The organism is Massilia sp. IC2-278 (assembly GCF_020708045.1).
GTDB lineage: Bacteria > Pseudomonadota > Gammaproteobacteria > Burkholderiales > Burkholderiaceae_D > Telluria.
Genome location: NZ_JAJFES010000001.1, coordinates 398737 through 627565 on the forward strand (window position 1 = coordinate 398737; position 228829 = coordinate 627565).

The following is a 228829-nucleotide window of genomic DNA, read 5'->3' on the forward strand; positions in this document are numbered from 1 at the left end:
ATCGCGCACGGCGGCATGGGGCAGGTGTGGCAGGCCACCGATCTGGCGACCCACGCCGAGCTGGGCCACAGTGCCCAGGTGGCGCTGAAGATCCTCTCTCCCGAACTGACCGAGAGCGCCAGCCACGCCAAGCTGCTGGTGCAGGAAGCCACGCGCGCGCGGCGCCTGGCGCACGAACACATTGTGCGCGTGTACGACTGGGCCCAGGACCCGGCCACGGCCAGCTACTTCGTGATCATGGAGTGCCTGGAGGGCGAGGACCTGGAGGCCATGTTAACGAGCGAGTCGGGCCCGCCGCTGCCGCTGGCGCGCTCGCTCGCTTTACTGCGGCCGGTGGCCGAGGCCCTCGACTATGCCTGGGACCGGCACGGCCTGGTGCACCGCGACATCAAGCCGGCGAATGTCTTCGTCACCGCCAGGGGCGAGGTCAAGCTGCTCGACTTCGGCATCGCAGCGCGTGCGCGCCAGGGCGCCATGTCGCCGCTGGAAGCGCCGGCCGTATCCGGCACGCCCGGCTACCGCGCGCCGGAAGCGGCCACGCCCGGCCTGACGCCGGCCCGCACGCTGGACGTGTATTCGGTGGCGGCGATGGTCTACCGCATGGTCGGCGGCGCGCTGCCGGCCGGCGCCGTCGACACGCTGGCCCGCCCCGAGGCGCTGGCCGAGCCGCAGTGGCAGGCGCTGCGGCTCGGCCTGGCGCCGGACCCGGCGACGCGGCCGGAGAGCGTGTCGGCGCTGCTGGCGCGGTTGGATGGGGCCGCGCCGGAGCCGGAAACGCCGCCCGTGCAGGACGCGGTGGCGGAGACGCCGCCGCTGGCGCAGCCGGCGGCAGTCGAGCCGGCAGTAGCAGGGCCGACGACGGTAGAACCGGTGGCGGGTGAGCCGGCAGGGACGGCGCCCGTACCGGACGCCGCGCCTGCGCAGCCGAGGCCGCCCGCAGCGCGCGTGCCGAGCGAACGCGCCCGTGCCGAAGCCGCGGCGGCAGCGGCGGCCCAGGCGGCGGCCGAACGCCTGCGCCGCGAACAGCAGCGCCGCGAGCGCCAGGAAGCCGAGGAAGCGCGGCGGGCGCGGCGCGAAGCCCTGCGCGAGCAGCTGCGCGTGCGCCAGGCGGAAGAGGTGGCCAAGGCGCGCCAGGCCCAGGACGAAGCCCAGCGCAAGGTCATGCAGGCCAGGGCCGCGGCGGCTTACCTGGCCGAGCAGGAACGGGCGCGCGCCAAGGCGGCGCAAGCGCAGGAAGCGCCGGCGTCCGACACAGCCAAGCCGGGACAGGCCCCGGCGCTGCTGATGCGCGACCGCTTCCTCGACGGCAGCGCCCAGGGGCCGGAACTGGTGGTGCTGCGCGCCGGCCGCTTCCAGATGGGCTCACCCGAACACGAGCGCAAGATCGCGATGGCGGCCGGCGCCCAGAAGAACTGGCTGGCGCGCGAAACGCCCCAGCACTGGGTCGGCATCGCACGTCCCTTCGCCATGGGGCGCTACCCGGTGACTGTGGGCGAATGGCGCGTCTTCGCCAGGGCCACGCGCTGGCAGCCGGACGGCGACGTCGACTGGGCGGCGCCGGGCTTCCCGCAGAGCGACATGCATCCGGTGGTCGGCGTGTCCTGGGTCGATGCGCAGCGCTACCTGGCCTGGCTGGCGGAAGCCACCGGGCAGCGCTACCGCCTGCCGAGCGAAGCCGAGTGGGAATACGCCTGCCGCGCCGGCACCAAAACCGCCTTCAGCTTCGGCGACAGCATCGGCACCGACCTCGCCAACTACGACGGCAACTTCACCTGGAACGGCGGCGCGCGCGGCGAATACCGGCGCGGCACCACGCCGGTGACCCAGTTCGCGCCGAATCCCTGGGGCCTGCATGACATGCACGGCAACGTCTGGGAATGGGTGCAGGACGTCATGCACGACAGCTACGAAGGCGCGCCGCTCGACGGCAGCGCCTGGGAAGAGGGCGGCGACCGCGCGCGGCGGGTGCTGCGCGGCGGCTCCTGGCTATACAACCCGCGCTACCTGCGCTCGGCGCTGCGAAATGGGTTCTCGGCGGTGATGTCGAACGATATCGTCGGGTTCCGGGTGGTGCGCGAATTGCCGGCGGCGGAAGGGGATGTTGGAGTTTCCTGAGTGCGATTGATCGAGGGCTAGCGTGCGCCATGTGCCGGCGGCAGGCGTAGGCTGGAGACTCCCGATAGTGCTTGGTTTGTGGGAGGACGAATCGTGAACATTCCCGAAGAGCTGCGGATTCCTGCGATCGTGTTCGGGCTGCAGGCCGCATTGCTGGCTGGCTGCGCGTTGATCTTCCTGGTGTTGTTGCCGCTGGGGCATTAGGGCGGCCAACCGAAGCGTTGGCAGCAACCGTACGGTGGGCACCCCGTGCCCACGCGGATGCGTGCGTCGTGTTGACTGCGTTTCGGCCGTGCTGCCTGTTTCTTGCCGACGTTCGCAAATGATCATTGCAAACGTTTGCGACGGACGGATGTTTCGGCCGGAATGCCGATATCGCTGCTCCACCTTCCGCGTGGGCACGGAGTGCCCACCGTACGGTTTAAGCCAACGACTCGCGGGGCCCGCGGCTCTGTGCTCGCGTGGTGACGCTTGTTCGCATTTCCGGATACGCGCTCGCTGAAAAACCCGTTCCACGCGGCCACCCTGTGATCCGCTCGAACGCGGTAGCCGGCGTCAGCGGCGTCTCGTCGCCTCCGGTCCCGGCCGCCCAGAACCCGCCGTCGCGGTGAAACAACAGCGGCAAGCCAAGCGCGCCACCGTGCGCGGCACTGCCCGGCTGCCTGTCCGGATCGACGATATACAAGGCCTCGTACGCCATGCCCGCATCCACGCGCTGCAGCACCAGCGCGTGCGGCAGCACGGCAGCCACTTCCAGCGTCACGATGCCGGGAATGCTGGCCGTCAGTTCGATGCGCATGCCCGGATGCAGCCTGACCGATTTGTGCTTGCCCGGCCAGACGCCGTCAACCAGCAGCCCGTAGCGCGACACGTCCTCGATCTCGAAACCTTCGCGCCCGCGCCGGATCACGGCATGCTGGCCCGACAGCCGACGCGTCAGGCCTTCCAGCGTGGGACCGTGCTCGAGATGGTGGGCCAGCAGGATGTCGGCCTCGCCATCGGCGCGCCCCAGCACGCATTCGTCGAGCGCGAACAGGCGCAGGCGGCGCGCACGCGGCAGGTCGCCGGCGGGCAGTTCGAGGCAGGCCGTGCTGGCCGGGCAAGGGTGAATAGCGGGCTGGGCCGGCACGTCGATTTCCAGCAATTCCTCGTCCCAGGCGATGCTGGTCACGCCGAGGTCGATCTTGCCGCCGTGGGCGTCCAGCGCATCCAGGTCCAGGTGGGCGATGCCGGCATTGCTGGCATTCACGTCGATGTCGACCCGCCCGCCGCCGGTGCGCGCCTGCACCCGCGCGATCGAGGCGTCGTCGGCATGCACGCGCACGTTCTTGTGGGTGGCGAGGAAGGTCTGGTGGATGTCGCGCAGGCTGGCGTCGGCGCGCGGGGCAAGGATCAGCAGCGTGGCGACCCAGGTGCGGGCCGGCTGGCTGCGGCTGTGCAGTTCGAGTTCGACCCGGTACTGGCCGTGCTCCAGCCCGCGCGAGGAAAACTCGAGGAAGACCGGCAGCCAGTCGCCGCGCAGGGTGCGGGTGAAGCCGTGGCGCTCGCCGCCCTCGAGGCGCAGGCGCGAGCTGGCCAGCAGCGTGACCTGCGGCGCGCAATCGGCCGGCATGCCGCGCAGTTCGAGTTTCAGCACCTGGCGCCCGCCGGCCGCGCGCGGGTCGAAACCGCTGACGTGCAGGTGCGGGCGCCGGGGAGAGGCGGAAATCGGGGCGGAGATGGGTCCGGAAGTCGGTGCAGGGATCGACGAATGGTCCGCTGCCGCCACGATGGTCGGGCCAGCAAGGGTCTCGAAACCCTCGGCGCCAGCGGACGCAGGGGGCAGCGAAAACTCGGCAGGCGCCGGCTGCGGGTGACCGTGCGCGCAGGCAGCATCCCCTGGCATCACCCAGACGGTGCAATGCGGATGCGCGGGATTGCTGCAACGGTTCATGGAAATAGCCTGACTAGCGACCGGGCCAGCTTACGCGTTTTGGCTCGGCAGTGGCGCGCGATTATGGGTTAAAAATTGATTCTACGCACTATTTCCTATTTTAAATCAATTGTTTGCCGGCAGAGCCGTTTCGTCGCGCCGGAATGGGCGAAAGCGCAACACGATCGCGGTCAGGTTATCCGGCTGCAGGCCGACCGGCGGGCGTTCCTCCATCTCGGCGAACAGCGCCTCCAGCCCGTCCGCGGCGCCGTGCCCGCACAGCAGGCGCGGCCAGCGTGCGACGAACTCGGCCTGGTCGGCGCAGGACCAGAAGCCGTCGGTGGCCAGCAGGTAGCTGCAATCCGGCCGCAGCGACACCGCGCGGCGGTCGGGCAGGGCGCGCAGCCAGGGCGGCAGGTTGCCGGCATCGAGGGCGAACAGGCCGTCTTCCAGGTGGCGCGGGTCGGCAAAGGTGTTCCCGAGGATAAAAGCCTGGGCGATCTGCGGCCAGTGCTCGCCATGCACCTGGCGCCGCCAGTCGGCCTCGCCGAGCAGGCCGAGCATGGCATAGGCCGTGGTCGGCACGTGGTCGACCGTGAGCGGGGCCACGCCCGCGGGCTGGATCTCGACCAGGCGCGAATCGCCCGCATGCCACAGCAGGGGCGCGCCGAGGGGCGGGATTTCCAGCAGGGTGAGCGTGGTGCCGGGGCGCGGCCCGTGTTCGCCGAGGGCGTCGAAACGCGCCTGCAGCGCGGCATGCAAAGCATCGAGGTGGGCCGACAGCACGCCGATGTCGCTGCAGGCCGGGATCGCCAGCAAGCCTTCGGCGGCGGCTTCGGCCGCTTCGCGCCCATGCCCGTGCCCGCCCATGCCGTCCAGCACGGCCAGGCGCACGTGGCCGGCGGGCCAGCCCGGCACGCGCTGGCGCAGCTCGGCGCCGCCGCGCAGCAGGGCTGCATGGCCGTCGGCGCCGACCAGCACGCAGTTGTCCTGGTTTTCGGCGCGCGTGACCGGCCCGGCGCCGATGCTGCTGCGCGCGGCGACGTCGAGACGGGGACCAAACTGCAAACCTTCGAACATGCGCGCTGCCTCGGGCAAGTGGAAAAAACGGGGTGGCGGGAGCGGTGCTCCGTGCTCATGGTAAGCTAGCTTGCATCTTTGGCAAAGTCCCGCACCGCTCATGCTGATCCGGCCCCTCCTCGACTCCGACCTGCCCGCGGCCGCGCGCCTGCTGCGCGAGGCTGCGATCGAATTCATCGTCCACGAATCGACGCCGGAAGGCGCGGCGACCTTCCTGCGCGAGAACGACGAAGACGGCTTGCGCAACTACGTGCGCAGCGGGCACGTGTACCACGTAGCGGAAAGCGAGGGCACGCTGGCCGGCTTCATCGGCATCCGCGCCAACAACCACCTGTTCCACCTGTTCGTCGACAAGCGCTGGCACGGCCAGGGCCTGGCGCGGCGCCTGTGGCAGGTGGCGCGGCGCGCGGCGATCGAGCGCGGCGGCGACGGCGCCTTCCTGGTCAATTCCTCGAACCACGCGGTGTGCGTGTACGAGGCCTTCGGCTTCGTGCGCATGGCGCCGACCCAGTGCGTGAAGGGGCTGTACTTCAACCCGATGCGCTACACGCCGGCATAAACCGGACATCATCGGTGCGCTTCGTCGGCGCGGCGCAGCCACAGGCTGCTGGCCCAGCCTTCGCGCGCTTCGCCCGCGACCTCGGCGCGCACCTGCCACCAGTCGCCATCCTGCATGCCGGTTGCGGTGACGATGGCGCCGGCCGGCAGCACGGTCAAGCGGTCGGCGCCGACGCCGACCGCCGCGCGCAGGTTCAGGGCGTCGGCCACGCGGTAGCTGCGGCCGGGCAGGGGCGTTTCCTGGTGGCTGGCAAAGAGCGGGGCCGCCCCGGCCTGCGCTGTCTCGGCCTGTGCTGCCTCGGCCGGCGCCGGCGCTGCAAACCACCACAGGGCGCTGCCGATGGCGCCGGTGCCCGCCACCAGCACCGCCAGCGCACGCGCGTTGGCGCGTTTCCACCAGAGGCGCGGCGTCAACCAGGCGGCCGCCACCAGGGTCAGGACCAGCGCCGCGCCGAAGCAGGCCAGCGCGGTGAGCGCGGCGGACACCGCTCAGCCCTCGACGCGCAGCACGTAATGGCCGGCGACGATGTGGTGGCCGGCCGGCACGTGGCAGGGCGCGTCAAGCCCATGCTCGATCAGGGCCACGAAGCCGAGCCGCTCATCGAGGTGGTACAGGGCCTGGGTCGGCGACAGGCGGGCGACGCGGAAGCCGTCCGGGCCAGGCTCGACGCTGACGGCGTTGCGCGACAGGCCGAGGCGGTCGGCGCTGCCGGCATCCAGGCCGTCCGCGCCGCGCAGGCAGCCGGCGGCATCGAGTACGCGTAGGCCGGCCAGGGCTTGGGCGCCGCGGCCAAAGGCGATGCGCACGCCGCCCGGCACCGGCAGCGAAGGCGCCTGCGGCAGGCAGACCAGGGCGCTGTAGCGGTCGGCCATCTCCGGGGCCGGCGCCAGCACCCGCAGGTCGACGCCGTCGACCGGCGCGAAGCGGTTCGGCACCGCGATGCGCTGGCGTCCGGCGGCGCCGACCGCGTACACCTCGTCGGCCTCGTCCACGGCAAAGCCGATCAGCGCATCCTTGCCGGGTGCGCCCGCTACCAGGTTGCGGTCGAGGGCGAATTCGAGCAGGCCGGCGCCGGTCTCGCGGTAGCGGCTCAGGCGCGGCAGGGCTAGCGCGGCCAGGGCGATGCGCTGGCGCGCCACCGGCGCAAAGGTCGCTTCGTCCGCCGGCATGCGCGCGCTGGCGCGGTGCAGGGCGGGCGTGGCGGTCAGTTCGGCATCGTCCGGCGTGCGGGCGCGGGTCTTCCAGACGGCGGGCGCGCGGCTGGGTGCGGGCGGCGCGCTGGCCGGGCGTGCAGGGGCGGAGTTGCCTGGCATTGGGCTCAATGCGGTAGCTGACGCCGTGCCTGATACGGTAGCCAGGGCCGCGGCCGGATTGCTGCGCGCGATCTTCAGCAGCAGGCGTCCCGCATTGCCCGGCGTGTCGCCGTGGCGCGCGCGGATCGTGTAGTAGCCGGCGGCGGCGTCGAAGCTGCACTCGAAAGCCTCTTTCGGGCGCACGTGCACTTCCATCGGCGCATCCGGTCCATCGTTGATCAGGAGGATGGCGCCGTCGAGGGCGAAGGGCCAGCCGGGCACGGCGCAGGTGGCGCTGGCGGCGTCGTGGCCGAGCACGGTCAGGCGCTGATGCGGATAGATCGGGCAGACGGTCTGCCAGATGGCGCTGTCGCGCGACACGCTCACCGTGTATTGCACCTGCTCGCCCGGCGCCGGCAGGTAGACGGCGTGGCCGAACTTGACCTCCACCTGGCCCGCTTCCAACTGCTCCGAGCCAACCACGTGGTAGCGCACTTCGTCGGCGCCGAGCAGGTCGCCGAAGTCCTTCTGGTGCAGCGACTGCAGGGTTTGCGCCAGGTCGCGCACGCGCGCGCCGCGGGTCAGGTGGCGGTCGTCGTCGACCTCGTCCTGGGGCAGCACCAGGGTGACGTGGGAAAAGCAGCGGGTGGCGGCGCGCCCGCGCTGCTCGCGCGGCGAACGCTCCAATAAATCGCGCAGCAGCGGGCGGCGTGCGAACAGCGCCAGGCCCGGGGCCTGCCACAGCGCTTCGGCATTGAACACGTCGTTCACCTTGCCCAGGGATTCGTGTTGGACGTAGACCGGCATGACTGATTCTCCTCAAATGAATAAGCGCTCGTGGCACCGAAACCTAGCAGGGGGAAGATGAAAAACAGGAGGTGCGAGCCGCCCGCAGACAGGAAGCTCATCGGCTGTCCCATGATCGGGAAGAAGGACAGGTTCGTCCCCCAGGACAGCAGGAAGTGGCCGAACACGAAGGCCGCGCCGCCGCACAGCACGAAGCAGCGGAAGCGTCCTTGCCAGGCATGGCGGAAGTCGCGCGCGCCGGCCGCCGCCATCCAGGCGCGCAGCGCCGCCTGCAGCAGCGCGCACAGGAACAGCGCCTGCAGCGCCCACAAGGCCAGCGCGGCGCCCAGGCCGTGGCGGTTCAGGAAGAAGGATGGCGCGAAGTCGTCCTGCACCGCCGGAATGGCCAGCGCATCGGGGGCGCTGGCGCCCAGCGCGGCCAGGCCGAACACGCCGTCGGCGCCCATCCAACCGCCTTCCAGGATGGCGCGGGCGCCGAGCAGCAGCTGCTGGCCGGTATGCGGATGCGCGGCCGGGTCGAGCCAGACCAGGAAGCGCTCGCCGTAGAAATTCCAGTGCGCGATCTGGCCCGGGTCGGCGGCGCGCAGCAGGCCGATGGCGCCGACCACGCCGACCGCCAGCAGGCACAGCGCCGCCGTCGCCAGCCGCTGGCGCGCCGCCAGCGACCAGGCCAGCAGCATCGCCGCGCCCCAGACCAGCAGCAGGATCAGCGGGGAATAATCGTCGACCTGGACCAGGGCCACGGCCAGCAGCACGATGAACAGCAGCGCCGGCGAGGCCAGGCGCAGCCAGCGCAGCAGGGTGCCCTTGCCCTGGCGGGTGTCGCCGGCGCCGAGCCCAAGGGCGATGCAGTGTGCGGTCAGCACGGTCAGGGCGAGCTTGGCGAATTCCACCGGCTGCAGGTCGAACACGCCGGTCTCGCTGCCCCAGCCGACCTGCACCAGCAGGGCCAGCACGGCGCATCCGGCCAGCGCGAGCAGGGTCCATTCGACCCGCGCCTGCGAGGCCGGGCGGCGCGCCGTGCGCAGGCCCGCCAGGCCAGCAACGGCGGCGATGCCGACCAGCCCCAGGCCCAGCGTGGTGGCGGCGGCGGTTTTCTGGAAGTGGCGCATCCACGACGTGTCGGCGGCGGCCGTGCCCAGTTCCAGCTGCAGCAGCAGGCCGCCCGCCAGCAGCATCACGCCGCTGGCCAGCACGGCGTTCGGACGGCGCGGGTGCAGGCCGTACCAGAGCGCGCCCCATGCCAGCAGCAGGGTCGGCGCGATGCCGGGCGCCTGGCCGGCGCGCACGGCCAGCAGCAGGGCGAAGCCGCCCAGCGCCAGTGCGACGCCGGCGCCGAAACGCAGCGCGACTGCCGGCTGCTTGCGCCAGGCCGAGCGCCACCCGAGCAGGCCGGCCAGCAGGCCGCAGATCGCCGCCATGGCGCCGGCCCAGGGAGCACCGTCGGGCAATTGCCAGGGCTGGCGCGCCTGCCACTGCCAGCTGACGCCGTCGGGCAGCTCGGCGCGGGTGTCCGTGAAGAGGGCGACGCGGCTCACCGGCCGCAGCCGCAGGGTGTCGCCTTCGATGGCGGCCAGCAGGCGCGTGCGGCCGACGCCGAGGGCGCTCACACCGGCCAGCGGCAGTTCGCGCAGGGCCAGGTCGGCGGGAACACCGTCGACCTCGGCCAGCAGCGGCACGCGGCCGGCGCCGCTGGCGGCAAACAGGGTCGGCACGCCGTCGCTAAAAGCGATGCCGGCGCTGCCCGCTGCGGCGTCCGCGTTGCCGATGGTGGTGGCGCAGGAGAGGTTGCCGCCGAAGCTCAGGAGACGCTCGAAGCCGAGCGAGGCAGGCACGATCCGGTTCCAGAATCCGGCCAGCCGCTGGCCCGGCGAAGACTGCGGGCAGGCGCCCTGGACGCTGCCGTCGCGGCGCAGCAGGGCGCCGTCGTATTCCCAGGTGTGGCTGCCGTCGCCGAAACGCAGCAGGCCGTCGCTTGCGCTGTCGACGGTGTACTGGGCTGCGCCGAGCCGGAAGCGCTGGCCTGCCTGCAGCGCGAGCGACCCGCTGCGCGTGCGCTCGCCCGCGCCGGTTCCGTGCTCGACGCGCAGGCCTTGTACGCCGCTGGCGCTGGCAATCAACCAGCGCCCGGCGCTGTCGCGGCGCAGGCGCAGGTGGCGCGGGTCGGCCTGGGGCGCGGCGAGTTCGGCGCGTCCGAGTTCGATCGAATGGCCGGGCGCCAGCCTTACCGTCACCTGGCTCGGAAAAAAGGCGGGCGGCATGCGCAGCACGGCCAGCGCCTGCAGGGCGCACAGCAGGGCGAGTGCGGCGGCGGCCAGCATGCCCAGGCCGCCGCGTGCGAAGCGCTTCATGCCGCCCTCCGTACGATGGCTTGCGGTCCGGCGGCAGCGGCGATCATGCGGCTGATCTCGAGCGCGTGGCGCGGGCGGTCCTGGCGGCGCACGGCGAGCAGGGAGCGCAGCAGGGCCAGGGCGGCGGCCGGGTCGGCATCGCCGCTGCCGGCGCGGGCGCACTGCAGGAAGTGCTCGGCCTCATCCTCGGCCAGGGAGGGCGGCAGGGCGCCGTTCCAGGCCGCCAGCAGCTGGGCGGCGCCGTCGCGGCCATGGGCGCGCCAGGCATCGGCGCAGGCGCCACTGTAGCGCAGCGTGGCGCCGTCGGTGACGAGATAGAAGAAGATGGCGCCGAGGGCGAAGTAATCGGTGCGCGCATCGGTGAGATGGCCGGCGCCCTCGGGGAAGAACTGTTCGGGCGCCTGCCAGCTGGCGGTGCCGGTATAGGTGTGGGCGCCGGCGTCGAGCAGGCTGCGGTTGGTGCCGAAGTCGGCCAGCTTCAGGGTATGCGTGGACGCGTCGAGCAGCAGATTGCCGGGTTTCAGGTCGAGGTAGCGCCAGCCGTGCTGGTGGACTTTCGCCAGCGCGGCATTGACCTGGGCAAGCCAGGCCAGCGACTGCGCCAGGCCAATGCGCCGGGCGGCGGCGTTCTGCGCGGCCATGTGGGCGGCCAGGTCGCCGTCGAGCAGTTCGAGTGCCATGGCCGGCAGGCCGTCGTGCAGGCCGTGGTCGAGCAGGCGCACGATGTGGCGCGCATCCCAGGGTGCGAGCCGGGACAGGAAGGCGATCTCGCGCGCGGCGCATTCGGCCCAGCGCGCCTGCACGGTGGGTTCGGCGCGCGTCATCTGTTCGCGGTTCACCAGCTTGATCGCGACCTCGCCGGCAGCGCCGCCATCGGCGCGCCAGACCACGCCATAGGCCGAGCCGGCCAGCTGTTCGCGCAGCCGGTAGTGGCCGGCTGCCAGTGTCACGATGTCGCCGCTGTGGACCATGCCTTCCTCCGTCGAGACGGCAGGTGCCGCCGGGAGGAACTAGCCGGGGGAAGGGGAAAGGCGAAAAAAAGCCGCGTCGTAACGCGGCTCCGGTTGGTACTGCTTGATATGGCGGCCGTGGATCAGCGGCGGTAGCCGTCGCGGTAGCCGTCGCGGCCACCGCGGTCATGGCCACGGTCCCAGTCGCGGCGGTCGTGGTCGCGGCCACGGTCCCAGCCACGGTTGTCGTGACGGTGACGCGGTTCGACGTACACGACTTCCGGCTGGCGATAGTAGCGCGGGGCCTCGTAGTAGACCGGACGCGGCTGGGCATACACCGGCGCCGGCTGGTAGTAGCCTACCGAACCGTAGCCATAGCCGCCACGGTTGCCATAATATCGGCGGTCGTCGTGGGTGTTGATCGAATTGCCGACTGCCGCGCCGAGCACGCCGCCGACCAGGGCGCCGCCGCTGCCGCCAGCGCTACCGCCAATTGCCGCACCGAGCACCGCGCCGACCGCCGTATTGACGCCGCGGTCGCCAGCGAATGCCGAGGGCGAGACGGCGACAGCGGCCAGGATCACCGCACCAAAGCATTTTTTGTTCAACATGGCTTTTCCTTTTTACCGCAGCGCGGATCGGAGTGATCGCGGTTACGCCGGGTATGGACACACTATAGTCCCGGCCGCCGAAGGTCTCATCACCTAATACAGAATATTACAAGTGCAGAAAGCTCCGTAACATTCTTTTGACAAGCCTGGCCGGCCGGCCTTGCAGACGGCGCAGCCTGCCCCATCTAACACGCACGACTCATTCTTCCTCGCGTTTATGTCAGCCCGCCGCAACCTGTCCGTCGTCCTTTCCCTGCTCATCCTGCTGCACGTGTACATCGCTGCGCGCCTGATGCCCGACATGGGGCTTGGCTTGCCCGGCTTCGTAATCGGCATCGTGCTGCTGGTGCTGTCGACGCTACTGGTGCCGGTCGGATTGCTGTCCTCGTCGTTGCGGCGGCGGCGCTGGTCGGATGGCCTGGCCTGGGTCGGCCTGCTGGCGATGGGCCTGTTCTCGTCGCTGATCGTCACGACCTTCCTGCGCGATATCGTGCTGCTCGCTTTACTGGCGGCAGGGCAGGGGAATGCCGTCTTTACCTACTGGAGCGCGGTGGCGGTGCCGCTGCTGGCGCTGGGCGTGAGCTTCATCGGCTTCGTGAATGCGCGCCGCCTGGCAAGGGTGAAGCGGGTGGATGTGCCGATCGCCAATCTTCCCGAAGAATTGCACGGCTATTCGATTGCCCAGATTTCCGACATCCACGTCGGCCCCACCATCCGCCGGCCCTACCTGAACGCCATCGTCAACCGCGTGAACGCCCTGAAGGCCGATGCGATCGCCGTCACCGGCGACCTGGTCGACGGCAGCGTGCAGCGCCTGTCCCTGCATACCCAGCCGCTGGCGCGCCTGTCGGCGCCGGATGGCGCGTTTTTCGTGACCGGCAACCACGAGTATTACTCGGGCGCCGAGGAGTGGATCGCCGAGGTGCGCCGGCTGGGGCTGACGGTGCTGCTGAACCAGCACGTGGTGCGCCAGCGCGGCGCGGCCAGGGTCTTGATCGCGGGCGTGCCGGATTTCACGGCGCATCACTTCGTGCCCAGCCACCGCAGCAACCCGCAGGCGGCCGCGGCCGGGGCGCCGGAAGAGGTGGACGTGAAGATCCTGCTCGCGCACCAGCCGCGCACGGCGCCCGCCGCCGCCGAGGCCGGGTTCGACCTGCAATTGTCCGGCCACACCCACGGCGGCCAGTTCTTCCCGTGGAATTTGTTCGTGCCGCTGCAGCAGCCTTTCGTGGCCGGCCTGCACCGGGTGCGCGATTTGTGGGTGTACACCAGCCGCGGCACCGGCTACTGGGGACCGCCGAAGCGCTTCGGCGCGCCGTCGGAAATCACGCTGGTGCGGCTGGTGCCGGCCTAGCCCTCGCTGCCTCGTGCGCGGGGCGTAAAGACAGCGCAAAAGCGGCGGATGCGCTACCCTTCGATTCTTGTAAAAACTTAACCGAAGGAATTTCTGCATGAATCGCCGCACCCGCCTTCCCGCCCTCGGCCTGATGGCCGCCCTGTTCGCGAGTTCGTTTTCCGCGCCATTCGCCACCTCGGCCCAGGCTGCCAGCCCGGGCAACGATCCGGCGGCCCTGGCCAAGATCCGCGACGCCGCCATGACGAGCGATTACGCCTGGGAACGCACGGCCGACATGACCGACCTGATCGGCCCGCGTTTGTCGGGCTCGGCCGGCGCGGCGGCGGCGGTGAACCAGGTGGCGGACGCGATGCGCAAGCTCGGCGCGAAGGTGACCCTGCAGCCGGTGAAGGTGCCGCACTGGGTGCGCGGGGCCGAGACGGGCGAACTCGTGGACTACAAGGGCAGGCCGGACGGCATCACCCAGCGCGTGGTCCTGACCGCGCTGGGCGGGTCTGGCGCGACGCCGAACGAAGGCCTGGTGGCCCCGGTGATCGTGGTGAGCAGCTTCGACGAACTGAAGGCGCGCGCCGCCGAGGTCAAGGGCCGCATCGTGCTGTTCGACGTGCCGTTCGACCAGCACATGGCCGACCGCGGCCTGGCCGGCCCGGCCTATGGCCAGGGCTCGAACTTCCGTACCAACGGCCCGCGCATGGCGGCCGAGATGGGCGCGGCAGCGGCGCTGGTGCGTTCGGTCGGCGGCGCCAACTACCGCCTGCCGCATACCGGCAACACGGCCCTGCAGGATGGCGCACGCATCCCGGCGGCGGCGGTCAGCGTCGAAGACGCCATGCTGATGCGCCGCCTGGCCGAGCGCGGCCCGCTGCGCATGCGCCTGCTGCTGACGCCGAAGATCCTGCCCGACGCCGACAGCTTCAATGTGATCGCCGACTTCCCGGGCACCGACAAGCCCGACGAGGTCGTGATCGTGTCCGGCCACCTCGATTCCTGGGACCTGGCCACCGGCGCCCACGACGACGCGGCCGGCGTGGCCAGCGCGATGGCGGTGTTCGATGTCCTGAAAAAACTCGACTACCGTCCGCGCCGCACCATCCGCCTGATCGCCTGGATGAACGAAGAGAACGGCACCCGCGGCGCGCGCACCTACCTGGAAGCGCAACAGGCGAACGCCGGCAGCCACGTCGGCGCCATCGAAAGCGACAACGGGGTGGGGCGTCCGTTCGGCATGCGCGCCAGCGTGCCGGCCGCGTCCACCAGGCTGTTCGCGCCGCTGCAGGCGGCCCTGCTGCCGATCGGCGCCGCCGTGTTCCAGCGCCAGGATGCCTTGTCGACCGGCGATCTGTCGGGCCTGGAGCGTGCCGGCGTGCCGAGCTTCGCGCCGCTGGTCGACACCTCGGCCTATTTCGACTACCACCACACGGCCGCCGACACCCTGGACAAGGTCGATCCCGACAACCTGCGCCGCAACGTGGCGGTGATGACGGCCACGGCCTGGTTCCTCGCCAACGTCGAGGAGCCGATCGGCCGCGCCAACGTGCCGGCGAAGTAAGCCTGCGGGCTGCCTGCGGACGGGCAGCCCGGCGCCCGGGCCTCGCGCCCTTGTCCGGCTGCCAGGCGCTAGGCCGGTGGACCGTACGCTGCCCATTCAGCCATTCCGGTAGACTCCTCCGCACATTATCTCAACGGAGGACACCATGACTGGACGGAAGAAACTGGCAGGGCAGCGCATCGCCGTGCTCGCCGCGGACGGCTTCGAGAAAGTGGAACTCACGGCGCCGGTGGCGGCGCTGCGTGGCGCTGGCGCCGAGGTCGACATCATCTCGCTCAAATCCGGCAAGATCCGCGGCATGAACCTGCACATGCCGGCCGACCTGATCGCCGTCGACTGGACGATCGAGGACGTGAGCGCACGCGACTACGACGGCCTGCTCATCCCGGGCGGCTTCATGAACCCGGACGCGCTGCGCCAGTCGGCCGAGGCGCGCGACTTCGTGCGCGCCTTCGACCTGCTCGACAAACCGATCGCCACGCTCTGCCACGGCCCCTGGGTGCTGGCTTCGGCGGGCCTGCTGTCGGGCCGCACCCTGACTTCGTGGCCGGGCGTGCGCGACGACATGGTGAACGCCGGCGCCACCTGGCTTGACCAGGAAGTGGTGCGCGACGGTAACCTGGTGACCAGCCGAGGCCCGCAGGACATCATGCCGTTCGTGCGCGAGATGATCCAGCTGTACGCAGGCGGTCCGGCCAGCAGCGCCGCACTGCGCCGCCGCCATTCCGATCCACAACGCGAAAGCCCGAACGCCGTCACCGGCGCGGCGGCACGCTGGATTCCACGTTCGCCGCTCGGCGCCGTGCTCGGCTTGGCGCTGCTGGGCGCCGGCGTGATGGCGGTCCGCGCCAACAACGGCAACCGCATCTCGGCCAACGAGGCGCGGACGGCATCGGAGTAAGACGAGGCACCGCTGCGCGCACGCAGTGATGCGTGTGCGCAGTGTGCAGGAGTCAGTGTGCAGCTCACCGCTCACTGAGTCACTGCGCACTGCGTCACTGCGCACTGTCTTACTGCGTCACTGCGCACCGCTTCACTGCTCGCTGTTCGGTGCGCAATACTCGCTGCGCAAAACTCGCTGCTCGATGGACGATGCACGATGCACGATGCACGATGCTCGAGGCGTTCCAGCGGATCGCAGGTGCAGGCCCGCAGTCCAGCTGCGCGCCCACCGGCGGCAGGCACGCCCTCCCTGCTCGGGTACCAGCGTGCCTTCCTGTGCTGCCTATTCGATCAGGATGCGCCTGACTGCGCGCGCATGTCCGCGGAAGGGCCGGCCGTAGACGGTTTGGATACCGCTGGCAAAGTTCTCGCCCCAGACCAGCTGGGAACGGGTCTCGTGGGCCTCGGACGACCAATACCACTCCCTCTCGAATTGCTCGCGCAGGTTGGCGAACAGCAGCGACAGCTCGCGCCGGTTCGGCAGTTCGCCGCCCTGGCTGCCTGCCCAGTCGAGCGCGCCGGGCCAGCTGATGTCGCCCAGGTCGCCGGGCAGCAGGATCAGGTGGTGGTCGGCCTCGCCATCCTTGCCGAGGATGACCCCGGCGTAGTGCTCGCCTTCCTTCAAGGTTTCGCGTAGTTGCATATAAATGCCCATCGTATCCTCGTGCGTCAGTGTATGCGGTCCTGTAAGACACCGGCCTCTGCGCATTAGTTGCTGCTCAAGATACGACATGGATCAGAGCACTGTTTGATTTCAGAAGAATAAAGGCGTTTGATCCTTTGTTACTTGCAGAAAATTTTTTTTGAGAAAAAGTTGAACTAAGGAAGTTTCCTCCCCTCAAAGGTTACGTATTCGCGTTTTACACGCTTCCATTTTTTACCTTTGACGTTAGGAACTTCTCGCATGAAAAAGCAAGCCACCATCGCCCTGAACGCTGTTGCTACCGCTGTCGTCCTGGCCTTCTCCGTTACCGCCCACGCCGCCCCGACCAGCTTTGCGCTCTCCGGCTATGATGCTTCGTCGAACCTGACCGTGAACACCGGCAGCAACGCCACGACCCCAGCCACGACCCCAGCCACGACCTATAACTATTATGTGTCGCCGACTGGCTCGGATACCGCTGCCGGCACCAAGGCAGCACCATTCAAGACCCTGGCGCGCGCTGCAAAGGCCGTCACCAAGGCCGGCACCACTGTCTTCGTTGCGCCAGGCACCTACGACGGCGGCTTCAAGACCACCGCCAACGGCACCGCTGCAGCGCGTATCTACTGGGTCTCGACCACCAAGTGGGGCGCGAAGATCGTGCCGCCTGCGAACTCGACCAACAAAAACGCCTGGGACAATCGCGGCAACTACGTCAGCATCATCGGCTTCGAAGTCGACGGCTCGAAAGTGCGCAGCGGTACCAAGTGGACCCTCGGCATCTACACTGGCGGTTCCTACAACGTCATCGAAGGCAACCACGTCCACCACACCGCCACCACCATTCCGTGCAACAGCGCCGGCGGTTCGGCGATCGGCGTGGACAGCTACTACAAGGGCGTCATGACCGACGTGGTCGGCAACGTCGTCCACGACATCGGCCCGGCCGGTTGCACCTATGTCCAGGGTATCTACGTCAGCACCTCCGGCACGATCAAGAACAACGTGGTCTACCGCGTCGGTTCGGCGGCAATCCACCTCTGGCACGATGCAACGAACGTGAAGATCATCAACAACACGGTGAGCTCGTCGGTGTTCGGCATCATCGTCGGTGGCGGTGACTTCTACTTCACCTCGGCCGGCGCCAACAATGTCGCTGTCTACAACAACGTCGTCTACGACAACAAGTACGGTATCTCGGAGCAAGGCAAGACCGGCACCGGCAACTCGTACAAGAACAACCTGGTCTACAAGAACACGACCTACGACTGGCAGCTGCGCAATGGCCTGAAGCATACCGGCACGATTTCGTCGGACCCGCTGCTGGCCGGCTACTCGCGTACCGCCGCCATGCCGAACTTCAAGCCGAGCACCAGCTCGCCTGTGATCGGCCGTGGTATCGCCACCTACGCACTGCCGACCGACATCGACGGCAAGCCGCGTAACGCGTCGACCGGTTACGACATCGGCGCATACCAGCATTGATTCCGGAACTGTAGCCAGTACCAGGGGCAGCCACGAAGACTGTCCCTGAACGTACAGATGTACGTAAGGATGACTAAGCGTCCTCATCAGCCCGCGTTGCCTCGGCACGCGGGTTTTTTTATAAGCGCTGTCACCGTTTGATGTCGATGGGTTCGATTGGCAGGCCGGCAGGTGTGAGAGACCACGCGGCCGGATGGCGCTATTTGTTCTCCCGAACGCTAGTGACGGCGCCGTCCAATGCCCGCGCCCGGCTGGATAGTCGGGTAATGGGGCGATTTAACAATTGAGCCTTGCCGCCATCCTTGTTTCCATACGAAAATATTGCTTAAGTTATTGTTACCTAATGAAATTTTTTTTGAAAAACATTGAACTTAGGAAGTTTCCGGCGCTCAAAGGTTACGTATCATTTTTAACGTTAGGAAATTTCACATGAAGAAGTACGGTCGTTTTGCTACCCCTTTCCGTCTTAACGCACTCGCTCGCGCCAGTGCTGCCACCGTGATTGCCCTGTGCGGTATCTCGGCTGCACACGCTGCCGACAATTTCGCACTGTCCGGCTATGATGTGGCACACACTGCCGCCGTTTCCGTTACGGCAGGCGCCACTTCTACCCAGCAAGTCACTGAACTGTATCGGCAACTGCTGAACCGCACGCCTGATGCGGGCGGCCTCGCGCACTGGCTCAACTTGATGTCCAAGGGCTGGACCATCCAGCAGGTCGAAGCCGGCATAAAGCAGAGCCCCGAGTACCGTACCCTGGTAGCAAGTGGTAATGGTAGTGCTGGCGGTACGACCGTGTCCACGCCGCCGACGCCCAATAACTATTATGTGTCGCCGACCGGTTCCGACACCGCTGCCGGCACCAAGGCTGCACCGTTCAAGACCCTGGCCCGCGCCGCCAAGGCCGTGACGAAAGCCGGCACCACCGTGTTTGTTGCACCAGGCACCTACGACGGCGGCTTCAAGACCACCGCCAACGGCACCGCGGCCGCCCGCATCTACTGGGTCTCGACCACCAAGTGGGGCGCGAAGATTGTTCCTCCTGCGAACTCGACCAACAAGACGGCCTGGGACAACCGTGGTAACTACGTCAGCATCATCGGCTTCGAAGTCGACGGCAGCAAAGTGCGCAGCGGCACCAAGTGGACGCTCGGCATCTACACCGGCGGTTCCTATAACGTTATCGAAGGCAACCGCGTCCACCACACCGCCACCACCATTCCCTGCAACAGCGCGGGTGGCTCGGCGATCGGCGTCGACAGCTACTACAAGGGCGTGATGACCGACGTCGTCGGCAACGTCGTCCATGACATCGGCCCGGCCGGCTGCTCCTATGTGCAAGGCATCTACGTCAGCACCTCGGGCACGATCAAGAACAACGTGGTCTACCGCGTTGGCTCGGCAGCGATCCACCTCTGGCACGATGCGACGAATGTGAAGATCATCAACAACACCGTGTCGTCGTCTAACTTCGGCATCATCGTTGGCGGTGGCGATTTCTACTTCACGTCGGCTGGCGCGAACAATGTCGCGGTGTACAACAACATCGTGTACGACAACAAGTACGGCATTTCGGAGCAGGGCAAGACCGGCACCGGCAACTCGTACAAGAACAACCTGGTGTCCAAGAACACGACGTATAACTGGCAGTTGCGCAATGGCCTGAAGCACACCGGGACCATTACCTCGGACCCGCTGCTGGCCGGCTACTCGCGCACCGCCGCCATGCCGAACTTCAAGCCGAGCACCAGCTCGCCTGTGATCGGCCGCGGTATCGCCACCTACGCACTGCCGACCGACATCGACGGCAAGCCGCGTAACGCGTCGACCGGATACGACATCGGCGCGTATCAACACTAAGCATGCGCTAAGAAAACATTAGGCAGCATCAGCCGGCGGGAACAGGCAACGGCTGCGCGGAACGCGCAGCCAGCCAGCAAAAACCTGGGCGAATCAACCCGCGTGACCGCAAGGGCACGCGGGTTTTTTATTGCGCTTCTGTCCTTCATGGGCTGAACAAACTCAGCAAAACGAAATTTTAATGTTCGTTTCCACAGGCAAATAATATTTGTAGATTTGATAGTGCAGAGAAATTTTTCTTAGAAGACGTTGAACTTAGACATTTTCCAGCGCTCAAATCTCTCGCATTTCGCATTTAACGTAAGGAACTATTGATGAAACACTCCGCTACCAAGCCTTCCAATATCCGTACCAATGCACTGACCCATGGCGCTGCCGCCGTGCTGCTGGCGTTGGGCGCATCCACCGCCAGCGCTGCTACCAGCTTTGCCCTGTCGGGTTACGATGCCCAGGAAGGCCTGCGTGCCAAGGTTGCCGTCACCAGCAACGTGACGACGCCGGCTACCACCTATAACTATTACGTTTCGCCGACCGGCTCGGACACCGCAGCCGGCACCAAAGCCAAACCATTCAAGACCCTGGCGCGCGCCGCCAAGGCAGCCACCAAGCCGGGCACGACCGTGTTCGTGGCACCCGGCACCTATGACGGCGGCTTCAAGACCACCGCCAGCGGCAATGCCAAGGCCCGCATCTACTGGGTCTCGACCACCAAGTGGGGCGCCAAGATCGTGCCGCCTGCCAAGTCGAGCAACAAGACTGCCTGGGACAACCGCGGCAACTACGTCAGCATCATCGGCTTCGAAGTCGACGGCAGCAAAGTGCGCAGCGGCACCAAGTGGACCCTGGGCATCTACACCGGCGGTTCGTACAACGTCATCGAAGGCAACCACGTGCACCACACCGCGACCACGATTCCGTGCAACAGCGCGGGCGGCTCGGCAATCGGCGTGGACAGCTATTACAAGGGCGTCATGAGCGATGTCGTCGGCAACGTCGTGCACGACATCGGCCCGGCAGGTTGCACCTACGTGCAGGGTATCTATGTCAGCACCTCGGGCACGATCAAGAACAACGTGGTCTACCGCGTCGGCTCGGCAGCGATCCACCTGTGGCACGATGCGACGAATGTGAAGATCATCAACAACACCGTGTCGTCGTCGAACTTCGGCATCATTGTTGGTGGTGGCGACTTCTACTTCACCTCGGCTGGTGCGAACAACGTCGCCGTGTACAACAACATCGTGTACGACAACAAGTACGGCATCTCGGAGCAGGGCAAGACCGGCGCCGCCAACTCGTACAAGAACAACCTGGTGTTCAAGAACACGACCTACAACTGGCAGCTGCGCAATGGCCTGAAGCACACCGGCACCATCACCTCGGACCCGCTGCTGGCCGGTTACTCGCGTACCGCCGCCATGCCGAACTTCAAGCCAAGCAAGAGCTCGCCTGTGATCGGCCGTGGTATCGCCACCTACGCACTGCCGACCGACATCGACGGCAAGGCGCGTAACGCCGCGACCGGTTACGACATCGGCGCATACCAGCATTAAGCCCTGGCAGTCCAAGACTGAGTGGTAAAAAGGAGACCCCGGAAACGGGGTCTTTGACATTGCGCAACCCTGTTTCAAACGCGTATTGATCTAACAAGCTGTTCGTGTAGAATCAATTCTTTCATGCGGTCGGCGCTTGCCTTTTGCAGCGCCGATGGCGGATCGAACACGGTAATTGGCATGTCACGCTTTCAGCACGATCAGTCGTTCACTATCTCGTTCCCTCACGGCGCGGCACCAGTCCCTGCCGTTGCCGCTTTCCGCCTCGCGGCCGCGCGCTGTCGACTTCCCCTCAGCGCCGCCTGCGCCCGTATTTCCGAGCATCTCGCCCGGCTTGCCTGAGCTCGGCAGACAGCACCGCTGTCGTAGCCGAGCCTGCATCCACACCCTGTAGCCGGCCACGCCGGCCGGCATTATCAATCTTCGGCAATGACCATCGGAGCCGCCAATGGATACCATAGAGATGAACACGGAACCTACCATGCAACAAGAAAAAGCCACCCCGGAACGCAACGGATTGCGGCCACGCCGCCGCATCGCCAAGCAAATGGTCGAACGCGGCCAGCGCCTGCGCAGCCGCGCCGGCGTGATCATCGGCCTGTCGCTGGGATTGCTGGCCCTGGTCAGCGTGCTGGAGTAAATCCGGCGGCGCTTATTCCGGCAGGGGCAGCGCCATCTGCGGACTGTTGACGCCGGCGCGGTTGACCTCCGGCGTCACCTTGAACCACTCGAAGGCATCGGGCGGCAGCGCGGCATGGCGCGCCAGCTCGATGGCCGCGTCCGGCGCCAGGCCAGGGTCCAGCCACAGGGCGGCGTCGGCCGCCTCGAGCACCACCGGGCGGCGGTCGTGGATGTCGAGCATGCCTTCGGCCGCATCGTCGGTGACGATCACGAAGCCGGCCTCGGCGCGGTTTTCCGTGAAGCTGCCGAAGTTGGCGATGGCCAGCATGAACAGCGGCGCGCGGTCCTTGCGGTGGATGTGCCAGGGCTGCTTCTTCCCTTTTTCACCGGTCCATTCGTACCAGCCTTCGGCCGGAACCACGGCGCGTCCGTTCTTCAGCAGCCGGCTCCAGTAGCGGTTGTTGAGTTTATCCAGGCGGGCGTTGATGGTGATCGGCACCTTGCCTTCGGCCCACTTGGCGCGGTAACTCCAGAACACGTCGTCGACACGGCGCTCGCCGTCCTGCAGGTGCAGGACAGGGCGGTAGCTGCCGGGCGAGACGTTGTAGGCCGGCGCCGATTCGCTGTCGTACACCGCGTCGGCCCAGCCGAATACGCTCGCGTAGTAACGCGCCGTTTGGCTTTGGTCAAATCGTCCACACATGGTGCGATGGTAATGCATAAACGCGGCCGCACGATTGCACACTTGACCCGACTGTCCGGGCAACGATGAGGGGTGCTATGCTGCATCCCATTCGATTTGGAGGAAACAAACATGGCCGTAGCCTGGCTGAAGGTGTTGAAGGCGGTTCCGTGGAGCGAGGTCATCGCTGCCGCGCCGCAAGTGGCGAACGGCGCCCGCAAGCTGTGGGACACGGTCGGGCGCAAGGGCGCGCCGCAAGCCGGCATCGATGACGCGGCAATGGCGCCCATGCCCAGGGGCGAGGATGGCATGGCCTTGCTGGCCGCGCACATCGAGCAGCAGGACGCCACCATCGCCCAGATGCATGGGCAATTGCGCGAAGCCTCGAAGCTGATCGCCGAGTTGGCCGACCAGAACGCCCAATTGATCGCGAGGATGGAAGCGGCGCGCGGCAGGATCCAGGTGGTGGGCCTGATCGCGGCAGGGGCGGGCGTGCTCGGCTTCGTGTCGCTGGCCCTGGTACTGGCGCGGACCTGAGGCGGCAAGGATCATGATGAAATTTGTCCTGCTACTGTTTTTCCTGTTCATTTTCGTGTCCATGCTGCTCAATTCCAGCCGCAAGCGCGGCATGCTGAGCAAGGACGCCGACAAGGCCGTCGCTGGCCTGGCGAACGCGATGCGCTGGTTCCTGTTCGGCTTGCTGGCCCTGGGCGCGGCGGTATGCGGCGTGCTGATCTACCAGGGCGCCTGATCCGGGCCGCCGTTCAGACCGTCAACGGGTCCGGGTGCAACAAGGAAGCCGGCGCCGGACGCACGCTCGCATCCATGCTGTCGAGTAGCCGGTGCAGTTCGTCGGCCGTGCGCCGGCGTCCCTGCGGTGGCCCGCGCCGGTAAAACACCTGGTCGCAGTCCTCGCCAGCGCCGCGCATGCCGAGCTCGGTAAATCCCATTTTTTCCAGGCCGCGCCGCGAGCGCAGGTTGTAGTCGAAGGCCTTGGCATAGCAGCCGCGTAGCCCGTAGGCGCGTTGGCCCAGGTCCAGCAAGAGCCCACCGGCACGCGGGCCGAAGCCCTGGCCCTGGAAATCCTTCCCCAGCCAGTAATAGAAGAAGCCGAGGCCGCGGTGCAGCGTCAGGCTGACGCAGCCGATGAATCCCCATCCATCGTGCAGCACCGCGTACAGCAGGCGCCGGCCTTCGCGCCAGAGCCCGGCCAGCCAGCGGTGCCAGTCGAGCGCGTCGGCAAATACCGGCAGGCAGCACAGTTCGGCAATGGAAGGATCGCCGTATTGCCAGGCGAAATCGCGCGCGTGATGGTGGGCCAGCGGCTCGAGCGTGAGCGCGCCGCCGCGAGCGGAAGGAGGGAAGTGCCGGCGCCAGGCCAGCCAGGCGCGCAGTTCCGCAACGAGTTCGGCATGCCGGGGCTGCTCCCGCGCCAGCGCGCGCGCCAGTGCCAGCGCTTCGCCGCCCTTGCCGAGTGCGCGGCAGGCGTCGACCAGGTGCAGCGTGTCGTCTGTGTCGAGGTCGTTGCTGGCGGCCAGGCGCATGCCGGCGGCATGCACCAGCGGCCATGCGCCCCAGGCAGCGGCGTGGCCGAACAGGCTGCGCACGGTATCCTGCGGCAGGGCGCTTCCCTGGTCGCGCCAGATCCTGTGCAGCTCGGCAAGCCGGGCGTGGCGGTCGACAGGATGCAGCATGCCGTCTCCGCGTCACGAGTGATGGAAAAACCATCGTAGCGCCGTGGTACAGGCTTGCGGGTGGCGCGCCGTTTCTGCCTGCCGCTTCCTTGCGCTGGCGCAGACCGGGCGATGCGGCGCCGAGACATTCCCAACCACGATTGTCATCCCTGCATGCCAGCCTGGACACGGTGTTGCGCGGATCACGCAGTCGGCGAAAAAAGCGATGTTCATCCTGGCATCAAATCGCTGTGTGCGCGAAAAACCCCTCTAGAATTCCTTCATTCCATTGCCGCACGGCATTATCCAGAGCCTGTCGCGGCGCCAGCGTCCACCTTTTGCCCTCAACAGAATGACCTACTGCGCTCCGCGGCTGCTGCCGCTCGTCTGTCTTGTGCTGTTCTCGATGCAGGTTTCCGCCCACGCCTCGGCGCCAGGCCCGTTCGAGCCGGTTTTCGCCGCTGCGGACGAGGCCGCGTTCACGGCGAATGCCGGCGTCGCCAGCCAGTACGTGTGGCGCGGTCTGCGCCAGACCGATGGCAAGCCCGCCGCCCAGGCCGGCATCGACGTCGTGCACCCGGGCGGCTGGTCGGCCGGCACCCGCGTGGTGAACGTGGGCGACCGCATCATCGCCAGGGGCTCGGTCGAGTGGGACCTGTATGGCGGCTACAGCGGCAAGGTCGGCGACGTCGGCTATAGCCTGATGGGCCATTACGCCAGGTATCCGGGCGCCGGGCGCGGGCCGAACGGCGGGCGCTTCGACTATGGCGAGGTTTCGGCCGGCGTCAGCTACAAGGCGCTGTACGCCAAGTACAACTACACCGTCACCCGCAATTTCTTCGGTATCGCGAATGCGCGCGGCACCGGCTACCTGGATGGCGGCGCGAATCTCGACCTGGGCGCGGCCACCACGCTGAACCTGCACGCCGGCGAGGGCCGGGTGGCCGGAGCCGGCAACGATTACTGGAACTGGCGCGACGTGAAGGTCGGCCTGACGCACCGCCTGAACGGCGGCTGGAAGGTGGCCGGCGCTTATACCCGCGCTTTCGGCGCGACCCATGCCTACGATCCCGGCACGAGCGGGGTGCCGAGCCGGAGCGAGCGCATCGGCTATACCGATCCGGGCAAGAATACGCTGGTGGTGTCCCTGAGCAAGACCTTCTGACGTGTCGCTGCCGGGCTTTAAGACATTTCCTGAAGTCTGTGCGAATCCGCCTACGTCAAGACAGGGAGAGTTTTCCCGGTGTGGCCCTTGTATGCCGGCCACACGCCCTTATCATAAGCAATGTCTCCAACTCAGACCAACTGAGCGTTTGCCGCCGCCGCACCCGATGCGACGGCGGCATTTTTTTGTCCGCGATGCGCTTTATTTCGCTGCCACCTCCTTGCCCGGAACGTACTTGAACCCGACCGCAACGACGTCGCCCAGCGCCACGTTCCTGTCCAGGGCCAGGGCCACGTACCCGGCATCGTCGCCGCCGTAGGCGATGGGCACGCTCGAGCGGCCGATTTCCCGGCCCAGCGCATCGTAGGCGAACATGCGCAGGCTGCCTTCGGCCCGGGTGCTGGCGATCACATAGGCCAGCAGGCCATGCGCCGCACCATCGCCGGCTTCGGTCCCATCCTGGACCCGGGAGACGGCCAGGCCGGCCTTTGCCAGCGATGGGTCAATGTTCAGTTTGCGGCCCACTTTCAGGGCGCCGCGCTCGACGCCATTGACCACGGTGCCGACGCCGGAAGCGATCGACTCGGCCGCCTTGCCGCCCCTGTCGGTCAATGCGTTGCCGATGCCGGTCACCATGTCGATTTTCTCGCCCGCCATGTCGGCGCCTTTTTCCTCGGCGCTTTTCGGCGAGCATGCGCACAGGGCGGCCGCCACCAGGCAAGCGGCGCCGCATCGAATCAGGGAAACGTCCATTCCTGCCACCTCCAAAGCTGAGCAAAACGCCAGCATCGCATGCATGCCTGGCGGCAATTTTGTTCGAGAATAAACCGCCGGGGAGGAGCCGGGCACTGCCGCCGCAAGCTTGTCAGTGGCTCAACAACTAACACTGAAGTTGCCGCACGGTGTACAATCCCCGCCGGCGCGGGCATGGCGGAACTGGTAGACGCATCAGACTTAAAATCTGCCGCCGTGAGGCGTGCCGGTTCGATTCCGGCTGCCCGCACCACCTTCTTCGCATCCACTGCAAAATCGGCCAGCCATCTTTGGCTCAGCCATCGAATGGTCTAGAATGCTTCCCGGCGCCATGACGGCGCACCAAGAAGCCTAGGACCATACATTGAACATCACCATCAACGACGAGCTGCGTGCCTTCGTCGACCCGCTGACCGATATCGAATACGCCGCACTGGAGCGCAGCCTGCTTGCCGAAGGCTGCCGCGACGCGCTGGTGCTGTGGGGCGACGTCCTCATCGACGGCCATAACCGCTACGAAATCTGCCGCAAGCACAATATCGACTTCCGTACCGTCCAGAACAACAGTTTCGCCTCCATCGAGGACGTGATGCTGTGGATGATCGACAACCACCTGGCGCGCCGCAGCGTGTCGGACTTCCAGCGCGGCCTGCTGGCCCTGCGCAAGAAGGAAATCGTCAGCGCCCGCATGGCCCAGCGCATGGCCGAGGAGCCGCCCGAGCCCAGCCCCGACGACATGGATTCGCGCCCGCCGCCACCCTGGAACACGCGCGAAGACGTAGCCAAGGCGGCGCGCGTGTCGAGCAACACCATCAGTCAGATCGAACGCATCCAGAAGGCGGCCGCGCCCCAGCTGGTGGAAGCCGTGCGCGCCGGCACCATCTCGATCAATGCCGCCGCGAACGTGGCGCAATTGCCGCCGGAAGCGCAGATCGCGGCCGTGGCCGGCGGACGCAAGGAACTGCAGCAGGCCGCGCGCCAGGTGCGCGAGCAGAAGCAGGCCACCAAGCCGAAGAAGACCGGCCCGGACGGCGAGCCGGTCGATGAAAAGGCCGCATTAAAGGCCGAGATCGCCGCGCTGAAGGACCGCATGGCGACCTTGCTGACCGAAAACGAGATCCTCAAGCAGAAGCTGGCCAACGCCGGACTGTAGCGAACCAGGCTGCCCGTCAGCCGGCATACCGATAACAACAAGGAGACCCGCATGATCCCGTCGCGCCGCTTTGCCCCGACCCTTGCCCTCGCTGCCTGCATGGCCGCCTTTGCCGGCGCTGCGCCGGCCGTCCATGCCGCGCCCGCCGCGGTAGTCAAGCAGAAGGCCGGCCACGCCGAGCTGGCGCGCTGGCAGGACACGGCGCAACGCGTGACGATCATGCGCGACAAGTGGGGTATTCCCCACGTGTTCGGCAAGAGCGACGCCGATGCGGTGTTCGGGATGATCTATGCCCAGGCCGAGGACGACTTCAACCGCGTCGAGCTGAACTACATCAATTCGATGGGGCGCCTGGCCGAGGTCGAGGGCGAGAAGGAAATCTGGCGCGACCTGCGCATGAAGCTCTACATCCAGCCCGCCGACATGCAGGCCAAGTTCGCGGCCAGCCCGGCCTGGCTGCAGGAATTGATGAGCGCCTGGGCCGACGGCCTGAATTTTTACCTGCACACGCATCCTGAAGTGAAGCCGAAGCTGATTACCCGCTTCGAGCCCTGGATGGCGCTGTCGTTCAGCGAAGGCAGCATCGGCGGCGACATCGAGTCGATCGAACTGAAGGACCTGGAAGCCTTCTACGGCAAGCGGCAGCCCGCCACGGCAGGCAAGGTGGCGAACCAGGTGGCGGACAACACCAACAGCCTCGACGCCGAACCGCGCGGCTCGAACGGCTTCGCCATCGCACCGAAACGCACCCAGGCCGGTCATCCGCTCCTGATGATCAACCCCCATACATCGTTCTACTTCCGTCCGGAAGTGCACATGGTCAGCGAAGAAGGCCTGAACGCCTACGGCGCCGTGACCTGGGGCCAGTTCTTCATCTACCAGGGCTTCAACGAGCGCGCCGGCTGGATGCACACTTCGGGCGGCGGCGACGTCATCGACGAGTACCTGGAAACCGTGACCGAGCGCGGCGGCAAGTTCTACTACCGTTACGGGCAGGAAGAACGCGCCCTGCGCGTGGTGCCGATCACACTGCCGTACAAGGCGGCGGACGGCAAGCTGGCCAGCCGCACGGTGACGGCCTACTTCAGCCACCACGGCCCGATCGTGCGCGCCGAGAACGGCAAGTGGGTGGCCGTGAAAATGATGGACGAGCCAATCAAGGCGCTGACCCAATCCTATTCGCGCACCAAGGCCAGGAACTACGAGGCCTTCTACCAGGCCATGCAGCTGCGCACGAATTCCTCGAACAACACCGTGTACGCCGACGCCGATGGGAATATCGCCTATTTCCACGGCAATTTCATTCCGAAGCGCGACACCCGCTTCGACTGGAGCAAGCCGGTCGATGGCAGCAACCCCGCTACCGAATGGCAGGGCCTGCATGAGATCAAGGACACGATCACGCTGTTCAACCCGGCCAGCGGCTACATCAGCAACACCAACAACTGGCCGTTCAGCGCCTCGGGCGCCAACAGTCCGAAGCAGGCCGACTACCCGGCCTACATGTGGTCGCTGCCGGAAAACGCGCGCGGCATCCACGCCGAACGCGTGCTGCGCGACGCGAAAGACCTAACGCTCGACAGCCTGATCGCCGCCTCCTACGACAGCTACCTGACGGCTTTCGAGCCGCTGGTGCCGCAGCTGCTGCGGGACTACGAAGCCTTGCCGGCGGCCGACGCGCGCAAGGCGGCCCTGAAGGACCAGGTCGCTGCGCTGCGCGGCTGGAACCTGCGCTTCGGCGCCGACTCGGTGCCGACCTCGCTCGCCGTGTATTGGGGCCAGGAAATGGTGGCTGCGGCGGCGCCGAAGGCACGCGCCGCCGGCCTGCCGTCGGTCGACTACATCACCACGCGCCTGGATGCGCAGGAGCGGCTCGATGCCTTGACGCGCGCCAGCGACAAACTCGCGCGCGACTTCGGCACCTGGCAAACCCCTTGGGGCGAGATCAACCGTTTCCAGCGCATCAGCGGCGACGTCGACCAGCAGTACGACGACAGCAAGCCGAGCTACCCGGTGGCGTTCACCTCGGCGCACTGGGGCTCGCTGGCCTCGTTCGGCATGGTGGCCAAGCAAAAGACCAAGCGCATCTACGGCGACCGCGGCAACAGTTTCGTCGCTGCCGTCGAGTTCGGTCCGCGCGTGCGCGCGAAGAGCATCCTGGCCGGCGGCCAGAGCGGCAACCCGGCCTCGAAGCACTTCGCCGACCAGGCGGAGATGTATGCCCGCGGCGAGTTCAAGGACGTGCTCTTCTACAAGGAAGACATCCGCAAAGCGCTGGAACGCCAGTACCATCCAGGCCAATAAGGAGAGCGGCCATGACACGCAGCGACAAGGAAAAGATGCTGGCCGGCGAGCTGTACCACCCGAGCGCGCCCGAGCTGCAAGTGGAACTGGCCGCCTGCGCGGCCTGGCTGGCGCGCTACAACGCGGCCATGGGCGAGCCGGCCGACACCTGGCACGCGCTGCTGCGCGAACGCGCGGGATCGGTAGGCGAGGGCGCCATGCTGCGCCCGCCGTTCTACTGCGACTACGGCTTCAACCTGCACCTCGGCAAGCACGTCTTTTTGAACTACAACTGCGTGATCCTGGACACCGCGCGCGTGACGATCGGCGACGACACCCGCATCGGCCCAGCGGTGCAGATCTACACCGCCGACCACCCGCGCGACCCGGCGCTCCGGCGCAGCGGGCTGGAGTGCGGCAAGCCGGTGACGATCGGGGCGAACGTCTGGATCGGCGGCGGCGCCATCGTCCTGCCGGGCGTGACCATCGGCGACGATGCCATCGTCGGCGCGGGCAGCGTGGTCAGCCGCGACGTGCCGCGGGGCGCCACGGTGGTCGGCAACCCGGCCCGCATTGTGTCGAAAAGCTAACGCTCTCATGCGCGGGATCGCTGTCCAGCCCGCGCTACTTCTGAGGCAGCGCAAAGTGTCATTCATTCAAGATTAATCGGATTGCAACATCCTGCGGAACGCGGTGTACTCGACTCTGGCAGAAGCCGAATCCACCGAACCCAAGGAGTGCAATCATGCAAAGCAAGCCCTTCGCCTTGAAAAGCCTGGTCGCCGCCATGCTCTTGTGTGGCGCTGTCAGCGCCAGCGCCCAGATCACGGTCTACACCGACCGCAACGCCTTCCTTGCCGCCGTCGGCGGCTACGGGGTCGACACCTACGACGACCTCGACATCGACCTCTACGACAGCCCGTTCGCCCGCAGCGCCGGCGCCTACAGCTACACCGCCACCGCCCCCGGCGGCCTGTACGGCGCGGGCAGCGGCAGCGACGGCTGGCTGTCGACCAACGTCGACGGCGACGGCATCGTGTTCTCGGATTTCGCCCCCGGCGTGACCGGCTTCGGCGGCTATTTCTTCGGCTCCGACGTGCTCGGCAGCTTCCTGCCCGGCGGCACCCTGCAGTTCACCGCCACCGGCGGCGGCACCCTGAACTACACCCTGAGCAACGCCACCACCTCGAGCTTCCTCGGCTTCGTCTCCAGCTCGCCGCTGAGCTCGGTGACCATGACCAGCGGCGGCGACTACTGGGTGACCGCCAACGACGTCACCCTGGCCATGCCGGTGCCCGAGCCGGAAACCTACGCCATGATGCTGATGGGGCTGGGCTTGGTCGGCTGGATGCGCCGCCGCCGCGGCTAAGCAAGTTCCTGCATGCCGGCCTGTGGCCGGGCAGCCGTCGCTCTGGCCCCGGCTGCCTGTCCACGCTATAATTCGCGCCATTTCGAATCCGGCAAGCAGGGCAGGGCAGTGGCAAAACTCTATTTCAGGTACTCGGCGATGAACGCCGGCAAATCGACTGCCTTGCTGCAGGTGGCGCACAACTACGAGGAGCAGGGCCAGCAGGTCAAGCTCTACACCGCCGCCATCGACGACCGCTACGGCGTTGGCCTGATCACTTCGCGCCTGGGCCCGCAGCGCCAGGTTGGCCTGTTCGATGCCGGCACCGATTTTCTCGCCGATGCGCCGCGCGTGGCCTGCGTGCTGGTCGACGAGGCCCAGTTCCTCACGACCGCCCAGGTGCAGCAATTGCACCAGCTGGCCCAGGTACGCGGCGTGCCCGTCATCTGCTACGGCCTGCGCAGCGATTTCCGCGGCGAACCCTTCCCCGGTTCGGCTTACCTGCTGGCCCTGGCCGACGACATCGAGGAAATCAAGAACATCTGCACCTGCGGCAAGAAGGCGACCATGAACATCCGCGTCGACGAAGAGGGACGCCGCATCCGTGAAGGCGAGCAGGTCAGCATCGGCGGCAACGAAAGCTACCGCCAGGCCTGCGGGCGCTGCTTCTACAGCAACTAAGCCCGGCCGCCTGCCGCATGGACCTGCCTGCCGCCTGTGGGAGCATTGCCCCGGTCTTCCTGTGCACCCATGCCGACATCCTGGTCTACCTGCTGCCCTCGCTGGCGCTGGCTTTCCTGTTCTGGATGCTCTCCAGCGCCCATCCGGGCTTCTTCGTCCTCACCGCGGCCGGCACCCTGTGCCACGAGCTGGCGCACTTCGGCGTTGGCCTCCTGACCAATGCCGAGCCGGTGGGGCTGAACCTGGTTCCGCGCCGCAAGGGGAAAGTCTGGGAGCTCGGTTCCGTCACCTTTGCCAACCTGCGCTGGTACAACGCCGCCCCGGCCGCGCTGGCGCCGCTGTTGGTGCTGCTGGTGCCGCTGCTGGTGGCGGCCTGGCGCACCCGGCCCGGCTGGCATTTCGAACCGCTCGACCTGCTGCTGGCCGTGTTCCTGGCGCCGCAATACCTGTCGTTCTGGCCATCCCCGGTGGACTGGAAACTGGCGGCGCGCTCCTGGCCCTGGCTGGTGCTGGGCGCGCTGGCGCTGGCCGCCTGGATCTGGCGCGCGCACCTGCCCGGACTTCTGCCAGCGCTCTAGTCGCGCATCAGCTCGTCCAGCACGGCGTCGGTCGCGACGACCCGCGCATACTCGCCGTCCAGGTTCGCCAGCGCCATCAGGTGCACTTCCTCGGCGCTGCGCAAGCTGCCGCCATAGTCGCGCTTCTCGAAGGCGAAGCAGGCGTCGGCTGCGACCGTGGCCAGGAAGCCCAGGTTGCCGGCGCTGCGTGCGCTGGCCTCGACCGAATTGTTGGTGCTGACGCCGGCAAGCACGAGCCGGCGGATGCCGCGCACGTGCAGCCAGCGTTCCAGGCCCGTGTTGACGAAGGCATCCGGCACATTCTTTTCGACCACGTGTTCGTGCGCCAGCGGCTGCAGGGCGGCCTGGAAAGCGGCGCCCGCTTGTCCCGGCGCGAACACCGAATCGGGCGAGCGGCTGATGTGGCGCACCGCGATCACCGGCTGGCCGGCCCCGCGCCAGGCCTGCAGCAGGCGCGCGATATTCTCCTCGGCTGCCGGATTGTTGCGCGGCGGCAGGGCAGGGCTGCGCATACCTTCCTGCATGTCGATGATGATGAGGGCAATCGGTGCGTGCATGGATTAATCGGCCCTGGGCATGGTGCGTGCGGTTCCTCGATTGCGATCGGGGTACTTGAGATTCTGCGGCCCAGCCCGACATGCAAGCGGCGGCGCGCAGCATTTACCCCTGTTTCAATTTGTAAAAAATTGATCATACCCGCTTAAGGCGACCTTAAGCTGGTCCGCTCATCCTCGACAAGCCAACTCTGCGCGCTTGCGCTATCCTGTAGAATGGTCCGCGCGGCCGGGATAAGCCTTGCACAGGTTTGCGGCGCGCTGGCAGACACCCAAGTACACGTTCGGAGAACGCATAAATGAAGAAGCAGATGTTGATGGTTGCGCTGGCCTTTGCCATGTCGACGCATGCAGTGACCGCACAGCCCGAAAAGGCCGTCGCCGTCCAGATGAAGCCGGTCGAGGCCCAGGCCCAGGCTGCCCTGTGGGCCTCGCGCGTCCTGGCACGCTACCACTACAAGGCGATGCCGCTGGACGATGCGATGTCGGAGAAGATCTTCGACAACTACTTCGAAGCGCTCGACGGCGAAAAACTCTACTTCACCCAGGTCGACCTCGACCGCTATGCGCCGCTGCGCACCAGGCTCGACGATGCGATCAACAACGAAGACCTGAGCCAGCCCTTCGCCATCTACAATCTCTACCAGCAGCGTTTCGCCGACCGCATGACCTACGCGCGCAGCCTGCTCAAGACGAAGTTCGATTTCACCGCCGACGAGACCCTGCAGCTCGACCGCGAAAAAGCCCCGTGGGCGAAGAACGAAGACGAAGTGCGCGAGCTGTGGCGCAAACGCGTCAAGAACGACTGGCTGCGCCTGAAACTCGCCGGCAAGGACGACAAGGGCATCCGCGAAACGCTCGACAAGCGCTATGCCAACTACGTGGCGCGCATGAAAAAGCTGAACAACGAAGACGTGTTCCAGATGTTCATGAACGCGTATGCCACCGCCATCGAGCCGCACACCAATTACCTTGGCCCGCGCTCGGCCGACAACTTCGACATTTCCATGCGCCTGTCGCTGGAAGGCATCGGCGCCGTGCTGCAGACGCGCGACGACTACACCATCATCCGCGAAATCGTGCCCGGCAGCCCGGCCGATAAATCCGGCAAGCTGAAGGTCGGCGACCGCGTGGTCGGCGTGGCCCAGGGCAATGGTGCATTCACCGACGTGCTCGGCTGGCGCATCGACGACGTGGTGCAACTGATCCGCGGCGAGAAGGGCTCGACCGTGCGCCTCGACGTGATCCCGGCCGACGCCGGCGTCGACGCCAAGCACATCACCGTGGCCATGGTGCGCAAGAAGATCAGCATGGAAGAGCAGGCCGCCAAGAAGTCGATCATCGAGGTCAAGGAAAACGGCGTCAACCGCCGCATCGGCGTGATCTCGCTGCCGACCTTCTACCAGGACTTCGAGGCGCGCCGCAAGGGCGACAAGGACTTCAAGAGCGCCACCCGCGACGTCGAGCGCATCCTGGGCGAACTGAAGAAAGACCGCGTCGACAACGTCCTGATCGATTTGCGCAACAACGGCGGCGGCTCGCTGGTGGAAGCGGTGGAACTGACCGGCCTGTTCATCGACAAGGGTCCGGTGGTGCAGCAGCGCACGGCCGAAGGCCGCATCGAGGTCGAGGGCGACGTCAAGCCCGGCCTGGCCTGGGATGGCCCGATGGGTGTGCTGATCAACCGCGGCTCGGCCTCGGCCTCGGAAATCTTTGCCGCCGCCATCCAGGACTACGGCCGCGGCCTGGTGATCGGCGAACCGAGCTTCGGCAAGGGCACGGTCCAGACCCTGCTCGACCTCGACCGCTTCTCGCAGTCCGACAAGGTGCGCTACGGCGAACTGAAGATGACCATCGCCCAGTTCTTCCGCATCAACGGCGGCACCACCCAGCTGCGCGGCGTGACGCCGGACATCAAGCTGCCGGTGCTGTCGGATACCGAGCACTTCGGCGAGTCCTCGTTCGGCAATGCGCTGCCCTGGGTGTCGATCAAGCCGGCGACCTATGTCCCGCTGGGTAACCTGAAGGAACTGGTCGACCCCTTGCAGAAACGCCACGAGGCACGTATCGCGAAGGACAAGGACTTCGCCGACCTGCGCGAGGACATGGCGGAAGTCATGAAGATCCGCAAGGAAAACGCGATCTCGCTGAACGAAGCCGTGCGCCGCAAGGAGCGCGATGCCCAGGACGCCCGTTCCAAGGCCCGCGAAGCGCGCCTGGCCGCAGGCAAGGATGCAACGGCCGACGAGCCGGCGGCAGCGCCGGGCGGCAAGGAAGCGCGCAGCAAGGTGCCGACGCCGACGAAACCGGCCAAGACCGTGGTTGCCGCACGCAACACGCCGCAGCAGGACGATGGCCTGCAGGGCGACGAGCGCGCACTGTCGGCCGAGCTGGCGGCGGAAAAGGCGGCCAAAGACGCGAAGGACGTGCTGCTCCAGGAAGCCGCCCACATCCTGGCCGACGAAGCCGGCATGCTCAAGACCGACACCCGCATGGCGTCGCGCGTCATGCCGTACATGGCGCCAGTCAAGCCGTAAGTAGGGGCGCCGCGGTCCAGCGCTTCCTGGAATATCCAAAGCCGCACCGGAGCGATCCGGGGCGGCTTTCTTGTTTCTGCCAAATGATAAAACCCGGAAATACTGATTAATAAAGAATCAATCTTTAGGCGTATTTATGTGAGGTAGCGCACATTCCAAAAGGAAAGAAATTCCAAAAGGAAAAGAAAATTAGTCATTTTCATTTCCGTTTGGAATGAATTCAATCGAAACAAGCCCTTTTTATGGTTGTGATAGCATGATCTTGCTGTTGTAATATTTATCACAGTCACTCTCAATAAGAAGGAGCAACCATGCAAGTTCGTCACCTCGTCATTGCCGCCCTGCTCGTCACCGCCGGTGCAGCACAAGCACAAACCGCCCGTCACCCAGGCACCCTGACCGGCTGGGCTGTCACCGGCGGCGCCGTTGCCGCTTCGTCCGCCGTTGCCGCACCAAGCGTCACCGCACCAAGCGTTGCTGTCGAATCGCCAGCGCCAGCCGTGATCGCTCCGGTCGCAGCCGAGCCAGTCCAGGTGCCGGTTGCTGCCGATCCGGTCGTTACCGCACCGGCTGCCGCCGAAGTGCCGGAGCCATCGAGCATTGCTCTGCTGCTGGCAGGCGCAATGGGTGTTGGCGCACTGCGTCGCCGCCGCGCGAAGTAAGCCGGCGAAGTAATCCCGGTCTACTGCAACAGCAAAAAGGGCGTTCCCCACCGGGAGCGCCCTTTTGTTATTTAAGTCGCCAGCGTTTCAGGTACAATCCTCGGTGAACGGTCGTGCTTTTTTGCGTCCGCGCGACAATAACAAGGAGACAGAATGGACCTGAATTACTCTGACGAAGAGCTGGCCTTCCGCAGCGAAGTACGGGCCTTCCTGGCCGCGAACCTGCCGCCGGACCTGCAGCACAAGGTGCGCAGCCACTTGCGCCTGAGCAAGGAAGACAGCGTACGCTGGCACAAGATCCTGGCCGCGCAAGGCTGGGTGGCGCCGGGCTGGCCGGTCGAGTTCGGCGGCCCCGGCTGGACCCCGGCCCAGCGCCATATCTTCGAGGAAGAATGCGCCCGCGCCGGCACGCCGCAGATCATGCCCTTCGGCGTAAACATGGTGGCGCCGGTGATCATGGCCTTCGGTAGCCCGGAACAGAAGGCCTACTACCTGCCGCGCATCCTGTCCTGCGAGGACTGGTGGTGCCAGGGCTATTCCGAGCCCGGCGCCGGCTCCGACCTGGCTTCGCTCAAGACCACGGCCGTGCGCGGCATCGACGCCGAGGGCGAGCACTACATCGTGAATGGCCAGAAGACCTGGACCACGCTGGCCCAGCACGCCGACATGATCTTTTGCCTGGTGCGCACCGACACCGGCGTGCGCAAGCAGGAGGGCATTTCCTTCCTGCTGATCGACATGCACAGCCCCGGCATCACCGTGCGCCCGATCATCATGCTCGACGAAGACCACGAAGTGAACGAAGTCTTCTTCGACAACGTGCGCGTGCCCGCCGCCAACCTGGTGGGCCAGGAAAACCGCGGCTGGACCTATGCCAAGTATCTGCTCGGCCACGAGCGCACCGGGATTGCCGCCGTCGGCCGCTCGAAGCGCGAACTCGCTTTCCTGAAGGGCCTGGCCAGACGCGAAAGCAGGAACGGCAAGCCGCTGATCGAGGACCCGCTGTTCGCCGCCAAGGTCGCCAGCCTGGAAATCGAGCTGATGGCGCTCGAGATGACCGTGCTGCGCGTGCTGGCGAAAGCCGACAAGGCGCCGGGACCGGAAGCCTCGGTACTGAAGGTGCGCGGCACCGAGATCCAGCAGATGCTGACCGAACTGATGGTCGAAGCCGTGGGTCCGATGGCCTTGCCCTTCGACCCGGCCTACCTCGACGGTGCGAACGAGCACAGCGTGTTCGACGACGACGACGCGGCGCCGCTGGCCTCGTACTACTTCAACTACCGCAAGACTTCGATCTACGGCGGGTCGAACGAAATCCAACGCAACATCATCACCCAGATGATCCTGGGTCTGTAAGGAGAGAGGAACATGGACTTCAATTTCAATCCCGAGCAGACCCAGTTCGCCGACGCCCTGAAGCGCTGGATCGCGCGCGACTACAACTTCGAGGCGCGCCGGGCCATCATCCACTCCGAGGCCGGCGTGTCGGATGCCGCCTGGGCCACCCTGGCCGAACTCGGCATGACGGCGCTGCCGGTGCCGGAAGCGCAGGGCGGCTTTGCCGGCAGCGCCGTCGACATGTTCGTGGTGATGCAGGAGCTGGGCCGCGGCCTGGTGGTCGAACCGTATTTCGCCACCGTCCTTGGCGCCGAGTTCCTGCGCCTGGGCGGCGGGCACGCCGCGCTGCTGGAACAGGTGGCAAGCGGCGAGCTGAAACTGGCCTGCGCACTGGGCGAGCGCCAGTCGCGCCACGACATGCGCGATATCGCCATGCAGGCCATGGTCGATGGCGACGGCTACGTCCTGAACGGCGAAAAGAAAGTCGTGCTGCATGGCGCGCAAGCCGGCATGCTGGTGGTCTCGGCGCGCATGACGGGTGAACGGTACGGAGAGCAGCGCGCCGAGGAAGGCATCAGCCTGTTCGTGGTACCGGTGGACGCGGCCGGCGTGCGCATCGCCGGCTACCGCACCCTGGACGGCCTGCGCGCCGCCGATGTCGTGTTCGACAAGGTGCGTGTGGATGCCGGCGCCGTCATCGGCACGCCGGGCGCGGGCTGGCCCATCCTCGACGCCGCCCTCGACTACGGCGCCGGCCTGCTGTGCGCGGAAGCCGTCGGCGCCATGGAAGCCATTTTCGAGGCCACGCTCGACTACCTGAAGACGCGCCAGCAGTTCGGCGCCCCGATCGGCAAGTTCCAGGCCCTCCAGCACCGCATGGCCGACATGTATATTCACCTGGAGCAGGCGCGTTCGATGGCGCTGCTGGCCGCGGTCAGGCTGGGTTCCGGCGATGCCAATGAGCGGCGCTGCGCCGTCTCGGCCGCCAAGTACCGCATCAATTTGGCCGCGCGCTTTATCGGCCAGCAGGCGGTACAGCTGCACGGCGGCATGGGCGTGACCGACGAACTGCCGGCCGCGCATTACTTCAAGCGCCTGGCCAGCATCGAGCTGACACTCGGCGACGCCGACCACCACCTGGCGCGCTTCATCGCCCAGCCGGGCTTCAGCGACGACACGACCGAAGGAGCGGCAGCATGAGGACCGACCTGACAGGCGACTGGTATTTCGAAGATTTCACCCCGGGCCAGGAGATCGAACTCGGCTCGCGCACCGTGAGCGAGGAAGAGATCATCGATTTCGCCCGCCAGTTCGATCCGCAGCCCTTCCACGTCGACCGCGAAGCGGCCAGCGGCTCGATCTACGGCGGCGTGATCGCCAGCGGCTGGCACACCTGCGCGATGATGATGCGCATGGTGGTCGACGGCATGCCTTTCGCCTCAACCAGCATGGGGTCGCCCGGCCTGGACGGCGTGCGCTGGCTGCTGCCGGTGCGCGCCGGCGACACCCTGTCGCTGCGCCACGTGACGAAACAGGTCAAGGCCTCGAACTCGAAGCCCGACCGCGGCGTGGTGTGGACCAGCTGGGTGGCCACCAACCAGCATGGCGAGACCGTGTGCACGATCGAGGGGATGGCGATGTTCAAGCGGCGGCCGGCGGGCTGACGGACCGCGGCCCGGGAATGCCGCTCGCTGGCGCGATCGAAGTCAGAAATGGGAACAGCGGTGTCGGACGCTTGAGCGCAGAGGCGAACGCCGCGTGTTGGCTACGGGGCGGTCAACGGGAGTGGATATGTCCGTAACCGCGTGGGTAGTGGGGCTGGCTAAATGCCAGTACCACAAAGTGCCCACCCTACGGACCCGGCCGCAGGCCCAGTGCGTGTTTCGGCCTGCGGCTGCTACCGTAGGGTGGGCCGGGCCGCGCTAGGCACTCCGTGCCCACGCGGTACGTGCGTGTCCGGTGGACGGCGGCCTGGAAATGTCGCTCGCTGGCCCGGTCGAAGTCAGGAACCAGAAAAGCGATTCAGGACGTAGCCGCTACCCGATACCGGTTCCTTCCCGCCGCCTTGGCCTCGTACAGCGCCGCATCCGCCGCGCGGATCAGCGCCGCGCTGGTCTGCCCCACGACCGGCACCACGGCCGCGATCCCCATGCTCGCGGTCAGCACCGGGCAGGTCGGCGAGGCGGCGTGCGGGATTGCCATGCCGGACAGCTCGGCCAGCAGGCGCTGGGCCACGCGCTCGGCGCCGGCGGCGTCGAGCTGGGGCAGCAGGATCGCGAATTCCTCGCCGCCGTAGCGCGCCACCAGGTCCTGGGCCCGGCCCGCGGTGCGCGCCATGGCGCGCGCCACCTGTTCCAGGCAGGCGTCGCCGGCCTGGTGGCCGTAGCGGTCGTTGTACATCTTGAAGTGGTCGATGTCGGCCAGGATCAGCGCCATCGGCAGCTGGGCGCGGTTGCAGCGGCGCCATTCGGACTCGATGCGCTGCGAAAACGCGCGCCGGTTCGCCACCCCGGTCAGGCTGTCGGTCAGGGTCAGGGCGCGCAGGGCGTCGGCCTGGCGCTTTACCGTCAACTGCGTGCGCACGCGGGCGCGCACCACCGCCGCGTTCACCGGTTTGCTGATGAAGTCGGCCGCGCCGGCCTCGAGGGCGCCGGTTTCGTCTTCCGGGCTGGAGAGGGCGGTCACGAAGATCACCGGGATGTCGCGCGTGGACATCTCGGCGCGCAGCGCGGCCAGCACGCGGTGGCCGTCCATGTCGGGCATCACGGCGTCGAGCAGGATCAGGTCCGGACGCTGGGCGCGCGCCAGATCGAGGGCCCTGGCGCCGTCCAGCGCAAACAGGACCTCGTGCTCGTCCTGCAGCGCGGCGTGCAGGATCTGGATATTTTCCATGGCGTCGTCGACAACCAGGATGCGCCCGTTCAGGGCCAGATCGGTCCAGCTCATGCGTCTCCTTTTGCGTCCAGTATAGCCTGCACCAGGCGCGCGGCCCGTTCGAAACGCAGCAGCCCGATCGCCTCGTCCAGCGCCGCCAGCTCGCCGGGCTCCAGCCGGTCCGCCAGGCCCGCGCGCAGCGCCGCAAAGGCGGCCATTGCCTTCATGTTGTTTTGCCCGAGCAGCTGGAGCAGGTCCGCCAGCGCCGCGTCCAGCGCCGCCCCGGGCAGCGCGGGATGGGCGTCCGGCCTGGCTTCGTGGCCGGCGTCATCGAGACAGTTCGCGCTGGCCAGCACGGTGTCCAGTGCGGCGTCGAGGGCGGCCAGGGGCGCGGCCGGGTCGGCGCCGTCGCGCAAGGCCTGTTCCAGCAGCCGGGCCTGGCCGGCAAGGGCGTCGGCGCCGAGGTTGGCGGCCACGCCGCGCAGGCGGTGCGCCAGCTGGCCGGCCTCGCCCTGCCTGCCGGATGCCAGCGCGGCGCGGATCGCGTCGCCGGCGCCGCCCTGGGTCTGGCCGAAGCGCCGCAATACCGAGGCAAAGGCGGCGAAGCTGCCGCCGAAGCGCGGTAGGACCGCGCGCAGGTCGATGCCCGCCAGTTCCGCTGCCGGAAGGGCGGCAGGAGCAGGAAGGGCAGGAGGGGCAAGTTCAGCGCCGCCTGCTGCCGCGCCGTCCGCGGCGCGGCCCGTCACGCGCAGCAGCGTGGCCACCAGCTCGTCGACGTCGATCGGCTTCGGCAGGTGGGCGTCCATGCCCGCCTCGAGCGCGCGCTGGCGGTCTTCCTCCATGGCGTTGGCGGTCATGGCGACGATCGGGAGGCCGGTGAGCCCGAGGGCGCGGATCGCGGCGCTGGCCTCGAAGCCGTTCATGACCGGCATCTGCAAGTCCATCAGCACGGCGTCGTAGCGCGCGCCGGCGGCCAGCCTGTCGACGGCGATGCGGCCGTTGGCGGCGGCATCGGCAATCGCGCCGGCATGGGCCAGCACGTGGTGCGCCACTTCCTGGTTGACCGGGTTGTCCTCGACCACCAGCACGCGCAGGCCGGCCAGGCGCGCCGCCAGCGGCGCCGGCGCAGGTGTGGAGACAGATGCGGGCACAGAGGCAGGCATCGATGCGGGCACAGGCACAGGCACAGGCGCGGATACAGGCGCGGCCACAGGTGCGGGCGCGCTGTCCGTGCCATCGCCGCTGCGCAGCACGGCCAGCACCTCGCGCAGGTCGGTGCGCGTAAACGGCTTGGCCAGCACCGGGTGCCCCAGGCCATCCTTGCCCGGATCGCCCGAGAGCAGGGCCGCCGGCGGCAGCGTGCAGCCGCTTGCGGCCGCCTCGGCGCGGGCATAGGCGAGCAGGGTGGCGCCGTCGAGGTCCGGCAGGGCGGCGTCGATAAAGGCGAGGTCGAAGCGCGGCGCTTCGCGCAGCAGGGCCAGGGCCTCGATACCGCCGGCCGCGCGCGCCACGTCCCAGCCGAAGCCGGCCAGCTGGGCCGCCAGGGCGGCGCCGGCCGTGTCGTTGGCGTCGGCGACCAGCACGCGCAAGGCGGCGCCGCAGGGCGCGGCCATCGGCTCGGCAATGCCGGCATCGAGCTCGAAGCTGAACAGGGCGCCGGCCCCGGGGCTGCTCGCCAGGGACAGTTCGCCGCCCATCATGGCCACCAGGCGGCGCGCGATCGACAGCCCGAGGCCGGCGCCGCCGTACTTGCGGCTGGTCGAGCTGTCGCCCTGGGTGAAGGGTTCGAAGATCTCGCGCTGCACGCCTTGCTCGATGCCGATGCCGGTGTCGCGCACGGCAAAGCGCAGGCGCAGGCAGTCGTCCTGGCGGTGCACGATCTCGACCGCGAGCACGACTTCGCCGCGCTCGGTGAATTTCACGGCATTCCCGACCAGGTTCAGCAGGATCTGCTCGAGGCGCATCGGGTCGCCCAGCAACTGCTCGGGCATGCCGGGCGCCACCGCGAACACTGGCTCGACGCCCTTGCTCCAGGCCTGCGGCGCGGCCAGCAGGGCGAGGTTCTGCAGCGTGCTGTCGAGGCGGAAGGGCAGGTGTTCCAGCGGCAGCGCGCCGGACTCGATGCGGGCATAGTCGAGCAGATCGCTCAGCAGGGCCAGCAGCGACTTCGAGGCGGCCGTGATGTGGGCCACATGGCCGCGCTCGCGTGCGCCCAGCGGTGCTTCTTCCAGCACGCGCGCCAGGCCCATGATGGCGTTCAGCGGCGTGCGGATTTCGTGGCTCATGTTGCCGAGGAATTCGGTCTTGGCGCGGCTGGCGCCCTCGGCCTGGCGCAGGGCCAGCACCAGGCGGCTCTCGGTGTGCTTCAGGTCGGTCACGTTCATGTGCAGCTTGTAGGCGCCGCGCACGCGGCCGTCGGCGTCGAAGTCGGGCAGGTAGCTGCCCCAGACGTGGATCGCCTCGCGCTGCGGCTGGCCTGCCGGCGTCGGCAGTTCGCACTCGAAGCGCTGCGGCTGCCCGGCCAGCACGCCGTCGAGGTAGGGTGCGAAGCAGGCCATGTGCTCGGGCGCGATGAGGTCGGCGGCGTGGCGGCCGATGGCCTGTTCTTCCGTGCATCCCAGCCAGTCCAGGCAGGGCCGGTTGGCGAAGCGCAGGCGCGCGTCGGCGTCCCAGTAGCTGACCAGGGCCGGCAAATTGTCGGTGACGGTGCGGATGAACTGCTCGCGCTCGCGTAGCTGGGCGCTCGTTGCGCGCAGGGCGGCATCGGCGGCCACGCGGGCGCTGATGTCGCGGATCGTCACCTGCATGATGCCGCGCCCGCCGACGTCGAGGGCGGTGAGCTTGACGTCGGCGTGGAAGTTGCTGCCGTCGCGGCGCCGGTGAACCCATTCGAACTGCGTGCCGCCCTTGTCGAGCGCCTGGCGCATCAGCTCCAGGGCCATGTCCTCGGACCGGCGCCCGTTCGGCTGGAATTCGGGCGAGGCGCCGGCCGGCGACAGGTCCATGAATTCCTCGACCGTCGCGTAGCCGAACAGGCTGGCGGCGGCCGCATTCGCGCTGATGAAGTTGGCGTTGTAGGCGAGCAGGGCCTGGGCGTCGCCGGAGGCTTCGAACAGCACCCGGAACATCTCTTCGTTGTCGCGGTTGCGCCGCTCCAGCAGCTTGCGTTCGGTGATGTCGATCACCACCGCATTGATGCCGACCAGTTCGTGCGCCGCGCCGAAGACCGGGTAATAGCTGGTCAGCCAGGAGCGCGTCGCGCCGGGATGGGCCGGCACCTCGCCGCTGGTCTCGATGTCGCGCAGCGGGCGCAGGGTTTCGCGCACGCGGCGGTAGGCTTCCTCGAACTCGAGGCCGATCTCGCCCAGCAGCTCGGGCAGGGTGTGGCCGATGTGGTCGGCCGCCGGCACCGCGTTGATCGAGGCCAGGTGCTCGTTGATCATCACGAAGCGCAGGTCGCGGTCGAGGAAGCACAGGCCCACCGGCGCGGTGGCGTATACGGTTTCCACCCGCGCCTTCAGGCGCTGCAGCTCGACGGTGCGGTCGGTCACCGCCTGTTCCAGGTCGCTGCGGTAGCGCAGCAGTTCGCCTTCGACCTGGCGCAGCGCGTCGCTCACCACCGCGGTTTCGCGGATCGTGGGCGCGGCCAGGCGCAGCGGCTCGCCGCGCCCCAGGGCCGCCGCCGGCCCGCTCAGCCCGCGAACCGAGCGCGCGATCGAGCCGCCGATGGCCCAGGCCAGCAGCACCCCGAGCGACAGCAGGGCCAGCGAGATGGTGACCGTGGCCGGCAGGGTGCTGCCCAGCAGCTCGCGCGCGGCATTGTCGGGATAGCTGACCGCTACTGTCCAGCCATGCTGGTCGGATTTCGAATACACCGAGTACCAGTCCGGCTCGCCCTCGCGCCCGGCCAGCTTGACCGCGCCCTCGGGGCCGTGGCCGATTGCCGCCGCCAGTGCCGCGTTCATGCGCCCGCCCAGGTAGCGCGCGTGGTCGATGTTGCGCGCCACCACCAGGCCCCCGGTGTCGAAGACTTCCGCCACCCAGCCTTCCGGCAGTTGCTGGGCGGCCAGCAGATCGGCGATGCGGCGCGGGCGGATCTGGGCCGACAGCACGTACTGCACCTTGCCGGCGCGCCAGACCGGCACCTCGGTCGAGACCACCGGCGACTGGCCCACGCCCGGGCTGTACAGGCTGGAGGTGACGGCGTCGCCGCGGTCGAGCACCTTGCGGATCGCGGCCAGGTTGGCCTGCGGCGGGCGCGGGCCGAAGGGCTGGCGCGTGCTCAGCAGCGCCTGGCCGTCGGCGCCGGCCAGGACAAAGGCGATCACGGGGAATTCCGGGCGCAGCAGTTCGCGCGCATGCGCGTGGAAGGCACCCAGGGTCTCGGGCGCCAGGGTCGGCCAGGCCGCCGCCACCCGCGCGGCCGAGCCGGCGCTGTCGAGCTCGCGGTCCAGGGCCGCGGTGAGGACCCGCGCCACGGTGGCGGCGTCGCGCGCAACGTGCACGCGCTCGCGCTGGCCGGCATCGTACACGAACGCGATGTAGCCCAGCACGAGCGGCAGGACACAGGCGAGTACGAGGGCGATCAGCTTCGAGCGGATCGAAGGCAGGGCGTGACTGGAAAAGGGGAACAAGCGGCCATCCGGGTTGAGGCGGCACGGTGTGCCGCTTCCTCGCATGGTAGCCGAGCCTTTACTGCTGAGGCAATAAAGTTGCCCTTAGGAAACTGCTATCGTGACGGGAATGTCGCCATCAGGCAACAACCATTGTCACAAAAGTTATGCGTACCGGGCCAGCTCCAGCTTGGCGATTGCATTCCGGTGTACTTCGTCCGGGCCGTCGGCCAGGCGCAGCGTGCGGTTGCCGGCCCATTGGTAGGCGAGCGGGAAGTCGTCGGACACGCCGCCGGCGCCGTGGGCCTGGATCGCCCAGTCCAGCACCTGCTGGGCCACGTTCGGACCGAGCACCTTGATCATGGCGATCTCGGCCTGGGCCCCCTTGTTGCCGACCTTGTCCATCATCCAGGCCGCCTTCAGGGTCAGCAGGCGCGCAGTGTCGATGCGGATGCGCGACTCGGCGATGCGCTCGCGCCACACGCCCTGTTCCGAAATCTTGCGGCCGAAAGCGACGCGGCTGTCGAGGCGCCTGACCATCAGTTCCAGCGCGCGCTCGGCCACGCCGATCGAACGCATGCAGTGGTGGATGCGGCCCGGCCCCAGGCGGCCCTGGGCGATCTCGAAGCCGCGGCCTTCGCCGAGCAGCATGTTCGAAGCCGGGACGCGCACGTTCTCGAAGGTGATCTCGCAGTGGCCGTGCGGGGCGTCGTCGTAGCCGAATACCGGCAGCGGGCGCTTGATGGTCACGCCCGGGGTATCGGCCGGGACCAGGATCATCGACTGCTGCTGGTGGCGCGCCGCGTTCGGGTCGTTCTTGCCCATCACGATGAAGATCTGGCAGCGCGGGTCGCCCGCGCCGGAAATCCACCATTTGTGGCCGTTGATGACATATTCCTCGCCGTCGCGTTCGATGCGGGTGGCGATGTTGGTCGCGTCCGAGGAAGCGACGTCCGGTTCGGTCATGGCAAAGGCCGAGCGCATCTCGCCGCGCAGCAGCGGTTCCAGCCAGCGCGCCTTGTGTTCCTCGGTGCCGTAGCGTTCCAGGGTTTCCATGTTGCCGGTGTCGGGCGCCGAGCAATTGAACACTTCCGGCGCCCAGGACACGCGGCCCATGATTTCGCACAGCGGGGCGTAGTCGAGGTTGGACAGGCCTTCCGGTGCGCGCGGCGACTTCGGCAGGAACAGATTCCACAGGCCCTGTGTGCGCGCCAGCGGCTTCAGGCGTTCGATGAGGTCAAGCGGCACCCAGCGGTTGCCGGCGGCCCCGTTACGGTCGACTTCTTCCTTGTAGGCTTTTTCGTTCGGGTAGATATGCTCGTCCATGAAGGCGAGCAGGCGGGTCTGCAGTTCCTTGCAGCGGTCGGAATAATCGAAATCCATGGGGCTCTCTCAGTTGTTGGACGACGGGCGGTTCGCGAATTGCCAGGCCATCTCGGCCATGGGACGGGCGGCTTTGCCGTTCTGCAGCGCCTGCGCGCTCGATGCGGTGCCGTCGACGTAGCGCTTCATGATCCCCTGCATGATGCCGGCCAGGCGGAACATGTTGTAGGCGAGATAGAAATTGAAATCCTCGGGGCGGATGGTCTTGCCGGTGCGCTCGCAATAGCGGCGCACATAGTCTTCCAGGCTCGGGATGCCGAGTTCTTCCAGGTCGAGGCCCGCGATGCCGCGGAATTTACCGGGCTGGATGTGCCAGCTCATGCAGTGATAAGAAAAGTCCGCCAGCGGATGACCAAGGGTCGAGAGTTCCCAGTCGAGCACGGCCAGGATGCGCGGCTCGGTCGGGTGGAAGATCAGGTTATCCAGGCGGAAGTCGCCGTGGACGATGGACGTGTCTTCGCCGGGCGGGATGTTTTGCGGCAGCCATTCGATCAGGCGGTCCATGGCCTCGATCGGTTCCGTGACCGAGGCTTGGTATTGCCTGGTCCAGCGCTCGATCTGGCGCGCAAAGTAATTGCCGGGCTTGCCATAGTCGGCCAGGCCGATCGCGGCGTAGTCGATCGTGTGCAGCTGGGCAATCACGCGGTTCATTTCGTCGTAGATGGCACCGCGTTCTTCCTTCGACATGCCGGGCAGCGACTGCTCCCACAGCACCCGGCCTTCGACGCATTCCATCAGGAAGAAGGCACGGCCGATCACGGATTCGTCGGTGCAGAGCACGATCTGGCGCGGCACCGGGAAGCCGGCGCCATGCAGGGCCTGCATCACGCGGAATTCGCGGTCGATGGCGTGGGCGGAAGGCAGCAGCTTGGCGGCCGGGCCGGGCTTGGTGCGCAGTACATATTGTTGGCCGCCGGCGCGTAGTTTAAAAGTCGGGTTCGATTGCCCGCCCTTGAACTGCTCGACCTCGAGCGGGCCGTCCGGGAAGCCCGGGGCGTGTGCGCGCAGCCAGGCGGCCAGCGCGTCGACATCGAATTTCTGGCCATCGGACACCGGCTTGGTGCCCATCATTTCTTCGTACACTGGCGTCTCCTCCTGTGTTGTTGTCGGGTGATTCTAGCCGATGAAATGCACGATCGTGCTATTTGTTTTGTTATTTTTTCACGTGTTTTGCCAGGCGAACCGAACCTTACCGGGCGCGCCCGTATTGCATGAACAGCTGTTCCATCGTGGTCAGGCGTGAACCGAGTTGGAGCGGGGCGGGCGGCACGTGGTTCACGAAGCGCACCACCCAGTCGGCGCGGTCCTGGCCTACGTCAAGCGCGTTGATGCAGCCGGCCGTTTGCGCCAGGCCGCCCAGGAACAGGCGCTGGCCGGTGAGGGCGAGCGAGAGGATGGCGCAGTTGACGCCGCCGTGCAGGACGAGCAGCACGGTGTCCCAGTCCGGGTCTTCGCGCAGCCTGTCGATGGCGGGGTGGACGCGGTCCATCATCTCGCCGACCGATTCGCCGCCGAGGAAGCGCTGTTCGGGATTCACCAGGCCTTCGAAGACGCCGGTAAAGGCGCGCTTCAGGTCCGCAGATGGGATGGTGGAAAGGCGGCCGCCCTTGATCTCGTGGAGTTCGGGCCAGACGTCGAGGGCGATGTCTTGTCCAGTGACGGCGAGCACGCGTTCGGCGGTTTCGACGGTGCGGGGCAGGCCGGAGACGATCACGCGGTCGAAGTGGACGTCGGCGGCGGCAAAGGCGGCGCCGGCGGCATCGGCCTGGGAACGGCCTTCGTCGTTGAGGGGGACCTGCTCGGGCAGGACCGGTTTGCCGGCAGCGTCGAAGTAGGTGACGCTGCCGTGGCGCATCAGGAAAATGCGGCGGCGCGCATTGGTGGGTTCTGGCATCTGCAACTCCATGGATTGAATCGACGGACGTGGCGCATGAAAACGTACGGTGGGCACCCCGTGCCCACGCGGTTACGTGCTCATGCGTGCACCGCTGGCCGTGATGACTCGCCCACAAACATCCAGCCCGGACACGGCATCGTCCGTTGCACGCGTTTCGAGCGACGCCTCACGGCAGCGGACTGCGGAGCAACACGTAACCGCGTGGGCACGGCGTGCCCACCGTACGGTCGAGGCCGCAGGCCGGATGATACGGACCGGACCACGCATCTCTTGCTTATCTTACACGCATCAAACCGCTGAGCGAGGCATCCGGGCCACAGAAATAAATTCCATCGGTAAATATTGTCCGGTTCTGCCTTAGAATAACTCCCCATTTCCAGATCAATCGCAAGGGGTGACATGGCAAGGCCGGAAAAGATTCGACTCGGTGAAGTGCTGATCCAGCAGAAGCTGTTGTCGGAAGAGCAGTTGAACCAGGCGCTGGCCGACCAGAAGCGTACCGGACGCAAGCTGGGCCGGGTGTTCGTCGAGAACGGTTTCGTGACCGAGGAACAGATTTCCGGCGCCCTGGCGCGCCAGCTGGACATTCCCTACATCAACCTGAAGTTCTACAACATCAGCGACCAGCTGGTGCGCCTGTTGCCAGAAACGGCCGCGCGCCGCTTCCGTGCGCTGGTGCTGGAAGACCGTCCGAACACGGTGCTGGTCGGCGTGTCCGACCCGACCGACCTGTTCGCCTACGACGAGATCGCGCGCCTGCTGAAGAAGGGTGTGGAGCTGGCCGTGGTCAACGAGACCGAGGTCCTGCACACGATCGACCGCATCTACCGCCGCACCGGCGAGATCAGCGACTTCGCGCGCGAGGTCGAGGCCGACGTCGCCGAGACCTTCGTCGACTTCGGCGCCATGACCGCGAATACCGGGCTGGAAGAAGCGCCGGTGGTCAAGCTCCTGCAATCGGTGTTCGACGACGCCGCCCAGGTGCGCGCCTCGGACATCCACATCGAGCCGCAGGAAGGGCGCCTGCAGATCCGCTTCCGCATCGACGGCGTGCTGCACCTGCAGACCGAGGCCGACATCAAGATCGCCACCCCGCTGGCGCTGCGCCTGAAACTGATGGCCGACCTGGATATCTCGGAAAAGCGCCTGCCGCAGGATGGCCGCTTTGCCATGAAGGTGAAGAACCAGCGCATCGACGTGCGTATCTCGACCATGCCAACCCAGTACGGCGAATCGGTGGTCATGCGTCTGCTGAACCAGGCCGGCAACACCCTGCGCCTGGAATCGATCGGCATGCCGAGGAAGATGCTGGAGCGCTTCCGCGCCGTGGTGCAGCGCCCGAACGGCCTGGTGCTGGTGACCGGGCCCACGGGTAGCGGCAAGACCACGACGCTGTACAGCGCGCTGGCCGAACTGAATTCGGTGGAAAAGAAGCTGATCACCGTCGAGGACCCGGTCGAATACCGCCTGCAGGGCATCAACCAGGTGCAGGTGAACGAGAAGATCGAACTGAGTTTCGCGCGCGTGCTGCGTTCGGCCCTGCGGCAAGACCCGGACATCGTGCTGGTCGGCGAGATGCGCGACCAGGAAACCGCCCAGATCGGCCTGCGCGCCGCCATGACGGGCCACCTGGTGCTCTCGACCCTGCACACCAACGATGCCGCCAGCACCCCGCTGCGCCTGATGGACATGGGCGTGCCGCGCTACATGGTGGGCGGTTCGCTGCAGGCCGTGCTGGCCCAGCGCCTGGTGCGCGTGATCTGCGAAAGCTGCAGCACGCCCTACGCGCCGACCCCGGCCGAGCGCACCTGGCTGCGCCCGGAACTGGGCGATTTCGCCGAGCAGGCCCAGTTCTTCCACGGCAAAGGCTGCCCGCACTGCAACGGCACCGGCTACCGCGGACGCACCGGCGTCTACGAACTGCTGGAGATGACGCGCGCCGTGACCGATGCCGCGAACCACCCCGATCCGGCCCACTTCCTGAAGGTGGCGCATGCCGAGATGGCCGGTGAAACCCTGCGCCGCCACGGCGTGCAGCTGGCGGTGCAGGGCCGCACCACGGTGGCCGAGGCGATGCGCATCAGTAACCAGCTGGAGGATTGAGTTGCCCTTCTATGCCTACAAGGGCCGCAACACACGCGGCGAGCTGATGCAGGGCGTGCTGGAAGCGGCCGACAGCGGCGCCGTGGCCGACCAGCTGTTCGGCACCGGCGTCACGCCGGTCGAGATCGTGCCCACCACGCGCAAGGCCACGAGCAACAGCGGCGCCCCGGATTCCTGGTGGGGCCGCCTGCGCGAAAAGCCTGTGGGCTCGATGGACGTGCAGCTGTTCAGCCGCCAGATGCACACGCTGCTGAAATCTGGCGTGCCGATCATGCGCGGCCTGGGCGGCCTGCAGGAATCGTCCACCAGCCCCGCCTTCGGGCGCGTGATCAAGGACCTGCGCGAGTCGCTCGACTCGGGGCGCGAGCTGTCCGCCGCCATGCGGCGCCACCCGGAAGCGTTTTCCACCTTCTACCTGTCGATGGTGCGCGTGGGCGAAATGACCGGGCGCCTGGAAGAAGTCTTCCTGCGCCTGTTCGACCACCTCGAATTCGACCGCGACATGAAGGACCGCGTGAAGACGGCGCTGCGCTACCCGAGCTTCGTCGTGATCGCCATGGTGATCGCGATGATTATCGTGAACGTGTTCGTGATCCCGGCCTTTGCCAAGGTGTTCGAGAGCCTGCACACCGAGCTGCCGCTGATGACGCGCATCCTGATGGCGACCTCGCGCTTCACGCTCGACTACTGGCCGCTGCTGCTGGCAATCGCCATCGGCGGCTTCTTCGGTTTCCGCGCCTGGGCCGGCTCGGTTAAAGGGCGCTACGACTGGGACCGTTACAAGCTGCGCCTGCCGATCGCCGGCAAGATCATCCATAAATCGACGATGTCGCGCTTTGCGCGCAGCTTTTCGCTGTCGATGCGCTCGGGCGTGCCGGTGGTGCAGGCCCTGACCGTGGTGGCCCAGACCGCCGACAACGCCTATCTTGCCGCACGCATCGAGCAGATGCGCGACGGCGTGGAACGCGGCGAAAGCATCCTGCGCACCTCGACTGCCGCCAACGTGTTCACGCCCATCGTGCTGCAGATGATCGCGGTCGGCGAAGAAACCGGCTCGCTCGACGACCTGATGGACGAGATCGCGCTGATGTACGAGCGCGAGGTTGACTACGAACTGAAGACGCTGTCGGCCCAGATCGAGCCGATCCTGATCACCTTCCTCGGCGTGATGGTCCTGATCATGGCACTCGGGATCTTCCTGCCGATCTGGGACCTGGGCCAGGCGGCCCTGCACCGGCAATGAGCGCACGACGGCACAGCGGCACGGCGCAGGCGTGGCGGGCGGGCGCAGTGGGCACGGTGAGCGGATTTGCGATGCTGGAACTGGCGGTCGTCGCCGTCGTGTTCAGCCTGGTGGCCGGTGTCTTGCTGAATCGCCTCGTTCCGTATGTGGGCGAATCCGAGTACGTTGCGGCGAAACAACTCATCGGTTCGCTGCGGACGGGCCTGGCTGTGCGCTCGGCGCGGGCGATATCGCAGGGCGGGCAGGGCGCTTTATTGGCGGTCGCACAAGAAAACCCCATGGATTGGTTGGCAGATCGACCAAAAAACTACCTCGGTGAATATTATTCTCCCAACGAATCCGAACTTCGGAAGGGGAATTGGTACTTCGATAAGGCAAATTCGACCCTGGTTTACCTATCGGCATCATCAAAAAGTTTTTCTGCTGAAACACCGAAATTTCTCAGGTTCAAGGTAGAATTGCTTCGCGTGCCCAATCCGGTTAAACCAGAAATACGGAGCGAGGTCACCGAAGGCCTGGACCTGGTCGAAATCGACAGCCAGCCGGCCGCTGCAGCAATGAATTAAGCAGCTTTATACCAGCGGTTCCCCCGCACATTTTTTAACTCGGAGAAACGTAATGAACAAGAGCATCAAATCGGCCCAAGGCGGCTTCACCCTGATCGAACTGATCGTCGTGATCGTCATTCTTGGCATCCTGGCTGCCACCGCACTGCCGCGCTTCACCAACCTGAGCGGCGATGCCCGCCTGGCCAGCCTGAACGCCGCAAAGGGTGCCCTGGCCGCAACTGCCGCCATGACGCATGGCCGTCACCTGCTGACTCCGAACGCTATCCAGAACGTCGAAGGCGCTTCCGTGTCGATGGATATGAACTCGGGCTACCCGGCCATCGTCAACGCCGCCGGCACGCAAGCCACTGACGGCCTGATGCAAGCCGCCGGCCTGTCGACCGACTACACCGTGTACACGGTCGGCGCCGCGACCGACAAGCGTCCGGTGGTGGCGACCGGTTCGATCGCGATCGTCCCGAACAGCTTCAAGGACAGCGCTACCGCCGTCAAATGCTACGTGACCTACACGCCTGCCACCGCTGTCAACACGGCGCCGACCATTGCTGTCGTCGGCAGCGTCAACGACTGCCAGTAATCCCTGCATAAAGTGGCTGGCGTGCACGTCGAATTGAACCGCGCATCCAGTCACGGCCGCTTCCGCACCCGCCAGTTCTACCAAGGCTTCACCATGGTGGAACTCATCATCGTGATCGTCCTCGTCGGCATCCTGTCGGCGCTGGCGATCACGCGCTTTTTCGACCGCACGGTCTACGATACCGAAACCGCCACCGAGCAGCTGCGCAACATCCTGCGCTACGGCCAGAAGACCGCCATCGCCCAGCACCGCAACGTGTTCGTGGTCCTCGGCCCGAACAGCGCCGGCCTCTGCTTCGCCAACGAGAATCCCTGCAGCGTGCCGAACCAGGTCCTGGCTCCCGCGGGCCAGAACAGCGATTCGGCCGCCACCCGCGCCGCCTGCAATTCGCGCACCTGGATGTGCGAAGGACGGCCCGCCAATATCACGGCCGGGGCCAACCCCGCCATCACCTTCTTCGGCTTCAATTCGCTCGGCCAGCCGTTCAACAACCCGAACGCGGCGGCCTTTGGCGGCCTGACCTTCACGCTGTCCGGCGGCGGCAACACCCGTACCGTCAGCGTCGCCCCGGAGACCGGCTATGTCTTCTGAGGCGCGGTTCCCGCGCCGCCAGCGTGGCGTGACCATGATCGAGCTGATCATGTTCATCGTGATCGTCTCGGTGGCGCTGGCCAGCATCATCGCCGTCATGCGCATCACCACCGCCAACAGCGCCGACCCGCTGCGTCGCAAGCAGGCGCTGATGATCGCCGAGGGCCTGCTGGAAGAAGTGCGTTCGGCCGGCTTCACGCTGTGCGACCCGAGTTCGGCCGACTTCGATACCCAGACCGATCCGACCCAGTGCGCCGTGCGCGAGAACTGGGGGCAGGTGGCGCCGGAACCCGTGAATCCGCGTCCCTTCGACAACGTCAACGACTACGTGACCGCGCCGAACGTGGCGACCAACGCCTTCAACAATGCGGCCGGCGTGCTGACCGACGTCTCGGGCCAGCCGATCGGCGTCGACGGCTACACCGCCACGCTCACCGTCTCGCCGGCCCAGCTGGGCGGCTACGGGGTTGCCAGCGGCACGGCCGCCAACACGCCGGTGCTGCGCATCCGCGTCACCGTCGCCTTCGGCGGCGATGCGCCGGTGGTGCTGGACGCCTACCGCATGCGCTATGCGCGCCCGGGGTTCCAGTGATGCGCCGCACGCTCACCCTTGCCGCCCAGCGCGGCTTCACCCTGGTCGAGGCGATCATGGTGATCGTCATCATCGGCATCCTGGGTGCGATCGTCGCGGTCTTCATCCGCGCCCCGATCCAGGGCTACGTCGATGCCGTGGCGCGCGCCGAGGCCACCGACGAAGCCGACCTGGCGCTGCGCCGCATGGCGCGCGACATCCGCTTGGCGCTGCCGAACAGCGTGCGCGTGAACGCGGCCGGCAGCGCCATCGAATTCCTGCTCACCCGCACCGGCGGGCGCTACCTGGCGGCCGAGGACGAGGCGCAGAGCGGCACGCCGCTGTCGTTCACCGACACGAGTGCGGCCGGCCGCAGCTTTACCGTCGTCGGGCGCCTGGCGGCGAACATCGAGCGCGGCAACCAGATCGCCGTGTTCAACCTCGGCCTGCCCGGCGCCGACGCCTACGAAAACCCGAGTCCGACCCTGTCGGTGGTGGCAATTGGCGCCGCCGCCGGCGCCGAGAATGCCCTGGTTACGCTGGAGAGAAACCGCTTCGCCGACCAGCCGGCGCCGATGCCGTCGCCGGACGCGCGCTTCCAGGTGGTGGAGGGGCCGGTGTCCTACGTATGCGAGGCGGCGCCGGGCGGCGGCTTCATGCTGCGCCGCTATGCCGGGTATGCGATCAATGCCGCCATGACGGTGCCGCCCGCCGGCGTCCAGCCCGCGATGCTGGCGGCGCGCGTGGCCACTTGCGCCAATCTGTTCCGCAACGAAACCGCCGCCTCCAGCCGCGCCGGCCTGGTGGTGATGTCGCTGTCGCTGCGCACCCGTAACATCGCCGACCCCGCCGTGCGCCTCGTGCACCAGGTCCGCGTGGACAATACGCCATGATGCAGCAAACGATGCCTGTTCCTTCGCGCCGCGGCGCCGCCGGCGCCGGTCTCGTGACCGCGATCTTCCTGCTGGTGGTGCTGGCCGGCCTGGCCACGGCCATGGTCTCGATCTTCGGCGCCCAGCGCCAGTCCGGCGCGCTCGACGAGCAGGGCGCGCGCGCCTACCAGGCCGCCCGCGCCGGCGTGGAATGGGCCGTGTTCCGGCGCTCCACCGAAGGCGCCGCCTATTGCCCGCCCGGCAGCGCAGCCGCCAGCCGCACCGATTCGTTCGCGCTGCCGGCCGGCTCGACCATGGCCGGCTTCGTGGTGACCGTGGTCTGCACCATGACGCCGGGGCCGGTCTCGGACAATCCGAACATCGACCTGAGCCGCTGGACCATCCGCGCCACCGCCTGCACTACGGGCGGCAATGCCTGCCCGGCCCCGACCAACAGCCGCGACTACGTCGAGCGCGTGATCGAGGTGCAGCTGTGAGCGCGGTGCGGGCTGGCCTGCTGCGCCTGCTGGCCATGCTCGTCATGCTGCTGGCCATGCTGGCTCCGGCGCGCGCGGACACGGCGATGGCGCTGACCCAGACCTTTAACGGCGCCATCAATTTCACCGGCACCCAGGCCACGATCCGTTCCAACAGCAACAGCAGGGATGCCTGCTCGGTGTATGGCTCGACCACCAACCGCAGCGCCACGCTGACCATGCCGTCCGGCGCCACGGTGCTGTCGGCCCAGCTCTACTGGGCCGGTTCCGGCAACAGCGCCGACAACAGCGTCGTCCTGGAGGGCAAGACGGTCACCGCGACGCGCAAGTATTCGTCGGCCACGGTCGGCAACGGCCTGAATTTCTTCGGCGGTGCGGCCGACGTCACCGACATCGTCAAGGCCAAGGGCAGCGGCAGCTATACCTTCTCCGGCCTGACGGTATCGACCGGCAGCCCCTGGTGCGCGTCGCAGGCCGTGCTGGGCGGCTTTTCGCTGCTGGTGGTGTATGGGCATCCGAGCGAGGACGAGCGCATCCTGAACCTGTACGAAGGCTTCCGCTACCTGCAGAACAGCGAGTACACGGTTACGGCGACCAACTTCCGCTGGCCCACGCCGTGGCTGCCGACGCGCGAAAAGGCGCGCATCGGCTACATCAGCTGGGAGGGCGACGCCAGCCTGCTGTCCGACGGCGAGGCCCTGATCTTCGAAGGCAAGGAGCTGAGCGACGACATGAACCCGGCCGGCAACCAGTTCAACTCGAAGAGCAGCGTCAACCGTGACGCCAACTCCTACGGCATCGACTTCGACGTCTACGATACCGAGGTGGTGCAGTGGATCTTCTACGCGCCCACCGTGACCACCACCTACCGCGCCGGCCAGGACCTGGTGCTGCTGAACGCCGAGATCCTGGTGGTGCCGACGCTGCCGGTGTCCGATTTGTCGATCGCGATGACGCGCGCCGCCGGTGCGCTGCAGGTCGGCGGCAAGGCCACCTACACGCTTCAGGTGACGAACAACGGCCCCTACACCGAGGCCGGGCCGGTGACGGTGGTCGACACCCTGCCGGCCGGCATGAGCTACGTGTCCGCCACCGGCACCAACTGGACCTGCTCGAACAGCGGCCAGGTCGTGACCTGTACCTATAAAGCCTCGATGGGGCCGAACACGAATGCGGCGCCGCTGGTCCTGACGGCGAGCGTGACCCAGGCCGGCAGCCTGACCAACACCGCCCAGGTGACCGGCACCTCGGACAACAACGCCAACAACAATACCGCCAGCGATACCGCGACCGCCACCGCGCCGACGGTATCGGCTTCGGGCTACCGCTTTACCTCAAAGCCGTGCGACGCGAACGCGATCATCGATACCCCGGCCTGCCCCTTGTACGACGCGACGATGACGGGCGGCGCCAGCGCCGCCATCTACGTGACGGCGGTGAGCGGCAATAAGGCGATCGCCCTCAGCAGCACCCAGGAAACGACGGTGCCGATGCAGTTCAGCCTGAGCTGCCTGGACCCGGCGACCGGCACGGTGGGCGCCAGCTATGCCGGCGCCACGCTGCCCGTGTGTACGCCAAACGGGGCGGTGCCGTCTGCCACGGCGGCTTCTTCCTGGTCGAGTTCGGTCAACATGAAGTTCGCGTCAGGCAAGGCATCCGCTGCCATCAACACGGCCGGCGCCGCCATCCCGCCGCAGGCCGTGTTCGGCTATGCCGACGTCGGCAGCGTGCAGCTGAACCTGCTGGCCGCAGGCAAGACGGCGGCCACGGAGTCGTTCGTGGCGCGGCCCCTGCGCGTGGAGACCCGTAACATCACCAACGCTGCCGGCGGCGCCAATCCGAAGGTGAACAATCCCGACGGGACGGGCTTTGCCAAGGCGGGTGAAGACTTCAATGTCGAGGTCGTGGCCTTGCTCGCTGACGGCAAGACCCTGGCGCCGAGCTTTGGCAAGGAAAAGACAGTGCCGCAGCTGAACTTCAGCCACACCACGGCGGCCGTTGCCTCGGCGCCCATGGCCGATGCCGGCAAGCTCGCTTGGTCGAACCAGTCAAAAAACGGCAACGTGTTCTCGGCCCAGCTGAACTACAGCGAAGTGGGCGCCATCAACCTGGAGCCGGGACTTACCGATTACCTGGGCAGCGGCGCGGTCGGCGGCACACCGGTCGTGGTCGGCCGCTTCTATCCGGCCTACTACACCACCACCGTGACGACGCCGCTGGCCTGCCAGGCGGCGATGAACTGCGAGGCGGCGCCAAGCCCGGTGAATGGGGCTGCCTACTCGGGGCAAAACTTCGATGTCGAGGTCAAGGCCTTCAACGCCATCGGCGAGGGCCAGCCGCTGAAGAACTTCACTGGCGCCTGGCGCAAGCCCGTCACGCTGAGCGCAGCGGCGGCAAAGGGCGGCGCGGCAGCCGTCGGCGGCACCCTCGCGGCGATTGCCACCAGCCCCAACCCGAGCGACGCCACGCTGCTGGCGTCGCCGACCTACACGCTGGCGGTGCCCTTCGACGCCGACAAGCCGGCCAGCACGGCCTGGAGCGCGCCGACGGCGGTCTACCTGCGCGCCGAATCGCAGGAGCAGGTAGCCGGCTACGCCACGGCGCAGACGGTGTCGTCGAAGCGTCCGCCGGCGATCCAGTCCGAGGAAGATGGCCTGATGATCATCAACGGCCGCCTGAACGTCGGCAGCGCCCAGGGCGCGAATACCCAGCGCACGCCGCTCAGCCTGCAGGCCCAGTACTGGACCGGCAGCGCCTGGATCAACCACAGCTGGGCCGACGAGGCGGTGCCGCCGCCGGTGAGCATCGCACCGGGCGACGCCGTCTATACCTCGTGCCGGCGCAACCTGAACCGCACCACGGTCGAACCCGCCAGGGATGCCCAGAACGTCGACAACTGCCGCACCGGCAACGCCGGCATCGTGAAGGCCGGCTCGTCCCAGGCCATTACCCTCGGTAACCGCGGCGCCGGTACCTTCTGGCTGGCCGCGCCCGGCGCCACCAACGTGGGCAGCGTGCTGGTGCAGATGAAGTCGCCGTCCTGGCTGCCGAGCACGCGCGGGCGCGTCAGCTTTGCCACGACCCGGACGTCGACGATCTACCTGCGCGAGTTGTATGGCGTGCAGTAAGCGGGTAAAGACGTGACGCAGGAAGGCAGGGCGGCGATTAATTTGTATCGCTTTGTTTCCGTACTTGAATATAATCAAGCCTTTATTGGCGACACCTTCGGCAACACCTGAAGCCAGTGTCAACATCGAACCGGACCCGCATGCGTTTTTTTAGAAGAGCAAAGAAAAGAGAAGGGTGGCTGGCGATCAGCCTGCAGCGCGACGGCATTGCCGCCGTCAGCATGCAGACCGCGCCGGACATCCGTCCGCAAGTGCGCCAGGCGGTGTTTTACCAGGGTAAGGTCACGCCGGAGCTGCTGGAAAAGCTGGGCCGCGACCTGCACGCCAACGCCTACCAGTGCAGCACCGTGCTCGCGGCCGGCGAATACCAGATGCTGGCGGTCGACGCGCCCAACGTGGCGGCCGACGAACTGAAGACGGCGGTGCGCTGGCGCCTGAAGGACATGCTCGACTTCCACATCGACGACGCCACCATCGACGTGCTCGACCTGCCGGTCGACGCCGGTGCCGCTACCCGCGCCCAGCACTCGATGTTCGCCGTCGCCGCGCGCAACAGCATCATCGAAGGGCGCCAGAAACTGTTCAGCGGTGCGAAGATCGACATGGCCGTGATCGACATTCCCGAAATGGCGCAGCGGAACATCGCGAAGATGGTCGAGCCGGCGGGCCGCGGCGTTGCCATGCTCTCGTTCGGCGAAGACGGCGGCCTGCTGACCGTGTCGTACAAGGGCGAGCTGTACCTGACGCGCCGCATCGACATCGCGCTCGAACAACTGCTCGATGCCGACCACGACCGCAAGCACGCCGGCTTCGACCGCATCACGCTGGAACTGCAACGCTCGCTCGACAACTTCGAGCGCCAGTATTCCTTCATCAGCGTGGCCAAGCTGGTGCTGGCCCCCTCCAGCGTGACCGGGCTCGAAGAATACCTGTCGAGCAACCTCTACATGCCGGTCGATACCCTCGACCTGGCCGCGCTCTTCGACTTCGCGCGCGCGCCGGAACTGGCCGACAAGGCCCTGCAGCAGCGCTTCCTGGTGCCGCTCGGCGCGGCCCTGCGCCATGAGGAGACGGTGCTGTGAGCCAGCAGATCAACCTGTTCAATCCGATCTTCCTGCAGCAGAAGAAGATCTTCTCGACCCGCACCATGGCCCAGGCCCTGGGCGTGCTGGTGCTCGGCGTGGTGGCGATGGGGCTGTACGGCAGTGCGCGCGTGTCGGCGCTGCAGAAGCAGGCCGACGCCGGCGCCGTCCAGCTGCAGGCGCGCCAGGCGCGGCTGCTGGCCGTGAACGCGGAATTCCCGCCGCGCCAGAAAGACCCGGCCCTGGTCGAGGCGGTGCAGGAAGCCGAGCGCCAGCTCGCCACCCTGCGCGAGGTGTCCGGCGTGCTGCAGGGCGGGGAGCTGGGCAACACGCGCGGCTATGCGGAATACTTCCGCGCGCTGGCGCGCCAGCACGTGGACGGCCTGTGGCTGACCGGGCTGACGATCACCGGCGCCGGCACCGACATCGGCGTGCGCGGCCGCGCCCTCGATCCGGAAAGCGTGCCGGGCTTCCTGACCCGCCTGACGCGCGAGCCGGTCATGCAGGGCAAGGGCTTCGGCAGCCTGCAGATTTCGGAAGGGGCGCGCGAGCCGCAGGCCGGGGCGCCGGCGTCCGCAGTATCTGCAGCACCTGCCGGCCCGGCCCCCTACGTCGAATTCAGCCTGCAATCGAACACCGAGGCGCCGCGCACATGAAACAACAATGGATCAAGCTGGCCACGCGCGTCGATGCCCTCAGCCTGCGCGAGCGCATCATGGTGTTCGCGGCCTGCGCCGCCGCCATCGTCTTCCTGATGCACTTCTTCGCGCTCGGCCCGCAGCTGCGCAAGCAGGACGCGCTGAACGCCCAGATCACCCAGCAGCAGAACAACATCGAAGGCATCGACAACGAGATCCGCGCGCGCGTGGAAGCGGCCCAGAACGACCCGGACGCGGCGGTGCGCACCCGCCTGGCCGCGGTGCGCCGGGAAACCGAGGAACTCAGCGGGCAGCTGCGCGCGATGCAGAACGGCCTGGTGGCGCCCGAGCGCATGGCGCCGCTGCTCGACAGCATCCTGCGCGCGAACGGCCGCCTGACCCTGGTGTCGGTGCGCACGCTGCCGGTGGAATCGGTGCTCGAAGCGGGCCGCCGCGCGGCAGGCTCGGCGCCCAATGCGGCCCCGGCCCCGGCCCCGGCCCCGGCGCCGGCTGCCCAGGCTCAAGCCGAGCCCGGCAGCGCCGGCCTGCTCTACCGCCATGGCGTGGAAATCACCGTGCGCGGCAATTACCTCGACATGATCGCCTACATGAACGCGCTGGAAGGCTTGCCGACCCAGCTGTTCTGGGGCCGCGCGCAACTCGAGGCGGAAACCTGGCCGGCCTCGCGCCTGACGCTGACCCTGTACACCCTGAGCCTGGACCGCAAATGGATGAAGCTATGAAGCGCGCCTGTCTCGCCGTGTTCGCGCTGGCGGCGGCTGCCTCCTGCCTGCCGGCCGCCGCGCAAGCCCTGCGCGACCCGACCCGGCCGCCGGCCGTCCTGGTTCCGGGCGGCGCCGGCACACGCGCGGCAGCTCCGGCATCAAGCGGGCCGCAGCTGCAATCGATCCTGATCGCGCGCCAGCCCGGCGGGCGCCACGTGGCCGTGATCGACGGCGAGACGGTGCGTCTCGGCGACAGCTACAGGGGCGCGCGCGTGGCGCGCATGACCCCGAACGAAGTCGAGCTGGTGCGCGGGAGCGAACGTCGCGTGCTGAAACTGAATGCGCCTGGAAACGCGCTGCCGGCCGGCGGCATCGAACGCGCCCGCAAGGACTGAAACCAAGATGACGATGAACAAACGTACCCTCAATTCCACCTTGCTCCTCGGCGCCGCCTTCCTGGCCGGTTGCCAGGCTACGCCGCCGCACGCCACCTACGACACCATCAAGCGCGAGGTGGCCAAGGCCAGCGCTGCCAGCGCGCCGGCGCCCGGCACGCCAGCGACCGGCGACGCCGTCGCCGATGCGCTGCTGCCGCCGGCCGCCACCCTGGCGCGCGAGCTGCCGAAGGCGCGCCCGGCCCTGGAGGAACGCTTCAACGTCGCCTTCAACAACGTGCCGGCGCAGCAGTTCTTCCGCTCGATCGTGGCCGGCACCCGCTACAACATGGTGGTGCATCCCGAGGTCAGCGGCAGTATTTCCGCCAACCTGAAGGACGTGACCCTGGTCGAGACCCTGGACGCGATCCGCGACATGTATGGCTACGACTACAAGATCGACGGCACCCGCGTAACCATTCGCCCGCTGACCATGCAGACCCGCATGTTCCGCGTGAACTACCTGGTCGGCAACCGCAGCGGCAGCTCGAACCTGCGCGTGACGTCGACCTCGGTGTCCGATGCCGGCAACAACAACAACGGCAACGGTAACAACCAGGGCTCCGGCAACAACAACCAGAACAACCAGAACAACCGCAACAACAATAACAACAATAACCCGAACGACCCGAACGGCCAGAACGGCTACGGGGTCCAGAGCAGCGACGTCAACACGATCTCGAACAACGACTTCTGGCGCGACCTGGCGCTGTCGCTGGAAGCCATCGTCGGCGGCAAGCAGGGCGGGCGCAGCCTGGTGGTCAGCCCGCAGTCGGGCGTGATCGTGATCCGCGCCATGCCGGAAGAACTGCGCAACGTCGACGCCTACCTGAAGGCGACCCAGCTCTCGGTGGACCGCCAGGTGATCCTGGAAGCGAAGATCCTGGAAGTGGAACTGAACGACCAGTTCCAGAGCGGTATCAACTGGGCCTCGTTCGCCTCGATCAAGAGCTCGCACCCGAACCGCGTCTCCGGCGGCCTGATCTCGCCGGGCACCGGCCTGGCGCCGCTGCCCTACACCGGCGGCCAGCCGCCGGTGATCGCCAACGGCACGGGCCTGGCGGCCAGCACCGGCTTTTCGCTGTCGAACGCGGCGAACGCCGCCGGCTCGCTGTTCGGCCTGGCGGTGCAGACGAATAACTTCGCGGCGCTGATTTCCTTCCTCGAGCAGCAGGGTACGGTGCACGTGCTGTCCAGCCCGCGCATCGCGGCGGTGAACAACCAGAAGGCCGTGCTGAAGATCGGCACCGACGAGTTCTACGTGACCGGCGTGCAGACCAACATCACCAGCAACGCCACCGGCGACACCGTCACGCCAAGCGTGACCCTGCAGCCCTTCTTCTCGGGCGTGGTGCTGGACGTGACGCCGCAGATCGACGACGCCGGCAACATTTTGCTGCACGTGCACCCGTCGGTCAGCCAGGTCAGCACCGTGACCAAGGGCGTGAACCTGGGATCGGCCGGCAACCTGAGCCTGCCGCTGGCGGCGTCGAGCACCTCGGAACTGGACAGTATTGTCCGCGGCCAGGACGGCCAGGTGGTGGCCATCGGCGGCCTGATGCGCCAGGCCTCGACCGACGACACCAGCCAGCTGCCGGGCGCCGGCCGCGTGCCGGTGCTGGGCGCGCTGTTCCGCAACAAGAACAAGGTCAACCAGAAGCGCGAGCTGGTGGTGCTGATCAAGCCGACCATCGTCGACAGCGCCAACAGCTGGAACCAGGACCTGCTGGACGCCACGCGCCGCATCGACCAGCTCGATCCGCGCCAGCTGGAGCGCCGCTGATGTACGAAGCGCATTTCGGCCTGCGCGAGCTGCCGTTCGGGATCACGCCGGACACGAGTTTCTTTTTTGGCAGCCCGCGCTCGCAGGAAGCGCTCAACACCCTGCTGGTCGCGGCGCGCAGCGGCGAAGGCTTTATCAAGATCACGGGGGAGGTCGGTACCGGCAAGACCCTGTTGTGCCGCAAGTTCATGGCGACCCTGGGCGAGGATTTCATCACTGCCTACATCCCGAATCCCTACCTGGAACCGCGCAGCCTGATGCTGGCCCTGGCCGACGAGCTGGAACTGTCGCTGGACCGCGAGGTGGACCAGCACCAGCTCCTGAAGACCATCACCCACCACCTGCTGCGCCTGGCGGGCCAGGACAAGCGCGTGCTGCTGTGCATCGACGAAGCCCAGGCGCTGCCGCTCGAGACCATGGAAGCGCTGCGCCTGCTGACGAACCTGGAAACCGAGAAGCGCAAGCTGCTGCAGATCGTGCTGTTCGGCCAGCCGGAACTGAACCGCAAGCTGGAGCTCGATGCGATCCGCCAGCTGGCCCAGCGCATCACCTTCCACTACCACCTCGGCCCGCTGGGGCGCGACGACCTCGATTACTACGTGGCGCACCGCCTGCGCGTGGCCGGCTTCGGCGGGGCGCGCCTGTTTTCCGCGTCCGCCATCTCCCGTTTGTACCGCGCCAGCGGCGGCATCCCGCGCCTGGTGAACATCCTTGCCCACAAGGCGCTGATGCTGTGCTACGGCCAGGGACGCCAGCAGGTAACGGGCGCGCACGTGGCCGCCGCCGCAGCGGACACCCTGGCGGCGCGGGGCCGCGCCTGGCCCTGGCTGGCCGGCGTTGGCGCACTGGCCGCGATGGCCGCAGGACTTGCCTGGACCTTTGTACGATGAGCCTGATAAATAAAATGCTGCAGGACCTCGACGCGCGCGGCAATGCGCGCAGCGGGGAAATCTCGTCCGACGTGAAGCCGGTGGCGCCGGAAGCGGCGCTGCGCTCGAAGCGGCGGATTGCCGCCATCACCGCCGGCCTGATCGCGGTGGCGCTCGGCGTGACCGGCTGGATGATGTTGCCGCTGAAGGGCAAGAGCTTCGATGCGAAGCCGGTGGCCGTCGTGACGCCGCAGCCTGCGGCGCCGGCCCCGGCCGACCCTGCGCCGGTTGCCGTGGCCGAGGTGGCGCCAGCCGCCGACACGGCCGCACCCGCCGCCCCGGCCGACCCTGGGCCGGCGCCGCGCGCAGCCGAATCCGAAGCGGCGCCGCAGCGCAAGCGTGCCGAGGCTGCCGCTCCCGCGACAGTGCAGCGCGCACCGGCCAGCACGCCTTCGACCACTACCTGGGCCGAGGCGAATGCCCGTGCCCAGGCCGAGCAGGCCCGCCTGGCGCGCCGCTGGGCCGCCGAAACAGCCCGCATTGCCGCGCTGCCCGCCGCCGAACGCGCTGCCGCCGAAAGCCGCTTGCGCGCCGAGCAGGACCGGGCGGCCGTCACCGCGCGCCGTGACGCGGCCTGGGTCGCGGCCCTGAAGCGCAGGGAAAGCGCGGCTGGCGCCATCGCTGCCGAGGCCCCTGCGGTGCCCGCTGCGCCCGCTGTGCCCGCGAGCGGCGCCCAGGGCCGCAGCGAAACCGGTGTCCAGCGCGCCGACAATACCTATCGCCGCGCCCTGGCCAGCCTGCAGGAAGGCCGCGTCAGCGAAGCCATCGCCGGCCTGCAGCAAACCCTGGGCATCAACCCGCGCCACGACACCGCGCGCCAGACCCTGGTCGGCCTGCTGGTCGAGAACAAGCGCAGCGACGAGGCCGTACTGGAGCTGCAGGGCGCGCTGGCGCTGGATGCGCGCCAGCCGGCCATGGCGATGCTGTTGGCGCGCCTGCAGATCGAACGCGGCGGCAACGGCATCGAGACCCTGCTGCGCACCCTGCCTTACGCCAGCGGCAATGGCGAATACCAGGGCTTCCTGGCCGGCGCCCTGCAACGCCAGGGCCGTCACCGCGAGGCGATCGACCAGTACACTGCCGCGCTGCGCGGCGCGCCGAACAACGGCGTATGGTGGATGGGGCTGGGCCTGTCGCTGCAGGCCGAGAAGCGCAACGCCGAGGCGGCCGACGCCTACCGCCGAGCCCAGGCATCGGGAACGCTGTCGGGCGAACTGCAGGGCTTTGTCGAGCGCAAGCTGCAGCAGGTAGCGCGCTAGCCGGCCTCCTGCATCAGCTGGCGCGCCAGCAGGCCGGCATGCGGAGGCAAGGCCGCGAAATCGCGCGCGCACAAATACAGCCGGCGCGCGGCCCAGGCTTCGGCCAGCGGCAAAATCGCCAGGTCGCGCCGGATGGTCGCGGCCAGCGCCGCCGACATGATCGATACGCCGATGCCCGCCTCGACATACATCGCCACATGGTCGCTCGTGCGCAACTGGATGCGGTAGTCCAGCTGGCGTCCCAGGCGCGCGGCGCGTTCGGCCAGGTGGGTTTCGAGTGCGGTGTCCGCCATGCCGACGATCGGCTCGGACAGGATGTCGGCAAAGGCCACGCCCGCCTGCCGCGCCAGCCGGTGCGCATGGCCTGCCACCACCACCAGCTGGTCGCTGGCGATCGGGTGGGCCTGCAGGGTCGTCAATTCCGTGATGTCCGCCACCACGCCCATGTCGGCGCGCTTGTCGACCAGGGCCTGGACGATCTCCACGCTGGGCCGCTCGTCGAGGTCGATCGCCAGGTCGGGATGCGCGGCCAGGAAACGGCATAGCCGGGGCGGCAGGAAGCCGGCCATGGCGGCCGTGTTCGACAGCAGCCGGATGCGGCCCTTCAATCCCGTGGCATAGGTGCGCATCTCGCCGCGCATCTGCTCGACCCCTTCCAGGATGGAGCGTGCGTGCCGCACCAGCGCCTCGCCCGCGGGCGTGGGGCGCACGCCGCGCCGGTTGCGCTCCAGCAGGGGCGCGCCGAGCACTTCTTCCATGCCCGCGATACGCTCGCTGACCGAGGCCAGCGCCAGGTGCATCGCGCGGGCGCCGTGCGTCAGGCTGCCGCATTCCACCACGCTCAGGAAGAGCCGCAAATCCACCAGGTCGAACCGCATGTCGATGCTCCTGCCTTCGTTAAAACCGAAGTCTAGCACCGGAATTGCCAGATTGCCTACGGTGCTGGCCACGACTAGGATGGCTGCCATGGACACGATCTTTCTTACCTTTTCCGCCGGCATCCTGGCGGGTGCCATGAATGCGCTGGCCGGCGGCGGTTCCTTCGTCAGCCTGCCGGCCCTGATGATGGCGGGCGTGCCTCCGGTACAGGCGAATACTTCGAGTACGGTGGCGCTGTTCCCGGGCGGGCTGGCAAGCGCCTGGGCCTACCGCGATGGCCTGGGTCCGATTGGCGGCGTGCCGCTGCGCGCGCTGCTGGGGACGACGCTGGCGGGCGGCCTGATCGGGGCGCTGTTGCTGCTGCATACGCCGGCGACCGCATTCCGTTTCGTGTTGCCCTGGCTGCTGCTGGTGGCGTTGCTGGCCTTGGCCTGCGGGCGGCGCATCGGCGACGCCCTGCGCGCGCGCTGGCGCATCCGCGCGCCTGCCGTGCTGGCGATCCAGTTCGGGCTGGGCGTGTATGGCGGTTATTTCGGCGGTGCGGTCGGCATCATGATGCTGGCGGTCTGGGGCCTGCTCGACCGGCGCGACTTTAACAGCTGAACGCGCCGCGCACGCTGCTGGTGAGCGCGGCGAACACGGTGGCCGTGCTGGCCTTCGTGCTGGCCGATGCCGTGCACTGGCCGGCCACCCTGGGCATGCTGGCCGGCGCGCTGACCGGCGGCTATGGCGGCGCCTGGCTGGGCCGCCGCGCGCCTGCCGACGTGGTGCGCGCCGTCACCTTGCTGGCCACCTCCTGCATCACGGCGGCCTTTTTCGCCAAGACCTACGCACCCGCGCTGCTGGGGCACTAACCGAAGGGAGACATCATGCTGGACGCATTCATGGCAACGATCGGCACGCTGGGCATCATCGCCAGCATCCTGGCCAAACTGGGCAAACCGGACGGGCCAGACAAGGGCTAGCGCGCGATTGGCGCGGCGCGGCGGTTCTTCGCACGGCCGGCATCTACAGGCGCGCCAGCCGCGCCAGCGCCAGCTGCAGGGTATCGTCCTGCTTGGCAAAGCAGAAGCGGACGATGCCCGATTCCCGGACCTGGCTGTAGAAGGCCGAGACCGGAATCGCAGCCACCTTGCATTCGCCCGTGAGCCACTGCGCGAACTCGGCTTCCGGCAGATCGGAGATGGCGCTGTAGTCGACGCACTGGAAATAGGTGCCGTCGGCCGGCAGCAGGCGCAGGCGGGTGTCGGCCAGGCCGGCGCGGAACAGGTCGCGCTTGCGCTGGTAGAAGGCCGGCAGTTCCAGGTAGGGCGCCGGATCGGCCATGTAGCGCGCCAGCCCGTGCTGCATCGGCGTGTTCACGGTGAACACGTTGTACTGGTGCAGCTTGCGAAATTCCGCGCTGAGCGGCGCCGGCGCGGCGACATAGCCCACCTTCCAGCCGGTCACGTGATACGTCTTGCCGAAGCTCGACACCACGAAGGCGCGCTCGGCCAGCACCGGGTGGCTGGCCACCGAGGCGTGGCGCCCGCCGTCGTAGACCATGTGCTCGTAGACCTCGTCCGACAGGATCAGGATATCGGTACCGGCCACGATCTGCGCCAGGCGTTCGAGGTCGGCGCCGCGCAGGATCGAACCGGTCGGGTTGTGCGGCGAGTTGATCACGATCAGGCGGGTGCGCGGCGTGACGGCGGCGGCCAGCCTGTCCCAGGGCACGCTGTAGCCATCCGGGCCGATTTCCATGCAGACCGGCACCGCCACGCCCCCGGCCAGGGCGATCGCCGGAGAATAGCTGTCGTAGGCCGGTTCGATGACGATGGCTTCGTCGCCGGGATGCACGCAGCACAGGATGGCGGTGGTGAGCGCCTGGGTGGCGCCGGCGGTGACGGTGATCTCGGTGCTGGCGTCGTAGGCACGGCCATACAGGCGCCCGATCTTGGCGGCGATCGACTCGCGCAGGGCGGGCACGCCCGGCATCGGCGGGTACTGGTTGTGGCCGGCGCGCATGGCCTCGTTCACGTAATCGAGCAGCAGCGGATCGCAGCCGAAGTCGGGGAAGCCCTGGCCCAGGTTCACGGCGCCATGCTCGAGGGCGAGGGCCGACATGGTGGAGAAGATGGTGGCGCCGACGGCGGGCAGGCGCGACTGCAGTACGGGAGTGCTCATGGTCTTCCGGAATGGTTGCGGGTTTGGCTACGAACTGCCTATTCTAGCTGGCTTGCGCCTGCGCCTTGACCCAGGCTTCAGGCAGCATGATGCGGAACATGCCGGCCTGCTGGGTCTTGCGGCCGAGCTTCAGCAAGGCCTTGTCTTTCGTGACCAGGATGGCGGCCTGCGCGTCGCGCGCCAGTTCCAGGAATTTCTGGTCGTCGCGGTCGCTGCAGACCGGCAGGCGGAACGGCTTGCTGTCCGGCGCCACCACGGCGATCAGGGCGTCGAAGCGGGTGGCGGCCTGTTCGCGGCTGGCTTCGTCGAGCGGCAGGTGAGGGTAGTGCAGCACGACCCGGTATTCGTCGCGGCAGTCGGCGCGCGTGACGGCGCAGACCTCGCCACGCTCGAGCGCATGCAGCAGGCTGTCCCAGCGTTTGTCGTGAAAGACGAACAGATCCAGGCAGACATTGGTATCGAGGACGATGGTTGGTGCGGAAGCGGGTATCATATAGGAAATATTAATTGCTTTTGCGTTTGCGCTGTTAGGTTTCTATGCTGCTTGTCATTTCGCCTGCCAAATCCCTCGACCTCGATACCCCGACTCCCACCCGGGAGCACACGCTCCCCGATTTCATCGACCGCGCCGGCCAGTTGATCGGCGTGCTGCGCGATCTGTCGCCCGGCCAGGTGGGCGATTTGATGCACATTTCCGACGCCTTGGCGGCGCTGAACGTAACGCGCTACGCCAGCTGGACGGCGGACCACGCCGACGGCTACCAGGCCGTGATGGCCTTCGACGGCGACGTTTATGGCGGACTCGATGCGCGCAGCCTGCCGCCCGAGGCGATCGCCTTTGCCCAGCGCCACCTGCGTATCCTGTCGGGCCTGTACGGCCAGCTGCGTCCGCTCGACCTGATCCATCCCTATCGGCTGGAAATGGGCACGAAGCTGGCGAATCCGGGCGGCAAGGATTTGTACACCTTCTGGGGCGAGACCATCACGCGCGCCCTGAATGCCGAGCTGGAGAAGACGGGATCGGCGACGCTGGTCAACCTGGCCTCGGAAGAGTACTTCAAGTCGGTCAAGCCCAAGCTGCTCGCCGCCCCGGTCATCACGCCGGTGTTCGAGGACTGGAAGAATGGAAAGTACAAGATCATTTCCTTCTACGCCAAGCGGGCGCGTGGGATGATGGCGCGCTATGCGATCGAGAACGGGGTCACTGATCCGGAGGCATTGAAGGAATTCGATGTGGATGGGTATGCGTTCGTGCCGGAGGAATCGAAGGAGCGGACCTGGGTATTCCGGCGCAAGATCGACGCGTAATTTCGGCCCGCGGCTTCAACCGTAAGGTGGGCACTCCGTGCCCACGCGGAACGTTGATCAGTGTTGGCAGTGCAAACAGCATTTCGATAACATCATTAGGACCCGACACCGGACGTAGCCGGGCGATCCGCTAACAATATTCCGTGAATACGGCCAACAATGCTCATCGTTCCGCGTGGGCACGGAGTGCCCACCCTACGGACCGTGGCCATATCCCGCGCCAACGATGTTCACATCACCGCAATGCGGTGATTATTTTGCCACCACATCCTTCGGCGCCGGCTTCGGACCCGACTTCGACCAGAACTTCCACCACGGCGCATCGCCGCTGGCGTTCGGGTTGATGAAGCGGCTTTCCGGGTAGTTGCGCAGCAACACGCGCTGGGTGTCGTCGCGCAAGTCGAACATGCCGAGCTTGTCGTAGGAGCGCACCATGATGAACAGTGCTTCCTCGCGCGACGGCGATTCGCTGTAGTCGCTCACCGCACTCTGCGCGCGGTTCAGGGCCGCCATGTAGGCGCCGCGGCGGAAGTAGTAGTTCGCCACGTGCACTTCGTACTGGGCCATCGCGTTGATCAGGTAGTTCAGGCGCGCGACCGCGTCCGGCACGTACTTGCTGTTCGGGTAGCGGTCGACCAGGGCCTTGAACGCGGCGAAGGCCTCGCGCGTGGCACGCGGGTCGCGCTCCGACGGGTCCTGCGAGTAGATGATGCTCAGGAAGCCGATCTGGTCATTGAAATTGATCAGGCCGCGCAGGTAGTACATGTAGTCGACTTGCGGGTGGTTCGGGTGCAGCTTGATGAAGCGCTCGACCGCAGCCAGCGCTTCGGCCTGGTCCTTTGCCTTGTAGTGGGCGTAGGCAATTTCCATCTGTGCCTGGGTGGCATAGGTGCCGAACGGATAGTTCGATTCCAGGCGCTGGAACAGGGCAATCGCGGCTTCGTACTGGCCGGCGCTCATCTCTTCGCGTGCCTCAGCGTATAATTTCTCCGCTGACCACTTCTGGGTCTCGTCGGTTTTCGACGGCAACATGCCGCAACCGGACAGGGCCAGCAAGGCACTCGTAGCAACCACCACCAACAATTTTTTTTGCATAGCTTTTTGCAGAAAAGTTTTACCTAGATTCAACGAACGGCTGATTATAGCCGATGGGACTGACGTGATATTAACTCCTGCGCCGAATTCGGCGGAATTGCCCCTGGACCCCGAGTTCGACGACGACATCGTTGCCGAGTTCCCTCCTGCGACCGGCATCGACCTTTCTCCAATCACCCTGCACCTGGACGCCGACGCCTGCGGCCAGCGCCTCGACAAGGTCGTCGCCGCGCTGGTGCCGCAGTTCTCGCGCAGCCGCCTGCAGCTGTGGTTCGAGGGCGGCCACGTGCTGGTCGACGGCAAGCCGGCACGCGGCAAGAACACCGCCTACGGCGACGAAACCGTGGTCGTCGAGCCGCAGCCGGCGCCCGAGGACACCGCCTTTGCGCCCGAAGAAATCGCCCTGAACATCGTTTATGAAGACGAGCACATCATGGTGATCAACAAGCCGGCCGGCCTGGTCGTGCACCCGGGCGCCGGCAACTGGTCGGGCACGCTGCTCAACGGCCTGCTGCACCATGCCCCGCAACTGGCCTCGGTGCCGCGCGCCGGCATCGTGCACCGCCTCGACAAGGATACCAGCGGGTTGATGGTCGTCGGCAAGACCCTGGCCGCCCAGACCGACCTGGTGCGCCAATTGCAGGCGCGCACCGTGAAGCGCGAATACTTTGCGCTGGTGTGGGGCACGCCGAACCTGTCGGGCACCATCGATGCGCCGATGGGCCGTCACCCGAAGGACCGCGTCAAGATGGCGGTCTCGACCGGCATGGGCGCGAAACCGGCGATCACCCACTACGAGCGCGTGGCCGAGGGCATGCTGGACCGCCGTCCGGTCAGCCTGGTGCGCTGCTCGCTGGAAACCGGCCGCACCCACCAGATCCGCGTGCACATGCTGTCGATCGGCTTCGGCCTGGTCGGCGACTCGGTGTATGGCAAGACCCACCTGAGCCCGGTGTTCCACCGCCAGGCCCTGCAGGCGCGCCGTCTCGGCCTGGTGCACCCGGCCACGGGCGAGCACTGCGAATGGATCGTGCCGCTGGCCGCCGACTTTGCCGAACTGATCGCCCAGGCCGGCATCGAAGAACCGGAAGCCGTGTAATGGACGCGGCCAGCCTGATCGTCCCGGAATGGCCGGATGCGCCGGCGAACATCGGCGCACTGGCCACCACGCGCGCCGGCGGCGTGTCGCAGGGGCCGTACGACGACGGCCTCGGCGGCGGCGGGCTGAACCTCGGCCTGCACGTCAACGACGACCCGCAGGCTGTGGCCGAGAACCGCGCCCGCCTGCAGGCCTTATTGCCGGGCCGGCCGGCCTGGATTTCGCAGGTGCATGGCAACGGCGTGGTCGATGCGGCGACGGTCGGCCCGGACCAGCCGGTGCGCGTAGGTGACGCCAGCATTGCAGTGCAGCCGGGCGTGGTGTGCGCCATCCTCACCGCCGACTGCCTGCCGGTGCTGTTTGCCGACCGTGGCGGCAAGGTGGTGGGTGCGGCGCATGCCGGCTGGCGCGGCCTGGCCGGCGGAGTATTGGGAGAAACCCTGAAGGCGATGCGCGCGGCAGGGGCAGGGGAGATCACCGCCTGGATGGGGCCGGCGATCGGCCCGCTGGCCTTCGAGGTGGGGCAGGACGTGTTCGACAGTTTTGCCGCGGCCTTGCCGGGCGTGGACATCGGCTTTGCCTTCCGTCGCCAGCCTGAACTCGGCGGCAAGTACCTGGCCGATATCTTCGCGCTGGCGCGGCTGATGCTGGAACGCGATGGGGTGACCAGCATTGCCGGCGGCATCCATTGCACCGCCACCGAGCGCGACCGTTTTTATTCGTACCGCCGCGACGGCGTGACGGGGCGCCAGGCGAGTTTGATCTGGCTCAAGTGAGGCTGGCCGGCGTCATCAATACTCTGTCAGTCGCCGCCGCCTCCACCGCCACCATCGCCGCCGCAGTCACCGCCGCTGCCGCTGTCCGCACTGCCGCAGTGGCTGCTATGGCTGTTGTCGGAGGAGGGCAGGAAGAAGCCCGGGCTCGTCAACGGCACGCTGGCGTCGGCGCCGTCAGGCCGGGTTCCGGGCCTTGCTGTCGAGTAAGCCGATGCGTCGGCGCGACGCTGGCGCCGCTTTCCCGCCCCGGCGATATAAAAAAGTATAGACAAGGGCAACACGCAATAGCCGAAAAAAGTCATAATTCCGGCGATCACCGAGGTTTCGGTTGCCGCCATCAGGATGACGACATAGGCCCAGCCGACTGCAACGATCCACATGCTTTTCTCCAGTTGACCACCGATTCTAAACAACGGACGCCGACATGAACATGCCCGACCCCCACGCTTTTGCCGCTTCCTGGATGAACCAGCTGACCGATCCGTCGGCCTGGCAAGGGTGGCTCAAGATGCCGGCCGTGAATGGCGCCCCTGCCAATCCGCTGAACGGCGCCGCGCTCGGCGCCAACCCGCTGGCCGGTATCCTGAAGGACTTTCAGGTTAGCATTGCGCCGGCCCGCCTGGAAACCTTGCGCCAGGACTATTTGCAGAAAGCCGGCAAACTCTGGCAAGAAATGATGCTCGGCAAAACCCCCGAGCTGCACGACCGCCGCTTCTCCGCTTCCGAATGGACGGCGAATCCCTTCTCGGCCTTCTCGGCCGCTTCCTACCTGCTGAACGCCGAGTTCATGCTGGCACTGGCCGATGCCGTCGAGGCGCCGCCGCGCGAACACCAGAAGATCCGCTTCGCGGTGCAGCAAATGGTCGACGCCATGTCGCCGGCGAACTTCCTGGCGACGAACCCGGAAGCGCAGAAGAAGATGCTCGACACCAAGGGCGAAAGCCTGAACCAGGGCTTGCAGAACATGCTGGCCGACATGCAGAAGGGCCGCATCTCGCAGTCCGACGAGTCGGCCTTCGAGGTCGGCGTAAACGTCGCCACCACACCGGGCCAGGTGGTCTACGAGAACGAACTGTTCCAGCTGATCCAGTACAGCCCGGCCACACCGACGGTGCGTGAAGTGCCGTTGCTGATGATCCCGCCCTGCATCAACAAGTTCTACATCCTCGATCTGCAGCCGGAAAATTCCGTGGTCCGCTACGTGGTGGAGCAGGGCAATACCGTGTTCATGGTGTCCTGGCGTAACCCGGACAAGTCCATGGGTGCGCTGGGCTGGGACGACTACGTCGAGCGCGGCGCCATCGAGGCCATCGGCGTGGTGCGCGAGATCACCGGCCAGCCGAAGACCCACGTGTTCGGCTTCTGCGTCGGCGGCACGATTGCCGCCAGTGCGCTGGCGGTGCTGGCGGCGCGCGGCCAGCAGCCGGCGGCCAGCCTCAGCTTGCTGACCACGCTGCTCGACTTCGACGACACCGGCGTGCTCGAAGTCTTCGTCGACGAAACCCAGGTGGCGCTGCGCGAGCAGAACCTGGCCAAGGGCGGCATCATGCCGGGCCGCGACCTGGCCACCACCTTCTCGGCCCTGCGCCCGAACGACCTGGTCTGGAACTACGTGCAGCAGAACTACCTGAAGGGCAAGACCCCGCCGGCCTTCGATCTGCTGTACTGGAACGCCGACAGCACCAACCTGCCGGGACCGATGTTCTGCTGGTACCTGCGCAACACCTACCTGGAAAACAAGCTCAAGCATCCAGGCAAGCTGACCGTCTGCGGCGAGCAGGTCGACCTGGGCCGCATTGACGCCCCGGTCTTCATCTACGGTTCGAAGGAAGACCACATCGTGCCCTGGACCGCCGCCTTTGCCTCGATGAATTTGCTGAACCCGAAAAAGGCCAAGGCGAACCGCTTCGTACTGGGGGCGTCGGGCCACATCGCCGGCGTGATCAACCCGGCCTCGAAGGGCAAGCGCAGTTACTGGGTGAATGAAAAGAACGGCAAGACCCGTCCGCGCACGCCGCAGGACTGGTTCGCCGGCGCGGTCGAGCACAAGGGCAGCTGGTGGCCGGAATGGGCCCGCTTCCTTCAGGAAAATGGCGGAGCGGAAGTGCCGGCGCCGGGCCAAGCCGGCAACGAGCAATACCTGCCATCCGAGCCGGCGCCGGGGCGTTACGTCAAGGTACGTGCCGATTAAGCAGATACAGATGAGCGTGCGGGTATTGCTTAGAAATAAATTGGGTGGTAAAACCATTAATTGCTGCACCTGCACCAACAATCGCGGATTGTTGATCCTGTAGAGCAATACGGAGACAGCAGGAACCGGTGCATACCGGCTGTATGGTCATCATTCAAAAGCGGGGCCGATGAAGCCTGCGCAACACATGGAACTTGAGATGAGTAGTGCAAAAAACAGTACTGAACGCCTGATCAAGAAATACCCGAACCGTCGTCTGTACGACACCCAGACCAGCTCCTACATCACCCTGACGGATGTGAAGCAGCTGGTGCTGGATGCCGACGAGTTCACCGTGGTGGACGCCAAGTCGAACGAGGACCTGACGCGCAGCATCCTGCTGCAGATCATCCTCGAAGAGGAAGCGAACGGCGTGCCGATGTTCTCGAGCTCGGTGCTGGCCCAGATCATCCGCTACTACGGCCACGCGATGCAGGGCATGATGGGGTCTTACCTGGAAAAGAATGTCCAGGCGTTCACCGACATCCAGAACAAGTTCACCAGCAACGCCGCCGGCGCGTTGGAAGGCAAGCCCTTCAGCCCGGAAATGTGGACCCAGTTCATGAACGTCCAGGGCCCGATGATGCAGGGCATGATGAACAACTACATCGACCAGAGCAAGAATTTGTTCGTGCAGATGCAGGAGCAGATGCAGAACCAGAGCAAGGCCCTGTTCAGCGCCTTCCCGTTCCCGCCGGTGCCGCCCACCGATAAGAAGTAGGGTGGGTTCGTCATCGATGCCCCCGGCATCAATGACCCCACCGTTTCTGAACCGGCGCATCGTTACCCGAACGGCAACGATGCGCCGCGCAACAACACCTCCGCCCCACGACGGACGGCAAAAACGGCCCCCCGGTTTTCCGGGAGCGCCGCTTCGGGTACAATCGCGGATTGCCCAGAACATTTGCCGTCCTTCTCCATGACCGAACTCCGTCGTAATCCTCTCCCCACCAGTATCGATGCTGTCACCGGCGCCGCCGTTGCCCCGAAGGTCGGCTTCGTTTCGCTCGGCTGCCCGAAGGCGCTGGTCGACTCCGAGCAGATCCTGACCCAGCTGCGTGCCGAGGGCTACCAGACCGCCAAGTCCTACGACGGCGCCGACCTGGTGATCGTCAACACCTGCGGCTTCATCGATGCCGCGGTGCAGGAGTCGCTCGACGCCATCGGTGAGGCTCTGGCCGAGAACGGCAAAGTGATCGTCACCGGCTGCCTGGGCGCGAAGAAGGATGCCGCGGGCCAGGACATCATCACCAAGGTGCACCCGAAGGTGCTGGCCGTGACCGGTCCGCACGCCGTGGCCGAAGTCATGAACTCGGTCCACACCCACCTGCCGAAGCCGCACGATCCCTTCATCGACCTGGTGCCGGACCACGGCGTCAAGCTGACCCCGAAGCACTACGCCTACCTGAAGATTTCCGAAGGCTGCAACCACCGCTGCAGCTTCTGCATCATCCCGTCGATGCGCGGCGACCTGGTCTCGCGCCCGATCCACGAAGTGCTGACCGAAGCGGAAAACCTGTTCAAGGCCGGCGTCAAGGAACTGCTGGTCATTTCGCAGGATACCTCGGCCTACGGCGTGGACGTGAAGTTCCGCACCGGCTTCTGGAACGGCCGCCCGGTCAAGACCCACATGACCCAGCTGGTGGAAGCCCTGGGCCAGCTGGCGCGCCAGTACGACGCTTGGGTGCGCCTGCACTACGTCTACCCGTATCCGCACGTCGACCAGGCGATCCCGCTGATGGGCGATGGCCACGTGCTGCCTTATCTCGACATCCCGATGCAGCACGCGCACCCGGACGTCCTGAAACGCATGAAGCGTCCGGCCAGCGGCGAAAAGAACCTGGACCGCATCCTTGCCTGGCGCAAGATGAACCCGGACCTGACGATCCGCTCGACTTTCATCGCCGGCTTCCCGGGCGAAACCGAAGCCGAGTTCGAGTACCTGCTGGACTTCCTGCGCGAAGCGCAGATCGACCGCCTGGGCTGCTTCGCCTACTCGCCGGTGGAAGGCGCGACCGCCAACCTGCTGGACAACCCTGTGCCGGAAGAAGTGCGCGAAGAACGCCGCGCGCGCGTCATGCTGCTGCAGGAAGAAATCTCCGCCAAGCGCCTGCAGGCGAAAGTCGGCAAGACCATGCGTGTGATCATCGACGAAGTCAATCCGCGCGAAGCCATCGGCAGGTCGAGCGCCGACGCCCCGGAAATCGACGGCGTCGTCCACATCAAGCGCTCGCTGGTGCCCGGCAAGACCAAGCTCGCCGTCGGCCAGTTCGCCGACGTCGTCATCACCAAGGCCGACGCCCACGACCTGTGGGCCAGCGTCGCGTAAATGATCGCCAAGCCGGGCCCGGAAATGCGCCCGGTTTTCGTAGGGTGGACACCTGTGTCCACGCCGTGTAGCACCTTAATAATGCCGGCCCCTGTTAGCACCAACAGCGCCGGCATTGTCATATCCAGCATCCGATAGCGAAAGGGCCCCCATGACCAAGAAGTCCCTCCAGACCACCCTGATCCACACCGACTACACCGCGCCGCCCGGCTTCGACGCCTACCCACCCGGCATCCACCGCGCTTCCACCGTCCTGTTCGAAAACGTCGCCGCCCTCCGTTCCGGCGACTGGAAAAACAAGACCGCTTACACCTACGGCCTGCACGGCACGCCCACCACCTTCACCCTGGAAGCGCGCCTGGCCGAAATCGAAGGCGGCACGCACTGCCTGCTCGCCCCCTCCGGCCTGTCCGCGATCTCGATGGTCGACTTCGCCTTCCTGAAAAGCGGCGACGACGTCCTCCTGCCCGACAACGTCTACAACCCCAACCGCGAACTGGGCCGCTGGCTGCAACAGGACTTCGGCATCACCGCGCGCTACTACGACCCCATGGTCGGCGCCGGCATCCGTGAACTGATCCAGCCGAACACCAGGCTGATCTGGACCGAAGCCCCCGGCTCGGTCTCGATGGAAGTGCCCGACCTGCGCGCCATCTGCGCCGCCGCCCACGAACAGGGCGTGCTGGTGGCGCTCGACAACACCTGGTCCGCCGGCCTGGCCCTGCGCGGCTTCGACCTCGGCGTCGACATCGTCATGCATGCGCTGACCAAGTACCAGTCGGGCGGCTCGGACCTGCTGATGGGCACCGTCATCACGCGCGACCGCGCCGTGCACGACAGGCTGGCCACCGCGCACATGCGCCTCGGCCTGGGAGTCAGCCCGGACGACGCCTACCTGATCATGCGCGGCCTGCCGACCATGAAGCTGCGCTTCGAGGCCCATGACCGGGCCGCGCGCAAGGTGGCGGCATGGCTGAAGGCGCGGCCGGAGATCGTGCGCGTGCTGCACCCGGCCTTCGAGGAATGCCCGGGGCATGAGAACTGGAAGCGCGACTTTACCGGCGCGGGCGGGCTGTTCTCGGTGATCTTCGACGAGCGGTATGCCGAGGAGCAGACGGACCGCTTTGTCGATTCGCTGGAACTGTTCGGGCTGGGTTACAGCTGGGGCGGGGCGAACAGCCTGGTGGTGCCGTACAAGATGGCGGCGATTCGGCGCGACTGGCAGGAGAAGGGGACGCTGGTGCGCTTCAATATCGGGCTGGAAGAGCCGGATGACTTGATTGCGGATATTGAGCGGGCGCTCGGGATGCTGTGATGCTGGCGTTGTCGGCTCCGATGGCGCCGATGCTGCGCTGATGGGGCGACCGCGTGGACACAGGTGTCCACCCTACAAAGGCGGGTTTCGTAGGGTGGACACCTGTGTCCACGCGGTACGGCGCTTCAACAGTCGAAACGCCACCGGGACGCTCGCAAACGTCCCGACCAACAAAAATTACTGCTTCAACACCCGCCGCAAAGTCGTCGCCAGATCCTCCGCCGAGAACTTGGCCACATACGCATCCGCCCCCACGTTCTTGACGTGTTCCTCGTTCGTCGTCCCCGACAGCGACGAGTGGATCACCACCGGGATATTCCCGAAACGCGCATTCTTCTTCACGTTGCGGGTGAGCGTGAAGCCATCCATCTCCGGCATCTCGAGGTCGGTCAGCACCAGGGCCACCTTGTCGTTGATGCTCTTGCCTTCGGCTTCGGCCTGGGCGGCGATGCTGTTGAGCTGGTCCCAGCATTCCTTGCCGCTCTTGGTCATCACGTAGGGCAGGCCCATCGCATCCAGGCCCTGCTCGATGAGGGCCCGCGCCACCACCGAATCGTCGGCCGCCAGCACGATCGAGCCGGGCTTGATCTGGATGCGCGCACCGACCGCCTGCTGGCTGATGTCCGGGCCGGAATCCGGGTTCATGTTGCGCAGGATGGTTTCCACGTCGAGCACCTGGGCCAGGCGGCCCGGTTCGCCGTTTTCGCCATCGAGGCGGGCGATGCTGGTGACCATGCCGCTGCCGGCGCTCTTCTCGGCCGACATCACCTGGCTCCAGTCCAGGCGCACGATTTCCTCGACGCTCTCGACGGCAAAGGCCTGGGTGGTGCGCGCGAATTCGGTCACCAGCATGATGTTCAGGCCGGTCTTCGGCTTGACGCCGGCAATCGCCGGCAAGTCCAGCACCTGGATGATCTGGCCGCGCAGGTTGACCACGCCCAGCACGTGCGGCGGCGAACCGGCCACCGCGGTGATCGCCGGCATGGCGACGATCTCGCGGATCTTGAAGACGTTAATGCCGAACAGTTCGCTGCGCTCGCCATGCTCGTCGCCGCCGAGGCGGAACAGCAGCAGTTCGAATTTGTTGGTGCCCGTGAGGTTGCTGCGTTCGTCGACTTCCTGCTGTACCGATTTCATGTTTCGCCCTGGAGAGTATTGATGCCTGTTGATGCCACTGGGCAATCATTCTAGCTGCGAATTGCTGAAAAGCGTAAAGACGTCGTCAAAGAGGCATGGATTTGTTGCTGTTCAGATCCAAAAAACCACGAATCAGACGATATGCCTTCCATACCCAGGCCACGCCCCACACCAGGAAGGCCAACGGAATGCCGACCACGGTGGCAAACAGGATGCCGCCGATAACCATCCACAGCACGTAATACCAGAAGGAACGGATCATCCAGCTGTGGTGGCTGTAGACCATGCCTATCGTGTCCGGGCGTTTGACGTAATTGACGATCACCGGCACGATCGACAGCATGCCGAGCGAGAAAAAGAAGGTGGCGGCATGCACCAGGTAAAGGATGCGCGCGAGCTGCTTGGCGTCTTCGGTATCGCCGTCGAGTACGAGTTGTTGCGACATGCTGTTCTCCTTCGGGTCGGCCCCGTTTGCCCGGATTGTAGCAGCCGCCCGTGGCAATTTCGCCAACTGTTCCAAGCGTGCGCGGCGTCCTTACAAGTGCGATTGCACCCAGGCCGTTATGCGCCCGGCGTCCATGGCTCCGGCCTGGCGCGCGATCTCGCGCCCGCCCCGGAACAGCGCCAGCGTCGGAATGCTGCGGATCGCGAAGCGCGCCGACACATCCTGGGCGCGCTCGGTGTCCACCTTTAGCAGGCGCACCTGCGGTTCGAGGCGCTGCGCCGCCTGCGCGTAGTGGGGCGCCATCATCTTGCACGGCCCGCACCAGTCGGCCCAGAAGTCGATCAGCACCGGAATGTCGTTGCGGCCGATGTGGCGCGCGAACTGTTCGGACGTGACGTCCAGCGGTTTGCCGGCGAACAGGGCTTGTGCGCACTTGCCGCACACGGGCTGGTCAAGCAGGCGCGCCGGGGCCAGGCGGTTGACGGCGTCGCATTGCGGGCAGACGATGTGGATGGGGTCGCTCACGGATTCTCCTTGGATGGCTGTTGCCGTGATTGTAAGCCCGCCGCTGCAATCCTGCCGCTGCATTCCTCCCCCTGCAATCTCGCCTGCGTCCGCATCCAAGCATGCGCCGTAGAAGGGGCGCGGCGCGTAGAATCGAACTTATCAATATTGCAAAATAGCGGACCCCGATTCGATGACTGCGCCTGACCAAGCCTGCACCCACCTGATCGGCTGCGCCGGCTGGAGCATCCACAAGGATGCCGCCCCTGCGTTCCCGGCCGAGGGCAGCCACCTCGAGCGCTATGCCGCCGTGTTTCCCATGGTGGAGATCAATTCCTCGTTCTACCGCCCGCACCAGCCCAAGACCTATGCGCGCTGGGCCGAGTGCGTGCCCGAGGATTTCCGCTTCGCCGTCAAGGTGCCGCGCGCGATCACCCACGACGCCGCGTTGCAGGACGTCGATGCGCTGCTCGACAGCTTTGCCGGCGAAGTCAAGGAACTCGGCCCCAAGCTGGGCGCGCTGCTGGTGCAGCTGCCGCCCAAGTTCGGTTTCCACGACCTCACCGTGCGCGACTTCTTCCTGCGCCTGCGCGAGCGCTTCGGCTGCATGCTCGCCTGCGAAGGCCGCCATCCGAGCTGGTTCGGCGACACCGCTACCGACCTGCTGCGCGAACTCGGCGTGACGCGTGTGATCGCCGACCCGGCCGCCGGCCAGCCGGGGCCGCACGTGCCGACCACGCACGACATTTACATGCGCCTGCACGGCACGCCGCGCATTTATTATTCGGCGTACACGCCCGCCTTCCTGGCGGCGCTGGTGCGCGAGCTGGCCGGCTATGCCGCGGCCGGGCGCCGGGCCTGGTGCGTGTTCGACAACACGGCCGCCTTCGAGGCGGTGCCGAATGCGCTCGACGTGCTCCGTGCCTGCCGTGACGGAACGCCGCTCGCGACCTGATACTGCGATACTGCGTCCATGGTCACGGCGACGTTTCGCTTCTACGACGAACTGAACGGCTTCCTGCCGCGCGCGCGGCGCGGGCGGGAATTCGCCACGCCCTGCGCGCGCGCCGCCACCGTCAAGCACATGATCGAGGCGCTTGGCGTGCCGCATACCGAGGCCGCGCTGGTGCTGGTGAACGGCGAATCGAGCGGCTTCGGGCGGCTGCTGGAAGAGGGCGACCGGGTCGCGGTGTACCCGCGCTTCGGGACGCTGGACGTGACGGCGCTGTCGCGCCTGCCGCAACCGCCGCACATGGCGCAGGAATCGCAGCAGCCGCAGCAGCCGCAGGAGGCGCACGATTCCCGGATCGCGCCGCGCTTCGTGGCCGACGCCCACCTGGGCGGCCTGGCGCGCCTCCTGCGCATGGCCGGCTTCGACACCCTGTACGACAACGGTTACCGCGACGACGAGATCGTCGCTATCGCGGCCAGGGAAGGCCGCATCGTGCTCACGCGCGACCGCGAGCTGCTGAAGCGCCGCGCCGTGTCCCAGGGCTGCTACCTGCATGCGATCAAGCCGGAAATCCAGTTTCGTGAACTCTTCGATCGCCTCGGCCTGGCGCTGGACGCCCAGCCGTTTTCGCTCTGCCTGCATTGCAACCTGGCCCTGCGCGCGGTCGACAAGGCGCTGGTGCTGGACGCGCTGCCGCCCTCGGTGCGCGAGCTGCACGAGGAATTCACGACCTGCGAGGCATGCCGGCGCGTGTACTGGAAGGGCTCGCACCACAAGCGCATGCGCGCGCTGCTCGACACGGTGACCGGAGGCGCCTTGCCGGCCGCGCACGATGAAGCCGCCGCGTCCTGCGGCCAGGAGCCGGACTCCGCGCCTGGCGGACCGGAGACGGACGCCACGCATCGCGCCCAGGGAGGGCCGCAAGCATGAACGGGCCCGCCGTCCAGCTGCCGTTCCCGGTGCGGGTCGAGTGCCCGCCCGGCGCCTGCGTGTGCGAGCGCGAGCAGCTGCTGGCCGATCCCGCGGGCGACCACCGGCCGCTGGCCATCGACCGCAAGCAGGAGCAGAACCTGGTGGCGCGCATCGAGCGCGTGCGCGATTACCAGGACCTGCAGCACGTGCAGGCCCTGATCCGCAAGAACGTCGGCGCCGAGCTGCGCATCGAGCGGGGGCCGAACGAAGTACGCACCGTCCGCGGCATCATCGTCGTGCTCGAGGAAAAGCCGGGCCTGTGCAAGAAGGTGCGGCAGTCGGTGCCGGCCGCGGTGCGGCGGCTGTTGCAGGAGCGGCCCGAGATCGCCTACGCCATCCTCGATGCGCACGACCTGTTCGGGCAATGAGCCTTAGAGGCGCTTGAGCCCGCCGATCACGCTCGCCACCTTGGTGGTGATGACGTCGACCGCCGGGCCGTTGGCGCCGTGCGGCAGGATCACGTCGGCATGACGCTTGGTCGGCTCGATGAACTGCTTGTGCATCGGGCGCACCGTTTCCAGGTACTGGTTGACGATGCTTTCCACCGTGCGGCCACGCTCGTTGATATCCCTTTGCATGCGGCGGATGAAGCGCACGTCGGGCGCAGTGTCGACGAAGATCTTCAGCGACATCATCTTGCGCAGGTCGGCGTCGTACAGGGCGAACAGGCCTTCGATCAGGATGATCGGCGCCGGCTTGACGGGGATGGTCTTGTTCGAGCGGTTGTCGATCGTGAAGTCGTATTCCGGCATCTCGATCGCTTCGCCGTTGCGCAGGGCGCGCACGTGCTGCACCAGCAGCGGCCAGTCGAAGGCCTGCGGGTGGTCGTAGTTCTGCTTGCGGCGTACTTCAGGGGTAAGGTCGGACTGGTCGCGGTAGTAATCGTCCTGCATCACGACCGAGACGACGTCGGTGCCGAACGAAGCGAGGACTTGCTGGGACACCGTTGACTTGCCACTGCCGCTACCGCCGGCGACACCTATGACAAACGGAGGGGTAAAGATTGCATTCATCCCGACATGATACCGGAGCGGAAGCCGGACCGACAGGGCTGATTGCGGCCCCGTGGTGCGTGCGCCATGCCGCGCCGCCGGACTCCCTTACATCTTGACAAGGTATTTCAGGACGAAACCGACGACCAGCGCGCCGGCCATCAGCAGCGACAGGCCGCCGTGCAGCGCATCGCTGCCGATCGACACTTCGCGCGACATTTCTTCCTTGCTGATCTTGCCGGGCCGCGACAGCACGACCGGACGCAGCAGGCCCTGGATGCCGAGCACGATCAGGCCGAAGCCGATCAGCGATTCGCCCACCAGGGCGCGCTGCAGGCCAAGAAAGAGCCCGCTGACACCGAGGATCATGCCGAACAGGAACCAGAAAGCGCGCGAGCCGGAGTAGAGCTTGAGTTTGGAAAAGTCCATGGTTTTGCCGGAAGCGTTAAACCCGACATTATAGCGGTGCGCCCGGACTGCGCAGGCGCATCCGCCAGCGCGGGCCGAACACGACCAGCGCCAGCGACAGCACGATCAGCACGATGCCCGCCCATTGCCAGGGCGTGATGCGGTCGCCCAGCGCGAGCATGCCGGCCGCGATGCCGACCGGCGGCACGGCCAGGCTGAATGGCGCCACCCGGTTGGCCGGATGGCGTTTCAGCAGGCCGGTCCACATCGCATAGCCGAGGATGGTGGCGAACCAGCCGAGGTAGGCCAGCGAGGCCCAGCCTGTCATCGACAGGGCGCGCCAGTCCCAGCGCGTGCCGGGCGGATCGAAGGCGAGCGACAGCAGTATGAAGGGCGGCACCGCCACCAGGCTGCTCCAGACCATGAAGGAGAGGACGTCGAAGTCCGGCGCGATGTCGCGGATGCGCCGCACCACGATGTTCGAGGCGCCCCACATCGCGCCTGATGCGACGGTCAGCACTAGGCCGATGACCGTTACCTCCGAGCCGCGCCCGAAGAAATCGGCGCAGAAGCAGGCCAGGCCCAGGGCCGCGATCGCCATTGCCGCCTGCAGGGGCCGGCCGACGCGCTCGCCCAGCAGCAGGAAGCCGAGCAGGGCGGTGAAGAAGACCTGCATCTGCAGCATCACCGGCGCCAGCGCCGCCGACATGCCGGCCCGCAGCGCCAGGAACAGCAGGCCGAACTGGCCGACACCTTGGAACAGCCCGTACAGCAGCACCCAGCGCACCGGCAGCCGTGGCGGGCGCACGAACAGGGCCAGCGGCAGGAAGGCGAACAGGTAGCGCCCGGCGCCGAGCTGGAAGGGCGTCAGTTCGCGCAGGCCGAGCTTCATGGCCACGAAGTTGGTGCCCCAGACCAGCACCACGCACAGGGCGGCGAGGTAGTCGCGCCCCGCCAGGCTGCCGGTGTCGTCCGCCGCGGCTGCCGCGCCCATCACGCCGCTCCTGTCACGTGCAGGCCCCTCAGGTGCAGGCCCCGCATTTGCAAGCCGCGCCTGTGTAAGGTCCTCAAGTGCCGCCGCCTTATGTGCAAGCCGCGTATGTGCAAGCCCATCGCGCCGGCGCCCGCGCCATCAGTGCGCGTGGCCGCCCCCGAGGTAGGCCGCCACCACCTTCGGATCGTGCTTCAGGCTCTCGGCCGGGCCGTGCACCGAGATGCGGCCGTTCTCCAGCACGTAGCCATAGTCGGCCACGTTCAGGGCAGCGGCGGCGAACTGCTCGACCAGCAGCATGGTCACGCCCTCGGCCTTCAGGCGCGTGATGATGCGAAACACCTCTTCGACCAGGATCGGCGCCAGGCCCATCGACGGTTCGTCGAGCAGCACCACGTCCGGGTTCAGCATCACGGCGCGCGCCATGGCCAGCATCTGCTGCTCGCCGCCGGAGAGCGTGCCGGCCAGCTGCTCGCGCCGTTCCTTCAGGCGCGGGAAGAGTTCCATCGCCCGTTCCAGGTCGTGCTGCACGTCGCCTTTCGGGCGCGCGCGGGTAAAGCGCGGAAAGGCGCCCAGCAGCAGATTGTCGGTCACGCTCATGGTGGCGAACACGCGCCGCCCTTCCGGCGAATGCGCCAGGCCGCTGCGCGCGATGCGGTGCGAGTCCAGGCCGGTGATGTCCTTGCCGGCCAGCGTCACCTTGCCGCCGCGCGGCTTGATCATGCCCGAGATGGCGCGCATGGTCGTGGTCTTGCCGGCGCCGTTGGAGCCGATCAGGGTCACCAGGCTGCCCTTCGGCACCTCCAGCGAGATACCGTGCAGGACCTGCACCTTGCCGTAGGCCGCTTCCAGATTCTGTATGCTCAGCATGGGTTGTTCCTTTCAGGTGCGCGCTGCGGCGGTCGCGGACGGGGCCGAGGGGGCCGGCTCGCTGGCGCCGCCCAGGTAGGCCTCGATGACTTTCGGGTCGGCCTGGACGCTGGCCGGGTTGCCCTCGGCGATCTTCTGGCCGAAGTCGAGCACGGTCACGGTGTCCGAGATCGACATCACCACGTCCATGTGGTGCTCGATCAGGATGATGGTGATGCCGTGGTCGCGGATCTTGCGGATGATGGCCATCAGCTCGCGGATGTCGGGCGCGGTGAGGCCGGCGGCCGGTTCGTCGAGCAGCAGCAGGCGCGGGTTCAGCCCGAGCGCGCGGCCGATTTCCAGCAGGCGCTGCTTGCCGTAGGGGAGGTTGCGCGCTTCCTCGTCGGCCAGGTCGGACAGACCCACGAATTCCAGGATGGCTGCGGCGCGCTTCCTCGCCGCCGCTTCCTCGCGGCGCAGGCGCGGGGTTTTCACCATGGCGTCGAACACGTTCGAGCGGAAGCTGTGGTGCAGGCCGACCAGCACGTTCTCGGTGGCGGTCATCTCGCCGAACAGCTGCACGTTCTGGAAGGTGCGCGCCACGCCGCCGAGGGCGATCTGCGAGGGCGAGCGGCCGGTGATGGTGTCGCGGGCGAATACCACCCTGCCGGCGGTCGGCTTGTAGATGCCGGTGAGGACGTTCATCATCGTGCTCTTGCCCGAGCCGTTCGGGCCGATCAGGCCGTGCACGGCGCCGCGCTGCACATTCAGATCGACCTGGTTCAGCGCCTTCAGGCCGCCGAACTGCATCAGGATCTGCTCGGCGCGCAGCAAATCGCCACTGCCGCTGCCCATGGCCACGCCCTCGAACGGGTCGGTCTGGCGGTCGGCGTCGACGGCCCGGGTGTGCGCCACGCGCCGCCCCAGCAGCTGGCGGAAGAAGCCGACGATGCCGTCCTGCAGGTAGTAGACGACGAACAGGGTCATCAGGCCGAAGATGGTCAGGCGCCAGTCGACCATGTTCTCGATGCGGTAGGCCCAGACGGCAAGGCCGATGGTCGCCACCAGGGGCACCAGCACCTTGCGCGCCGTGGTGCGCCCGCGCGCCAGGGCCACGGCTGACCCGGCCACGCCCAGCACGGCGGCGGCCAGCGCGATCTGGCGGAACAGCACGATGTCGGCCAGCAGGCTGGGCAGCATGACGACGATGATGGCGCCGATGATGGAGCCGGTACGGGTCTTGCGCCCGCCCATGATCACGGCCAGCAGGAACAGGATGGTCAGCTCGAAGTTGTAAGTGTTCGGCGAGACGTACTGCTCGGAATAGGCATACAGGCTGCCGGCCAGGCCCGCCAGGCCGGCGCTGATGACGAAGGCATACACCTTGTAGCGGTACACCGACACGCCCATGCAGTCCGAGGCGATCGGACTGTCGCGCAGGGCTTCGAAGGCGCGTCCGAAGTGGGACTTGAGCAGGAAGTGCACCACCGTCAGCGCCGCCACCATGAAGACCGCCACCATGTAGAAGTATTCGGTCTCGTGCAGCTCGCGTCCGAACAGGCTCGGCTTGGTCAGCGTGATGCCCATCGGCCCTTGCGTGATGAAGGACATCTCGTTGATCAGGATCTGGATGATGGTGCCGAAGGCCAGCGTCACCATCGCGAGATACGGCCCGGTGACGCGCAGCGCCGGCAGTGCCAGGATGGCGCCGAACAGGGCGGTCACGACGATACTGGCGGGCACCGCCAGGAACCAGGGCGTGCCGAAGTGCATGATCAGCACCGCCGTCACGTAGGAGCCGATGCCGAACAGGCCGGCGTGGCCGAGCGACACCTGCCCGGTATAGCCGACCACGATGTCCAGGCCGAACAACAGGATGGCGTAGATCAGGATGGTCTCGACCAGGTGCACGTAATACGGGTTCGTCACGAACAGCGGGAACACCGCCAGCGCAACGATCCCGATGGCGGAAAACAGTACGGTGTTTTTCGTCATGGTCAGACTTTCTTGATGGCGGCTTTGCCGAACAGCCCGGATGGCTTGATGGCCAGCACCAGCAGCAGGAGCAGCAGGGCCGGCACGTCCTTGTAGCCGGTCGAGATGTAGTAGCCGGCCGTGGTTTCCGAGATGCCCATGATCAGGCCGCCGACGATCGCGCCCACGCCCGAGGTCAGGCCGCCGATGATCGCCACCGCAAAGGCTTTCAGGCCGAGCGAGGCGCCCATGGTGGCGCCGGTGAGGGTGACGGGCGCTACCAGCACGCCGGCAAAGGCCGCGGTAGCCGAGGACAGCGCGTACGAGAAGGTGATCACGCGCCCGGTGTTAATGCCCATCAGGCCGGCGGCGTCACGGTCGTTCGAGGTCGCGACCACGGCCTTGCCGTAGATCGACTTGCGGTTGAAGAGTTCGACCGCCAGCATGATCAGCAGGGCGCCGACGATGACCGCCACCTGCATCGGCTGCACATTGGCGCCCATTACCTGGAAGGGCGTGGAATCGAGCGGCGAAGGGAAGGGCATGTCTTCCTTGCCCCAGATGTTCTCGGCGATGTTCTTGAAGATGATGGCCAGCGCAATGGTCGACATGATCCAGCCGAACTCGGATTTCAGCTTGATCGCCGGACGCACGCCGATCCACTCGACAAAGGCGCCCTGGAATGCACCGAACAGGATGACGACCGGGATCATGATCCAGTAGCTCATGTAGGGACCGCCGTGCACGCCGCCGGCCAGGCTCAGGCCGACCAGGGCGCCGAGCATCAAGGCTTCGCCCTGGCCGAAGTTCAGCGTGCCGGACGTGGCAAAGGTTAATTGGTAGCCGAATGCGATGACGGCATAGATCATGCCGAGCGCGATCCCGCTGAAGACCAGCTGCAAAAGAATTTCCATGATGTTCACCCTAAGAGGTCGTGAAAAAATCGCCATGGCTGCGTTGCCTCGTCTCGCCGTACGCTCGTACTGTCTTCGACTCGGCGCCTTGCCCTGACGATTTTTTCACAACCTCTGGTGGCAGCGCATGCGCCGCCGGTCGACGAAGAAGCGACTACGAATGACAGGGCGCATACGCGCGCCCGCAGCCGGCTCCTGTTGCTGGAGCCGGCCGTGTCACGACAAGGTGCAGCTTATGTACGGCTTGTGTACGGCTTATGTACGGCTTTAACCCGGCCCGGTTGCGGCCAGGCGGTGCGCTTACTTTGCCAACACTTATTTAGCCAACACGACGCGCCCGCCACGCACTTCGCCGAAGCGGGTGTTCTCGAAGTTGATGGCTTCGTGGTCGTCCTTGCTGTAAGGCTTGTTGTAGGTGGTGACCACGCCTTCGACCCGTTCGTTCAGGTTTTCCAGCGCGGCTTTCACTTTCGGGCCTTCGGTGCTGTTGGCCTGCTTCATGGCGGCGGCCAGCAGGTAGATCGAGTCGTAGCCCTGGGCTGCCGACACGGCCGACGGCATGCGCCCGTTCGGCGGGTTGTAGGCCTTGGTGTAGGCGTCGATGAAGGCCTTGCGGCGCGGGTTGTCGGCTTCCTGGATGAAGGTCTGCGGCATGCGCGTGCCTTCGGCGTTCTTGCCGGCGTTGTCGATGAAGTTGGCCATGGCCAGGGTCCAACTGCCGATCATCGGCACTTTCCAGTTCAGCTTTTCCATGCCGTTGGCGATCTGGGCCAGCTCGGGGCCGATGCCGTAGGTGAGCACGACGTCGGCGCCGGCCTGCTTGGCCTTCAGCAGCTGCGGCGTCATGTCGACGTCCTTCAGGTTGTATTTCTCGACCGTGACGGCCTTGATGCCTTTCTTTTCCAGCGCCTTTTCCAGGTCTTCGCGGCCGAGCTGGCCGTAGCTGGTGGAGTCGGCCAGGATGGCGACCTTCTTGAAGCCGCGGCGCGCGACGGCTTCCTCGACGATCATCGCCGACTGGATGGTGTCGTTGGCGGAGTTACGGAAGACGTAGTTCTCGGGCGCGGTAGCGAATTGCTTGGTGATGACGGAACCGGTGGCGACGTTGTTCATCACCGGGATCTTGGCGTTCTGGTAGAAGCGCTGCGAGGCCAGGGCGACGGTGGTGTTGATGTAGCCGACGGTGGCGGACACGCGTTCCTTGTTGATCAGTTCCTGGGCGATCTGCACGCCGCGTTCGGGTTTCGCTTCGTCGTCGCGTTCGACCATCTGCAGCTGGCGCCCCAGCACGCCGCCCTTCGCATTGATTTCCTGTACCGCCAGCTTGACGCCGTCGCGCATCGACACGCCCATCGGGGCCGAGCCGCCGGTGAACGGGCCGGTGACGCCGATCTTGATCGGATCGGCGGCCAGCGCCGACATCGAGGTCCCCAGTGCTACACCTGCAACCAATGCTTTCATCTTGAAATTCATTGCTGTCTCCGTAGTGTTTATTAGGTGTTTCGGTACGCTGGAACCTGGACGGAAAGGCACCGCCACAGCGCCATCGACGATGCATTGTAGGTTAGCAATTGGCCAACAGCAATCGATTGCTGTGACGCGTCGCACCATGCGAACGGAATAGTCGGACGTAAGAAATCGGTAAGGGAAGGGGCGTATTCTGCTGCGCAAAAAAAAGGCCGCACGTGTGTGCGGCCTCCCCTTTTTGGTGCATCGGTACGGCGCAACGCAGCGGAACTGCGCGCCGTCCGATCGATCAGCGACGGTGGAAACGCGGTCGTGGCGCGTAGTGGCGATGGCCACCGCCCCAGCTGCGCCCGAAGCTGAAGCCCAGGCCGATCGACACCGGCGGATACCAGTACGGGTCCTGCACGATGACCGGCGCGCCGTACACTGGCGCACCATAGACCGGTGCGCCGTATACCGACTGCGGCGCATACACCGGTTGCGACGAATAGACGACGTTGTCCGGCGCCGGATTGACGACGACCGGCGAGCTGGTGACCACACCGGCGTCGCCGGAGCGCGCGCCCGTGCCCAGCGGTACCGGCGTCACCGACACGGTTTGCCAGCCGTTGGCGTCCGGCGCCTGGGCGTAGCCGCGCGTGCCGTAGTTGGCCGGACCCGGATACTGGGTGGCGCAGCCGGTAAGTGCCGCCAGGGCGGCAGAAATGACGATGAGTTTTTTCATGGCGGTCCTCCTGATGACGCCATGATAGTTTGTCGGCGTACATTTTGGCGCGGAATTACAGCTTGTTACAGGTGAAGGGACACCGGAAACCTCGGCGCCGTACTGCTGGCGCCGGGCTTTCGCTGCGCGGCAAGTGCTGCCTCTGGTATTGGCTCAGGTGTTGGCTCCCGTGCGCTCGTCAGTACCGGTTCACGAAATCCAGCGGCGGCGTGGTTGCCGCCACGAAGGGCGCCAGCGGGAAGGCATTCGCCATTGCCTGGTAACCGGCATCGTTCGGGTGCAGGTGGTCGCCGCTGTCGTACAAGGGCAGGATGTGCGCCGGAGCGTTCGGGTCGCGCAGGGCCGCCTCGATGTCGGCCACGGCATCGAATTCGCCGCTGAAGCGGATCCAGCTGTTTGCCGCACGACGCACCGCTTCGCGCGCCGCCGTGTAGTAGACGAAGCCTTCCATCGGCGGCAAGGTGGCGCCGATCACGGTGATGCCGTGCGTGTGGGCGCGCGCGATCACCTGGCGGTAGCCGGCAATCAGGTCGGCCGCGGGAATCGGATTCGAGCCGGAGCTGTAGCTGATGTCGTTGATGCCGATGAGGACGGCCAGGTAGCGCACGCCGGCGGTGGCCAGCACGTCGCGGTCGAAACGTTCGAGCACGTCGCGGCCGGCGATCAGCGCGGTGGCGTAATCGTTGAGCAGCAGGTTGGCGCTGATGCCGCGGTTGACCACGCCGATGCGCCCACCGGCGCCGAGCGAGGCTTGCAACCGGCGCACCAGGAAGTCGGGCCAGCGCCGGTTGACGTTGCCGGTGCTGCGCGCGCCGTCGGTGAGGGAGTCGCCGATGGCAACCAGCGTGGAAGCGGCGCCGTCGACGTCGACTTCGGTGAGGAAGGGCCAGGACGTGATCGAGCGCGACACCGGCATTGACACCGACGAGGTGTAGTCGCCGGCCGGCGACAGGTAGCTGCTGGTAAGCGCCATGTCGTGGATGGTGGTGGCCTGGACGGTGCCCGGCAAGTACAGGCTGATGGCCAGGTCGGCCTGGGCCGGCACGGCCAGTTCGACCGGGTCGGAGAGGGCCGGTGCGCCGGCCGGGATGGTGATGGCTTCCTGGCCGCCGAAGCTGAGGGTGCGCAGGGTTGATTGCAACACGGCCGAGCTCGACGAGCGTACGCCGATGCTGGCGGCGCCGATGCGCAGCGGGGTGCTGCCCATTTCGTTGGAGAAGCGCACGCGCACGCGGTTGCCGCCGATGCTGGTGTGGACGACCAGGCGCAGCGTCTGGCTGGTGAAGCTTTGCGTGCTGGCGCTGGCCGGCGGGCCGGCCGGGGCCGCGCCCCAGGTGGCGCTCCAGCGCTCGCCGGCGCCGGACTGGGCGCGTGCCGGCACGGCGAGACTCGCAGCCAGCAATGGACCGGCACGCAGGAAATTGCGGCGTGCCGGGCGGGCGGCGGGCCGGCTGGGTGGGACAGGCAAATGCTCGTGCATACCTACGCTCCATGGAGAAGGCGGCCCCGGAATCGCGACACGCGGGCGGTGGCCCATGTGTCCAATCTATGCTTCCGGTCGGGGCGACTCAATAGAAACTCAGCAGGGAGTTTGCGCTGGCGCAGGAATCGATGAGAATGAGCTTGCGGTTGGGCAATTCATTGCAGGACGCAACGAATTCACAGGTGTTCGGGTGTGGTCAGGCGCGTGGGCACGGGGCGCCCACGCGTCCACACGGCAAGAATCAGGCCAGTATCTTGACGATGCCGTCGAGCCCGCTAAAATTGAGTGCCACGTCGGCCTGCGCGCGCACCACCGGCTTGGCGCGGAAGGCCACCGACAGGCCGGCGATGCCCATCATGCGCAGGTCGTTGGCGCCGTCGCCCATGACGATGGCTTGCCGTGGCTCGATGCCGAGTTCCGCGCACACGCGCTCCACGGTGCGCCGCTTTTCCTCGGCGTCGACGATACCGCCGACCACGCGCCCGGTCAGGCGCCCGTTCTCGATTTCCAGCACGTTCGCATGCGCGTAGTCCAGCCCCAGGCGCGCCTGCAAACGCTCGGTGAAAAAGGTGAACCCGCCCGACACCAGCAGGGTCTTCAGGCCGGCCGCCTGCACCGCCGCCAGCATCGCTTCGCCGCCCGGCGAGATGCGCAGGCGCTCCTCGTACACGCGCGCCAGTGCCGACGCCTCCAGCCCTTCGAGCAAGGCGACGCGCCGCGTCAGGCTGGCCGCGAAATCGAGTTCGCCGCGCATCGCCGCTTCGGTGATCTCGGACACCTGGGCTTTCAGGCCTTGCATGTCCGCGATCTCGTCGATGCATTCGATGGTGATCAGGGTCGAATCCATGTCCATCGCCACCAGCCTGAAGTCGGCCAGTGTGCGGCCGGCTGCGATGAAGGTGGCGTCCACGCCGGCCGCGTAGGCCGCTGCGGCGACCCGGTCGCGCACGTCAGGCGAGGCATCCACGTCTTCGAAGCGCAGCGCGTGCTCCGAGATCGCCACCGACCGTGCCGGACGCGCCAGGGCGGCAACGTCCGTCAACAGCGCCTGCGCGGCGCCAGGCCCCTGCAATACCAGATTCATCGTCATGTTTCTTATGCCAGCAGTTGTTTGATGGTTTGCTTCACCTGCGTCACGCGCGTCGCCAGGTCCGGCATGGCGGCGGTGATGCGCAGCTTGTCCTGGCCGGCCAGCTTGATGTGGCGGTTCTTCTGGATCAGCGTGATGATCTTGATCGGGTCGATCGGCGGCTTTTCCATAAATTGAAGACTTGCCGCTTCGCTGTGGGCGTCGATCTTCACGATGCCCACGGTCTTCGCGGCGATGCGCAGGCGGTGGGTCTCGATCAGCGCCTTTACCTGTTCCGGCAGTTTGCCGAAGCGGTCGATCAGCTCTTCCTGCATGTCGTCGATCTTGCCCTGGCTTTCGCAGTTGGCCAGTCGCTTGTAGATCGACAGGCGCTCGTGCACGTCGCCGCAGAAGTCGGCCGGCAGCAGGGCCGGGCAGTGCAGGTTGATCTCGGTAGTGGTCGACAGCGGCGCCGCCAGGTCCGGCTCCTTGCCGGCCTTCAGCGAGCGTACGGCCTCGTTCAGCATGTCGGAATACAGCTGGAACCCGATCTCCAGCATTTCGCCGGACTGGTTCTCGCCCAGCACTTCGCCGGCGCCGCGGATTTCCAGGTCGTGCATGGCAAGATAGAAGCCGCTGCCCAGTTCTTCCATCTGCTGGATCGCGTCCAGGCGGCGCTGCGCCTGCTTGGTCAGGTTCTGCACGTCGTTCACCAGCAAATACGCATAGGCCTGGTGGTGCGAACGGCCGACGCGTCCGCGCAGCTGGTGCAGCTGGGCCAGGCCGAACTTGTCGGCGCGGTGCATGATGATGGTGTTCGCGGTCGGCACGTCGATGCCGGTCTCGATGATGGTCGTGCACAGCAGGATGTTGAAGCGCTGCGCCACGAAGTCGCGCATCACCTTTTCCAGGTCGCGCTCGTGCATCTGGCCGTGGGCGATGCCGATGCGCGCCTCGGGCAAGAGTTCGCGCAGCATCGCGTGCCGGTTCTCGATGGTTTCGACTTCGTTGTGCAGGAAGTAGATCTGGCCGCCGCGCTTCAGCTCGCGCAGGCAGGCCTCGCGGATGACGGAACCGTCTTCGCTGCGTACGAAAGTCTTGATCGCCAGGCGCTTTTGCGGCGCGGTGGCGATGATGGAAAAGTCGCGCAGGCCTTCCAGCGCCATGCCCAGGGTGCGCGGGATCGGCGTCGCGGTCAGGGTCAGCACGTCGACCTCGGCGCGCAGGGCCTTCAGCGCCTCCTTCTGGCGCACGCCGAAGCGGTGTTCCTCGTCGATGATCACCAGGCCCAGGCGCGTGAACTTCACGTCCGGCGACAGCAGTTTATGGGTGCCGATCACGATGTCGAGCGTGCCGTCGGCCATGCCCTTGATCGCGTTGTTGATCTCCTTGCCGGTCCTGAAGCGCGACAGCTCGGCGATCTTCACCGGCCAGTCGGCGAAGCGGTCGGCAAAGGTCTGCGCGTGCTGTTCGGCCAGCAGCGTGGTCGGCGCGAGGATGGCCACCTGCTTGCCGCCCATGACGGCGATGAAGGCCGCGCGCAAGGCGACCTCGGTCTTGCCGAAGCCGACGTCGCCGCACACCAGGCGGTCCATCGGCCGGCCCGAGGTCATGTCCTTGATGACGTTGTGGATAGCCTCCGCCTGGTCCGGCGTTTCGTCGAAGCCGAAGCTTTGCGCGAAGTTCTCGTAGTCGATGCTCGAATACTCGAACGAGTGGCCCTGGCGCGCGGCGCGGCGCGCGTACAAATTCAGCAGCTCGGCGGCGGTGTCGCGCACCTGCTCCGCGGCTTTTCTCTTCGCCTTGTCCCACTGGCCGGAGCCGAGGGTGTGCAGCGGTGCGTCTTCGGGCGACGTGCCGGAATAGCGCGAGATCACGTGCAGCTGCGACACCGGCACGTACAGCTTGGTGTCCTTGGCGTATTCCAGGTGCAGGAACTCGGTCTCGCCTTCGCCCAGGTCCATCGAGATCAGGCCCATGTAGCGGCCGATGCCGTGGTTGATGTGCACCACCGGATCGTTGATCTTCAGCTCGGACAGGTCGCGCACCATGGATTCGACCTGGCTGGTCGCTTCCTGCTTCTTCTTGCCGGCGCGCCGGCCCGAACCCGCATACAGCTCGGTCTCGGTGATGAAGGCGATGCAGCCGCTGGTCTCCTCGAACAGCTCGAAACCGGCCTGCAGCGGCGCCACGCCCAGGGCGAGCTTGGCATCGGAGGCACGGAAGCCTTCGAAGCCTTCCACCGGCGCCAGATCCAGCTTGTACTCGTTGAAGTACTGCTGCAGGGTTTCGCGGCGGCCGTTCGACTCGGCGCAGATCATCACGCGGCAGTCGGTGCGCGCCAGGTAGGAACGCAGGTTGGCCAGCGGGTCTTCCAAGCGGCGGTTGACGGCGATGTCAGGCACCGGCGCCGACAGTTCGGAGGCTGGCGCCTGTGGATCGCGGGGGATGTTCCAGCGCCCGTGCGGCTTGGCGCAGGTGAAGAACTGTTCGGCGCCGAGGAAAAGCTCGGCGGGTTCGAGGATCGGGCGTTCGCGGTCGCTCTTCAGGAAGCGGTAGCGCGATTCGGTGTCCATCCAGAAGCGCTGGATGGCCGCCTCGATGTCGCCCACCATGGCCAGCGGGCCGTCCTTCGGCAGGTAGTCGAACAGGGTCGCCGTCTCCTCGAAGAACAGCGGCAGGTAGTATTCGATGCCGGCCGAGGCGATGCCGCTGCCGATGTCCTTGTAGATGGGCGAGCGCGACGGATCGCCCTCGAAACGCTCGCGCCAGCGGCCGCGGAAGGCGGTGCGCGCGGCTTCGTCCATCGGGAATTCGCGGCCCGGCAGCAGGCGCACTTCCTTCACCGGGTACAGCGAGCGCTGGGTGTCGGCGTCGAAGGTGCGGATGGTTTCGATCTCGTCGCCGAACAAGTCCAGGCGGTAGGGCAGGGCGGAACCCATCGGGAACAAGTCGATCAGGCCGCCGCGCACCGAGTATTCGCCCGGCGACATCACCTGCGACACGTGGGTGTAGCCGGCCAGGGTCAGCTGGGATTTGAGCTTGGCTTCGTCCAGGTTCTCGCCCTGGCGGAAGAAGAAGGTGTAGGCGGCCAGGAAGGACGGCGGCGCCAGGCGCACCAGGGCGGTCGTGGCCGGCACCACCAGCACGTTGCAGTGGCCGTTCTGGATCTCATGCAGCGTGGCCAAACGCTCGGACACCAGGTCCTGGTGCGGCGAAAAGGCGTCGTAGGGCAGCGTCTCCCAGTCCGGCAGCAGGTGGCAGGACAACTTGCCGTCGGCGAACCAGGCGATTTCGTCGAGCAGGCGCTGGCCGTCGCTGGCGTTCGCCACGATGACGGTGAGCATCTGTTTTTGCGCCTTGTACGCGAGGCCGGCAATGGCCAGGGCGTAGGCGTCGGAGGAACCGGCGAGGGCCGGCAGGACGAAACGGTTACCCGCTTTGGGGAGATGTTTGTTGAGATCGAAAGGCATGCAGGCGGTGCTTCTCGCTGGAGAAAAATCGGGGCCGATGGGCCGCTCATTATAGACGAACGACCATCGTTTCGCCCCGCACACCTGCGCGGCAGGGTGGGGTTTACCTGCGCCGCATGTTCGAGACCACCAGCCCCGCCAGGATCAGGCCGAAGCCGGCCGCGTGGTAGGACTGCGGCGCTTCGCCCAGCAGCGGCCAGGCGGCCAGGGTGGCGAACAGCGGAATCAGGTAGAGCGCCATGCTGGCGCGCGCCGGACCGGCCATGCCGACCAGTCGGTCAAAGCAGAAATAGGCGCCCAGGCTTGGCACCACGGCCAGGAAAGCCAGCGCGATGTAGAGGCGGCCGTCGCCGAAGTTCGGCACCGTACCGGTCCAGGCTTCCAGTGCCGCAAACGGCGCCAGCACCAGCGCGCCGCCGCCGATCAGGCTGGCCAGCTTGACGGTGGCCGGCATCGGCGGCAATGGCAAACGGCGCCCGAACACGGTGTACAGGGCCCAGCCGCTGGCAGCGGCGATCACCCACAGGTCGCCCTGGCCGAAGCTGAGCGAACCGAGCGCTTCGAGATGGCCCTTGGACAGCACCAGCAGCGCGCCGCCGATGGCCAGCAGCATGCCGGCGGCCTGGCGCTTGGACAGCGGCGCCTTCCACACCAGGGTTTCGATCAGGGTCACCACGGCCGGGCAGGCCGCGAAGATGATGGCGATATTCGCCGCGCTGGTATGGCGCGCGCCGATGTATTGCGGGGCGACGGCCATGCCCATGCCCAGGCCGGACAGCAGCAGCAGGCGCGGCCAGTTAGCCAGCAGCGTGCCGCGCAGCGCCCACAGGCGCGGGCCGACGGTCGGCAGCAGGATTGCAAAGGCCAGCGCCCAGCGGCCGAAGGCGAGGAAGACCGGCGGAATCGCGGCGCTCTCGGCCCAGCGCGCCACCACCAGGTTGGCGGCGAACAGGGCAGGCGCGATGAACATGAGCGGCAGTTCGCCAGCGAAAGGATCGTTGCGGTAGCCTAGGGCGCTGCGGGAAACTGCTTCTGTCACGAAAACTCCGGAATTCGATTGCTGCGCTGCCGTAAACGCACTTGTATCGACAAGCGCCACGGCAGCAAATTGGGGTGTTTGTCTGGGAGATGTCGATTTTACTGCGCCGCACAAAAAATATTCTTTCGTATCCAGCGGAGATTGGCGGAGGCGGGTGAAGGTTCTTCTTTGTCTAGGCTAGAATGTAGAAGAATTATCTTGTGAGTTAAATTTTTGAAAAGGAGGCCTGGCAATGAAGGATGGCGTGCTCGACGAGATCGACCGCAAGATACTGCGCACCCTCGCGCGCGACGGGCGCATCAGCAACCAGAAGCTGGCCGAGACCGTCAATCTGTCGCCCACGCCATGCTGGCACCGGGTCAAGGCGCTGGAAGAATCGGGGCATGTGCAGGGCTATGTGGCGGTGCTCGACCAGCGTGCGCTGGGCGTACCGGACACGGTGATCATCGAGGTCACAGTGGACCGGCACGACGACGAGATCTTCCAGGCGTTTTCGGACGCGTTGGCGGATTTGCCGGAGGTGATGGAGGCCTACCTGCTGTCGGGCGAATACGATTACCTGATCAAAGTGGCGGTGTCGGGTACCGAGGGCTACGAGCGGTTCCTGCGCCAGAAGTTGTATAAACTGCCGGGAGTAAAACACACGCGCTCGACATTTACTCTGCGCTGCCTGAAGCGGGCGGCGTCGGTGGCGCCTTGATTGGAGACGAGGATGCACAAGCTGTCACATCAGGTCGACGGGGAATGGCTTGCCTTCCTGCCGCCGGCGCACTACCGCGTCGATGCCGGCCGGCTGAGCGGGCACCTGCGCGGCGGCGATCCGGCGGTTTTCGAGGAGTTGGCCGGCTGCCTTGCCGCGCCGGTGATGCTGCTCTACGTCCTGCATACGCCGCGCGGCGAAGCCGAGGCCGGGCGCTACTAAAGTCCCGAGCTCGATGCCGGCACCCTGCGCGCCTTTATCCGCAAGTTCGGCAGCTTCCTGCAAAGCGATGCGCGCTTCGACATCTGGGTCCATTCGCCCGGTGACGGGGCGACGGTGGTCTGGGATCGCCACGACGATTTGTACGCCTACGGTCCGATCGAGCGATTTGCCGCCGCGCTGGATGCGATGGGGTATCGGCAGGCCCCGCTCGTCAATCCAGGTGCGCACATGCACCATTACCGCAAAAGCTGCGACGAGATGGCGCGCGCACTCATCGAGGAATTCGACTGGGTGGTTTCTCCGCTGCGGCCCGAGGACGAGCAGTAATGGGGTACGTAGGGTGGACTCCCGAGTCCACGCGGTAGAGCGCTTGCGGGTCGAGACAGTGTCAGTGCCGACATGCTTGCGGATCGGCGCCCGGCGGTCAGGCCATGACTGATAAGCAGTCCTACCGCGTGGACTCAGGAGTCCACCCTACAACATCCAGAATCCAGGACCGGGACCGGGTCACGCCTGTGGCTCGTGCACATCCGACACCCGCACCGGCTCGGCCGCGATCTTCTCGTCGGCCAGCGCCTCGTCCTCGGCATCGGCTTCCAGCCCTTCCTGCGTCGCCCCATGACGGCGGTCGTAGGCCAGCTCCACCAGCATCGGGAAGTGGTCCGACCCGAACGCCGGCAGGCGCTGGATGTGGGCCAGCGTGAAGTGCTTGCTGTGGAACAGGTGGTCAAGCGGCCAGCGGAACAGGGGAATGCCGGCGTGGAAGGTGTTGAACATGCCGCGGCCGATGCGCGGGTCGAGCAGGCCGCTGATCTTGCGGAACAGGCGCGTCGTGGTCGACCACGCGACGTCGTTCAGGTCGCCCGCCACCACCACCGGGGTATCGAGATCGGCCACGCTGCGCGCCACCACCAGCAGCTCGGCGTCGCGCTCGGTCGATTCGTCGTGCTCGGTCGGGCTGGGCGGGGCCGGGTGCAGGAAGTGCATGCGCACCTTGCGCCCCGACTCCAGCACGATCATGGCATGCATCGAGGGGATGTCGTCCTCGACCAGGAACTGGATCGCCGTGTCTTCGAGCGGCAGTTTCGAATACACGTGCATGCCGTACAAATTGTCGAGCGGGCACTTCATGGCGTAGCGGTATTCGCCCTCGAGCGTATCGAGATGGCGCTGCCACCAGGCGTCGGACTCCAGGGTGACGAAGATGTCGGGCCGGTGCTCGCGGATCAGAGCCAGCAGGCCTTCGGCATTGTGGTTCGGCGCCAGCACGTTGGCGGTCAGGATGCGCAGGCGCTCCTCGCGGTCGCTGGACACCGCTGCCTTGACTTCGTTCGGGTAGATCCGGGTATAGGGGATGATCCACCAGGCCTGGTAGACCAGGCAGGCGGCGGTGACGGCGAGCAGGATCTCGGTTTCGTAGTCGCCCAGGTCGAGCAGCGACAGCTGGGCGATGAGCACGGCCAGCGCCACGGCGGCGATCTGCAGGCGCGGGAAGTCGAGGTCGCGCACCAGCCAGGTCGTGCGCTGCGAGAGCGGGACCAGGGTGGCGAGCGCGATCAGTACGACCAGGGTGGCAAGGATGGGAAAGGCCATGGCAGAGCGGTATTCTTGTTATTCGATGCCGCCAGTATGCCCGTGTCCGCCTTCTTGATTTGTTCGGAAACGAACATAGCCATTCGCCAATCAGGCGCCTGCCACGCCTTTACCTTCAGCTTCGCTTTCACTTTCACCGGGCGCCTGGACCGGCCGCCGGTTCGCGATCCCGAAGGGCACGTGCACCATCGGGATGGTGCCGCCCGGTGCGGCGCGCAGGTGCGACATCTGGTCGTCGAAGAAGATGTGCGGCTTGAACACGCCCAGCACGCGCGACTTGTCCATCCCGCCCAGGAAAAAGGTTTCGTCGGGCGACACGCCCCAGCTTTTCAGCGTGGTAACGACGCGCTCGTGCGAGGGCGCATTGCGCGCCGTGATGATGGCGATGCGCACGATGCGCCGGTAAGCCGGATCGGCGCGCGCGGCGTCGTCCTCGAGGCGCTGCAGCACCGCCAGCTGGCGGAACAGCGCCGCCAGCGGCCCCACGCTGTGCGGGCGCGCCACGTGCAGGGTTTCGTGGGCGTGGAATTCGTCGAGGTCGTTGTTGCGCTTGAAGACGGTCTCGGATTCGTCGTCGGCCAGCACGCCGTCGAAGTCGAAGGCCACGCGCAGTTCCAGGTCGCCGTCTTCGTCGGCGATCTTCGAGGGCAGCACCAGCCCGGCCGGGTAGTCGACGGCGATCGCATTCTTGACGTCGTCCTCGTTCGCGCTGAGGAACAGCGAGGCGTTAAAGGCCGGCAGGTAAGGGTAGGGCGGCTTGCCGTTCATGAAGGCGGCGCGCGAGATGTCCAGGCCATGGTGGGCGATCGAGCGCATCACGCGCAGGCCGGTCTCCGGGGAATTACGCGAAAACAGCACCACCTCGACCGGGGCCTGCTGCGGGAGCCAGCGGTTGATGTTCAGGAAGCGCCGGATGAAGGGAAAGGCCACGCCCTTGCCGAGGATGGTGTCGAGGTGCCGCTCCTGGTAGTCGCGGTAGGCCTCGGCGCCGTGCTCCAGGTAGACCTGGTGCGACTCGGACAAATCGAACAGCGCGCTGGAAGCCACGCCAATGACGAGTTTCTGTTCTATCGGGAAGGGCATTCAATCCTCGGTTCCTGGTTGATCGGCCAGCTGATCATAACAGGGCCGCAGGCGGGTGCCGAGGATGGCGCCGGCCAGCGGATCGTCGGGCTGGACGGCGCCGGCGTCGACGAGCAGGCGCAGCTTGGCGAGGCGGTCGCCCTGGGCCAGCACCTGGCCCAGCGCCGAGGAGTCCGGCCGGTTGCCTTCGAGGATGGCGCCGGCCACGGTTTCCGGAAATTCCCAGTGCAGCGCGATGCCGTAGGCCATGCGCCGCGCCAGCGCGAACAGCACCCCGACCACGCTGCTGGAGGCCGGCAGCCCCTTGCCGTCGCAGACCTGGTCGATCAGGCGGAAGGCCACCACCAGCCCGACGTTCTGCACCAGGCCGGCGAGATAGGCTTCGAAGGGGTCGGCGCCCGTGGTCGGCGCCAGCGTGCTGGCCGCCAGCGCGCATTTCTCGGACTGGCGCCAGATCTGCGGCGCCACCTGCTTGGCGAAGCGCCCGGTCTGCGTGCTGATGATGGGGCGGAAAGCCACGCGCGCCAGCAGCATGCGCAGGCCGTTACGGCCGAGCAGGATCAGCGCGCCCTGGATGGTGCGGATCGGTGCCGGCGGCCGGTACCAGGAACTGTTCGCTTCGCGGATCACTTCGCCCACCAGCACCACGTCCTGCGCCACCATGCGTGCGATGTCGGCGCCCGAGACGCTGTCGTCGCGCAGGCTGCGCAGCAGTTCCGGGATCACCGAGGGCACGCGCGGCACCAGCTCGGCCGCATAGGCCGGGCGCTGCGCCAGGCGCGACAGCTCGGCCAGAACCAGGGCCTCGGTGGCGGCGTCGGCCGGCGCTGCAGCCGGGACGGCGCCCGCCAGCCAGCGGTAGAAGGCCAGGTCGAGCGAGGGGCCGGGGTCGGGTGCGGGCGCAGGGGTGTCGGATGCAGGCACAGCAGGCGCAGCGGGCGCAACAGGGGGAGTAGCTGCGGGAGCGGGAACGCCGGAAGCGGCGCCAGGCTGTGCGGAGAGGCTGCCCGGCGATCGCGGCGCGGCGCCAAACAGGCGCGCGATCCAGTTCTTCATGATGGGAGGTGTCGGCCGGGGAAGGCCGGATTCTACCAAGCCACGGCGAAACGCGTTGCCGGGCCTGCGCTACGGTGTGCAAGCGCAGTGTGCAAGCGCGGTGCGCTACTGCGCCGCGGCGCGCTCCTGGCGCGCCGCGATTGCTGCACAGGGCTCAGCGGCCGGTGCCCGACGTCGTGCCGGTGCTCGAGGTCGTGCCGGTGCCGGTGGCCGAGCTGCTGCCGCCGCTGATGCCCACGTTGCCGTTCGGCTTGGGCGCCGGGTTCTCCGGCGACTCGGTCATGGGCACGCTGCCCGAACCGCTGCTCATGCTGCCGGACGTGCTCGAGCCAGTCGAATCGGTGGTGCCGGTGGAGCTGCAGGCGGCCAGGCCCAGGCTCATCAGGCCGGCCAGGACGATGCTGGTAGAAGTGCGCTTCATGGGTGTTCTCCGTGAGTGATTGAGAAGACAATCGAGGAATCCATCATGCAAGCGCTCTCGTCGGTTTGCTATAGGAGCGCGACGAGAGTCCTTGTAGGATGTGCCGGACGTTCGCTAACGGGTCGCGTCGCTGCAAACGGCGTGCCCGGCCCGGAGGCGATGCCGCGTTAACGCGGCGGCCGGGCGGGCTTAGCGGGTGCCGGTGCCGGTGGTGCTGCTGGTGCCGGTGCTGGCCGGGGTGGCGGTGCTGGTCGGCGTGGCCGAGGTGCCGGTCGAGGTATCGGTGCCGTTCATGCCGCTGCCCGAGGTGGTGCCCGACATGCCGGCGCCGGTGCTGCTGGAGCCGCTGCTCATGGTGCCCGACGAGCTGGTGCCCATCGACGAATCGGTGGTGCCGGTGGAGCTGCAGGCGGCCAGGCCAAGGCTCATCAGGCCGGCCAGCATGACACTGGTATAAGTGCGCTTCATGGTTATCCTCCGTTTTTGATTGAGGATTTCATGATGAGAGTGCCCTCTACAATTGGCTATAGGAACAAAGCGAGACCCGGTGTAGGAGATACCGGACACACTGCCGAGCTGCCCGGACGTAGCGTCTCAGGCCGCGTGGCGCTGCTTCAGCCAGTCCACCAGCGCCGGCGCCGGCAGCGGGCGGCTGTAGAAGTAACCCTGCCCCTTGGCGCAGTGCTGGGCGCGCACCGCCTGGGCCTGGGCCTCGGTTTCGATGCCTTCGGCCACGGTGTTCATGCCCAGGCTGCTGGCGACCTTGACGGTGGCTTCGATCAGCACCTGGTGGTGGTGGCTGGTGTCGGCCTTGCAGACGAAGGAGCGGTCGATCTTGACCGTGTCCACAGGCAGCAGGTGCAGGCTCGACAGCGAGGAATAGCCGGTGCCGAAGTCGTCCAGCGCGAGCTTGATGCCGAGCGCCTTCAGTTCGTGCAGGCGCAGCTGGGTCTGCTCGTCCTGGGCGGCCAGGCTTTCGGTCACTTCCAGCTGCAGGCTGGCCGCCGGCATGCCGGTCTGGGCCAGGATCGCCGCCACTTTCGCCGTCCAGTCGGGCTGGGCCAGCTGGGCGCGCGACAGGTTCACCGCCACCAGGCGCGGCGCGGCGGCGCCCAGCTCGCGCTGCCAGCGCATGAAGTCGGTACAGGCGCGCAGCAGCACGAAGTCGCCGATCTGGTCGATCAGGCCGCATTCCTCGGCCACGCCGATGAAGTCGAAAGGCGGCACCAGGCCGCGCACCGGATGCTGCCAGCGCACCAGCGCCTCGACCCCGGCCGAATGGTCGGTGCTGCCGTCCGGGTTCAGGCCGACCACCGGCTGGTACACGACGAACAGCTGTTCCTCGGCCAGCGCAGTGCGCAGCTGGGCCTCGATGTCGGCGCGGCGCGCGGCGCGTTCGCGCATGCTGGCCTCGAACACCACGTGGCGTGCGCCGCCGGCGCGCTTGGCCTCGACCATGGCGATGCTGGCGTCGCGCATCACGGCGTCGGCATCGGCCGCGAGTTCGTTCGACCCGCGCTCGGCGCCCTCGCTCCAGAACACGCCGATGCTGGCGCGGCAGGCCACCTCGCGCCCGGCCACCCGGTGCGGGCCGGCCAGGGCGTCGAGCAGGCGCGTTGCGGTACGCTCGGCCTCGTCGCGCTGGCGCAGGCCGTCGAGCAGGACCACGAATTCGTCGCCGCCCACGCGCGCCACCAGGTGGCCGCTGCCGGCGGCGGCATCGATGCGGCGCGCGCCCGGCGGCATGCCCCAGCCGCGTTCGGCCATCGCCGCCAGCAATTCGTCGGCCAGGGTCACCAGCAGCTGGTCGCCGAGGGCCTGGCCAAGAGTATCGTTGATCTGGCGGAAGCGGTCGAAGTTCAGGAACAGCAGCGCGAACTGGCCACCGCCAGCGCTGGTTTCGCCGCCGCCGGCCGCGGGGCGCTCCAGTATCGCCTGCAGCTGCTCGCGCACGGCGGCGCGGTTCGGCAGGCGCGTCAGGACATCGGTGCGGGCGGCGCTGCGCAGGCGCCGGCGCAGGGTTTCCTGCTCGCGCTGCATCTCCAGGGTGGCGTCGGTGATCACCGCCATCAGGCGCTGGGCGTCGAGTTTCAGGAGGCTGATCGACAGCACCTGGGGTGCGCCCGGTGCCGTGAATGCCTGCCCAAGCGGCAGGCGCAGCGCTTCGCAGACCACACCCGAGGGCTCGGCAAAGCCTTCGGCCAGCCGCTTCACCTGGGGCGCCACGTTGTCGAGCACCGCGAACAGGTTATCGAGACCGGCGTCGGTGGCGAGCGGCATCAGGAGGCTGGACGCCATCGGGTTGAGCATCTCGACCGCACCGGCGAGGTCGGTCTGCACCAGCCCGATGGGCGCGCGGTAGAGGAACTGGACGAGCGCCTCGTAGGCGTCGATGTTTTCAACCTGCATTGCGGCTTCGCTTTGGAATGTCTTCATTGTCGCTCAATCCGGAACTCCAGGAGGCCACGCAATTGCGCCCGCGGCCCTTGGCGAGGTACAGCGCCTGGTCGGCGCGCTTGATCAAATCGTCGATGCCGCGGTCGGCATCGCGCTCGCCTTCGGCGGAGGGCGCCAGCACCGCCACGCCGGCGCTGACAGTGTAGGCGATTTCGCCGGCATCGCTCGCCACCAGGCGTGTCGCCACCAGCGCGCGCAGGCGCTCGGCGCCCGCCAGCGCTTCTTCCTCGCCGGTGGAGGGCAGCAGCACGGCGAATTCCTCGCCGCCCAGGCGCGCCACGGTGTCGACGATGCGGAAGCTGTCGCGCAGGGCGTCGGCCAGGTCGACCAGCACGCGGTCGCCGGCCGGGTGGCCGTAGCGGTCGTTCACGTTCTTGAACATGTCGGCGTCGAACAGGACCAGTGCCAGCGGGCGCGGCGTGTGCGCGGCGCGGTCCAGTTCCAGTTCGGCGGCCTCGAAAAAGGCGCGCCGGTTCGCCAGGCCGGTGAGATGGTCGCAGAAGGCGGCCTGGCGCCGCTTCTCGCTGGCGGCGCGCTTGTCGCTGATGTCGCGCAGGATCAGGGCATAGGCGGGCGCCTGCGGATCGTCGAGGCCGAAGGCTTCGCGGTCGGGCAGCGGCGCGATCAGGGCGCTGGCCCAGAACTGGCTGGCGTCGGCGCGCAGGCGCAGGCCTTCGTCCAGGCTCCAGCCGTTGCGGTCGGCCTCGCGCAGGCGGTCGAGCAGGTGTTCGGGCGTCATCGCGCCGGGCGGATAGAACACGGAATACGGCGAGCCGATCACGTGTTCGCCGAAACCGGTGACGCGCGCGATGCTGTCGTTCCAGTCGACGATGCGCCCAAGGCGGTCGATCGAGACCAGGGCGTAGTCGCTGATGCGGGTCAGGATCGCGTTCAGCCAGGCGTCGCTCTGGCGCAGCTGGCGCTCGCGGCGCACCTCGGCGGTCACGTCCTGGATCACCGCCATGATGCGCGCCTCGTCGAGTTTCAGCAGGGTGAGCGAGAGGATCTGCGGCGCGCGCTCCCTGTGCTCGCCGGCGCGCAGGTGGATGTGCAGGCCCTCGAAGACCATGCCCTGCGCGCGCGGATACTGCGCGCACTGCAGGCGCAGATCGGGCGCCACGCCTTCGAGCGCGGCGAACAGGTTGGTCAGGCAGCCGTCGGGCGAGAGCGGCATCAGCAACTGCGCCGAGATCGGGTTGATCATCGCGATCTCGCCGTCGAGGCTGGCCTGCACCAGTCCAACCGGAGCCAGGTACAGGAACTGGATCAGGGCCTCGTGTTCGGCGCGCAGCTGCTCGGCGCTGTCGTCCCCCAGCATCACCGGCGCTGTACCAGCACGTAGCGGTTGGCGCCGCCGGCGCTTGCCAGCAGGCGCAGCTTGACCTTGATCGGTCGCATGCGCAGGGTCAGCACGTAGTCGATGGTGTCGTCCAGTTCGCTGTTCTGTTCCGCCGCGTCCTCGAAGCGCTGGGCCACCATGAAGTTGTTCAGGCAGGGCGCGACGTTGGTGAACAGCGGCTCGCCGATCACCCGCTGCGGCGACAACCCGGCCGCCTGCGACTCGACCGCGTTGTAGCGCTGGACGACGGTGTCGGCGTCGAAGCCGATCACGCCGAATTCCAGGGCGTCGAGCTGCTCCTGGCTGCTCGCGTCGAGCAGGTCGGCCAGGCCGGGCGTATCGAAGGATGGGGTGGCGATGGTCATGATGGACGGGCTCCGGGTGGGATCGACAAGGGAAATTGTCATAATTGACGTTAGGAAACGGATGTTGGCAGTGTTCAGCAATTGTGTCAATTGTGCGCGCTATTGTCTTTACAATTGTCGGCTAGCGATTGACATATGTTGTAGCTGGCTGGCACCATCGCCAACTTTAATTGCCGAGATGGAAACAATGGAGCAGTGTGCACCGCGTCGGGACTGGTGGCAAGAAGAATCGGCGCTGCGCCGCGTCGTGGGCGACCTGGTGGCGGCCGAGCTGGCGCTGGCGCGGCCGGGGCGAGCCTTGCCGGCCTTGCCCTGGCCGGAGGAGACCGACCTGGCGGCCGATCTCGGCGCCGATTCGCTCGACCTGATGGGCGCGGCCACCGCGCTCGGCGACCTGCTCCAGTTCGGGCAGGCCGGCATGCAGGATGCGCTGCTGGGCCGGCCGCGGCTGGCGGACTGGGTGGGTGCGGCGCGCGCCAGCCTGGCCGGGTTCGATGCCCAGCTCGTGTTTCGCACCTCGGGCAGCTCGGGCATGCCGAAGCGCTGCACGCACAGCCTGGCCGTGCTGTGGCGCGAGGTCGACGAGCTGGCGCGGGTGCTGCTCGGGCGGCGGCGCGTGCTGGGCGCGGTGCCGGCGCACCATATTTATGGCTTCCTGTTCACGGTGCTGTTGCCGCAGGCAGGAGCCGGGGCGCTGCCGGTGCTGGACCTGCGCGGCATGTCGCCCGTGGCGCTGGCAGGGCTGGTGCAGCCGGGCGACCTGGTGGTGGCGCATCCGGATTACTGGCGCCAGGTGGCGGCGCTCGGCCTGGCGTTTCCGGCCGATGTGACCGGTGTATCGTCGACGGCGCCGTGCCCGGACGACGTCGCCCAGGCGCTGCATGCTGCCGGACTGCGGCTGGTGCAGGTATATGGCAGTTCGGAGACGGCAGGCGTCGGCTGGCGCGAGGCCGCCGGCGAGCCGTATCGCTTGTTACCCTACTGGCGCGCAGGGGACGCCGGCACGCTGGAACGCGCGGGCGAAGGCGGCGCAAGCGAACGCTTCGCGCTGCAAGACCGGCTCGACTGGCGCGACGGCCTGCATTTCCTGCCGGCCGGGCGCATTGATCAGGCGGTGCAGGTTGGTGGCACGAACGTGTTTCCAGTATATGTGGCGCAGGTGCTGGGAATGCATCCGGAGGTGGCTCAATGCCAAGTACGGCTGATGAGGCCGGACGAAGGTACTCGATTAAAAGCATTCGTGGTGCCTCAGAACCCAAATGTAGATATTCCAGCATTACGCTCGATACTAATTGAATGGATCGTAGCGCGATTAACGTCGGTAGAGCGTCCTGCAGCTTTTTCTTTTGGGCCAGTTCTGCCTTGCCAACCAAGCGGAAAATTAACAGACTGGATTATTGATGCCTGGGACTAGAACTGTGGGTCTGATTGTCTTGCGTAGTGAGGCCAAAAATTTGTTATCGAACTAATCGGATTAAATTGATTTGAGCTAAGCTGAGCGAATCATATTTAATTAATGAAATCCACAAAAAATCTCGTAGCGCTTTGGGGGAATAGAATGAGACCTGTTGCACCGTTTTGGCTTGCACAGCGCCATGGACAAACTTGGCGCGATGAGGAAATTCTTAACGCGATCAAATGGCTGACTTCGTTTGTAAAGCAAGCCGATTGGGATCGAAGGATTGAGAGAGTTCGGCGAACATTTTGCAGTGGTACAGAGAGCTGGCGTAAAGGTCTGCCAAGTGCTTTGTTTGATCCGTCTGATGCTGTTGCTTGGTATATTTTTCAATCAAATGCTTATGCCCAACAGCGCGACGAATGGTTTGAGCCCGAGTGCTTTCGTATCGCGCCTCTCTTCAAGCGTATAGGACAGATCTTGCCCGAGTTGCAGCAGGTTGTCGGTATCGAAGAGCGAGTAGCAAGGCTAATGAATACGGGCACTGCACAGCCAGATGATGGATTATTTGAGCTACTGGTTGCAGGTGCATATAAATGTCGGAACTGGAATATTGTTGAGTTCGTTCAGGAAAAACCAGGTCTAGCAAAAACTCACGATCTTATGGTTTCGTCAAGGCGCCGTCGCTGGGCTGTAGAGTGCAAACGAGTAAATCGGTCTGGATACGAGGCAGCGGAGTATCAGGATGGTTTGCGAGTTGCGAAACCTGTACACGAGATGTGTCGAATCAAGAACTCCTCGCTAATTGTTGAGGTCGGTTACCTAGTTGAGTTGTCTAAAGTTGACGAAAACTACTTGGTTGAGCGTGTCGAGGCCTTTTTGCTTAACAAAAAATTCGCTCGATGGTCTGATTCCACGGGTTATGGGCAAATACGGCCTGTTAATCGGTATCTCACGGATACTGTGTTGGCTCACGATAATGTCTTCTTTGGTTCAAGTCGAATGGTCGAGCTATTGGCCGGCCAATATTTGCCATATCTCGATCATAGCGTTGTCGCGAACTGGACTCCTGCTATAACGCGGCCACTTCATGCATCCGTGGTGAACCAAGCTAGTGTCGTAAGCTGGCTCAGCATGTCTATTAATGCAGCACAACGCAAGGCAAAGCATTTTAGATCGCTTGTCGCTAAAGCAGAGCAGCAACTTCCAGCGGACTGCCCAGGTGTTATACATGTAGGATATGAAGCCCGCGGTGGAAATTCTGTTGACGAGCTACGCCATGCGCTAAATGATAAAGAAATGAAAAATTTTGTCCCCGAATCCTCTAGGCTGCGCTGGGTGTACGGTAATTATCTAATGCCGGAACATACAAACAATCCAAATGAATCGAGTGCACTCTCTGAAACGACTGCGACTTATAAAATTGGTAAGCATACGATGAAAGCGCCACTTCCAAGTCATCTGCTCTTTGATTCTGGCATGGGGGAGCCTGGTACACATTGGTAACTGTTAATTGTGAACCAAAATCTTATTTAATTTAATGTTAAGGTGAGGCGTTGGCGCGTAAATAATCTGAGGCCGCACCATGCGGTAGATTCGCCAGTATATATTCAATGAAATCTCTCGCAGTGTTTACGGCCCATTTTCCGACTTCACTGTTGTCAATTAGTCCAAGCCAGCCTAGATTTTCGTCTATCTGATCTTGAGATATAAGACCTAACTCTATTAGTCGAATGATTGAGGCGGGCAGCCCATGTTGGCAAGCTGCTGAGTCGTCGCTCTTAATAGTAGCGTCCCCATCACGATGGATAACCGAATGTCTTAAGTCAAAGAGATCAATGATGGGTGATGGTAAATGTTCCCGCTGATTATCTTTTGTAAAATCGCTTGATTTGCGTTCTTCGTTATGCGCGCAACCTAGTAGCTGGTAAAAAAGATTTAAAGCGGGCTTGCGGTTAACATTTCCCTTATTATTTATTTTTATCTCAACAATTTGAAGGGCAGCCATTTCTTGATGGGTTAGTGGGAGGATTTTGGCTGTATGAGGTTTTGGTTGGTTAAATATTAGCGCAAGTTTGCTAATGGGGATATCCATTTCTTCTGCTAAGTTATGGCGTGTAGAATAAGTCAGTCGGATATCTCCGAGAAGCGATTCAACTGCAGTCACGCTAGCAATGACGCTGGCAATGCCCATGCCGGATTTGGCTAAATCGATTGCTGTTTGATAAAGATAAGGCGAGTGATAATGAATTCCTACAGTTTTTTTCATTTGTTCTTTAGTCACCGGGTAATCTTATGAATAGAGGTAGGTAGCGTATTGTTTGCGGCAATCTCTATCGTGCTGGCTCCGCCAGCGGATGGGCATTCTCGGCGCCAGACTCCGGCTGCATCACCTCTTCACCCTCCGACAGCCCGTCCGGATTCTCTTCACTCGCCTCCGGCGCCACGTCGATCCCGCGGAATTGCGGCAGTTCGGCAAACTCCGCGAACACCCAGTCGTCGTTGTCGCGCACGATGCCTTCCGGCTCGGGGCGCTCCTGGGGCGGGTGCTTGGCCAGCGCCACCTGCATGTAGTCGAGCCAGATGGGCAGGGCCAGCGTGGCGCCGAATTCGCGTCCGCCCAGCGAGCGCGGTTCGTCGTAGCCCATCCAGGCCACCGCGACGATGTTGCCGCCGTAGCCGGCGAACCAGCCGTCGATGGCGTCGCTGGTGGTGCCGGTCTTCCCCGCGATGTCCGCTCGCCCGAGGCGCTTGGTGGCGGCGGCGCCGGTGCCGTAGCGGGTGACGTCGCGCAGCATGCTGTCGGTGATCCAGGCGTTGCGGGCGTCGAGCACGCGCGCGGCTTCCTGGCGCGGGGCGGCGGGCTTGGCTTCCTGGATGATCTTGCCGTCGCCGTCGACGATCTTCGCGATCAGGTAGGGCTTGACCGCGAAGCCGCCGTTCGCGAACACGGCGTAGGCGCCGGCCATCTGCAGCGGCGTCACGGCGCCGGTACCCAGGGCCAACGTCAGGTTCTTCGGATGGCGCGCCAGGTCGAAGCCAAAGCGGCCGAGGAAGTCGTGAGCGTAGGGCACTTCGAGCGCGCGCAGCAGGCGCACGGTCGGCACGTTCTTCGAGTGGGCCAGCGAGTAGCGCATCGTGATCGGGCCGTCGAACACGTTGTCGTCGTTCTGCGGCGACCAGGTGGCGCCGGCGTTCTCGCCCGGCATGTCGAGTGCTTCGTCGAGGATCAGGGTGCCAGGCGAATAGCCCTTCTGCACCGCGGCCGAATACACGAAAGGCTTGATCGCGGAACCCGGCTGGCGCCAGGCCTGGGTCACGTGGTTGAACTTTTGCAGGTTGTAGTCGAAGCCGCCGACCAGGGCCTGGTAGGCGCCGCTGTCGGCGTCGATGGCGACGAAGGCCGCAGCCACCTGCGGCACCTGGCTGATGGCCCAGTCTTTGCCGTCCTTGCCCATGCGGCTGATGCGTACCACCGCGCCCGGCGCCAGGCGCACCGAGTCCTTGGCCTTGTCGGACAGGGCATTCGCGGCGAACTTCAGGCCGGCGCCTGTGATGTCGACCGTGTCGCCGTCGATCGTTTCTACCTTCACGCGCTTGCTTGAGACCTCCAGCACCACGGCCGGTTCCAGTCCATCGCTGGATGGGCGCTTCTGCAGCGCGTCGACGATCGCGTCTTCGCGTTCCTCGGCATCCGCTGGCAGGTCGATGCGCGCTTCAGGGCCACGATAACCGTGGCGCGCGTCGTAGGCCAGCACGTTGCGGCGCACCGATTCGTAGGCCGACTTCTGGTCGGCTTCGCGAATTGTGGTGGTCACGCGGATGCCGCGCGTATAGGCTTCTTCCTTGAACTGGGCATACACGGCCTGGCGCGCCAGTTCGGCCACGTACTCGGCGTGGGCGCCGAATTCCTGCGGACGCGAATGCACGCGCATCGGTTCCTTCAACGCTTTCGCATACTGGGCGTCGTCGATCTGCCCCAGGTCGTGCAGGCGGCGCAGCACCTGTTCCTGGCGCTGCTTCGCACGCTTCGGGTTCACGGCCGGGTTATTGCGGGCCGGGTTTTGCGGCAGGCCGGCCAGCATCGCGGTTTCAGCCACGCTCAGTTTATCGAGGTCCTTGCCGAAGTAGGCGCGCGCGGCGCTGGCAAAGCCGTAGGAACGCTGGCCCAGGTAGATCTGGTTCATGTACAGCTCGAGGATCTGGTCCTTGGTCAGCGCATCCTCGATCTTGTAGGCGAGGGCGATCTCGTTGATCTTCCGCGACAGCTTCTTTTCCTTCGAGAGGAAGAAGTTGCGCGCTACCTGCATCGTGATAGTGGAAGCGCCGCCGGAACCGAAGCCGCTGCGCAGGTTCGAGCCGACCGCGCGCGCGGCGCCCATCCAGTCGATGCCGCCGTGCTCGTAGAAGCGCGCGTCCTCGATGGCGAGTACCGCGTTCTTCATCATCGGCGGGATGTTCGCGATCGGCACGAAGTCGCGGTGCTCCTCGCCGAATTCGCCGATCAGGACATTGTCGGCGGTGTAGATGCGCAGCGGGATCTTCGGCTTGTAGTCAAGGACGGCGTCGATAGGCGGCACCTTCGGTACGATCGCGGTGAATACATACAGCACCACGCCGACGATGAAGACGACGATGGCGGCCAGGACGAAGAAGATGAAGCCGCGTTCGCGGCCCTTTGGAGCAGGCCGCAGGGGCCGGGTAGACTTGGTCAAAACGGTTCTCGCTTGCTGTGACTTTTGCTATTGAGCGCAACGTGGATGCGGTCTCGGTCGGCGCATTATAATCCGCTTTCTTTCGCCTCAAGCATGTGCCATAGTCTCGCCTCCAGGCCTGCGCCAGACTGGCCGGAACATCCAGAACACAAGGAACACGATGCCCTACGATCCCGCTCCTCCCGCCGTGAAGCCGTATATCCCGGCCACGGCGCAACTACCCGAAATGACCATCCGCGCCCTCGTCATGGGCGTGGTACTGGGCATGGTCTTCGGCGCCTCCTCGCTCTACCTGGTGCTGAAGGTCGGCCTGACCGTCAGCGCCTCGATCCCGGTGGCGGTGATCGCCATCACCCTGTTCGGCATGTTCAAGAAGATGGGCGGGCGCGAGTCCACCATCCTCGAGAACAGCATCACGCAGACCGCCGGTTCGGCCGGTGAGTCGCTGGCCTTCGGCCTCGGCGTGACCATGCCGGCGATTATGATCCTCGGCTTCGACCTCGAAATCTCGCGCGTGATGCTGGTCGGGATCCTGGGCGGCCTGCTCGGCATCCTGATGATGATCCCGATGCGCCGCACCATGATCGTCGACGCCCACCGCGAACTGAAATACCCGGAAGGCACGGCCTGCGCCGAAGTGCTGAAGGCCGCCGCCACCGACACCTCGCGCGAAGCGGCCGGTGAAGTGCGCGTCGAAGGTTCGGATGCGGCGCGCGACGCCAAGCGCCGCGCCGCCATCATCTTCGGCGGCTTCGGCCTGGGCCTCCTGTACAAGGTGGCGAACGTCTCGCTCAAGGGCTGGAAGGACGTCGCCAACTTCGAGTTCGGCGCGCCGCTGAAGGCCGGTTCGGCCGGCGCCGAGCTGTCGCCGGAACTGGTGGGCGTGGGCTACATCATCGGCCCGCGCATCGCGTTCACGATGGCGGCCGGCGGCGTGCTGTCTTACCTGATGCTGATCCCGATGATTAAGTTCTTCGGCGAGCTGCTGACGGTGCCGCTGTCGCCGGCGACGATGCTCATCAAGGACATGTCGCCGGACGACATCCGCGACGCCTACGTGCTGTACATCGGCGCCGGCGCCGTGGCGGCAGGCGGCCTGATCTCGCTGGTGCGTTCGCTGCCGTCGATCTGGAATGGCCTGAAGGGCGGCCTGGCCGGCATGGGTAAGAATAAGGCCAGCACGCCGAACGCCGGCCTGCGCACCGACCAGGACATCTCCTTCAAATGGGTGGCGATCGGCTGCCTGGCGATTATCGCCATCATCACTTTCGCCACGCCGCTGCACATGAACCTGCTGGGCGCGCTGCTGATCCTGGTGTTCGGCTTCCTGTTCGCCACCGTGTCCTCGCGCCTGACCGGCGAAGTCGGTTCCTCGTCGAACCCGATTTCCGGCATGGCCGTGGCCACGCTGCTGTTTACCTGCCTGATCTTCCTGCTGATGGGCTGGACCGGCGGCCGTTACTACGTGACCGCGCTGTCGGTCGGCGCCATCGTCTGCATCGCCGCGAGTAACGCCGGCACCACCTCGCAGGACTTGAAGACCGGCTTCCTGGTCGGCTCGACGCCGCGCCTGCAGCAGTACGCGATCCTGTGCGGCGCTTTTGCCTCGGCGCTGATCCTGGGGCCGATTTTGCTGAAGCTGAACGATGCCGGCACCGTGTACGTGCCGGCGGCCCAGGTGGCGCCTGGCGTCACGGTCGATGTGACCAAGCTGACCGAGACCGCGCAGCTGCAAGGCCCGCAAGCCGAGAGCGACAGCAAGACGTATAAAGTCTGGCGCAAGACGGATACCGTGGGCGGGCCGGAAGGCAAGTACCTGGTGGCCGACGACGGCAAGCTGGCATACCTGGTCGACCCGGGTATCAATGGTCACTACCACCAGCGCCCGGACGGTACGGAGGTCAAGAAGTACGATGCGCCGAAGGCGGTGCTAATGTCCTACATCATCAAGGGTATCCTCGACCAGCAACTGCCGTGGACGCTGGTGCTGTTCGGCGTGATGATCTCGGTGGTGCTGGAACTGGCCGGCATCCAGGCGCTGGCGTTCTCGGTGGGCGTGTATTTGCCGCTGGTGTCGACGCTGCCGATCGCCGTCGGTGGCGCGGTGCGCTGGGTGGCGGACCGCCGCAACAACAAGCTGCCGCAGTACGCCAAGCTCAATGACGAAGAGCGCCAGGCCGCGGGCGACCGCAGCTCGGGCACCTTGCTGGCCTCGGGCTATATCGCCGGCGGCGCGCTGGCCGGCATCGTGATTGCGATCACGGCGGGCGTGATGACCAACTTCGACAGCATGATGGCGAAGTGGGCGGAAGGGTCGAATCCCTTCTTTGCGGGGGTGAATGCGGACTTGCTGTCCTTGATACCGTATGCGGCGATCGTGCTGCTGCTGTACTGGGTGGCGCGCGAAAAGGCGCAGAAGTAAAGAGAACGGGCGCTGGTGGCGCCCGTTTTCATTGGTACTGCATGCGTCGCCTGGTCACTAACGATGAGACAGCGTGGACACAGGTGTCCACCCTACGAAACCCCGCAGTTGTAGGGTGGACTCCCGAGTCCACGCTGTCTCATCGCATGCGTTGACGCGCCTTCAAACAAACGCCAGATCGTGCGTCCGAATCACATCATCCAGCCACGCGTCCGTATGGCTGAACCGATATCCCAACTCCAGCGCACGCGACGTATCCAGCACCATCGGCGTGCTGAAGTCAAAAGGCGACAACACTCCCGGCGCTGTCGCCTCGTTCACGCGCGTAAAGCGCGCCGATGCATCCAGCGCCTCCGCCACCCGCCCGAACAACGCATGCGCCGACAGCGGCCCGCCCGACGCCGCATTCACCGGCCCCGTGAAGCTTTCGCCACCCACCCAGTCCAGGAAGGCCGCCGCCTCCTGCGTCCCCAGGAATGACACCGCCGCCCCCGCATGCGCATACGGCAGCGCCGCACCCGTGCGCAGCAGATCGACGTAATACGCCAGCCGCCCCGTGAATTCCTCCGGCCCGCCCAGCACGTGGGCCAGGCGCGCCGTCACCAGCGGCAGCGAGCCGTCGCGGTAGAGGTAAGCCTCGGCCTGCACCTTGCCCGCCACGTAGCTTTCCACCGCCAGCTTCGGATCGTGCCAGGGATAGCCGGTGTCGATGGCCTGCGCCAGCACGGGCAGGTCGTCCTCGCATAGCAATGAGCCGCGCGGCCGGATGCCGCGGTACACGTCGATCGTCGAGGTCATCACATAACGCCCGACCTTGCCCGCAAAGCTGCGTACGGCGATCGCCGCATCCAGCGGGCTGTAGCACATCTGGTCGAAGACCACGTCGTAGCGCTTTCCGGCAAAGGCGGCGCGCATCGCGGCTTCGCTGCGGCGGTCGACGCGGATGCGCTCGATGCGGCTTCCGAAAGGATCCGGCGCATAGCCGCGGGTGGCGATCGTCACGCGGTGGCCGGCGCGCAGCAGGCGCTGCACCAGCAGCTTGCCGAAATAGCGGGTCCCGCCGATCACCAATAGTTCCTTCTGCATGGCTTCTCCTTGACGAATCGGATATATTTTGTGCTCAGCAGCAAAAACCGGCAAACAAGAAAAATCGGGCACTATGAACAAGAAAAATTTAATCTGGGCGGCGCCATGAAGCCGCTGCGCAGCCTGTCGGGACTCATCGATTTCGAGTGCGCGGCGCGCTGGGGCAGCTTCAAGCTGGCCGCGCGCGAGCTGCACAAGACGCCGGCCGCGGTCAGTTTGCAGGTCAAGCAGCTGGAAGAGACGGTCGGCTTTCCGCTGTTCGTGCGCCACCCGCGCCATATCTCGCTCACTGCAAAAGGCGAGGAGCTGGCGATTGCCATCGGCCGCATGCTGGGCGACCTGCGCGCCAAGGTCGGCGCCCTGCAGCGCGGCGACGAGGAATCGGTGCTGCGCATCTCGACCACGCATTCGTTCGCCATCAAATGGCTGGTGCCGCGCATGCACCGCTTCACCAAGCTGTATCCCGAGCTCGACATGCGCATCGACTCCAACGATGCGCCGGTGGACCTGGAAGCCGACACCACCGACGTCGCCATCCGCTACGGACAGGTGCGCGACGGCGACCCGGCGCTGCTGTTCCGCGAGCGCCTGGTGCCGGTGTACAGCCCGGAATTGCTGAAGGAGGGCGAGCCCGGGCTGACCCTGGCCGACCTGGCGCGCCAGCCGCTCCTGTGCGAAAAGTCGCCCGAATCCTGGCTGCAGCTGCTCAACGAAAACCGCGCCCTGAAGGGCAAGTACGATTTCTCGCGCGGCTACAGCCACTGGGGCGTGCTGGTGCAGGCAGCCGTGGCGGGGCAGGGCGTGGCCCTGGTGCCCTACGGGATCGCCTGCCAGGACATCGCCTCCGGCGCACTGCGCCAGATTCCCTGCCGCAGCGCGCCTTTCGACATGGGCTACCGCTTCCTGGCGAATCCGCACAAGGAAAGCATGCGCAAGGTACAGCGCTTCCGCGACTGGATGGTGAGCGAGATGGAGGCAATGCGGCGCGAACTGGATGAAGAATAAAAAAACGGCAGCCCGCAGGCTGCCGTTTTTCATTGAAGCTTGATGATGCGCTTACTTCACGCCGTGCATCAGCTTCTGGATCAGCGGTGCGATCAGGAACAGCAGCACGCCGCCGCCCACCAGCGACCAGAAGCCGAAGGTGTAGCCGTCGAGCGCCGAAACGATCGACATGCCCGATTCGCCCGAGACGTGCGAAGCGAAGATGCCCGACAGGTTGTTGCCGATACCGGTCGACAGGAACCAGCCGCCCATGCCCAGGCCGACCAGGCGTACCGGGGCCAGCTTGGTGACCATCGACAGGCCGATCGGCGACAGGCACAGCTCACCGATCGACTGGATCACGTAGACCATGAACAGGGTCCAGAACGGGATCTTGTTGTCGGCGTCGACCAGCACGGACAGCGCATACATCAGCAGGCCGAAGGCCAGACCGTTGAAGATCAGGCCGAGGCCGAACTTGCGTGGGATCGACGGATTCGCGTTGCGCTTGCCGAGCATGACCCAGATGGCGGCGATGATCGGTGCGCAGGCGATGATGGCGACCGAGTTCACGCTCTGGAACCAGGCGACCGGGAAGACCCAGCCGTTCAGGTCGCGGTCGACGATTTTATCGGCCAGGAAGGTGAACGAGCTGCCCGCCTGTTCGAAGAACATCCAGAACAGGATGTTGAAGGCGAAGATGATCATCATGGCGATGGTCTTGTCGCGCGCGACCTTACCGTTGCGGATACCTTCGACCATCAGCATCAGCGCCAGGGCGATGAACAGCACGGTGAGGATCACCTGCAGGGTGCCGGCGCCGAGCTTCAGCAGGAAGTACACGCCCGGGATGACGATGATGCTGCCGACGACGACGGCGATCGAACGGCCATAGCCTTGCGCGTTGGCGTCGGGTGCGCCGATGCCGGCCAGGGTCTTGCGGCCGATGTAGAACCACACGAGGCTGATCAGCATGCCGATGCCGGATGCGAAGAACACGACCTTGTAGGCCGGGGTGTCCGGGTTGCCGAATTGCTGGGCCAGTACCTGGGTCAGGATCGGCGCGATGAAGGCGCCGGTGTTGATGCCCATGTAGAAGATGGTGAAGCCCGAATCGCGGCGGGTATCGTTCAGAGCATACAGCTTGCCGACCATGGTCGAGATGTTCGGCTTGAACATGCCGTTGCCGACGATGATGGTGGCGAGACCGAGCTTGAACACGTCTTCGCTCGGTATCGTGATCATGAACAGGCCGGCCGCCATGAAGACGGCGCCGATCAGGATCGATCGTTGATAACCGATGACGCGGTCGGCGATCAGGCCGCCGAAGACGGCGCCGGCATACACCAGCGCGAGGTAGGAACCGTAGGTCAGGTTGGCGCTCGCCTGGCCGACGGCGCTGCCCTCATAGAATTGGGCGACGATGTAGAGCACCAGGGCCCAACGGATGCCGTAGAAAGCGAAGCGTTCCCAGAATTCGGTCATGAACAGCATCCACAGCGGTGCTGGGTGGCCCATGATTTGTTTGAACTCTGGAATCGCGACCTTGTCGGCGGGTGTAGCAGCTGCACCGCTCATGCGGTTCCTCCCGAAATAGTTTTTAAAAAGCTCTCGTGTCGGAAGGCCTTGACGATCCAGCCTTCCAATCCGCTCGCATTTTAGTGGAAATTGCAGAGCACAAGAAAATTATTTGCCATTGTGGTAAACACGCGCGTGCATGGTGCAGCGCCGCACAAACAGGGCGCAAGGAAGCAGGCATCCTGTGCGCCTTTGTCGTATATTGGTGAAACAGCATTCGCTGTCATAAGAGTCCAGGAAAAAGGAAGACCAGCATGAACTATGAAGTCGTCGATACCCTGATTTCTCCGGAAGGCCGGCTGGAAGTGTTGTCCAAGGCCGAAGTGGCCAAGCTGCTCGACACCAGCCAGGGCGGCCTGTATTCCGTGTTCCGCAAATGCGCGCTCGCGGTCCTGAACTGCGGCAGTTCCATCGACGATGGCAAGGAACTGCTGGAGCGCTACAGCAGCTTCGATATCAGCATCATCCAGCGCGAGCGCGGCATCAAGCTCGATATCCGCGGCGCGCCGGCCATCGCTTTCGTCGACGGCAAGATGATCAAGGGGATCCACGAACACCTGTTCGCCGTGCTGCGCGATATCGTGTTCGTGAATTTCGAAGTCACCGACAACCCGCGTTTCAATTTGTCGAAACCGGAAGGCATCACCGATGCCGTGTTCCACATCCTGCGCAACGCGAATGTGCTGCAGCCGCAGCGCAATCCGAACCTGGTGGTGTGCTGGGGCGGGCACTCGATCAACCGCGTCGAATACAACTATTCGAAGGAAGTCGGTTATGCGCTCGGTTTGCGCGAGCTCGATATCTGCACCGGCTGCGGCCCCGGTGCGATGAAAGGCCCGATGAAGGGCGCGAACATCGGCCACGCCAAGCAGCGCTTGCAGAACGGGCGCTATCTCGGCATTTCCGAGCCGGGCATCATTGCGGCGGAATCGCCGAACCCGATCGTGAACGACCTGATCATCATGCCGGACATTGAAAAGCGCCTGGAAGCGTTCGTGCGCGTGGGTCACGGGATTTGCGTGTTCCCGGGCGGCGCGGGCACGGCTGAAGAGATTCTCTACATTCTCGGCATCCTGCTGCATCCGGATAATGCCGAGATGCCGTTCCCGCTGATTTTCACCGGCCCGGCCACTGCGCGCGAATACTTCGAGCAGATCGACGGTTTCATCGCGCAGACCCTGGGTGACAAGGCCCGCTCGCGTTACAAGATCATTATCGACGATCCGGATGCTGTTGCACGCGAGATGGCGGCGGGGATCAAGCAGGTGCGTGAATTCCGCAAGGCAAAGAGCGACGCGTATTACTTCAACTGGCTCCTGAAAATCGACCAGGAATTCCAGCGCCCGTTCAAGCCGACCCACGAGAACATGCGCAATCTGTCGCTGCACAAGAATCAGGAAACGCATTTGCTGGCGGCGAACCTGCGCCGCGCGTTCTCGGGCGTGGTGGCGGGGAACGTGAAGGAAGAGGGGATTCGCGAGATCGAAAAGCACGGCAAGTACGAGATCCATGGCGACCCGGAGATCATGGGGCCGATGGATGCGCTGCTGGCGTCGTTCGTGGAGCAGAGCCGGATGAAGTTGCCGGGCAAGGCGTATGTGCCTTGCTACACCATCGTCCAGTAAGCCAAGGGGGAGGTGGACGGCGGGGCCGTCCATGTCGCCGTGCCGGAGCCCGCGGAATCCGTAGGGTGGGCACTCTGTGCCCACGCGGAACGATACGCCGTGTTGGTGCCGTTTCATGCGCCATCGTAGGCAGGTGGCGGTGCATCCAAAAGCGCCATGTTGGCGTCATCGCAGCCGCGAACGTTTCGGGGCGAATGGTCGCGGCAGCGGACTACGGACAGGCACGTAACCGCGTGGGCACGGCGTGCCCACCGTACGGTTGCAGCCAACAATGCGATCGAAGCCAACAATGCGATCGATGTCAGCGATGCATTCGCGATCAACAATGAAAAAGGGGCGCCGAGGCGCCCCTTGCTCATCCAATCAAACGATCAGTCTTCCTTGCGCAAATGCGGGAACAGCAGCACATCGCGGATGTTCGGCGAATCCGTCAAGATCATGATCAAACGGTCGATGCCGATGCCGCAGCCACCGGCCGGCGGCATGCCGTATTCCAGCGCACGGATGTAGTCGGCGTCGTAGTACATCGCTTCGTCGTCGCCGGCTTCCTTGGCTTCGACCTGCGACAGGAAGCGCGCGGCCTGGTCTTCCGGATCGTTCAGCTCGGAGAAGCCGTTGGCGATCTCGCGGCCCACCATGAACAGCTCGAAACGCTCGGTGATGCCGGCACGGGTGTCCGATGCACGGGCCAGCGGCGAGACTTCGACCGGGTAGTCGATGATGTAGGTCGGCTCCCACAGCTGCGCTTCGGCGGTTTCTTCGAACAGCGCCAGTTGCAGCGCGCCCAGGCCGGCGGTAGCGAAAGGCTTGACGCCGAACTTTTTCAGTTCGGCCTTGATGAACTCCGCGTCTTCCAGCTGCTCGGCGGTGTAGTCCGGCGCGTACTTGTTGATGGCCTGGACGATGGTCAGGCGCTGGAAAGGCTTCGACAGATCCAGCTCGCGGCCGCCGTAGGACAGCACGGCCGTGCCTTGCGCGTCGATCGCGGCCTGGCGGATCACGGCTTCGGTGAAGTCCATCAGCCAGGTGTAGTCGGTGTAGGCCGCGTAGAACTCCATCATCGTGAACTCGGGGTTGTGACGGATCGACACGCCCTCGTTACGGAAGTTGCGGTTCACCTCGAACACGCGATCAAAACCGCCGACGACCAGGCGCTTCAGGTACAGCTCCGGCGCGATACGCAGGAACATCTGCATGTCGAGCGCGTTGTGGTGGGTGATGAACGGTTTCGCCGCGGCGCCGCCCGGGATCGGGTGCAGCATCGGGGTCTCGACTTCCATGAAGCCGTTCTTTTCCATGAAGCGGCGCATCGACGACAGCGCGGCGGTACGCGCCTTGAAGGTGCGGCGCGTCTCTTCGTTCATGATCAAATCGACGTAACGCTGGCGATACTTGGTTTCCTGGTCGGCCAGGCCGTGGAACTTGTCCGGCAGCGGGCGCAGGGCCTTGGTCACCAGGCGCAGGTTCGTGACCTTGATGGTCAGTTCGTCGACCTTGGTCTTGAACAGCGTGCCCTCGACGCCCAGGATATCGCCCAGGTCATAGGTGCGGAAGGCTTCCATCGCCGCTTCGCCGGTGGCGTCCAGGGTCACGTAGATCTGGATACGGCCGTCGGCGCGCGCGCCCGAGGCGTCCTGCAGGGTCGCGAAAGCGGCCTTCTTGCCGGCTTCGCGTTTCAGCATCATGCGGCCGGCCAGCACCACGGGAACGGCTTTCTCTTCCAGCTCTTCGCGGCTCAAGCTACCGAACTGCTCGTGCAGCTCGGCGGCCTTGTGTTGCGGCTTGAAGTCGTTCGGGAAGGCGACGCCTTTTTCGCGGATCGCGGACAGCTTCACGCGGCGCTCGGCCATGATCTTGTTTTCGTCGGCCGCCGGCGTGGCCTGCGTCGTCGCGTTTTCTTGGTTTTCGGTGGTCATGTTGGTACTCGTTTGGTTGGATCAGGCGAACAGCTCGTCCAGCGACAGCTGCGAGAAGTCGGAGACGATCGTGATCACGTTGTCGAATTCGGTAAAGGCTTCGGCGGGCAGGGTGGTGGTCAGCACCACCGCGCGCATGCCGGCGCGGCGTGCCGCTTCCACGCCCAGCGGCGCGTCTTCGAAGACGATGCAGTCGGCGGGTTCGGCGCCGCAGCGCTTCGCTGCTTCGATGAACACGTCCGGGTGCGGCTTGCCGCGCGCGACATCGGTGGCGCCGACGATGGCGTCGAAATGGCGGCGCAGGTCCAGGCCGTCGAGCGTGAACTCGACATTGGCCGGCGGCGCGGCGGTGCCCACGGCCAGCGCGATGCCCTGCGACTTCGCATCCGCGATCAGGTCTTCGAAGCCCTCGACCGCCTTGCGGTGCGGTGCGTACAACTCGCGGTAGACCGCTTCCTTCTCGTGGTTGAGCAGCATCACTTCGTCGTCGAGCAGGTCGGCGCCGAAGTGCGAGCGGATGATCTCGCCGCCCTGGCGGCCGGCCGTCGCACGGAAGAAGGCGTCCGGATCGATGGCATGGCCGCGCCGTTCGAAGAAGGTGATCCACGACTTCGTATGGAAAGCCATGTTGTCGACGATGGTGCCGTCCATGTCGAAGATCAGCGCGCGCTTGGCGTGGCTCATGCGCCCACGCCCTGTTTCAGCGAAGCGGAGATGAAGTCGTCCAGGTCGCCGTCCAGCACGTTCTTGGTGTTGCCGGTCTCGAAGCCGGTACGCAAGTCCTTGATGCGCGACTGGTCGAGCACGTAGGAACGGATCTGGTGGCCCCAGCCGACGTCGGTCTTCGAGTCTTCCAGCTTCTGCTGCTCGCTCATGCGGTTGCGCAGTTCCAGTTCGTACAGCTTGGCGCGCAGCATGTCCCAGGCCTCGGCCTTGTTGCGGTGCTGCGAACGGTCGTTCTGGCACTGGACCACGATGCCCGACGGGCCGTGGGTCAGGCGCACCGCGGAGTCGGTCTTGTTGATGTGCTGGCCGCCCGCGCCGGATGCGCGGTAGGTATCGATGCGCACGTCGGCCGGGTTGATCTCGATTTCGATCGAGTCGTCGACTTCCGGGTACACGAACAGCGAGGTGAACGAGGTGTGGCGGCCGTTGGCCGAGTCGAACGGCGACTTGCGCACCAGGCGGTGCACGCCGGTCTCGGTGCGCAGGTGGCCATAGGCGTACTCGCCGTCGACCTTGATGGTGGCGGTCTTGATGCCCGCGACCTCGCCCTCGGACTGTTCCAGGATCTCGGCCTTGAAGCCCTTGCGTTCGCAGTAGCGCAGGTACTGGCGCAGCAGCATCGAGGCCCAGTCCTGGGCTTCGGTACCGCCGGCGCCGGCCTGGATGTCGATGAAGCAGTTCGCGTGGTCCATCGGGTTGCTGAACATGCGGCGAAATTCCATCGATTCGATGATCTTCTGGATGTCCTCGGCATCACCGCCGATCGCTTCGAGCGTATCGTGGTCGCCTTCTTCGCGCGCCATCTCGAACAGGTCGCCGGCATCGGCCAGGTCGGCCTTTGCTTTTTCAAGCGTCAGCACGACGGCTTCCAGCGCCTTTTTCTCTTTACCGAGATCCTGGGCCCGTTTCTGGTCGTTCCAGACGGTCGGATCTTCGAGTTCCTGGTTGACCTGTTCTAGTTTCTCTGACTTCCGATCGAAGTCAAAGATACCTCCGAAGTTCGGCTTCACGGCTGGTCAGGTCGTTCAGCAGGGCGGAGATGGCGTTGATGCGTTCAGCTTCCATGATCTTGGCGTGTAATTTGAGTTGAATCGAACCTTCGATTATACCCCAGGCCACGCGCATGGCGGCCAGCCACTACCCGCGTTTCGGCGCGTTTCTTGGCATGGATTGCGCCGCTGCCGTATCATCGCCCGGTTCCCAACCCGAAGATGCTCATGCGTTATCCAATTTCTTATCAATTCGCCATCGCGATTTTGCCCGCCTTGCCGGCGCTGGCGGCCGCTCCGGCCCTCGCCGCCAAGGACGCACCCAGGGGCGCCTCCACCGTCCTCGCCGTCCTCGAAACCACCGACCTGCACGCCACCGTGGTCGGCTACGATTACTTCAAGCTGGCCGAGGAGCCATCGATCGGCCTGGACCGCACCGCGACCCTGATCGCGCAGGCGCGCGGCGAGTACGCGAATACCGTCCTGTTCGACAACGGCGACACCATCCAGGGCACGGCGCTGGCCGACTACCAGGCGCTCGTCAATCCGGTGCGCTGCGACCAGACGCTCGGCATCTACAAGGTCATGAACGCGCTGAAGTACGACGGCGCCTCGATCGGCAACCACGAATTCAACTACGGCCTGGGCTTCCTCGGCCAGGTGACCGGCCAGCAGTTCAAGGTGCCCGGCATCGATCAGCCCAAGAAGTGCGCCGGCCCGGCCTTCCCGCAGGTGCTGGCGAACGTCTACAGCGTCAGCACGAAGAAGCCGCTGTTCGAGCCTTACCGCATCGTCGAGAAGGAAGTCGAAGCCAAGGATGCCAAGGGCCGCGCGATCAAGGCGAAAGTGAAAGTCGGGATCATCGGCTTCACGCCGCCGGCCATCATGTCCTGGGACAAGCGCTGGCTGGACGGCAAGGTGTACACCACCGGCGTGCGCGAAGCGGCCGAGAAGTACATCCCCGAGATGCGCCGCAAGGGCGCCGACGTCGTGGTCGTGATTTCGCACGGCGGCCTCGATGGCAGCCCCTACACGCCGGAGATGGAAAACGCCGGTTACTACCTGGCGCAGGTGCCGGGTGTGGACGTGATGCTGCTCGGGCACTCGCACCAATTGTTCCCGAACGCGGCCAGCACCGCGCCGCAGTTCAACCTGCCGAACGTCGACAAGGCGAAGGGCTTCGTGCACGGCGTGCCGACCGTGATGGCGAACTTGTGGGGCAAGCACCTGGGCGTGGTGGCGCTGACCCTGCGCGCCGACGGCAAGCGCTGGACGATCGACAAGACCCAAACCACCGTCGAGGCGCGCGCGGCCCAGAACGCGGATAAAACCTTCGTGACGCCGAGCGCCGAGGTGCAGGCGCTGATCCGCGAAGAGCATGAGGCGACCATCAAGTATGTGAAGACGCCGGTCGGCAGCAGCGACTTCCGCCTGACGACTTATTTCGTGGATGTGGGCGACCCGTCGGCGATCCAGGTGGTGAACCAGGCGCAGACTGCCTACGTGAAGAAGTACGTGGCCACCAACCTGCCGCAGTACGCGAAGCTGCCGGTGCTGTCGATGTCGGCGGCCTTCAAGAACGGCTTTGCCGGCGCCTTCGATTACACCGACGTCGCGGCCGGCCAGCTGGCGATGAACAACGCGGCGGACTTGTACCTGTACCCGAACGCGCTGCATGCGGTGAAGATCGACGGCCACGGCCTGAAGGCCTGGCTGGAAATGGCGGCGCGCCGTTTCAACACCATCGACCCTGCCAAGACGGAGCCGCAGGAGCTGGTGAATCCGAACTTCCCGAGCTATAACTTCGATACCGTCACCTCCGACGAGATCAGCTACGAGATCGACGTCACCCAGGCGCCGGGCCAGCGCGTGAAGAAGCTGATGCTGCGCGGCGCGCCGCTCGACCTGGCGCAGGAGTTCATCGTTGCGACCAACAACTACCGCGCCTCGGGCGGCGGCAACTTCCCCGGGCTCGATGGCAGCAAGACCATCTTTGCCTCGCCGGATACCAGCCGTGACGTCTTGATCAGCTATGTGCGCGATACGAAGCACCTGACGCGCAAGGCCAACGGCGCCGCGCGCAGCTGGCGTTTCGCGCCCGTGAAGACGGCAGGACCGGTGGTATTCCACACGGCGCCGGGCATGCTCGGCATCGCGCAGGAGGCCGGGCTGGATAACGTGAGTTTGCTGCAAGCCGACGATGGGCTGGGCAAGGGCTTCGCGTTGTACTCGGTGGACCTGTCGAAATGACGATGCGGGCGCTGGTGCTGGCTTGCGCATTGGTGTGCACATCCACGGCACATGCTGGCGCGGCGCCTGTCGACACAGCGCCTGATGCGAAAGCGGCCTATAGGCTCGCGCTCCAGGTGCGCAACGGCGATGGCGTGGCGCCTGACCCGGCCAGTGCGCGGCTGCTGTTGACCCAGGCGGCGGAGGGCGGCGTGCCGGCGGCGATGTTCGTGCTGTCGAACATGCTGGCGGCGGGCGAGGGTGGTCCGGCCGATGCGCAGGAGGCGCGGCGCTGGCTGGAGCTGGCGGGCGATCTGGGCTATCCCGAAGCCTTGCAGCAGCTGGCGATGCTGGAACCCGATCCGCGCAAGGCGGAACTGCTGATGCGCCAGGCGGCGCATGCGATGATGCATCGGAGGTAGGGTGGTTAGCTTCACCCTTGTCGGGTGATCGGTCGAAACCATTGCGCGGCCCACGCGTTCTACCAGCCGGTGCAAAGCCGGAGCGTAGTTTCATGCGTGGTTTGAACGCGTGGGCGGCACACACTGCAGTGTGAATGCAGTGCTCAAGGTGGAGCCGCCAACCTAACCGCGTGCACCGCCGCAAGCAGTGCTGCTTACTTCCCTTCGCGCCCGATCTCGGCGGCGGCAATCGCCGCCAGGTCGAGCAGCGCCTGCAGCTCGTTCGAGCGCAGCTTGCGCGGTTCGCGGTCGATCACGCACAGGGTGCCCATGGCATGGCCGTCCGGGTCGCGCAGGGGAACGCCGGCGTAGAAGCGGATGTGCGGGTCGGCCAGCACCAGCGGATTGCCACTGAAGCGCTCGTCCGAGGTCGCGTCTTCCACCACGAAGGGCTTGTCCTGCAGGATGGCATGCGAGCAGAAGGCCCACTCGCGCGGAGTCTGCTGGGGCGCCAGGCCGACGCGCGCCTTGAACCACTGGCGCTTGGTCGTCAACAGCGAAATCAGGGCGATCGGCGAATCGGTGGCCATCGAGGCCAGGCGCACGATGCGGTCGAAACGCTCTTCTTCCGGACTGTCGACCAGGCCGGAAGCGGCCAGCGCGGCCAGGCGCGCGTTTTCGTCGTCCCCGACCGGGAACGGCGCGCCGGGTTCGGCAATGTATTCAGGATCGTTGGGGGCGGGCGGCACGCGGCGGCCGGCGGCACCCGCTTCGTGGCCCCCGACCTTGTTCATCAAGGCCCGGATCAGGCTTTCGCGCGTACGGCGGTGGCCACCCGGGGTTTTCCATGATTCGATTGCGCCGCTTTCCATCCAGAGCTGGACGGTACTGGTAGCGACGCCCAACATGCGCGCGGCTGCGCTCGTCGTGAGGATAGGATCCTCTTCCGTATAGTTGCTGGTCATCAATATTCCTACTTTTATTGAAGTATAGCCGATTTGATGAAACTACTTAAGCGCTATGTTCAAGTAACGAAAGGGCGTCATTAAAGCAACAAATATAGCAATTTAGATTGCCAAAAAACAATTGATAGTAGACAATCTGGCGCAATTCTGTCATTCCTGCGTACGTACGTACGCCTTTTCCCATCCGCCAGGAGCACACATGAACTTTTCCCAAGCCAGGCTTACGGTCCGGCTGTATACCGCGTTCGCCGCGGTCTTGATCGTCACGCTGGTCCTGGCCGCCTTTGCGATTTCGCGCGTGAACAGCATCGAGACCGCCCTGGTCGAGGTGGAGTCCTTCCACAACGCCCAGCTGGAACCGCTGTACGCCGCACGCGAGGCGCTTGGGCAAACCGGCATGGCGGCGCGCAATGCCTTCATCTTCCACGACGCGGCGCAGGCGACCCGCGAACTCGACATCCTCGACACGCAAAAGGCGGCCTACCTGGCGGCGATGGCCAGGCTCGACCCTGTCCTGGGCGGCAATGCCCAGTACGGGAAGGTAAAGGAAGGCATGCTGGCGATGGCGCGCGAACTCGAGCGTCCGCGCAAGTACCGCACGAGCGGCGACATGGATGGCTACGGCACCTTCCTGGTGCAGGAATGCAGCCCGTTGCGGCGCCAGATCGTGGCCGACATCGGGGTGCTGGTGCAGGAGCTGCAGGCGCAGACCAACAAGGCCGGCGCCGCCGCCGTGGCCGAAGCCGACGGCGCGCGCTACTGGATCAGCGGCCTGGCGATCCTGTGCGCGCTGCTGTGCGCCGTGATCGGCTTTGCCATCTCGCGCAACCTGCTCGGCCAGCTGGGCGGCGAGCCGGCGTATGCGACCGATGTCGCGCGCGCCATCGCCCAGGGCCAGCTGCACCAGCATGTGGACACCCGCCGCGCACCCCCGAGCAGCCTGCTGTCGGCCATGAGCGCCATGCGCGAAAGCCTGAGCGGCATCGTGTCCAAGGTACGCGGCGGCACCGATGCGATCGCCTCGGCCTCGGCCGAAATCGCCACCGGCAACCTGGATCTGTCGACCCGCACCGAATCGCAGGCCGCGGCGCTGGCGCAGATCGCCGGCTCGATGAAGCAGCTGATCGGCTCGGTGCGCCAGAACGCCGACTACGCGGCGCAGGCCAGCACGCTGGCAGGCGAAGCCTCGAAGGTGTCGGTGGAAGGCGGCGCCACGGTGGACGGCGTGGTCTCGACCATGAACCTGATCCAGGAATCGTCGCGCAAGATCGAGGAGATCATCAGCGTCATCGACAGCATCGCCTTCCAGACCAACATCCTGGCGCTGAACGCGGCGGTGGAGGCAGCGCGCGCCGGCGAGCAGGGCCGCGGCTTTGCCGTGGTGGCGAGCGAAGTGCGGAACCTGGCGCACCGCTCGGCGGCGGCGGCCAAGGAAATCAAGGTGCTGATCGAGGATTCGGTGAGCAAGGTCGGCGCCGGCACGGCGCTGGTGGCCCAGGCCGGCGACACCATGCGCAAGGTGGTCAGTGGTGTGCAGCGCGTGAACGACATCATGGGTCAGATATCGAGCGCGACCCGCTTGCAGAGCGAGGACATCGAGCATGTCGACTCGGCCATCGTGCGCCTGGATGAGATGACGCTGCAGAACGCGGCCCTGGTCGAGGAAGCATCGGCCGCGGCGCAATCGCTGCGCATGCAGGCCGACGAACTGGCGGCGGTGGTGAATACCTTCCAGCTCGAGGGCGCCGAGACCGTGGCCGAGTCGCAGCCGGTGCGCCGCGTGCGCGGGGCGGTGCCGGCACTGGCCCGCTGAGGCCGGGCGCGGCTCGCTGCACGAGCCGCGCGGTGAGTTCGAGAACCCACCTACGTTCGCCAGGTAGGGTGGGTTCTCGAACTCACCGCGCACAAGCACGAGCCAGGTAGGGTGGGTTCTCGAACCCACCACTTGCAAGTTCGAACCCCTACGACATCAAGCGCGCGCCAGCGCCGGCCGCGCACGCGGCGCTTCGGCATCCAGCCGGAAGGTGCTCACCAGCTGCGCCAGTTCGTCCGCCTGGTTCTGCATCGACTCCGCGGCCGCCGCCGCTTCCTCCACCAGCGCCGCGTTCTGCTGCGTTACCCGGTCCATTTCCGCAATCGCCACGTTCACCTGCTCGATGCCGTCGCTCTGCTCCTCGCTGGCGGCGGCGATGTCGGCCATGATGGTCGTTACCTGCCCGATGCTGCGCACGATCTCGTCCATGGTAGCGCCGGCGCGGCCGACCTGACTCGTTCCCGCTTGCACCTTGCCGACCGAGTCGTCGATCAGCGCCTTGATCTCGCGCGCGGCCGTGGCCGAACGCTGCGCCAGGTTGCGCACCTCGCCGGCGACCACCGCGAAACCGCGTCCCTGCTCGCCGGCGCGCGCCGCTTCCACTGCCGCGTTCAGCGCGAGGATGTTGGTCTGGAAGGCGATGCCGTCGATGACGCCGATGATCTCGACGATCTTGCGCGAGGAGTCGTTGATCGACCCCATGGTGTCGACCACCTGCGCCACTACCGCGCCGCCATCGTTGGCGATGGATGCGGCGGTGCGCGCCAGGCGGTTGGCTTCGCGCGCGTTGTCGGCGTTCTGCTTCACGGTGGAGGTCAGTTCTTCCATCGACGAGGCGGTTTCCTCGAGCGAGCCGGCCTGCTGCTCGGTGCGGCTCGACAGGTCCTGGTTGCCGGCCGCGATCTCGGTCGAGGCGGTGGCGATGGCGCCGGTGCTGCCGCGCACGCGGCCGACGATCTCGCCCAGCGCCGTGTTCATGGCGCCGAGGGCGCGCATCAGCTGGCCGGTTTCGTCGCGGCGGTCGACCGCGATGCGGCTGGTGAGGTCGCCGGCAGCCACCTTCTCGGCGACCGCCACGGCGGCGCGGATCGGCACCGTGATCGAGCGCGTGATCAGCACGGCGCAGGCGATGCCGAGCGCCAGTGCGGCCAGGCCGAGGGTGATCAGGATGATGCGGGTGTTTGCATACGCGTCGAGGATGGTGGTGGCGACGCCGTCGGCGGCCGCGATCTGCATGCTGGCGAGCTTGTTCATCGCGCCCAGGAAGGCGGCGCTGCGCGGCACCATCTGTTCGGCGTGGATCTTCGCGGCCAAGGTATTGTCGCCATCGAGCTTGGCCTTGAACAGGGCGCTGCGCGCCGCCAGGTAGCCGGTGCGTACTTCCTTCACGCGCGCCAGCTGGGCCTTGACTTCTTCGTTGCGCAGCGAGGCTTCGATTTCCGCCTGCAGCTCGTTCGAGTGCGCCGACACGGCCTTCATGCGCTCGGCGATGGCGTTTACCATGGCCGGGTCGCTTGTGGCGAAAGCGGTCTCGATCATGGCGCTGTTTACTTCGATCAGCTTGCCCCATTCGGCGACGTTGCGCTGGTTCTTGATGCTGGTATGGACCAGGCGGTTGGTCATGTCGCCGGCATACTGCATGCGGGTGAGGGCGGTGACGGCAAGGGCGAGCAGCAGGGCGAGCACGATCGCAAAGCCGATGCCGAGGCGGGCGCCGATCTTGAGGTTCTTCACGGTGGTTCCTGATTCAGACTGGTAATGAGCGCCATGGGGAATGGCGAGTTGCGGGGCTTGCGGACGGCGCAAGGCGGCTGGGTGCCGCACCGGCCTGGGCCGGATAGAATCGATGCGCCGATGCGGCCGAGTATAGCAGCCGTGTCAGGAAGATTGAGATGGAGTTGATGCTTAGCGGCAAATTTGCAACATCAAAATTTTCTGATGTTGCAATTGCCGCAAGCGGGGAGCGGCTTAGTTGATCTGTTTCTTGTCCGGCTGCACCAGGATAAAGGGGTGCACCACCGAGGCCCACAGGCCGACTTCGCCGGCGGCCCAGCTCTGGGCCTGCACATCCGATACCTTGGCAATTTTGCCTTCGCCCATCCAGCGCGCAATGCTCTCCTTGTCGTCGTGCGAGATGCGCACGGCGACGTCGATCAGATCGAGCGTTTCGCTGACGTAGATCACATTGCCTTGCGCGAAGTGGCGCTCCAGCTCGTCCCAGCCGACGCGGGCGGTTTCGCGGTTGATCTTGTCGTGCAGTTCGGTGTCTTTTTCAGGGTTCGTTTTCATTCTCTAGATAATCTCGATGCGCGGTTGCGGCGTACCCGCCCATGTTAACCGATAGGCCGGCCCCTTGCGCACATTGCCGACCAGCGCAGGACGGAAGCAGGCCAGGTTGACGCCTTCCGGACGCCGCACGCTCGGGTAGATCACGCCCATCGAACCCAGTTCGAGCAGCTCGGCCGCCAGGGACTGGGAGGCGATATAGCTTTGCGGGTCGAGGCAGTCGGCAAAATTGGCGATGCCGCGGATATCGTGGAAACTGGCATTGAAATCGGCCAGCATCGCCTGGTAGGTCACGCTGTCGTCGAAGCGGTTGATTTCCTGGTACTCGACCGTCTTGTGGAAGCCGACCTCGGCCAGCGCCGTCTCGGCCTCGAAGGCGCAATACCAGGCGCCGCGCGTGCCGTCGTTGAAGCGGCTGCCTTCCGGGCGCGCGTAGGTGTAGGCTGCGTTGATGATGCGGAAATTCGGTACGCCGAAGACCAGTTCGTCGACGCCGATGCCGGGCAACAGGCCGGCCTCGCCACGCAGGCGTTCGTTGGTGGCGTTCTCGAGGTCGAACAGGTCGCGCAGGGTCTTGTCGCCATCGGCCAGCGGGGCCAGCACCGAATCCTCGAGGTCGGCAAAGCGCGAGGGAATCAGGCGGCAGGTGTCGAACTGGCGCAGCGCCGTCAGTTTCGGGACGACCGCCAAGATCAGAGTCCTCCGCGGCGTGCGTCGAGCAGCTGGCGCACGGTTTGCATGGCCAGCATGCCGCCGCCCAGCATCAGGGCCAGCGGCGTGCGGCCCCCGAAGATGATGTTGGTGTTCGGCAGGTGCACCCATTCGTCGGCGAGTTTGTCACCGTACAAGATGTGCAGGGCCTTGTAGATACCTAATAGATAAGAGATGCGCGTGATGCGGTCGGCATCGAGCACGCGCTCGGGGTTCTTCTTCCAGTCGTAGAAACTGGACGCGGACAGGCCGCCGAGCAGCTCGCGCGCATCTTCGTCGCGCAGCTGCCAGGCGGCGGCCAGTTTGAAAAAGCCCTTCAGGGCCGATGCCGACAGGCGCTCGCGTTCGGCGCGCGAACTGAGGTCGACCAGCACGGTGGGCTCGAAGCGGCTCTTCGGGTAAGCATAGGCGAGGTTCATAGTTTCCTCCGGTTTTGGAGTACTTATACTCCTATTTCGGAGGCATTGCAACTGCTGGTTGTCAAGCCGGATAGACCGTGACAGAATTGCCGGCGACTTGTCAAAAGGAAAAGGATATTTCCATGCATTGGCGATCGAAGGGGATGGCGAAGTGGCTACCATGCGCGCTGGCAGGCGTGCTGGCGGCGGTCGTGCTGGCGGCCTGCATGGCGCGTGGCGCGCGCGACACGCAGGCAGAACTGCAGCAGCAAGTGATGGAGACGGAACGTGCGTTCGCCGCGACCATGAAGGCGCGCGACTTCGAGGCGTTCGGCGGCTTCCTGTCGAAGGAGGCGGTGTTCATGGGGCCGGGTGGAGCGAAGCGCGGGCGCGATGCGGTAACGCAGGCCTGGCGCGGGTATTTCGACGGGCCGAATGCGCCGTTCGCCTGGGCGCCGGACGAAGTCCAGGTGCTCGATTCCGGCACGCTGGCCTACAGCAGCGGACCGGTGCTCGATGCCTCGGGCAAGCAGATCGGGCGCTTCAATTCGGTGTGGCGGCTGGAAGGGCCGGGGACGTGGAAGGTCGTGTTTGATCGTGGGTGCGATTGCGGGCGGTGACGTAGGCTGGGTTTGCTGTTGTAGGGTGGGCACCTGTGCCCACGCGGTACGGCGGCTGATATGCTCTATGGCTTATTCGGGGCACGGTTTGCATGCGCATCGGTCGCCCGGCATCTGACGAGAACGCAGCGGTACAACCGCGTGGGCACAGGTGCCCACCCTACAAAACCAGGAAGCCGATCACGCCGGCTCTGCGTGCTCCACCAGCAGCTGCACCTTGGTCACGCCGTTGTACTCGTTGGCATCGAGCCGGAAGGCCACGCGCGCACGCTCGCCCAATCCGTCCGTGTGGCCGAACCAGATCGCGTCGTAACGCCGCCCGTTCTTCTCCAGCAGCAGCTTGAGATGCTTCTCCTTCAATATCCGCTGGCTCATCACGCGGAATTCGTCGCAGAACACCGGCGGCGCAAAGCCTTGTCCCCACACCTGGCCATCGCACAGCTCGATGAACTGGGTCGAGTAGAACTCGTCTTCCAGCGGCCCGTCGGTCTCGACCACGCGTTCCAGCTGGGCTTCGCTGAGCCAGGCGCGCCCGACCGCTTCGAAGGCTTCGCAGAAGGTGGTGAAATGCTCGGCCTTGATGGTCAGCCCGGCCGCCATCGCGTGGCCGCCGAACTTGTCGATCAGGCCAGGCACGCGCTTCGACACCAGGTCGAGCGCGTCGCGCATGTGAAAGCCCGGGATCGAGCGGCCGGACCCCTTGATCAGGCCCACGCCGCCCGGTGCGAAGGTAATCGTCGGCCGGTAGAATTTTTCCTTCAAGCGCGAAGCGACGATCCCGATCACGCCCTGATGCCAGCCTTCGTCGAAGACGGCGATCGTGCTGCTGGCGGCGGGCTGGAAGTCGTCGAGGTGCAGCAGCGCCGTGTCCTGCATGTCGGCCTCGATCTCGCGCCGCTTCAGGTTGATTTCGTTGAGCTGCTGGGCAATCGCCCAGGCGCGGCCTTCGTCGTCGGTGGTCAGGCACTCGATGCCGAGCGCCATGTCTTCCAGGCGGCCGGCGGCATTCAGGCGCGGGCCGACGGCAAAGCCGAGGTCGAAGGGCGAGGCATTCCGTGCTTCGCGCCCGGCCACCCGGAACAGCGCAGCCACGCCAGCATGCATGCGCCCGGAGCGCATGCGCTTGATGCCCTGCGCGACCAGGATGCGGTTGTTGGCGTCGAGCTTCACGACGTCGGCCACCGTGCCCAGGGCCACCAGGTCGAGCAAATTGTCGAGCTTGGGCTGGGTTTGCGCATCGAACACGCCGCGGCGGCGCAGTTCGGCGCGCAGGGCCAGCAGCACGTAGAAGACCACGCCGACGCCGGCCAGGTTCTTGCTCGGGAAGCCGCACTCGGGCTGGTTCGGGTTGACGATCACGCGCGCCGGCGGCAGGGCGTCGCCCGGCAGGTGGTGGTCGGTGACCACGACCTCGATGCCGCGCCGGTTCGCTTCCAGCACACCCTCGACGCTGGCGATGCCGTTGTCGACGGTGATGATGACGTCCGGGTTCTTTTCGCGCACCGCCAGTTCGACGATCTCGGGCGTGAGGCCATAGCCGTGCACCACGCGGTCGGGCACGATGTAGTCGACCCGGGCGCCCATCGCGCGCAGGCCGCGCAGGGCCACGGCGCAGGCGGTGGCGCCGTCGCAGTCGTAGTCGGCGACGATGGTCATGTTCTTGTTTGCCGAAATCGCGTCGGCCAGGAACACGGCGGCGTTGTCGATATGCTTCAGGCCGCCGGGCGGGGCCAGCGCGGCCAGTTCGCTGGCCAGTTCGCGCACGTCCAGCAGGCCGCGCGCCGCGTAGACGCGCGCCAGCACAGGGTGCACGCCGCCCTGGCGCAGCAGCTCGGAGGTGCGGAAAGGACAGGGACGGACGGAGATACGGGTTTTCACAGCAGGGATTCCAGGGTATTGCGGCGCCAGAACTTGCGTTGCGCCATGGCGTTGGTGGTGGCTTCGAGCAGGGCGTCGCGGTGGCTCAGCACCAGTTTCACTTCGCGTATGCGCCCGTTCTTCAGGCTCTCCAGGATGGGGGCGAACAGCTGGGCTTCAAGCTGGGTCATGACGGCGACCCAGCCGCCCCAGTCGGCCGCGGCCGCGTAAGGGGCGGCGCTGCCGCAGACCAGCAGGGTGTCGCCATCGATGGAGGAAGCAAACTGCGCCAGGTTGGACGGAACCGTATCGGCCAGCCGGGACAGCCACGCGGCCGTGTCGGCGCTTGCCAGTTTGACGCGTGCCGTCGATCCGGCGCCGCTGTCGGCTGCACCCCAAGGCCAGAAGGCGTTTACCACCGGCATGCGCCTCGCTTCGCGGGCGGCGTTCACCGGATGCGTGTGCCACAGGATCTGGATCTCGTTCTGCAGGCGGCGGAAGGCGGCGGCGCGCTCGCCCAGCGGCATCCAGTCGGTCAGGTCCATGCCGAGCGCCGCGTCGGGCGTGGCGGTGTCGAGGCCGGCCCAGTCGTCGGCGCGCAGGAACCAGGTCTGGGCGTCGCCGTAGAGCAGGGCGTGGCCGGCTTCTTCCACGTAGGGCCGGGCCGCATCGAACAGGGCGCGGCTGTCGTTCTCGGCCAGGCCCAGGTGGCGCGGGTCGCCCATCATCAGGTGGGTGCGTGCGATTTCGATATGCACCGGGTTGACGATGAACCAGGTGCCGCCATCGGGCGCCAGGCCATAGCCGCGCATGGCGGCGCCGGCAAAGGCGGGCTGGCCGGCTTGCTGCAGGCCGAGCGCGCGCGCGAGCCAGGTTTCATGAGGCAGGGCGCGTACGGACTCGTCGGCCGGCACGCGCCGCTGCGCACTTGTGCGCGACAGCAGGCTGGCCAGCGCGGGCGCCTGCAGGGCGCGCACCAGGTCGGGAGCGAATTCGGGGACGGGAAGGGCGGAGGGCAGGACAAGCGTAATCTGGGACATGCCGTGATTGTAGGCGAAAACGGCTGCCTCCACGAGGCGCGGCGCCGGCCGGGAGCCGCCTACGCGGCAGGGGCGTGACGCAGTTACCACAGCGTTACCACAGCGTTACCACAGCGTTACCACAGGCGTGCGCCCTGTCATGGATGAGCTTTGCGTGGCATACTGCGAGATCAGTTGTCAAACTCTACAAATTTCATGAGCATCATCCAGAAACTGCCGTACGAATGGGCAGTCGGCCTGCGCTATACGCGCGCCGGCAAGCGCAGCGGGCGGAATCGCTTCATCTCCTTCATCTCGATGATCTCGGTGGCCGGCATCGCGCTCGGCGTGGCCGCCCTGATCGTGGTGCTGTCGGTGATGAACGGCTTCCAGAAGGAAGTAACCGACCGCATGCTGTCGGTGCTGGCCCACGTCGAGATCTTCGACGTGCGCGGCGCCATGCCCGACTGGCGCGCGGTCGGGCGCGAGGCGGCGCGCAACCCGCAGGTGGCGGCCGCGGCGCCGTTCGTCGAAATCCAGGGCATGCTGCTGCGCGACGGCGTGATGAAGCCGGTGCTGGTGCGCGGCGTGCTCCCAGGCGAAGAAGCCAAGGTGTCGGACGTAGCGCGCGAGATGAAGCAGGGCAGCCTCGACACGCTCACGCCCGGCTCCATGAACATCGTCATCGGCCGGGCCCTCGCCGATGCCCTGCACGCGGGCGTGGGCGAGCGCGTCACCATGCTGCTCGGGACGTCGGGCGCCACGGAGTCGGGCGCCCCGGCCGCGCCGCGCACCCAGACCTTCATCGTCTCCGGCATTTTTGAAGCCGGCCACTACGAATTCGATTCCATGCTCGGCTTCGCCCATCTCGACGATGCAGCCGGGACCGTCGGTCTGGCCGGCCCGGTCGGGCTGCGCCTGCGCCTGCACGACCTGCACCTGGCGCCGCGCGTGGCGGCCGAACTGCGCCGGAGCATGGACCAGGACTACGTCATGCGCGACTGGTCGCAGGTGAACACCATCTGGTTCGCCGCCGTCGGCTCGCAAAAGCGCATGATGTTCATCATCCTGACCCTGATCATCGCCGTGGCCGCCTTCAACCTGGTCTCGACCCTGGTCATGACGGTCAAGGACAAGCAGGCCGACATCGCCATCCTGCGCACCCTGGGCGCCTCGCCGCGCTCGATCATGAAGATCTTCATCGTGCAGGGCACGCTGGTGGGCGTGCTGGGCGGCCTGCTCGGCGTGACGCTGGGCGTGGCGGTGGCGCTGAACGTCGACGTGATCGTGCCGGCCATCGAGCGCGTGCTCGGCATCCAGTTCATCTCGAAAGAGATCTACCTGATCAGCGAGATTCCGTCCGACCTGCAGTGGTCCGACGTCGGCAGCATCGGCGGCGTGGCCGTGCTGCTCGCCTTTTTCGCCACCCTGTACCCGAGCTGGGCGGCGGCGCGCGTGAAGCCGGCCGAAGCCCTGCGCTACGAATGATCCTGTTACCTTGAACTATTCATGAGTCTTTTACATAAACTGCCGTTCGAATGGCTGGTCGGCCTGCGCTACACGCGCGCCGGGAAGGGCACGGCCCACAGCGGCTTCCTGTCCTTTATTTCGCTGATCTCGGTGGCCGGCATCGCGCTCGGCGTGGCGGCCCTGATCATCGTGCTGTCGGTGATGAACGGCTTCCAGAAGCAGGTGACCGACCGCATGCTGTCGGTGCTGGCCCACATCGAGGTTTTCGATCCGCGCGGCGACATGCCGCAATGGCGCGAAGCAGCCCAACAGGCCCTGAAGAACCCGGCAGTGCGCGCCGCCGCGCCCTTCGTCGAATCCCAGGGCCTGCTGCAGCAGCGCGAGGGCGCGATGCGCCCGGCGACGATTCGCGGCGTGCTGCCGGAAGCGGAACGCACCATCTCGGATGTGGCCAACACGGTGGTGCAGGGCAGCTTCGAGTCGCTCAAACCCGGCAGCTTCAACATCGTGCTCGGCTACGCGCTGGCGTCGTCGCTGAACCTGCAGATCGGCGACAAGGTGACCATGCTGCTGGCGCAGGCCCAGACCACGCCGGCCGGCATGCTGCCGCGCATGCGCAGCTTCACCGTGTCGGGCCTGTTCCGCTCCGGGCATGCCGAATTCGACGCCGGCATGGCTTTCGTCAGCCTGGGCGACGCCGAAAAGATGGAGCGCCTGTCGGCGCCGGCCGGCCTGCGCCTGCGCATCGCCGACATGCATCAGGCGCCGCAGGTGGCGGCCGAGCTGGAAAAATCGATGCCGGGTAATCTCGAGATGCGCGACTGGTCGAAGCTGAACGCGGTGTGGTTCGGCGCCGTACAGACCGAAAAGAAGATGATGTTCATCATCCTCACCCTGATCATCACGGTGGCCGCCTTTAACCTGGTCTCGACCTTGGTGATGACGGTGACCGACAAGCAGGCCGACATCGCCATCCTGCGCACCCTGGGCGCCTCGCCAGCCTCCATCATGAAGATCTTCATGATCCAGGGCGCGCTGGTCGGCATCCTCGGCGCCGTGGTCGGCGTGGTGGGCGGCGTGCTCGTCGCGCTGAACATCGACGTCATCGTTCCATTCATTGAACATTTGTTGGGAGTGCAGTTCTTGTCGAAGGATATCTACCAAAACAGCACCGTGCCGTCGGACCTGCGCTGGCCGGACGTATTCAAGATCGGCGGCGTCGCCGTGCTGCTGGCCTTTGCGGCCACGGTCTACCCGAGCCGCTCGGCCTCGCGTGTGAAACCTGCGGAGGCGCTGCGTTATGAGTGACATGAGGAATAACACCGCCAATACGCCGGTGCTGGCCTGCCGCGGCCTCGGCAAGACCTTCAAGCAGGGCGACTACCAGGTGCAGGTGCTCGACAAGATCGACTTCGCTATTCAACGCGGCGAGCGCGTGGCCATCGTCGGCGCTTCGGGTTCGGGCAAGTCGACCCTGCTGCACCTGCTCGGCGGCCTCGATACGCCGAGCACCGGCTCGGTGACCCTGCTGGGCGAGGATTTCGCCACCCTGTCCGAAACCCGGCGCGGCGAGCTGCGCAACTCTTCGCTCGGTTTCGTCTACCAGTTCCACCACCTGCTGCCGGAATTCTCGGCGCTCGACAACGTCGTGATGCCGCTGATGATCCGCCGCGAAAAGCGTGCGACGGCCGAGCAGAAGGCGCAGGCCATCCTCGAGCGCGTGGGACTCGGCAAGCGCGTGATCCACCGCCCCGGCGAACTGTCGGGCGGCGAACGCCAGCGCGTGGCCCTGGCGCGCGCCCTGGTCACGGAACCGGCGTGCGTGCTGGCCGACGAGCCGACCGGTAACCTGGATCACGCGACGGCGATGGCGATTTTCGATCTGATGCTGGAACTCTCGCGCACCCTCGGCACCTCGTTCGTCATCGTCACCCACGACATGGAACTGGCGCGCCGCTGCGACCGCGCACTGCGCATGACCGAGCACGGGTTGCAGCCGCTGGAGGGGTAGCGCCATGTGGATCGACACCCACTGCCACCTGGACGCCCACGAATTCGGCGCAGGATCGCTGGACGTCGCGCGGCGCGCGGGCGACGCCGGGGTGTCGATGATCGTGATCCCGGCGGTCGAGCGCGGCAACTTCGAGGCGGTCGCGCAGCTCGCGGCGCACGCACCGAACGCCAGCTATGCGCTGGGCATCCATCCGATCTACGTGCCGCAGGCGTCCGACGACGATCTGCTGGTGCTGCGCGCCGCTGTCGAACGCGCGATGGGCGACCCGCGTTTCGTGGCCATCGGCGAGATCGGCCTCGACTTCTTCATTCCCATGCTGTGCGAGCCGGCCATGCGCGAGAAGCAGGAGCGGTTCTTGCGCGAGCAGCTGCGCATCGCGCGCGATTTCGATTTGCCGGTGCTGACCCATGTGCGCCGCTCCCAGGACCAGGTGCTGAAACACCTGCGCCAGGTGCGGCCGGCGGGCGGCATCGCGCATGCCTTCAACGGCTCCTTCCAGCAGGCCGAGACCTACATCAAGCTGGGCTTTCACTTGGGTTTCGGCGGCGCCATGACGTTTACGCGCGCGCTGCAAATCCGGCGCCTGGCGAGCGAGCTGCCGCTGGAGGCGCTGGTGCTGGAGACCGATGCGCCCGACATTTCGCCGAGCTGGATCCATCCCGGACGAAATAGTCCGGAACAGCTGCCGGCCATCGGCGCGGCGCTGGCGCAGCTGCGCGGCATGGACGAAGCCGCGCTGCGCGAATGCACATGGAATAACTCGCTGGCGGCGATACCGCGTTTGCAGGCGCTGCTGGCTTCTTGAACCTTGATACGGGAAGGCGGAATGATCGAGCGGCTGCTGTGGGTTGGCGTCTTCCTGGTGCTGTTCCTTTCCTTGCCCGCATCCGCCCGGGCCGGCGATGTGGAGATTGTCCTCGACACCCCGACCGGCAAGCTAGCCGGCAGCCTGCGCCTGCCCGCGGCAAAAGGGCCGGTGCCGGTCTCCCTGATCATCGCCGGCTCCGGTCCCACCGACCGCGACGGCAATTCCGCCATGCTCCCGGGCCGCAACGACAGCCTCCGCATGCTGGCCGAGGCCCTGGCGGAGCAGGGCGTTGCCTCGGTCCGCTACGACAAGCGCGGCATCGGCGCCAGCGCCGCGGCCATGCAGAGCGAATCGGCACTGCGCTTCGAGACCTATATCGACGATGCCGCGGCCTGGATCGCACGCCTGAAGGCCGACCCGAGCTTTGCCAGGGTGGCCGTGATCGGGCACAGCGAAGGGTCGCTGATCGGCATGGTCGCCGCGAAGCAGACCGGGGCCGCCGCCTTTGTCTCGATCGCGGGGCCCGGTGCGCCGCTGCAGGCGGTGCTGCGGCGCCAGCTGGCGGCCCAGCTGCCACCCGCGCTGATCGGGGAGAACGAGCGCATCCTCGGCAAGCTCGAACAGGGCGAACTGGCCGGCGAGGTGCCGCCAATGCTGGCCGCGCTGTATCGCCCCAGCGTGCAGCCCTACCTGGTGTCGCAGTTCCGCTACCTGCCGGCCGAGCGCATCGCCGCGCTGGCGCTGCCGGTGCTGATCGTCCAGGGCACGACCGACATCCAGGTGAACGTGGACGACGCGCGGGCGCTGAAGGCCGCCTGTCCGCAGGCACGGCTCGAGATCGTGGAAGGCATGAACCACGTGCTGAAACTGGTGCCGCCCGGTCCCGCGCAACTGCCATCCTACGGCGACCCGGCGCTGCCACTGGCGCCCGCGCTGGTGGCCGCCGTCACGGGCTTCCTTACCCGCTGACGCTAGCGGCACTGTCCATCCATACAGGCCGCGTGGCACGACAACGACAACCCGGTTTAGTTGCACCGTTTTGTGAGCGCATACAATGAGACGACTCAACGGGCCCAACAGGCCCTCGTGGGACGATTCTGTTTTCGAAACGGGAGACGGAATTGGACAGTGCCAGCGAGTTCCTGCGCGTACTGCAGCACGAGCGATCGCTCAGCACCGCGCACCGTGCACTGCGCCTGCGCCTGGCGCATGCCGAGGCACTCCTTGACGACGTCCTGCTGCCGCAACGGATCGAAGGCAGCGAAGCCATCTGCGGCGGCCTCGAATACCGCGTCTCCTGCGTCGCCAGCGACGCCACCCTGCCGCTGAAGGAACTGATCGCGCTGCCGGCCGAAATCCAGGTCGTCACCGACCGCGGCCAACTGCGCAGCATCTGCGGCATCGTCACCGAGGCCAGGTCCGGCGACGCCGACGGCGCCCTGGCCACCTACCAGCTGGTGCTGCGCGACGCCCTGTCGGTGATGGAAAAGCGCGTCAACAGCCGCATCTTCCGCTACCAGAACGAACTCGAGATCGTGCAGGTGCTGTTCGACGAATGGCGCCATGCAAACGCGGTGCTGGCCGGCGCCTTCGAATACGAGCTCGACCCGCTGTTCGACATGCGCCTGTATCCACCGCGCGAGCAGACCATGCAGTACAACGAATCCGACACCGCCTTCGTGCGGCGCCTGCTGCGCCGGCGCGGCATTTCCTGGACCGTGCGCCCCGGGCGCAGCCGCGGCACCTCGGTCGACCCGCTACACGACCGCATCCCCGCCCACACGCTGGTGCTGTTTGCCGACGCTAATCACCTGCCCGAGAATGCCGCCGGCAGCGTGCGCTACCACCGCGACGACGTCACCGGCGAACGCGACACCATCACCCATTGGGGCGCGGCGCGCACCCTGCAGCCGGGCAGCGCCACCCGCCACAGCTGGGACTACAAGAATCCCGGCGCGGCGCAGTTCATGTCGACCACGGCGCGCGCTAGCCACGACCAGGGCGGGCACGGCAACGGCCTCGCCGCCAGTCTCGACGACTACCTGATCGACACCCCGCACGCCGGCAACGACGTCGAGGACAGCTGGCGCCTGGGCCAGCTGCGCATGCAGCGCCACGAATTCGAGGCCAAGTGTTTTCACGGCGAAGGCAGCGTGCGCGACTTCTGCGCCGGGCAATACTTCACCTTGCAGGACCACCCGGAAATCGACACCCATCCGCTGGCGGAGCGGCAGTTCGTCATCACCGAAGTGCAGCTCAGCGCGCGCAACAACCTGCCGGGCGAGCTGTCGGCGCTGGCAGAGCGGCTGCTGGCGCAGAACGGCTGGCACGCCATGGCGGGCTTTTCATCGTATTCTGCGGCGGGCTCCGCGCAGGCTTCTGCAAGCGAGCGCGCGGTGCGGGTGCGCTTTACGGCGGTACGGCGCAGCGTACCCATCGTGCCGGCCTACGATCCGCGCGTCGACCTGCCGCACCCGCAGCTGCAAAGCGCGATCGTGGTCGGACCCCAGAACGAGGAAGTGCATTGCGACCGCCTGGGCCGGGTGAAGATCCGCTTTCCCGGCATGCGCACCGCAGACCATGAGCATGCGCACGGCGCCGGCGCCTCCGGCAGCGCGGCCGATTCGGCCTGGGTCCGCGTGGCCTCGAACTGGGCCGGCAACGGACCGGGCAGCCAGCAGCAGTTCGGCGCATTGACGCTGCCTCGGGTGGGCACGGAGGTGCTGGTGGCCTTTCTCGGCGGCGACCCGGACCGGCCGGTGATCCTGTCGCAGGTGTTCAACCAGAACGGCGAACCGCCTGCGCTCAGCGCCAATGGCGGCTTGCCGGGTAACCGTTATCTGTCCGGGCTGAAGAGCCGCGAGATCGGTGGGCAGCGTGGTAACCAGCTGCGATTCGACGATACGTGCGGGGAGATCAGCGCGAAAATAGGCAGCGATCATGCGCATTCGGAACTCAATTTGGGCTGGCTTGCGCGCGCCCGTGAAGACGGACAGGGGCAGCCGCGCGGCGAGGGCGCCGAGCTACGCAGCGACAAAGCTGTTGCGGTGCGAGGAGGGCAGGGCATCCTGATCAGCGCCGAGCAGGGCGAGCACGAGCAGCTCGAGCGTGCTGGTCTCGTCGGGTTGGCTGAAGTGATGCAGGGCGTGCTGGAAGAACTGGAACGTCAGGCCATCAGCCATAACGAAGACGAAGAAGCCAAGCCGCGCCTGGCAGAACTGGTCGACAAGCTCAAACGCTGGCATGAAGGCTCGAACGTGGCGCCGGGCGCGGGCGGTGCGCCGATTGTTGCAGCAACGGGGCCAGCCGGGGTGCTGGTGGCAAGCGAAGACAACGTGGCCATCGGTGCACAAAGCAAGATCGATCTGGTGTCGGTAGCCGATACCGAACTGTCAGCCGGGCGCAACCTGTTCCTGCGGGCTGCCCGCAGCCTGAGCATGTTCGCGTATTCACTGGGAGTGAAACTGGTGGCGGGGCGCGGAAACATCATGCTGCAGACGCACCAGGGGAATATCGAAATCAAGTCGGCGGGCCGTATCAGCCTGATCGCCGCAGAGGGCATCGACTTGCAGGCGCCGGAAGTCAAGGTCGTAGCGCAGGGGGCGCAGACTGTGTGGGGCGCAGGCTCGATCAATCAGCAGTGCACCTCCGAGCATCTGGTCCGGGCCGCCGTTGTCACACATGCCGGCGCTGCCGAGGCAGGGCCGGCAGGACTGGATCTGGTCCATGGTTCGCTTGAAACCGACGAACGAATGGTTGTCATTGATCGACAGACCGGCCTTCCTGCAAAAGGGCGTCGCTACATTGCGCGTCATGAAGACGGTACCATGATTGAAGGCATTACCGACGACGAAGGCCGCACTGATGTCCTTCAGGCGTATTCGCTTGGAGACATTGAGTTCCGGCTGCTACCGGAAGAGAGTGACAAGTCAAACGGTGCGAGCCTCGCATGAGCGAGCCGACTCGTCCGATTCGCCAGCCCACGGTCGATATCGATGGCAGTCTGGTTGCGCATAGCGTCGCTACCCCTAAATCGTTCCGAATGCGTGCGAAGGTGACGGTGGGATCGCATAAGGTCATTCCCGTGATCTTCGTGCCAGGGATCATGGGGTCGAATCTGCGTGCCCGTACGGAGCCATCAAAGGCGCGGACTTCGGCCTCGGAGTCATCCGGGCGAAACGTGAAGCAGCTGAACGATGTGCAGGCGATCGCCGCGAGAACGGGCGAGAAGCCGGATACAGATGCGGATGGCCCAGCCTGGCGCGCACCGAACGGGACAGTGGAGGGCTTGCGCGAAGCCCGGAAATGGAAGAGACGGACGCCAGCAACGAGGCAACGAATATTAAATCCTGCGGCGCTGGAAGTCGACGATGCGGGAGAACTCGAGAACGAAGTGGCGGGACTAAGTCTGACTGAGCTGCGTTCACGCGGCTGGGGCGAAGTCCATGCTGACTCATACTGGATTGTCCTTGAAAAGCTTCAGACCTATCTTGATAAGACGTTCCAGATCGATAAGCGCGGACAGCGCGAGATACGCGTCCACTGGAAGCGGGTGATGCAATGCAGTCCGTCGAGTTGGGGCGTACGGACTGTAGAACGGGTGACCGAATCGGAACTGGAAAACTTCGCGCGCTTCCAGTATCCAGTATATGCAGTTGGCTACAACTGGTTGGAATCGTGCGCCGTATCGGCCCAACGCCTCAACCGCAGGATCGATGAAATCAAAGCGTTCTGGCGTTCGCGCAAGCATGAATGCGAACATGTCATCCTTGTCACTCACTCGATGGGCGGTCTGGTTGCCAGGTCGTGCGCACGCATGCGCGCTGCCGACTCATCAGGCTCGTCCGATATCGCCGGCATTATCCATGGGGTCATGCCCGCATTTGGCGCGCCTGTTGCCTATAGACGCATCGCGTGCGGCACTGAAAGTACGCGATACACGAATGGACTGGTCGATAATGTCAAAGCCAGTCGATTTGCAGAAATCGCAGGCGTGACACCAGAGGAAACGACAGCCGTCATGGCGACCGCCCCGGGGGTTTTGGAATTACTCCCTAACCATTTGTATCCAAGACCATGGATTCTGATAAAGACACTCACCCGTGTCGAGAACGCCGATAAAGAACAGGAAATATTTGGGCTGCCGAGAGGTAATCCATATGATTTCTATAGGGACACCCAGTCGTGGTACCGGCTTATCAACCCGAACTTTGCTGATCCTGGTGGTTTATATAAGGGGAAATCGGGAGGAATAAAAGAGGCAATCGACAAAGCAGTAAATACCGCTGAAAAGTTTCATCAATCGATTCTCGAACGACCTCCGGACACAAACGGCGACGCCGCTGCAAAAGCCTGGTATCACCCGAATACCTATGCGTTTTATGGCGTCGACGAAGAGCGGCTTTCGTATGGCACCGTGCAGTGGGCCGCAAGGGTCCCCTCTGGCCAGGGCGTTGCGCTCACGCCAGGAAACGTACGCAATGCTCACCTTGTAGGGCAAGCCGCTAACGGCGCACGCGAAGTGCTTGTCGAAGACCGTTTGAAACTCAAGTTCACCGTTTGGGGACAGGATGCGCACGGTGACGATACGGTGCCGGGCAGGTCGGGCGCTGGAGCAAACGACGGCGTACGCGCAGCTTTTGCCGCTCGTGGTTTTGGGCATCAGGACAGTTTCACAAACGACGCGATGCTTTTGCTGACGCGTCATTTGATTGTCAAGATTGTCCAAGGCATCAAATGAAGCTCGCTGTCGGGAAGTGCGCAAAGTGGCTGCTTGCGCTCGTCATTGCCGGTACGGTTGGCTTCATGTATGTCAGGTCCGTCCACAGCAGTCAGGATACAAGGAAGGCGGGAGCGATGAGCGATAAGATGAAGACCGTATGCGCAGGCCGGTTGCTTATCGATTTGCCGGAGATTGCACAGGTTACGATGAAGATGGTCAATCTCGACGGCTTTGAAGTAACTTGGCAGGAAGAGACCGCCAGCCAGTTTTCCCGGTTTATCCAGGAACGCGAAGTAAAACTCGGGTCGTCACTCAACATGCTGGGACGGAAAAACATCGAACTCAGCAAGGAGATTCGCGAACCCGGTTCATTGGGAAGAGTATTCGTCCATAGTCGATACCGCGGATATGAGATGCGCAACGATCAGCGCGTCTATTTCGAAACCGTGACAATCGAGGGCCATATCAACAGGAACGGGGTGACTCATAGCTTTCATAGTGAAGGCGATGATGCAAAGCGTCTTCCTGTAGTGATCTCCCTGATGGGGCAACTCGTCAGCCAGACAAAAGACGGGCTTCCCAGCGCGCCGGGTTTTTGTCTCGACGGAGCATTGATCGCCGACCCGTTCGATACCAAGCGTCACGAAAGTGTGACCGTCTTCGCCACGTTGCCGGGGTATCCCGACATTACGTTGGCGTTCTGGACCAACACTGGGCTGCATCAGGGACCAGGCTTGATCGAACGCGATGAGGCCGCAACGGATGCCCTGACGCGCGCGCGTTCGCGAATATTGCGCTCAGGCGTACGGACGATTGGCGGGTTTGCTGGTGAGGAGGTGGCGGTTAGAACGACCGAACTGAATTTTTCGACGAACTTCAGTTTTGCTTGGGAAACTGGCGGTAGCGCGGATGACGCCTTCGTTCCACGCTTGCTTCTTGAACTCGATACCGGTGTCAATCCCCGGTCAGGCGGAAAGCCGGTCCAATCCAGCCTCAACGAAGAAGCGGTAACCCGATTATGGGACAGGATTTCATCGAGTGTGCGTCTGCGGCTGACTCGCCCTGTTGAGGTCGCCCAGAGCACGCCTTTGGCGTCTCCACTAGGCATCTACGTAGAAGCAGGCAAACGCTGCCCACAGAGCGGTTGGTGGTCGTGCAGCGAGCCGAATGATAATCTCGCAGTCCTTGGCGGGCAGCGCCAATACTTCTGCAAGGGTCAGAAACTGCCACAAGCCTTGCTCTTGCCCCCTCAATCGCTCTGGCAGAAAGTGCGCGGCCTGCAGCCCAGCTATGAGGCGAGTACGCGGACTACCTGGAAGCTGGTCGACAAACGCGAGCGCGATCGGATTTCATCGCCTGTGCCGTTGGCACAGGCGTCCCTCGCAGCGCAAACCGGCAGTGGGAATGCGATTGATAGCGCGAAGTCACGCGTTCAGCCAGGAGTTCCGATCGGGTGTGTTGCCAGGACCGGTATGCAGTGCCCGGCCTCGGGTTGGTGGCGCTGCGAGGAGTCGCATGCACTCGACGGTACCCGTTGGTTCGCCGCTGGCGCGCTCTTGCCAGCTGCAACGTTCAAGATATCTTCCACGACGTTCGGCCATCCGTTTGGCAAGGCGCAGGCGATCCAACGACGTAGTGTGTGGCAACTGGTACGGCACGCCGGTGCGCCGGGTTCGCGTGACCAAGGATCTCCTGCTGACGTCTAGGTAAGTCGCGTACGACACAAAGCCGTTGACTCTGGTGTTAGCCATTTCTATCGTTCTTTAGAGTACTTTCAGTAATGGTAACCAATGCGCGAGGCGGTACATGAAAGCCTTTCCAAAACTGTGGTGGATCGCAGCGCTGGTTGTAAGCATGATTACGCTCTATGGAACTTGGAGCGTTGCGGACATGCGCAATCAACCTGAAGTTCTTCGCATTACAGAACGGATGAAGACTGTGTGCGTTGGCAGGTTATTGGTTGACCTACCAGAGGAGGCGGAGGTTGAACTGTTTCGGCCACGAGTCCATGGTTTCGACATCAATTCCTTTCATGAGTCGGACGATGCGTTCCATTCTCGTGCTGCTGAGCGCGCGTCGCAACTCAGGGCAATACCAGATCGATTGGGCGGCAGCAGGAATTTGGAAACAGTAAACGAAGTTAAAACTGAAGCTGGTCTGGTTGGGAAGATATTCGTGCACGGTCGCACGATAACAGAAGGCACGCGAGCCAAGGGATTGGAGATTGAGCGCTACCGATACGAAAACATCAATCTTGAAGGGTTGGTACATCTGATGGGACCAGCTTCGATATCACTGGGACCAACTTTAGTCTACAGTTTGTAGGCGATTTATCAAAGCTGATCGACCGACTGATACCCAACACAACGAATCGAATACCGATTGCACCAGGATTTTGTATCGATCGTGCTTACATCCAAGAGCCCCTTTCCGCGAGTCAGAGCGAAGAAGTCATGATGGCAGCCCGCCTTCCCAGTTATCCAGACGTCGAATTCCTGCTGATCGTGGCAGCCGGCGTCGAACCGGCGGAACAGGGTTTGCTCGAGCGAAATCGTGACTCGCATGGATGGAGGTCGACATTTGAAACGAACCGCGTGTCGGTAATCCGCGCCGCGTCCCGGACTATCGGTGGAATCGCAGGTGAGGAGCTCGTGCAACGATTTGCTGAAGACAATTCGACCACTGCGTATGGTTTTTGGTGGGAGGTAGACGGTATAAGGGACAATGTATTGGTCCCACATCTTTCCTTCACCATGGACACGGGCAAGGGTCGGCATGGCCCCGTTCCGTCCTCCTTGTCGGAATCCGTTGCACTTGCTCTCTGGGATAAAATATCGTCCAGCATCCGGGTGCGCCCGACGGTGGGAACGCATTCAACCACGGCGCAAGTGCGCCTGAATCCTGTCGGCGCCGGATTGGCGGATCAAGCGCCAGCCCGACGCTGAGCCACTGCTCCGATGCGCTGCGCCATCCTCGGCTTCGTCGCAGGCGCAGCCTTCCTGCAAACACGCCCCGCGCTGCCCGACCCCTGGCACCTGCTAGCCTGTGCGCTCGCCGCGTTCGTGTTGCTGCTGGCCCTGCGCGGACCACTGCGTGCCGCCTGCGCCGGCGGCCTGCTCGGCTTCTGCTGGGCCGCTTTCCTCGCACACGCGGCCTTGTCGCACGAGCTGCCCAAGGCCGACGAAGGCCGCGACATCCAGCTCATCGGCACCATCGCCAACCTGCCGCACGACTTCGGCGAGGGCGTGCGCTTCCACCTCGACGTCGAGACCGCACTGACCGCTGCCGCACAAGTCCCGCCGAAGCTGGCCTTGTCGTGGTATGGCGCTCCATCAGGGGCCAGCACCATCCGCCCCGGAGCGCGCTGGCGCCTGACGGTACGCCTGCAGCGCCCGCACGGCAACGCCAATCCTTACGGCTTCGACTACGAAGCCTGGCTGCTGGGGCAGGGCGTGCGCGCCACCGGCTACGTGCGGCCGAATGGCGACAACCGCCGCCTCGACGCCTTTGTCCCCACGCCATCGAACCTGGTCGAGCGCAGCCGCGACGCCCTGCGCGCACGCATCATGGAAGCCCTGGGCGGCAAGCCGTATGCGCCGGTGATCGTGGCGCTGGTGATCGGCGACCAGCGCGGCATCGAGCAGGCCGACTGGGACATCTTCAACCGCACCGGCGTCAGTCACCTGGTCGCCATCTCGGGTTTGCACATCACGATGATCGCAGGGCTGGCCGCGTGGGCCGCCGCCAGCCTGTGGCGCCGCTCGTTCTTCACGCGCGCGCAGCTGCCGTTGCTGCTGCCCACGCAAAAGGTGGCGGCCCTGGCCGGCGCCACGGCCGCGCTGCTGTACGTGCTGCTGGCCGGCTTCGGCGTGCCGGCCCAGCGCACCCTGTACATGCTGTCGGTGGTGGCCCTGGCCCTGTGGTGCGGGCGACTGGCCAGCGTCTCGCACGTGCTCTGCCTGGCGCTGGGACTGGTGGTGGTGCTCGACCCGTGGTGCCTGCTGTGGCCGGGCTTCTGGCTCTCGTTCGGCGCGGTGGGCGTGATCCTGTTCGCCGGCGTCGGGCGGATCGCGCGCCAGGAGCAGGGCTGGCGCGGCGCGCTGCGCCTGGCCGCGCGCACCCAGTACGCGGTGACGCTCGGCCTGGTGCCGGTCACGCTGCTGCTGTTCGCGCAGGTGTCGTTGATCGGGCCGCTGGCGAATGCGGTCGCGATTCCGGTGGTGAGCTTCGTGGTGACGCCGCTGGCGCTGGCGGGCAGCCTGCTGCCGGCGCCCTTGTCGGCGCCGGTGCTGCTCCTGGCCCACCTTGCCATCGAGGCCCTGGCCGCCGTGCTGGGCTGGCTGGCGGCGCTGCCGCATGCCGTATGGAGCGCGCCCAGTCCGCCGCCCTGGCTGTTCCTGCTGGCGCTGGGGGGCACCGCCTGGATGCTGGCGCCGCGCGGCTGGCCGCACAGGTGGGTCGGCGCCGTCTCCTGGCTGCCGCTGTTCGCGCTGCTGCCAACGCACCCGCCACCCGGCCAGTTCCGCGTTACCGCCTTCGACGTCGGCCAGGGCATGGCGCTGCTGGTCGAGACCGAACGGCACCGCCTGCTGTACGACACCGGTCCGCAATACGCCGCCACCCAGAACGGCGCCACCCGCGTGCTGCTGCCGTACCTGCGGGCGCGCGGCATCCACCGGCTCGATGGCATGATCGTCAGCCACAGTGATGTCGACCACGCGAGCGGCGCGCTGACGCTGCTCGAAGCGCTGCGGGTGGACTGGATGGCGAGTTCGCTCGCCCCAGGCCATCCGGCGGTGCGCAAGGCGCAGTCAGGGCACCGGCGCTGCGTGGCCGGCCAGCGCTGGGAATGGGACGGCGTCGCCTTCGAGATGCTGCAGCCGGACGAGGCCAGCTATGCCGATCCGGGCCTGAAGGCGAACGCGCGCAGCTGCACGCTGCGCATTTCGGCGCACGGGCGCGCCATCCTGCTGGCCGCCGACATCGAGGCGGCGCAGGAGGCGCAGCTGCTGGCATCGGCGCCCGACCGCCTGCGCGCCGACGTGCTGCTGGCGCCGCACCACGGCAGCGGCACCTCGTCGACGCCGGCCTTCCTGGCGGCGGTGCAGCCGTCGATCGGCGTGTTCCAGGTAGGTCATCGTAACCGCTACAAGCACCCGAAGAAACAGGTCTACGAGCGCTACGGCGAGTTGGGCATCCGCCGCTTGCGTACCGATCGATCCGGCGCGCTGGTGTTCGACTTCGGCGAGGGCGCCGAGGATATCGCGGTCAGCGCCTACCGGCGCGAGCAGGCCCGCTACTGGCACGGGCGCTGACGCTCTAAGCGGCCAGCGGCAGCGCGATCGCCACCTGCAGCCCGCCGCCGTCGCGGTTGCGCGCGACGATGCTGCCGCCGTGGGCATGCACGACGCGCTGCGCGATCGCCAGTCCGAGGCCGTGGCCATCGACGTTGTTCTTGCCCGGGTTCGAGCGGAAGAAGGGTTCGAACACGGTCGGCAGGTCGGCGTCACGGATGCCCGGTCCGCGGTCCAGCACCTCCACGTGGACCAGTGGCCCGCGCGCGACCAGGCGGATGTCGACCCGGCCGCCCGCGCCGCCATGCTTGACGGCATTGCGCACCACGTTCTCGACCGCGCGCCACAGCAGGTCGGGCGCGCCGCGCACGGTGGCCTGCGGTTCGCCTTCGATCTCGACCTCGATGGCGGGGCCATCGTCGCCGGCCTCGAAGCGTGCATCGAGGGCGATGCCGTCGACCAGCTCCTGCATATCAACGGGTTCGTTCTTCGGCAGGTCGGGATTGGCCTCCAGGCGCGACAGCGTCAGCAGCTCGCCGACCAGTTTGTCCATGCGCACGCTCTCGCGTTCGATGCGTTCGAGCGAGGTGGCGATCTTGTCGGGCTGCTGGTGCGCCAGGCCGATGGCGGCCTGCAAGCGCGCCAGCGGCGAGCGCAGTTCGTGCGAGACATCGTGCAGCAGGCGGCGCTGGCCATCCATCAGGGCGCGCAGCTGGCCGCTCATGCGGTCGAAGTCGCGTCCGAGGTCATTCAGTTCGTCGCCGCCGAGCCGGTCGCCGTCGGTGAAGCGCGGCGACAAGTCGCCGGCCGATGCAGCCTCGAAGGCGCTGCGCAGCGCGCGGATCGGACGCGAGAAGTACCAGGCGAGGAGGGCGGCGAAGAACAGGCTGACGATGATCGCGGCCAGCATCGGAATCGGCCTGCTCATCGGCGAGAACGGGCCGAAAGGACCGCGCGGACCGTCGCCGCGGCCGAAGCCGGAACGGTCGTCGGGTCCACCCGGGCCATTCGGGCCAGGCATGCCGCCTGCGCGCTCGCCTGGGCCGGTCGTGTCCATGCCAGCCGGCGGCCCTTCGGCGCCGGGGCCGGCAACTTGCGCCGCGGTGAGCGTATCGCCGGCGGCATTGCGATACATGCGCGGCACGAACAGCAGCAACTGCTGGCCGTCGGGCGCCTTCAGCTGGCGCACCGGCCGGTAAGGACGGTCGGCGGCCAGTTCGCGGCGCGCCTGTTCGCGCATGCTCGGCGTGACTTCGCGCCCCAGCAGTTCGCGGCCGTTGCTGAACACGGCATACACGGAATGCCGGCCCTTCTGCGAGACGATTTCGCGCAGCGCCGGAACGCCGCCGTATTTCAGGGCGATGGCGGCCGAGTCGAGCATGAAGCCGGCCGGCGGCCCGGTTTCGATCAGGGTGATGGTATTCGACAGGCGTGCCTGCTCGCGCAGCCAGAACACGCTGCCGATGCCGACGGCCGCCGCGACCTGGGCCAGCAGGATCGACAGGAAGAACTTCCAGAACAAACGGCCAGTGCGGCGTCCCATGCGTCGGCCGATTTCAGTCGCGGATCAGCTGGTAGCCCAGACGGTAGACCGTCTGCAGCGGCGAGCGGCCGTCGTCGAGCGTGCCGAGCTTGTGGCGCAGGCTGCTCAGGTGGACGTCGATATTCCGGTCGAAGCGCGCCAGCGGCCGGCCCAGGCCCTGCTCGGACAGTTCGTTCTTGCTCACCGGTTTCCCCGCATGGCGCGCCAGCACTTCCAGCAGGTTGAATTCGGTGCTGGTCAGTTCCAGCGGCTTGCCGTCCCAGGTGGCGCGGCGCTGCGCGGGCATCATGAGCAGCTTGCCGACCGCGAGCACGACGCCGGCGCCGCTGCCCGGCTGGGTGTCCTGGGTACGGCGCAGGATGGCGCGCACGCGGGCCGTCAGTTCGCGCGGGGTGCAGGGCTTGGTCACGTAATCGTCGGCGCCGAGTTCCAGGCCGAGGATGCGGTCGGCGTCGTCGCCGCGGCCGGTCAGCATCAGCACCGGGATGCGGCTTTGCGCGCGGATGCGGCGCAGGGTGTCGATACCGTTTAGTGCCGGCATCATGACGTCGAGGATGGCGATCGCATAGCGCCCGCTCAGGGCTTCGCGCGCGCCGGTCTCGCCGTCGTGGGCGCAGGCGACCGCGAAGCCCTCCTGCTCGAGGTATTCGGTAAACATGCCGACCAGCTCGGCGTCGTCGTCGATCAACAGTACATGGTTCATCCTCCGGATGATAGCAAAGCGGCCGTTACCCTGCGCGTGCGGCAGGCGTGCTTTTACCCAGCTTTACACCCCGGCGGTCCGCATATGGACCGGGGTGTTCCTTACGCCGTTTTACGCCGGCTTTACAGCGCTTTACAAGGCCGCGCACCAGAATGGGCGCCATTCGACACGCAATGGAGCACCACATGAGCATTCTCCGCACCGCCGCCGCCGCATTCGCCGCCACCGCCTTCGCCTCGGCCGCGCTGGCCGCACCCGCAGCGGACGCGCCGCCGCCCGGCGCGCCGGCAGCCGCCGACTTCGACCCCGGCCCGGACTTCGACCGCGGCCCCGGCCCCGGTCCACGCGGCCCGGGTCCGCGCATGGGTGGTCCCGGCCTGCCTTTCCTGCACGGGATCGACCTGAGCGAAGGCCAGGAAGACCGCCTGTTCGCGATCATGCATGCCCAGGCGCCGCAACTGCGCGAACAGGAAAAGGCGGAGCGCAAGGCGCTCGAAGCCCTGGACGCGATGCGCGAATCGGGCCGCGTCGACGACGCCAAGGCAGCGGCGCAGGCCAAGGCCCTCGGCCAGGCCATCGCCGCCCAGGAACTGCTGCGCGTGCGTACCGCCGCCCAGGTGATGGCGCTGCTCACGCAGCAGCAGAAGGAAGCAATGGAACGCCAGCGCGCACCACGTGACTGAGGAGACGAACATGAGCGAACACGATCATCACGGCGGCCTTGCCGCCGACATCGACCGGCTGCTGGGTGCGGCCACTAACCGGCGCCAGACCCTGCGCTGGCTGCTGGCCGGCGCTGCCTCGGTGCCGCTGGCCAGCTGCGGCGGTGGCGGCGAAAGCGGTACAAGCGCCACCGGCAGCCTGCTATCGAGCGGCAGCACCGGCAGCGGCAGCACCGGTACCGGCAGCACGGGCACAGGCAGCGGCACCACGACCGGCAGCACGAGCTGCGCGGTGATTCCCGAGGAAACCGGCGGCCCGTATCCGGCCGACGGCACCAACAGCAGCAACGGCAAGGTCGCCAATGCTCTGGTCCTGTCGGGCATCGTGCGCAGCGACATCCGCTCCAGCATCGCCGGCGCGACCGGCGTGGCCCAGGGCGTGCCGCTGACGATCCGCCTGAAGATCGTCAACGCGGCCAGCAGCTGCGCCACGGTCGCCGACGCCACCGTCTATCTCTGGCACTGCGACCGCAACGGCAATTACTCGATGTATTCAGGCAGCATCAGCGGCGAGAACTACCTGCGCGGGGTGCAGGCCGCCGACGCCGACGGCTACGTGACGTTCCTCACCATCTTCCCGGGCTGCTACGACGGGCGGATGCCGCACGTACACTTCGAGGTTTATCCGACGCTGGCGAAGTCGACGGTCGCGTCGAACCGCATCAAGACCTCGCAGTTCACCTTCCCGCTGGCCACGCTGAACGAGGTGTACACGGCCACCGCCTACGCTAGCAGCGTGCAGAATCTGGCGCGTATCAGCTATGCCACCGACAACGTGTTCAGCGACGGCACCGGGCTGCAGATGGCCTCGATGAGCGGCGACATCGTCAACGGCTATGTGGCGGAACTGACTGTAGGGGTTTCCCTCTAAACCGGGAACGCACGGGACCTTGTCACATTACAATCGAAACCTCATCCGTTTCCTGCGTCCCGTGCTCCATGACCAAACCCTTGCTGCATTTTTGCCACGGCAATAGCTTCCCGTCCGGTACCTATCGTCAACTGCTTGAAGGCTTGAGCGCGCATTACGATGTGCACAGCACCGACATGGTCGGACACGACCCGCGCTACCCGGTGGGCGATGGCTGGAGCGGGCTGGTGGACGAGCTGATCGCCGAACTGGAAGGGTATGGCCGCCCGGTGATCCTGGTCGGCCATTCGCTGGGCGGCATGCTGAGCACGATGGCTGCCGCGCGCCGGCCCGAGCTGGCGCAATGCGTGGTGATGCTCGATTCGCCGGTGGTGGCCGGGTGGCGCGCCTTCCTCTGGCGTATCGTGAAGCTGCTGGGCAAGGGCACGAAGTTTTCGCCGGCGCGCTTTTCCGAACGCCGCCGGAATGTCTGGCCGGACCGCGACGCCGCCTACAAGCATTTCATCTCGAAGGATATTTTTGCCGCCTGGGCGCCGGGCGTGCTCGACGATTACCTGGACGTCGGCCTGAAGCCGCATCCCGAGGGCGTACAGTTGCGTTTTGATCGCGCCGTCGAAACCCAGATCTACAACTCGCTGCCGCACCACATGGGCGAGGTCATCCGTCACGACTTCCCGGTACCGGTCGGTTTTATCGGCGCCGACCGCTCCGAGGAACTGCGTCAGGCTGGACTGGAATCGACGCGCAAGCTGGTCGGGGCGAACTTCGTCATGACCGAGGGCAGCCATCTGTATCCGCTGGAGCAGCCAGCTCGCGCAGCGCAACTCACCCATGAGATGATCGGGCGCCTGCTGGCCCAACGTGCTAGTCAAGCTGGCAACGAGAAGCAGGACCAGCGCGGTCTTTTCGCGTAAAATCGCGGGATTTTCCGCACTTCCCGAAAGAACTCAGCATGGCAATTAAAAGCGATAAATGGATCCGCCGCATGGCGCAGGAAACCGGCATGATCGAACCTTTCGAGCCGGGCCAGGTCCGCGAGGCCGACGGCCGCCGCATCATTTCCTACGGCACATCGTCGTACGGCTACGATATCCGCTGCGCCGACGAGTTCAAGGTCTTCACCAACATCAACAGCACGATCGTCGATCCGAAGAACTTCGACGAGAAGTCGTTTGTCGACATCAAGAGCGATGTCTGCATCATCCCGCCGAACTCGTTCGCGCTGGCGCGCACCATGGAATACTTCCGCATCCCGCGCAATGTGCTGACCGTTTGCCTGGGTAAATCGACGTATGCGCGCTGCGGCATCATCGTCAACGTGACGCCGTTCGAGCCGGAGTGGGAAGGTTATGTGACGCTGGAGTTCTCGAACACGACGCCGCTGCCGGCCAAGATCTACGCGGGCGAAGGTTGTGCGCAGGTGCTGTTCTTCGAGTCGGATGAAGTCTGCGAAACGTCTTATAAAGACCGTGGCGGCAAGTACCAGGGGCAGCATGGCGTGACCTTGCCGAAGACCTGATAGGGTTTTTGAAGGCAGGAACCTGAACCCGTATCATATCGCGACGCTGGTGCTTGCCCGGGTAGGGTGGGCACTTGTGCCCACGCGGTTTCACCTTTTGCGCAGAGGCGCACGTGACGGAGTCACCGTGTAAGCATCTGAGATGTTTTCAGATGGCGCTGTACGCGGCAGTCCTATACCGCGTGGGCACAGGTGCCCACCCTACAAAAACATCGCGGTGCATGCCGTCGCGATTTCAGCGACAAAAAAAGAGGAGCCAGCGGCTCCTCTTCTCACATCAGGCTGTTACTTCAGTCAGTCCTGTCTCAGTCCTGTTTGACGCAATCCACGAAGTACCCCAGCTTGCCATCGATCTCGCGCTTGACCAGGCCGTGCACGTCGGTCTCGAAGCCCGGGAAGCGTTCGTTGAAGTCGCGTGCGAAGCGCAGGTAATCGACGATGGTCTTGTTGAAGCGCTCGCCCGGAATCAGGAGCGGAATGCCCGGCGGATAAGGCGTCAGCAGGATGGCAGTCGTGCGGCCTTCCAACTCCTCGATCGCCACACGCTCGATGTCGCGGCGCGCCATCTTGGCGAATGCATCCGACGGCTTCATTGCCGGCACCATGTCCGACAAATACATCTCGGTGGTCAGGCGCGCCACGTCGTATTGCTTGTAGAAGGTGTGGATCTGCGTGCACAGGTCGCGCAAACCGCGGTCTTCGTAGCGCGGGTTCGCCGAGGCGAACTGCGGCATCACCTGCCACATCGGCTTGTTGCGGTCGTAGTCGTCCTTGAACTGCTGCAGCGCCGTCACCAGGGTATTCCAGCGGCCCTTGGTGATCCCGATCGTGAACATGATGAAGAACGAGTACAGGCCGCACTTCTCGATGATGACGCCGTGCTCGGCCAGGTACTTGGTGACGATCGAGGCCGGGATGCCGGTCTCGCCGAACTGGCCGTCCAGCGACAGGCCAGGCGTGACGACCGTCGACTTGATCGGGTCGAGCATGTTGAAGCCTTCGGCCAGGTTGCCGAAGCCGTGCCAGTCGTCGTCGGCGTGGATCATCCAGTCCTGCTGGGTGCCGATGCCTTCTTCGCCCTTCACGTCCGGGCCCCAGACCTTGAACCACCAGTCGTCGCCGTATTCGGCGTCGACCTTCTTCATGGCGCGGCGGAAGTCCAGCGCTTCCAGGATCGATTCTTCCACCAGCGCGGTGCCGCCCGGTGCTTCCATCATGGCGGCGGCGACGTCGCAGGAGGCGATGATCGAGTACTGCGGCGAAGTCGAGGTGTGCATCAGGAAGGCTTCGTTGAAGGCGTCCTGGTCGAGCTTGACCGATTCCGATTCGCGCACCAGCACCTGCGAGGCCTGCGACAGGCCTGCGAGCAGCTTGTGCGTCGACTGGGTCGAGAAGATCATCGACTGCTTGGCGCGCGGACGGTCGCGGCCGATCGCGTGCATGTTCTTGTAGAAGTCGTGGAAGGTCGCGTGCGGCAGCCAGGCTTCGTCGAAGTGCAGGGTGTCGATGCGGCCATCCAGCATTTCACGCAGCACTTCCACGTTGTACACCACGCCGTCGTAGGTCGACTGGGTGATGGTCAGGATGCGCGGCTTCTTGTCCTTGGCTTCGCGTGCGAACGGGTTCGCCTCGATCTTGCGGGCGATCGATTCGGGCGTGAACTCTTCCAGCGGGATCGGGCCGATGATGCCAAGGTTGTTCCGGGTCGGCATCAGGAACACGGGGATCGCGCCGCACATGATGATCGAGTGCAGGATCGACTTGTGGCAGTTACGGTCGACCACGACGATGTCGCCCGGCGCGACGGTCGAGTGCCAGACCATCTTGTTCGAGGTCGAGGTGCCGTTGGTGACAAAGTAGCAGTGGTCGGCGCTGTAGATGCGCGCGGCGTTGCGCTCGGACTTCGCGACCGGGCCGGTGTGGTCCAGCAGCTGGCCGAGTTCTTCCACGGCGTTGCAGACGTCGGCGCGGAGCATGTTCTCGCCGAAGAACTGGTGGAACATCTGGCCGACCGGGCTCTTCAAAAAGGCGACGCCGCCCGAGTGCCCAGGGCAGTGCCACGAGTAGGAACCGTCGTAGGCGTAGTTCACCAGCGCGCGGAAGAACGGCGGCGCCAGCGAATCCAGATAGGCCTTGGCTTCGCGGATGATGTGGCGCGCCACGAATTCCGGCGTGTCCTCGAACATGTGGATGAAGCCGTGCAGCTCCTTCAGGATGTCGTTCGGGATGTGGCGCGAGGTGCGGGTCTCGCCGTAGATGTAGATCGGGATGTTCGAGTTCTTGTGACGGATCTCCTGCACGAAGGCGCGCAGGCGTGTCAGGGCGAAGTCGGTTTCCTCAAACGAGCCGCCGCCGAATTCCTCGTCGTCGATCGACAGCACGAAGGCCGAGGCGCGCGACTGCTGCTGGGCGAACTGCGACAGGTCGCCGTAGCTGGTCAGGCCCAGCACCTCCATGCCTTCTTTTTCCATCGCCGCGGCGAGCGCGCGAATGCCGAGACCGGACGTGTTCTCGGAACGGAAATCCTCGTCGATGATGACGATGGGGAAGCGAAATTTCATTGACAGCTCCAATGCGAAGCGCCGTGGGGGCAGCCACGTCGGGTTGACGCGGCCCGCTCACACGGCACCGAAAAATAAGAAGCGGATTTTCGCAGAAAACCCGCTGTCCGGTGAACTTTTTTTGTTAGGGTAACCACATGCGCCGTGGGGCGGCGCACTCTAGCGGCCAGCAGCGCAGTTCAGCCGCAAATCAGCCGCAGTTCAGCCGCGTGCGCGCCGTCCCAGGCCCTTCAGCAGCTCGACGCAGAGGATGGCGCCGAGTGCCGCAACGAAGGGCGCGGCCACCAGCGGCGTCGGCTCCACGTGCAGCCAGGCGAAGGCGCCGATCACCAGGCCGAAGACGGCCACGGTGACGGTGGCGCCGAGCAGCCAGGTGCGGCGCGCCAGCAGTGCCACGGCGGCCAGCGAGATCGCGATCTGCTGGGCCACCGAAGCCAGCGACCACTGGCGGTGGCGGTGCAGCGCCTCCTCCGACTGTTCGCTGAACTTGGCCGACGACGCGTCCCAGCGCTCGGCCTCGACCCGGATATCGTCCTTCTCCTGCTGGTAGCGCAGCACCTCGGCGCGGTAATGCACGTGGTCGACGCCGGGCAGGTTGGTGGCCAGCTCGGCCAGGTTCTGCTTGTTCGACTTGGCCTGGTAATGGTTCCAGGCGTTGGCCGCGCTGGTCTTGTCGATGGCGGCGCTGTTCTTCAGCAGCGCCGCTTCGTTGTAGCTGCTGTTGCCGATGAAGCCGAACAGCGTGCCGATGGTGGCCAGGATCGCGATCAGCACCGCCACCTTGCCGGCAAAGCCGTCGCCGCCGCGCGATGCCGGGGCCTTTGCTGCGGGCAGGCTCATGCCGCCGCCTTGCGTTCGTAGGTGACGAAGGCGTAGTCGTAGCCGTTCTTGTCCGAGTGATGGGTTTCGCGCGCGGTCTCTTCCCACACGGCCGGGTCGATGGCCGGGAAGAAGGTGTCACAGGCGAAGGTGTGGGCGATCTCGGTGACGATCATGCGGTCGGCCACATCGAGCGCCGCGGTGAAGATCTGGGCGCCGCCGATGATGCTGGCTTCGTCGCCCTGCACCAGTGCGATCGCCTCGGCCAGCGACGTCACTGCATCGACGCCCTCATGCCGCCAGTCGGCGTTGCGGGTGACGACGATGTTCTGCCGGCCCGGGAGCGGGCGGCCGATCGAGTCGAAGGTCTTGCGGCCCATGATGATCGGGCGGCCGAGCGTGACGCGCTTGAAGTGGGCCAGGTCTTCGGGCAGGTGCCAGGGCAGCTGGTTGTTGACGCCAATGCCGCGCCCGGCGTCGATGGCGACGACCATGGTGAGGCGGGTCATTGGGATACCGCCTGTGGCATTGCGGAAGAAGATGGAAGGGCGTGCATGGTGTGATTCCTTGTTGCAATGCAATGAAGTCGGCAGATGGTGTCGTGACTTGCGGTGTCTGTCAAGATATTGGCGCTCAAGGCTGGCCGAACAGCTCCGAACCGTTCCAGCGCGGTGCCTTGCTGCCACTTCCGGCTGCGACCGCCCGGTTCGCATAGTGCGGCCCTATCTTGGCCAAAAAACGTGGAAAAGCGCGGCAATAGCTGGACTGGATGCCGGCCAGGCGAGCCAGCTGGGCATATTCGACGACGCTGCCCGCAGGCGCGGCATCCAGTACCGCCGTCACCCGTGCGCGCCAGTCGTCGAGCCACGGCGGCATGCGCTCGTCCAGCTGCACGATGGTATCGCCTGCAACGACGGTGCCGCCGTCGACGACGCGCGCCAGCATGCCGCGTCGGTTGCCGAGCGCCCGCGCCAGGCCAGGGCGCTGCAGGTCCAGCTGGCCGCAGGCTTCACACGCGAACATCAGGCGAATGCGCGCCTCTGCGCCGATCTGGAGAATGGTGCCGGAAGCGAGACTGGCCGTATCAACATCGACCAGCAAGTTCTCGCGCAGCGTGTGCGCGGGAAGACCGAGTGATTCGTACACCGAGGAACTGGCCAGCAGAAGCTGGCGCGGCGAGATCGGGTCGGCGTGGACATCGCCCTCAAAGCCCTGACCTGCCAGCGCCACGGCGCGCTCGACGCGAACCGGCAACACGCGGCGGTCTGCACGCAGCGACAAGGAACGAACCTGGCCGATGACCATCACGGGCCAGCGAACGTCAGACCGCGACCGGCGCCTTGATCCCCGGGTGCGACTGGTAATCGACGACCTCGAAGTCCTCGAAGCGGTAGTCGAACAGCGAGTCGGGCTTGCGCTTGATGACCAGCTTCGGCAACGGGAAGGGCTCGCGCGAGAGCTGTAAGTCCGCCTGTTCCAGGTGGTTCGAATACAGGTGGCAGTCGCCGCCGGTCCAGATGAAATCGCCCATCTCCAGGCCGGCCTGCTGGGCCATCATGTGGGTCAGCAGCGCGTACGAGGCGATGTTGAAGGGCACGCCGAGGAAGATGTCGGCGCTGCGCTGGTATAGCTGGCACGACAGCTTGCCGTCGGCCACGTAGAACTGGAAGAAGGCGTGGCAGGGCGGCAGCTTCATCTGCGGGATGTCGGCCACGTTCCAGCTTGATACGATCATGCGGCGCGAGTCCGGCGTGGTCTTGATCTGTTCCAGCACCTGGGCGATCTGGTCGATGTGCCCGCCGTTCGGCGCCGGCCAGTTGCGCCACTGGTAGCCGTAGATCGGGCCGAGGTCTCCGTTGGCGTCAGCCCATTCGTCCCAGATCGAGACGCCGTTTTCCTTCAGGAAGGCGATGTTAGTCGAGCCCTGCAGGAACCAGATCAGTTCATGGATGATGGACTTCAGGTGCACCTTCTTGGTCGTCACCAGCGGGAAGCCTTCCTGCAGGTCGAAGCGCATCTGGTGCCCGAACACGGACAGGGTGCCGGTGCCGGTGCGGTCCGTTTTATGGGCGCCATGCTCTTTCACATGGCGCATGAGGTCGAGGTATTGGCGCATCGCAGTCCTTCGTGGGAAAACCCGGCATTGTAACTTATGCAGGCGTGCGCAGTTCGGCTGCCAGCAAGGCCAGCGCCTCGACCACCTTCTCGTCCGCCGCGTCCAGCAGATTGTGGCCGACGTACAGTTCGAAGTAACTGGTATCCGGCAGCACGCCATGGCTGATGCGGTTGAACAGCCACACGCCGTGGCGCTCGGCCAGGCGTTCGCGGATCGCCAGCGCGCGTTCGCGGCTCACCGGCAGGTGCAGGTGAAGCATGTTGGCCGCGGGGCGGGCCGGATTCACGCGGATCTCCGGGTGCGCGCGCAGGGCCTCGAACAGGAACTCGGTGCGTTTGAAATAAGCGGGCATTGCGGCCAGGCGTGCGTCGAACTGCATGGCGGCGGCCACGATGTACGGCGAGCGGTGGATGACATTGCCGCCCTGGCGCCGGAACCATTCCGCGGCGCGCGCGACAAAGTCGTCGCTGCCGGCCAGCATGGCGCCGCCCAGACCACCGATGCCCTTGTACAGCGACACGTACACCGAATCGAAGCCGGCTGCGATCTCGGCGACCGATTTGCCATAGCCGGCTGCCGTTTCCCACAGGCGCGCGCCGTCCATGTGCAGGTGGGCGCCGCGCGCCTTGCAGTGGGCCTTGATGGCGTCGAGTTCATCCCAGGACGGCGCCTGGCCGCCGATCTCGCGCATCGGCAGCTCCACGCCCACGGCGCCGAGGCGGTCGGGGATGGCGCCCAGGTCGGCCGCGGTGAAGGGGCGGTGGCGGTCGCCGATTTGCAGGGCGTCGAAGTGATCGAGTAGCTGGTAGTTGGAGCGCTCGTGCACGAAGATGTGCGAGGTCGGGTGCAGGGCGACCGGAGCCCGATTGCGGTCGGTGCTGGCCAGGCGCAGGGCGGTGACCTGGGCCATGGTGCCGCTGATGCAGAACACGGCGGCTGGAAAGCCGAGCAGGGCGGCGATTTTCTTCTCGAAGGACTCGATCAGGTCGCCGCTGCCGTAGACGTCGTGCTCGATGTCGTTGGCTTCGCACCAGGCGGCCATGTCGGCGTACAGCTCGGCGGGGCGGCGAGCGCGGTGGCCGGGGAAGATGGTGTGGCAGCGGCGGATCAGGTCGGCGTCGGTCAAGATGGGCTCCGTTCAGAAGGAGCGCCAGTGTATACCGTGGATGGGGACTTGTCCCCACCGGCATCACTAGCCGAGTAGGACGTAGAGTGGACACCTGTGTCCACGCGGTCTCACCCTGCGAGACCACGGAACACGAACCATGGCGACTGCCGGAACTGACCGATGACGCAGCGGTGCTACACAGCGTGGGCACAGGTGCCCACCCTACGAAAAGCAACCCCGCAGATTCAACCCAGCGTCAGCGCAGGACGTCCTGCCGGCGCCGGCAGCGCCGCGTTGGCCGCCGCCGCATCCAGCCGGAACGCACGCACCGCGCGCGCCAGTTGCGCCGCCTGGTCCTGCATCGCCTGCGCCGCGGCGCTGGCTTCCTCAACCAGCGCCGCGTTGCGCTGGGTCGCTTCGTCCATTTCGCCGATCGCCAGGTTCACCTGCTCGATGCCGCCGCTCTGTTCCGCGCTGGCGGCGCTGATGTCGGCCATGATGTCGGTCACGCGGCCGACGCTGGCCAGCACCTCGTTCATGGTGGCGCCGGCTTCGCTCACCAGCCGGCTGCCGGCTTCCACGTCGCTGTTCGAGGCGGCGATCAGGGCCTTGATTTCCCTGGCCGCGGCGGCGCTGCGCTGGGCCAGGTTGCGCACTTCGTTGGCCACGACCGCGAAGCCGCGTCCCTGTTCGCCGGCGCGCGCCGCTTCCACGGCCGCGTTCAACGCCAGGATATTCGTCTGGAAGGCGATGCCGTCGATGACGCCGGTGATGTCGCCGATCTTGCGCGAGGACTGGTTGATCGACTCCATGGTGTCGATCACCTGGGCCACCATGCTGCCGCCCTTTTGCGCGACGCTGGAGGCGTTCACCGCCAGCGCGTTGGCCTGGCGCGCGTGGTCGGCGTTCTGGCGCACGGTTTCCGTCAGCTCGCCCATCGACGACGCGGTGGTCGCCAGGCTGGCTGCCTGTTCCTCGGTGCGCGAGCACAAGTCGAGGTTGCCGGTCGAGATTTCCTGCGAGGCGTTGGCGATCTGCTCGGCGCCGTCGCGCACGTTGCCGACCACCGAGGACAGATTGCGGCTGATGCCGTTCATGGCGTCGGTCAGGCGGCCGATCTCGTCCTGGCCGCGGCTGGCGATCTGCACCGTCAGGTCGCCTTCGGCGATGCGCACGGCGGCGTCGCGCACCTCGGCCAGCGGACGCGTCACGGCGCGGCGCACAAAGGCGTACAGCACCGCGGCAAAGGCGGCCAGCGCCACCAGGCCGAAGCTGATGTAGCGGTTGCGCAGGGTGGTGGCCTCGGCCGTGATCTCGTCGGCATAGGTGCCGCCGGCGATCACCCAGTTCCAGTCCTTGAACCAGGTGTAGACGACGAATTTCTCGCGCGCCGCTTTGTCGCCCGGATTCTGCCAGTCGTAGCTGATCTTCCCGGATTTGGTCTGCAGGATCTCCTTGACGTACTCGCGGCCGTCGGCGCTCTTGTTGGCCAGGATGTTCCGGCCTTCCTGCGCCGGGTGCACGACCAGCTCGCCATAGGCCTTGCCGGGCGCCGCGTTCAGCACGTAGAAGTAGCCGGTTTCGCCGACCCGGGCGGCGCGGATGCGTTCCTTCAGGGCCGCCAGGTGGGCGCTGATGTCCACACCCACGTACAGCGCGCCGACCACCTTGCCGCCGGCGTCGCGCACCGGTTCGTACTGGGTGATGAACTGCTTGCCGAACAGGGTCGCCAGGCCGACGTAGACCTTGCCCTCGCGCAGGGCGGCATAGGCGGGCGCAGCGTGGTCGAGCGCGGTGCCGACGGCGCGCTCGCCGTTTTCCTTCTTCACCGAGGTGCTGATGCGCACGAAGTCGTCGCCGCTGGCGGCGAAGATGGTGGCGTTGCCGCCTGTTTCGCTGGAGAAGCGATCGGCGGCGCTGAAGTCGAGGTTCAGGACCCTGCCGTCGATCTTCAAGCTGGGCACGGCCTTGCCGCCGATGTCGACTGTCTCGCCGGCGTCGAGTGCGAAGCTGCCCTTGAACCCGGCGGCGAAGATCTTGCCGAAGCTGACGGCCTCGTTCGAGACCGTCTTGTTGAACAGCTCGACGGTGGCCACCAGGCCGTTCAGTTCGGTCGAGACATTGTGGTCGGCGCGTTCCTCGAGCAGGCTCGAGGTGGTGGCGCTGATGGTGAGCACCAGGGCGCCGATGATGACGCCGACCAGGGCAAAGCTGAAGGCGCTGATCTTGGAGCCGACGCTCCAGCTGGCAATATGGAATGATCGCTTAGACATGGTAAGAGAAATAAGGGAAGTGCCGGTTTCTCTCCCGATCATAACCGCTGGTTATTCCTCATCGCAATGAAAGTTGACTCATGTTATTACAAATGCTGCTGCGCAACAACGCTTTGTATCAACCTTGTATATGTATGTGGTGAAATTGTAATGCAGCCAGGTTGGCATAGATGCCACCCTGGGCCACCAGCGAGGCATGCGTGCCGGTCTCGACCACTTGCCCGTCTTCCATCACCACGATGCGGTCGGCGCGCTGCACGGTGGCCAGGCGGTGCGCGATGATAATGGTGGTGCGTCCGACCATGGCCGCTTCCAGCGCGCCTTGCACCAGGCGCTCGGATTCGGCGTCGAGGGCGCTGGTGGCTTCGTCGAGCAGCAGCAATGGCGGGTTCTTCAGCAGGGCGCGTGCGATGGCGATGCGCTGGCGCTGGCCGCCAGACAGGCGTACGCCGCGCTCGCCGAGGAAGGAGCGGTAGCCCTGGGGCAGGCGCTCGATGAATTCGTGGGCCGCGGCCAGCTTTGCTACCGCAATCACTTCGTCGTCGCTGGCGTCCGGGCGGCCGTAGCGGATGTTTTCCATCGCATCGGCCGAGAAGATGACCGTGTCCTGCGGCACGATGCCGATCGCGTCGCGCAGGGTGTGCAGATCGAGGTCGCGGATATCGACACCGTCGAGCCGGATCGCGCCGGCCTGCGGATCGTAGTAGCGCAGCAGCAGCTGGAACAGGGTGGTCTTGCCGGCGCCCGAAGGGCCGACCACGGCCACGGTTTCGCCGGGCCGGATGTCGAGCGAGACGTGCGACAGCGCGGCGCTGTCCTGGCGCGACGGGTAGGCGAAGGTCACGTCCTGCAGGGCCAGCGCTGCGCCACGATCCGCGCCGGTGGTGCGCCGCGGCAGCGGCTGCGGGTGGGCCGGGTTGCGGATGTCCGAGCGTGCGGCCAGCAGTTCGAGCAGGCGCTCGGTGGCGCCGGCGGCGCGCTGGGCTTCGCCCATCACCTCGGACAGCGCGCCGATCGAGCCGGCCACGATCGAGGCGTACAGGATGAACTGCCCGAGTTCGCCGCCGGTCATGCTGCCGCGCAGGACCGCATGCGCGCCCAGCCAGAGCACGAAGACGATGGTGCCGAACACCAGCACGATGGCCAGCATGGTCAGCAGCGAACGCGCGCGGATGCGCTGCATGGCGGCCGCGAACGCGCCTTCCACCGAGGCGCCGAAGCGGCGCGCCTCGATCTTCTCGTGGGTGTAGGCCTGCACGGTCGGCATGGCGTTCAGGATTTCGCCGGCCAGGGCCGAAGCGTCGGCAATGCGGTCCTGCGAATCGCGCGAGAGCTTGCGCACGCGGCGCCCGAACAGCACGATCGGCACGATCACCGCGATCAGGAGGCCGAAGATGATGGCGGTGAGCTTGGCGTCGGTCACGAACAGCATCACCAGGCCGCCGATGAACAGCAGCACATTGCGCAGGGCGACCGAGATGCTGGTGCCGACCACGGCCTGGATCAGGGTGGTGTCGGTGGTCAGGCGCGACAGCACTTCGCCGGTTTGCGTGGTCTCGAAGAACTCCGGGCTCTGGTTCACCACGTGGCTGTAGACGGCGCTGCGGATGTCGGCCGTCACCCGTTCGCCCAGCCACGACACCATGTAGAAGCGCGCCGCGGTGGCGATCCCGAGCACGGTGGCCACGCCGAACAGGGCGAGGAAGGTGGCGTCGACGTTCTTGATGCTGTGCGCGCCGGCCGCCGCGCCGAAGCCGAGATCGATCATCTGCTTGAAGGCGGCCGGGATCGCGAGCGTGGCGCCGGCCGCGAACAGCAGGGCGATGCCGGCCAGGATGAACTGGCGGCGGTAGGGGCGCAGGAAGGGGAACAGGCCCTTGAAGGCGGCGAGGCTGCCCTTCTCGGGCGCGGAGGATGCGGTACGGGTAGTGCCGGGGGATTGCTTGGTCACGGGTTTGTTCACGGGTTCGGTCAAGGTATTGCCTGTTGTTGTTCTGTCTCGTGTCATTGTTCTATAGCTTCACGCCGTTCGCTTCATAGTTTCATTGCACGCAGGTAGCCGGTCATCTCCAGGTAGCCGCGGCCGGCGGGCACGCCGTCGCGCGCCACCGTAACCGCGCCTTCCCAGTACACGGCGCCGGTCGAGCGGCGCGAGTCGAGTTCCTGGTCCTGCTGCAGGGGCGTGACCTGCCAGCGCGTGGCGCCGATGGCTATCGTGGTGGCAACCGGGTATTCGGCATTCGTGCGCGGCGACTTCCAGCGCGCCTGCGGCGTAAAACGCACCTGGTCGGGCGCGTAGCGGGTGACCTTGCCAGCGCGGTCGCGCAAGGTGGCGTGCGCCCATAGTTTACCACCTCCCTTGGCCCTGATCTGGAAAGCCATCAGCGCCGAGCCGTCGTCGAGGTTGGCGGCGACCCAGTCCCAGCCGCTGGCCTCGGGCTGCAGGGCTTCGCTCGACCATTCATGGTCGAACCAGGCGCTGCCCGTCACCGCACCCGCCGCACCGGGCCGCCCGGCCGTGCCGCTCACGCGCAGCTGCGGGTGGCTGTAGTAGTAACTCGCGTGCTGCGCGGCCGCGCCCTTGCGCGAATAGCCGCCTTCGCCCTGCACCAGCACCGGCTGGGTCGGGGTCAAGATGAGGTCCATGCTCATCTCGCCGGACTTCACCGTGACGCGGTAGCTGCCGTCCGGGGAGCGCTGCATGCGCCAGTCGTCGAGCTTGACATCAAGATCGCCGGTCTTCGCCCAGGCCAGGCCGAAACCTTCGCGCGCGCTGCGCTGGTCGTGCAGCAGGCGCCCGACGGCGGGATCGGACAGCGCGGCATGGCCGATCACCAGCTGGTGCGGCGCAAAAGCGCTCGGGTTGGCGGTATCGTGCGCGGTGCGGCTGCGGAAGAACGTGACCTGGAAGCCGAGCGGCTTGCCGTCCGCCTGTTGCAGCCAGCCGGTGACGTACCACCATTCGGTGCGAAAGTCCGGATGGGCGCCGTAGTCGAGCGGGAACGTCAAGGCCCGGCCGGGCGTGACGGGCGCAAACACCGGCGGCGCGGCGAACGCCAGCTGGCTCACCCACAGCAGGATCAAGAAAACCACACGCATCACCAATCCTCCCTCACCGCCCGCACCGGCCCGCCGGACAAGGCATAGCGCCCCGACACCAGGGCCGTGGCCACCGAGGCGCCGACCAGCACGGCCGCCACGGTAGCCAGCAAGCCCCAGGGCAGGTGCAGCTGCATGGTCCAGTGGAAGGATTGCGGGTTCACGACGAACACCAGAATGAGGCTGATCACCAGGCCCAGGGCAAAGCCGCAGGCCACGCCCAGGCCGGTCAGCAGCCCGCCCTCGCAGGCCAGGATGCCGAGCACCTGGCCGCGCGTCACGCCCACGTGGCGCAGCATGCCGAACTCGCGCGCACGCGCCAGGGTCTGGGCCGAGAAGGTGGCGGCCACGCCGGACAGCCCGATCACGATGGCGATCGCTTCCAGCAGGTAGGTGACGGCAAAGCTGCGATCAAAAATCTGCAAACTGGCGGCGCGGATGTCGCCGGGCCGGGCCAGCTGCAGCGCGGGGCCGAAGGGCAGGGCGCGCAAGGCTTTTTCGATGCGGTCGGTGGCCGCTTCGTCCCCGGTGTAGATGGCGGCATCGGTCACCGCCGTCTCTCCGGTCAGCGCGCGGTAGTCCGGCAAGCGGATCACGACCGAACCGGACTGGTTGGCGTAATCGCGCCAGACGCCGGCGACAAAGAAGGGCGCCGGCTTGCCGCCCAGCGGCAGGGTGATCGCCTGGCCGACGCGCGCGCCGTACAGGTCGAGCATGGCTTCGGAAACCCAGGCCGGCCGCGCACCCTGCGGCAGCGGACTGGAAGCGCCGACCAGGAACAGCAGGCGGCCCGGGTCCGCCGCGTCGATGTCGCGCGCAATCAACACCACGTCGGGCCGGTCTGCCGCCAGCGAGACCGGGCGTGTGCGCAGGAACTGCACCTGGCCGGCGCCCGCCGTGGCCTTGATCGCCGCCTGTTCCTCCGGCCCCAGCGCACCGCTGCTGCCGCCGGTGGCGGTGCGCACGTACAGGTCGGCCGGCAGGATGTGGCGCATCCAGTCGTCCACCGACACGCGGAAGCTGGCGACCATGATCCCCATCGCCACCATCAGGCTGAAGCTGGCCAGCACGCCACCGAGCGCAATCGAGGCCTGGCCCGGCGCATTCGCCAGGCGCGACATCGTCAGCGCCAGCACCGGCGGCGGCGCCGGGCGCGTCAGGAGCGGCCGGTTCAGCAGGCGGAACACGCTGGCGGCCAGGCGCGGCATCAGGCCGATGCCGCCGATCAGCAGCAGGGCAATGGCGAGGTAACCGAACAGCGGCAGCTCGAACACCGGCGGCGCCAGGGCGAACAGCGCCGCCAGCGCCAGGCAGACGAGGGAAGGCCAGACCCGCGCCAGGCGCGCCAGCGCCGCTTCGTCGTTGCCGGACTTCAGGGCCACGGCTGGCCGCGCGCGCGCCGCGTCCCAGGCCGGCGCCAGGCAGCCGAGCAGGGCCACGCCCAGACCCAGGGCAAAGAAGACGCCTGCCGCCAGCGGCGTGAACACCACCTGCGGCTTGATGCCCGGGAAGTAGCCGGCGCCCAGGTCGCCCCCAAAAAAGCGCAGCGCCAGCGCCGCCAGCACGTAGCCGGCCGCCACGCCGAGCAGGGCGCCGATCACGCCCAGGCTGGCGCCTTCGAGCAGCACCTGGCGCAGCAACTGGCCGCGCTCCACACCCAGCACGCGCAGCAGCGCGAACTGGCTGCGCCGCCGCATCACCGACAGGGCCTGGGTCGAGAACACCAGGAAGGCGCCGGTGAACAGGGCCACCAGGGCCAGCACCGTCAAGTTCACGCGGTAGGCGCGGCTGAGGTTATTGTTGCGGCTTTCCTGGTCGCTGTCGTTCGGCTGCCCAATGCGGAAGCGTCCCGGAAAATCGCGTTCCAGTTCGCGCGTGAGGCGCGCCTCGAATTCGGCGCGGTTCACGCCGTCGCGCAGTTTCAGGTCCACGCGCGAGAGCTTGCCGAGCTGCCTGAAGCGCCACTGGGCGGCGCCGATGTCCATCACCCCGATGCGCTGGCCGGGGCGGGCGGCCTGCACCGGGCCGGCCACGCGCAGGCTGAAGTCGGCGGTGCCGGCGCGCAGCGTCAGCGTGGCGCCGTCGCGCAGGTCCAGCCAGCTTTGCGCGGCGGGCGACAAAAACACGGTGTCGTCGGCCAGCACGTCGGCCCCGCGCCCTTCGCCCGGCACGCCGAGCAGGTCGGGTGCGATGTAGCCGGCGCGCAGCGGGTCGATGCCGACGATGCGCAAGGCGCCCTTTGCACTCGGCACGGCAGCCTGGACTTCGAGCACCGGCGAGGCCAGCGCCACGCCCTCGTATTCGGCCAGGCGCGGATAGATCGCTTCGTCGAACAGGGCCTCGCGGCCCAGCACCTGGATGTCGGCCTGGCCGGACAGGCTCTTGATCGCGGCCGAGAATTCGTTAAAGGCAGCGGCATTGATCAGGTGGATGGCGAAGCCCATGGCCACGCCGACCGCAATCGCCGCGATCGCCAGCACGGCGCGCACCGGATGCGCGCGCCATTCGCCCAGCAGCAGCCAGCGCGACAGGAGGGGAGAGAGATTGTTCAGGCCGGACATTCCACCGCCAGCGCCTCCGCCTGCCGTTTCGCCTTCAGGCGCGCACCGGCCACGGCCTCGCCGCGGGCGCGGCCCAGGTCTTCGTCCAGCCACCTTTGCTTCAGGCGCAGGCGCTCGCATTTCTGGCGCTGCACCGCAAAGGCTTTGGCGGCGCGCTGGCGTTCGCGTTCTTCGCGCAGTTCGCCGGCGGCGCGTTCCTTTTCCAGCGCCAGCAGGCGCAACCGGTCGCCCGCCAGTTTGTCGCTCGCCGCCTTGTCGGGCGGCGGCGCGGCGCGCACGGCCAGTTCAAGGCCGGCGCCGTCGGCGCAGGGCTGGTCGCCGTAGGCCACCTTGCCGGCCACCGTACACTTGTAGATGCTGCCTGCCAGCGCGCCTTGCGCCGCCATGCAGGCAATGATTGCCGCCAAAAACTTTTTCATCGATCCACTCCCCGGTTCACAGAATTTTGCCGGGGTTCATAATGCCGAGCGGGTCGAGCGCCGCCTTGATGGCACGCATCATGTCCAGTTCGACCGCATCCTTGTAGCGCACCAGTTCCTCGCGCTTCAGGGCGCCGATGCCGTGCTCGGCCGAGATCGAGCCGTCGAAGGCGGCCACGCTGTCGTGCACGATGCGGTTGATGGCCTCCTGGTTGGCGAGAAAAGCTTCGTGCGCCACGCCTTCCATCGGCGCCACGTTGTAGTGCAGGTTGCCGTCGCCGAGGTGGCCGAAGCAGACCACCTGGCAGCCGGGGAAGCTGGCCGCCAGCTGGCGGTCGGTGCTGGCGATGAATTCGGCGATGCGCGAGATCGGCAGCGAGACGTCGTGCTTGATGTTCTTGCCGGCCGCGGCCTGCGCCAGCGGGATGTGCTCGCGCAGCTGCCACAAACTGCCCGACTGGGCGCCGGACATGGCCACCACCGCGTCGTCGGCCAGGCCCTGCTCGAGCGCGGCTTCGATGCCGGACTCCAACAACCCGACCGCGTGCGCCTCGGACTCGCTGCTCGACACTTCCAGCAAGGCGTATTGCGCATGGTTGTGCGCGAACGGGCGCGGCAGATGCGGGAAATGGGCGCCGACCAGGCGCAGGCAGAAGTCCGACATCAACTCGTAGGCGGTGAGGCTGGCGCCGCACACGTCCTGCATCAATGACAGCAAGGCCAGGGCGCGTTCGGGCGAAGCCATCGCGACCAGCGCCGTGGTCGATGCCCGAGGCTGCGGATACAGTTTCAATACAGCGGCGGTGACGATGCCGAGCGTGCCCTCGGCGCCGACGAACAAATCGCGCAGGGCGTAGCCGGTGTTGTCCTTGCGCAGGCCGCGCAGGCCGTCCCAGATCCGGCCCTGGGGCGTGACCACTTCCAGGCCCAGGCACAGGTCGCGCGTGTTGCCGTAGCGCAGGACGGCGGTGCCGCCGGCATTCGTCGACAAGTTGCCGCCGATAGTGCAGCTGCCCTCGGCCGCCAGCGACAGCGGGAACAGCAGGCCGGCTTCCTGGGCCGCGTCCTGGATCTGCCGCAGGATGCAGCCGGCCTGTACGGTGATGGTGCGGTTGACGGTGTCGACGCCGAGGATGCGGTCCAGGCGGCGCAGCGAGATCACCACCGCCTCGCCGCTGGCGTCGGGCACGCTGCCCAGTACGAGGCCGGTGCGTCCGCCCTGCGGCACGATCGGCACGCGGTGTTCGGCGCAGGCTTGCACCAGCTGCGCCACCTCGTCGCGGCTGCCGGGCAGCAGCACGGCGCGGGCGCGGCCGGTGAAGCGGCCGCGCCAGTCGGTGAGGAAGGGCGCCATCTCGGGCGCCCCGGTCAGCACCCGCGACGCGCCGCAGACTGCGCGGCAGCGCGCGAGGAAAGCATCAGTCATGCGGTACTTTCACCTTGTCGAGCAGCTCCTTGGCCATGCGCTGCGCCGCCTTTTTATACGGATGCAGGTAGAGCAGGGCACATGCGAAATACACGCAGACGAGGACGATCTCGCCCACGGCCATCAGGCGCGAGGCTTCCAGCTCGTCGCTCCAGGCGCGCACCGCGCCCTCGGCGAAGTAGACCAGGATCACCATCGACGACCATTGCAGGGTGTAGAGGTCGCGCTTGATGACGCCGCGCAGCGGCACCAGCAGGGGCAGCGCCTTCAGCGCCAGCAATGAGCCGCCGGGATGCAGCGGGGCGACCCAGATTTCCCAGGCTACCAGCCAGCCGATCAGCCAGATCAGGCTGGCAATGGCGCCGGCGTGAAAGATCTTTGGGGTTTCCATCAGCGTGGTCCGTGCAGTGGTGTGTGCAATGGCGATTGCAGGCGGGCGGCGGCTTCGGCCAGGCGGCGGCCCTGCGCGATGGCAAGGCACTTCTCGTCTTCCGTGATGGGCTTGTCGCCGTCGATTCCGGCCCAGTGGGTGGCGCCGTAGGGGCTGCCGCCGCTGGCCGTGTTCATCAGTTCCGGGTGGGCGTAGGGCAGGCCCATCAACAGCATGCCGTGGTGCAGCAGCGGGATCATCATCGACAGCAGCGTCGCTTCCTGGCCGCCGTGCAGGCTGCCGGTGGAGGTGAACACGGCGGCCGGCTTGCCGGACAGGGTGCCGGCCAGCCATTCCGCTGCGGTGCCGTCGAGGAAGTATTTCATGGCCGCCGCCATGTTCCCGAAGCGGGTCGGCGAACCCAGGGCCAGCCCGGCGCACTCGTGCAGGTCCTGCAATTCGACATAGGGCGCGCCGCCGGCCGGGATGTCGGGCGCGACCGACTCGGCCACCGTCGACACCGCGGGCACGGTGCGCAGGCGCGCCTCGGCGCCGGGAACGGACTCGATTCCCTGTGCGATGAGCTCGGCGAGTTTACGGGTGGCGCCATGGCGCGAGTAGTACAAAACGAGAATAGTCAGGGACGGTGGGTTCATCGTTGGTATTATAGGATGCTTTGCTCAAGTGATAATATCCCGGGCGTGTGAAAAACCTCGATGGCGGCGTTGTGTCGGCTCGCCGCACCGCTTGCCCTTAAGGCTTTTCACACGCCCGGCGGGCGAAACAAAAACGACAATATGCTTTCCAAAACGGTTCACTCGATCTCGCGTTCCACCAGCGACATGTTCAACGTCGGCGCCGAGCGCGTTCGCGCCCTCACGCTGCTTGAGGTGCGCGACCTGCTGCGCTTTGCGCGGCGCCGCCTGCGCGAGGAAAAACTGCCCCAGGTGGCAGGCAGCCTCACCTTTACGACCACGCTCGCCCTGGTGCCGCTGCTGACGATCGTCCTGGCGATTTTTACCACGTTTCCGATTTTCGGTCAGCTCCGCACGGCCATCGAAACCTACTTCGCCCAGGCCCTGATGCCGAAGGCTATTTCCAACACGATCATCTCGAACCTGACCCAGTTCGCCAGCAAGGCCAAGGGTTTGTCGGCGGTCGGGGCGGTGGCCCTGCTGATCACCTCGACGGCCATGATCGGCATGATCGAGCGCGTCTTCAACCAGATCTGGCGCGTGCGCCAGCCGCGCCCGCTGCTGCAGCGCGTGCTGATCTACTGGGCCCTAATCACGCTCGGGCCGCTGCTGTTCGGCCTGTCGATCACCGTGACATCGCAGCTGTTCACCGCCACCGACGGCATCACGCGTTCGGTGCCGCTGGTCGGCAGCCTGTTTGCCAGCCTGTTCTCGACCCTGGCCTCGCTGGCCCTGACCAGCGGCGCCTATACCCTGCTGTACGTGGCCGTGCCGAACCGCTACGTCAACTGGCGCGACGCCCTGTGGGGCGCGCTGGCGGCGGCGCTCGCCTTCGAGCTGGCCAAGCGCCTGTTCGCCCTGTTCATCCGCCAGTTCCCGGCCTACGCCATCATCTATGGCGCGCTGGCGGCGCTGCCGCTGTTCCTGGTCTGGATTTATCTGTCCTGGCTGATCACCCTGGTCGGCGCCGTGGTCGCCGCCGCGCTGCCGGTGGTCAGGCACGAGCGCTGGTGGCACGTGCCGGCGCCCGGCGGCGCCTTTGTCGACGCGATGGCGGTGCTGAAGGTGCTGCACGGCGGCGCGCATGCGACCGGATCGGCGCTGGTCTCGAGCGCGGCGATCCGCGCCCACACGCGCATCGGCTACGACGAGCTGGGGCTGCTGCTGGAGCAGATGGTGACGGCGGGCTGGGTCGGGCGGGTGCAGTCCGAGGTGCCGGCGCACACGCAGTGGGGGCGCACCGTGCGCGCCGGGCAGGACGACTGGGTGCTGCTGGCCGATCCGGGCAAGCTGAAGGTGGCGGATGTGTACCGGCTGTTCGTGTTCGGCGGGGCCGGGGCGGGCTTGACGGCGGCGGTGCCGGCGGCCGATTCGCCGCTGGCGCTGGATACGGCCGGGCTGGCGCGCAGTGTCGAGGCGGCGGTGGAGGCGGGGCTGGACCAGAGTGTGGATGAGTATTTCGGGAACAGGTGAGGCGTTTCCGGCCAGGGTGCTGACCGTACGGTGGGCACTCCGTGCCCACGCGGAATGCGGCACGGTGATAACATGATCCCCGTCGTGATCGTTGATCATTGTTGGCGTCGCCAAATGATCATTTGGATGCGTTTCGAGTATCCGCTGCCGCGTCACCAAATGGCGCTACCACCACGCCAGCTTCCGCGTGGGCACGGAGTGCCCACCGTACGGTCGCTGTCCCGGATCCCCGAGCTACCAGCTCAACTTCCCCGTCAACATCTGCCAGTACATCACCCAGTCCGCCTTGAACGACAGCCAGGGTTGGTCGAAGGTCGCGGGCCGGTTCTTCTCGTAATAGAAATGCCCGACCCAGGCGCCGCCGTAGCCGAGCACCAGCGCCGCCACGATCCACAATCCGCTGCCGCTCAGCAGCGCCGCCAGCAGCGCCAGGAGCGCGGCCGAGGTGCCGATGAAGTGGGCACGGCGGCAGCGGCGATCGGCGTGCTGGGTCAGGTACCAGGGATAGAACTCGCCGAAGCTGCTGTAACGGACCTTCATGGCGTAATCTCCTCGTGGTCGAGCGTGGCGGCAAACGCGATCAGGGCGTCGAGCACCGCGTCCGGCTGCTCGGCCATCAGGGAATGCCCGGCGTCCACCGTCACCACCTTGCCATGCGCAATGGCGCCGGTCAGCGCCTTCGTCGAACGCGGCGGCGTCATCATGTCCCTGGCGCCGAAGATGAACACGGCCGGGCAGCGCACCGCACCGGCCGCCGCCTCGCCGTTCGCGTAGGCATTGCAGGCGGCGAAATCGGTGTGGAACAGGGCGTCCGGGTTGATGGCCGACATGCGCTGCATCAGCCGCCGTGCGCCGCCCATCACCGAAAAGCCGGGGCCGGGGCTGGACGGCTTCTGCGCGATGCCCGAGTGCGACCAGATGTTGACCATGTCGATGGCGGCGTCCTCGTCGTCGCGCGAGGTGGCGAGCAGACTGTCCGACACCTTCATCGGCCAGGTCGTACCGAGCATGGCCAGCCCGCGCACGCGGCCTGGTGCCCGCGCGGCCGCTTCCAGCGCCACCAGCGAACCCATGCTGTGCCCCGCGAGCAGGGCGCGGCGCACGCCGGCCGCGTCCAGCAGGGCCAGCAGCCAGTCGGCCATCGCCTCGACGCTGGCCAGTGCCGGCCCGCCGCTGCGGCCGTGGCCGGGCAAGTCGACCGCCAGCACGCCGTAGCCGTGGTGCGCGAACCAGCGTGACTGCAGGCCCCAGACCGAGTGGTCGTTCTGGGCGCCGTGGATGAAGACGACGGTCGGCAGGGCGCGATCGAAGGCCTTGCCGCCGGTGTAGGCATAGGCGGAATGTCCGTTGAGATCGAGTTGCATGCTCAGGTCCCTTTCTGCGCCAGCTTCAGGCCGCGCGCCAGGTCGTCGATCAAGTCGTCCGGGTCTTCCAGGCCGACCGACAGGCGCATCGTGCCTTCCTTCACGCCCGACGCCGCCAGCTGCTCGGTGGGCACGCGGAAGTGGGTGGTCGAGGCAGGATGGATGACCAGCGACTTGGCGTCGCCCACGTTGGCCAGGTGCGAGAACACCTTCAGGCCGTCGACGAAGCGGCGGCCGGCGGCGCGGTCGCCTTTCAGGGTGAAGGTAAAGACGGCGCCGGCGCCTTTCGGCAGCAGCTGCTTGGCGAGTGCATGGTCCGGGTGCGTGTCCAGTTCAGGATAGGACACCGACTCGACCATCGGATGCGCCAGCAAGAATTCGATCACGCGGCGCGTGTTGGCCACGTGGCGCTCCATGCGCAGGCCCAGGGTCTCGATGCCCTGCAGGATGGCAAAGGCATTGTGCGGACTCATGACGGCGCCGAAGTCGCGCAGGCCTTCGCGCCGCGCGCGCAAGGCAAAGGCGCCGACGGTCGACTCTTCGGCGAAGACCATGCCGTGGAAGCCCTCGTAGGGTTCGCACAGTTCGGCGTAGCGGCCGCTGCGCGCATGCGCCTTTTGCCAGTCGAAAGTGCCGCCGTCGACCAGCAGGCCGCCGATGGCGGTGCCGTGGCCGCACAGGAACTTGGTGGCCGAGTGGAAGACCAGGTCGGCGCCGAGGTCGAAGGGACGCAGCAGATACGGCGTGGTGAAGGTGCTGTCGACCATCAGCGGCAGGTGGCATTCGTGGGCGAGCTCGGCGATGCGCGGGATGTCGAGCACGTCCAGGCCCGGGTTGCCCAGGGTTTCGCCGAACAGGACGCGAGTTTCGGGGCGGATCGCGGCGCGCCAGGCGTCGAGGTCGCGCGGGTCGACGAAGGTGGTCTCGATGCCGAAGCGCTTCAGGGTGTAGGCCAGCAGGTTGTGCGAGCCGCCGTACAGCGCGCGCGAGGCCACGATGTGCGAGCCGGCGCCGGCAATCGTCGACAGGCCCAGGTGCATGGCGGCCTGGCCGCTGGCGGTGGCGATGCCGGCCACGCCACCCTCGAGCGCGGCGATGCGTTCTTCCAGCACGGCGTTGGTCGGGTTCGAGATGCGCGAATACACGTGGCCGCTGCGTTCCATGTTGAACAGCGAGGCGGCGTGATCGGAATCGCGGAAGGCAAACGAGGAGGTGAAGTGGATCGGGGTGGCGCGCGCGCCGGTGGCCGGGTCGGGCGCGGCGCCGGCGTGCAGCGACAGCGTGTCGAAACCGGGATATCGTGGACCGCTCATGGATGTCTCTTGTCTCTTTAATGAAATAATTATGCGCAGAATCCTAGCATCGAATCGGCAAGCTGTGCCCATCGGCGCGGCCGGCGCGGCCGTCTTCCTCGGAAAACTGGATTTTCTGCTAGGCTTGCGCTACATTCAACTCAGTCTTTTATCAAAGTATTTACAGTGAATAATTTATCTGACGCGGGGGTGGCTAGCATGAAAGTCTCCGAGATTTTGCAGGTCAAGGGCAACATCCTGTACACGGTGACGCCGGATATGCCGCTGGCCGAAGCGGTGAACACGATGTCGGAAAAGGACATCGGCTCGCTGGTGGTGATGGAATACGGCGACCTGGTCGGCATGCTGACCTTCCGCGAAGTCATCAAGGTGCTGCACGAAAACGGCGGCTCGGTCGGCAACGGCACCGTGCGCCGCTACATGGACGACAGTCCGATCACCGTGACCCCGGACACCGAGGTCAACGAAGTGCGGCGCATGATGCTCGAGAAGCACGCGCGCTATTTACCGGTGATGAACGCCAAGACGCTCCTGGGCGTGATCTCGTTCTACGACGTGGCGCGCGCGGTGCTGGAAGCGCAGAGCTTCGAGAACCGCATGCTGAAGGCGTATATCCGGGATTGGCCGGCGGAGCAGGCGGCGGAGGACTGAGCCCGGGGGATATCGGGGCTGTGCTAACGGCCCGGAACCTTGACCGTACGGTGGGCACGCTGTGCCCACGCGGTACGTACGCGTCCCTGCACCCGATCCTCCCAAAATGTCGCCCGTAAGAAACGCAAATGGACACCCGGGTTGCGTTGCGGATCTGGTTCGACGTTTGCGAGCGAAACGTCACCGCAGCGTGGAAAAGGTGATGCACGTATCCGCGTGGGCACGGAGTGCCCACCGTACGGATAACGGCGCAGGTCGTATCAAGCCGCGTCGTTCAGCACCTGCCCACCCAGCCATTCGCGCAGCGCCCCCGGCGACAAAGGCCGCGAGAAAAGAAAGCCCTGCGCCAGCGGGCAGCCGAGCGTGGACAGGATCTGCGCCTGGCGTTCGTCCTCGACCCCTTCGGCAATCACCGACAGGCCCAGGTTGCGCCCGAGCTGGATCACCATCTCGGCAATGCTGCTGCCGCGCGCCGAGCCGGTGATTTCGGAGACGAAGGCGCGGTCGATCTTCAGGCGGTCGACCTGCAGGCGCTGCAGGTGCGACAGCGAGGAAAAGCCGGTGCCGAAGTCGTCGATGGCGATCGACACCCCGGTGCGCTTGACCTCGCCCAGGATCTCGGCCAGGTGGCGCGGGTCTTCCATCGCCATCGACTCAGTGATCTCCAGTTCCACGTAGGCGGGCGGCGCGCCGGTGTCGGCCAGGGCGCGCTGCAGCATCGGCACGAACTGCGGATGGCGGAACTGCGCCTGCGAGACGTTCACCGACATCGTGAAGGCCAGGTGGCCGGCCGCGCGCAGGCGCACCAGTTCGGCGCAGGCTTCGCGCAGCACCCAGGCGCCGATCTCGACGATCAGGCCCGAGGTTTCGGCGATCGGGATGAAGCGGTCCGGCGGCACCAGACGGCCGTCGGCCGTGCGCCAGCGCAGCAGGGCTTCGGCGCCGAAGGGGCGGCGGCTGGCCAGGTCGATCTGGGGCTGGTAGTCGAGGAACAGTTCGCCGCGGCCGAAGCCGCTGCGCAGCGCGTGCATCAGGTCGACCCGTTCGCGGATCTCGACGCCCATGCTGCGCGAAAAATAGAAGTGGCCGCCGCGCTGGCGGGTCTTGGCGCGCTTCAGGGCGATGTCGGCGTCCTTCAGGGCGTCGGCGCCGCTGCCGTCGTGCTCGCGCAGGCGCACCAGGCCCATGGTGGCCGAGGCGCGCACGTCCTGGCCATCGATGGCGAAGGGCGAGGCGAACAGGGCGTGCAGGGCCTGCGGGGTGCAGGCTTCGTCGGCGCCCAGCACGGCAAAGGTGTCGCCGCCGATGCGCGCCAGCGTCAGGCCTGCCAGGCTGGCCTGCAGGCGCGCCGCCACCGCCGCCAGCAGCATGTCGCCGAACTGGTGGCCGAGGGCGTCGTTGCTCTCGGCGAAGTGGTCGAGGTCGACCAGGGCCAGCGTGACGTCGGCCGACTCTGCGGCTCCCTCTGCGGCGCTTCTGGCAGCGGCCAGGCGGGCGTCGAGCTGCTCGATCAGGCTGGCGCGGTTCGGCAGGCCGGTGAGGGAATCGTAGAAGGCGGCGTCGTTCAGGCGCCCGACCAGTTCCAGGTTGTCGACGCCGACCGCCACCACGCTACTGAAGACGTCGAGCAGGCGCCGGCGGCCTTCGGTGAGAGCTTCGGACAAATACAGGCCGGCGGCGAAGTCGCGTCCGGACTTGCCGGCGAAGTAGAGCGCCAGGCGCTCGGGGGTGTGCTGGCTGGCGCGCTCCCGCAGGGCGCGTGCCACCAGGGTATGCAGTTCGGAGTCGTTGTGGCGCTCCATGGCGCCGCCTTCGAATGCGGTGCAGGTACCGGCCGCGCCGAGTACTTGCAGGCCGCCGCTGTCGCTCACGCACAGCACGCCGCCGGGTTCCTGCAGCAGCACGGAGGCTGCATGGCTCAGCACCGCGCGCGCGATATCGCGCGGCACGTGCAGGTTCATCAGCTCGGCGCCGGCGCGCGCGATGCGTTCCAGCGCCACGCGTCCCAGGGTGAGCGTATGTAACTGTTGGTAGCAACGCACCGCGGCCGCCACCGCCGTGTACAGCTTGGTGCGGGTGAGTTCCGACTTGGTGCGGTAGTCGTTGATGTCGAGGTCGCGGATGGCGTCCATCTCGGGCGCATAGCCCGGCTGGCCGGTGCGCAAAATGATGCGTACTTCCTGCAGGCCGAGGGTCTCGCGGATGTGGCGCACCAGGTGCAGGCCGGCGTCGGGCTGCTCCATCACCACGTCGAGCAGGACCACGGCGATGCCGGGCACGCGCGCCAGCAGTTCGCGCGCCTCGCGCGCCGAATAGGCGTGCAGGAATTCCAGCGGCCGGCCCTGGACCTCGAGGTTGGCCAGGGCAAAGGTGGTGGTCGAATGCACGTCGGCGTCGTCGTCCACCACCAGGATGCGCCAGGTGGCGCGTGCGTCTTGCGGGGCAGGTGGCGCGGGCGGCGCTTCGTCAAGGAAAACCAGGTCGTCGTGCGCGTCGGAGCCGGTTCCGGGCGTAATCGATGCGGGCATTATTGTTGCGTCTCCAGGATTAAGCTCGGCATTTCATCGCGACCAAGTATAGCGGCAAAAGTCCGCAACCGGCGCTTCCTGGTTGTGTGGATACAAAAATAAATTCTGTAAGGCAACACTTCAGGGCTGCGGATCGCACTTGACGGCGCGGCTGGAAGCCGTTCCATCCCCCTCCGGTGCTGGTAGAATGGTCTTTTCGTCACTCGTCCCGCATACCATGTCCGGCAATACCTTCGGCAAGCTGTTTTCCGTTACCACCTTCGGCGAGTCGCACGGCCCTGCGATCGGCTGCGTCATCGACGGCTGTCCGCCTGGCCTGGCGCTGTCGGAAGCCGACATCCAGCCCGAGCTCGACCGCCGCAAGCCCGGCACCTCGCGCCACGTGACCCAGCGCCAGGAAGGCGACCGGGTGCAGATCCTGTCCGGCGTCTACCAGGGCGTCACCACCGGCACCCCGATCGCGCTCCTGATCCCGAACGAGGACCAGCGCAGCAAGGACTACGGCAACATCGCCGAGAGTTTCCGTCCCGGCCACGCCGACTACACCTACTGGCACAAGTACGGCGTGCGCGATCCGCGCGGCGGCGGCCGTTCTTCGGCGCGCCTGACCGCGCCGGTGGTCGGCGCCGGGGCCATCGCCAAGAAATGGCTGCGCGAGCGCCATGGCGTGGAATTCATGGGCTGCATGCGCGCCCTGGGCGACATCGAGGTGCCGTTCGAAGGCTGGGAACACGTGGCCAACAATCCCTTCTTCGCCGCCACCGGCGACGCCGCCCTGATCGCGCGCATGGAAGCGGCGATGGACGAATTGCGCCGCGCCGGCGACTCGATCGGCGCGCGCATCGACGTGGTCGCGCGCGGCGTGCCGGTCGGCTGGGGCCAGCCGATCTACGACAAGCTCGACGCCGACATCGCCTACGCGATGATGGGGATTAACGCGGTGAAGGGCGTGGAGATCGGCGCCGGCTTCGCCTCGGTGGCGCAGAAGGGCTCCGAGCATGGCGACGAACTGACGCCTGGCGGTTTCGTGGGCAACCACGCCGGCGGGGTGCTGGGCGGGATCTCGACCGGCCAGGACATCACGGTATCGCTGGCGATCAAGCCGACGTCCTCGATCCGCATCCCGCGCCGCTCGATCGACAAGGCCGGCGAGCCGGCGACCGTGGAAACCTTCGGCCGCCACGACCCTTGCGTGGGCATCCGCGCCACGCCGATCGCCGAAGCGATGCTGGCGCTGGTATTGATCGACCACGCGCTGATGGCGCGCGCCCAGTGCGGCGACGTGCGCGTGGAAACGCCGCGGATCTGATCCGTGGTGTAGTTAGGCCTTGCCGCTGACGGCGGCCACTTCCGGATGTGCGCGCCGCTCGACGGTGCGCACCACCAGCGCGCGCAAGTCGTTCAGCAGGGCGAACTCGCCCTGGCTCAGGTGCACCGACGGGAAGGTGTCGTCCCAGTCGCCGTACACGAAGCCGACCGGCTGGCCCTGCATGCACAGCGGGATCACGACGAAGCAGCGCGCCTGCGCCAGCGTGCCGCGCCACCAGGATGGCAGCTTGGCCGCGAACTTCGGGTCGCGCGCGTTCTCGATGAAGATCACGCGGTCGCTGGCCAGCGCCGCGTGGAAGACGTTGGCTTCGTAGGCGTCGTCGAAGGCCAGGTGCGGCAGCAGGGCCCGGGCGCCTTCGCCGAGACCCATCTTGGCCAGGTACTTGCCTTCGCGCCGGTTGCGGAGAAAAGCGAACGCGCGCGTGAATGACAGCCCCTTGAACATGGTTTCCAGCGCCATCGCCGTCATCTGGCCGGCGCTGACGTTCGGGCCGGCGTCGCGCATGTCGGCCACGCCGCTCATCAGGATGCGGTTGCCGGCTTCGCGCTTGCGCTGCACGGCGTCCACCTTGGCGCGCTTCTCGGCGGCGTTGGCCAGCGGCGCGATCGACAGATCGTTCGCCGCTTCCAGCCTGGCCTTGTCGACGGCGCCGAGGATTTGCTCGGCGTCCACGCCCAGCAGCGGCGCAAAGGCGCCGACCAGTTCGCGCACCTGTTCGGCGCCGGCGGCGTCGTCGTTCCACAGCGAGTTGGCGCAGCGGGTCGACATGGTGCCCAGCGCCGCCAGCCAGTCCTCGTGGCCAAAGACGTCAGCGCGCTCGCCCGGCTCGACGCTGCGCATGCCGGCCACCAGGTTGCGCGGCAGGCCCCAGTGCTCGGCGGTGGCGCGGCCGATCTGCTCCAGGCTCAGGCCGAGGAGGGCCGGCGCAGCGCCGTCTTCGCCGCCCGGGCCGGCGGCCGCCTGCAGCTGGGTCCAGCGCTCGGGCATGTAGAAGGTCACCATCATCCGCCCCAGCGAATGCAGGATCGAGCAGACCACGGCTTCTTCCGGGTCGCGGGTGGCGGCGCGCGCGGCCACCTGCTGGGCCACCATCCCGGCCAGCACCGCCTTTTCCATCTCGACGTGGGCGACCGCCGAATCCGGCGTGCTTTTCGCCAGTTCCTCGATCAGCTTCAGGCCCAGCGCCAGGTGGCCGATGGCTTCCGTGCCCAGCACCAGCACCGCCTTCGACACCGTGTTCACGCGCTGGCCGAAGGCGGAGTACATGCCGCTGTTGGCCAGGCGCAGCACCTTCTGGGTCAGGACCGGGTCCGACAGCACCGTCTGCGTCATCGAGAATTCACGCTCGTCCTCGCCGCGCATCGAGGCCAGGATGGCGTTGATGGCGCGCGTGAAGCCGGGCATGTCGCCCTGGCGGCGGATGCGTTCCCAGAGCAGGGCCAGGGTGGCCTGGCCACGGGCGTCGACCCCGGCCGGGTGCGGCTGTGTCGGTGACTGGAGCGTCATTGGCCGCTTCCCCTTCGCGGTTCGGACGGCACCGGCGCCGTCAGCTGGTTATCCTGCAGGGCGGCGATCGCCACGTGGGCCGGCATCGGCTTGCCGGTCAGGTAGCCCTGGATGTAGCGGCAGTCGCGCGATTCGAGCCAGGCCAGCTGCTCCTCGGTCTCGACGCCTTCGGCCACCACCGACAAGTCGAGGTGGCGCGCCATGTCGAGCACGGCGCTGCAGATCGCCGCTTCCTTCTGCGCGCCGGGCAGATCCTTCACAAAAGCGCGGTCGACCTTCAGCACCGAGATCGGGAAGCGCTTCAGGTAAGCCAGCGAGGAGTAGCCGGTGCCGAAGTCGTCGATGGCGATGCGCGCGCGCCGTTCGGCCATGCGTGCCAGGATGGTCTCGGCGTGCAGCGGGTCGACCATCAGCGTGCCCTCGGTGATCTCGAGCACCAGCTTGTCGCCGGGCGTGCCGGAAAACGCCAGCGCTTCGTCGAGCACGTCGAGGAACTTGTCGTTCCTGAACTGGCGCGGGCTGATGTTCACCGAGATGTACAGATCGCGCCCGGCCGCTTCCTCGAAGTGGCGGATCTGGGCGCAGGCCGCCTTCAGGGCCCAGGCGCCGAGCAGGGTGATCAAGCCGTTCGTTTCGGCGATCGGAATGAAGCGCGCCGGCGGCACCATGCCCAAGGTCGGGTGCTTCCAGCGCATCAGCGTCTCGAAGCCCTCGATGCAGCGGGTGCGGGCGTCGACGATGGGCTGGTAGTAGAGCAGGAACTCGCCTTCGCGCACGGCGTTGAACATTGCCGCTTCGAGCGAGATGTCGTGCTGCGGCGGGCCCTGTTCGCGCGCGCTGTAGACCATGGCGCGGCCCTTGCCGCTTTCCTTGGCGCGCGACAGGGCGGCGTCGGCCAGGGCCAGCAGGCCGTTGTCGTCCTCGGCGTGCTGCGGGTACAGCGCCACGCCGACCGAGGCGCCGAGATAGATGGTGTGGCCGTCGGCCTCGAACGGCGACTGCAGGGTGGCCAGCATGCGTCCGGTGACCAGCTTGATCTGGGCCGCGCTGGCGGTGCCGGGCAGGACCGCGACGAATTCGTCGCCGCCGATGCGCGCCAGAGTGTCGCTGTCGCGCAGGGCCTTGCGCAGGCGCAGCCCGGCCTGGCGCAGAACCGCGTCGCCGACCGGATGGCCGACGCCGTCGTTGACCTTCTTGAAGCCGTCCAGGCCGACGATCGCCACCGCGAAGCCCTGGCCCGAGCGGCGCGCATTCGCCACCACCATGCGGATGCGGTCGGCCAGCAGCAGGCGGTTCGGCAGTTCGGTGAGGGCGTCGTGGGTCGCCATGTGGCGCAGCCGCTCCTCGGTGGCGTATTGCGCGCTCATGTCGCGCCCGACCACCAGCAGGGCTTCGCCGCCGTCTTCGTCCTTGCCTTCGTCCTCGCAGGCGGCGATGCGCAGCTCGAACCAGGTCTCGCGCTCGGCGCCGGGTTCGCCGCAGCGCAGGCGCGCGCGCACCAGCACCGGTTCGGCCGCGGCCTGCACGTCGACAAAGGCGGTGCGCAGGGCGGCATGGTCGAATTCCGACACGATGGCGGTCAGGAGCTGGCCTTCGAGGGGGATGCCGAGGCCGACGAGGCGCTGGGCGCGGCGGCTGGCGAGCCGGATCCGGCTCGAAGGCGCGACCCGGAACACGACGTCGCCCGCCGCCTCCATCAGGCTGTCGAAGCCGCTGCGCGCCTGGATCGGGCGCGGCGGATCGAACGGCACGGCGGAGGAACTGGAGCGCATTGTTGAATTTCTGCCTTATTCTCGGCTTGCACGCGCCACACCGGCAACAGGTGGAAGCATGCAAGTTGATCAAACCACGGGAGACTGTATCACTGAACCATTCCAAGAGGCATCAAAATTCACCTTCGCCGCGCGATGTTTGCGCTTGTCTTGCGCTACAGCAGGGGCGCCTTGCCGGAATGTGCGCTTTGCGCTAGCCTCTTGCCGGATCGTTAACAATACCCGCAGCGCAGGGGATTGTCACCGGCCATGGGCACGTGGAGCAGGCGTCATCGGTACAAATGATGCTTCTCTGCAACATTTTACACCAGCTTGGTGCGGGAAGCAGGAGGACGGCATGAATTCATTCGATACGCATGAGGTGTTCAACCAGGCGCCGCCGTTTGGCGACGTGAATCTGCTGCGCTGCGACCCGGCGCTGCGCGAAGCGGTAGCGCGCGAAGGCGCCGGCTGGGCCGCGGACGAGCTCGACGCGCTGGGCGCGCGCCTGGGCCGCGCCGAGGTCCTCGACCTGGCGCGGGTGGCGAATGCCAACGGCCCGCGCCTGGTGAACTTCGACCGCAGCGGGCGCCGCATCGACGAAGTCGAGTTCCACCCGGCCTGGCACGAATTGATGGCGCTGATGATCGGCGCCGGCGCCCACAGCGCGCCCTGGGCCGATCCGCGCCCGGGCGCCCAAGTGGCGCGCGCCGCGGCCTACCTGCTGTTCGGCCAGGTCGAGAACGGCGCCCAGTGCCCGGTGACGATGACGTATGCCTCGGTGCCGGCGCTGCGCCGCGCCCCGCGCATCGCGGCCAAGTGGCTGCCGAAGATCCTGGCGCGCGACTACGATCCGCGCTCGCTGCCGGTGGAGCAGAAGCGCGGCGCCCTGGTCGGCATGGGCATGACAGAGAAGCAGGGCGGCACCGACGTGCGCGCCAACACCACGCGGGCCGCCGAGATGGCGCCGCTTGAAGCGCGTGAACGCTTCGGCGACGAAGGCGAGGGCGCCTGGCGCATCGTCGGCCACAAATGGTTCTTTTCGGCGCCGCAGTGCGACGCCCACCTGGTGCTGGCCCAGACCGACGAAGCGGGCAGCGCCGGCCTGTCGTGCTTCTTCGTGCCGCGCTGGCTGCCCGACGGTAGCCGCAACGCGATCCGCGTGCAGCGCCTGAAGGACAAGCTCGGCAACCGCTCGAACGCGTCTTCGGAAGTCGAGTTCTGCGACGCCGTCGGCTGGCTGGTCGGCGCCATCGGGCGCGGCATCCCGACCATCCTCGAGATGGGCAGCCACACGCGCCTGGACTGCGTGGTCGGCACGGCGGGCATCATGCGCGCCGCGCTCTGCCACGCCCTGCACCATGCGCGCGGTCGCGCCGCCTTCGGCAAGCCGCTCGCCAGCCAGCCGCTGATGCAGAACGTGCTGGCCGACCTCGCCATCGAATCGGAAGCGGCGACCGCCTTCGCCCTGCGCCTGGCGCGCTGCTTCGACCACCCGGACGACCCGCTGGAAAGCGCGCTCGGGCGCCTGTTGACGCCGGCCGGCAAGTACTGGATCTGCAAGCGCGGCCCGATGCTGGGCGCGGAAGCGATGGAAGTCATGGGCGGCAACGGCTACGTGGAAGACGGCCCGCTGGCGCGCCTGTACCGCGAATTCCCGGTCAATTCGATCTGGGAAGGCTCGGGCAACGTGATGTGCCTGGACGTGCTGCGCGCGCTCGGCAAGAACCCGCAGGAGTCGCGCGCGGCCCTCGAGGCCGAGCTGGCGCCGGCGGCGGCGCTCGACCCGCGCTATGCCGCCTACGTGGCGCGCCTCGGCGACGACCTGGGCAGGGCAGGCGAGGCCGGTGCGCGCCGCATCGCCGAGCGCCTGGTGATCGCGGTGCAGGGCGCGCTGCTGCTGCGCCACGCGCCGCCCTTCGTGGCCGAGGCCTTCGTTGCTTCGCGCATCGCGCAGGACGCCGGCGGCGCCTTCGGTCGCTTGCCGGAAGGACTCGATGTCGAGGCCATCCTGGCGCGCGCACTGGTCCACTAGATACAAATTTCTACATTCAGTCGGGACAAACTCGCGCCGCACTGGGATAATGGCGGGTTTATACGCTCCTGTGGCCGCCGTGCCCGCACTCCGGCGGCCCCGTCACCGAACAAAGATATGTCGATAATGAAACAAGACCCGCGCTTCCCCAGTCTCTACATCCTGAATCACCCGCTGATCCAGCACAAGCTGTCGCACATGCGCGAGCACGACACCTCGACCCGCACCTTCCGCGAGCTGCTCAAGGAAATCACGCTGCTGATGGGCTACGAGATCACGCGCGACCTGCCGCTGACCACGCGCCCGGTGCAGACCCCGCTGGTGACGATCGACGCGCCTGTGATTGCCGGCAAGAAGCTGGCGATCGTGCCGATCCTGCGCGCCGGCATCGGCATGAGCGACGGCCTGCTGGAACTGGTGCCGTCGGCGCGCGTGGGCCACATCGGCGTGTTCCGCGACCCGGAAACCCACGAGCCGGTCGAATACCTGGTGCGCCTGCCCGACGTGACCGACCGCACTTTCATCCTGTGCGACCCGATGGTTGCGACCGGCAACTCGGCGGTGCACGCGATCGACGTCCTCAAGAAGCGCGGCGTGGCCGACGAGCAGATCCTGTTCCTGGCCCTGGTGGCGGCGCCGGAAGGCGTGCAGGTGGTGCAGGACGCGCACCCGAACGTGAAGGTCTACGTGGCCTCGCTCGACTCGCACCTGGACGCGCACGCCTACATCGTGCCGGGCCTGGGCGACGCCGGCGACCGCATCTTCGGCACCAAGTAAGCAGACGCATGGCCGGGCCGGTCGATGCCGCCTTCTTCGCGCGCCTGACGGCGGCGAACGAGCGCTTCCGCGCCGGGCTGCCGGCCACGCTGGCCCAGCTGGCAGCGGCGCGCGGCGAACTGCTGCCCGAGGCGCCGACGCCGGCGCTGGTGGCGGAGCTGCAGTCGCTGCTGCACACGCTGGCGGGTGCAGCCGTGACTTTCGGTTTCCGCGAACTCGGCCACGGCGCACGCGCCCTGGAGCAGCGCCTGCGCGTGCTGCGCGCCTTCGACGCCGTGGGCGCCGGCGACTGGAGCGCCTGGCTGGGGGAGCTGGACGGTTTCCTCGCGGCAGGCCTGGGGGCGCCGCCGCCGCATTACCATGGCGCCGGATTTTCTCCCTTGCCGTAATTCAAAAGTCCAACGCCGAGTCGTTTGATCCACCGCAAACTTGCCACCCTTCGTTGTCCTATATTCTCCTTACTGCCGAATCGAATACCGCTGACCTTGAAAGTTGGTTTCAGGCACTGTTACGCGTTTTCTTTTTTATTTTGCGAAAAATGCGTAAGCGGTGTTTTATTCGGTATAATACGGGATCGTTGGGTTCGAGGTAGTAGTGCAGTCTGTCTGTCATTTCTTTCTTGCTTCTTCAAACGATCATAAACGGGCGCAAGCCCACTTAACTGAAATAGGAAATTGTAATGGCAACTGGCATCGTTAAATGGTTCAATGACTCGAAGGGCTTCGGCTTCATCACCCCTGATGAAGGCGGCGAAGATCTGTTCGCGCACTTCTCGGCAATCCAGAGCCAAGGCTTCAAGTCCCTGCAAGAGAACCAGCGCGTCTCGTTCGACGTGACCTCGGGTCCTAAGGGCAAACAAGCATCGAACATCCAGCCGCTGTAATTTCAGCCGCTGTATCACGATGAAAAAATCCTCGGCATGCCGGGGATTTTTTTTCGTCCATTGAATTGACCGCTGCGTGGTTGTTCCGTTAATTCCGATAAATTCTATACCGGTCAGCGCCGCCAATAATCCGGCTGGGCATAAGTCCGGCGCAGGAAATCGACGAAAACGCGCACGCGCAGCGGTAAGTGACGGCGCTGGGCAAATACCGCGTAGATGTCGTTTCCCGGCGCCGCGAATTCATCGAGCACCGTCACCAGCTGGCCCGCTTCGATCTGCGCCGCCACTTCCCACATCGAGCGCCAGGCCAGGCCCCGCCCGCCCAGCGCCCACTCGTGCAGCACGGCGCCGTCGTTGCACACCATGTTGCCGGCCACTTTCAACGTCACCGTCTTGCCGCCTTCACGGAAGGTCCAGCCGCGCTGGCTGCCTTCGCTGCTGATCGCCAGGCAATTGTGGCGCGCCAGGTCGGCCAGCGAGCCTGGCCTGCCGTGCCGCTTCAGGTAGCCGGGGGCTGCTACTACCACGCGCTGGTTGTCGGCCAGCTTGACGCCGACCAGGCTGGAGTCGCCCAGGCTGGCGATGCGGATCGCCACGTCGACCCCTTCGCCGACGACGTCGACCACGCGGTCGTTCAGGTTCAGGTTGACGGTGAGATCCTGGTGCTCGGCCAGGAAGGAGGGCAGCAGCGGCGCCACGTGCTGGCGCCCGAAACCGGCCGGGGCCGAGACCAGCAGGTGGCCCTTGGCATGGGCGCTGCGCGCCGACACCGCGCTTTCCGCTTCTTCCAGCTCGGCCAGGATGCGCTGGCAATCTTCCAGGAAGGCGGCACCCTCATCGGTGAGCGCCAGGCGGCGCGTGGTGCGCTGCAGGAGTTTCACGCCCAGGCGGGCCTCGAGTGCGTCGAGGCGGCGCCCGATCATGGCCGGCGCGATGCCCTCGGCCCGCGCCGCCGCCGACAGACTGCCGCGCGCCACTACTTCGACGAAGGTGTTGATTTCCCTGAATTTGCCCATGCGCTCCGCTTTCATCTATGACAAAAACGCACAGATGATATGAATAAATGTATCGTTTGATGACTTCGAGTTGAATATACTTGATGCTATGACAAACGCCAAGCCGGCCTGGATCGCGCTATCCTGCCAGCCTGGCTGCACCGGCATTCAATCACATCGAGGAGTACGAGCATGACGATCGCAACCCCATCCGGCATGGAGATTCGCGCCGAGATCCAGCCCGGCTATGAGCAGATCCTGACCCCGGAAGCGCTGGCACTGGTGGCAGACCTGACGCGCCGGTTCGAGCCGCGCCGCCAGGAACTGCTGGCCGCCCGCGTCGAACGCGCGCAGCGCCTGGACGCCGGCGAGCGCCCCGACTTCCTGCCCGAGACCGCACACATCCGCGCAGGCGACTGGAAGATCGATCCGATTCCGCAGGCGCTGCAGTGCCGCCGCGTGGAAATCACCGGCCCGGTCGAGCGCAAGATGGTCATCAACGCCCTGAACTCGGGCGCCGACAGCTACATGACCGACTTCGAGGATTCGAACGCGCCGAACTGGGACAACCAGATTACCGGCCAGATCAACATGCGCGACGCCGTGCGCCGCACCATCTCGCTGGAACAGAACGGCAAGTCGTACAAGCTCAACGACAAGGTGGCGACCCTGGTCGTGCGTCCGCGCGGCTGGCACCTCGACGAAAAGCACGTGCTGGTCGACGGCAAGCGCATCTCGGGCGGCATCTTCGACTTCGCCCTGTTCATGTTCCACAACGCCAGGGAGCAGCTGGCACGCGGCGCCGGGCCATACTTCTACCTGCCGAAGATGGAATCGCACCTGGAAGCGCGCTTGTGGAACGACATCTTCATTGCCACCCAGGAAGCGCTGGGGCTGCCGCGCGGTACGATCCGCGCGACCGTGCTGATCGAAACCATTCTGGCTGCCTTCGAGATGGACGAAATCCTGTACGAGCTGCGCGAACACAGCGCCGGCCTGAACGCGGGCCGTTGGGATTACATCTTCTCGTGCATCAAGAAATTCAAGCTGGACAAGGACTTCTGCCTGGCCGACCGCCCGAAGGTGACGATGACCTCGCCCTTCATGCGCGCCTACGCGCTGCTGCTGCTGCAGACCTGCCACAAGCGCGGCGCACCGGCGATCGGCGGCATGTCGGCCCTGATCCCCATTAAAAACGATCCGGCGAAGAACGAGACCGCGATGGCCGGCGTGCGCAACGACAAGGCGCGCGACGCCACCGATGGCTACGACGGCGGCTGGGTCGCCCACCCTGGCCTGGTCGAGCTGGCCATGACGGAGTTCACCAAGGTGCTGGGCGACAAGCCGAACCAGATCGAGAAGCTGCGTCCGGACGTCGAGGTCACGGCCGCGCAACTGCTCGACTTCAAGCCGGAAACGCCGATCACGGAAGAGGGCCTGCGCTACAACATCAACGTCGGCATCCATTACCTGGGCGCCTGGCTGGCTGGCAACGGCTGCGTGCCGATCCACAACCTGATGGAAGACGCGGCCACGGCCGAGATCAGCCGTTCCCAGGTGTGGCAGTGGATCCGCTCGCCGAAGGGCGTGCTCGAAGACGGCCGCAAGGTCACCGCCGAGATGGTGCGCGCCATGATTCCGGAGGAACTGGCCAAGGCCAAGCAAGCCGCGCCGAACGGCGACAACCCGAGCTATGCGCGGGCGGCGGAAATTTTCGAAGAAATGTCCACTTCGGAGCAGTTCGCGGAATTCCTGACGCTGCCGCTGTACGAGGAAATCTGATCTTTCTTGAACCCTGAAAAAGCCACCCGGCGTTTGCGCACCGGGCGGCTTGTCGCATCCAACTCAGAACACGTTCTTCCACTCGCGCAGGGCGGCAAAGGCTTGCAAGGGCGTGGCGCCCTCGGCCAGCTTGCCGGCTTTCACCAGTTCGCCCACGATCTCCGCTTCGCGGTAGCGCAGGAAGGGATTCGTGCGGCGTTCCAGGCCGATGCTGGTCGGCACGGTCGGTACGTCGAGCGCGCGCTTGGCGCTTTCGTCCTTCACGCGCAGGGCCAGGGCTTCGTTGCCGGGCTCGACCGCCTGGGCGAAGCGCAGGTTCGACAGCGTGTACTCGTGCGCGCAATACACTTCGGTGTCTTCCGGCAGGGCGGCGAGTTTTTCCAGCGATGCCGCCATCTGCACGGGCGTACCCTCGAACAAGCGCCCGCAGCCGCCCGCGAACAGGGTGTCGCCGCAGAACAGCCAGTGCAGGCCAGGCGTGCGCCGCACATAGGCGATATGGCCCAGTGTATGGCCGGGCACATCGAGCACCTCGAGCTCCAGGCCGAGTTCCGGCACGGTGACGCGGTCGCCTTCGGCCAGCGGATGCGTGACGTCGGCAATGCCGTCATCGCGCGGCCCGTACACCGGCACCCGGGCGTTCTCCAGCAGCGCCGGCACGCCGCCGATATGGTCAGCATGGTGATGGGTGAGTAGAATGGCGGTGAGGGTCAGGCCATGTTCGGCCAGGGCCGCCAGGATGGGCGCGGCGTCGCCCGGGTCGACCACGGCCGCATGCCTGCCGTCGTGGATCAGCCAAAGATAATTATCCTTGAACGCGGGCACGGTCAGGACACTCAAATCATTGCGCGGCGCGCTGGGTTGCGTGTTTGCTGGGGTATCGGTCATGGTTTCAATTGAGGGTAGGCATGGATAGCGCTGCTTCCGAAAAATCCATTATAGCGCTCGACGAATGGCTGCTTTCTCCGGCCGGCGCCTACGTGCGCGCCTTCGAGCAAGCCTGCCTCGACGAGCTCACCGCCGACATCTTCGGCTACAACGCGGTGCAGATCGGCGTGCCGCAGATCGACGCCCTGGCTGCCAACCGCATGCCCAACAAATGGCAGGCCGCCACCCGCACCTCGACCGCCGACGAACTCGCGTTCGCCGCCAGCGGCAAGCAGATCGCCGTGGCCCTCGATTTCGCCGAGCTGCCCTTCGCCTCGCAAAGCCTGGACCTGGTGGTGCTGCCGCACGTGCTCGAGTTCGCGGCCGAGCCGCACCAGGTGCTGCGCGAGGTCGAGCGTGTGCTGATCCCGGAAGGGCAAGTGATCATCTGCGGCTTCAATCCGGCCAGCATGTGGGGCATGCGCCAGGGCCTGCAGCGCCTGGGCAGCCATGGCTACCTGCCTGCGGCGGGGGAATTCATTTCTATGCCGCGCATGAAAGACTGGTTAAAATTGTTGAATCTCAGCGTGGGCGGCAGCCATTTCGGCTGCTATGCGCCACCGTTCCGCTCCGCCAAGTGGCTCGACCGTTTCGCCATGATGGAAGGGGCGGGCGGGCGCTGGTGGCCTTATCTCGGCGCAGTGTACATCGTGCATGCGATCAAGCGCGTGAAAGGCATGCACCTGATCGGGCCGGCGTGGAACAAGAAGTCGAGCCGGGCGCCGCAGGCGGTGCCGGCAACGAACAGGAAATAAGCAGGAAATAAGCAGGAAACAAGCAGGAAATAAACCGGAAATAAAGAAAGCCAGCATGACGAAAGTGGAAATTTTTACCGATGGCGCCTGCAAGGGCAATCCCGGCACCGGTGGCTGGGGCGCGCTCCTGACCGCCGACGGCCACGAGAAGGAAATCTTCGGCGGCGAGCCGAACACGACCAATAACCGCATGGAGTTGAAGGCGGTCATCGAGGCGCTGAGCACGCTGAACCGTCCCTGCGACGTAGTGCTGCACACCGACAGCCAGTACGTGCAGAAGGGCATCTCGGAATGGATCCACGGCTGGAAGGCGCGCGGCTGGAAAACCGCGGCCAAGGAACCGGTCAAGAACGACGATTTGTGGAAGGCGCTCGACCTGGCCCAGCAGCAGCACACGGTCGAATGGCGCTGGGTGCGCGGCCACAACGGCCATCCGGGCAACGAGCGCGCCGACGTGCTGGCCAACCGCGGCGCGGCAACGGTCAAGCGTTGAGCGGGGCCGGCTTGCGCTATACTGCGGGCCTGCCTCAACTCATCACTTTTGAACCATGCGCCAGATCGTTCTCGATACCGAAACCACAGGCCTGAACCCCCGCACTGGCGACCGCGTCATTGAAATCGGTTGCGTCGAGCTGGTCAACCGCACCCTGACCGGCAACAATTATCACCGCTACATCAATCCCGAGCGCGAGTCCGACGAGGCCGCGCTCGCGGTGCACGGCCTGACCACCGAATTCCTGAGCGACAAGCCGAAGTTCCACGAAATCGCCGAGGAACTGCGCGCCTACATCGAGGGCGCGGAAATCATCATCCACAACGCGCCTTTCGACCTGGGCTTCCTGAACCATGAATTCCAGCGGCTCGGACTGAAACCCTTCGTCGACTACTGCGGCCCGGTGATCGATACCCTGGTCTTCGCCAAGGAAATGCACCCGGGTAAGCGCAACTCGCTGGACGCGCTGTGCGACCGCTACGGCGTGTCGAACGCCCACCGCAAGCTACACGGCGCACTGCTCGACTCAGAACTGCTGGCCGACGTCTACCTGTCGATGACGCGTGGCCAGAACTCGCTGTCGATGGATGTCGAGGTCGAGGAAACCGGCGGCGGCATGCTGCTCGACGCGGTGCCGTTGGGCGAGATTATCGTCGTGCCGGCCAGCGCCGAGGAGATGTCGCATCACGAGCAATTGCTGGCCGGATTAGACAAAGGCGTGAAAGGCGAATGTGTTTGGAGAAAATATTCGCCAATAGTTTGACGGTGGAGAAAGTTTTTGGCATAATACTCCTCGTTGTCAGGGAGGTTAGCTCAGGGGTAGAGCACTGCATTCACACTGCAGGGGTCGCAAGTTCGAAACTTGCACTTCCCACCAGAATTTATCGTTACGATTCAACGACCTAGATTGCCTCAGCGAGTTCAGCATAAGAACTTGGGGGGAATTTGGGAAGTCGGAAGCGAACTGAAGAGGCCAGCTTGAAAGCTGGCCTTTTTCTTTTTGCGTCTCGGGTTAGCACATCTGTTCTCTTGCGCTCGCCTTCGGGTCTGGCGGGCGTGCCCCAAAAAATTCCTTTCGACTTCCATTACGTGTACACGTCCGCGGAAAGGGCGGGGATGTGGAGTACTGTCACAAGATCGTCGATTGGGAAGCGGGCGCGTTGTACTTGAATTGCCGGGCCAGCCATGGCCCTGACTGGGAGCAGCCCTTCAGGGCCACGCTTGAAAGTAACCTGGCGCAGTTCAACGCCTGTGCTGATTGTTCGAGTTTCCATGTCTCTACCCAATTTTGCGCTGAAGGCAGATGCACCCAGAGCGCTTCATCGACAACCCGGCAGTGTTGACCGTCGAGCCACTTGCCGCGTGTTCCAGGGAGCGCGGCGGTGGATCAACTCGGCCTTGTAAAGCCCGATAATCGTCTCGGCCAAGGCATTGTCGTAGCTGTCCCCCTGGCTGCCCACAGACGGCTTAATGCCGGCCTCCGCCAAGCGCTCACTGTACTTTATCGACACATATTGCGAGCCCCTATCGCTGTGATGGACCAGCTCGTTTCGTTCCGGCTGACGCGCGTAAAGCGCCTGCTCCGAGGCGTCGCGGACAAAGTCGGTCCGCATCGAGCTGCTGACGCTCAGCACATCGTCACGCTGGACTCGTGCACAGCGCAATGCCGGATGGCGCTGCTGCGCTGCATAACGTCAGTAGCACGTGTCGTCGGCGAATTATTAAGAGCAATATAAGTCCCGATGAGCTGCATCAATGGGCGGACGTCATCACGACTAATCTGATATGTTGCTTCACAACAATTGCGTTGAATCAATCATATAAGGACATTGGAAGCTAGACTCGCTGTTTGGATGGCCTGATCGAACCGGTGTCAACGCGTAGATGGGAGGATCAAGAAAATGGGTGCTGCAATAGGTGCCAAGCTCGCTTCCCGAAGGGCTGTAGCGTTTCGCCGTGAGGAGGGCGCCATCGCGGTGATGTTCGCCGGGTCGCTAATAGTGATTATGGGCTTCATGGGTTTGGCGCTTAGTCTTTCAATGCTCTATAACCGCAAGGTGGAGATGCAAAATGTGGCCAGCACGGTGGCGCTCGCAGCCGCAGCCGAACTCAACGGGACGCCGGCAGGCGTGACGATGGCACTGCGAAGAGCATCGGAGCGTCTCGCTACACTGCCGGGTAGTGTGGTTGGTGGGATGTCTTATATGTACTCCAGCCGGACAATGGAATGGTCGGACGCAGCCATTGAATTTGGTCGGACGCCCACCGGTCCATGGGTAAGTGCTGCCACGGCGCTGGCGCAGCCCGGCGGGCTCTCGTATGTCCAGGTGGACACCAAGGGGCTAGACGCTGAGTACGGCCGAGTGAACACCGTGTTCATGAGCGTCCTCGATGCGGATTCTGCCGTTGTATCGACCAGCGGGCACGCGATTGCCGGGCGTACTGCCATCAGGGTGACGCCTATGGGGATTTGCGCAATGCATTCTGAAGCTGGCCGCGATCGTGGTGCCGGGGAATTGGAAGAATATGGGTTCCGGCGCGGCGTCTCTTACGACCTCATGCAGTTGAATCCGAACTCGAACGCTGCCGGTGCCACTTTCCTCATCAATCCCTTTGTATCACCTGGAACGCCGGGAATAGTCCAGGCTGCCAGTGTCGACACGGTAAAACCGTTCATTTGCACCGGCACGATGGCGATGGCGAGAGTAACAGGAGGAGAAATCGTCGTATCGTCGCCTTTCCCCCTCGCCGATCTACACAGTTCCTTCAACTCCCGGTTCGAGTCCTATACGCCACCGTGCAGACCTGAAACAGCGCCGCCGGATACGAATATCAAACAGTACACGTACGACGACGGCAGTGTTCCTTGGATGGAAGTTACTCCAGGTGGACAGGCGGCAGCTCAGTCCTTAGCCGGAGGCAAGCTCGGGACGGTGGCTGGCCCCGAGGCGACGCCAAGTACAACGACCGACAAGATGTTCGGACCACTGTGGTCATATGCCAAGGCGGCCAGATACTCGTCTTTCAGTGCGGGTTCCCCTGAGCCGGCATCCGGTTATGGCACTTTCGGCAGCGGCGATTGGGCCACCCTTTACAACCCTGGAAAGCCGAAGCAAAAGAGCTACCCGCCAGCTACACCATACGTGCAGACTAGCGCTCAATACTCGACCAAACCTGTAGGTATCGGTGTCCAAGGCCGGCGTGTGCTCAATATTCCCCTGCTGGCTTGCCCCGTGACTGGCAACCGTGCAACAGTACTCGCTGTCGGCAAGTTCTTCATGACGGTTGAGGCAAAACCCAACACACTATATGGCGAGTTTGCTGGGATCGCATCTGAACAATCGCTTGGCGCCCTTATAAAGCTTTACCCATGAAAAATCCACCATTTAGCACCGTTTGCTGGAAGGAACACGGGGGTGTGGCTGTGGAGATGGCGATACTGCTTCCCATCCTGGTTACGCTGATAACGACCCTGGTCTTATTTGCCCAGATATTCTGGTATTACGGGGTCATGCAAAAAGCAACCTACAACGCAGCCAGGTTTCTTTCCACAGCAACCCAGGTTGAGATCAGTACTCCGGGACCCGGCAATGCACCCGCGCTAGTCGCTCAGCTTGCGCAAGCAATTGTCGAGGAAGAAACCTCTGTAATGGACCATGTTCGAGAACTGAAGTACGTCAATGTTGACTGCGACTTTCGTATATGCGGAGCCAGGGTTCCGACAACGGTCCGAGTTTCAATCGAAATGCGTATGCCTTTCGCGATCCTAGGGGGGCGGAGCATGACATTATTGACAGATGTGACGATGCGCTATGCGGGCAATTAACTCATCTTCCTACAGATGTCTCCAACAGCGGAAGCAAGCAGGCGTGGCTGCTGTCGAATTCGCTCTGGTCGCGATTATTTTCTTTACGCTGATTTTCGGCGTACTCGAAATAGCGCGTGCTTTGTATATCTGCAATACTTTGCAGGAGGTTACACGTCGCGCAGCCGAGCTGGCTGCCAAAACAGACTTCTCAGACGCCGCCGCGATGCAGCGGGTTCGCGAAGTTGCGATCTTCAGAAATTCCCCGGGCTATCTGGCGTTTGGTGAACCGGTTTCTGACATCAACGTCAGAATAGATTACCTGCCGGTTACGCGCGACAGTGCGGTTCTGCCGACAGTGCCCATCCAGGCGCTTCCAGCTAATCCTCTGGAGAACCAGGCAATATGTATGAACGACCCGAATGATGCGAGGTGTATTCGCCTAGTCCGCGTTCGCATTTGCCAAGCAGGCGGCCCAGACCAGTGCGACCCCGTTTCATACCAGTCGATCGTTTCACTGACTCCATTTTCGTTCAATTTGCCGACATCAACCACGATAGTCGTGGCCGAAACACTCGGTAGGCCTGCCGGTTTACCGCCGGGATAGCCCTAGGAGCCAGGAGGACGAGTGTTCACGATATCTCCAGCCAGTTGCCCCAAGCGGTATGGCTGCACGGCAGGGCGTCGACGCGAAGACGTATTCAACATGTCGCACAGTCTGACCAACGTGGAATCCGATTGCTCGCTGATTCGTTCCAGCGTGCGTCGCTGAATGCGCAGCCAGGAGCAGGCTTCCGAGCTAAGGATTTTTGACTGGATACTGAGCCTTCTTTGCAGGCGCTCATAGGCACGAGCGTGTCGATTCAGCGGGGACCGAGTGCCATATCATAGGCTCTTCCGTTGTTCAGCTTGGCAAACTTCGCCAGCTTGGCTTCCGACAAGCTGATGTCATTCGTTTGCTGAAAGACGTGGATATCGGCATTCACGATAGCCAAAGCATTATGCCATTGCGCGAATTGTTGATCTTTCCCACTTTTAGCGCGCGACGGACCTCACTGTCAAAATGCCGGCCCAACCCGGCCGGACGTTGCCAGCATCACTGCCTTCGAAATCCCGACCGAACCGGCTAGCCCGTCGCGTACACGGCCCTGGTAGGAAATTTGCTCGAACACGTCCCACAGACATCGCTTCGGCGAGCTCGTCGCGTTGGCGTCTGGCAGGGCGAAAAGCGAGTTCGGGGCACTACTGGACGCCGAGATCCGGAAAACGCTCGACCTGACGCCGTCGGCGGTCACATCGTTGAGTTATGACACCGATATGCAGAAGTGCTCCCGCGTGCTGCTCCTGATGAACGTCGAGACGGTACGGCGCATGAAGGATTCGAGCGAGCGCTACTCCTTCCGTGCCTATCGCCAGCAAGCATGGTCGCTCGAGCACATCCACGCCCAGCATGCGGAGGGCCTCACCAGGCTTGACCAATGGAGGGAATGGCTCCGGCTTCACCGGCAGGCACTCGCGGACCTCCCTGCCATCGATGCGGCCCAGCGCGAGGCGCTGCTGCACCGGATCGACGACGCCGGCGACAACATCGACCGGCCGGCGTTTCAAAGGCTGGCGCGCGATGTGTCGGTCGCATTCACGCTCGTGGACGCATCGGCACAAGCCGGATCGCATTCGGTTCATTCGCTGGCTAACCTTGCGCTGCTTGCGAGCGGCCATGACAGCGCATTGAGCAATGCGGTATTCGAGGTCAAGCGCCAGCGCATCCTCGAGCTCGACCGGCAGGGGGCTTACATCCCTGTCTGCACGCGGCAGGTATTCCTCAAGTACTACACGGACGCCGACGCGCAGCAGGTGCATTTCTGGAGCGCACAAGACCGCGAAGCCTATATGAATGCGATCCTGTCGCCCGAAGGCGGCGTGGGCGCTTACCTGCAGACGGAGGTACCACTGTCATGAAGAGTTTCGTCACTTCCTTTAATGGGCTGTTCGGCCGGTTGGCACCGGATGCGCCCCAGGTGAAACGCATTGAGATTCCGCTCATCCAGCGCGACTATGCGCAGGGGCGGGACAGCGTCGCCGTTGGGCGCATCCGCGCCGACTTCCTTGACGCGCTCCACGAGGTCATGACCTCCGACGCACAATCCCTCAGCCTCGACTTCATCTATGGCGACGTCATGGACGGGACACTTCGCCCGCTCGACGGCCAGCAACGCCTCACCACCTTGTTCCTGCTGCACTGGTACCTGGCGTGGCGTGCAGGCCGGATCGAGCAGGACCTGGGATGGAAGCGTTTCGAGTACGCGACCCGTCCGGGTGCACGGCGTTTCTGTGCTTGCCTGGCCAGTTCGAACCCACCCGTTGGCTCGGAGCTTCGTACCTGGCTCGAGGACCAGCACTGGTTCCTGCACACCTGGCGGCATGATCCCACGATCGAGTCGATGCTGGTCATGCTGGGTGCGATCCATGAGCGGTTCGCCGATGCGGACTGCGATGCGGCCTGGGGACGGCTGGTGGACACCGAAGCGCCATCGGTCTCGTTTCACCTGCTCCCAATCGAGCAGATGGGGCTGAGCGAGGACCTCTACATCAAGATGAACTCGCGTGGGAAACCACTCACTCCGTTCGAGAACTTCAAGGCGCGGTTCGAGCAAGTGCTGGAGCAGTCCGCTCCCGGCCGGGTCGAGGACTTCGCCCGGAAGGTCGATGGCGCATGGGCTGATCTGCTCTGGCCGTACCGGGGGAGCGACAACATCGTCGACGACGAGTTCTTGCGCTACTTCCGCTTCGTTACCGAGGTCTGCGAATGGTCCGACGGGCGGCTTCCATCCGGCGATATCGACGTCCTCGCGGAGCAGGTGTACGGTCCCGGAAGTGCGCAACCCGAGGCGCACCTGGACTTCCTCGAACAATGCTTCGACACATGGGTGGGCGTGGACATCGCATCAGTGTTCTCGGAACTGTTCACTTTGACGCCGGCTTCACCGGGCTCAAGTCATACTGGCAAGGTGGTTCTCTTCGGCGCACCGGGCAGCACGGTCAATCTGTTCGCCGAGTGTTGCGAGGGCCAGGTGCGCCTTGGGTGGCCGCGAACCCTGCTTCTCTATGCAGTGTTGCTTCACCGCCTGTGCAAAACTGCGGAGTTTCCTCGAAGGCTGCGCATTCTGCGCAATCTCATCGAGGCATCGAATAACGAGCTACGTGCCGAAAAAATGCCCGCGCTGCTGGCGGATGTGCGGCGCCTGATCGTCGACGGAACGCTCGAAGGCATCTTGAGCTTCAACCAGGCGCAGGTCAGTGACGAGAAATTGAAAGCCGAGCTGTTAAAGACCGCGCCATATCTCGAGCACGACTTGTTCGCTCTGGAGGATCACGCGCTCCTGCGCGGTTGCCTGGCAGCGTTCGAACTCGATCCGGAGGTGTTTCAGCGCCGGGCTGAAAGCTTCCATGAGCTCTTCTCCACCACGAATGTGCTGCCTGTTCTTACGGGGCGCTGCTTGCCGCGGGCGACTATTCTCTTCGAAGCAAACTTCGGTTTGTACAGCTTGGCTCGGGCAGTGAGCTCTCGCAATGGAGGGAGGACATTCTCACCGGCTCGAGTCGAGCACGGCTCGCCGGCGTTCGCGGTGCGCTCGGACGCCTGCTCGACGATCTCGCGGATCGGGAAGGGATGTCGTGCCGGCGCTCGAATCCTTCGCCAACGGCTGGCTTGAAGGCCAGCACGAGGAAAAAGGCCTGGAGTGGCGCTGGTATTTCGTTCGCTACCCCGAGATGCGAGCGGGCCGCTCTGGCATCTACGCGTGCGCGGATGCCCGGATGGCGTACAGCCTCTGCATGCTGGACAAACAAACAATGAGCAGTTACTACCGCGACCCATTCCTCAGCGCCATCCGGCAGCAGAGTCATGTGCCGGAAGATGCCGTCCAGGGCGCAGTCTGGGAAAACTGGCCCGGTGGCCCGTGGTTCACCGGTTACGAAACGGAGGCGCGCTGGATGCGTCTCAAGGCGAGCGGACTGGAGATCCGGTGCATCGAAGAGGGGTTGTCAATTCGGGCTCGTTCGTTGGCGCCGTCGCACGCAGAAGCATTCGAGCGCGTGCGCGCGGAGCACGGGATCGGGCCGGAATTTCTCTTGAATATTCCTAAGGTCACGAGGGATGGTATCCAACTCGACAGCCGCGACCGGGTCCAGCTGGGAGCAGCCTTGTTGCGCGATCTGGTCGCCGCCGGCCTGTGAGCCGGCTGGCGCTCCGAGCAGGATCGTAACTCAGGCAGCGGCGCCGATCCAGTTACGGATCGTCGCTTCTGTCGTGACGTCCAGGATGATCTGCTCGCGCAGGCAGAGCGAGCGCACGTTGTTGACGAACTTGGCGGCCAGGTCTGCCGCCGAGTTGGCATGCTCCTCGAACCGGTGCCCTCGGAATACGAGTCCGCGTAGAACGAAGTCGACATCGGCGCGGCTCACCGGGTTCCCGGCGTCGCGGCAGCGATCGCGCACTCGCTTTGCCGTGTCCAGGAAACCATAGCCGTGTTCGTCGAGGTCGGCGGACAGCATCGCAAACAATGCGCTGTAGCGCGCCGGTGCGAGCAGGGGCACGCCAGCGACCTCGTGGAGCTGACGAGCGAGCGCCAGGATCGAAGGATCACTGGGCCACTCCTGCTCGGCAGGAGTGCTTGCGGTACTGCCCCGTGTCTGGTGTCCCGGGTCGTAGACGAGGCCTCCGGCGACCTTCCAGTCGAACTGCAGTGGCGCCAGATCGAGTGATTCAAGAAAACGTCGAAAGCTTCCATTGCCATACCAGTCCGCCGGTGTGGCGCCCGCATGGCGAACAATCAAGGTCGCCAGCCGCGCGCACGGCACTGGTTCGGCCGAATGCCGTACCTCGCGCCGCACGAGTTCGGCCAGCACCTGGGCGTTTGCACTCGGTGAGGCCGTTTCCGATATCGGTGTCTCCCCGGGCACCCCATGTCGCGCCGGATCGTAGACGACGCCTCCGTTATGTGGCGACGTGCGCAGGGTCCCGATGTCGCTGGCGCGCAGGAGCGCGCCGAATGATCCGTGGCCGCACCAGGACGCATCCAGACCGTCGATCCGCTCCTGGGCCTGCGTTGCCAGGCTGGCCAGCGATACCGGCCCGTTGGCTGTTGCGACCGTTGCGCGTACCAGGTCGGCCACGGCCGCGGTCGACGGGGGAGGACAGGCTTGCTTCGGCCGCTCTGCCTCAAGGGGCTTGGCCATGCCCAATGCGCCACGGACGAACTCGTCCTGGTCGATGACCAGATCGGCCGACGCGCGGTAGGCCGCGGACGGAAAGCCGATCGCCAATACCGTCGTGCGGCGATCCCAGCGGCGCAGCTTGCGTAGTACGGGCGTGAAGTCGGCATCGGCCGACAGGACAATGAATTCGTCGTAGTGGGCCTCGTGTTGGAGCAGGTCGACGATGTCGAGCACCATATGGATATCGGTACTGGTCTTGCCGCCGGTAGTCAGTGCCGGGCAGTCGATGATCTCGAAGCCGGCCAGGTTGAAGTATGGTCGGAAACGCTGGTACGCCTGAGGATTGAGGTAGCAGCGCCGGACAAGAATGCGCCGCCTGGGCGCGCCCGTCGCGTGCTCTGGCAGCGTCAGCGAATTGATCATCCAGCTGACCCATTCCGTGGGCGCCTTGGCGAAGCGATCGGCGGTCGCCTGGTCCAGCTGTCGCAGCCCCGAATAGATATTGTCGAAGTCGACGAACAGGGCGCTCTTCATGGTGCGCTCCCGCCAGGCATCAGGCTGATAGGTGGAAGTTTGTGTGTCCGGGCTCGATTTGGGTGCATTCTGTACCTTGTGACGGGAAAACGTAATGTCAGCATACCATTTCAATAGGGGAATATTTTGAATTCCTTGGACCGGCTGGTGCTGGTTCGCGCCTGTGGTCCGTCGGTGGGGAATCCAACCGACGAGCGATGTTCGCGTGGAGCGCACATCGCCGTCGAAGCTGGTCCTCAGGGCTTTCCGCCTTACGCGGGCATGGCCGAGGGAGGACTCATTCCGTCGCCTTGATCGGGGGCTTGTACCGGAAGAGGAACTTCGGCGCGGAGAATCGCATGCCGACGAATGCCGCCGATGCTCCGGCTTCCAGTATCGGCTGGCTATAGCGATAACCCCTGGCGGAGCCTCCCTCGACGTTCTGGAAGAACCGTCCCATCGGGTCGACCATCAGGTAGGACTCCGTCATGTCCTGGTTGTCTTCCACGTGCCGGATGGCCGCGAGGTGCGCGTGGCGCCTAACGAAGTCGTCGAATGCCTGCTGGGGCACTGCCAGGCGGTCGTCAACCACTGGAAGCATACGCAATACCTTCCACTTGTCGGGGCGCAAGCGCTGAATCACGTCGGTCAGGTCGTCCGACTGGTTGACCTTGTTGACCACGGTGTTGACTTTCACCTTCAGCGCGGGATTCTGGCGCCGGCCTTCGTCCACGGCGCGGGCAAGGCTGTCGATGTCGAGTCCGCGGCCACGGCGGTCCATCCGGCCGATCTCCCGGTTGTTCTGCGCGCGCGGCGAGTCAATGCTTAGTCCCAGCAGGCTGATCGAGGGTGCCAGGGAAGCCATGAGCCCAGGATCGAGTCGGCTGCCATTCGTGATCAAGGAGACATCGAAGCCGATGTCGCGGGCGACCGGCAGCATCTCGAGGAGCCGGCTTGCATAGAGCAGGGGCTCGCCGCCCGCGAGGTTCAATCGTACCGCGCTCCAGTCCATGTCCTGGCGCAAGGGATTGGCATGGTTGTCGGGATGGAAAAAATCGTAGAGGCGGACGAGCAGCTCCTTTGTGCGGACGGGATCGTGGACGAGGTCCCGTTGGCGATCGGGCGCCTCCCACTTGGCGTAGCAGTATTGGCAGCTGTAGTTGCAGGCCTCGGTGACATGCCAGTTGATGACTAGCTGGCCGGCCGGGCGAGGGGTGAATGATAGGTCGAGGGCCATGGAATTCTCCTGGAATGAAAGAAGGTGTATCGTGCCAACGGTATTGCCATAACAAAACGAAAGTTCGTGGCGCCCCCCTTCCGGCAGACCCATGGCCAACCGAAAGGGAGGGGGAGGCTGCGAAGTTTCGGTGACCGGGAACCGCGGCGACGCGATCATGGCGGTTCCATACAAACTTTCCCTTTATCTACATGGCCACGATCCCAACATTCGAAGAGTTGTTGCTTGAAGTACACCAAAGCTTGGGCTTGAAGTTCGAGCAAAAAGACAAGGACAAATTGCCCAGCCTGAAGAAGCCGCTTGCGGACCACCTCGAGCGTGTCCAAGGCCTGCTGGACGACATATTCGCCGCACTAGGGCTGGGCGACATGGCGCGCGTCGACGCCACGCATAATGTCCTCGAGTGGGCGAACTTCGACAAAACGATCGAGCTCGATACCTGGACCTTCAATGCCGACCAGCGGCAGGTGCTGTGGCTTCTGTCCGGATACTCCTACGCGCCGGCGCTGGGCCGCAGGCTCGCGTTCTGGACACTGCATGAGCGGCTGGACGCGGGAATGCCCGGCGGACGCTTCTGGTACCTGCCCGCCGAGCGCATGCGCGCCGGCGAGCGCCGACTGGTCATGCCGGTCGCCCAAGTTGTCGAATGGTTGCGCGACCTGTTGGGCGCGCCCATGGAACGGGCGAGGGTAGGACTCGGCGGCAGCGCGGCGCAGGCACGCCAGCAACGGATCGACGATGCCAGGGAGGAAACCGACGTCTACGCTTCGATAGCGCGCGAACTCGAGAACTGGCGCCGGGGGAAGCTGCCACACGCCTCGACCATCGAGAAGTACTTTCCCGACGACGCCCAGCTCGCCTTCAAGGGCGTGCTTTCGGCATCGCCCGACCTGCCGCCGGCTGCCCGGCTGCGAGCGGCCATCGACTTTGTAGCCGCAAAGGGGCTCGATGCTGACGCGTTGCGCGACGAGATCCCCATGACCCAACCCGGAAGGCTGGAAGCCGTCCTTGCATCCCAGGCGCCAGACGACGAAGTCCGGCGGTTCGTCGAGCTCGTCGAGGAGCGCTGGTCGGCCCCGTCGATGGCGACCGTCCGCCGCCGATTGCTGGTCGCGCGTATGGCACAGGATGGATATCGCCGGCTTGGGCGGTTCCTGCTGGGGGACGCGTTCGACGAAGACTGCGCCGACCCCGCGCGCAACAAGGTGCTGCAGCTCGTCGGGCTGTTCAAGCTTGGATACAACCTGACAATCCGGGCCTCCAGGGAATCGGACGATCCACTGGAACAGGACGCCTGGTTCGATAGCCAGCTTGCGCCGTGGCACAAGGCAGGCATATTCCTGGCGATCGCGCCATCGCGCCATGCAACTGGCGCCCGCGAGTTGTCCGAGTTGCTCACGCGCGCGTTCGCCAAGCTAGGTTCCGGCAGCCCGCTCGACGATTTGTTCGGGTACGACGAGGTGTCGGCGATGGCGATCGTCCAGCGCGAATGCCTGCGCCTGTCCGCGCGCGACGAAGAGAGGGCGGCAGTCCGGTCCTGCATCGAGTCCCTTGCACGTGGCGCACCGTTCCGAAAGCTCCAGCAACTGGCGAGCTACTGGGTAGCGACCCAGGTCGCCCAGTCCCCAGAGCTACCGCTGCGCGTCAGGGAAATGGCTAGCGCCAGGGCGAGCGAACTGGCGTCAACGCCGAGCGAGGCGCTCGGCGCCATCATCCTGCAACTCCATGCCCTGTTCCATCGTGGCCGGGCGGACCGGCCAAGGGACATGCGGCAGCGGGTCGAGCGTTTGCTCGCGCAGGCCGAGGCCAGCCCGGCGCTAGGCGAATGGGAAGCGGTGGTGCTGCAATACAAGGCCAAGCACCACCTGGCGGCCAACGAGTTCGAGGCAGCGCGCAGGCTGTTCGACGCCGCGCTGGACGCCTGCCAAGTGCGCAACTACGGAACCATGCGCGGCGAGATCGCGCGCGACGCATTCGCGGTCGTCGTCGAGCGTCCTCCGGTAGGCTTCAGCCTGGGGAACTACGAGGGCTACATGCGCAACATGCTGGCCTTCGGCACGCTTTTCCCGCAAGACGACGGGAGCCTGCCCACACTCGAGGATACGGCATGCGTGGTGTCGGAATACTTTTGGGAAGACCTGTATGCGCCGTACCCGGGCGAGCGCGCCGAGGAGCCGCTGGCACGCAGGCATACCGAGGCGGTCGTCGGGACCGAGACCATGGAGCTCGTCTTGCATGCGGACTGGGATGGCCTGGATGCCTGGATGGGGCGCAACGCGGAACTGCGTGACAAGCGGCTGCGCCACGTGCGGGGCGAAACCGTCCTCATGACCTGGCTGCGCGGTCTGTACCAGGCCCGCGCGCAGAGGTCGCGGATTCTGGAGCTCGGCCCGATCAAGGAAGTCGCGCCCGTGGCCAACGCGCTCGTGCGCAACCTGCGCGAGGCCATTCTCCGCGTGATCAGGAAATGGCCCAAGCTGGTCAACCTTGCGGATTTCAAGAAGCAGACGCCGTTGCTGCTTGCCGCTCGGAATGGCGACGCCGCCATGGTGGATGTACTCCTCGCAGCCGGGGCCAATGCCGATTGGCGGGACTTCCGAGGAAAGTCAGCGCTGGATCTTGCGCAGGCATCCGGCGTTTCACACTGCGTGGAGGTGTTGCGCATCCACGAGCGGTTGCGACCGGACCAAGGCTAATGCTTGCTGGCGCGAGGGTCCGTCCCGCGCCCAGCAATGCATCCGAAGCTATTGCCGGTACTGCCTCAGCTTCGCATTCTCTGCACTTCCCACCAGAATTGAGGAAAAGCCCATCAGCTTCGGTTGATGGGCTTTTTGCATTGGCGCTGTTGTCCTTAACCGCCGAGGCTTGCCATCACGGTTCATTCACCGTCACCGCCACCGGCTGCACTACCGACACTACCCCGCCGTACAGGCACTGGCAAGTGCTGCCGCTGCCGAGCGCCGGCACGCCGCCGATCAACACCGTAGGAGAGCCCGGTGTCCACGGCACGGGTGTGTTGGGCAGGCAAGCAGCTGGCGTGAACACGCCGAGTTTGGCTGCGGTGGCCGCGACCACGATGGGGTTGGCGATGGAGTTACACAAGGGGAAGGGCGCGATGTTCACCAGTGGAACATGGTCGGCGATCGTTGCCGCCGGCTGACCCTGTGCGCGGACACGGTGGATGGGGACGACCGTCAGGCTGGACACGCCGATTCCCATCGTGCACATCAGGCTGGCGGTCATCACGGTTTGCGAAGACATGCATGGGCTCCTCGGTTCAGTAAAGGCCAGGCGGCCCCGGCGCCCGATCAGGGTGGGCAATTTCCTGCCATCGACTGCACATCCGGAGGCGGACCGCCGGCAACGATGCTGCGGACATCGCGCAGCGCCAGTTGCCGGTACTGCGCGCGATCCCGGCTGTCGCCCTCCGCAGGCCCTTCGGACAGCGCCTGCCGTACCGTGGCGCCGCTGTAGCTTGTCAGCGCCGTGACCTGTTTGACGTAATTCGCGGCGAAATCGTTCATGTTGGCGTGGATGTCGACGACCTGCCGGGCGAAATCGTCCGCCAGTCCGGAGTTGCCGGACTGCCTGGCAAGGCGCAAGCCGTTCTGCTTCATCTTCAGCGTCCTGGCTTGCTGGCACAATAGCGCGTACTGGCTCGTGGCGGACTGCATATGTCCGCGCACGGCCTGGATCGTTTCCGGCCGCGTCTGGAAAAAATAGAAGGCCGACGCCGCCGACGCCAGGATCACGAAGGCCCACACCGTCCACCACAGCCGCCGGGGACGAATATAATCGTCGACCGTCTTCTGGAACTCCAGGCATCCCTGGAAGCGCCGGTCCGGGTCCTTGCACATCGCCCTGGTGACGATTGCCGCGAGCCGTTTTCCGATCGCGGGATGGAATGCCCTCGGGTCGGGCACGGGTGCGCCGATCTGTTGTCGCTGGACTTCAGCGGCCGATGATGCGGTGTAAGGCAGCTTTCCGGTCAACATCTCGAACAGCAGGATGCCGGCGGAATACACGTCGGAGCGGTGGTCCACCGTTTCCGGATTGCGTATCTGTTCCGGACTCATGTACTCGGCCGTGCCGAGCATCATGCCCGCTTCGCTGAAGCCCCGTGCGCCGGCCTGCCTTGCAATGCCGAAGTCCGTCAGGCGCGCGCGTCCGCTGCTGTCGACCAGCACGTTCGATGCCTTGACGTCGCGGTGCAGGATGCCCTTGCTGTGGGCGCAGTTCAGGGCGGCGAGCACGTCGCGGATGATCGCCAATGCCTGCTTTTCCGGAAGCGGCCCGTTGGCGGTGTCGATCATGTCGCCGAGCGCCTGGCCGTCCACGTATTCCATGACGAGGAAAAAATCGTCGCCCACATTGAAGTAGTCGTACATCTGGACGATGTTCGCATGATCGAGCTGGGCCTGATGCCGCGCTTCTTCATAAAAGCGCTCCCGGAAACCCGGCTTGTCGGTCAGCTCCCGCCGCAGGACCTTGATCGCGTATTTCTTTTCCCGCAGCTTGAGGTTCTCCGCCAGGTAGACGGTGCCCATTCCGCCTTGCCCGAGCTTTTTCTTGATGCTCAGGTTGGTGTGGATGATTTGTCCGATCAGCGTGTCGCTTTCCATGTCCTTTCCTCCGGTTGCCGCCGACCGGGCGCTTCCTGTCCTCCCACCTGTCGCGCATAGTCGCCGGTGCCGCTGCCCGCCGCCAGTGCCTGCACCGGCGCCAGTCCCTGTCCGTCGAAGCGCCGCCCGTTCGGCGTGGACAGGCTGCCCGTGGTCAGTACCAGCGCCGCGCCGTCCGCCAGGGGAATGATCTCCTGCAGCGTGCCCTTGCCGGCGCTGGCCGTGCCGATCGAGATGCCGCGCGCGTTTTCCACCAGTGCCGCAATGAAGACTTCGGCGGCGCTGGCCGTCGCGCTGTCCTGCCACAGGTAGACCTGCGGGATTGGATCGTCCCTGGCCAGCGTGCTGGCATAGGCGCGTGTTCCCGAACGGCGCTGCACCGACACGATGCGCTCGCCGCGGCGCAGGAACAGCATCGCCGCATCGACCGCCGCATGGAAATCGCCGCCACCGCACCCGCGCAGGTCGATCACGATCGGACTGCGCGCGTTCCAACCTGAGACCAGGTAGTCCAGCTCGCGGCGCGTGTCGGGCCCGAAGCTGGAGAGACGGATGATGCGCAGGGCGCCATGCCGGTAGTCGGATACCGTCTTCGCCCTGACGACCGCGCGCGTCATGCTCACCATGCGTGGCCGGCCGTCGCTGCCGACGACCTCCAGGCGCAGCGTGCTGCCCGCGGCGCCGGTGATCAGGGCGGCGAGCGCAGCCAGGGACTTGCCGCTTGCCGGCACGCCGTTCACGGCCGCCAGCTGCTCGCCGGGAAGGATGCCGGCCAGCGCCGCCGGACTGCCGGGCAGCGGATAGCACAGCACGCTGCCGGTGCGCCGCTTTTCCAGCTCCATGCCGACGCCGGCATAGGCGCCGCGCCCGGCCTGCCTGAATTTCGCGTATTCCGACGCGTCCAGCACATCGGAATAGGGGTCGCGCTGCGCGAGATAGGCTTTCAGGCTGTCGATGACGATGCGCTGCGCGCTGTCGCCGTCAGCGAACAGGGCGGAGCGCCCGATGTGTTCGACGGCCTGCGTGTACAGCGCCAGCTGGCGCGGGCCGGGCCGGTACGGCGGGTCGGGCCTGGCCGGCCCGGACGGCGTGCCGAGCATTGCCCATCCCGAGACCGCCAGCGCGGCCGCTCCCAGTACGGCACAGGCTGTGCGCGCGGCTCGCATCACGAATTGAGCAACAGCTCCAGGGCTTTCCGGACTTCGCCCTGCAGGTGCTTCAGCCGCTTTCGCTTCGCTTCCAGTTCGGCCCTTTGTGCTTCCACCGGCAGTCTGGCGCTCGTGTCGCCACCTTGCCGCAGCGCGTCGGCTTGCTGCTGATACTGATTCACTTGTTGCTGCAGCTGCTGCTTCGCGAGCGACCGCTGGCGGGTCTGCTCTCCGGCGGCGGCGGTCTGTTGCCGCAGGCGGTCCAGCTCGGATTGCAGCTCGTCGAGGGAGGACTCCCATTGCCGCAGCTCGGTCTCGAGCTGCCGGGTTTCGGCGCGCAGGCTGTCCTGGCGCGCGGTGTCGCCCGCGAGCAGGCTTTCCTTGCCGGCGATCCGTGCCTGCCGTGCCTGCACATCCTGCTTGAGTTCGTTGATGGTACAGCTGCCCAGGCCAAAGCACAGGCCCAGGGCCAGCATCGGCAAGGCGGCAACTCGGTGGATCGCCATCGTCTCGCTCCCTTGCCTTGGCGCGGCCTTCAGACCCGCTGCCGCTGCGACGCCAGCGCCGAAGTCTGGCGTTCGATTTCCTGGAGCAGCGCTTCGTTCTTCGCAAGCTCGGCGTCGAGCGCCTGCAAGCGCTCTGCCTGCCGTTCGCCGGCCGCCTGTTGTTCCTGTCGTGCCTGCTCCTCCTGGCGTGCGCGGTAGCGCTTCAGTTCGTCCAGTGCCGTGCGGCCCTGGGCCAGTTGCTGCCTGCCGGCCGCGATCTCCTCGTCGAGCGCGTTCTGCTGTTCCTGCAACTGCTGCTGCGTCATCCGGCCCTGGCCGACCTTCGCCACCGCGTCGTCGGTAAGGCGGGTGATCTCGGCGACGCGTTCACGCAAGCGCACGTTGAGCTGCTCGGCGTCCTGGTTCAGGCCGCGTACGTATTCCAGTTGCGCGTCGAGATCGTCCTCACGCCCGGCCAGCGCCTGGCGCCGCTGCTCGAGCTGGCCCGCGTAGTTGTAGCAGACCGTGGCGCCGACACCGCCGCCCGCGGCTGCCATCGCCATGCAGGTATCGTCGTTGCCGCCGAGCGCCTTGCACAACAGGAAGGCGCCGCCCGCGCCGCCGGCGCCGCATTCGAGCGCGGCGGTGCGCTGAGGGGTGCCGCATCCCGGCGTCAGGCAGGTAATGAGCGCGGCGACGGGCGCGGCAATGGTCGCGGAATTGGTCAACTTCATGATGGTTCTCCTCCCACCCGGGCGGCGCGCTTCAGCCCGGGGTGAATTTGGTGTCCGGCTCCGTCGGCTGCGTCGGGGTAGTGTCTGGCGCGGCGGGCGCGGACGCCGGCCGGCCATCGTCGATCTTCCTGAAGGTCCACACCGTCGCACCCGTGCCGATCCAGGCGCCATCGGCCAGCGCCACGCCCTCGGTTTCGACGAAGCGACCGTTCATGTAGGTGCCGTTCGTACTGTGGCGGTCGACCAGGTCGTAGCGGCCGTTCCTGCACAGGATGACGGCGTGTTCGTTGGACAGCATGCGGTCGTCGGTGATCTGGACGTCGCATTCGCGCCCGTCCTCGCTCTCGACCCGGCCCGAGCCGATCACGTTACGCCCCTCGTACAGGGCGAAAAGCTGGCCTTGCGGGCGCCAGCTGAAGGTCGCCAGCACCCCGGTGATCTTGCGTTCGTGCGAGCGCGCGAACTGCGGCGGGGCGTCGGCCGGGCCCGGCGCGCGGCCGCCAGGCTGACGGGCAGGCTGGCCGGTCTGCTGGCCCGGTTCGGGTTCATTGTCCGAAATGAAGGTGGAGCGGCGGTTCATGGTGGTCCTCGCTGATGGGTTGGCGTCGGTGCCGGCGCCTGGTGGCTCGAGCACGGTCTTCTCGCGGGCGCGCTGCTCGGCGGCGCAGCGGGGGCAGGTGTCCCAGTTCGGGTCCATCGGGTGGCCGGCGGGGCAGTATCGTCCGGGCCGCCCGCTGCCGCCACCAAGTTTGAGTCCGCGCCACCAGCGGACCATGGCGTCGATCATCGCGTTGTCCTTTGCGGTTGGCGCGGCCCGGCCTGGCGCGGCCCGGCCTCGTCGTGCAGCGCCGCTGCCGGCACCGCGGTCGGCTCCGGGCCGCAGCGGCGCGCGAGGTCCCGTTCGATGCCGTCGAGCCGCGCATGCAGCGCGTCCATTTCCGCCGCCGGGCGCCGCGCCAGTGCCTGCGATGGCGCTTCCTGTCCGCGCAGCAGGGCGGGGGCAAGATAGGCCTGGCTGATCAGCACGGCGGCGGTCGAGGCGGCGGCCGTGGTCAGCACCACCGCGAGATAATCCACCGGGCGCATGGCGCCATGCGCGCGGCCGCTTTCGTAGCGGATGACCTGGACCGTGATGTTGTCCTCGCCGCCCTTGGCCAGGGCCAGTTCCACCAGCCTGTCGGCGGCCTCCTGCGGGTTGACGTGGGCGCGCAGCACCGCCGCAATTTCCGCGTCCTGGGCGTAGCCGCACAGCCCGTCGGAGCAGACCAGGATGCGGTCGCCGTGGCGCAGCGGCAGCCAGGGGCTGATGTCGACCTCGACGCCGGGCGCGTGCCCGACCGCGCGCTCGATCACGCCGGCGTCGGGATGGGTTTGCGCCTGCGCCGGGCTCAGGACGCCGCGGTCGACCAGGCGCTGCACCAGGCTGTGGTCCTTCGTCAGGCGCTGGCATTGGCCGGCGCGGTCGAGGAGGTACGCGCGGCTGTCACCGACGTGGGCCACCATGATGCTGGCGTTGTGCAGCAGTACGGCGACGGCCGTCGCGCCCATGCCTGGCGTGCCGCCGCCTTCGCTATGGGCGCGCGCATACACCGCCTCGTTCGCCGCTGCAAAGGCGCGCCTGACGCTGTTCCTGCGGGCGAAGCGCACGGCGCCCAGGTGCCGCTGCAGGGCCTGGACCGTCAGCTCGGCGGCCAGGGCGCCGTCGCTCATGCCGCCCATGCCGTCGGACACGATGTAGACGTCGCCGAAGGGCGCCCTAATCCAGCCCATCCGGTCCTGGTTCTCGTCGCGCACGTAACCTGTCTCGGAGCGCGCTCCGACCGAGCAGTGGCCGGCATCGGGTTTCGCCATGGACGGCACCGTCATCGTTGGCTGTCTTCGCGCGAGCGCACCAGGGTCGGCTGGCGGCCGGAAGACGGCGGCTGGGCGCTCCCGGCAAGCCGGGAATCGGCAGGCTGCAGCTGCAGGGTGGTCCGGCCCAAGCGGATCTGGTCGCCGGGCGCCAGGGGCATGGCCGAGCTGCCCACGCGCTGCCCGTTCAGGTAGGTTCCGTTTGCGGAATCGAGGTCCTGCAGGTACAGGTGGCCGGCGTCGTAGCGGATGCTGGCATGCTCGCGCGAAACGAATTCGTCGCCGCTCAGGACCAGCTCGTTTGCCGGGCTGGCGCCCAGCCGCACATTGGCGTGCTCGATCGGCAGGCGCTGGCCCTGCAGCAGCCCGTTCATGCACAGCAGGAGGGCGCTCGGGCGTCCCGCTTCCGGCGCTGCGAACGACCCGCCGACAACCGTGTTGCGCCTGGAACGGCCGGGCATGCCGGCGTCGGGCTCACGCGGCGCCGCGGCGGGTGCGTCGACCGTGTCCGCGTCCGTGTCGGCGCCAGTGTCCGCATCCGTTTTGCCGCGCCGCTTCCACAGGACGACGCAGCCGATCACGGCCAGCGCCGTAGCAGCCACAGCCACCGCCACCAGTTCCGGGACGGGGCCGGCGGCGGCGTCCTTCATGGGTGCCGCAATTGCGCTCACGAGGCGCACCGGATACCGGGCCGGCGCCGCGCCGGGCGCTGCGTGGATCAGGGCGGCCGAACCGACGGCCGGCCGGTCGGGCGCCGGCGGGTAACGGAAGACCATGTCGACCCGCGCCGACGGTGGCTGTTGCAACAGGCCCTGTATGGCCAGCGTCAACTCGGCCGGATTGCCGGCCAGGACGAACTGGCCGCTGCTGGCCTGGGCGAGCGAGCGAAGGGCGGCCGAGGCGCCCGGTGCCAGCGCGCCATAGGCGATCGTGTCGAGCGGGACGCCGAGCGCCGCGGCATCCCGCGCGATGTCCTCGGGCGTGGCCGCGCTTCCTTCGTCTTTTCCATCCGACACCACCAGCAGGTGCCGGGACGCGGCGGCTGGAGCCTCCTTCAGGTTTGCCAGCGCCGTGGCGAGGGCGTCGTACAGCCTGGTCCGGCCGTCGCGCGCCGTCTCGGCAGGGAGCGCGTCGATCAAGGTCACGATCTCGTCCGCGTTGGCCGAGAAATCGCCCACCGGCTGGACCTCGCTCGCGAATGCCACGGTCTGGATGCGCAGCCGGGCGTCCGGGCCGGAGAGGGCGCTGTGCACGGCTGCGGCCAGGCCGTCTTTCAGGTCGTTGATCGACGACGACATCGAGCCGCTGTGATCCAGGCAGAGCGCCAGCCAGACCTCCGGCCCCGGGCCCGCGCCCGTCGATAGTTCGCTTGCCGCTACTTCGGTCCCGTCCGGCAAGAGCAGGCGCAAGTCGCCGGCACGCGGCGGCGGCGCCCCGGCCAGTTGCCCGGACACGATCACCACGCCGGGTGCGCTTTGCCTGAGGACCAGGGTCCCCAGGGACGCCACAGCGCTCGCGCAGGTCAGCGCGCTGGCGATCGACAGGATGCCGGCGGCTAGCCACCGGACGATTCGCAATATCAAGGCACCTCCCACATGGCATGAACGACGTCCAGATTCAACTTCTCCTTTGTCCGGGCTTTGATCTGGCACAAAGTAGATACCGATATGGAGTTTCGCTATAGCCTGCTTTTAGCTCGCGCTTCGTGGCAATAATCTTGCGGGAACTTGCGGAAACTTCGTACCTTATGTCGGCGGATGCCCAAGTAACGCGATTGATCGGAATCAAACGGGATGGCAGGTCGGCTACTACATTGAACGGGCGATGCGGGCAAGGACCCGCCCCCGAACCCGACACTTTGCGCCATTGTCCATGATCTACGACCTCGACAAGACCCTGTCCACCCTGTTGCTGCGCGAGTTGCGCGAGGAGTTCGTGGACCAGGTGGAGATCAGCTTCGCGGCGCCGGACGACGCGTTTCCGCCGCAGTCGGTCACGCTCCCGGCCATCGACCTGTTCCTGTACGACCTGCGCGAAAACCTCGAATTGCGCGAGAGCGAGGCATGGGTCGAGCGCGCCGGCGACGCCACGGCGCTCAGCCGGCCGGCGCCGGTGCGGGTGGATGCCTCGTACCTGATCACCGCCTGGCCCAGGCCGACCGTCACCGACCCCGCCAAGGATGAGCACCACCTGCTGGGAGAAGTCATGCGTGCGCTGCTGCGCCACCGGGCCTTGCCCCAGGACGTGCTGCAAGGCGAATTGCTTGGCCAGGCCCTGCCGCCGCCGGTCGCCATGCTGCAGCCCGGCCGGCTGCAAAGCGTGGGCGAATTCTGGCAGGCGCTGGGCGGCAAGCCCAAGGCGGCGCTGAACTATACCGTCACGCTTGCCCTCGAGGCCGGCCCGGCGCGGCCGGTGAAACTGGTGACCGACAAGCGCATCAGGGTGGGGCTGCAGCCGGGGGGAAGACCATGAAGCAGGCCATGAAGGGAACCATGACGCGCTCCGGCGCATGGGAAGAAATCCGCCGCGTGGTGCGGGTCGGCGGGCGCGTGCTCGACACGGCCGGCGCGCCGCTGCGCGATGCGGCCGTGACGCTGTGGACGGCGCCCGCCGAACCTGGCCCACGCGGCGCCGCTGGCCCCGGCCCGGTTCGCGTGTGCGCCGTGTCGGCCCAGGCGCGCAGCGGTCCGGATGGCCTGTTCTTCTTCCTCGATTGCCCGGCCGGCCGTTACGTCGCCCAGGCACGGGCGGCCAGCGGCGGCGCCCATGGGGCAAAGGTGGTGCAGGTTGATGCCGGCGCGGGAGGGCAGGCGCAGCTTGCCGTCACGGAGATCACCGTGGCGCAGGGACATGACCAAGGGAGAATGTGACATGAGAACCTCGTATCTGGCGCCGGGCGTGTACGTCGAAGAGATTCCTTCGGCGCAGCGGCCGATCACGGGCGTGGGCACGAACACGGTCGGCTTTATCGGTATCGTTCCCGGCAAGATCGTCTATCCCGAGCCGAATCCGCGCTACGACCCGGTCGCCGCGCGGCATGCGGCCAATCCGCAGGCGAGTTCGCGCAAGATCATCGACAACGAGATCGCGGCCAAGCGCTTCCAGCTCGAAAAGGCGCGCGCCGAGCTGGCCGCGAAGGAACAGGAGCGCGGCGAGGGCGAGCGGACCCTGACGGCCTTGCCGCCTGCGATCGCCGCGCTGGAGGGCAAGGCGGAGCGCAGCGAAGACGAAGAAAAGCAGCTGCAAGACAGGCGCCGCGAGCTGGCCGCCGCCGGCAAGCGCGCCGACGCCCTGGAGGCCGCCGCCAAGGGGCTGCAGGACGACGTGCAGGGCCTGGAAAATGCCATCAAGGGACTCGAAGGCGAAGCGCCTGCCGAGCCTGCGGTGGGCGAGGTGTCGGAACTGCGGCCTTATGTGCTGGCCGAATTCGATGTCGCCGTCGAGCCCTGCGTGACCAAGCTGTGCACGAACTTCACCGAGTTCACCTCGCGCTTTGGCCAGTTCTCCGCCGATACCACCGATGGCAAGGCCATGTTTCCCGGGCACCGTGCGCTGGCCCATGCGGTCAACGGTTTCTTCCGGAACGGCGGTACGCGCTGCTTCGTGGCCAGGATCGACCCCGACAACATCGCGGGGCAGCTCCCGCGCGCACTGGAGATGTTCGAATCGATCGACGAGCTGGCCATCATCGCCGCGCCCGGCCTGCCGCAGGACCGCTCCACCTGGGACGAGCTGGTGACCTTCTGCGAGCGGCGCGAAACCTGTTTCGCCGTACTCGACAGTCCGGAAACGGTGGAAGACAGCGAGGGCAAGCTCGACATCAGCCAGCTGGACTACAGCGCCGGCGACGAACTGCCGTCGCCCAACAAGAACGCGGCGTATTATTTCCCGCATATCGAAGTGACGGACCCGGCCAGGCAGCTGCTCGACCAGGACCCGTCGCGCAACATCGAACAGAAGTACCAGGGCCGGATCGTGGTGCCGCCCAGCGGCCACATCTGCGGTATCTACGCCCGCACCGACGAGGAACGCGGGGTGCACAAGGCGCCGGCAAACGTCACGGTACTGGGCGCGCTGAACGTCAAGTACTACGTCAGCAAGCCCAAGCAGGAACTGCTGAATCCCCAGGGCGTGAACTGCATCCGCAAGGTGAATGGCGCCGTGACGGTCTGGGGCGCGCGCACCATCGGCGGCAGCCGCAACACCGAGTGGATGTATGTCAACGTGCGGCGCACCTTCCTCTTCCTCGTCAAGTCGATCGACGAAGGCACGCAGTGGATCGTGTTCGAGCCGAATGATCCTGCGCTGTGGGGCAAGATCCGCCTGAACATCACGGCCTTCCTCACCAATATCTGGCGCACCGGCGCGCTGTTCGGTACCACGCCGGAGGAAGCTTTCTACGTCAAGTGCGACGCCGAGCTGAACCCGCCTGAAGTGCGCGATATCGGCCAGGTGGTGACCGAGATCGGGGTGGCGATCGTCAGGCCGGCCGAGTTCGTCATCTTCCGGATCACCCAGTCCACCGGGCAGCGGCAGGCTTGAACGGAAGGCGCGGACATGGCTGTTGACATCCGACCCGATCGCAGCGCAGGCGCGGCCCGTGGCCCCGGTGTGTATGTCGAACACCGGTGGCAGGGAGCCGGGCATCAGGGCGCGCCACGCACCTGCATCCCTGCCTTTATCGGGTTCGGCGTGTGCCGGGGCGCCGCAAGCGCGGCCGATCCGGGCTGCCGGCTGGTGCAGCGCCGCGAGCAGTTCGACGGCTTGTTCGAAGGGATGCCCGAGGGGGCTTATCTCGGCCATGCGCTGCGCGGCTTCTTCGACAATGGCGGCAGGCGCTGTGTGGTGGTGCCGGCGGGCGTTGGCGCCCGGAACCCGGCCGCGATGGCGGCGGCCCTGGCGGCGCCCTTGCGGCCAGGGGGCCTGCTAGAAGACCTGGACGAGATCGACCTGGTTTGTGCGCCGGACCTGATGATGCTGGCGCAGGGCGATGCGTCCGCGGCGGTGATCGAGGTCCAGGGTGTGGTGCTCGAACATTGCCGGCGCATGGGCAACCGTTTCGCGATCCTCGATGCGCTGCCGGGCGAGGGAGCGGCGGCTGCTGCTGCGGGAAGCGCGGCGACGGAACGCGCGGCGACGGAACGCCGTGTCGAGACGGCCCTGCGCCAGTGGGATGCGCTGGCGGCCGAGGCCGGCGCCCTGTATTTCCCCTGGGTCTGCGTCGAGACGGCACGCCGCGCCCTGGACGCGACGGCGCATCCGGAGCACGGTGCAGCCACGGTCAGCGTGCCGCCCTGCGGCCACGTGGCCGGCGTCTATGCCCGCACCGACGAGCGCGCCGGTCCGCACCAGGCGCCGGCCAACGAGCTGCTGCACGGGGTGGTGCGGCTCGATCCCGACATCGACGACGAGCAGTTTGCGGCACTCAACGACAAGGGCGTGAACTGCCTGCGCAGCGTGCCGGGCCGCGGCATCCGTGTGTATGGTGCGCGCACGCTCAGCGGGCAACCCTTCTGGCGCTACGTCAACGTCAGGCGGCTGTTCCTGAGCCTGGCGCGTTGGGTAGAGCACGGTTGCGCCGACCTCGTGTTCGATACCAACGATGCCCGGCTGTGGGAACGGATCGAGCAACGTCTGCGCAGCTATTGCCAGGCCTTGTACGACGCGGGCGCGCTGGCCGGGCGCACGCCGGCCGAGGCTTTCCACGTCAAGTGCGATGCCGAAACCAACCTGCGCGAGGTGGCCGCGGCCGGAATGGTCGTGGCCGAAGTGGGGCTGGCGCCGCTGGCGCCGGCTGAATTCATCGTGGTTCGCATCACCCAGCATGCCGGCGGCGCGGCCGTCGGCATTCCCGTGGACGGGCGCGCGCTTAGTCGCGCAGATATTCGCGCGGGTATTCGCGCGGTGATTTGATAAAGGAGGGCTCAGGCATGGCTACCCGCAAAGACCCTTTCCGGGGTTTCAAGTTCAGGGTGCAGATCGACGGCATAGAGCGCGCCGGTTTTCGCGATGCATCCGGGCTCGACGCGGCAACGGACTCGGTGGACTACCGCGAAGGCGACGACAAGACGGCAACCATCAACAAGCTGCCGGGACTGAAGAAATTCTCGAACATCACGCTGAAACGGGGCATTACGGATGACCTTGATTTGTGGAAGTGGCGCAAGCAGGTCATGGACGGCAAGATCAAGGAAGCCCGCAAGAACGGCTCGATCATCCTGATGGACGACGAGGGCAATGACGTTGCGCAGTGGGATTTCGTTGCCGCGTGGCCAACCAAGTGGACCGGGCCAGGCTTCAACGCCACCACGAGCGAGGTGGCGATCGACACCCTCGAAATCACCCACGAAGGCCTGGATAGAACCAAATGACCCTGCAAACCGAATTCAGCTTCGCGCTGCCGCGCGGCTACGTGGACGGCGAGGGCAACCTGCATCGCGAAGGCGTGATGCGCCTTGCCACGGCCAACGACGAGATCGCGCCGATGAAGGACCCGCGCGTCCAGTCCAACCCCGGTTACCTGGCCGTGATCCTGCTGTCGCGGGTGGTGACCCGCCTGGGCGAGCTGCGGCAAGTCAATCCCCGGGTCATGGAAGAAATGTTCGCGGCCGACTTCGCCTACCTGGAAGACATGTACCGCCGCATCAACGAAAACGGACACAACCGGATGCAGGTGGTGTGCCCGGGCTGCCAGCAACGTTTCGAAGCGGAGGTGCCCGGATCGGGGGAGGCATAGGCTACCGCCTGGACCAGCTGTACGAGGAGGTAGCCTACGTCGCGTACCACTTCCACTGGCCCCACGCCGAGCTGATGGCGCTGGACCACCTCGAGCGGCACAAGTGGTTGCAAGAAATCGCAAAGATCAACGAGCGCATCAACAGCAATGGGGACGACGATGGCCAATAGCGTGGCAGCCAGCCAGGCGCAGCGGCAGGACCCGTATCTCGCCTTTGCCTTTTCAATCGAGATCGGGCAGCAGCGCGTGGCCGGTTTCAGTGAAGTGTCCGGCCTGGCAATGGAAACCGAGGTCGAGAACCTGCGCGTCGGCGGCATCAACGACCGCGAATGGCAGCTGGCCGGACCATCCCGGTATCCGTCGCGCCTGGTCCTGAAACGCGGCATGGGCGATGTCGCCTACCTGTGGACCTGGTATCAGGATGTCAGCCAGGGCAAGATCGTGCGCCGTGACGTCGCGCTCTTCCTGCACGACGCCCAGGGCGCCCGGCGGCGTTCGTGGAATTTTCGCGAAGCTTGTCCCGTCAAGTGGACCGGGGCGAATTTGCGCGCGGATGTGTCGGCGATCGCGTTCGAGTCGATCGAACTCGTGCACCGGGGAGTGTTGCCGTGATCGACCAGACTATGCGGCCGGCCCAATCGCTGGGCACGGAAGACCGCTTGCGCAGTGCGCTGGGCGAGGGCTCGTGGCGGCGCCATGCCTGCCCGGGTCCGGCGCTGCGGATGAGGTCGGCAGCAGACCGGACCGGCCTGGCGCTTTCGGTCCTGGAGCGGGATGCTTACTTCACCAGGCGCCTGCAGCGGCTGCGGATGCAGAAGGACATTGGCAATGCTGCGGCGATCTTGTCGGAACGGATGCTGCGCAGGCCAGCGCGCGGCGGCGCCGACGTGCGGGATGAGTGGGAGGCTGCCGTCCATGGCAGGCCGGCATACGACGCTGCTGTGAATGACGTGGTGGAATACGGCGCTGACGCTGATGGCAAGGCAGCCTACTATGCTGCTAGTCAGGACGTGGCAGCATTCGAACGGGCTGGTCGCGGCCGGGCGGAACATGGCGCTGCCGTTGAAGGCAGGGCGCCGTACGACGTTTTGCATGGCAAGGCTGGACGTGACGCTGCTGTTCATCGTCTGGCAGCACATGATGCTGCCGTTCATAGTCAGACAGCACCTGACGCCGCTGTTTCTCGTAAGGCAGCACATGACGGCGCTGCTTATCCCAAGGCGGCACATGACGCCGCCGCAAAGGACATGTTGGCATCCGACGAGGCGGCTCAAGACGCCGCGGTTCATGATACGGCGGCACACGGCAACGCCGTCCACGGCGACGCATTCCAGGACGAAGCCGGTTTGGCCGCAGCCGGAGTGCCGGGTGCTGTCCGCGCCAGCCCGGAGGCTAAAGGCCTGGGAAGAGGTCCCGACGCGGCGCCTGAACCCCACGGCCGGACATCCCAGGCTGCAACGTCACCCGCCCGTGCATCGGCGCCAGCAGCGGCAATCATGCGCGCGCTTTTGCCTCGCATGTCCGGAAGCGCGCCGGGTGCGGCGCCCCTCGTGCCAGCGGATACGCGCGGGTCTCATGCGGCCCCGGCCACGCTGCCGCCCGGGCCTGCGGATTCCTGGCGCACGTCGGGGGCATGGGCGACAGAGAGCACTGTAAGTGGCGCAGGGGCAAGTGAGCGCTCGTCGCCGGCGCCGTTCGTTCGTGTTCCGTTGCCCATGGGTGCGGGACGAAGACCCTGGCTCGCACATGAGCGGAACGTCATGGATCGCGTTCGTTCCGGCCCGGGATGGACTTTCACTCGGGCTGAAATGGCCTGGCGTGCATCCACACGCGGCACCTGGACCCCATTCAATGCCGTCTTGACTAACCCGGGGTTGAATCGGCCAGCCGCTCCTGTCGATGTGATGAGAGCGGCCACGGTAACCGCCAGCCTGGCTGGCTCCAGTGCACCGGCCGAGCAGGAACCGGTACGCCCTGGCCCGTATGCGGCCCGCGCGGAAGACCTTGCTGGCCCTGGCATGGCGGGCGTATCGGAGCCGGCGGCGCGGCGGCGATTGGACCTGTCGTCTGCGGGCCAAGCTCAACACAGTACGGCGGCTTTCCCGCATGCGGCATGGCTGATGCAGGCAGCGCAAGTGCCGCAAGTGCCGCAAGTGCCGCAAGTGCCGCCGCAGACCCTGCCTGCGCCTGCCGCATCGAGACAGACGTCGCCCCCGGAAACACCATCGGACGGCATACGTCGGCCGTATCCCTTGCAGGCCATCCGGCGCCTGCAGGCGCTGCGCGAGGAGCCCGGCGCCCATATTCTCGCGGCACGTTCTATCCGCGGAACGGTTGCTGCCCGCGTCGGGCTGACGCCGCTTCAGCGGCTGGCCCAGCGCATGCGGCCTGTCCATGCGCCGCTGACCATCGGTGTTGGCGGCGCAATCGCCGCCAGCCCTGGCAAAGCGCAGGCGGGCGCAGGTCACGCGACGGAGGCGGCGCCCCGCAACGCCAATCGTGCAATCTTGCTGAATCCCTCCGGCGCCGGCACAGGTAGGGCCGATGCAGGCCTGGCCCCAGGCGCGCCCGACGCATCGTGGGACGCCGGGTCCGCGTCGCGTTCCGGGCCAGGGCGTGGTGTGCAGGATGTTCCGTCCATCATGTTGGCCACAACACTGGCCGCAACAGGGGGCGAAATACTCGCTGGAGCCGCTGGAACGACAAGGCATGCCCCAGACCAGAGCAGCGACGTCACACTGGATTCAAGCTTCGACCATGACGCAACGCCACCCCTTATCGAAGAAGAAGTCGAGGCAGAAGCAGCGGAGTCGAAACGTTGGCGTGCGCGCGTCCCGCTGGCCCGAACGCCGTTGCCAATGACGCGGCGGCGGATGGCCACGTTGCCGCAGCTGTCTACTGCGCACTGGGCCGCAAGTGGCACCGGCCCGGCATGGCGGGCATCGGGCAGCCGTGCCGGCCATGGATTGCCGGTAGCAATGTCGCCCAGCCAGTCCCGGCCGCCTCGTGCCCAGGGGCTGCCGCCCGTCGTGGCGAGCGACGGTACCACAGGCGTACCGTTCCTTGCGCCTGCGCCGCCTGCCCGGCGACCCCGGCTCAGCGGCATACACCTCGTTCCCGCTGCGCACGAACCACAAGACTGGACCGGCGCCGACAGCATTGCCGACAGCATTGACCACAGCGCCGCCCACAGCCACGGCGTAGTGCCGGTGACCACCGAAGCAGTCCCTGCAGGCCAGGGGCTATCGCACCCGGACATAGCCGCACAGCGTGAGCTCGACCTGGAGCAGCTTGAAGAACACATCTGGCAATCGATCATGGACAGACTCGTGGTCGAGCAAGAGCGTCGGGGGACAGGAAAATGGCCTTAGACAAGCTGACCATCCTGGTCGAGCTGCCCGGCGGCCAGCTGCAGTTCGACGAAAAGAACGCCGATTGCTGTATCGTCGCGATGTTCAATCCGAACCGGCTGTCGGTCAGCCGCAGCGCGCAATGGCAGAGCCAGCAGACCGCCAAGCGCGACAATCCGGAGCTGCAGTACACCGGCGCCCAGCCGGGCACCCTCGGCATCGAGCTGTTCTTCGATACCTACGACAGCCCGACCCTGGATAAGCAGAGCGTGACCGACTACACCGGCAAGCTGCTGCACCTGACGACCGTGGAAACCCACGGCGACAAGCACCGCCCGCCCGTGTGCCAGCTCAAGTGGGGCAGCCGCGGGGTCTTCTTCCAGGGGGTGCTGCAACAGCTCGACCAGCAGTACACGCTGTTCATGGAAGATGGCACGCCGGTGCGGGCCACGGCCAGGTGCAGCTTCCGGCAATGGCAGACCAACCAGGCCGACATCAAGAAACAGAACCTGATGTCGGCCGACGTGGCCAAGGTCTGGACGGTTCGGCAGGGGCAGACCCTGGCCGCCATCGCGGCCCAGGAATACCGCGATCCGCGCAAGTGGCGCGCGATCGCCGACGCCAACAACATCGACGATCCGCTGAAGCTGGCGCCGGGCACGACGCTGCTGCTGCCGGCGCTGCGGCCTGTCGCGCCAGCGGGGTAGCGCCATGGCCGGCCGCGACGCGTTCGATACCCTGGCGCCGGAAGTAAAGGTGCGCGTCAACGGCGCCGCGCTGCCGGAGCCCGCCGCGGCCGACCTGGTTGCGGTCGCGGTCGTCAACGATGTCGATGCGATGGGCATGTTCACGCTCACATTGAGCGGCTGGGATGTGGTGGCGATGGAGGTGAAATGGATGGACGGCGAGCTGTTCCGGGAGGGCAATCCTGTGCAAATCGAACTCGGCTACCGTGACAGCACGCAGACGCTGTTCAGCGGCGAGATCACCGGGCTGGAACCGCACTTTCCGGAAGCGAAGCCGCCGATCCTCACCGTGCGTGGGTACGACCGCCTGCACCGGCTGATGCGGCAGCGCAAGACTCATTCGTTCACGAACGTGAAGGACAGCGACATTGCCAGTACGCTGGCGGGCACGGCCGGGCTGACGCCGGACGTCGAGGACAGCGGGGTCACGCACTCCTATGTCCTGCAGCACAACCAGACCGACCTCGCATTCCTGCTGTCGCGCGCGCGCCGCATCGATTACGAGGTCTTCGCCGACGACAGGACGCTGCACTTCCGCGCCCGTGCGCTGCGCGAAAGCGCGGCGCTGACGCTGCGCCGCGACATCGAACTGCTGGAATTCCACCCGCGCCTGACGACCATGGGCCAGGTGCAGGAATTCGAGGTGCGCGGCTGGAACCCACAGGACAAGCAGGCGCTGGTCGGGCGCACCGGCGCCGGCGACGAACCGGCCACGATGAAGGGAGCGGAATCCGGACCGGCCGCCGCGCGCCGCCTGTTTGCGCCGACCGCCTCCGCGCTCGACCGCGAGCCGGTGCAGAGCCAGGCCGACGCCGACCGGATCGCCCGGCAACGGTTTTCCGACATGGCGCTCGGTTACGTTTGCGGCGAGGGCGTGTGCATTGGCGATCCGCGCCTGCGCGCCGGCAGCGTCGTGGAAATCGAAGGGCTGGGGGTACGCTTCAGCGGGCTCTACTATCTTACGAGCACGCAGCACTGCTTTTCGCCCCGCAGCGGTTATCGCACCCGTTTCGCAGCCAGGAGGAATGCAACGTGAGCAAGGATGATCTGTTGCGCGGCCTGCTCGCGCACTCAAGCGACGAGGGCCGCTACTACGGCGTCGTGATCGGCATCGTCACCAGCAACCGCGGCGGCCCGCAGGGGATGCACTGCGTTCGGGTGCAGTTTCCATGGCTTGGCAGCGACGACGAAAGCCACTGGGCGCGGGTCGCCAGTCCGATGGCCGGCCCGGGCAGGGGCGCCTATTTCCTGCCCGAGGTGGGCGACGAGGTGCTGGTCGCCTTCGAACACGGCTGCGTCGAGCATCCCTACGTGATCGGTGCGCTCTGGAACGGCCGCGACGCGTCGCCTGAGAACAACGACGATGGCGAAAACAATTACCGGAGCCTCACTTCGCGCAGCGGGCATGTGATCCGCCTGTGCGACCGCGCCGGACAGGAAACCATCGAGATCGTCGACAAGACCGGCAACAACCGCATGGTGTTCAGTGCGGCCGACAACAAGATCGTGATCGAAGCCCAGGGCGACATCGAACTGGTGTCGCAGACCGGGAAGCTGTCGATCCGCGCGGTGGGAATCAAGCTGCAGTCGATGGCTGGCATCGACGTGTCGGCCAACGCAAGCGTGGACATCAAGGGCGCGCTGGTCAACCTGAACTGAAGACGGCGAAAGGAGCATGCAATGGCAAGTCCGGTTCTCGGCGTCGGTTGGGGCTTCCCGGTGGCGCGGGCGGGCAAGCGCTTTGCGCAGGCGCGCTACGAGGAAAGCGTCAGGCAATCGATTGTCCTGATTCTCTCGACGGGCAAGGGCGAACGCGTGATGCGCCCCGACTTCGGCTGCGGGCTGCAGGAACTCCTGTTCGCGCCGAACAGCAGCGCCACGCGCGGGATGGCCGAGTTTTCCGTGCGCGAGGCGCTGCTCGACTGGGAACCGCGCATCGACGTGCTGGCGGTGCGGGCGTCGAGCGCGGGCGAGGAGGCGCAGCAGATGCTGATCGACATCGACTACCGGGTGCGCCTGACCGACAGCCGCTACAACCTGGTGTATCCGTTCTACCTCGACCGGCCACTCGCATGACGCTCCTCCCGCCACCGCTGATACGCGAACACGACCGCCTGGCGCATCAGGTCGCCGCCGGCGTCATGCGCCGCCTGGCGATCGATCCCGGCAGCGCCGATCCGCTCTGTCACGGCCTGGTGCAGGCGTTTGCGCATTACGCAGAGCTGTTGAGCGAGCGTTTGAACCGGGTGCCGGAACTGCACCAGCGCGCCTTTTTCGATGATCTCGGCCTGTCCCCGGCGCCACCGACGCCGGCGGGCGTGCCGCTGTCATTTATGCCGGTGATGAAAAGCGGGCTGATCCCGCTCGTGCCGCGCGGTACGCAGGTCGCAGCGCTGCCGGTTGCCGGCGAAACTGAGCCGGTCGTGTTCGAGACGGACGCCGACCTGCCGCTGGTCTGCGCCCGGCTGGAACGCGCCTTTGCGGTCGGTGGGCGACCGCAGCAAAAGGCGGCGGTCGACGCCCTGGCCGGCCCGGACGGCATGGTGCAGCCGCTGCTGGCCGGTGCGGTTCCTGCCGAACGCGCCCTGCACATCGCGCAGCCGGCCGTGCTGGGGGCGCCCGGGCTGTCGCGCCTGACGGTGGCGCTGGAAGTCGCCGGCGGCGGCGCGTTGCCAGCCGGCGCCCGGCCCGAATGGGGCATCGCGACCGATGGCGGCTTCGTTCCGCTCGCCGTGCAGTCGGATACCACGGACGGCCTGGCGCGCAGCGGCGTGCTGGACTTCGCCGTCCCGCCCGACTGGCCGGCGCAGCGGATCGGTGGTGTGCAGGCGCATTGGCTCACCTGCCGCCTGCGGCCGGCGAGCCTGGACCAGCCCCCCGGGGCGGGAGCGGGTTCGATCAACCCGGGTCGTGTCACCGTCCCTGACATCGCCGCCCCTGACATCGCCGGCTTTCACATCCTCGGCCTTCACATCGCCGGCCTGCGCATCAGCGGCAGCGCGCACCTGGAACCGCAAGCGCCGGAGCTTGCATTCAACGGCGCGCTGGCCCTCGATACCAGCAAGGATTTCTTCCCCCTCGGCGAACGCCCGCGCTTCGGCGAGCTTCTGTACCTGGCCGCGCGCGCATTCGGCATCCCGTCCGCGCGGGTCGTGCTGGACGTGCGGCTGACGAACCCGGCCGGAGCAACGGATGCCCCGATCCCGCCGGTCAGCCGCGAAGGGCGGCCCGTATTGCTGTGGGAAGCGCACACGCGCCGCGGCTGGATCGCGCTTGGCGCCGAGG

Annotated in this window: 200 protein-coding genes, 2 tRNA genes and 2 pseudogenes (2 of these 204 running past the window's edge); 110 read left to right on the plus strand and 94 right to left on the minus strand. The window is 66.0% G+C overall.

Going from position 1 to position 228829, the window contains the following annotated elements; all coding sequences use genetic code 11:
• A protein-coding gene (locus LK540_RS01780; RefSeq protein ID WP_229435312.1) for an SUMF1/EgtB/PvdO family nonheme iron enzyme crosses the window boundary here: on the plus strand, positions 1 to 2115 show its 3' portion. It extends 231 nt beyond the left edge of the window; only the last 2115 of its 2346 coding nucleotides appear in the window; its start codon lies off the left edge, out of view; it ends in the stop codon at positions 2113 to 2115.
• A gap of 421 nt (positions 2116 to 2536) precedes the next feature.
• On the opposite strand, the gene LK540_RS01785 is transcribed toward LK540_RS01780, so the two are convergent.
• Both LK540_RS01785 and LK540_RS01790 read right to left on the minus strand, forming a co-directional pair.
• The gene (locus LK540_RS01785) at positions 2537 to 4048 is read right to left on the minus strand and encodes an FHA domain-containing protein (RefSeq protein ID WP_229435313.1); all 1512 of its coding nucleotides are present in this window, start codon (positions 4046 to 4048) and stop codon (positions 2537 to 2539) included.
• A 105-nt stretch (positions 4049 to 4153) separates the two neighbouring features.
• Entirely contained in the window at positions 4154 to 5107 is a 954-nt protein-coding gene (locus LK540_RS01790) for a PP2C family serine/threonine-protein phosphatase (RefSeq protein WP_229435314.1), read from the minus strand.
• A 100-nt stretch (positions 5108 to 5207) separates the two neighbouring features.
• Here LK540_RS01790 and LK540_RS01795 point away from each other — a divergent pair, with 100 nt between their 5' ends.
• Positions 5208 to 5666: a GNAT family N-acetyltransferase gene (locus tag LK540_RS01795; RefSeq protein WP_229435315.1), complete on the plus strand. Its 459-nt coding sequence runs from the start codon at positions 5208 to 5210 to the stop codon at positions 5664 to 5666.
• An 8-nt stretch (positions 5667 to 5674) separates the two neighbouring features.
• Here the strand turns inward: LK540_RS01795 and LK540_RS01800 are convergent, their stop codons facing one another.
• From LK540_RS01800 to LK540_RS01820, 5 genes are all read right to left on the minus strand, one after another.
• Positions 5675 to 6151 (minus strand): SH3 domain-containing protein, encoded by a 477-nt coding sequence (locus LK540_RS01800; protein WP_229435316.1) that lies wholly within the window; start codon positions 6149 to 6151, stop codon positions 5675 to 5677.
• Positions 6152 to 6154: 3 nt separating this feature from the next.
• Positions 6155 to 7765, minus strand: a complete 1611-nt coding sequence (locus LK540_RS01805; protein WP_229435317.1) for a hypothetical protein — start codon at positions 7763 to 7765, stop codon at positions 6155 to 6157.
• On the minus strand, positions 7726 to 10116 hold the full coding sequence (locus tag LK540_RS01810) for an FtsW/RodA/SpoVE family cell cycle protein (protein WP_229435318.1): 2391 nt from the start codon (positions 10114 to 10116) through the stop codon (positions 7726 to 7728). Before LK540_RS01810 ends, LK540_RS01805 begins: the two co-directional genes overlap by 40 nt.
• Positions 10113 to 11087 carry a serine/threonine protein kinase gene (locus tag LK540_RS01815; RefSeq protein WP_229435319.1) on the minus strand — a complete coding sequence of 325 codons (975 nt, stop codon included), beginning with the start codon at positions 11085 to 11087 and terminating at the stop codon, positions 10113 to 10115. Before LK540_RS01815 ends, LK540_RS01810 begins: the two co-directional genes overlap by 4 nt.
• A gap of 122 nt (positions 11088 to 11209) precedes the next feature.
• Positions 11210 to 11677 carry a glycine zipper domain-containing protein gene (locus LK540_RS01820; protein WP_229435320.1) on the minus strand — a complete coding sequence of 156 codons (468 nt, stop codon included), beginning with the start codon at positions 11675 to 11677 and terminating at the stop codon, positions 11210 to 11212.
• A gap of 217 nt (positions 11678 to 11894) precedes the next feature.
• Between LK540_RS01820 and LK540_RS01825 the strand changes: the two genes are divergently transcribed.
• The 3 genes from LK540_RS01825 to LK540_RS01835 all read left to right on the plus strand — a co-directional run bounded on the left by LK540_RS01825 (position 11895) and on the right by LK540_RS01835 (position 15484).
• Positions 11895 to 13031 (plus strand): metallophosphoesterase, encoded by a 1137-nt coding sequence (locus LK540_RS01825; RefSeq protein WP_229435321.1) that lies wholly within the window; start codon positions 11895 to 11897, stop codon positions 13029 to 13031.
• 97 nt (positions 13032 to 13128) lie between these two features.
• Positions 13129 to 14583: a M20/M25/M40 family metallo-hydrolase gene (locus tag LK540_RS01830; protein WP_229435322.1), complete on the plus strand. Its 1455-nt coding sequence runs from the start codon at positions 13129 to 13131 to the stop codon at positions 14581 to 14583.
• Between the two features lie 145 nt (positions 14584 to 14728).
• Positions 14729 to 15484, plus strand: a complete 756-nt coding sequence (locus tag LK540_RS01835) for a type 1 glutamine amidotransferase domain-containing protein (RefSeq protein WP_307729143.1) — start codon at positions 14729 to 14731, stop codon at positions 15482 to 15484.
• A gap of 324 nt (positions 15485 to 15808) precedes the next feature.
• Here LK540_RS01835 and LK540_RS01840 read toward each other — a convergent pair whose 3' ends face one another.
• Positions 15809 to 16168 (minus strand): DUF1566 domain-containing protein, encoded by a 360-nt coding sequence (locus LK540_RS01840; RefSeq protein ID WP_229435323.1) that lies wholly within the window; start codon positions 16166 to 16168, stop codon positions 15809 to 15811.
• A gap of 261 nt (positions 16169 to 16429) precedes the next feature.
• Between LK540_RS01840 and LK540_RS01845 the strand changes: the two genes are divergently transcribed.
• From LK540_RS01845 to LK540_RS01860, 4 genes are all read left to right on the plus strand, one after another.
• Complete coding sequence (locus LK540_RS01845; RefSeq protein WP_229435324.1) at positions 16430 to 17653, plus strand: right-handed parallel beta-helix repeat-containing protein; 1224 nt, start codon at positions 16430 to 16432, stop codon at positions 17651 to 17653.
• Between the two features lie 429 nt (positions 17654 to 18082).
• On the plus strand, positions 18083 to 19513 hold the full coding sequence (locus LK540_RS01850) for a DUF4214 domain-containing protein (protein WP_229435325.1): 1431 nt from the start codon (positions 18083 to 18085) through the stop codon (positions 19511 to 19513).
• A 314-nt stretch (positions 19514 to 19827) separates the two neighbouring features.
• Positions 19828 to 21066 (plus strand): right-handed parallel beta-helix repeat-containing protein, encoded by a 1239-nt coding sequence (locus tag LK540_RS01855; RefSeq protein WP_229435326.1) that lies wholly within the window; start codon positions 19828 to 19830, stop codon positions 21064 to 21066.
• 481 nt (positions 21067 to 21547) lie between these two features.
• Positions 21548 to 21706 (plus strand): hypothetical protein, encoded by a 159-nt coding sequence (locus LK540_RS01860; RefSeq protein WP_229435327.1) that lies wholly within the window; start codon positions 21548 to 21550, stop codon positions 21704 to 21706.
• Between the two features lie 12 nt (positions 21707 to 21718).
• Here LK540_RS01860 and LK540_RS01865 read toward each other — a convergent pair whose 3' ends face one another.
• Positions 21719 to 22390, minus strand: coding sequence for an SOS response-associated peptidase (locus tag LK540_RS01865; protein WP_229435328.1), 672 nt, complete (start codon positions 22388 to 22390; stop codon positions 21719 to 21721).
• A gap of 111 nt (positions 22391 to 22501) precedes the next feature.
• Between LK540_RS01865 and LK540_RS01870 the strand changes: the two genes are divergently transcribed.
• Together LK540_RS01870 and LK540_RS01875 are read left to right on the plus strand one after the other, a co-directional pair.
• The gene (locus LK540_RS01870; protein ID WP_229435329.1) at positions 22502 to 22906 is read left to right on the plus strand and encodes a hypothetical protein; all 405 of its coding nucleotides are present in this window, start codon (positions 22502 to 22504) and stop codon (positions 22904 to 22906) included.
• A 13-nt stretch (positions 22907 to 22919) separates the two neighbouring features.
• The gene (locus tag LK540_RS01875) at positions 22920 to 23120 is read left to right on the plus strand and encodes a hypothetical protein (RefSeq protein WP_229435330.1); all 201 of its coding nucleotides are present in this window, start codon (positions 22920 to 22922) and stop codon (positions 23118 to 23120) included.
• Positions 23121 to 23133: 13 nt separating this feature from the next.
• On the opposite strand, the gene LK540_RS01880 is transcribed toward LK540_RS01875, so the two are convergent.
• Positions 23134 to 24063: a GNAT family N-acetyltransferase gene (locus tag LK540_RS01880; RefSeq protein ID WP_229435331.1), complete on the minus strand. Its 930-nt coding sequence runs from the start codon at positions 24061 to 24063 to the stop codon at positions 23134 to 23136.
• A 331-nt stretch (positions 24064 to 24394) separates the two neighbouring features.
• Here LK540_RS01880 and LK540_RS01885 point away from each other — a divergent pair, with 331 nt between their 5' ends.
• Positions 24395 to 25207, plus strand: a complete 813-nt coding sequence (locus LK540_RS01885) for a TorF family putative porin (protein ID WP_229435332.1) — start codon at positions 24395 to 24397, stop codon at positions 25205 to 25207.
• Positions 25208 to 25408: 201 nt separating this feature from the next.
• On the opposite strand, the gene LK540_RS01890 is transcribed toward LK540_RS01885, so the two are convergent.
• Entirely contained in the window at positions 25409 to 25960 is a 552-nt protein-coding gene (locus LK540_RS01890) for a hypothetical protein (RefSeq protein ID WP_229435333.1), read from the minus strand.
• 168 nt (positions 25961 to 26128) lie between these two features.
• On the opposite strand from LK540_RS01890, the gene LK540_RS01895 reads away from it, so the two are divergent.
• From LK540_RS01895 to LK540_RS01925, 7 genes are all read left to right on the plus strand, one after another.
• A tRNA-Leu gene (locus LK540_RS01895) sits at positions 26129 to 26213 on the plus strand.
• 111 nt (positions 26214 to 26324) lie between these two features.
• Positions 26325 to 27113, plus strand: a complete 789-nt coding sequence (locus tag LK540_RS01900; protein ID WP_229435334.1) for a hypothetical protein — start codon at positions 26325 to 26327, stop codon at positions 27111 to 27113.
• A 51-nt stretch (positions 27114 to 27164) separates the two neighbouring features.
• Positions 27165 to 29417 (plus strand): penicillin acylase family protein, encoded by a 2253-nt coding sequence (locus LK540_RS01905; protein ID WP_229435335.1) that lies wholly within the window; start codon positions 27165 to 27167, stop codon positions 29415 to 29417.
• A gap of 11 nt (positions 29418 to 29428) precedes the next feature.
• Complete coding sequence (locus LK540_RS01910; RefSeq protein WP_229435336.1) at positions 29429 to 29986, plus strand: sugar O-acetyltransferase; 558 nt, start codon at positions 29429 to 29431, stop codon at positions 29984 to 29986.
• A gap of 155 nt (positions 29987 to 30141) precedes the next feature.
• Positions 30142 to 30765, plus strand: coding sequence for a PEP-CTERM sorting domain-containing protein (locus tag LK540_RS01915; protein ID WP_229435337.1), 624 nt, complete (start codon positions 30142 to 30144; stop codon positions 30763 to 30765).
• 108 nt (positions 30766 to 30873) lie between these two features.
• Positions 30874 to 31425: a thymidine kinase gene (locus tag LK540_RS01920; RefSeq protein ID WP_229435338.1), complete on the plus strand. Its 552-nt coding sequence runs from the start codon at positions 30874 to 30876 to the stop codon at positions 31423 to 31425.
• A 17-nt stretch (positions 31426 to 31442) separates the two neighbouring features.
• Positions 31443 to 32003, plus strand: a complete 561-nt coding sequence (locus tag LK540_RS01925) for a hypothetical protein (protein ID WP_229435339.1) — start codon at positions 31443 to 31445, stop codon at positions 32001 to 32003.
• Here LK540_RS01925 and LK540_RS01930 read toward each other — a convergent pair.
• Complete coding sequence (locus LK540_RS01930; protein WP_229435340.1) at positions 32000 to 32560, minus strand: cysteine hydrolase family protein; 561 nt, start codon at positions 32558 to 32560, stop codon at positions 32000 to 32002. The genes LK540_RS01925 and LK540_RS01930 overlap by 4 nt on opposite strands.
• Positions 32561 to 32856: 296 nt before the next feature.
• Between LK540_RS01930 and LK540_RS01935 the strand changes: the two genes are divergently transcribed.
• The 5 genes from LK540_RS01935 (at position 32857) to LK540_RS01955 (ending at position 38758) form a co-directional block, all read left to right on the plus strand.
• Positions 32857 to 35094 (plus strand): carboxy terminal-processing peptidase, encoded by a 2238-nt coding sequence (locus LK540_RS01935; protein ID WP_229435341.1) that lies wholly within the window; start codon positions 32857 to 32859, stop codon positions 35092 to 35094.
• Positions 35095 to 35405: 311 nt separating this feature from the next.
• Entirely contained in the window at positions 35406 to 35756 is a 351-nt protein-coding gene (locus LK540_RS01940; protein ID WP_229435342.1) for a PEP-CTERM sorting domain-containing protein, read from the plus strand.
• A 153-nt stretch (positions 35757 to 35909) separates the two neighbouring features.
• On the plus strand, positions 35910 to 37112 hold the full coding sequence (locus LK540_RS01945; protein WP_229435343.1) for an acyl-CoA dehydrogenase family protein: 1203 nt from the start codon (positions 35910 to 35912) through the stop codon (positions 37110 to 37112).
• Between the two features lie 12 nt (positions 37113 to 37124).
• Complete coding sequence (locus tag LK540_RS01950) at positions 37125 to 38294, plus strand: acyl-CoA dehydrogenase family protein (RefSeq protein ID WP_229435344.1); 1170 nt, start codon at positions 37125 to 37127, stop codon at positions 38292 to 38294.
• A complete protein-coding gene (locus tag LK540_RS01955) occupies positions 38291 to 38758 on the plus strand; it encodes a MaoC family dehydratase (protein WP_229435345.1) in 468 nt (155 codons plus the stop codon). The genes LK540_RS01950 and LK540_RS01955 overlap by 4 nt, the downstream gene beginning before the upstream one ends.
• Positions 38759 to 39116: 358 nt before the next feature.
• Here the strand turns inward: LK540_RS01955 and LK540_RS01960 are convergent, their stop codons facing one another.
• The 5 genes from LK540_RS01960 to LK540_RS01980 form a co-directional block, all read right to left on the minus strand.
• Positions 39117 to 40040, minus strand: a complete 924-nt coding sequence (locus LK540_RS01960) for a diguanylate cyclase (RefSeq protein ID WP_229435346.1) — start codon at positions 40038 to 40040, stop codon at positions 39117 to 39119.
• Entirely contained in the window at positions 40037 to 44602 is a 4566-nt protein-coding gene (locus LK540_RS01965) for a PAS domain-containing protein (protein ID WP_229435347.1), read from the minus strand. Before LK540_RS01965 ends, LK540_RS01960 begins: the two co-directional genes overlap by 4 nt.
• Before the next feature lie 144 nt (positions 44603 to 44746).
• Positions 44747 to 45964: an acyl-CoA dehydrogenase family protein gene (locus LK540_RS01970; protein ID WP_229435348.1), complete on the minus strand. Its 1218-nt coding sequence runs from the start codon at positions 45962 to 45964 to the stop codon at positions 44747 to 44749.
• A 9-nt stretch (positions 45965 to 45973) separates the two neighbouring features.
• Entirely contained in the window at positions 45974 to 47032 is a 1059-nt protein-coding gene (locus LK540_RS01975) for a phosphotransferase (protein ID WP_229435909.1), read from the minus strand.
• A gap of 121 nt (positions 47033 to 47153) precedes the next feature.
• Positions 47154 to 47858 carry a histidine phosphatase family protein gene (locus tag LK540_RS01980; RefSeq protein WP_229435349.1) on the minus strand — a complete coding sequence of 235 codons (705 nt, stop codon included), beginning with the start codon at positions 47856 to 47858 and terminating at the stop codon, positions 47154 to 47156.
• Between the two features lie 402 nt (positions 47859 to 48260).
• Here LK540_RS01980 and LK540_RS01985 point away from each other — a divergent pair, with 402 nt between their 5' ends.
• From LK540_RS01985 to LK540_RS02060, 16 genes are all read left to right on the plus strand, one after another.
• A complete protein-coding gene (locus LK540_RS01985; RefSeq protein ID WP_229435350.1) occupies positions 48261 to 49964 on the plus strand; it encodes a GspE/PulE family protein in 1704 nt (567 codons plus the stop codon).
• Between the two features lies 1 nt (position 49965).
• Positions 49966 to 51207 (plus strand): type II secretion system F family protein, encoded by a 1242-nt coding sequence (locus tag LK540_RS01990; RefSeq protein WP_229435351.1) that lies wholly within the window; start codon positions 49966 to 49968, stop codon positions 51205 to 51207.
• Complete coding sequence (locus LK540_RS01995; RefSeq protein WP_229435352.1) at positions 51204 to 51773, plus strand: type II secretion system protein; 570 nt, start codon at positions 51204 to 51206, stop codon at positions 51771 to 51773. Before LK540_RS01990 ends, LK540_RS01995 begins: the two co-directional genes overlap by 4 nt.
• A gap of 52 nt (positions 51774 to 51825) precedes the next feature.
• Positions 51826 to 52353: a type II secretion system protein gene (locus LK540_RS25285; RefSeq protein ID WP_307729144.1), complete on the plus strand. Its 528-nt coding sequence runs from the start codon at positions 51826 to 51828 to the stop codon at positions 52351 to 52353.
• Positions 52354 to 52374: 21 nt separating this feature from the next.
• Complete coding sequence (locus LK540_RS02005) at positions 52375 to 52944, plus strand: type II secretion system protein (RefSeq protein WP_229435353.1); 570 nt, start codon at positions 52375 to 52377, stop codon at positions 52942 to 52944.
• Positions 52934 to 53536: a prepilin-type N-terminal cleavage/methylation domain-containing protein gene (locus LK540_RS02010; RefSeq protein WP_229435354.1), complete on the plus strand. Its 603-nt coding sequence runs from the start codon at positions 52934 to 52936 to the stop codon at positions 53534 to 53536. Before LK540_RS02005 ends, LK540_RS02010 begins: the two co-directional genes overlap by 11 nt.
• The gene (locus LK540_RS02015; RefSeq protein WP_229435355.1) at positions 53536 to 54408 is read left to right on the plus strand and encodes a type II secretion system protein; all 873 of its coding nucleotides are present in this window, start codon (positions 53536 to 53538) and stop codon (positions 54406 to 54408) included. Before LK540_RS02010 ends, LK540_RS02015 begins: the two co-directional genes overlap by 1 nt.
• The gene (locus LK540_RS02020; protein ID WP_229435356.1) at positions 54405 to 54884 is read left to right on the plus strand and encodes an agglutinin biogenesis protein MshP; all 480 of its coding nucleotides are present in this window, start codon (positions 54405 to 54407) and stop codon (positions 54882 to 54884) included. Before LK540_RS02015 ends, LK540_RS02020 begins: the two co-directional genes overlap by 4 nt.
• Entirely contained in the window at positions 54881 to 58012 is a 3132-nt protein-coding gene (locus tag LK540_RS02025) for a DUF6701 domain-containing protein (protein ID WP_229435357.1), read from the plus strand. The genes LK540_RS02020 and LK540_RS02025 overlap by 4 nt, the downstream gene beginning before the upstream one ends.
• Positions 58013 to 58152: 140 nt before the next feature.
• Positions 58153 to 59094: a type IV pilus biogenesis protein PilM gene (gene pilM / locus LK540_RS02030; protein ID WP_229435358.1), complete on the plus strand. Its 942-nt coding sequence runs from the start codon at positions 58153 to 58155 to the stop codon at positions 59092 to 59094.
• Positions 59091 to 59750, plus strand: coding sequence for a PilN domain-containing protein (locus LK540_RS02035; RefSeq protein ID WP_229435359.1), 660 nt, complete (start codon positions 59091 to 59093; stop codon positions 59748 to 59750). The genes pilM and LK540_RS02035 overlap by 4 nt, the downstream gene beginning before the upstream one ends.
• Positions 59747 to 60475: a hypothetical protein gene (locus LK540_RS02040; RefSeq protein ID WP_229435360.1), complete on the plus strand. Its 729-nt coding sequence runs from the start codon at positions 59747 to 59749 to the stop codon at positions 60473 to 60475. Before LK540_RS02035 ends, LK540_RS02040 begins: the two co-directional genes overlap by 4 nt.
• The gene (locus LK540_RS02045; protein WP_229435361.1) at positions 60460 to 60852 is read left to right on the plus strand and encodes a hypothetical protein; all 393 of its coding nucleotides are present in this window, start codon (positions 60460 to 60462) and stop codon (positions 60850 to 60852) included. Before LK540_RS02040 ends, LK540_RS02045 begins: the two co-directional genes overlap by 16 nt.
• Positions 60853 to 60859: 7 nt before the next feature.
• Positions 60860 to 62674, plus strand: a complete 1815-nt coding sequence (gene mshL, locus LK540_RS02050) for a pilus (MSHA type) biogenesis protein MshL (protein ID WP_374041308.1) — start codon at positions 60860 to 60862, stop codon at positions 62672 to 62674.
• A complete protein-coding gene (locus tag LK540_RS02055; RefSeq protein ID WP_229435363.1) occupies positions 62674 to 63564 on the plus strand; it encodes an ExeA family protein in 891 nt (296 codons plus the stop codon). The genes mshL and LK540_RS02055 overlap by 1 nt, the downstream gene beginning before the upstream one ends.
• Positions 63561 to 64862 carry a tetratricopeptide repeat protein gene (locus LK540_RS02060; protein ID WP_229435364.1) on the plus strand — a complete coding sequence of 434 codons (1302 nt, stop codon included), beginning with the start codon at positions 63561 to 63563 and terminating at the stop codon, positions 64860 to 64862. Before LK540_RS02055 ends, LK540_RS02060 begins: the two co-directional genes overlap by 4 nt.
• Here LK540_RS02060 and LK540_RS02065 read toward each other — a convergent pair.
• A complete protein-coding gene (locus tag LK540_RS02065) occupies positions 64859 to 65740 on the minus strand; it encodes a LysR substrate-binding domain-containing protein (protein ID WP_229435910.1) in 882 nt (293 codons plus the stop codon). The two genes, LK540_RS02060 and LK540_RS02065, sit on opposite strands and share 4 nt — an antisense overlap.
• 88 nt (positions 65741 to 65828) lie before the next feature.
• Between LK540_RS02065 and LK540_RS02070 the strand changes: the two are divergent.
• Positions 65829 to 66595, plus strand: a pseudogene (locus LK540_RS02070) (sulfite exporter TauE/SafE family protein).
• 154 nt (positions 66596 to 66749) lie between these two features.
• Here the strand turns inward: LK540_RS02070 and LK540_RS02075 are convergent.
• Positions 66750 to 67907 carry a pyridoxal phosphate-dependent aminotransferase gene (locus LK540_RS02075; RefSeq protein WP_229435365.1) on the minus strand — a complete coding sequence of 386 codons (1158 nt, stop codon included), beginning with the start codon at positions 67905 to 67907 and terminating at the stop codon, positions 66750 to 66752.
• A gap of 43 nt (positions 67908 to 67950) precedes the next feature.
• On the minus strand, positions 67951 to 68400 hold the full coding sequence (locus LK540_RS02080) for a putative toxin-antitoxin system toxin component, PIN family (protein ID WP_229435366.1): 450 nt from the start codon (positions 68398 to 68400) through the stop codon (positions 67951 to 67953).
• 44 nt (positions 68401 to 68444) lie between these two features.
• Here LK540_RS02080 and yaaA point away from each other — a divergent pair, with 44 nt between their 5' ends.
• A complete protein-coding gene (gene yaaA / locus LK540_RS02085) occupies positions 68445 to 69215 on the plus strand; it encodes a peroxide stress protein YaaA (protein WP_229435367.1) in 771 nt (256 codons plus the stop codon).
• A 252-nt stretch (positions 69216 to 69467) separates the two neighbouring features.
• On the opposite strand, the gene LK540_RS02090 is transcribed toward yaaA, so the two are convergent.
• Positions 69468 to 70310, minus strand: coding sequence for an outer membrane protein assembly factor BamD (locus LK540_RS02090; RefSeq protein WP_229435368.1), 843 nt, complete (start codon positions 70308 to 70310; stop codon positions 69468 to 69470).
• A gap of 64 nt (positions 70311 to 70374) precedes the next feature.
• On the opposite strand from LK540_RS02090, the gene LK540_RS02095 reads away from it, so the two are divergent.
• Together LK540_RS02095 and pgeF are read left to right on the plus strand one after the other, a co-directional pair.
• Positions 70375 to 71409 carry an RluA family pseudouridine synthase gene (locus LK540_RS02095; protein WP_229435369.1) on the plus strand — a complete coding sequence of 345 codons (1035 nt, stop codon included), beginning with the start codon at positions 70375 to 70377 and terminating at the stop codon, positions 71407 to 71409.
• Positions 71409 to 72185 (plus strand): peptidoglycan editing factor PgeF, encoded by a 777-nt coding sequence (gene pgeF, locus LK540_RS02100; RefSeq protein WP_229435370.1) that lies wholly within the window; start codon positions 71409 to 71411, stop codon positions 72183 to 72185. Before LK540_RS02095 ends, pgeF begins: the two co-directional genes overlap by 1 nt.
• 26 nt (positions 72186 to 72211) lie before the next feature.
• Here pgeF and LK540_RS02105 read toward each other — a convergent pair whose 3' ends face one another.
• A complete protein-coding gene (locus LK540_RS02105; protein WP_229435371.1) occupies positions 72212 to 72565 on the minus strand; it encodes a hypothetical protein in 354 nt (117 codons plus the stop codon).
• A 44-nt stretch (positions 72566 to 72609) separates the two neighbouring features.
• Here LK540_RS02105 and phaC point away from each other — a divergent pair, with 44 nt between their 5' ends.
• The 4 genes from phaC (at position 72610) to LK540_RS02125 (ending at position 78059) form a co-directional block, all read left to right on the plus strand.
• The gene (gene phaC, locus LK540_RS02110) at positions 72610 to 74376 is read left to right on the plus strand and encodes a class I poly(R)-hydroxyalkanoic acid synthase (RefSeq protein ID WP_229435372.1); all 1767 of its coding nucleotides are present in this window, start codon (positions 72610 to 72612) and stop codon (positions 74374 to 74376) included.
• Between the two features lie 199 nt (positions 74377 to 74575).
• Positions 74576 to 75136, plus strand: coding sequence for a polyhydroxyalkanoate synthesis repressor PhaR (gene phaR / locus LK540_RS02115; RefSeq protein ID WP_229435373.1), 561 nt, complete (start codon positions 74576 to 74578; stop codon positions 75134 to 75136).
• A gap of 198 nt (positions 75137 to 75334) precedes the next feature.
• Positions 75335 to 76744, plus strand: a complete 1410-nt coding sequence (rimO, locus tag LK540_RS02120; protein ID WP_229435374.1) for a 30S ribosomal protein S12 methylthiotransferase RimO — start codon at positions 75335 to 75337, stop codon at positions 76742 to 76744.
• A gap of 151 nt (positions 76745 to 76895) precedes the next feature.
• Positions 76896 to 78059 carry a cystathionine beta-lyase gene (locus LK540_RS02125; protein ID WP_229435375.1) on the plus strand — a complete coding sequence of 388 codons (1164 nt, stop codon included), beginning with the start codon at positions 76896 to 76898 and terminating at the stop codon, positions 78057 to 78059.
• A gap of 177 nt (positions 78060 to 78236) precedes the next feature.
• On the opposite strand, the gene LK540_RS02130 is transcribed toward LK540_RS02125, so the two are convergent.
• From LK540_RS02130 to trxC, 3 genes are all read right to left on the minus strand, one after another.
• A complete protein-coding gene (locus tag LK540_RS02130) occupies positions 78237 to 79196 on the minus strand; it encodes a chemotaxis protein (protein ID WP_229435376.1) in 960 nt (319 codons plus the stop codon).
• 85 nt (positions 79197 to 79281) lie between these two features.
• Positions 79282 to 79641: a hypothetical protein gene (locus tag LK540_RS02135; protein WP_229435377.1), complete on the minus strand. Its 360-nt coding sequence runs from the start codon at positions 79639 to 79641 to the stop codon at positions 79282 to 79284.
• Between the two features lie 90 nt (positions 79642 to 79731).
• A complete protein-coding gene (gene trxC, locus LK540_RS02140; protein WP_229435378.1) occupies positions 79732 to 80166 on the minus strand; it encodes a thioredoxin TrxC in 435 nt (144 codons plus the stop codon).
• Between the two features lie 172 nt (positions 80167 to 80338).
• Between trxC and LK540_RS02145 the strand changes: the two genes are divergently transcribed.
• Genes LK540_RS02145 through LK540_RS02155 form a run of 3 tightly spaced genes read left to right on the plus strand, consistent with a single transcriptional unit; the run spans position 80339 to position 82437 of the window.
• A complete protein-coding gene (locus LK540_RS02145) occupies positions 80339 to 81100 on the plus strand; it encodes a DUF72 domain-containing protein (RefSeq protein ID WP_229435379.1) in 762 nt (253 codons plus the stop codon).
• An 18-nt stretch (positions 81101 to 81118) separates the two neighbouring features.
• Complete coding sequence (locus LK540_RS02150; protein ID WP_229435380.1) at positions 81119 to 82027, plus strand: Mut7-C ubiquitin/RNAse domain-containing protein; 909 nt, start codon at positions 81119 to 81121, stop codon at positions 82025 to 82027.
• Positions 82024 to 82437 (plus strand): hypothetical protein, encoded by a 414-nt coding sequence (locus LK540_RS02155; protein ID WP_229435381.1) that lies wholly within the window; start codon positions 82024 to 82026, stop codon positions 82435 to 82437. Before LK540_RS02150 ends, LK540_RS02155 begins: the two co-directional genes overlap by 4 nt.
• A gap of 3 nt (positions 82438 to 82440) precedes the next feature.
• Here the strand turns inward: LK540_RS02155 and udk are convergent, their stop codons facing one another.
• The 12 genes from udk to LK540_RS02215 all read right to left on the minus strand — a co-directional run bounded on the left by udk (position 82441) and on the right by LK540_RS02215 (position 97452).
• Positions 82441 to 83082, minus strand: a complete 642-nt coding sequence (udk, locus tag LK540_RS02160) for a uridine kinase (RefSeq protein ID WP_229435382.1) — start codon at positions 83080 to 83082, stop codon at positions 82441 to 82443.
• 87 nt (positions 83083 to 83169) lie between these two features.
• Positions 83170 to 83490 carry a hypothetical protein gene (locus tag LK540_RS02165; protein ID WP_229435383.1) on the minus strand — a complete coding sequence of 107 codons (321 nt, stop codon included), beginning with the start codon at positions 83488 to 83490 and terminating at the stop codon, positions 83170 to 83172.
• Positions 83491 to 83518: 28 nt separating this feature from the next.
• Complete coding sequence (locus LK540_RS02170) at positions 83519 to 84463, minus strand: EamA family transporter (RefSeq protein WP_229435384.1); 945 nt, start codon at positions 84461 to 84463, stop codon at positions 83519 to 83521.
• 138 nt (positions 84464 to 84601) lie between these two features.
• Positions 84602 to 85330, minus strand: coding sequence for an ABC transporter ATP-binding protein (locus LK540_RS02175; RefSeq protein WP_229435385.1), 729 nt, complete (start codon positions 85328 to 85330; stop codon positions 84602 to 84604).
• Positions 85331 to 85342: 12 nt separating this feature from the next.
• Positions 85343 to 87304, minus strand: coding sequence for an ATP-binding cassette domain-containing protein (locus LK540_RS02180; protein WP_229435386.1), 1962 nt, complete (start codon positions 87302 to 87304; stop codon positions 85343 to 85345).
• Positions 87305 to 87306: 2 nt separating this feature from the next.
• On the minus strand, positions 87307 to 88197 hold the full coding sequence (locus LK540_RS02185) for a branched-chain amino acid ABC transporter permease (RefSeq protein WP_229435387.1): 891 nt from the start codon (positions 88195 to 88197) through the stop codon (positions 87307 to 87309).
• Positions 88198 to 88512: 315 nt separating this feature from the next.
• Positions 88513 to 89670 carry an ABC transporter substrate-binding protein gene (locus LK540_RS02190; RefSeq protein ID WP_229435388.1) on the minus strand — a complete coding sequence of 386 codons (1158 nt, stop codon included), beginning with the start codon at positions 89668 to 89670 and terminating at the stop codon, positions 88513 to 88515.
• Between the two features lie 283 nt (positions 89671 to 89953).
• Positions 89954 to 90388 (minus strand): hypothetical protein, encoded by a 435-nt coding sequence (locus tag LK540_RS02195; protein WP_229435389.1) that lies wholly within the window; start codon positions 90386 to 90388, stop codon positions 89954 to 89956.
• A 178-nt stretch (positions 90389 to 90566) separates the two neighbouring features.
• On the minus strand, positions 90567 to 91868 hold the full coding sequence (locus LK540_RS02200; RefSeq protein ID WP_229435390.1) for an SGNH/GDSL hydrolase family protein: 1302 nt from the start codon (positions 91866 to 91868) through the stop codon (positions 90567 to 90569).
• A gap of 244 nt (positions 91869 to 92112) precedes the next feature.
• Positions 92113 to 92955 (minus strand): phosphoserine phosphatase SerB, encoded by an 843-nt coding sequence (gene serB / locus LK540_RS02205; RefSeq protein ID WP_229435391.1) that lies wholly within the window; start codon positions 92953 to 92955, stop codon positions 92113 to 92115.
• Positions 92956 to 92966: 11 nt separating this feature from the next.
• Positions 92967 to 96413, minus strand: coding sequence for a transcription-repair coupling factor (mfd, locus tag LK540_RS02210; protein WP_229435392.1), 3447 nt, complete (start codon positions 96411 to 96413; stop codon positions 92967 to 92969).
• 103 nt (positions 96414 to 96516) lie between these two features.
• Positions 96517 to 97452 (minus strand): DMT family transporter, encoded by a 936-nt coding sequence (locus LK540_RS02215; protein ID WP_229435393.1) that lies wholly within the window; start codon positions 97450 to 97452, stop codon positions 96517 to 96519.
• Positions 97453 to 97684: 232 nt separating this feature from the next.
• On the opposite strand from LK540_RS02215, the gene LK540_RS02220 reads away from it, so the two are divergent.
• From LK540_RS02220 to LK540_RS02230, 3 genes are all read left to right on the plus strand, one after another.
• A complete protein-coding gene (locus LK540_RS02220; protein ID WP_229435394.1) occupies positions 97685 to 98152 on the plus strand; it encodes an Lrp/AsnC family transcriptional regulator in 468 nt (155 codons plus the stop codon).
• 12 nt (positions 98153 to 98164) lie between these two features.
• Entirely contained in the window at positions 98165 to 98374 is a 210-nt protein-coding gene (locus LK540_RS02225; protein WP_229435395.1) for a hypothetical protein, read from the plus strand.
• A 114-nt stretch (positions 98375 to 98488) separates the two neighbouring features.
• Complete coding sequence (locus LK540_RS02230; protein ID WP_229435396.1) at positions 98489 to 98701, plus strand: hypothetical protein; 213 nt, start codon at positions 98489 to 98491, stop codon at positions 98699 to 98701.
• A 180-nt stretch (positions 98702 to 98881) separates the two neighbouring features.
• Here LK540_RS02230 and LK540_RS02235 read toward each other — a convergent pair whose 3' ends face one another.
• The 8 genes from LK540_RS02235 to LK540_RS02270 all read right to left on the minus strand — a co-directional run bounded on the left by LK540_RS02235 (position 98882) and on the right by LK540_RS02270 (position 106688).
• Complete coding sequence (locus tag LK540_RS02235) at positions 98882 to 99967, minus strand: endonuclease/exonuclease/phosphatase family protein (protein ID WP_229435397.1); 1086 nt, start codon at positions 99965 to 99967, stop codon at positions 98882 to 98884.
• A gap of 90 nt (positions 99968 to 100057) precedes the next feature.
• Positions 100058 to 101050 carry a 5'-nucleotidase gene (locus tag LK540_RS02240; protein WP_229435398.1) on the minus strand — a complete coding sequence of 331 codons (993 nt, stop codon included), beginning with the start codon at positions 101048 to 101050 and terminating at the stop codon, positions 100058 to 100060.
• The gene (locus LK540_RS02245) at positions 101051 to 101974 is read right to left on the minus strand and encodes an HDOD domain-containing protein (protein ID WP_229435399.1); all 924 of its coding nucleotides are present in this window, start codon (positions 101972 to 101974) and stop codon (positions 101051 to 101053) included. It lies immediately after the preceding gene.
• Between the two features lie 286 nt (positions 101975 to 102260).
• Positions 102261 to 102527, minus strand: coding sequence for a hypothetical protein (locus LK540_RS02250; protein ID WP_229435400.1), 267 nt, complete (start codon positions 102525 to 102527; stop codon positions 102261 to 102263).
• A gap of 189 nt (positions 102528 to 102716) precedes the next feature.
• On the minus strand, positions 102717 to 102995 hold the full coding sequence (locus tag LK540_RS02255) for a hypothetical protein (protein WP_229435401.1): 279 nt from the start codon (positions 102993 to 102995) through the stop codon (positions 102717 to 102719).
• A 126-nt stretch (positions 102996 to 103121) separates the two neighbouring features.
• A complete protein-coding gene (locus LK540_RS02260) occupies positions 103122 to 104963 on the minus strand; it encodes a bifunctional diguanylate cyclase/phosphodiesterase (protein WP_229435402.1) in 1842 nt (613 codons plus the stop codon).
• Positions 104926 to 106302: a diguanylate cyclase gene (locus LK540_RS02265; RefSeq protein WP_229435403.1), complete on the minus strand. Its 1377-nt coding sequence runs from the start codon at positions 106300 to 106302 to the stop codon at positions 104926 to 104928. Before LK540_RS02265 ends, LK540_RS02260 begins: the two co-directional genes overlap by 38 nt.
• The gene (locus LK540_RS02270; protein ID WP_229435404.1) at positions 106302 to 106688 is read right to left on the minus strand and encodes a PAS domain-containing protein; all 387 of its coding nucleotides are present in this window, start codon (positions 106686 to 106688) and stop codon (positions 106302 to 106304) included. Before LK540_RS02270 ends, LK540_RS02265 begins: the two co-directional genes overlap by 1 nt.
• On the opposite strand from LK540_RS02270, the gene LK540_RS02275 reads away from it, so the two are divergent.
• The gene (locus LK540_RS02275) at positions 106687 to 108102 is read left to right on the plus strand and encodes an AMP-binding protein (protein WP_229435405.1); all 1416 of its coding nucleotides are present in this window, start codon (positions 106687 to 106689) and stop codon (positions 108100 to 108102) included. The two genes, LK540_RS02270 and LK540_RS02275, sit on opposite strands and share 2 nt — an antisense overlap.
• Positions 108103 to 108246: 144 nt before the next feature.
• Positions 108247 to 109590 carry a hypothetical protein gene (locus tag LK540_RS02280; protein WP_229435406.1) on the plus strand — a complete coding sequence of 448 codons (1344 nt, stop codon included), beginning with the start codon at positions 108247 to 108249 and terminating at the stop codon, positions 109588 to 109590.
• A 37-nt stretch (positions 109591 to 109627) separates the two neighbouring features.
• Here LK540_RS02280 and LK540_RS02285 read toward each other — a convergent pair whose 3' ends face one another.
• Positions 109628 to 110368: a hypothetical protein gene (locus LK540_RS02285; RefSeq protein WP_229435407.1), complete on the minus strand. Its 741-nt coding sequence runs from the start codon at positions 110366 to 110368 to the stop codon at positions 109628 to 109630.
• 49 nt (positions 110369 to 110417) lie between these two features.
• Entirely contained in the window at positions 110418 to 112799 is a 2382-nt protein-coding gene (locus LK540_RS02290; RefSeq protein ID WP_229435408.1) for a penicillin-binding protein 1A, read from the minus strand.
• A 160-nt stretch (positions 112800 to 112959) separates the two neighbouring features.
• Here LK540_RS02290 and LK540_RS02295 point away from each other — a divergent pair, with 160 nt between their 5' ends.
• Positions 112960 to 115221: an OPT family oligopeptide transporter gene (locus LK540_RS02295; RefSeq protein WP_229435409.1), complete on the plus strand. Its 2262-nt coding sequence runs from the start codon at positions 112960 to 112962 to the stop codon at positions 115219 to 115221.
• 162 nt (positions 115222 to 115383) lie between these two features.
• On the opposite strand, the gene LK540_RS02300 is transcribed toward LK540_RS02295, so the two are convergent.
• The gene (locus LK540_RS02300; protein ID WP_229435410.1) at positions 115384 to 116307 is read right to left on the minus strand and encodes an NAD-dependent epimerase/dehydratase family protein; all 924 of its coding nucleotides are present in this window, start codon (positions 116305 to 116307) and stop codon (positions 115384 to 115386) included.
• Between the two features lie 105 nt (positions 116308 to 116412).
• On the opposite strand from LK540_RS02300, the gene LK540_RS02305 reads away from it, so the two are divergent.
• The gene (locus LK540_RS02305) at positions 116413 to 117312 is read left to right on the plus strand and encodes a LysR substrate-binding domain-containing protein (protein ID WP_229435411.1); all 900 of its coding nucleotides are present in this window, start codon (positions 116413 to 116415) and stop codon (positions 117310 to 117312) included.
• Positions 117313 to 117363: 51 nt separating this feature from the next.
• On the opposite strand, the gene LK540_RS02310 is transcribed toward LK540_RS02305, so the two are convergent.
• Positions 117364 to 118869 (minus strand): peptide MFS transporter, encoded by a 1506-nt coding sequence (locus LK540_RS02310; RefSeq protein ID WP_229435412.1) that lies wholly within the window; start codon positions 118867 to 118869, stop codon positions 117364 to 117366.
• Positions 118870 to 119123: 254 nt separating this feature from the next.
• On the opposite strand from LK540_RS02310, the gene ppnN reads away from it, so the two are divergent.
• Positions 119124 to 120494, plus strand: coding sequence for a nucleotide 5'-monophosphate nucleosidase PpnN (gene ppnN, locus LK540_RS02315; protein WP_229435413.1), 1371 nt, complete (start codon positions 119124 to 119126; stop codon positions 120492 to 120494).
• Between the two features lie 371 nt (positions 120495 to 120865).
• Here ppnN and lysS read toward each other — a convergent pair whose 3' ends face one another.
• The 3 genes from lysS to prfB form a co-directional block, all read right to left on the minus strand.
• A complete protein-coding gene (lysS, locus tag LK540_RS02320; RefSeq protein WP_229435414.1) occupies positions 120866 to 122410 on the minus strand; it encodes a lysine--tRNA ligase in 1545 nt (514 codons plus the stop codon).
• A 21-nt stretch (positions 122411 to 122431) separates the two neighbouring features.
• On the minus strand, positions 122432 to 123094 hold the full coding sequence (locus LK540_RS02325; protein WP_229435415.1) for an HAD family phosphatase: 663 nt from the start codon (positions 123092 to 123094) through the stop codon (positions 122432 to 122434).
• A protein-coding gene (gene prfB, locus LK540_RS02330; protein WP_229435416.1) for a peptide chain release factor 2 occupies positions 123091 to 124201 on the minus strand; the annotation gives its coding sequence in 2 pieces (ribosomal slippage) (positions 123091 to 124119 and positions 124121 to 124201; 1110 coding nt in all). Before prfB ends, LK540_RS02325 begins: the two co-directional genes overlap by 4 nt.
• Before the next feature lie 152 nt (positions 124202 to 124353).
• On the opposite strand from prfB, the gene LK540_RS02335 reads away from it, so the two are divergent.
• Entirely contained in the window at positions 124354 to 126375 is a 2022-nt protein-coding gene (locus LK540_RS02335) for a bifunctional 2',3'-cyclic-nucleotide 2'-phosphodiesterase/3'-nucleotidase (protein ID WP_229435417.1), read from the plus strand.
• 2 nt (positions 126376 to 126377) lie between these two features.
• Complete coding sequence (locus tag LK540_RS02340; RefSeq protein ID WP_267498663.1) at positions 126378 to 126776, plus strand: tetratricopeptide repeat protein; 399 nt, start codon at positions 126378 to 126380, stop codon at positions 126774 to 126776.
• Between the two features lie 194 nt (positions 126777 to 126970).
• On the opposite strand, the gene LK540_RS02345 is transcribed toward LK540_RS02340, so the two are convergent.
• Positions 126971 to 127720 (minus strand): GAF domain-containing protein, encoded by a 750-nt coding sequence (locus tag LK540_RS02345; protein WP_229435419.1) that lies wholly within the window; start codon positions 127718 to 127720, stop codon positions 126971 to 126973.
• Positions 127721 to 127919: 199 nt separating this feature from the next.
• On the opposite strand from LK540_RS02345, the gene LK540_RS02350 reads away from it, so the two are divergent.
• Positions 127920 to 129533 carry a methyl-accepting chemotaxis protein gene (locus tag LK540_RS02350; RefSeq protein WP_229435420.1) on the plus strand — a complete coding sequence of 538 codons (1614 nt, stop codon included), beginning with the start codon at positions 127920 to 127922 and terminating at the stop codon, positions 129531 to 129533.
• A gap of 156 nt (positions 129534 to 129689) precedes the next feature.
• Here LK540_RS02350 and LK540_RS02355 read toward each other — a convergent pair whose 3' ends face one another.
• The 4 genes from LK540_RS02355 to LK540_RS02370 all read right to left on the minus strand — a co-directional run bounded on the left by LK540_RS02355 (position 129690) and on the right by LK540_RS02370 (position 132949).
• Positions 129690 to 131267, minus strand: a complete 1578-nt coding sequence (locus LK540_RS02355) for a methyl-accepting chemotaxis protein (RefSeq protein ID WP_229435421.1) — start codon at positions 131265 to 131267, stop codon at positions 129690 to 129692.
• Between the two features lie 234 nt (positions 131268 to 131501).
• Complete coding sequence (locus LK540_RS02360) at positions 131502 to 131822, minus strand: DUF2288 domain-containing protein (protein ID WP_229435422.1); 321 nt, start codon at positions 131820 to 131822, stop codon at positions 131502 to 131504.
• A gap of 3 nt (positions 131823 to 131825) precedes the next feature.
• Positions 131826 to 132509 (minus strand): RES family NAD+ phosphorylase, encoded by a 684-nt coding sequence (locus tag LK540_RS02365; RefSeq protein ID WP_374041309.1) that lies wholly within the window; start codon positions 132507 to 132509, stop codon positions 131826 to 131828.
• 2 nt (positions 132510 to 132511) lie between these two features.
• Complete coding sequence (locus LK540_RS02370) at positions 132512 to 132949, minus strand: MbcA/ParS/Xre antitoxin family protein (protein WP_229435423.1); 438 nt, start codon at positions 132947 to 132949, stop codon at positions 132512 to 132514.
• Between the two features lie 122 nt (positions 132950 to 133071).
• Here LK540_RS02370 and LK540_RS02375 point away from each other — a divergent pair, with 122 nt between their 5' ends.
• Complete coding sequence (locus tag LK540_RS02375) at positions 133072 to 133548, plus strand: DUF4440 domain-containing protein (protein WP_229435424.1); 477 nt, start codon at positions 133072 to 133074, stop codon at positions 133546 to 133548.
• Between the two features lie 180 nt (positions 133549 to 133728).
• On the opposite strand, the gene recJ is transcribed toward LK540_RS02375, so the two are convergent.
• Both recJ and LK540_RS02385 read right to left on the minus strand, forming a co-directional pair.
• On the minus strand, positions 133729 to 135426 hold the full coding sequence (gene recJ / locus LK540_RS02380; protein ID WP_229435425.1) for a single-stranded-DNA-specific exonuclease RecJ: 1698 nt from the start codon (positions 135424 to 135426) through the stop codon (positions 133729 to 133731).
• Positions 135423 to 136445 carry a hypothetical protein gene (locus LK540_RS02385; RefSeq protein ID WP_229435426.1) on the minus strand — a complete coding sequence of 341 codons (1023 nt, stop codon included), beginning with the start codon at positions 136443 to 136445 and terminating at the stop codon, positions 135423 to 135425. Before LK540_RS02385 ends, recJ begins: the two co-directional genes overlap by 4 nt.
• Before the next feature lie 195 nt (positions 136446 to 136640).
• Here LK540_RS02385 and LK540_RS02390 point away from each other — a divergent pair, with 195 nt between their 5' ends.
• The 11 genes from LK540_RS02390 to LK540_RS02440 all read left to right on the plus strand — a co-directional run bounded on the left by LK540_RS02390 (position 136641) and on the right by LK540_RS02440 (position 151753).
• Positions 136641 to 137912, plus strand: a complete 1272-nt coding sequence (locus tag LK540_RS02390) for a lipoprotein-releasing ABC transporter permease subunit (protein WP_229435427.1) — start codon at positions 136641 to 136643, stop codon at positions 137910 to 137912.
• Positions 137913 to 137933: 21 nt separating this feature from the next.
• Entirely contained in the window at positions 137934 to 139202 is a 1269-nt protein-coding gene (locus LK540_RS02395; RefSeq protein ID WP_229435428.1) for a lipoprotein-releasing ABC transporter permease subunit, read from the plus strand.
• 1 nt (position 139203) lies between these two features.
• Positions 139204 to 139905 (plus strand): lipoprotein-releasing ABC transporter ATP-binding protein LolD, encoded by a 702-nt coding sequence (gene lolD / locus LK540_RS02400; RefSeq protein ID WP_374041310.1) that lies wholly within the window; start codon positions 139204 to 139206, stop codon positions 139903 to 139905.
• 4 nt (positions 139906 to 139909) lie between these two features.
• Positions 139910 to 140713, plus strand: a complete 804-nt coding sequence (locus LK540_RS02405; RefSeq protein WP_229435430.1) for a TatD family hydrolase — start codon at positions 139910 to 139912, stop codon at positions 140711 to 140713.
• A gap of 21 nt (positions 140714 to 140734) precedes the next feature.
• A complete protein-coding gene (locus LK540_RS02410; protein WP_229435431.1) occupies positions 140735 to 141685 on the plus strand; it encodes an alpha/beta hydrolase in 951 nt (316 codons plus the stop codon).
• A 152-nt stretch (positions 141686 to 141837) separates the two neighbouring features.
• A complete protein-coding gene (locus LK540_RS02415; protein ID WP_229435432.1) occupies positions 141838 to 144669 on the plus strand; it encodes a type VI secretion system Vgr family protein in 2832 nt (943 codons plus the stop codon).
• Positions 144666 to 146456 (plus strand): triacylglycerol lipase, encoded by a 1791-nt coding sequence (locus LK540_RS02420; protein ID WP_229435433.1) that lies wholly within the window; start codon positions 144666 to 144668, stop codon positions 146454 to 146456. The genes LK540_RS02415 and LK540_RS02420 overlap by 4 nt, the downstream gene beginning before the upstream one ends.
• A complete protein-coding gene (locus LK540_RS02425) occupies positions 146453 to 148144 on the plus strand; it encodes a T6SS immunity protein Tli4 family protein (RefSeq protein ID WP_229435434.1) in 1692 nt (563 codons plus the stop codon). The genes LK540_RS02420 and LK540_RS02425 overlap by 4 nt, the downstream gene beginning before the upstream one ends.
• 100 nt (positions 148145 to 148244) lie before the next feature.
• Positions 148245 to 148763 carry a hypothetical protein gene (locus LK540_RS02430; protein ID WP_229435435.1) on the plus strand — a complete coding sequence of 173 codons (519 nt, stop codon included), beginning with the start codon at positions 148245 to 148247 and terminating at the stop codon, positions 148761 to 148763.
• 89 nt (positions 148764 to 148852) lie between these two features.
• Positions 148853 to 149383 carry a T6SS immunity protein Tli4 family protein gene (locus LK540_RS25385; protein WP_374041322.1) on the plus strand — a complete coding sequence of 177 codons (531 nt, stop codon included), beginning with the start codon at positions 148853 to 148855 and terminating at the stop codon, positions 149381 to 149383.
• A gap of 12 nt (positions 149384 to 149395) precedes the next feature.
• The gene (locus LK540_RS02440) at positions 149396 to 151753 is read left to right on the plus strand and encodes a DNA internalization-related competence protein ComEC/Rec2 (RefSeq protein WP_229435437.1); all 2358 of its coding nucleotides are present in this window, start codon (positions 149396 to 149398) and stop codon (positions 151751 to 151753) included.
• Positions 151754 to 151757: 4 nt separating this feature from the next.
• Here the strand turns inward: LK540_RS02440 and LK540_RS02445 are convergent, their stop codons facing one another.
• Entirely contained in the window at positions 151758 to 153275 is a 1518-nt protein-coding gene (locus tag LK540_RS02445) for a cell wall metabolism sensor histidine kinase WalK (RefSeq protein WP_229435438.1), read from the minus strand.
• Positions 153276 to 153288: 13 nt separating this feature from the next.
• Positions 153289 to 153978 carry a response regulator transcription factor gene (locus LK540_RS02450; RefSeq protein ID WP_229435439.1) on the minus strand — a complete coding sequence of 230 codons (690 nt, stop codon included), beginning with the start codon at positions 153976 to 153978 and terminating at the stop codon, positions 153289 to 153291.
• Between the two features lie 185 nt (positions 153979 to 154163).
• Here LK540_RS02450 and LK540_RS02455 point away from each other — a divergent pair, with 185 nt between their 5' ends.
• From LK540_RS02455 to dcd, 4 genes are all read left to right on the plus strand, one after another.
• Complete coding sequence (locus LK540_RS02455; RefSeq protein ID WP_229435440.1) at positions 154164 to 154661, plus strand: periplasmic heavy metal sensor; 498 nt, start codon at positions 154164 to 154166, stop codon at positions 154659 to 154661.
• Between the two features lie 10 nt (positions 154662 to 154671).
• Positions 154672 to 155571, plus strand: coding sequence for an intradiol ring-cleavage dioxygenase (locus LK540_RS02460; protein ID WP_229435441.1), 900 nt, complete (start codon positions 154672 to 154674; stop codon positions 155569 to 155571).
• A 68-nt stretch (positions 155572 to 155639) separates the two neighbouring features.
• Positions 155640 to 156485 (plus strand): alpha/beta fold hydrolase, encoded by an 846-nt coding sequence (locus LK540_RS02465; protein ID WP_229435442.1) that lies wholly within the window; start codon positions 155640 to 155642, stop codon positions 156483 to 156485.
• A gap of 38 nt (positions 156486 to 156523) precedes the next feature.
• Positions 156524 to 157090: a dCTP deaminase gene (gene dcd / locus LK540_RS02470; protein ID WP_229435443.1), complete on the plus strand. Its 567-nt coding sequence runs from the start codon at positions 156524 to 156526 to the stop codon at positions 157088 to 157090.
• Between the two features lie 305 nt (positions 157091 to 157395).
• On the opposite strand, the gene LK540_RS02475 is transcribed toward dcd, so the two are convergent.
• From LK540_RS02475 to wrbA, 14 genes are all read right to left on the minus strand, one after another.
• Positions 157396 to 159651 (minus strand): arginine/lysine/ornithine decarboxylase, encoded by a 2256-nt coding sequence (locus tag LK540_RS02475; RefSeq protein ID WP_229435444.1) that lies wholly within the window; start codon positions 159649 to 159651, stop codon positions 157396 to 157398.
• A gap of 201 nt (positions 159652 to 159852) precedes the next feature.
• Entirely contained in the window at positions 159853 to 160491 is a 639-nt protein-coding gene (locus LK540_RS02480; protein WP_229435445.1) for a DUF4337 domain-containing protein, read from the minus strand.
• Positions 160488 to 160979 carry a dihydrofolate reductase gene (locus LK540_RS02485; protein WP_229435446.1) on the minus strand — a complete coding sequence of 164 codons (492 nt, stop codon included), beginning with the start codon at positions 160977 to 160979 and terminating at the stop codon, positions 160488 to 160490. Before LK540_RS02485 ends, LK540_RS02480 begins: the two co-directional genes overlap by 4 nt.
• Positions 160980 to 161103: 124 nt before the next feature.
• Positions 161104 to 161775, minus strand: a complete 672-nt coding sequence (locus LK540_RS02490) for an MOSC domain-containing protein (RefSeq protein WP_229435447.1) — start codon at positions 161773 to 161775, stop codon at positions 161104 to 161106.
• A gap of 16 nt (positions 161776 to 161791) precedes the next feature.
• Entirely contained in the window at positions 161792 to 162586 is a 795-nt protein-coding gene (thyA, locus tag LK540_RS02495) for a thymidylate synthase (protein WP_229435448.1), read from the minus strand.
• Between the two features lie 34 nt (positions 162587 to 162620).
• Entirely contained in the window at positions 162621 to 163712 is a 1092-nt protein-coding gene (locus tag LK540_RS02500) for a low specificity L-threonine aldolase (RefSeq protein ID WP_229435449.1), read from the minus strand.
• Positions 163713 to 163939: 227 nt separating this feature from the next.
• Entirely contained in the window at positions 163940 to 165967 is a 2028-nt protein-coding gene (locus LK540_RS02505) for a Cache 3/Cache 2 fusion domain-containing protein (RefSeq protein WP_229435450.1), read from the minus strand.
• A 118-nt stretch (positions 165968 to 166085) separates the two neighbouring features.
• A complete protein-coding gene (locus tag LK540_RS02510) occupies positions 166086 to 167975 on the minus strand; it encodes an ABC transporter transmembrane domain-containing protein (RefSeq protein ID WP_229435451.1) in 1890 nt (629 codons plus the stop codon).
• Positions 167976 to 168001: 26 nt separating this feature from the next.
• A complete protein-coding gene (locus LK540_RS02515; protein WP_229435452.1) occupies positions 168002 to 169066 on the minus strand; it encodes a carotenoid 1,2-hydratase in 1065 nt (354 codons plus the stop codon).
• Entirely contained in the window at positions 169066 to 171627 is a 2562-nt protein-coding gene (locus LK540_RS02520; RefSeq protein ID WP_229435453.1) for an FtsX-like permease family protein, read from the minus strand. The genes LK540_RS02515 and LK540_RS02520 overlap by 1 nt, the downstream gene beginning before the upstream one ends.
• Positions 171615 to 172046 (minus strand): DUF4124 domain-containing protein, encoded by a 432-nt coding sequence (locus LK540_RS02525; RefSeq protein WP_229435454.1) that lies wholly within the window; start codon positions 172044 to 172046, stop codon positions 171615 to 171617. Before LK540_RS02525 ends, LK540_RS02520 begins: the two co-directional genes overlap by 13 nt.
• Positions 172047 to 172062: 16 nt before the next feature.
• On the minus strand, positions 172063 to 173472 hold the full coding sequence (locus LK540_RS02530; protein WP_229435455.1) for an FAD-binding oxidoreductase: 1410 nt from the start codon (positions 173470 to 173472) through the stop codon (positions 172063 to 172065).
• Positions 173465 to 173863 carry a DUF2069 domain-containing protein gene (locus tag LK540_RS02535; RefSeq protein ID WP_229435456.1) on the minus strand — a complete coding sequence of 133 codons (399 nt, stop codon included), beginning with the start codon at positions 173861 to 173863 and terminating at the stop codon, positions 173465 to 173467. The genes LK540_RS02530 and LK540_RS02535 overlap by 8 nt, the downstream gene beginning before the upstream one ends.
• Positions 173863 to 174498, minus strand: coding sequence for an NAD(P)H:quinone oxidoreductase (gene wrbA / locus LK540_RS02540; RefSeq protein WP_229435457.1), 636 nt, complete (start codon positions 174496 to 174498; stop codon positions 173863 to 173865). Before wrbA ends, LK540_RS02535 begins: the two co-directional genes overlap by 1 nt.
• Before the next feature lie 141 nt (positions 174499 to 174639).
• Between wrbA and LK540_RS02545 the strand changes: the two genes are divergently transcribed.
• Entirely contained in the window at positions 174640 to 176010 is a 1371-nt protein-coding gene (locus LK540_RS02545; protein WP_374041311.1) for a YihY family inner membrane protein, read from the plus strand.
• A 234-nt stretch (positions 176011 to 176244) separates the two neighbouring features.
• Here LK540_RS02545 and LK540_RS02550 read toward each other — a convergent pair whose 3' ends face one another.
• From LK540_RS02550 to LK540_RS02560, 3 genes are read right to left on the minus strand one after another with little or no spacing between them, the layout of a single operon-like run.
• Positions 176245 to 176550 (minus strand): DUF962 domain-containing protein, encoded by a 306-nt coding sequence (locus tag LK540_RS02550; RefSeq protein ID WP_229435458.1) that lies wholly within the window; start codon positions 176548 to 176550, stop codon positions 176245 to 176247.
• Positions 176547 to 177374 (minus strand): alpha/beta fold hydrolase, encoded by an 828-nt coding sequence (locus LK540_RS02555; RefSeq protein WP_229435459.1) that lies wholly within the window; start codon positions 177372 to 177374, stop codon positions 176547 to 176549. The genes LK540_RS02550 and LK540_RS02555 overlap by 4 nt, the downstream gene beginning before the upstream one ends.
• Before the next feature lie 2 nt (positions 177375 to 177376).
• Positions 177377 to 178687 carry an O-acetylhomoserine aminocarboxypropyltransferase gene (locus LK540_RS02560; protein ID WP_229435460.1) on the minus strand — a complete coding sequence of 437 codons (1311 nt, stop codon included), beginning with the start codon at positions 178685 to 178687 and terminating at the stop codon, positions 177377 to 177379.
• A gap of 198 nt (positions 178688 to 178885) precedes the next feature.
• Between LK540_RS02560 and LK540_RS02565 the strand changes: the two genes are divergently transcribed.
• Entirely contained in the window at positions 178886 to 179338 is a 453-nt protein-coding gene (locus LK540_RS02565; protein ID WP_229435461.1) for a CBS domain-containing protein, read from the plus strand.
• Positions 179339 to 179598: 260 nt separating this feature from the next.
• On the opposite strand, the gene LK540_RS02570 is transcribed toward LK540_RS02565, so the two are convergent.
• Positions 179599 to 181866: a bifunctional diguanylate cyclase/phosphodiesterase gene (locus tag LK540_RS02570; protein ID WP_229435462.1), complete on the minus strand. Its 2268-nt coding sequence runs from the start codon at positions 181864 to 181866 to the stop codon at positions 179599 to 179601.
• A gap of 217 nt (positions 181867 to 182083) precedes the next feature.
• Here LK540_RS02570 and aroC point away from each other — a divergent pair, with 217 nt between their 5' ends.
• Positions 182084 to 183175: a chorismate synthase gene (gene aroC / locus LK540_RS02575; RefSeq protein ID WP_229435463.1), complete on the plus strand. Its 1092-nt coding sequence runs from the start codon at positions 182084 to 182086 to the stop codon at positions 183173 to 183175.
• Between the two features lie 12 nt (positions 183176 to 183187).
• On the opposite strand, the gene LK540_RS02580 is transcribed toward aroC, so the two are convergent.
• Together LK540_RS02580 and LK540_RS02585 are read right to left on the minus strand one after the other, a co-directional pair.
• Positions 183188 to 184702 carry an HDOD domain-containing protein gene (locus LK540_RS02580; RefSeq protein WP_229435464.1) on the minus strand — a complete coding sequence of 505 codons (1515 nt, stop codon included), beginning with the start codon at positions 184700 to 184702 and terminating at the stop codon, positions 183188 to 183190.
• Positions 184699 to 186474 (minus strand): bifunctional diguanylate cyclase/phosphodiesterase, encoded by a 1776-nt coding sequence (locus LK540_RS02585; protein WP_229435465.1) that lies wholly within the window; start codon positions 186472 to 186474, stop codon positions 184699 to 184701. Before LK540_RS02585 ends, LK540_RS02580 begins: the two co-directional genes overlap by 4 nt.
• 337 nt (positions 186475 to 186811) lie before the next feature.
• Here LK540_RS02585 and LK540_RS02590 point away from each other — a divergent pair, with 337 nt between their 5' ends.
• The 4 genes from LK540_RS02590 (at position 186812) to LK540_RS02605 (ending at position 190148) form a co-directional block, all read left to right on the plus strand.
• Complete coding sequence (locus tag LK540_RS02590) at positions 186812 to 188488, plus strand: isovaleryl-CoA dehydrogenase (RefSeq protein ID WP_229435466.1); 1677 nt, start codon at positions 186812 to 186814, stop codon at positions 188486 to 188488.
• 126 nt (positions 188489 to 188614) lie between these two features.
• Positions 188615 to 189265: a uracil phosphoribosyltransferase gene (upp, locus tag LK540_RS02595; RefSeq protein WP_229435467.1), complete on the plus strand. Its 651-nt coding sequence runs from the start codon at positions 188615 to 188617 to the stop codon at positions 189263 to 189265.
• 8 nt (positions 189266 to 189273) lie between these two features.
• A complete protein-coding gene (locus tag LK540_RS02600; protein WP_229435468.1) occupies positions 189274 to 189654 on the plus strand; it encodes an Hpt domain-containing protein in 381 nt (126 codons plus the stop codon).
• Positions 189655 to 189944: 290 nt separating this feature from the next.
• The gene (locus LK540_RS02605) at positions 189945 to 190148 is read left to right on the plus strand and encodes a cold-shock protein (RefSeq protein ID WP_036166698.1); all 204 of its coding nucleotides are present in this window, start codon (positions 189945 to 189947) and stop codon (positions 190146 to 190148) included.
• A 113-nt stretch (positions 190149 to 190261) separates the two neighbouring features.
• Here LK540_RS02605 and LK540_RS02610 read toward each other — a convergent pair whose 3' ends face one another.
• Complete coding sequence (locus LK540_RS02610) at positions 190262 to 191164, minus strand: LysR family transcriptional regulator (protein WP_229435469.1); 903 nt, start codon at positions 191162 to 191164, stop codon at positions 190262 to 190264.
• Positions 191165 to 191335: 171 nt separating this feature from the next.
• Here LK540_RS02610 and aceB point away from each other — a divergent pair, with 171 nt between their 5' ends.
• Positions 191336 to 192925 (plus strand): malate synthase A, encoded by a 1590-nt coding sequence (gene aceB / locus LK540_RS02615; RefSeq protein WP_229435470.1) that lies wholly within the window; start codon positions 191336 to 191338, stop codon positions 192923 to 192925.
• Between the two features lie 63 nt (positions 192926 to 192988).
• On the opposite strand, the gene gloB is transcribed toward aceB, so the two are convergent.
• Positions 192989 to 193813, minus strand: a complete 825-nt coding sequence (gene gloB, locus LK540_RS02620) for a hydroxyacylglutathione hydrolase (RefSeq protein WP_229435471.1) — start codon at positions 193811 to 193813, stop codon at positions 192989 to 192991.
• A gap of 20 nt (positions 193814 to 193833) precedes the next feature.
• On the opposite strand from gloB, the gene LK540_RS02625 reads away from it, so the two are divergent.
• From LK540_RS02625 to LK540_RS02640, 4 genes are all read left to right on the plus strand, one after another.
• Positions 193834 to 194607 carry a class I SAM-dependent methyltransferase gene (locus LK540_RS02625; protein WP_229435472.1) on the plus strand — a complete coding sequence of 258 codons (774 nt, stop codon included), beginning with the start codon at positions 193834 to 193836 and terminating at the stop codon, positions 194605 to 194607.
• 55 nt (positions 194608 to 194662) lie between these two features.
• Entirely contained in the window at positions 194663 to 195100 is a 438-nt protein-coding gene (rnhA, locus tag LK540_RS02630) for a ribonuclease HI (protein ID WP_229435473.1), read from the plus strand.
• A 55-nt stretch (positions 195101 to 195155) separates the two neighbouring features.
• A complete protein-coding gene (gene dnaQ / locus LK540_RS02635; RefSeq protein WP_229435474.1) occupies positions 195156 to 195863 on the plus strand; it encodes a DNA polymerase III subunit epsilon in 708 nt (235 codons plus the stop codon).
• Between the two features lie 39 nt (positions 195864 to 195902).
• Positions 195903 to 195977 (plus strand) — tRNA-Val (locus LK540_RS02640).
• Between the two features lie 457 nt (positions 195978 to 196434).
• Here the strand turns inward: LK540_RS02640 and LK540_RS02645 are convergent.
• Positions 196435 to 196725: pseudogene (locus tag LK540_RS02645) on the minus strand (DDE-type integrase/transposase/recombinase); the annotation flags it as partial.
• Between the two features lie 276 nt (positions 196726 to 197001).
• Between LK540_RS02645 and LK540_RS02650 the strand changes: the two are divergent.
• The 6 genes from LK540_RS02650 to LK540_RS02675 all read left to right on the plus strand — a co-directional run bounded on the left by LK540_RS02650 (position 197002) and on the right by LK540_RS02675 (position 203141).
• Positions 197002 to 198474, plus strand: a complete 1473-nt coding sequence (locus LK540_RS02650) for a pilus assembly protein TadG-related protein (RefSeq protein WP_229435475.1) — start codon at positions 197002 to 197004, stop codon at positions 198472 to 198474.
• Positions 198471 to 198926 carry a TadE/TadG family type IV pilus assembly protein gene (locus tag LK540_RS02655; RefSeq protein WP_229435476.1) on the plus strand — a complete coding sequence of 152 codons (456 nt, stop codon included), beginning with the start codon at positions 198471 to 198473 and terminating at the stop codon, positions 198924 to 198926. Before LK540_RS02650 ends, LK540_RS02655 begins: the two co-directional genes overlap by 4 nt.
• 43 nt (positions 198927 to 198969) lie before the next feature.
• Complete coding sequence (locus tag LK540_RS02660) at positions 198970 to 199512, plus strand: TadE/TadG family type IV pilus assembly protein (protein WP_229435477.1); 543 nt, start codon at positions 198970 to 198972, stop codon at positions 199510 to 199512.
• 728 nt (positions 199513 to 200240) lie between these two features.
• Entirely contained in the window at positions 200241 to 200864 is a 624-nt protein-coding gene (locus LK540_RS02665; protein WP_229435478.1) for a hypothetical protein, read from the plus strand.
• Entirely contained in the window at positions 200861 to 202618 is a 1758-nt protein-coding gene (locus LK540_RS02670; RefSeq protein ID WP_229435479.1) for a DUF262 domain-containing protein, read from the plus strand. Before LK540_RS02665 ends, LK540_RS02670 begins: the two co-directional genes overlap by 4 nt.
• Complete coding sequence (locus LK540_RS02675; protein WP_229435480.1) at positions 202581 to 203141, plus strand: hypothetical protein; 561 nt, start codon at positions 202581 to 202583, stop codon at positions 203139 to 203141. Before LK540_RS02670 ends, LK540_RS02675 begins: the two co-directional genes overlap by 38 nt.
• A 30-nt stretch (positions 203142 to 203171) precedes the next feature.
• Here the strand turns inward: LK540_RS02675 and LK540_RS02680 are convergent, their stop codons facing one another.
• The gene (locus LK540_RS02680) at positions 203172 to 204656 is read right to left on the minus strand and encodes an NYN domain-containing protein (protein ID WP_229435481.1); all 1485 of its coding nucleotides are present in this window, start codon (positions 204654 to 204656) and stop codon (positions 203172 to 203174) included.
• A gap of 277 nt (positions 204657 to 204933) precedes the next feature.
• The gene (locus tag LK540_RS02685; RefSeq protein WP_229435482.1) at positions 204934 to 205872 is read right to left on the minus strand and encodes a viperin family antiviral radical SAM protein; all 939 of its coding nucleotides are present in this window, start codon (positions 205870 to 205872) and stop codon (positions 204934 to 204936) included.
• Between the two features lie 248 nt (positions 205873 to 206120).
• On the opposite strand from LK540_RS02685, the gene LK540_RS02690 reads away from it, so the two are divergent.
• Positions 206121 to 208568 (plus strand): ankyrin repeat domain-containing protein, encoded by a 2448-nt coding sequence (locus LK540_RS02690; protein ID WP_229435483.1) that lies wholly within the window; start codon positions 206121 to 206123, stop codon positions 208566 to 208568.
• A gap of 175 nt (positions 208569 to 208743) precedes the next feature.
• On the opposite strand, the gene LK540_RS02695 is transcribed toward LK540_RS02690, so the two are convergent.
• The 8 genes from LK540_RS02695 to LK540_RS02730 form a co-directional block, all read right to left on the minus strand.
• Positions 208744 to 209133: a DUF4280 domain-containing protein gene (locus LK540_RS02695; protein WP_229435484.1), complete on the minus strand. Its 390-nt coding sequence runs from the start codon at positions 209131 to 209133 to the stop codon at positions 208744 to 208746.
• Between the two features lie 47 nt (positions 209134 to 209180).
• Positions 209181 to 210494, minus strand: a complete 1314-nt coding sequence (locus LK540_RS02700) for a serine/threonine-protein kinase (RefSeq protein WP_229435485.1) — start codon at positions 210492 to 210494, stop codon at positions 209181 to 209183.
• Positions 210476 to 211594, minus strand: coding sequence for a S41 family peptidase (locus LK540_RS02705; RefSeq protein ID WP_229435486.1), 1119 nt, complete (start codon positions 211592 to 211594; stop codon positions 210476 to 210478). Before LK540_RS02705 ends, LK540_RS02700 begins: the two co-directional genes overlap by 19 nt.
• 65 nt (positions 211595 to 211659) lie before the next feature.
• On the minus strand, positions 211660 to 212148 hold the full coding sequence (locus tag LK540_RS02710; RefSeq protein ID WP_229435487.1) for a hypothetical protein: 489 nt from the start codon (positions 212146 to 212148) through the stop codon (positions 211660 to 211662).
• A gap of 29 nt (positions 212149 to 212177) precedes the next feature.
• Positions 212178 to 212861, minus strand: coding sequence for a hypothetical protein (locus LK540_RS02715; RefSeq protein ID WP_229435488.1), 684 nt, complete (start codon positions 212859 to 212861; stop codon positions 212178 to 212180).
• A 31-nt stretch (positions 212862 to 212892) separates the two neighbouring features.
• Entirely contained in the window at positions 212893 to 213648 is a 756-nt protein-coding gene (locus LK540_RS02720; protein WP_229435489.1) for an FHA domain-containing protein, read from the minus strand.
• Complete coding sequence (locus tag LK540_RS02725) at positions 213645 to 214712, minus strand: PP2C family serine/threonine-protein phosphatase (RefSeq protein WP_229435490.1); 1068 nt, start codon at positions 214710 to 214712, stop codon at positions 213645 to 213647. Before LK540_RS02725 ends, LK540_RS02720 begins: the two co-directional genes overlap by 4 nt.
• 11 nt (positions 214713 to 214723) lie before the next feature.
• Positions 214724 to 216289, minus strand: coding sequence for an FHA domain-containing protein (locus LK540_RS02730; RefSeq protein WP_229435491.1), 1566 nt, complete (start codon positions 216287 to 216289; stop codon positions 214724 to 214726).
• Between the two features lie 295 nt (positions 216290 to 216584).
• On the opposite strand from LK540_RS02730, the gene LK540_RS02735 reads away from it, so the two are divergent.
• The 13 genes from LK540_RS02735 to LK540_RS02790 all read left to right on the plus strand — a co-directional run.
• Positions 216585 to 217184: a DUF4255 domain-containing protein gene (locus LK540_RS02735; RefSeq protein WP_229435492.1), complete on the plus strand. Its 600-nt coding sequence runs from the start codon at positions 216585 to 216587 to the stop codon at positions 217182 to 217184.
• A gap of 8 nt (positions 217185 to 217192) precedes the next feature.
• On the plus strand, positions 217193 to 217582 hold the full coding sequence (locus tag LK540_RS02740; protein WP_229435493.1) for a carboxypeptidase regulatory-like domain-containing protein: 390 nt from the start codon (positions 217193 to 217195) through the stop codon (positions 217580 to 217582).
• Position 217583: 1 nt separating this feature from the next.
• Positions 217584 to 219254: a phage tail sheath C-terminal domain-containing protein gene (locus LK540_RS02745; RefSeq protein WP_229435494.1), complete on the plus strand. Its 1671-nt coding sequence runs from the start codon at positions 217584 to 217586 to the stop codon at positions 219252 to 219254.
• Between the two features lie 150 nt (positions 219255 to 219404).
• Positions 219405 to 220625: a phage tail sheath subtilisin-like domain-containing protein gene (locus tag LK540_RS02750; RefSeq protein ID WP_229435495.1), complete on the plus strand. Its 1221-nt coding sequence runs from the start codon at positions 219405 to 219407 to the stop codon at positions 220623 to 220625.
• A gap of 17 nt (positions 220626 to 220642) precedes the next feature.
• Complete coding sequence (locus LK540_RS02755) at positions 220643 to 221083, plus strand: phage tail protein (RefSeq protein ID WP_229435496.1); 441 nt, start codon at positions 220643 to 220645, stop codon at positions 221081 to 221083.
• Positions 221080 to 221448 (plus strand): phage tail assembly protein, encoded by a 369-nt coding sequence (locus LK540_RS02760; RefSeq protein WP_229435497.1) that lies wholly within the window; start codon positions 221080 to 221082, stop codon positions 221446 to 221448. The genes LK540_RS02755 and LK540_RS02760 overlap by 4 nt, the downstream gene beginning before the upstream one ends.
• On the plus strand, positions 221391 to 221618 hold the full coding sequence (locus LK540_RS25290; RefSeq protein WP_374041312.1) for a DUF6760 family protein: 228 nt from the start codon (positions 221391 to 221393) through the stop codon (positions 221616 to 221618). Before LK540_RS02760 ends, LK540_RS25290 begins: the two co-directional genes overlap by 58 nt.
• Positions 221608 to 222060 carry a phage tail protein gene (locus LK540_RS02765; RefSeq protein ID WP_229435498.1) on the plus strand — a complete coding sequence of 151 codons (453 nt, stop codon included), beginning with the start codon at positions 221608 to 221610 and terminating at the stop codon, positions 222058 to 222060. Before LK540_RS25290 ends, LK540_RS02765 begins: the two co-directional genes overlap by 11 nt.
• A 2749-nt stretch (positions 222061 to 224809) precedes the next feature.
• Positions 224810 to 225505: a LysM peptidoglycan-binding domain-containing protein gene (locus LK540_RS02770; protein WP_229435499.1), complete on the plus strand. Its 696-nt coding sequence runs from the start codon at positions 224810 to 224812 to the stop codon at positions 225503 to 225505.
• 4 nt (positions 225506 to 225509) lie between these two features.
• Positions 225510 to 226580: a phage late control D family protein gene (locus LK540_RS02775; RefSeq protein ID WP_229435500.1), complete on the plus strand. Its 1071-nt coding sequence runs from the start codon at positions 225510 to 225512 to the stop codon at positions 226578 to 226580.
• Positions 226577 to 227203 carry a phage baseplate assembly protein V gene (locus LK540_RS02780; RefSeq protein ID WP_229435501.1) on the plus strand — a complete coding sequence of 209 codons (627 nt, stop codon included), beginning with the start codon at positions 226577 to 226579 and terminating at the stop codon, positions 227201 to 227203. Before LK540_RS02775 ends, LK540_RS02780 begins: the two co-directional genes overlap by 4 nt.
• Positions 227204 to 227224: 21 nt before the next feature.
• A complete protein-coding gene (locus LK540_RS02785; protein WP_229435502.1) occupies positions 227225 to 227620 on the plus strand; it encodes a GPW/gp25 family protein in 396 nt (131 codons plus the stop codon).
• Positions 227617 to 228829 carry the beginning of a putative baseplate assembly protein gene (locus LK540_RS02790; RefSeq protein ID WP_229435503.1) on the plus strand. Its footprint extends 1769 nt past the window's final position, so the window shows 1213 of its 2982 coding nt (coding positions 1-1213); it begins with the start codon at positions 227617 to 227619; its stop codon lies off the right edge, out of view. Before LK540_RS02785 ends, LK540_RS02790 begins: the two co-directional genes overlap by 4 nt.

What these genes read in the sequence shown, in the direction of transcription:
- LK540_RS02580 (WP_229435464.1), bottom strand. Translation starts at nt 184,702, where the DNA reads ATGACGCTCCAGTCACCGACACAGCCGCACCCGGCCGGGGTCGACGCC.
- LK540_RS01995 (WP_229435352.1), top strand. Translation starts at nt 51,204, where the DNA reads ATGAGCGCACGACGGCACAGCGGCACGGCGCAGGCGTGGCGGGCGGGC.
- LK540_RS02305 (WP_229435411.1), top strand. Translation starts at nt 116,413, where the DNA reads ATGAAGCCGCTGCGCAGCCTGTCGGGACTCATCGATTTCGAGTGCGCG.
- LK540_RS02340 (WP_267498663.1), top strand. Translation starts at nt 126,378, where the DNA reads ATGCGGGCGCTGGTGCTGGCTTGCGCATTGGTGTGCACATCCACGGCA.
- LK540_RS02710 (WP_229435487.1), bottom strand. Translation starts at nt 212,148, where the DNA reads ATGGCGATCCACCGAGTTGCCGCCTTGCCGATGCTGGCCCTGGGCCTG.
- LK540_RS02325 (WP_229435415.1), bottom strand. Translation starts at nt 123,094, where the DNA reads ATGAGCCACGCCAAGCGCGCGCTGATCTTCGACATGGACGGCACCATC.
- LK540_RS02010 (WP_229435354.1), top strand. Translation starts at nt 52,934, where the DNA reads ATGTCTTCTGAGGCGCGGTTCCCGCGCCGCCAGCGTGGCGTGACCATG.
- LK540_RS02275 (WP_229435405.1), top strand. Translation starts at nt 106,687, where the DNA reads ATGATGGACGGGCTCCGGGTGGGATCGACAAGGGAAATTGTCATAATT.
- LK540_RS02485 (WP_229435446.1), bottom strand. Translation starts at nt 160,979, where the DNA reads ATGACCCGCCTCACCATGGTCGTCGCCATCGACGCCGGGCGCGGCATT.
- LK540_RS02560 (WP_229435460.1), bottom strand. Translation starts at nt 178,687, where the DNA reads ATGAGCGGTCCACGATATCCCGGTTTCGACACGCTGTCGCTGCACGCC.
- LK540_RS01935 (WP_229435341.1), top strand. Translation starts at nt 32,857, where the DNA reads ATGAAGAAGCAGATGTTGATGGTTGCGCTGGCCTTTGCCATGTCGACG.
- LK540_RS02785 (WP_229435502.1), top strand. Translation starts at nt 227,225, where the DNA reads ATGGCAAGTCCGGTTCTCGGCGTCGGTTGGGGCTTCCCGGTGGCGCGG.
- LK540_RS02190 (WP_229435388.1), bottom strand. Translation starts at nt 89,670, where the DNA reads ATGAATTTCAAGATGAAAGCATTGGTTGCAGGTGTAGCACTGGGGACC.
- LK540_RS01970 (WP_229435348.1), bottom strand. Translation starts at nt 45,964, where the DNA reads ATGGATTTCGATTATTCCGACCGCTGCAAGGAACTGCAGACCCGCCTG.
- LK540_RS02725 (WP_229435490.1), bottom strand. Translation starts at nt 214,712, where the DNA reads ATGGCGAAACCCGATGCCGGCCACTGCTCGGTCGGAGCGCGCTCCGAG.
- LK540_RS02235 (WP_229435397.1), bottom strand. Translation starts at nt 99,967, where the DNA reads ATGGCCTTTCCCATCCTTGCCACCCTGGTCGTACTGATCGCGCTCGCC.
- pgeF (WP_229435370.1), top strand. Translation starts at nt 71,409, where the DNA reads ATGGACGCGGCCAGCCTGATCGTCCCGGAATGGCCGGATGCGCCGGCG.
- LK540_RS01875 (WP_229435330.1), top strand. Translation starts at nt 22,920, where the DNA reads ATGATGAAATTTGTCCTGCTACTGTTTTTCCTGTTCATTTTCGTGTCC.
- LK540_RS02405 (WP_229435430.1), top strand. Translation starts at nt 139,910, where the DNA reads ATGTGGATCGACACCCACTGCCACCTGGACGCCCACGAATTCGGCGCA.
- LK540_RS02105 (WP_229435371.1), bottom strand. Translation starts at nt 72,565, where the DNA reads ATGTGGATCGTTGCAGTCGGCTGGGCCTATGTCGTCATCCTGATGGCG.
- LK540_RS01785 (WP_229435313.1), bottom strand. Translation starts at nt 4,048, where the DNA reads ATGAACCGTTGCAGCAATCCCGCGCATCCGCATTGCACCGTCTGGGTG.
- lysS (WP_229435414.1), bottom strand. Translation starts at nt 122,410, where the DNA reads ATGACCACCGAAAACCAAGAAAACGCGACGACGCAGGCCACGCCGGCG.
- mfd (WP_229435392.1), bottom strand. Translation starts at nt 96,413, where the DNA reads ATGCCTTTCGATCTCAACAAACATCTCCCCAAAGCGGGTAACCGTTTC.
- LK540_RS02765 (WP_229435498.1), top strand. Translation starts at nt 221,608, where the DNA reads ATGGCCAATAGCGTGGCAGCCAGCCAGGCGCAGCGGCAGGACCCGTAT.
- udk (WP_229435382.1), bottom strand. Translation starts at nt 83,082, where the DNA reads ATGAATGCAATCTTTACCCCTCCGTTTGTCATAGGTGTCGCCGGCGGT.
- LK540_RS01840 (WP_229435323.1), bottom strand. Translation starts at nt 16,168, where the DNA reads ATGCAACTACGCGAAACCTTGAAGGAAGGCGAGCACTACGCCGGGGTC.
- LK540_RS01835 (WP_307729143.1), top strand. Translation starts at nt 14,729, where the DNA reads ATGACTGGACGGAAGAAACTGGCAGGGCAGCGCATCGCCGTGCTCGCC.
- LK540_RS01810 (WP_229435318.1), bottom strand. Translation starts at nt 10,116, where the DNA reads ATGAAGCGCTTCGCACGCGGCGGCCTGGGCATGCTGGCCGCCGCCGCA.
- LK540_RS02020 (WP_229435356.1), top strand. Translation starts at nt 54,405, where the DNA reads ATGATGCAGCAAACGATGCCTGTTCCTTCGCGCCGCGGCGCCGCCGGC.
- LK540_RS02165 (WP_229435383.1), bottom strand. Translation starts at nt 83,490, where the DNA reads ATGGACTTTTCCAAACTCAAGCTCTACTCCGGCTCGCGCGCTTTCTGG.
- LK540_RS02745 (WP_229435494.1), top strand. Translation starts at nt 217,584, where the DNA reads ATGAGAACCTCGTATCTGGCGCCGGGCGTGTACGTCGAAGAGATTCCT.
- LK540_RS01950 (WP_229435344.1), top strand. Translation starts at nt 37,125, where the DNA reads ATGGACTTCAATTTCAATCCCGAGCAGACCCAGTTCGCCGACGCCCTG.
- LK540_RS02700 (WP_229435485.1), bottom strand. Translation starts at nt 210,494, where the DNA reads ATGGAAAGCGACACGCTGATCGGACAAATCATCCACACCAACCTGAGC.
- LK540_RS02060 (WP_229435364.1), top strand. Translation starts at nt 63,561, where the DNA reads ATGAGCCTGATAAATAAAATGCTGCAGGACCTCGACGCGCGCGGCAAT.
- LK540_RS02075 (WP_229435365.1), bottom strand. Translation starts at nt 67,907, where the DNA reads ATGAGCACTCCCGTACTGCAGTCGCGCCTGCCCGCCGTCGGCGCCACC.
- LK540_RS01955 (WP_229435345.1), top strand. Translation starts at nt 38,291, where the DNA reads ATGAGGACCGACCTGACAGGCGACTGGTATTTCGAAGATTTCACCCCG.
- aroC (WP_229435463.1), top strand. Translation starts at nt 182,084, where the DNA reads ATGTCCGGCAATACCTTCGGCAAGCTGTTTTCCGTTACCACCTTCGGC.
- LK540_RS01930 (WP_229435340.1), bottom strand. Translation starts at nt 32,560, where the DNA reads ATGCACGCACCGATTGCCCTCATCATCATCGACATGCAGGAAGGTATG.
- LK540_RS01820 (WP_229435320.1), bottom strand. Translation starts at nt 11,677, where the DNA reads ATGTTGAACAAAAAATGCTTTGGTGCGGTGATCCTGGCCGCTGTCGCC.
- LK540_RS02510 (WP_229435451.1), bottom strand. Translation starts at nt 167,975, where the DNA reads ATGACACGAGACAGAACAACAACAGGCAATACCTTGACCGAACCCGTG.
- LK540_RS01980 (WP_229435349.1), bottom strand. Translation starts at nt 47,858, where the DNA reads ATGCCAGAACCCACCAATGCGCGCCGCCGCATTTTCCTGATGCGCCAC.
- LK540_RS01805 (WP_229435317.1), bottom strand. Translation starts at nt 7,765, where the DNA reads ATGCCGGTCTACGTCCAACACGAATCCCTGGGCAAGGTGAACGACGTG.
- LK540_RS02195 (WP_229435389.1), bottom strand. Translation starts at nt 90,388, where the DNA reads ATGAAAAAACTCATCGTCATTTCTGCCGCCCTGGCGGCACTTACCGGC.
- LK540_RS02740 (WP_229435493.1), top strand. Translation starts at nt 217,193, where the DNA reads ATGAAGGGAACCATGACGCGCTCCGGCGCATGGGAAGAAATCCGCCGC.
- LK540_RS01855 (WP_229435326.1), top strand. Translation starts at nt 19,828, where the DNA reads ATGAAACACTCCGCTACCAAGCCTTCCAATATCCGTACCAATGCACTG.
- LK540_RS01815 (WP_229435319.1), bottom strand. Translation starts at nt 11,087, where the DNA reads ATGGTCCACAGCGGCGACATCGTGACACTGGCAGCCGGCCACTACCGG.
- LK540_RS02555 (WP_229435459.1), bottom strand. Translation starts at nt 177,374, where the DNA reads ATGCAACTCGATCTCAACGGACATTCCGCCTATGCCTACACCGGCGGC.
- LK540_RS02185 (WP_229435387.1), bottom strand. Translation starts at nt 88,197, where the DNA reads ATGGAAATTCTTTTGCAGCTGGTCTTCAGCGGGATCGCGCTCGGCATG.
- LK540_RS02090 (WP_229435368.1), bottom strand. Translation starts at nt 70,310, where the DNA reads ATGCAAAAAAAATTGTTGGTGGTGGTTGCTACGAGTGCCTTGCTGGCC.
- LK540_RS02345 (WP_229435419.1), bottom strand. Translation starts at nt 127,720, where the DNA reads ATGACCAGCAACTATACGGAAGAGGATCCTATCCTCACGACGAGCGCA.
- LK540_RS01885 (WP_229435332.1), top strand. Translation starts at nt 24,395, where the DNA reads ATGACCTACTGCGCTCCGCGGCTGCTGCCGCTCGTCTGTCTTGTGCTG.
- LK540_RS02625 (WP_229435472.1), top strand. Translation starts at nt 193,834, where the DNA reads ATGGATAGCGCTGCTTCCGAAAAATCCATTATAGCGCTCGACGAATGG.
- LK540_RS02455 (WP_229435440.1), top strand. Translation starts at nt 154,164, where the DNA reads ATGAGCATTCTCCGCACCGCCGCCGCCGCATTCGCCGCCACCGCCTTC.
- LK540_RS02715 (WP_229435488.1), bottom strand. Translation starts at nt 212,861, where the DNA reads ATGAAGTTGACCAATTCCGCGACCATTGCCGCGCCCGTCGCCGCGCTC.
- LK540_RS01860 (WP_229435327.1), top strand. Translation starts at nt 21,548, where the DNA reads ATGCAACAAGAAAAAGCCACCCCGGAACGCAACGGATTGCGGCCACGC.
- aceB (WP_229435470.1), top strand. Translation starts at nt 191,336, where the DNA reads ATGACGATCGCAACCCCATCCGGCATGGAGATTCGCGCCGAGATCCAG.
- LK540_RS02220 (WP_229435394.1), top strand. Translation starts at nt 97,685, where the DNA reads ATGAAGGATGGCGTGCTCGACGAGATCGACCGCAAGATACTGCGCACC.
- LK540_RS02175 (WP_229435385.1), bottom strand. Translation starts at nt 85,330, where the DNA reads ATGCTGAGCATACAGAATCTGGAAGCGGCCTACGGCAAGGTGCAGGTC.
- mshL (WP_374041308.1), top strand. Translation starts at nt 60,860, where the DNA reads ATGACGATGAACAAACGTACCCTCAATTCCACCTTGCTCCTCGGCGCC.
- LK540_RS02570 (WP_229435462.1), bottom strand. Translation starts at nt 181,866, where the DNA reads ATGCCCGCATCGATTACGCCCGGAACCGGCTCCGACGCGCACGACGAC.
- phaC (WP_229435372.1), top strand. Translation starts at nt 72,610, where the DNA reads ATGAACATGCCCGACCCCCACGCTTTTGCCGCTTCCTGGATGAACCAG.
- LK540_RS01850 (WP_229435325.1), top strand. Translation starts at nt 18,083, where the DNA reads ATGAAGAAGTACGGTCGTTTTGCTACCCCTTTCCGTCTTAACGCACTC.
- LK540_RS02530 (WP_229435455.1), bottom strand. Translation starts at nt 173,472, where the DNA reads ATGACTGATGCTTTCCTCGCGCGCTGCCGCGCAGTCTGCGGCGCGTCG.
- LK540_RS25285 (WP_307729144.1), top strand. Translation starts at nt 51,826, where the DNA reads ATGAACAAGAGCATCAAATCGGCCCAAGGCGGCTTCACCCTGATCGAA.
- LK540_RS02535 (WP_229435456.1), bottom strand. Translation starts at nt 173,863, where the DNA reads ATGGAAACCCCAAAGATCTTTCACGCCGGCGCCATTGCCAGCCTGATC.
- LK540_RS02430 (WP_229435435.1), top strand. Translation starts at nt 148,245, where the DNA reads ATGAAAGCCTTTCCAAAACTGTGGTGGATCGCAGCGCTGGTTGTAAGC.
- LK540_RS02585 (WP_229435465.1), bottom strand. Translation starts at nt 186,474, where the DNA reads ATGCGCTCCAGTTCCTCCGCCGTGCCGTTCGATCCGCCGCGCCCGATC.
- serB (WP_229435391.1), bottom strand. Translation starts at nt 92,955, where the DNA reads ATGAATCTGGTATTGCAGGGGCCTGGCGCCGCGCAGGCGCTGTTGACG.
- LK540_RS02450 (WP_229435439.1), bottom strand. Translation starts at nt 153,978, where the DNA reads ATGAACCATGTACTGTTGATCGACGACGACGCCGAGCTGGTCGGCATG.
- LK540_RS02170 (WP_229435384.1), bottom strand. Translation starts at nt 84,463, where the DNA reads ATGGGCGCGGCAGCCGCGGCGGACGACACCGGCAGCCTGGCGGGGCGC.
- LK540_RS02300 (WP_229435410.1), bottom strand. Translation starts at nt 116,307, where the DNA reads ATGCAGAAGGAACTATTGGTGATCGGCGGGACCCGCTATTTCGGCAAG.
- LK540_RS02475 (WP_229435444.1), bottom strand. Translation starts at nt 159,651, where the DNA reads ATGAAATTTCGCTTCCCCATCGTCATCATCGACGAGGATTTCCGTTCC.
- LK540_RS02310 (WP_229435412.1), bottom strand. Translation starts at nt 118,869, where the DNA reads ATGAGCGGTGCAGCTGCTACACCCGCCGACAAGGTCGCGATTCCAGAG.
- LK540_RS02335 (WP_229435417.1), top strand. Translation starts at nt 124,354, where the DNA reads ATGCGTTATCCAATTTCTTATCAATTCGCCATCGCGATTTTGCCCGCC.
- LK540_RS01880 (WP_229435331.1), bottom strand. Translation starts at nt 24,063, where the DNA reads ATGCTGCATCCTGTCGACCGCCACGCCCGGCTTGCCGAGCTGCACAGG.
- wrbA (WP_229435457.1), bottom strand. Translation starts at nt 174,498, where the DNA reads ATGAACCCACCGTCCCTGACTATTCTCGTTTTGTACTACTCGCGCCAT.
- LK540_RS02045 (WP_229435361.1), top strand. Translation starts at nt 60,460, where the DNA reads ATGGATGAAGCTATGAAGCGCGCCTGTCTCGCCGTGTTCGCGCTGGCG.
- LK540_RS02150 (WP_229435380.1), top strand. Translation starts at nt 81,119, where the DNA reads ATGGTCACGGCGACGTTTCGCTTCTACGACGAACTGAACGGCTTCCTG.
- phaR (WP_229435373.1), top strand. Translation starts at nt 74,576, where the DNA reads ATGAGTAGTGCAAAAAACAGTACTGAACGCCTGATCAAGAAATACCCG.
- LK540_RS02755 (WP_229435496.1), top strand. Translation starts at nt 220,643, where the DNA reads ATGGCTACCCGCAAAGACCCTTTCCGGGGTTTCAAGTTCAGGGTGCAG.
- LK540_RS02480 (WP_229435445.1), bottom strand. Translation starts at nt 160,491, where the DNA reads ATGAGCCTGCCCGCAGCAAAGGCCCCGGCATCGCGCGGCGGCGACGGC.
- LK540_RS02250 (WP_229435400.1), bottom strand. Translation starts at nt 102,527, where the DNA reads ATGAAGCGCACTTCTACCAGCATCGTCCTGGCCGGCCTGATGAGCCTG.
- LK540_RS02360 (WP_229435422.1), bottom strand. Translation starts at nt 131,822, where the DNA reads ATGAAAACGAACCCTGAAAAAGACACCGAACTGCACGACAAGATCAAC.
- LK540_RS01910 (WP_229435336.1), top strand. Translation starts at nt 29,429, where the DNA reads ATGACACGCAGCGACAAGGAAAAGATGCTGGCCGGCGAGCTGTACCAC.
- LK540_RS02775 (WP_229435500.1), top strand. Translation starts at nt 225,510, where the DNA reads ATGGCCGGCCGCGACGCGTTCGATACCCTGGCGCCGGAAGTAAAGGTG.
- LK540_RS02225 (WP_229435395.1), top strand. Translation starts at nt 98,165, where the DNA reads ATGCACAAGCTGTCACATCAGGTCGACGGGGAATGGCTTGCCTTCCTG.
- lolD (WP_374041310.1), top strand. Translation starts at nt 139,204, where the DNA reads ATGAGGAATAACACCGCCAATACGCCGGTGCTGGCCTGCCGCGGCCTC.
- LK540_RS01890 (WP_229435333.1), bottom strand. Translation starts at nt 25,960, where the DNA reads ATGGACGTTTCCCTGATTCGATGCGGCGCCGCTTGCCTGGTGGCGGCC.
- LK540_RS02410 (WP_229435431.1), top strand. Translation starts at nt 140,735, where the DNA reads ATGATCGAGCGGCTGCTGTGGGTTGGCGTCTTCCTGGTGCTGTTCCTT.
- gloB (WP_229435471.1), bottom strand. Translation starts at nt 193,813, where the DNA reads ATGACCGATACCCCAGCAAACACGCAACCCAGCGCGCCGCGCAATGAT.
- LK540_RS02350 (WP_229435420.1), top strand. Translation starts at nt 127,920, where the DNA reads ATGAACTTTTCCCAAGCCAGGCTTACGGTCCGGCTGTATACCGCGTTC.
- LK540_RS02515 (WP_229435452.1), bottom strand. Translation starts at nt 169,066, where the DNA reads ATGCGTGTGGTTTTCTTGATCCTGCTGTGGGTGAGCCAGCTGGCGTTC.
- LK540_RS02695 (WP_229435484.1), bottom strand. Translation starts at nt 209,133, where the DNA reads ATGTCTTCGCAAACCGTGATGACCGCCAGCCTGATGTGCACGATGGGA.
- LK540_RS02145 (WP_229435379.1), top strand. Translation starts at nt 80,339, where the DNA reads ATGACTGCGCCTGACCAAGCCTGCACCCACCTGATCGGCTGCGCCGGC.
- LK540_RS01915 (WP_229435337.1), top strand. Translation starts at nt 30,142, where the DNA reads ATGCAAAGCAAGCCCTTCGCCTTGAAAAGCCTGGTCGCCGCCATGCTC.
- LK540_RS02680 (WP_229435481.1), bottom strand. Translation starts at nt 204,656, where the DNA reads ATGAAGAGCGCCCTGTTCGTCGACTTCGACAATATCTATTCGGGGCTG.
- LK540_RS02280 (WP_229435406.1), top strand. Translation starts at nt 108,247, where the DNA reads ATGAGACCTGTTGCACCGTTTTGGCTTGCACAGCGCCATGGACAAACT.
- LK540_RS02545 (WP_374041311.1), top strand. Translation starts at nt 174,640, where the DNA reads ATGCTTTCCAAAACGGTTCACTCGATCTCGCGTTCCACCAGCGACATG.
- LK540_RS01795 (WP_229435315.1), top strand. Translation starts at nt 5,208, where the DNA reads ATGCTGATCCGGCCCCTCCTCGACTCCGACCTGCCCGCGGCCGCGCGC.
- LK540_RS02425 (WP_229435434.1), top strand. Translation starts at nt 146,453, where the DNA reads ATGAAGCTCGCTGTCGGGAAGTGCGCAAAGTGGCTGCTTGCGCTCGTC.
- LK540_RS02295 (WP_229435409.1), top strand. Translation starts at nt 112,960, where the DNA reads ATGCCCTACGATCCCGCTCCTCCCGCCGTGAAGCCGTATATCCCGGCC.
- LK540_RS01870 (WP_229435329.1), top strand. Translation starts at nt 22,502, where the DNA reads ATGGCCGTAGCCTGGCTGAAGGTGTTGAAGGCGGTTCCGTGGAGCGAG.
- LK540_RS02520 (WP_229435453.1), bottom strand. Translation starts at nt 171,627, where the DNA reads ATGTCCGGCCTGAACAATCTCTCTCCCCTCCTGTCGCGCTGGCTGCTG.
- LK540_RS02155 (WP_229435381.1), top strand. Translation starts at nt 82,024, where the DNA reads ATGAACGGGCCCGCCGTCCAGCTGCCGTTCCCGGTGCGGGTCGAGTGC.
- dcd (WP_229435443.1), top strand. Translation starts at nt 156,524, where the DNA reads ATGGCAATTAAAAGCGATAAATGGATCCGCCGCATGGCGCAGGAAACC.
- LK540_RS02505 (WP_229435450.1), bottom strand. Translation starts at nt 165,967, where the DNA reads ATGTCTAAGCGATCATTCCATATTGCCAGCTGGAGCGTCGGCTCCAAG.
- LK540_RS02460 (WP_229435441.1), top strand. Translation starts at nt 154,672, where the DNA reads ATGAGCGAACACGATCATCACGGCGGCCTTGCCGCCGACATCGACCGG.
- LK540_RS02590 (WP_229435466.1), top strand. Translation starts at nt 186,812, where the DNA reads ATGAATTCATTCGATACGCATGAGGTGTTCAACCAGGCGCCGCCGTTT.
- LK540_RS01945 (WP_229435343.1), top strand. Translation starts at nt 35,910, where the DNA reads ATGGACCTGAATTACTCTGACGAAGAGCTGGCCTTCCGCAGCGAAGTA.
- LK540_RS02135 (WP_229435377.1), bottom strand. Translation starts at nt 79,641, where the DNA reads ATGTCGCAACAACTCGTACTCGACGGCGATACCGAAGACGCCAAGCAG.
- LK540_RS02550 (WP_229435458.1), bottom strand. Translation starts at nt 176,550, where the DNA reads ATGAAGGTCCGTTACAGCAGCTTCGGCGAGTTCTATCCCTGGTACCTG.
- LK540_RS02490 (WP_229435447.1), bottom strand. Translation starts at nt 161,775, where the DNA reads ATGGTCATCGGCCAGGTTCGTTCCTTGTCGCTGCGTGCAGACCGCCGC.
- LK540_RS02130 (WP_229435376.1), bottom strand. Translation starts at nt 79,196, where the DNA reads ATGAAATCGGTACAGCAGGAAGTCGACGAACGCAGCAACCTCACGGGC.
- LK540_RS01975 (WP_229435909.1), bottom strand. Translation starts at nt 47,032, where the DNA reads ATGGGCACCAAGCCGGTGTCCGATGGCCAGAAATTCGATGTCGACGCG.
- LK540_RS02200 (WP_229435390.1), bottom strand. Translation starts at nt 91,868, where the DNA reads ATGCACGAGCATTTGCCTGTCCCACCCAGCCGGCCCGCCGCCCGCCCG.
- LK540_RS02395 (WP_229435428.1), top strand. Translation starts at nt 137,934, where the DNA reads ATGAGTCTTTTACATAAACTGCCGTTCGAATGGCTGGTCGGCCTGCGC.
- rnhA (WP_229435473.1), top strand. Translation starts at nt 194,663, where the DNA reads ATGACGAAAGTGGAAATTTTTACCGATGGCGCCTGCAAGGGCAATCCC.
- LK540_RS02255 (WP_229435401.1), bottom strand. Translation starts at nt 102,995, where the DNA reads ATGAAGCGCACTTATACCAGTGTCATGCTGGCCGGCCTGATGAGCCTT.
- LK540_RS01905 (WP_229435335.1), top strand. Translation starts at nt 27,165, where the DNA reads ATGATCCCGTCGCGCCGCTTTGCCCCGACCCTTGCCCTCGCTGCCTGC.
- LK540_RS02610 (WP_229435469.1), bottom strand. Translation starts at nt 191,164, where the DNA reads ATGGGCAAATTCAGGGAAATCAACACCTTCGTCGAAGTAGTGGCGCGC.
- LK540_RS02265 (WP_229435403.1), bottom strand. Translation starts at nt 106,302, where the DNA reads ATGCTGGGGGACGACAGCGCCGAGCAGCTGCGCGCCGAACACGAGGCC.
- yaaA (WP_229435367.1), top strand. Translation starts at nt 68,445, where the DNA reads ATGCTGCTTGTCATTTCGCCTGCCAAATCCCTCGACCTCGATACCCCG.
- pilM (WP_229435358.1), top strand. Translation starts at nt 58,153, where the DNA reads ATGCGTTTTTTTAGAAGAGCAAAGAAAAGAGAAGGGTGGCTGGCGATC.
- LK540_RS02600 (WP_229435468.1), top strand. Translation starts at nt 189,274, where the DNA reads ATGGCCGGGCCGGTCGATGCCGCCTTCTTCGCGCGCCTGACGGCGGCG.
- LK540_RS02180 (WP_229435386.1), bottom strand. Translation starts at nt 87,304, where the DNA reads ATGACGAAAAACACCGTACTGTTTTCCGCCATCGGGATCGTTGCGCTG.
- ppnN (WP_229435413.1), top strand. Translation starts at nt 119,124, where the DNA reads ATGAACTATGAAGTCGTCGATACCCTGATTTCTCCGGAAGGCCGGCTG.
- LK540_RS02605 (WP_036166698.1), top strand. Translation starts at nt 189,945, where the DNA reads ATGGCAACTGGCATCGTTAAATGGTTCAATGACTCGAAGGGCTTCGGC.
- upp (WP_229435467.1), top strand. Translation starts at nt 188,615, where the DNA reads ATGAAACAAGACCCGCGCTTCCCCAGTCTCTACATCCTGAATCACCCG.
- LK540_RS01865 (WP_229435328.1), bottom strand. Translation starts at nt 22,390, where the DNA reads ATGTGTGGACGATTTGACCAAAGCCAAACGGCGCGTTACTACGCGAGC.
- LK540_RS01925 (WP_229435339.1), top strand. Translation starts at nt 31,443, where the DNA reads ATGGACCTGCCTGCCGCCTGTGGGAGCATTGCCCCGGTCTTCCTGTGC.
- LK540_RS02375 (WP_229435424.1), top strand. Translation starts at nt 133,072, where the DNA reads ATGCATTGGCGATCGAAGGGGATGGCGAAGTGGCTACCATGCGCGCTG.
- LK540_RS02655 (WP_229435476.1), top strand. Translation starts at nt 198,471, where the DNA reads ATGAAAAATCCACCATTTAGCACCGTTTGCTGGAAGGAACACGGGGGT.
- LK540_RS02720 (WP_229435489.1), bottom strand. Translation starts at nt 213,648, where the DNA reads ATGATCGACGCCATGGTCCGCTGGTGGCGCGGACTCAAACTTGGTGGC.
- LK540_RS01960 (WP_229435346.1), bottom strand. Translation starts at nt 40,040, where the DNA reads ATGAGCTGGACCGATCTGGCCCTGAACGGGCGCATCCTGGTTGTCGAC.
- LK540_RS02420 (WP_229435433.1), top strand. Translation starts at nt 144,666, where the DNA reads ATGAGCGAGCCGACTCGTCCGATTCGCCAGCCCACGGTCGATATCGAT.
- LK540_RS02445 (WP_229435438.1), bottom strand. Translation starts at nt 153,275, where the DNA reads ATGGGACGCCGCACTGGCCGTTTGTTCTGGAAGTTCTTCCTGTCGATC.
- LK540_RS01985 (WP_229435350.1), top strand. Translation starts at nt 48,261, where the DNA reads ATGGCAAGGCCGGAAAAGATTCGACTCGGTGAAGTGCTGATCCAGCAG.
- LK540_RS02565 (WP_229435461.1), top strand. Translation starts at nt 178,886, where the DNA reads ATGAAAGTCTCCGAGATTTTGCAGGTCAAGGGCAACATCCTGTACACG.
- LK540_RS02015 (WP_229435355.1), top strand. Translation starts at nt 53,536, where the DNA reads ATGCGCCGCACGCTCACCCTTGCCGCCCAGCGCGGCTTCACCCTGGTC.
- LK540_RS02385 (WP_229435426.1), bottom strand. Translation starts at nt 136,445, where the DNA reads ATGTCCCAGATTACGCTTGTCCTGCCCTCCGCCCTTCCCGTCCCCGAA.
- dnaQ (WP_229435474.1), top strand. Translation starts at nt 195,156, where the DNA reads ATGCGCCAGATCGTTCTCGATACCGAAACCACAGGCCTGAACCCCCGC.
- LK540_RS02390 (WP_229435427.1), top strand. Translation starts at nt 136,641, where the DNA reads ATGAGCATCATCCAGAAACTGCCGTACGAATGGGCAGTCGGCCTGCGC.
- LK540_RS02525 (WP_229435454.1), bottom strand. Translation starts at nt 172,046, where the DNA reads ATGAAAAAGTTTTTGGCGGCAATCATTGCCTGCATGGCGGCGCAAGGC.
- LK540_RS02735 (WP_229435492.1), top strand. Translation starts at nt 216,585, where the DNA reads ATGATCTACGACCTCGACAAGACCCTGTCCACCCTGTTGCTGCGCGAG.
- LK540_RS01830 (WP_229435322.1), top strand. Translation starts at nt 13,129, where the DNA reads ATGAATCGCCGCACCCGCCTTCCCGCCCTCGGCCTGATGGCCGCCCTG.
- LK540_RS02370 (WP_229435423.1), bottom strand. Translation starts at nt 132,949, where the DNA reads ATGAACCTCGCCTATGCTTACCCGAAGAGCCGCTTCGAGCCCACCGTG.
- LK540_RS02670 (WP_229435479.1), top strand. Translation starts at nt 200,861, where the DNA reads ATGAAGAGTTTCGTCACTTCCTTTAATGGGCTGTTCGGCCGGTTGGCA.
- LK540_RS01825 (WP_229435321.1), top strand. Translation starts at nt 11,895, where the DNA reads ATGTCAGCCCGCCGCAACCTGTCCGTCGTCCTTTCCCTGCTCATCCTG.
- LK540_RS02650 (WP_229435475.1), top strand. Translation starts at nt 197,002, where the DNA reads ATGGGTGCTGCAATAGGTGCCAAGCTCGCTTCCCGAAGGGCTGTAGCG.
- LK540_RS02240 (WP_229435398.1), bottom strand. Translation starts at nt 101,050, where the DNA reads ATGCCCTTCCCGATAGAACAGAAACTCGTCATTGGCGTGGCTTCCAGC.
- LK540_RS02705 (WP_229435486.1), bottom strand. Translation starts at nt 211,594, where the DNA reads ATGCTCGGCACGCCGTCCGGGCCGGCCAGGCCCGACCCGCCGTACCGG.
- LK540_RS02125 (WP_229435375.1), top strand. Translation starts at nt 76,896, where the DNA reads ATGACCAAGAAGTCCCTCCAGACCACCCTGATCCACACCGACTACACC.
- LK540_RS02270 (WP_229435404.1), bottom strand. Translation starts at nt 106,688, where the DNA reads ATGACCATCGCCACCCCATCCTTCGATACGCCCGGCCTGGCCGACCTG.
- LK540_RS02465 (WP_229435442.1), top strand. Translation starts at nt 155,640, where the DNA reads ATGACCAAACCCTTGCTGCATTTTTGCCACGGCAATAGCTTCCCGTCC.
- LK540_RS02685 (WP_229435482.1), bottom strand. Translation starts at nt 205,872, where the DNA reads ATGGCCCTCGACCTATCATTCACCCCTCGCCCGGCCGGCCAGCTAGTC.
- LK540_RS02440 (WP_229435437.1), top strand. Translation starts at nt 149,396, where the DNA reads ATGCGCTGCGCCATCCTCGGCTTCGTCGCAGGCGCAGCCTTCCTGCAA.
- LK540_RS02760 (WP_229435497.1), top strand. Translation starts at nt 221,080, where the DNA reads ATGACCCTGCAAACCGAATTCAGCTTCGCGCTGCCGCGCGGCTACGTG.
- LK540_RS02770 (WP_229435499.1), top strand. Translation starts at nt 224,810, where the DNA reads ATGGCCTTAGACAAGCTGACCATCCTGGTCGAGCTGCCCGGCGGCCAG.
- LK540_RS01940 (WP_229435342.1), top strand. Translation starts at nt 35,406, where the DNA reads ATGCAAGTTCGTCACCTCGTCATTGCCGCCCTGCTCGTCACCGCCGGT.
- LK540_RS01790 (WP_229435314.1), bottom strand. Translation starts at nt 5,107, where the DNA reads ATGTTCGAAGGTTTGCAGTTTGGTCCCCGTCTCGACGTCGCCGCGCGC.
- thyA (WP_229435448.1), bottom strand. Translation starts at nt 162,586, where the DNA reads ATGCGCCAATACCTCGACCTCATGCGCCATGTGAAAGAGCATGGCGCC.
- LK540_RS02055 (WP_229435363.1), top strand. Translation starts at nt 62,674, where the DNA reads ATGTACGAAGCGCATTTCGGCCTGCGCGAGCTGCCGTTCGGGATCACG.
- LK540_RS01845 (WP_229435324.1), top strand. Translation starts at nt 16,430, where the DNA reads ATGAAAAAGCAAGCCACCATCGCCCTGAACGCTGTTGCTACCGCTGTC.
- LK540_RS02065 (WP_229435910.1), bottom strand. Translation starts at nt 65,740, where the DNA reads ATGCGGTTCGACCTGGTGGATTTGCGGCTCTTCCTGAGCGTGGTGGAA.
- rimO (WP_229435374.1), top strand. Translation starts at nt 75,335, where the DNA reads ATGACCGAACTCCGTCGTAATCCTCTCCCCACCAGTATCGATGCTGTC.
- LK540_RS02080 (WP_229435366.1), bottom strand. Translation starts at nt 68,400, where the DNA reads ATGATACCCGCTTCCGCACCAACCATCGTCCTCGATACCAATGTCTGC.
- LK540_RS02040 (WP_229435360.1), top strand. Translation starts at nt 59,747, where the DNA reads ATGAAACAACAATGGATCAAGCTGGCCACGCGCGTCGATGCCCTCAGC.
- LK540_RS02260 (WP_229435402.1), bottom strand. Translation starts at nt 104,963, where the DNA reads ATGAAGACATTCCAAAGCGAAGCCGCAATGCAGGTTGAAAACATCGAC.